The organism is Thermolongibacillus altinsuensis (assembly GCF_004341205.1).
In the GTDB taxonomy this organism is placed as follows: domain Bacteria; phylum Bacillota; class Bacilli; order Bacillales; family Anoxybacillaceae; genus Thermolongibacillus; species Thermolongibacillus altinsuensis.
Genome location: NZ_SLUL01000004.1, coordinates 1 through 230686 on the forward strand (window position 1 = coordinate 1; position 230686 = coordinate 230686).

The 230686-nt window shown below is 40.7% G+C and carries 237 protein-coding genes, 1 tRNA gene, 1 pseudogene, 5 riboswitches and 1 other annotated feature (1 of these 245 cut by a window edge); of the genes and pseudogenes, 80 read left to right on the forward strand and 159 right to left on the reverse strand.

The window, feature by feature from the left end; all coding sequences use genetic code 11:
- The first annotated feature begins 811 nt into the window (after window positions 1-811).
- Entirely contained in the window at window positions 812-1966 is a 1155-nt protein-coding gene (locus EDD69_RS04205; RefSeq protein ID WP_132947726.1) for a site-specific integrase, read from the forward strand.
- Window positions 1967-2078: 112 nt separating this feature from the next.
- On the opposite strand, the gene EDD69_RS04210 is transcribed toward EDD69_RS04205, so the two are convergent.
- Together EDD69_RS04210 and EDD69_RS04215 are read right to left on the reverse strand one after the other, a co-directional pair.
- Window positions 2079-2151 (reverse strand) — tRNA-Val (locus EDD69_RS04210).
- Window positions 2152-2260: 109 nt separating this feature from the next.
- Window positions 2261-2908 (reverse strand): hypothetical protein, encoded by a 648-nt coding sequence (locus tag EDD69_RS04215; RefSeq protein WP_243643042.1) that lies wholly within the window; start codon window positions 2906-2908, stop codon window positions 2261-2263.
- 124 nt (window positions 2909-3032) lie between these two features.
- On the opposite strand from EDD69_RS04215, the gene EDD69_RS04220 reads away from it, so the two are divergent.
- Window positions 3033-3569, forward strand: coding sequence for an HD domain-containing protein (locus tag EDD69_RS04220; protein ID WP_132947727.1), 537 nt, complete (start codon window positions 3033-3035; stop codon window positions 3567-3569).
- 24 nt (window positions 3570-3593) lie between these two features.
- On the opposite strand, the gene metC is transcribed toward EDD69_RS04220, so the two are convergent.
- The 5 genes from metC to EDD69_RS04245 all read right to left on the reverse strand — a co-directional run bounded on the left by metC (window position 3594) and on the right by EDD69_RS04245 (window position 9325).
- Window positions 3594-4763: a cystathionine beta-lyase gene (gene metC / locus EDD69_RS04225; RefSeq protein WP_132947728.1), complete on the reverse strand. Its 1170-nt coding sequence runs from the start codon at window positions 4761-4763 to the stop codon at window positions 3594-3596.
- Between the two features lie 3 nt (window positions 4764-4766).
- A complete protein-coding gene (locus EDD69_RS04230; RefSeq protein WP_132947729.1) occupies window positions 4767-5870 on the reverse strand; it encodes a methionine biosynthesis PLP-dependent protein in 1104 nt (367 codons plus the stop codon).
- A gap of 76 nt (window positions 5871-5946) precedes the next feature.
- Window positions 5947-6053, reverse strand: a riboswitch (SAM riboswitch).
- Between the two features lie 160 nt (window positions 6054-6213).
- Window positions 6214-6990 (reverse strand): 3-hydroxybutyrate dehydrogenase, encoded by a 777-nt coding sequence (locus tag EDD69_RS04235; RefSeq protein ID WP_132947730.1) that lies wholly within the window; start codon window positions 6988-6990, stop codon window positions 6214-6216.
- A gap of 19 nt (window positions 6991-7009) precedes the next feature.
- On the reverse strand, window positions 7010-8329 hold the full coding sequence (locus EDD69_RS04240) for a GntP family permease (RefSeq protein WP_165871725.1): 1320 nt from the start codon (window positions 8327-8329) through the stop codon (window positions 7010-7012).
- A 471-nt stretch (window positions 8330-8800) separates the two neighbouring features.
- Window positions 8801-9325 (reverse strand): phosphatidylglycerophosphatase A family protein, encoded by a 525-nt coding sequence (locus EDD69_RS04245; protein ID WP_132947731.1) that lies wholly within the window; start codon window positions 9323-9325, stop codon window positions 8801-8803.
- A gap of 108 nt (window positions 9326-9433) precedes the next feature.
- On the opposite strand from EDD69_RS04245, the gene EDD69_RS04250 reads away from it, so the two are divergent.
- The 4 genes from EDD69_RS04250 to EDD69_RS04265 all read left to right on the forward strand — a co-directional run bounded on the left by EDD69_RS04250 (window position 9434) and on the right by EDD69_RS04265 (window position 11918).
- Window positions 9434-10141 carry an alpha/beta hydrolase gene (locus tag EDD69_RS04250; RefSeq protein ID WP_132947961.1) on the forward strand — a complete coding sequence of 236 codons (708 nt, stop codon included), beginning with the start codon at window positions 9434-9436 and terminating at the stop codon, window positions 10139-10141.
- A 63-nt stretch (window positions 10142-10204) separates the two neighbouring features.
- Entirely contained in the window at window positions 10205-10723 is a 519-nt protein-coding gene (locus EDD69_RS04255; RefSeq protein ID WP_132947732.1) for a YjcG family protein, read from the forward strand.
- Window positions 10723-11145 (forward strand): GNAT family N-acetyltransferase, encoded by a 423-nt coding sequence (locus EDD69_RS04260; protein ID WP_132947733.1) that lies wholly within the window; start codon window positions 10723-10725, stop codon window positions 11143-11145. Before EDD69_RS04255 ends, EDD69_RS04260 begins: the two co-directional genes overlap by 1 nt.
- A 98-nt stretch (window positions 11146-11243) precedes the next feature.
- Window positions 11244-11918, forward strand: a complete 675-nt coding sequence (locus EDD69_RS04265; RefSeq protein ID WP_132947734.1) for a DUF421 domain-containing protein — start codon at window positions 11244-11246, stop codon at window positions 11916-11918.
- Here the strand turns inward: EDD69_RS04265 and EDD69_RS15235 are convergent.
- Window positions 11915-12085 carry a hypothetical protein gene (locus EDD69_RS15235; RefSeq protein ID WP_165871726.1) on the reverse strand — a complete coding sequence of 57 codons (171 nt, stop codon included), beginning with the start codon at window positions 12083-12085 and terminating at the stop codon, window positions 11915-11917. The genes EDD69_RS04265 and EDD69_RS15235 overlap by 4 nt on opposite strands.
- Before the next feature lie 103 nt (window positions 12086-12188).
- Between EDD69_RS15235 and EDD69_RS04270 the strand changes: the two genes are divergently transcribed.
- Window positions 12189-14381 carry a UvrD-helicase domain-containing protein gene (locus EDD69_RS04270; RefSeq protein WP_132947735.1) on the forward strand — a complete coding sequence of 731 codons (2193 nt, stop codon included), beginning with the start codon at window positions 12189-12191 and terminating at the stop codon, window positions 14379-14381.
- 20 nt (window positions 14382-14401) lie between these two features.
- Here EDD69_RS04270 and spoVIF read toward each other — a convergent pair whose 3' ends face one another.
- The 3 genes from spoVIF to EDD69_RS04285 form a co-directional block, all read right to left on the reverse strand.
- On the reverse strand, window positions 14402-14659 hold the full coding sequence (spoVIF, locus tag EDD69_RS04275; RefSeq protein WP_132947736.1) for a sporulation-specific transcription regulator SpoVIF: 258 nt from the start codon (window positions 14657-14659) through the stop codon (window positions 14402-14404).
- Window positions 14660-14764: 105 nt separating this feature from the next.
- The gene (locus EDD69_RS04280; RefSeq protein WP_132947737.1) at window positions 14765-14911 is read right to left on the reverse strand and encodes a YjcZ family sporulation protein; all 147 of its coding nucleotides are present in this window, start codon (window positions 14909-14911) and stop codon (window positions 14765-14767) included.
- Between the two features lie 74 nt (window positions 14912-14985).
- Window positions 14986-15219: a hypothetical protein gene (locus EDD69_RS04285; RefSeq protein WP_132947738.1), complete on the reverse strand. Its 234-nt coding sequence runs from the start codon at window positions 15217-15219 to the stop codon at window positions 14986-14988.
- A 107-nt stretch (window positions 15220-15326) separates the two neighbouring features.
- Between EDD69_RS04285 and EDD69_RS04290 the strand changes: the two genes are divergently transcribed.
- The gene (locus EDD69_RS04290) at window positions 15327-15647 is read left to right on the forward strand and encodes a thioredoxin family protein (RefSeq protein ID WP_132947739.1); all 321 of its coding nucleotides are present in this window, start codon (window positions 15327-15329) and stop codon (window positions 15645-15647) included.
- Window positions 15648-15678: 31 nt separating this feature from the next.
- Here EDD69_RS04290 and EDD69_RS04295 read toward each other — a convergent pair whose 3' ends face one another.
- The 10 genes from EDD69_RS04295 to EDD69_RS04335 all read right to left on the reverse strand — a co-directional run bounded on the left by EDD69_RS04295 (window position 15679) and on the right by EDD69_RS04335 (window position 20273).
- Window positions 15679-16539, reverse strand: a complete 861-nt coding sequence (locus EDD69_RS04295) for a DUF421 domain-containing protein (RefSeq protein ID WP_132947740.1) — start codon at window positions 16537-16539, stop codon at window positions 15679-15681.
- Between the two features lie 12 nt (window positions 16540-16551).
- Window positions 16552-16758 carry a DUF1657 domain-containing protein gene (locus EDD69_RS04300; protein ID WP_132947741.1) on the reverse strand — a complete coding sequence of 69 codons (207 nt, stop codon included), beginning with the start codon at window positions 16756-16758 and terminating at the stop codon, window positions 16552-16554.
- 7 nt (window positions 16759-16765) lie between these two features.
- The gene (spoVAE, locus tag EDD69_RS04305; protein ID WP_132947742.1) at window positions 16766-17122 is read right to left on the reverse strand and encodes a stage V sporulation protein AE; all 357 of its coding nucleotides are present in this window, start codon (window positions 17120-17122) and stop codon (window positions 16766-16768) included.
- Window positions 17122-18135, reverse strand: coding sequence for a stage V sporulation protein AD (spoVAD, locus tag EDD69_RS04310; protein WP_132947743.1), 1014 nt, complete (start codon window positions 18133-18135; stop codon window positions 17122-17124). Before spoVAD ends, spoVAE begins: the two co-directional genes overlap by 1 nt.
- Entirely contained in the window at window positions 18132-18614 is a 483-nt protein-coding gene (spoVAC, locus tag EDD69_RS04315; RefSeq protein WP_132947744.1) for a stage V sporulation protein AC, read from the reverse strand. Before spoVAC ends, spoVAD begins: the two co-directional genes overlap by 4 nt.
- Window positions 18615-18627: 13 nt before the next feature.
- Window positions 18628-19089, reverse strand: coding sequence for a YhcN/YlaJ family sporulation lipoprotein (locus tag EDD69_RS04320; protein ID WP_132947745.1), 462 nt, complete (start codon window positions 19087-19089; stop codon window positions 18628-18630).
- Between the two features lie 58 nt (window positions 19090-19147).
- Window positions 19148-19351, reverse strand: coding sequence for a DUF1657 domain-containing protein (locus tag EDD69_RS04325; RefSeq protein WP_132947746.1), 204 nt, complete (start codon window positions 19349-19351; stop codon window positions 19148-19150).
- 136 nt (window positions 19352-19487) lie between these two features.
- Entirely contained in the window at window positions 19488-19691 is a 204-nt protein-coding gene (locus tag EDD69_RS04330) for a holin (protein WP_132947747.1), read from the reverse strand.
- A gap of 41 nt (window positions 19692-19732) precedes the next feature.
- Window positions 19733-19858 (reverse strand): hypothetical protein, encoded by a 126-nt coding sequence (locus EDD69_RS15650; RefSeq protein WP_279388130.1) that lies wholly within the window; start codon window positions 19856-19858, stop codon window positions 19733-19735.
- A gap of 70 nt (window positions 19859-19928) precedes the next feature.
- The gene (locus EDD69_RS04335) at window positions 19929-20273 is read right to left on the reverse strand and encodes a spore coat protein regulator protein YlbO (protein WP_132947748.1); all 345 of its coding nucleotides are present in this window, start codon (window positions 20271-20273) and stop codon (window positions 19929-19931) included.
- A gap of 182 nt (window positions 20274-20455) precedes the next feature.
- On the opposite strand from EDD69_RS04335, the gene EDD69_RS04340 reads away from it, so the two are divergent.
- Both EDD69_RS04340 and EDD69_RS04345 read left to right on the forward strand, forming a co-directional pair.
- Window positions 20456-21181 (forward strand): BMQ_0737 family morphogenetic spore coat protein, encoded by a 726-nt coding sequence (locus EDD69_RS04340; RefSeq protein ID WP_132947749.1) that lies wholly within the window; start codon window positions 20456-20458, stop codon window positions 21179-21181.
- Between the two features lie 109 nt (window positions 21182-21290).
- The gene (locus EDD69_RS04345) at window positions 21291-22025 is read left to right on the forward strand and encodes a coiled-coil domain-containing protein (protein WP_132947750.1); all 735 of its coding nucleotides are present in this window, start codon (window positions 21291-21293) and stop codon (window positions 22023-22025) included.
- Window positions 22026-22058: 33 nt separating this feature from the next.
- Here EDD69_RS04345 and EDD69_RS04350 read toward each other — a convergent pair whose 3' ends face one another.
- Window positions 22059-22409: a DUF1360 domain-containing protein gene (locus EDD69_RS04350; protein ID WP_132947751.1), complete on the reverse strand. Its 351-nt coding sequence runs from the start codon at window positions 22407-22409 to the stop codon at window positions 22059-22061.
- Window positions 22410-22553: 144 nt separating this feature from the next.
- Between EDD69_RS04350 and EDD69_RS04355 the strand changes: the two genes are divergently transcribed.
- Window positions 22554-22871, forward strand: coding sequence for a hypothetical protein (locus EDD69_RS04355; RefSeq protein ID WP_132947752.1), 318 nt, complete (start codon window positions 22554-22556; stop codon window positions 22869-22871).
- A 33-nt stretch (window positions 22872-22904) separates the two neighbouring features.
- On the opposite strand, the gene EDD69_RS04360 is transcribed toward EDD69_RS04355, so the two are convergent.
- Window positions 22905-23705: a UTP--glucose-1-phosphate uridylyltransferase gene (locus tag EDD69_RS04360; RefSeq protein ID WP_132947753.1), complete on the reverse strand. Its 801-nt coding sequence runs from the start codon at window positions 23703-23705 to the stop codon at window positions 22905-22907.
- Window positions 23706-23859: 154 nt separating this feature from the next.
- Here EDD69_RS04360 and EDD69_RS04365 point away from each other — a divergent pair, with 154 nt between their 5' ends.
- Genes EDD69_RS04365 through EDD69_RS04375 form a run of 3 tightly spaced genes read left to right on the forward strand, consistent with a single transcriptional unit; the run spans window position 23860 to window position 27256 of the window.
- Complete coding sequence (locus tag EDD69_RS04365) at window positions 23860-25146, forward strand: UDP-glucose dehydrogenase family protein (protein WP_132947962.1); 1287 nt, start codon at window positions 23860-23862, stop codon at window positions 25144-25146.
- On the forward strand, window positions 25143-26099 hold the full coding sequence (locus tag EDD69_RS04370) for an NAD-dependent epimerase/dehydratase family protein (protein ID WP_132947754.1): 957 nt from the start codon (window positions 25143-25145) through the stop codon (window positions 26097-26099). Before EDD69_RS04365 ends, EDD69_RS04370 begins: the two co-directional genes overlap by 4 nt.
- A complete protein-coding gene (locus EDD69_RS04375; RefSeq protein ID WP_132947755.1) occupies window positions 26096-27256 on the forward strand; it encodes a glycosyltransferase family 4 protein in 1161 nt (386 codons plus the stop codon). The genes EDD69_RS04370 and EDD69_RS04375 overlap by 4 nt, the downstream gene beginning before the upstream one ends.
- A gap of 14 nt (window positions 27257-27270) precedes the next feature.
- Here EDD69_RS04375 and EDD69_RS04380 read toward each other — a convergent pair whose 3' ends face one another.
- The 3 genes from EDD69_RS04380 to mgtE form a co-directional block, all read right to left on the reverse strand.
- Window positions 27271-27663, reverse strand: a complete 393-nt coding sequence (locus EDD69_RS04380; RefSeq protein ID WP_132947756.1) for a CotO family spore coat protein — start codon at window positions 27661-27663, stop codon at window positions 27271-27273.
- Between the two features lie 122 nt (window positions 27664-27785).
- Entirely contained in the window at window positions 27786-28562 is a 777-nt protein-coding gene (gene fabI / locus EDD69_RS04385) for an enoyl-ACP reductase FabI (protein WP_132947757.1), read from the reverse strand.
- Between the two features lie 91 nt (window positions 28563-28653).
- Window positions 28654-30021, reverse strand: coding sequence for a magnesium transporter (mgtE, locus tag EDD69_RS04390; RefSeq protein ID WP_132947963.1), 1368 nt, complete (start codon window positions 30019-30021; stop codon window positions 28654-28656).
- 280 nt (window positions 30022-30301) lie between these two features.
- On the opposite strand from mgtE, the gene EDD69_RS04395 reads away from it, so the two are divergent.
- Both EDD69_RS04395 and prpE read left to right on the forward strand, forming a co-directional pair.
- Window positions 30302-31477, forward strand: a complete 1176-nt coding sequence (locus EDD69_RS04395) for an FtsW/RodA/SpoVE family cell cycle protein (protein ID WP_132947758.1) — start codon at window positions 30302-30304, stop codon at window positions 31475-31477.
- A gap of 111 nt (window positions 31478-31588) precedes the next feature.
- Window positions 31589-32329, forward strand: coding sequence for a bis(5'-nucleosyl)-tetraphosphatase PrpE (gene prpE, locus EDD69_RS04400; protein WP_132947759.1), 741 nt, complete (start codon window positions 31589-31591; stop codon window positions 32327-32329).
- A 17-nt stretch (window positions 32330-32346) separates the two neighbouring features.
- Here prpE and EDD69_RS04405 read toward each other — a convergent pair whose 3' ends face one another.
- The 5 genes from EDD69_RS04405 to EDD69_RS04425 all read right to left on the reverse strand — a co-directional run bounded on the left by EDD69_RS04405 (window position 32347) and on the right by EDD69_RS04425 (window position 37731).
- Entirely contained in the window at window positions 32347-34182 is a 1836-nt protein-coding gene (locus tag EDD69_RS04405; RefSeq protein WP_132947760.1) for an APC family permease, read from the reverse strand.
- Window positions 34183-34312: 130 nt separating this feature from the next.
- Window positions 34313-34456: riboswitch (cyclic di-AMP (ydaO/yuaA leader) on the reverse strand.
- A gap of 234 nt (window positions 34457-34690) precedes the next feature.
- Window positions 34691-35593 carry an RluA family pseudouridine synthase gene (locus tag EDD69_RS04410; RefSeq protein WP_132947761.1) on the reverse strand — a complete coding sequence of 301 codons (903 nt, stop codon included), beginning with the start codon at window positions 35591-35593 and terminating at the stop codon, window positions 34691-34693.
- Between the two features lie 16 nt (window positions 35594-35609).
- A complete protein-coding gene (locus tag EDD69_RS04415) occupies window positions 35610-36401 on the reverse strand; it encodes an NAD kinase (RefSeq protein ID WP_132947964.1) in 792 nt (263 codons plus the stop codon).
- Window positions 36402-36421: 20 nt separating this feature from the next.
- Window positions 36422-37057: a GTP diphosphokinase gene (gene yjbM, locus EDD69_RS04420; protein ID WP_132947762.1), complete on the reverse strand. Its 636-nt coding sequence runs from the start codon at window positions 37055-37057 to the stop codon at window positions 36422-36424.
- A 299-nt stretch (window positions 37058-37356) separates the two neighbouring features.
- Complete coding sequence (locus EDD69_RS04425) at window positions 37357-37731, reverse strand: UPF0738 family protein (protein ID WP_132947763.1); 375 nt, start codon at window positions 37729-37731, stop codon at window positions 37357-37359.
- A 149-nt stretch (window positions 37732-37880) separates the two neighbouring features.
- Between EDD69_RS04425 and EDD69_RS04430 the strand changes: the two genes are divergently transcribed.
- The 5 genes from EDD69_RS04430 (at window position 37881) to EDD69_RS15240 (ending at window position 40899) form a co-directional block, all read left to right on the forward strand.
- Complete coding sequence (locus tag EDD69_RS04430) at window positions 37881-38465, forward strand: CYTH domain-containing protein (protein WP_132947764.1); 585 nt, start codon at window positions 37881-37883, stop codon at window positions 38463-38465.
- A 3-nt stretch (window positions 38466-38468) separates the two neighbouring features.
- Window positions 38469-39098, forward strand: a complete 630-nt coding sequence (locus EDD69_RS04435; protein ID WP_132947765.1) for a lytic transglycosylase domain-containing protein — start codon at window positions 38469-38471, stop codon at window positions 39096-39098.
- Window positions 39099-39198: 100 nt separating this feature from the next.
- Window positions 39199-39609: a globin domain-containing protein gene (locus EDD69_RS04440; protein WP_132947766.1), complete on the forward strand. Its 411-nt coding sequence runs from the start codon at window positions 39199-39201 to the stop codon at window positions 39607-39609.
- Window positions 39606-40487, forward strand: coding sequence for a ClpXP adapter SpxH family protein (locus tag EDD69_RS04445; RefSeq protein WP_132947767.1), 882 nt, complete (start codon window positions 39606-39608; stop codon window positions 40485-40487). Before EDD69_RS04440 ends, EDD69_RS04445 begins: the two co-directional genes overlap by 4 nt.
- A gap of 235 nt (window positions 40488-40722) precedes the next feature.
- Window positions 40723-40899, forward strand: coding sequence for a hypothetical protein (locus tag EDD69_RS15240; protein WP_165871723.1), 177 nt, complete (start codon window positions 40723-40725; stop codon window positions 40897-40899).
- A 27-nt stretch (window positions 40900-40926) separates the two neighbouring features.
- Here the strand turns inward: EDD69_RS15240 and pepF are convergent, their stop codons facing one another.
- On the reverse strand, window positions 40927-42726 hold the full coding sequence (gene pepF / locus EDD69_RS04450) for an oligoendopeptidase F (protein ID WP_132947768.1): 1800 nt from the start codon (window positions 42724-42726) through the stop codon (window positions 40927-40929).
- A 40-nt stretch (window positions 42727-42766) separates the two neighbouring features.
- Window positions 42767-43975: a competence protein CoiA gene (locus tag EDD69_RS04455; protein ID WP_132947769.1), complete on the reverse strand. Its 1209-nt coding sequence runs from the start codon at window positions 43973-43975 to the stop codon at window positions 42767-42769.
- A 265-nt stretch (window positions 43976-44240) separates the two neighbouring features.
- On the opposite strand from EDD69_RS04455, the gene mecA reads away from it, so the two are divergent.
- Window positions 44241-44903, forward strand: a complete 663-nt coding sequence (gene mecA, locus EDD69_RS04460; RefSeq protein WP_132947770.1) for an adaptor protein MecA — start codon at window positions 44241-44243, stop codon at window positions 44901-44903.
- A gap of 58 nt (window positions 44904-44961) precedes the next feature.
- On the forward strand, window positions 44962-46473 hold the full coding sequence (gene cls, locus EDD69_RS04465; RefSeq protein WP_132947771.1) for a cardiolipin synthase: 1512 nt from the start codon (window positions 44962-44964) through the stop codon (window positions 46471-46473).
- Between the two features lie 100 nt (window positions 46474-46573).
- Here cls and spxA read toward each other — a convergent pair whose 3' ends face one another.
- Both spxA and EDD69_RS15245 read right to left on the reverse strand, forming a co-directional pair.
- The gene (gene spxA, locus EDD69_RS04470) at window positions 46574-46984 is read right to left on the reverse strand and encodes a transcriptional regulator SpxA (RefSeq protein ID WP_132947772.1); all 411 of its coding nucleotides are present in this window, start codon (window positions 46982-46984) and stop codon (window positions 46574-46576) included.
- A 240-nt stretch (window positions 46985-47224) separates the two neighbouring features.
- Window positions 47225-47383 carry a hypothetical protein gene (locus EDD69_RS15245; RefSeq protein WP_165871727.1) on the reverse strand — a complete coding sequence of 53 codons (159 nt, stop codon included), beginning with the start codon at window positions 47381-47383 and terminating at the stop codon, window positions 47225-47227.
- Between the two features lie 87 nt (window positions 47384-47470).
- Here EDD69_RS15245 and EDD69_RS04475 point away from each other — a divergent pair, with 87 nt between their 5' ends.
- Window positions 47471-47662 carry a hypothetical protein gene (locus EDD69_RS04475; protein ID WP_132947773.1) on the forward strand — a complete coding sequence of 64 codons (192 nt, stop codon included), beginning with the start codon at window positions 47471-47473 and terminating at the stop codon, window positions 47660-47662.
- A 100-nt stretch (window positions 47663-47762) separates the two neighbouring features.
- Here the strand turns inward: EDD69_RS04475 and EDD69_RS04480 are convergent, their stop codons facing one another.
- The 5 genes from EDD69_RS04480 to EDD69_RS04500 form a co-directional block, all read right to left on the reverse strand.
- A complete protein-coding gene (locus EDD69_RS04480) occupies window positions 47763-48701 on the reverse strand; it encodes an ABC transporter ATP-binding protein (protein WP_132947774.1) in 939 nt (312 codons plus the stop codon).
- 2 nt (window positions 48702-48703) lie between these two features.
- Window positions 48704-49771 carry an ABC transporter ATP-binding protein gene (locus EDD69_RS04485; RefSeq protein WP_132947775.1) on the reverse strand — a complete coding sequence of 356 codons (1068 nt, stop codon included), beginning with the start codon at window positions 49769-49771 and terminating at the stop codon, window positions 48704-48706.
- 11 nt (window positions 49772-49782) lie between these two features.
- Window positions 49783-50700 carry an ABC transporter permease gene (locus EDD69_RS04490; protein WP_132947776.1) on the reverse strand — a complete coding sequence of 306 codons (918 nt, stop codon included), beginning with the start codon at window positions 50698-50700 and terminating at the stop codon, window positions 49783-49785.
- Between the two features lie 2 nt (window positions 50701-50702).
- Entirely contained in the window at window positions 50703-51638 is a 936-nt protein-coding gene (locus tag EDD69_RS04495; protein WP_132947777.1) for an ABC transporter permease, read from the reverse strand.
- Between the two features lie 89 nt (window positions 51639-51727).
- Window positions 51728-53371: a peptide ABC transporter substrate-binding protein gene (locus tag EDD69_RS04500; protein WP_132947778.1), complete on the reverse strand. Its 1644-nt coding sequence runs from the start codon at window positions 53369-53371 to the stop codon at window positions 51728-51730.
- A 558-nt stretch (window positions 53372-53929) separates the two neighbouring features.
- Window positions 53930-54165, forward strand: a binding site (T-box leader).
- A 50-nt stretch (window positions 54166-54215) separates the two neighbouring features.
- Here EDD69_RS04500 and trpS point away from each other — a divergent pair.
- The gene (gene trpS, locus EDD69_RS04505; protein ID WP_132947779.1) at window positions 54216-55208 is read left to right on the forward strand and encodes a tryptophan--tRNA ligase; all 993 of its coding nucleotides are present in this window, start codon (window positions 54216-54218) and stop codon (window positions 55206-55208) included.
- 25 nt (window positions 55209-55233) lie between these two features.
- Here trpS and EDD69_RS04510 read toward each other — a convergent pair whose 3' ends face one another.
- The 12 genes from EDD69_RS04510 to EDD69_RS04565 all read right to left on the reverse strand — a co-directional run bounded on the left by EDD69_RS04510 (window position 55234) and on the right by EDD69_RS04565 (window position 67134).
- Window positions 55234-55977 (reverse strand): YjbA family protein, encoded by a 744-nt coding sequence (locus EDD69_RS04510; RefSeq protein WP_132947780.1) that lies wholly within the window; start codon window positions 55975-55977, stop codon window positions 55234-55236.
- Between the two features lie 78 nt (window positions 55978-56055).
- Window positions 56056-56262: a YuzI family membrane protein gene (locus tag EDD69_RS04515; protein WP_132947965.1), complete on the reverse strand. Its 207-nt coding sequence runs from the start codon at window positions 56260-56262 to the stop codon at window positions 56056-56058.
- Between the two features lie 99 nt (window positions 56263-56361).
- A complete protein-coding gene (opp4C, locus tag EDD69_RS04520) occupies window positions 56362-57273 on the reverse strand; it encodes an oligopeptide ABC transporter permease (protein WP_132947781.1) in 912 nt (303 codons plus the stop codon).
- 12 nt (window positions 57274-57285) lie between these two features.
- Window positions 57286-58251: an oligopeptide ABC transporter permease gene (gene opp4B / locus EDD69_RS04525; RefSeq protein WP_132947782.1), complete on the reverse strand. Its 966-nt coding sequence runs from the start codon at window positions 58249-58251 to the stop codon at window positions 57286-57288.
- 30 nt (window positions 58252-58281) lie between these two features.
- On the reverse strand, window positions 58282-60000 hold the full coding sequence (gene opp4A / locus EDD69_RS04530) for an oligopeptide ABC transporter substrate-binding protein (RefSeq protein WP_243643043.1): 1719 nt from the start codon (window positions 59998-60000) through the stop codon (window positions 58282-58284).
- Window positions 60001-60051: 51 nt separating this feature from the next.
- On the reverse strand, window positions 60052-61023 hold the full coding sequence (locus tag EDD69_RS04535; protein ID WP_279388131.1) for an ABC transporter ATP-binding protein: 972 nt from the start codon (window positions 61021-61023) through the stop codon (window positions 60052-60054).
- Entirely contained in the window at window positions 61023-62036 is a 1014-nt protein-coding gene (locus EDD69_RS04540; RefSeq protein ID WP_132947785.1) for an ABC transporter ATP-binding protein, read from the reverse strand. Before EDD69_RS04540 ends, EDD69_RS04535 begins: the two co-directional genes overlap by 1 nt.
- 127 nt (window positions 62037-62163) lie before the next feature.
- Window positions 62164-62937, reverse strand: coding sequence for a DUF2268 domain-containing putative Zn-dependent protease (locus EDD69_RS04545; RefSeq protein ID WP_132947786.1), 774 nt, complete (start codon window positions 62935-62937; stop codon window positions 62164-62166).
- A gap of 81 nt (window positions 62938-63018) precedes the next feature.
- Entirely contained in the window at window positions 63019-64257 is a 1239-nt protein-coding gene (fabF, locus tag EDD69_RS04550; protein WP_132947787.1) for a beta-ketoacyl-ACP synthase II, read from the reverse strand.
- A 52-nt stretch (window positions 64258-64309) separates the two neighbouring features.
- Window positions 64310-65242 carry a beta-ketoacyl-ACP synthase III gene (locus EDD69_RS04555; RefSeq protein WP_132947788.1) on the reverse strand — a complete coding sequence of 311 codons (933 nt, stop codon included), beginning with the start codon at window positions 65240-65242 and terminating at the stop codon, window positions 64310-64312.
- A gap of 117 nt (window positions 65243-65359) precedes the next feature.
- On the reverse strand, window positions 65360-66316 hold the full coding sequence (locus EDD69_RS04560; protein ID WP_132947789.1) for a BMP family ABC transporter substrate-binding protein: 957 nt from the start codon (window positions 66314-66316) through the stop codon (window positions 65360-65362).
- A gap of 104 nt (window positions 66317-66420) precedes the next feature.
- Window positions 66421-67134, reverse strand: coding sequence for an alpha/beta hydrolase (locus EDD69_RS04565; RefSeq protein ID WP_132947790.1), 714 nt, complete (start codon window positions 67132-67134; stop codon window positions 66421-66423).
- Window positions 67135-67296: 162 nt separating this feature from the next.
- Here EDD69_RS04565 and EDD69_RS04570 point away from each other — a divergent pair, with 162 nt between their 5' ends.
- A complete protein-coding gene (locus EDD69_RS04570; protein WP_132947791.1) occupies window positions 67297-67476 on the forward strand; it encodes a YjzD family protein in 180 nt (59 codons plus the stop codon).
- A 26-nt stretch (window positions 67477-67502) separates the two neighbouring features.
- Here EDD69_RS04570 and clpB read toward each other — a convergent pair whose 3' ends face one another.
- Window positions 67503-70109, reverse strand: a complete 2607-nt coding sequence (gene clpB / locus EDD69_RS04575) for an ATP-dependent chaperone ClpB (RefSeq protein WP_132947792.1) — start codon at window positions 70107-70109, stop codon at window positions 67503-67505.
- A 99-nt stretch (window positions 70110-70208) separates the two neighbouring features.
- A complete protein-coding gene (locus EDD69_RS04580; protein WP_132947793.1) occupies window positions 70209-70388 on the reverse strand; it encodes a YjzC family protein in 180 nt (59 codons plus the stop codon).
- Between the two features lie 156 nt (window positions 70389-70544).
- On the opposite strand from EDD69_RS04580, the gene EDD69_RS04585 reads away from it, so the two are divergent.
- Window positions 70545-71357, forward strand: a complete 813-nt coding sequence (locus EDD69_RS04585) for an undecaprenyl-diphosphate phosphatase (protein WP_132947966.1) — start codon at window positions 70545-70547, stop codon at window positions 71355-71357.
- A 25-nt stretch (window positions 71358-71382) separates the two neighbouring features.
- Here the strand turns inward: EDD69_RS04585 and argF are convergent, their stop codons facing one another.
- The 7 genes from argF to argC all read right to left on the reverse strand — a co-directional run bounded on the left by argF (window position 71383) and on the right by argC (window position 80809).
- Complete coding sequence (argF, locus tag EDD69_RS04590) at window positions 71383-72327, reverse strand: ornithine carbamoyltransferase (protein WP_132947794.1); 945 nt, start codon at window positions 72325-72327, stop codon at window positions 71383-71385.
- Window positions 72324-75440, reverse strand: coding sequence for a carbamoyl phosphate synthase large subunit (locus EDD69_RS04595; protein WP_132947795.1), 3117 nt, complete (start codon window positions 75438-75440; stop codon window positions 72324-72326). Before EDD69_RS04595 ends, argF begins: the two co-directional genes overlap by 4 nt.
- Window positions 75433-76506, reverse strand: coding sequence for a carbamoyl phosphate synthase small subunit (locus EDD69_RS04600; RefSeq protein WP_132947796.1), 1074 nt, complete (start codon window positions 76504-76506; stop codon window positions 75433-75435). The genes EDD69_RS04595 and EDD69_RS04600 overlap by 8 nt, the downstream gene beginning before the upstream one ends.
- 70 nt (window positions 76507-76576) lie before the next feature.
- Window positions 76577-77737, reverse strand: coding sequence for an acetylornithine transaminase (locus EDD69_RS04605; protein WP_132947797.1), 1161 nt, complete (start codon window positions 77735-77737; stop codon window positions 76577-76579).
- Complete coding sequence (argB, locus tag EDD69_RS04610; RefSeq protein ID WP_424565332.1) at window positions 77734-78507, reverse strand: acetylglutamate kinase; 774 nt, start codon at window positions 78505-78507, stop codon at window positions 77734-77736. The genes EDD69_RS04605 and argB overlap by 4 nt, the downstream gene beginning before the upstream one ends.
- A 17-nt stretch (window positions 78508-78524) precedes the next feature.
- The gene (argJ, locus tag EDD69_RS04615) at window positions 78525-79757 is read right to left on the reverse strand and encodes a bifunctional ornithine acetyltransferase/N-acetylglutamate synthase (RefSeq protein ID WP_132947967.1); all 1233 of its coding nucleotides are present in this window, start codon (window positions 79755-79757) and stop codon (window positions 78525-78527) included.
- A gap of 20 nt (window positions 79758-79777) precedes the next feature.
- Window positions 79778-80809 carry an N-acetyl-gamma-glutamyl-phosphate reductase gene (argC, locus tag EDD69_RS04620; RefSeq protein WP_132947799.1) on the reverse strand — a complete coding sequence of 344 codons (1032 nt, stop codon included), beginning with the start codon at window positions 80807-80809 and terminating at the stop codon, window positions 79778-79780.
- Between the two features lie 213 nt (window positions 80810-81022).
- Here argC and EDD69_RS04625 point away from each other — a divergent pair, with 213 nt between their 5' ends.
- Window positions 81023-81706: a Crp/Fnr family transcriptional regulator gene (locus tag EDD69_RS04625; protein WP_132947800.1), complete on the forward strand. Its 684-nt coding sequence runs from the start codon at window positions 81023-81025 to the stop codon at window positions 81704-81706.
- A gap of 26 nt (window positions 81707-81732) precedes the next feature.
- Here the strand turns inward: EDD69_RS04625 and EDD69_RS04630 are convergent, their stop codons facing one another.
- The 3 genes from EDD69_RS04630 to yjfP form a co-directional block, all read right to left on the reverse strand.
- Window positions 81733-82440 (reverse strand): YwiC-like family protein, encoded by a 708-nt coding sequence (locus EDD69_RS04630; protein ID WP_132947801.1) that lies wholly within the window; start codon window positions 82438-82440, stop codon window positions 81733-81735.
- A 66-nt stretch (window positions 82441-82506) separates the two neighbouring features.
- Window positions 82507-82716 (reverse strand): hypothetical protein, encoded by a 210-nt coding sequence (locus EDD69_RS04635; RefSeq protein ID WP_132947802.1) that lies wholly within the window; start codon window positions 82714-82716, stop codon window positions 82507-82509.
- A 184-nt stretch (window positions 82717-82900) separates the two neighbouring features.
- Window positions 82901-83656, reverse strand: coding sequence for an esterase (yjfP, locus tag EDD69_RS04640; RefSeq protein ID WP_132947803.1), 756 nt, complete (start codon window positions 83654-83656; stop codon window positions 82901-82903).
- Between the two features lie 113 nt (window positions 83657-83769).
- Here yjfP and EDD69_RS04645 point away from each other — a divergent pair, with 113 nt between their 5' ends.
- The 3 genes from EDD69_RS04645 (at window position 83770) to EDD69_RS04650 (ending at window position 84998) form a co-directional block, all read left to right on the forward strand.
- Entirely contained in the window at window positions 83770-84576 is an 807-nt protein-coding gene (locus tag EDD69_RS04645) for a Cof-type HAD-IIB family hydrolase (protein WP_132947804.1), read from the forward strand.
- 86 nt (window positions 84577-84662) lie between these two features.
- The gene (locus tag EDD69_RS15250) at window positions 84663-84815 is read left to right on the forward strand and encodes a hypothetical protein (RefSeq protein ID WP_165871728.1); all 153 of its coding nucleotides are present in this window, start codon (window positions 84663-84665) and stop codon (window positions 84813-84815) included.
- Window positions 84816-84818: 3 nt separating this feature from the next.
- Window positions 84819-84998 carry a DUF3813 domain-containing protein gene (locus EDD69_RS04650; protein WP_132947805.1) on the forward strand — a complete coding sequence of 60 codons (180 nt, stop codon included), beginning with the start codon at window positions 84819-84821 and terminating at the stop codon, window positions 84996-84998.
- A 32-nt stretch (window positions 84999-85030) separates the two neighbouring features.
- On the opposite strand, the gene EDD69_RS04655 is transcribed toward EDD69_RS04650, so the two are convergent.
- Entirely contained in the window at window positions 85031-85864 is an 834-nt protein-coding gene (locus EDD69_RS04655) for a YitT family protein (RefSeq protein ID WP_132947806.1), read from the reverse strand.
- Window positions 85865-85976: 112 nt separating this feature from the next.
- Here EDD69_RS04655 and EDD69_RS04660 point away from each other — a divergent pair, with 112 nt between their 5' ends.
- Window positions 85977-86840: a DegV family protein gene (locus tag EDD69_RS04660; protein ID WP_132947807.1), complete on the forward strand. Its 864-nt coding sequence runs from the start codon at window positions 85977-85979 to the stop codon at window positions 86838-86840.
- Between the two features lie 37 nt (window positions 86841-86877).
- Entirely contained in the window at window positions 86878-87009 is a 132-nt protein-coding gene (locus EDD69_RS04665) for a DUF3941 domain-containing protein (protein ID WP_132947808.1), read from the forward strand.
- Window positions 87010-87035: 26 nt separating this feature from the next.
- Here EDD69_RS04665 and EDD69_RS04670 read toward each other — a convergent pair whose 3' ends face one another.
- Together EDD69_RS04670 and EDD69_RS04675 are read right to left on the reverse strand one after the other, a co-directional pair.
- Complete coding sequence (locus tag EDD69_RS04670) at window positions 87036-88688, reverse strand: methyl-accepting chemotaxis protein (RefSeq protein WP_132947809.1); 1653 nt, start codon at window positions 88686-88688, stop codon at window positions 87036-87038.
- Between the two features lie 17 nt (window positions 88689-88705).
- On the reverse strand, window positions 88706-89680 hold the full coding sequence (locus tag EDD69_RS04675) for a BMP family lipoprotein (protein ID WP_132947810.1): 975 nt from the start codon (window positions 89678-89680) through the stop codon (window positions 88706-88708).
- A gap of 161 nt (window positions 89681-89841) precedes the next feature.
- Here EDD69_RS04675 and EDD69_RS04680 point away from each other — a divergent pair, with 161 nt between their 5' ends.
- From EDD69_RS04680 to EDD69_RS04695, 4 genes are all read left to right on the forward strand, one after another.
- Window positions 89842-90333 (forward strand): YajQ family cyclic di-GMP-binding protein, encoded by a 492-nt coding sequence (locus EDD69_RS04680; RefSeq protein ID WP_132947811.1) that lies wholly within the window; start codon window positions 89842-89844, stop codon window positions 90331-90333.
- An 82-nt stretch (window positions 90334-90415) separates the two neighbouring features.
- Window positions 90416-90519: riboswitch (SAM riboswitch) on the forward strand.
- Window positions 90520-90588: 69 nt separating this feature from the next.
- Entirely contained in the window at window positions 90589-92433 is a 1845-nt protein-coding gene (locus tag EDD69_RS04685) for a bifunctional homocysteine S-methyltransferase/methylenetetrahydrofolate reductase (protein WP_132947812.1), read from the forward strand.
- Window positions 92426-95836, forward strand: a complete 3411-nt coding sequence (gene metH / locus EDD69_RS04690; protein ID WP_132947813.1) for a methionine synthase — start codon at window positions 92426-92428, stop codon at window positions 95834-95836. Before EDD69_RS04685 ends, metH begins: the two co-directional genes overlap by 8 nt.
- 98 nt (window positions 95837-95934) lie before the next feature.
- The gene (locus tag EDD69_RS04695; protein WP_132947814.1) at window positions 95935-96798 is read left to right on the forward strand and encodes an SDR family oxidoreductase; all 864 of its coding nucleotides are present in this window, start codon (window positions 95935-95937) and stop codon (window positions 96796-96798) included.
- Between the two features lie 112 nt (window positions 96799-96910).
- Here the strand turns inward: EDD69_RS04695 and EDD69_RS04700 are convergent, their stop codons facing one another.
- The 7 genes from EDD69_RS04700 to EDD69_RS04730 all read right to left on the reverse strand — a co-directional run bounded on the left by EDD69_RS04700 (window position 96911) and on the right by EDD69_RS04730 (window position 107147).
- The gene (locus tag EDD69_RS04700; RefSeq protein ID WP_132947815.1) at window positions 96911-98419 is read right to left on the reverse strand and encodes a cobyric acid synthase; all 1509 of its coding nucleotides are present in this window, start codon (window positions 98417-98419) and stop codon (window positions 96911-96913) included.
- A 117-nt stretch (window positions 98420-98536) separates the two neighbouring features.
- Entirely contained in the window at window positions 98537-99565 is a 1029-nt protein-coding gene (locus EDD69_RS04705) for a LacI family DNA-binding transcriptional regulator (RefSeq protein WP_132947816.1), read from the reverse strand.
- Window positions 99566-99595: 30 nt separating this feature from the next.
- Window positions 99596-101941 carry a glycoside hydrolase family 31 protein gene (locus tag EDD69_RS04710; protein ID WP_132947817.1) on the reverse strand — a complete coding sequence of 782 codons (2346 nt, stop codon included), beginning with the start codon at window positions 101939-101941 and terminating at the stop codon, window positions 99596-99598.
- Window positions 101942-101962: 21 nt separating this feature from the next.
- Entirely contained in the window at window positions 101963-103486 is a 1524-nt protein-coding gene (locus EDD69_RS04715) for an alpha-amylase family glycosyl hydrolase (RefSeq protein ID WP_132947818.1), read from the reverse strand.
- A 98-nt stretch (window positions 103487-103584) separates the two neighbouring features.
- The gene (locus EDD69_RS04720; protein ID WP_132947819.1) at window positions 103585-104427 is read right to left on the reverse strand and encodes a sugar ABC transporter permease; all 843 of its coding nucleotides are present in this window, start codon (window positions 104425-104427) and stop codon (window positions 103585-103587) included.
- Window position 104428: 1 nt separating this feature from the next.
- Window positions 104429-105712, reverse strand: coding sequence for a carbohydrate ABC transporter permease (locus EDD69_RS04725; protein WP_132947820.1), 1284 nt, complete (start codon window positions 105710-105712; stop codon window positions 104429-104431).
- A 133-nt stretch (window positions 105713-105845) separates the two neighbouring features.
- Window positions 105846-107147, reverse strand: a complete 1302-nt coding sequence (locus tag EDD69_RS04730) for an extracellular solute-binding protein (protein WP_132947821.1) — start codon at window positions 107145-107147, stop codon at window positions 105846-105848.
- A gap of 369 nt (window positions 107148-107516) precedes the next feature.
- Here EDD69_RS04730 and EDD69_RS04735 point away from each other — a divergent pair, with 369 nt between their 5' ends.
- Window positions 107517-109289, forward strand: coding sequence for an alpha-glycosidase (locus EDD69_RS04735; RefSeq protein ID WP_132947822.1), 1773 nt, complete (start codon window positions 107517-107519; stop codon window positions 109287-109289).
- Window positions 109290-109311: 22 nt separating this feature from the next.
- On the opposite strand, the gene EDD69_RS04740 is transcribed toward EDD69_RS04735, so the two are convergent.
- Window positions 109312-110175 (reverse strand): helix-turn-helix domain-containing protein, encoded by an 864-nt coding sequence (locus EDD69_RS04740; protein ID WP_132947823.1) that lies wholly within the window; start codon window positions 110173-110175, stop codon window positions 109312-109314.
- A gap of 126 nt (window positions 110176-110301) precedes the next feature.
- On the opposite strand from EDD69_RS04740, the gene EDD69_RS04745 reads away from it, so the two are divergent.
- Window positions 110302-111654 carry an MATE family efflux transporter gene (locus EDD69_RS04745; protein WP_132947824.1) on the forward strand — a complete coding sequence of 451 codons (1353 nt, stop codon included), beginning with the start codon at window positions 110302-110304 and terminating at the stop codon, window positions 111652-111654.
- 59 nt (window positions 111655-111713) lie between these two features.
- Here the strand turns inward: EDD69_RS04745 and asnB are convergent, their stop codons facing one another.
- Window positions 111714-113564 carry an asparagine synthase (glutamine-hydrolyzing) gene (gene asnB, locus EDD69_RS04750; protein WP_132947825.1) on the reverse strand — a complete coding sequence of 617 codons (1851 nt, stop codon included), beginning with the start codon at window positions 113562-113564 and terminating at the stop codon, window positions 111714-111716.
- Between the two features lie 123 nt (window positions 113565-113687).
- Here asnB and EDD69_RS04755 point away from each other — a divergent pair, with 123 nt between their 5' ends.
- Window positions 113688-114224, forward strand: a complete 537-nt coding sequence (locus tag EDD69_RS04755) for a DUF2777 family protein (protein ID WP_424565333.1) — start codon at window positions 113688-113690, stop codon at window positions 114222-114224.
- A gap of 49 nt (window positions 114225-114273) precedes the next feature.
- On the opposite strand, the gene EDD69_RS04760 is transcribed toward EDD69_RS04755, so the two are convergent.
- On the reverse strand, window positions 114274-116238 hold the full coding sequence (locus EDD69_RS04760; RefSeq protein ID WP_132947827.1) for a putative bifunctional diguanylate cyclase/phosphodiesterase: 1965 nt from the start codon (window positions 116236-116238) through the stop codon (window positions 114274-114276).
- A 121-nt stretch (window positions 116239-116359) separates the two neighbouring features.
- Window positions 116360-116713 carry a YisL family protein gene (locus tag EDD69_RS04765; protein WP_132947828.1) on the reverse strand — a complete coding sequence of 118 codons (354 nt, stop codon included), beginning with the start codon at window positions 116711-116713 and terminating at the stop codon, window positions 116360-116362.
- A 163-nt stretch (window positions 116714-116876) separates the two neighbouring features.
- On the opposite strand from EDD69_RS04765, the gene EDD69_RS04770 reads away from it, so the two are divergent.
- A complete protein-coding gene (locus tag EDD69_RS04770) occupies window positions 116877-118070 on the forward strand; it encodes an ornithine--oxo-acid transaminase (protein WP_132947829.1) in 1194 nt (397 codons plus the stop codon).
- Window positions 118071-118098: 28 nt separating this feature from the next.
- Here the strand turns inward: EDD69_RS04770 and EDD69_RS04775 are convergent, their stop codons facing one another.
- Window positions 118099-118968 carry a fumarylacetoacetate hydrolase family protein gene (locus tag EDD69_RS04775; protein WP_132947830.1) on the reverse strand — a complete coding sequence of 290 codons (870 nt, stop codon included), beginning with the start codon at window positions 118966-118968 and terminating at the stop codon, window positions 118099-118101.
- Between the two features lie 187 nt (window positions 118969-119155).
- Here EDD69_RS04775 and EDD69_RS04780 point away from each other — a divergent pair, with 187 nt between their 5' ends.
- Complete coding sequence (locus EDD69_RS04780) at window positions 119156-119335, forward strand: aspartyl-phosphate phosphatase Spo0E family protein (RefSeq protein ID WP_132947831.1); 180 nt, start codon at window positions 119156-119158, stop codon at window positions 119333-119335.
- A gap of 25 nt (window positions 119336-119360) precedes the next feature.
- Here EDD69_RS04780 and EDD69_RS04785 read toward each other — a convergent pair whose 3' ends face one another.
- The 3 genes from EDD69_RS04785 to EDD69_RS04795 form a co-directional block, all read right to left on the reverse strand.
- A complete protein-coding gene (locus EDD69_RS04785) occupies window positions 119361-120503 on the reverse strand; it encodes a DUF418 domain-containing protein (protein ID WP_132947832.1) in 1143 nt (380 codons plus the stop codon).
- 75 nt (window positions 120504-120578) lie between these two features.
- Window positions 120579-122171 carry a long-chain-fatty-acid--CoA ligase gene (locus tag EDD69_RS04790; RefSeq protein ID WP_132947833.1) on the reverse strand — a complete coding sequence of 531 codons (1593 nt, stop codon included), beginning with the start codon at window positions 122169-122171 and terminating at the stop codon, window positions 120579-120581.
- A 133-nt stretch (window positions 122172-122304) separates the two neighbouring features.
- Window positions 122305-122499, reverse strand: coding sequence for a spore germination protein (locus tag EDD69_RS04795; protein ID WP_132947834.1), 195 nt, complete (start codon window positions 122497-122499; stop codon window positions 122305-122307).
- Between the two features lie 122 nt (window positions 122500-122621).
- Between EDD69_RS04795 and EDD69_RS04800 the strand changes: the two genes are divergently transcribed.
- From EDD69_RS04800 to EDD69_RS04830, 7 genes are all read left to right on the forward strand, one after another.
- Window positions 122622-122846, forward strand: coding sequence for a spore germination protein (locus tag EDD69_RS04800; protein WP_132947835.1), 225 nt, complete (start codon window positions 122622-122624; stop codon window positions 122844-122846).
- 16 nt (window positions 122847-122862) lie between these two features.
- On the forward strand, window positions 122863-123084 hold the full coding sequence (locus EDD69_RS04805) for a spore germination protein (protein WP_132947836.1): 222 nt from the start codon (window positions 122863-122865) through the stop codon (window positions 123082-123084).
- Window positions 123085-123096: 12 nt separating this feature from the next.
- A complete protein-coding gene (locus tag EDD69_RS04810; RefSeq protein ID WP_132947837.1) occupies window positions 123097-123312 on the forward strand; it encodes a spore germination protein GerPB in 216 nt (71 codons plus the stop codon).
- A gap of 77 nt (window positions 123313-123389) precedes the next feature.
- Window positions 123390-123977, forward strand: a complete 588-nt coding sequence (gerPC, locus tag EDD69_RS04815; RefSeq protein ID WP_132947838.1) for a spore germination protein GerPC — start codon at window positions 123390-123392, stop codon at window positions 123975-123977.
- The gene (locus EDD69_RS04820; RefSeq protein WP_132947839.1) at window positions 123974-124168 is read left to right on the forward strand and encodes a spore gernimation protein GerPD; all 195 of its coding nucleotides are present in this window, start codon (window positions 123974-123976) and stop codon (window positions 124166-124168) included. The genes gerPC and EDD69_RS04820 overlap by 4 nt, the downstream gene beginning before the upstream one ends.
- Window positions 124165-124563 (forward strand): spore germination protein GerPE, encoded by a 399-nt coding sequence (locus tag EDD69_RS04825; protein WP_132947840.1) that lies wholly within the window; start codon window positions 124165-124167, stop codon window positions 124561-124563. The genes EDD69_RS04820 and EDD69_RS04825 overlap by 4 nt, the downstream gene beginning before the upstream one ends.
- Entirely contained in the window at window positions 124538-124759 is a 222-nt protein-coding gene (locus EDD69_RS04830; protein WP_132947841.1) for a spore germination protein, read from the forward strand. The genes EDD69_RS04825 and EDD69_RS04830 overlap by 26 nt, the downstream gene beginning before the upstream one ends.
- 64 nt (window positions 124760-124823) lie before the next feature.
- On the opposite strand, the gene EDD69_RS04835 is transcribed toward EDD69_RS04830, so the two are convergent.
- The 7 genes from EDD69_RS04835 to EDD69_RS04865 form a co-directional block, all read right to left on the reverse strand.
- Window positions 124824-128204: an AAA family ATPase gene (locus EDD69_RS04835; protein ID WP_132947842.1), complete on the reverse strand. Its 3381-nt coding sequence runs from the start codon at window positions 128202-128204 to the stop codon at window positions 124824-124826.
- The gene (locus EDD69_RS04840; protein ID WP_132947843.1) at window positions 128201-129376 is read right to left on the reverse strand and encodes an exonuclease SbcCD subunit D; all 1176 of its coding nucleotides are present in this window, start codon (window positions 129374-129376) and stop codon (window positions 128201-128203) included. The genes EDD69_RS04835 and EDD69_RS04840 overlap by 4 nt, the downstream gene beginning before the upstream one ends.
- Window positions 129377-129389: 13 nt before the next feature.
- Window positions 129390-133127 (reverse strand): helicase-exonuclease AddAB subunit AddA, encoded by a 3738-nt coding sequence (addA, locus tag EDD69_RS04845; RefSeq protein ID WP_132947844.1) that lies wholly within the window; start codon window positions 133125-133127, stop codon window positions 129390-129392.
- Complete coding sequence (gene addB / locus EDD69_RS04850; RefSeq protein WP_132947845.1) at window positions 133127-136612, reverse strand: helicase-exonuclease AddAB subunit AddB; 3486 nt, start codon at window positions 136610-136612, stop codon at window positions 133127-133129. Before addB ends, addA begins: the two co-directional genes overlap by 1 nt.
- Window positions 136613-136617: 5 nt before the next feature.
- Window positions 136618-137229 carry a TVP38/TMEM64 family protein gene (locus EDD69_RS04855; RefSeq protein WP_132947846.1) on the reverse strand — a complete coding sequence of 204 codons (612 nt, stop codon included), beginning with the start codon at window positions 137227-137229 and terminating at the stop codon, window positions 136618-136620.
- Window positions 137230-137310: 81 nt separating this feature from the next.
- Window positions 137311-137850 (reverse strand): competence protein ComK, encoded by a 540-nt coding sequence (locus tag EDD69_RS04860; protein ID WP_132947847.1) that lies wholly within the window; start codon window positions 137848-137850, stop codon window positions 137311-137313.
- 1043 nt (window positions 137851-138893) lie between these two features.
- Window positions 138894-140624, reverse strand: coding sequence for an N-6 DNA methylase family protein (locus EDD69_RS04865; RefSeq protein ID WP_132947968.1), 1731 nt, complete (start codon window positions 140622-140624; stop codon window positions 138894-138896).
- 136 nt (window positions 140625-140760) lie between these two features.
- Here EDD69_RS04865 and EDD69_RS04870 point away from each other — a divergent pair, with 136 nt between their 5' ends.
- Both EDD69_RS04870 and EDD69_RS04875 read left to right on the forward strand, forming a co-directional pair.
- Complete coding sequence (locus EDD69_RS04870; RefSeq protein WP_132947848.1) at window positions 140761-141006, forward strand: helix-turn-helix domain-containing protein; 246 nt, start codon at window positions 140761-140763, stop codon at window positions 141004-141006.
- Window positions 141007-141009: 3 nt separating this feature from the next.
- On the forward strand, window positions 141010-142134 hold the full coding sequence (locus EDD69_RS04875) for a nuclease (RefSeq protein WP_132947849.1): 1125 nt from the start codon (window positions 141010-141012) through the stop codon (window positions 142132-142134).
- 383 nt (window positions 142135-142517) lie between these two features.
- Here EDD69_RS04875 and aceA read toward each other — a convergent pair whose 3' ends face one another.
- Both aceA and EDD69_RS04885 read right to left on the reverse strand, forming a co-directional pair.
- On the reverse strand, window positions 142518-143804 hold the full coding sequence (gene aceA / locus EDD69_RS04880; RefSeq protein ID WP_132947850.1) for an isocitrate lyase: 1287 nt from the start codon (window positions 143802-143804) through the stop codon (window positions 142518-142520).
- Window positions 143805-144160: 356 nt separating this feature from the next.
- Window positions 144161-145411 carry a M48 family metallopeptidase gene (locus tag EDD69_RS04885; RefSeq protein WP_132947851.1) on the reverse strand — a complete coding sequence of 417 codons (1251 nt, stop codon included), beginning with the start codon at window positions 145409-145411 and terminating at the stop codon, window positions 144161-144163.
- Between the two features lie 149 nt (window positions 145412-145560).
- Between EDD69_RS04885 and EDD69_RS04890 the strand changes: the two genes are divergently transcribed.
- Window positions 145561-146154 (forward strand): SCO family protein, encoded by a 594-nt coding sequence (locus EDD69_RS04890; RefSeq protein ID WP_132947852.1) that lies wholly within the window; start codon window positions 145561-145563, stop codon window positions 146152-146154.
- 42 nt (window positions 146155-146196) lie between these two features.
- On the opposite strand, the gene EDD69_RS04895 is transcribed toward EDD69_RS04890, so the two are convergent.
- The 7 genes from EDD69_RS04895 to EDD69_RS04925 all read right to left on the reverse strand — a co-directional run bounded on the left by EDD69_RS04895 (window position 146197) and on the right by EDD69_RS04925 (window position 153884).
- Window positions 146197-148164 (reverse strand): methyl-accepting chemotaxis protein, encoded by a 1968-nt coding sequence (locus EDD69_RS04895; protein WP_132947853.1) that lies wholly within the window; start codon window positions 148162-148164, stop codon window positions 146197-146199.
- 165 nt (window positions 148165-148329) lie between these two features.
- Window positions 148330-148629: an AzlD domain-containing protein gene (locus EDD69_RS04900; protein ID WP_132947854.1), complete on the reverse strand. Its 300-nt coding sequence runs from the start codon at window positions 148627-148629 to the stop codon at window positions 148330-148332.
- Window positions 148622-149335, reverse strand: coding sequence for an AzlC family ABC transporter permease (locus tag EDD69_RS04905; RefSeq protein ID WP_132947855.1), 714 nt, complete (start codon window positions 149333-149335; stop codon window positions 148622-148624). The genes EDD69_RS04900 and EDD69_RS04905 overlap by 8 nt, the downstream gene beginning before the upstream one ends.
- A gap of 90 nt (window positions 149336-149425) precedes the next feature.
- A complete protein-coding gene (locus EDD69_RS04910; RefSeq protein ID WP_132947856.1) occupies window positions 149426-150220 on the reverse strand; it encodes an ABC transporter ATP-binding protein in 795 nt (264 codons plus the stop codon).
- Window positions 150186-151175, reverse strand: a complete 990-nt coding sequence (locus tag EDD69_RS04915) for an ABC transporter permease (RefSeq protein WP_132947857.1) — start codon at window positions 151173-151175, stop codon at window positions 150186-150188. The genes EDD69_RS04910 and EDD69_RS04915 overlap by 35 nt, the downstream gene beginning before the upstream one ends.
- 32 nt (window positions 151176-151207) lie before the next feature.
- Window positions 151208-152194 (reverse strand): ABC transporter substrate-binding protein, encoded by a 987-nt coding sequence (locus EDD69_RS04920; protein WP_132947858.1) that lies wholly within the window; start codon window positions 152192-152194, stop codon window positions 151208-151210.
- A gap of 145 nt (window positions 152195-152339) precedes the next feature.
- Window positions 152340-153884 (reverse strand): fatty acid--CoA ligase family protein, encoded by a 1545-nt coding sequence (locus EDD69_RS04925; RefSeq protein ID WP_132947859.1) that lies wholly within the window; start codon window positions 153882-153884, stop codon window positions 152340-152342.
- A 493-nt stretch (window positions 153885-154377) separates the two neighbouring features.
- A riboswitch (cyclic di-GMP riboswitch) is annotated at window positions 154378-154469 on the forward strand.
- A 124-nt stretch (window positions 154470-154593) separates the two neighbouring features.
- On the opposite strand from EDD69_RS04925, the gene EDD69_RS04930 reads away from it, so the two are divergent.
- The 3 genes from EDD69_RS04930 to EDD69_RS04940 all read left to right on the forward strand — a co-directional run bounded on the left by EDD69_RS04930 (window position 154594) and on the right by EDD69_RS04940 (window position 157194).
- The gene (locus EDD69_RS04930; RefSeq protein WP_207893246.1) at window positions 154594-155082 is read left to right on the forward strand and encodes a chemotaxis protein CheW; all 489 of its coding nucleotides are present in this window, start codon (window positions 154594-154596) and stop codon (window positions 155080-155082) included.
- Window positions 155082-156353: a methyl-accepting chemotaxis protein gene (locus EDD69_RS04935; protein WP_132947861.1), complete on the forward strand. Its 1272-nt coding sequence runs from the start codon at window positions 155082-155084 to the stop codon at window positions 156351-156353. Before EDD69_RS04930 ends, EDD69_RS04935 begins: the two co-directional genes overlap by 1 nt.
- Window positions 156354-156462: 109 nt before the next feature.
- Window positions 156463-157194 (forward strand): EAL domain-containing protein, encoded by a 732-nt coding sequence (locus EDD69_RS04940; protein WP_132947862.1) that lies wholly within the window; start codon window positions 156463-156465, stop codon window positions 157192-157194.
- A gap of 240 nt (window positions 157195-157434) precedes the next feature.
- Here the strand turns inward: EDD69_RS04940 and EDD69_RS04945 are convergent, their stop codons facing one another.
- Window positions 157435-158793, reverse strand: a complete 1359-nt coding sequence (locus EDD69_RS04945; protein ID WP_132947863.1) for a radical SAM/SPASM domain-containing protein — start codon at window positions 158791-158793, stop codon at window positions 157435-157437.
- A gap of 251 nt (window positions 158794-159044) precedes the next feature.
- Window positions 159045-159779: an MBL fold metallo-hydrolase gene (locus tag EDD69_RS04950; RefSeq protein WP_132947864.1), complete on the reverse strand. Its 735-nt coding sequence runs from the start codon at window positions 159777-159779 to the stop codon at window positions 159045-159047.
- 161 nt (window positions 159780-159940) lie between these two features.
- Here EDD69_RS04950 and yhfH point away from each other — a divergent pair, with 161 nt between their 5' ends.
- Entirely contained in the window at window positions 159941-160072 is a 132-nt protein-coding gene (gene yhfH / locus EDD69_RS04955; protein ID WP_132947865.1) for a protein YhfH, read from the forward strand.
- A 27-nt stretch (window positions 160073-160099) separates the two neighbouring features.
- On the opposite strand, the gene EDD69_RS04960 is transcribed toward yhfH, so the two are convergent.
- From EDD69_RS04960 to hemE, 10 genes are all read right to left on the reverse strand, one after another.
- Window positions 160100-161803 (reverse strand): glycoside hydrolase family 13 protein, encoded by a 1704-nt coding sequence (locus EDD69_RS04960; RefSeq protein ID WP_132947969.1) that lies wholly within the window; start codon window positions 161801-161803, stop codon window positions 160100-160102.
- 21 nt (window positions 161804-161824) lie between these two features.
- The gene (locus EDD69_RS04965) at window positions 161825-162652 is read right to left on the reverse strand and encodes a carbohydrate ABC transporter permease (RefSeq protein WP_132947866.1); all 828 of its coding nucleotides are present in this window, start codon (window positions 162650-162652) and stop codon (window positions 161825-161827) included.
- A gap of 14 nt (window positions 162653-162666) precedes the next feature.
- On the reverse strand, window positions 162667-163962 hold the full coding sequence (locus EDD69_RS04970; protein WP_132947867.1) for an ABC transporter permease subunit: 1296 nt from the start codon (window positions 163960-163962) through the stop codon (window positions 162667-162669).
- Window positions 163963-164036: 74 nt separating this feature from the next.
- Entirely contained in the window at window positions 164037-165344 is a 1308-nt protein-coding gene (locus EDD69_RS04975; protein WP_132947868.1) for an ABC transporter substrate-binding protein, read from the reverse strand.
- Window positions 165345-165377: 33 nt separating this feature from the next.
- Entirely contained in the window at window positions 165378-166391 is a 1014-nt protein-coding gene (locus tag EDD69_RS04980; protein WP_132947869.1) for a LacI family DNA-binding transcriptional regulator, read from the reverse strand.
- A 147-nt stretch (window positions 166392-166538) separates the two neighbouring features.
- Window positions 166539-168854, reverse strand: a complete 2316-nt coding sequence (locus EDD69_RS04985; RefSeq protein WP_279388132.1) for a YhgE/Pip domain-containing protein — start codon at window positions 168852-168854, stop codon at window positions 166539-166541.
- A gap of 78 nt (window positions 168855-168932) precedes the next feature.
- Window positions 168933-169502, reverse strand: a complete 570-nt coding sequence (locus EDD69_RS04990; protein ID WP_132947870.1) for a TetR/AcrR family transcriptional regulator — start codon at window positions 169500-169502, stop codon at window positions 168933-168935.
- Window positions 169503-169600: 98 nt separating this feature from the next.
- Window positions 169601-171028 (reverse strand): protoporphyrinogen oxidase, encoded by a 1428-nt coding sequence (gene hemY, locus EDD69_RS04995; protein WP_132947871.1) that lies wholly within the window; start codon window positions 171026-171028, stop codon window positions 169601-169603.
- A complete protein-coding gene (hemH, locus tag EDD69_RS05000) occupies window positions 171025-171972 on the reverse strand; it encodes a ferrochelatase (protein ID WP_132947872.1) in 948 nt (315 codons plus the stop codon). The genes hemY and hemH overlap by 4 nt, the downstream gene beginning before the upstream one ends.
- A 34-nt stretch (window positions 171973-172006) precedes the next feature.
- Window positions 172007-173044: a uroporphyrinogen decarboxylase gene (gene hemE / locus EDD69_RS05005; protein ID WP_132947873.1), complete on the reverse strand. Its 1038-nt coding sequence runs from the start codon at window positions 173042-173044 to the stop codon at window positions 172007-172009.
- Between the two features lie 212 nt (window positions 173045-173256).
- Here hemE and EDD69_RS05010 point away from each other — a divergent pair, with 212 nt between their 5' ends.
- Window positions 173257-173769 (forward strand): antibiotic biosynthesis monooxygenase family protein, encoded by a 513-nt coding sequence (locus EDD69_RS05010; RefSeq protein WP_132947874.1) that lies wholly within the window; start codon window positions 173257-173259, stop codon window positions 173767-173769.
- Between the two features lie 22 nt (window positions 173770-173791).
- On the opposite strand, the gene EDD69_RS05015 is transcribed toward EDD69_RS05010, so the two are convergent.
- Window positions 173792-174166: a rhodanese-like domain-containing protein gene (locus tag EDD69_RS05015; protein ID WP_207893247.1), complete on the reverse strand. Its 375-nt coding sequence runs from the start codon at window positions 174164-174166 to the stop codon at window positions 173792-173794.
- Window positions 174167-174269: 103 nt separating this feature from the next.
- Between EDD69_RS05015 and EDD69_RS05020 the strand changes: the two genes are divergently transcribed.
- The gene (locus EDD69_RS05020; RefSeq protein ID WP_132947875.1) at window positions 174270-175445 is read left to right on the forward strand and encodes a M20 family metallopeptidase; all 1176 of its coding nucleotides are present in this window, start codon (window positions 174270-174272) and stop codon (window positions 175443-175445) included.
- Window positions 175446-175470: 25 nt separating this feature from the next.
- On the opposite strand, the gene EDD69_RS05025 is transcribed toward EDD69_RS05020, so the two are convergent.
- A complete protein-coding gene (locus EDD69_RS05025) occupies window positions 175471-176658 on the reverse strand; it encodes an ABC transporter permease (RefSeq protein WP_132947876.1) in 1188 nt (395 codons plus the stop codon).
- A complete protein-coding gene (locus EDD69_RS05030; protein WP_132947972.1) occupies window positions 176651-177391 on the reverse strand; it encodes an ABC transporter ATP-binding protein in 741 nt (246 codons plus the stop codon). The genes EDD69_RS05025 and EDD69_RS05030 overlap by 8 nt, the downstream gene beginning before the upstream one ends.
- A gap of 460 nt (window positions 177392-177851) precedes the next feature.
- Between EDD69_RS05030 and EDD69_RS05035 the strand changes: the two genes are divergently transcribed.
- Window positions 177852-178271 (forward strand): HIT family protein, encoded by a 420-nt coding sequence (locus EDD69_RS05035; RefSeq protein WP_132947877.1) that lies wholly within the window; start codon window positions 177852-177854, stop codon window positions 178269-178271.
- A 29-nt stretch (window positions 178272-178300) separates the two neighbouring features.
- On the opposite strand, the gene EDD69_RS05040 is transcribed toward EDD69_RS05035, so the two are convergent.
- Window positions 178301-179140: a peptidylprolyl isomerase gene (locus EDD69_RS05040; RefSeq protein ID WP_132947878.1), complete on the reverse strand. Its 840-nt coding sequence runs from the start codon at window positions 179138-179140 to the stop codon at window positions 178301-178303.
- 174 nt (window positions 179141-179314) lie between these two features.
- Between EDD69_RS05040 and EDD69_RS05045 the strand changes: the two genes are divergently transcribed.
- A complete protein-coding gene (locus EDD69_RS05045) occupies window positions 179315-179404 on the forward strand; it encodes a YjcZ family sporulation protein (protein ID WP_132947879.1) in 90 nt (29 codons plus the stop codon).
- Between the two features lie 44 nt (window positions 179405-179448).
- Here EDD69_RS05045 and EDD69_RS05050 read toward each other — a convergent pair whose 3' ends face one another.
- The gene (locus EDD69_RS05050) at window positions 179449-179628 is read right to left on the reverse strand and encodes a hypothetical protein (protein WP_132947880.1); all 180 of its coding nucleotides are present in this window, start codon (window positions 179626-179628) and stop codon (window positions 179449-179451) included.
- 181 nt (window positions 179629-179809) lie between these two features.
- On the opposite strand from EDD69_RS05050, the gene EDD69_RS05055 reads away from it, so the two are divergent.
- The gene (locus EDD69_RS05055; RefSeq protein ID WP_132947973.1) at window positions 179810-180157 is read left to right on the forward strand and encodes a YhaI family protein; all 348 of its coding nucleotides are present in this window, start codon (window positions 179810-179812) and stop codon (window positions 180155-180157) included.
- Here EDD69_RS05055 and EDD69_RS05060 read toward each other — a convergent pair.
- Window positions 180152-180745, reverse strand: coding sequence for an HTH-type transcriptional regulator Hpr (locus EDD69_RS05060; protein ID WP_207893249.1), 594 nt, complete (start codon window positions 180743-180745; stop codon window positions 180152-180154). The genes EDD69_RS05055 and EDD69_RS05060 overlap by 6 nt on opposite strands.
- 147 nt (window positions 180746-180892) lie before the next feature.
- Between EDD69_RS05060 and yhzF the strand changes: the two genes are divergently transcribed.
- Window positions 180893-181075: a membrane protein YhzF gene (gene yhzF / locus EDD69_RS05065; RefSeq protein WP_132947882.1), complete on the forward strand. Its 183-nt coding sequence runs from the start codon at window positions 180893-180895 to the stop codon at window positions 181073-181075.
- 39 nt (window positions 181076-181114) lie between these two features.
- Here the strand turns inward: yhzF and EDD69_RS05070 are convergent, their stop codons facing one another.
- The 3 genes from EDD69_RS05070 to EDD69_RS05080 all read right to left on the reverse strand — a co-directional run bounded on the left by EDD69_RS05070 (window position 181115) and on the right by EDD69_RS05080 (window position 183083).
- The gene (locus EDD69_RS05070) at window positions 181115-181639 is read right to left on the reverse strand and encodes a tryptophan transporter (RefSeq protein ID WP_132947883.1); all 525 of its coding nucleotides are present in this window, start codon (window positions 181637-181639) and stop codon (window positions 181115-181117) included.
- A 91-nt stretch (window positions 181640-181730) separates the two neighbouring features.
- Entirely contained in the window at window positions 181731-182813 is a 1083-nt protein-coding gene (gene serC, locus EDD69_RS05075) for a 3-phosphoserine/phosphohydroxythreonine transaminase (RefSeq protein ID WP_132947884.1), read from the reverse strand.
- A gap of 105 nt (window positions 182814-182918) precedes the next feature.
- Window positions 182919-183083: a sporulation YhaL family protein gene (locus tag EDD69_RS05080; protein ID WP_132947885.1), complete on the reverse strand. Its 165-nt coding sequence runs from the start codon at window positions 183081-183083 to the stop codon at window positions 182919-182921.
- Window positions 183084-183222: 139 nt separating this feature from the next.
- Between EDD69_RS05080 and EDD69_RS05085 the strand changes: the two genes are divergently transcribed.
- A complete protein-coding gene (locus tag EDD69_RS05085) occupies window positions 183223-183408 on the forward strand; it encodes a YhzD family protein (protein WP_132947886.1) in 186 nt (61 codons plus the stop codon).
- A gap of 9 nt (window positions 183409-183417) precedes the next feature.
- On the opposite strand, the gene EDD69_RS05090 is transcribed toward EDD69_RS05085, so the two are convergent.
- The 5 genes from EDD69_RS05090 to EDD69_RS05110 form a co-directional block, all read right to left on the reverse strand.
- On the reverse strand, window positions 183418-184935 hold the full coding sequence (locus EDD69_RS05090; protein ID WP_207893250.1) for a coproporphyrinogen III oxidase: 1518 nt from the start codon (window positions 184933-184935) through the stop codon (window positions 183418-183420).
- Between the two features lie 84 nt (window positions 184936-185019).
- Entirely contained in the window at window positions 185020-185892 is an 873-nt protein-coding gene (locus tag EDD69_RS05095) for a Cof-type HAD-IIB family hydrolase (RefSeq protein ID WP_132947887.1), read from the reverse strand.
- 78 nt (window positions 185893-185970) lie between these two features.
- Window positions 185971-186321 (reverse strand): YlbF family regulator, encoded by a 351-nt coding sequence (locus tag EDD69_RS05100; RefSeq protein WP_243643044.1) that lies wholly within the window; start codon window positions 186319-186321, stop codon window positions 185971-185973.
- A 62-nt stretch (window positions 186322-186383) separates the two neighbouring features.
- On the reverse strand, window positions 186384-187520 hold the full coding sequence (locus EDD69_RS05105) for a DUF445 domain-containing protein (RefSeq protein ID WP_132947888.1): 1137 nt from the start codon (window positions 187518-187520) through the stop codon (window positions 186384-186386).
- Window positions 187521-187590: 70 nt separating this feature from the next.
- A complete protein-coding gene (locus EDD69_RS05110; protein WP_132947889.1) occupies window positions 187591-187893 on the reverse strand; it encodes a hypothetical protein in 303 nt (100 codons plus the stop codon).
- Between the two features lie 169 nt (window positions 187894-188062).
- Here EDD69_RS05110 and EDD69_RS15255 point away from each other — a divergent pair, with 169 nt between their 5' ends.
- The 3 genes from EDD69_RS15255 to EDD69_RS05120 all read left to right on the forward strand — a co-directional run bounded on the left by EDD69_RS15255 (window position 188063) and on the right by EDD69_RS05120 (window position 190478).
- Complete coding sequence (locus EDD69_RS15255; protein WP_165871724.1) at window positions 188063-188233, forward strand: hypothetical protein; 171 nt, start codon at window positions 188063-188065, stop codon at window positions 188231-188233.
- Window positions 188234-188354: 121 nt separating this feature from the next.
- Window positions 188355-189248 (forward strand): PucR family transcriptional regulator, encoded by an 894-nt coding sequence (locus tag EDD69_RS05115; protein ID WP_132947890.1) that lies wholly within the window; start codon window positions 188355-188357, stop codon window positions 189246-189248.
- 114 nt (window positions 189249-189362) lie between these two features.
- Window positions 189363-190478 carry an ABC transporter ATP-binding protein gene (locus EDD69_RS05120; protein WP_132947891.1) on the forward strand — a complete coding sequence of 372 codons (1116 nt, stop codon included), beginning with the start codon at window positions 189363-189365 and terminating at the stop codon, window positions 190476-190478.
- A gap of 31 nt (window positions 190479-190509) precedes the next feature.
- On the opposite strand, the gene EDD69_RS05125 is transcribed toward EDD69_RS05120, so the two are convergent.
- The gene (locus EDD69_RS05125) at window positions 190510-190752 is read right to left on the reverse strand and encodes a hypothetical protein (RefSeq protein WP_132947892.1); all 243 of its coding nucleotides are present in this window, start codon (window positions 190750-190752) and stop codon (window positions 190510-190512) included.
- Between the two features lie 235 nt (window positions 190753-190987).
- Between EDD69_RS05125 and EDD69_RS05130 the strand changes: the two genes are divergently transcribed.
- Window positions 190988-191194 (forward strand): alpha/beta-type small acid-soluble spore protein, encoded by a 207-nt coding sequence (locus EDD69_RS05130; protein WP_132947893.1) that lies wholly within the window; start codon window positions 190988-190990, stop codon window positions 191192-191194.
- Between the two features lie 41 nt (window positions 191195-191235).
- On the opposite strand, the gene EDD69_RS05135 is transcribed toward EDD69_RS05130, so the two are convergent.
- The 11 genes from EDD69_RS05135 to EDD69_RS05185 form a co-directional block, all read right to left on the reverse strand.
- Window positions 191236-191970 (reverse strand): amino acid ABC transporter ATP-binding protein, encoded by a 735-nt coding sequence (locus tag EDD69_RS05135; RefSeq protein WP_132947894.1) that lies wholly within the window; start codon window positions 191968-191970, stop codon window positions 191236-191238.
- Between the two features lie 19 nt (window positions 191971-191989).
- Window positions 191990-192691, reverse strand: coding sequence for an amino acid ABC transporter permease (locus EDD69_RS05140; RefSeq protein WP_132947976.1), 702 nt, complete (start codon window positions 192689-192691; stop codon window positions 191990-191992).
- Complete coding sequence (locus tag EDD69_RS05145) at window positions 192678-193490, reverse strand: amino acid ABC transporter substrate-binding protein (protein ID WP_132947895.1); 813 nt, start codon at window positions 193488-193490, stop codon at window positions 192678-192680. The genes EDD69_RS05140 and EDD69_RS05145 overlap by 14 nt, the downstream gene beginning before the upstream one ends.
- A gap of 131 nt (window positions 193491-193621) precedes the next feature.
- Window positions 193622-194887 carry a hemolysin family protein gene (locus EDD69_RS05150; RefSeq protein WP_132947896.1) on the reverse strand — a complete coding sequence of 422 codons (1266 nt, stop codon included), beginning with the start codon at window positions 194885-194887 and terminating at the stop codon, window positions 193622-193624.
- A 539-nt stretch (window positions 194888-195426) separates the two neighbouring features.
- Window positions 195427-196224: a bifunctional hydroxymethylpyrimidine kinase/phosphomethylpyrimidine kinase gene (thiD, locus tag EDD69_RS05155; protein ID WP_132947897.1), complete on the reverse strand. Its 798-nt coding sequence runs from the start codon at window positions 196222-196224 to the stop codon at window positions 195427-195429.
- Window positions 196225-196313: 89 nt separating this feature from the next.
- Window positions 196314-197108 (reverse strand): energy-coupling factor transporter transmembrane component T family protein, encoded by a 795-nt coding sequence (locus EDD69_RS05160; RefSeq protein WP_132947898.1) that lies wholly within the window; start codon window positions 197106-197108, stop codon window positions 196314-196316.
- Window positions 197109-197125: 17 nt separating this feature from the next.
- Window positions 197126-198580 (reverse strand): ABC transporter ATP-binding protein, encoded by a 1455-nt coding sequence (locus EDD69_RS05165; protein ID WP_132947899.1) that lies wholly within the window; start codon window positions 198578-198580, stop codon window positions 197126-197128.
- A gap of 12 nt (window positions 198581-198592) precedes the next feature.
- Window positions 198593-199177, reverse strand: coding sequence for an ECF transporter S component (locus tag EDD69_RS05170; protein WP_132947977.1), 585 nt, complete (start codon window positions 199175-199177; stop codon window positions 198593-198595).
- The gene (gene tenA, locus EDD69_RS05175) at window positions 199149-199859 is read right to left on the reverse strand and encodes a thiaminase II (RefSeq protein ID WP_132947900.1); all 711 of its coding nucleotides are present in this window, start codon (window positions 199857-199859) and stop codon (window positions 199149-199151) included. The genes EDD69_RS05170 and tenA overlap by 29 nt, the downstream gene beginning before the upstream one ends.
- A 109-nt stretch (window positions 199860-199968) precedes the next feature.
- A riboswitch (TPP riboswitch) is annotated at window positions 199969-200076 on the reverse strand.
- A gap of 88 nt (window positions 200077-200164) precedes the next feature.
- Window positions 200165-200482 (reverse strand): YbjQ family protein, encoded by a 318-nt coding sequence (locus tag EDD69_RS05180; protein WP_132947978.1) that lies wholly within the window; start codon window positions 200480-200482, stop codon window positions 200165-200167.
- Complete coding sequence (locus EDD69_RS05185; protein ID WP_132947901.1) at window positions 200463-200666, reverse strand: hypothetical protein; 204 nt, start codon at window positions 200664-200666, stop codon at window positions 200463-200465. Before EDD69_RS05185 ends, EDD69_RS05180 begins: the two co-directional genes overlap by 20 nt.
- Window positions 200667-200803: 137 nt before the next feature.
- On the opposite strand from EDD69_RS05185, the gene EDD69_RS05190 reads away from it, so the two are divergent.
- Entirely contained in the window at window positions 200804-201988 is a 1185-nt protein-coding gene (locus EDD69_RS05190) for a class I SAM-dependent rRNA methyltransferase (protein WP_132947902.1), read from the forward strand.
- Between the two features lie 150 nt (window positions 201989-202138).
- Window positions 202139-202282, forward strand: coding sequence for a hypothetical protein (locus EDD69_RS15260; RefSeq protein WP_165871731.1), 144 nt, complete (start codon window positions 202139-202141; stop codon window positions 202280-202282).
- A 43-nt stretch (window positions 202283-202325) separates the two neighbouring features.
- Here the strand turns inward: EDD69_RS15260 and EDD69_RS05195 are convergent, their stop codons facing one another.
- From EDD69_RS05195 to EDD69_RS05215, 5 genes are all read right to left on the reverse strand, one after another.
- Complete coding sequence (locus tag EDD69_RS05195) at window positions 202326-202838, reverse strand: PepSY-associated TM helix domain-containing protein (RefSeq protein ID WP_132947903.1); 513 nt, start codon at window positions 202836-202838, stop codon at window positions 202326-202328.
- A 129-nt stretch (window positions 202839-202967) separates the two neighbouring features.
- Window positions 202968-204632 (reverse strand): glycoside hydrolase family 13 protein, encoded by a 1665-nt coding sequence (locus tag EDD69_RS05200; protein ID WP_132947904.1) that lies wholly within the window; start codon window positions 204630-204632, stop codon window positions 202968-202970.
- Between the two features lie 335 nt (window positions 204633-204967).
- Complete coding sequence (locus EDD69_RS05205; RefSeq protein WP_132947905.1) at window positions 204968-205330, reverse strand: VOC family protein; 363 nt, start codon at window positions 205328-205330, stop codon at window positions 204968-204970.
- A gap of 15 nt (window positions 205331-205345) precedes the next feature.
- On the reverse strand, window positions 205346-206956 hold the full coding sequence (locus EDD69_RS05210; protein WP_132947906.1) for an MDR family MFS transporter: 1611 nt from the start codon (window positions 206954-206956) through the stop codon (window positions 205346-205348).
- Window positions 206957-206981: 25 nt separating this feature from the next.
- Window positions 206982-207410 carry a MarR family winged helix-turn-helix transcriptional regulator gene (locus EDD69_RS05215; RefSeq protein ID WP_132947907.1) on the reverse strand — a complete coding sequence of 143 codons (429 nt, stop codon included), beginning with the start codon at window positions 207408-207410 and terminating at the stop codon, window positions 206982-206984.
- Between the two features lie 149 nt (window positions 207411-207559).
- Between EDD69_RS05215 and EDD69_RS05220 the strand changes: the two genes are divergently transcribed.
- From EDD69_RS05220 to EDD69_RS05235, 4 genes are all read left to right on the forward strand, one after another.
- On the forward strand, window positions 207560-208975 hold the full coding sequence (locus tag EDD69_RS05220; RefSeq protein ID WP_132947908.1) for a SpoVR family protein: 1416 nt from the start codon (window positions 207560-207562) through the stop codon (window positions 208973-208975).
- A gap of 98 nt (window positions 208976-209073) precedes the next feature.
- Complete coding sequence (locus EDD69_RS05225; RefSeq protein WP_132947909.1) at window positions 209074-209586, forward strand: DUF1572 family protein; 513 nt, start codon at window positions 209074-209076, stop codon at window positions 209584-209586.
- Window positions 209587-209819: 233 nt separating this feature from the next.
- Window positions 209820-210212, forward strand: coding sequence for a GNAT family N-acetyltransferase (locus EDD69_RS05230; protein ID WP_424565335.1), 393 nt, complete (start codon window positions 209820-209822; stop codon window positions 210210-210212).
- Window positions 210213-210453: 241 nt separating this feature from the next.
- Window positions 210454-210858 carry a tetratricopeptide repeat protein gene (locus EDD69_RS05235; protein ID WP_132947911.1) on the forward strand — a complete coding sequence of 135 codons (405 nt, stop codon included), beginning with the start codon at window positions 210454-210456 and terminating at the stop codon, window positions 210856-210858.
- A 311-nt stretch (window positions 210859-211169) separates the two neighbouring features.
- Here the strand turns inward: EDD69_RS05235 and EDD69_RS05240 are convergent, their stop codons facing one another.
- Window positions 211170-211694 (reverse strand): hypothetical protein, encoded by a 525-nt coding sequence (locus EDD69_RS05240; RefSeq protein ID WP_132947912.1) that lies wholly within the window; start codon window positions 211692-211694, stop codon window positions 211170-211172.
- Between the two features lie 192 nt (window positions 211695-211886).
- Here EDD69_RS05240 and hflK point away from each other — a divergent pair, with 192 nt between their 5' ends.
- Both hflK and hflC read left to right on the forward strand, forming a co-directional pair.
- Window positions 211887-212819 carry an FtsH protease activity modulator HflK gene (hflK, locus tag EDD69_RS05245; protein WP_132947979.1) on the forward strand — a complete coding sequence of 311 codons (933 nt, stop codon included), beginning with the start codon at window positions 211887-211889 and terminating at the stop codon, window positions 212817-212819.
- Complete coding sequence (hflC, locus tag EDD69_RS05250) at window positions 212816-213754, forward strand: protease modulator HflC (protein WP_132947913.1); 939 nt, start codon at window positions 212816-212818, stop codon at window positions 213752-213754. The genes hflK and hflC overlap by 4 nt, the downstream gene beginning before the upstream one ends.
- Window positions 213755-213786: 32 nt before the next feature.
- On the opposite strand, the gene EDD69_RS05255 is transcribed toward hflC, so the two are convergent.
- Entirely contained in the window at window positions 213787-214245 is a 459-nt protein-coding gene (locus EDD69_RS05255; protein ID WP_132947914.1) for a methylated-DNA--[protein]-cysteine S-methyltransferase, read from the reverse strand.
- Window positions 214246-214351: 106 nt separating this feature from the next.
- Between EDD69_RS05255 and EDD69_RS05260 the strand changes: the two genes are divergently transcribed.
- A complete protein-coding gene (locus tag EDD69_RS05260) occupies window positions 214352-214606 on the forward strand; it encodes a YhdB family protein (RefSeq protein ID WP_132947915.1) in 255 nt (84 codons plus the stop codon).
- 43 nt (window positions 214607-214649) lie between these two features.
- Here EDD69_RS05260 and EDD69_RS05265 read toward each other — a convergent pair whose 3' ends face one another.
- From EDD69_RS05265 to EDD69_RS05275, 3 genes are all read right to left on the reverse strand, one after another.
- Window positions 214650-215372, reverse strand: coding sequence for an SDR family oxidoreductase (locus tag EDD69_RS05265; protein WP_132947916.1), 723 nt, complete (start codon window positions 215370-215372; stop codon window positions 214650-214652).
- 79 nt (window positions 215373-215451) lie between these two features.
- Entirely contained in the window at window positions 215452-217230 is a 1779-nt protein-coding gene (locus tag EDD69_RS05270; RefSeq protein ID WP_132947917.1) for a phospho-sugar mutase, read from the reverse strand.
- 89 nt (window positions 217231-217319) lie between these two features.
- Entirely contained in the window at window positions 217320-217727 is a 408-nt protein-coding gene (locus EDD69_RS05275) for a CBS domain-containing protein (protein WP_132947980.1), read from the reverse strand.
- Window positions 217728-218105: 378 nt separating this feature from the next.
- Here EDD69_RS05275 and EDD69_RS05280 point away from each other — a divergent pair, with 378 nt between their 5' ends.
- Window positions 218106-218528, forward strand: coding sequence for a disulfide formation protein C (locus tag EDD69_RS05280; protein ID WP_132947918.1), 423 nt, complete (start codon window positions 218106-218108; stop codon window positions 218526-218528).
- Window positions 218529-218530: 2 nt separating this feature from the next.
- Window positions 218531-218995: a thioredoxin family protein gene (locus EDD69_RS05285; RefSeq protein ID WP_132947919.1), complete on the forward strand. Its 465-nt coding sequence runs from the start codon at window positions 218531-218533 to the stop codon at window positions 218993-218995.
- A 23-nt stretch (window positions 218996-219018) separates the two neighbouring features.
- Here the strand turns inward: EDD69_RS05285 and EDD69_RS05290 are convergent, their stop codons facing one another.
- A complete protein-coding gene (locus EDD69_RS05290) occupies window positions 219019-219411 on the reverse strand; it encodes a DUF5365 family protein (RefSeq protein ID WP_132947920.1) in 393 nt (130 codons plus the stop codon).
- A 126-nt stretch (window positions 219412-219537) separates the two neighbouring features.
- Between EDD69_RS05290 and EDD69_RS05295 the strand changes: the two genes are divergently transcribed.
- Complete coding sequence (locus tag EDD69_RS05295) at window positions 219538-220443, forward strand: RluA family pseudouridine synthase (RefSeq protein ID WP_132947921.1); 906 nt, start codon at window positions 219538-219540, stop codon at window positions 220441-220443.
- A gap of 25 nt (window positions 220444-220468) precedes the next feature.
- Here EDD69_RS05295 and EDD69_RS05300 read toward each other — a convergent pair whose 3' ends face one another.
- The 12 genes and pseudogenes from EDD69_RS05300 to EDD69_RS05355 form a co-directional block, all read right to left on the reverse strand.
- Window positions 220469-221806 (reverse strand): hemolysin family protein, encoded by a 1338-nt coding sequence (locus EDD69_RS05300; RefSeq protein ID WP_132947922.1) that lies wholly within the window; start codon window positions 221804-221806, stop codon window positions 220469-220471.
- 57 nt (window positions 221807-221863) lie between these two features.
- Window positions 221864-222550 carry a zinc metallopeptidase gene (locus EDD69_RS05305; RefSeq protein WP_132947923.1) on the reverse strand — a complete coding sequence of 229 codons (687 nt, stop codon included), beginning with the start codon at window positions 222548-222550 and terminating at the stop codon, window positions 221864-221866.
- Window positions 222551-222719: 169 nt separating this feature from the next.
- On the reverse strand, window positions 222720-223202 hold the full coding sequence (locus EDD69_RS05310) for a DsrE/DsrF/DrsH-like family protein (RefSeq protein WP_132947924.1): 483 nt from the start codon (window positions 223200-223202) through the stop codon (window positions 222720-222722).
- 66 nt (window positions 223203-223268) lie between these two features.
- Window positions 223269-224402, reverse strand: coding sequence for an MBL fold metallo-hydrolase (locus EDD69_RS05315; protein ID WP_132947925.1), 1134 nt, complete (start codon window positions 224400-224402; stop codon window positions 223269-223271).
- A gap of 50 nt (window positions 224403-224452) precedes the next feature.
- Window positions 224453-224686, reverse strand: a complete 234-nt coding sequence (locus tag EDD69_RS05320) for a glutaredoxin family protein (RefSeq protein ID WP_132947926.1) — start codon at window positions 224684-224686, stop codon at window positions 224453-224455.
- Window positions 224687-224776: 90 nt separating this feature from the next.
- Window positions 224777-225553, reverse strand: coding sequence for a sulfite exporter TauE/SafE family protein (locus EDD69_RS05325; protein ID WP_132947927.1), 777 nt, complete (start codon window positions 225551-225553; stop codon window positions 224777-224779).
- Window positions 225554-225621: 68 nt separating this feature from the next.
- On the reverse strand, window positions 225622-225849 hold the full coding sequence (locus tag EDD69_RS05330; RefSeq protein ID WP_132947928.1) for a sulfurtransferase TusA family protein: 228 nt from the start codon (window positions 225847-225849) through the stop codon (window positions 225622-225624).
- 20 nt (window positions 225850-225869) lie between these two features.
- Window positions 225870-225956: pseudogene (locus EDD69_RS15750) on the reverse strand (DsrE/DsrF/DrsH-like family protein); the annotation flags it as partial.
- Window positions 225957-226526 (reverse strand): sulfurtransferase TusA family protein, encoded by a 570-nt coding sequence (locus tag EDD69_RS05340; RefSeq protein ID WP_132947929.1) that lies wholly within the window; start codon window positions 226524-226526, stop codon window positions 225957-225959. It lies immediately after the preceding pseudogene.
- A 13-nt stretch (window positions 226527-226539) separates the two neighbouring features.
- Window positions 226540-226839 (reverse strand): rhodanese-like domain-containing protein, encoded by a 300-nt coding sequence (locus EDD69_RS05345; protein WP_132947930.1) that lies wholly within the window; start codon window positions 226837-226839, stop codon window positions 226540-226542.
- 188 nt (window positions 226840-227027) lie between these two features.
- Window positions 227028-228293 (reverse strand): dicarboxylate/amino acid:cation symporter, encoded by a 1266-nt coding sequence (locus EDD69_RS05350; RefSeq protein WP_132947931.1) that lies wholly within the window; start codon window positions 228291-228293, stop codon window positions 227028-227030.
- A gap of 297 nt (window positions 228294-228590) precedes the next feature.
- Window positions 228591-229637 carry a TRAP transporter substrate-binding protein gene (locus EDD69_RS05355; RefSeq protein ID WP_132947932.1) on the reverse strand — a complete coding sequence of 349 codons (1047 nt, stop codon included), beginning with the start codon at window positions 229635-229637 and terminating at the stop codon, window positions 228591-228593.
- Between the two features lie 204 nt (window positions 229638-229841).
- Between EDD69_RS05355 and EDD69_RS05360 the strand changes: the two genes are divergently transcribed.
- A protein-coding gene (locus tag EDD69_RS05360; protein WP_132947933.1) for an ATP-binding protein crosses the window boundary here: on the forward strand, window positions 229842-230686 show its 5' portion. 733 nt of this gene lie beyond the right edge of the window; the window shows 845 of its 1578 coding nt (coding positions 1-845); its start codon is at window positions 229842-229844; its stop codon lies beyond the right edge, outside the window.

A 230686-nucleotide genomic window follows, 5' to 3' on the forward strand; every position in this document is an offset into this window, starting at 1 on the left:
CTCAAATCCTCGAAGAAGGGTTTGAAGACGCCACGGCGGTTTTAGGCTATCGCGACCGTTACTGCCACCGTTTGCACACAACCAATGGGATGGAACGGCTGAACGAAAATATTGAATTTTTTAGTTAAAATTATAAAAATTTGCATAATGAAGTCGATATAATAAAATGATCCTTCGGATTAAGTGGTGAAAACGTTAATTTCGGAATTATATAAAAATAATTACGTTACACAGTAGACACATACTGCGACATAGGGGGATTTTAAGAATTCTTTTTGATGTTACTGTCCAGCTTCTTTGAGCAATAAAAGCAGAATAAGCCAACAGCTAAACTTAAAAAGGCTGGTACAATGGCATAAACGAAGAAGATTGTCCAAATAAATAGGTATCCACTAATTGCAAATATAAGCCAACTGGTAATAAGTAAAAAACTAGATAAAAATTCTTTCATAAATATCACCGTCCTAAGAATGTAACTTTATTTTATCATAGGACTATCCATAATATTGGAATAACTTGTTGCACAGTTCGAAGAAATAGTGTAACAAAACACTAGAAGATACTAAACCTAAATTGTATTCCACCAGATAATCCGAATACCCCTTTTTTAATAAGTTAAATCCACACTTGTAATATTATTTATACGGATGTATAGATATATCCCGTTACAAGACCGGAATGTATACTTTTTCATACTAGTTGATGTCTATCTTTTATAAATTTAACGCTTTCCTAAAAAGTATTATTTTGATAGTATTTACTTAACCACATACTACACACTATTCCAGTTTCAAACTAGGAATGGGGTGTAATGATGAACTTTGACAAGTTAATTAAGGAAAAGAAAAAAGGATTTTATTTTCGTATCGATGTAGGGAAAGATCCCGTTACTGGTAAGAGAAAGCAAGCAAGTTTCGGACCATTTCGTACAAAGACTGAAGCGAAGAAAGAACTTCTTAAAATTAAAAACCAAGTCGATGATGGAAGTTATTTTAAAGAAAGTACAGAAGATTTTTCAATGTTCATGGAGCGGTGGTTTAACACCTCTTACAAAAGAACAGTAGAAATAACTACCGCAAAAAGCAGAGAATATGTAATCAGAAATCATATTATGAAATATTTCCAACATAAAAAAATTAATGAAATTACAACATTTGATATTGACAGTTTCTATGTAGACAAGTTAGACAACGGGTATTCAGGTGCATATATCCGACAAATGCATAATTTGCTCAATCAAGCATTTGATCAAGCGGTAAAATGGTCATTGGTTAAAGTGAACCCTGTAAAAAATGCTAAACCACCCAAAGTGAAAAGTGAAGAAAAAATTACATGGACAGTGGATGAGGTAAATCGATTTCTGAATCTGATTAAAAATAGCTCTATGGAGATCCCTTACCTTCTTGCGATTTTTACAGGAATGCGACGTGGAGAAGTTTTAGGACTAAAATGGGATGACGTGGATTTTGAGAATAAGAAAATCCGCATCAAGCGCAGCTTATGCTTTGTCTCAGGCAAGGGATTAATTTTTAAAGAGCCTAAAACAAAAAAATCGAAAAGGCAAATTTCGATTTCTCAACATGTTGTAAATGTATTAAAGAAACATAAACAAAAACAAGAATTTCAGAAGGAGAAATTGGGTGTTCAATACCAAGATAACAATTTAATTGTCTGCACTGACGACGGAAAACCTCTTGATCCACGTAACTTGTTACGACAATTTTATCGCTTGATCGAAGAAGCAAATGTACCGCGTATAAGCTTCCATGATTTGCGGCATACACATGCAACCATCTTAATGCAGCAAGGCGAAAATCCAAAAGTGGTTAGCGAGCGCTTGGGGCATTCCCGCGTCGGTATAACTTTAGATTTATACTCACATGTCAGCGATGATTTACAAGAACAAGCGGCAGAGAAATTTGAAAATGCCCTCTTAAAACAGAGTCAAAACCCTTTAGTTCACTAAAGGTGCAAGTTTTGTGCAAGTTTTTAAATCACGGAGATTTTAACACAATTGCTAATAAAACAAAAAAGCTTGAAACCCTTGATACGCAAGGACTTCAAGCCTCTCACTCTAGTGATTCCGACTGGGCTCGAACCAGCGACCTCCACCCTGTCAAGGTGGCGCTCTCCCAGCTGAGCTACGGAATCATTTTATTAACCTCGTCACAATTAGTATTATATTTACGCTCAGCTACAATGTCAAATACTTTTTTAAAAAATTTTTAAGACCATTGTTTCATAAACAATGGTCCAGTTGTTAATGGCGAATAAATTCAATATCCTCTCCTTGAAGGACGCCGTTTTTATAGCGATAGGTGACGATTAAGCTTCCCAAATATTCGCCGCTTTTTCGTTCTAGGAGTAAAATGGCTTTCAAATGGTTTTTCTCGATGGTATATTTGACAAAATGATCGATGCTCAGTTGGACGTTCTGATTACTCGCCTTTGTTTCGTCATTTGGAATAAGGGCATGGACGTGGTCAACGACCAATTCGACCCCTTGTTCGGTTTGCTTCATTTTTATATTTTTTAATACGACCGCTCGCGGATCTTCGATGACTACTTCTTCGATTGCATCAGATTTATGCTCAAGGATGTGCACTTCATTTTTATATAAGCCATTTCCTCGCGCTTTAACAAGAAAAACAAGAATCTCTTCTCTCCCATCGCCCGTTACATCCGCAGAATGCAATTGCGGCCATGTTCGTTTATCCCCATTCATGTTTTCCCATTCTGGAAAGAAATACGTTCGTGATCCTACCTTTAAGGAAAAATTGCGGAGCCATTCGCCGTGTTCTTCACTAAACAACTGAATATTCGCATCTTCAAGTTCCGCTACACATTTGGGCGAGACATCATTCATCGCCATCAACAACGACCATAAAGAAAGAAATAAAAGAGACACATCGATCCCTCCGAAGAGATTGTTTTTTTTAGTATGGGAGAGAAACGTTAGATTATGTATTGCGATGAAAAAACTTCTTATGATATTATATTTAGAAAAAATATTCAAAGGAGGGGATTGTGCCATGAAACGCGTCACATTAACGGAAATCTTCCTTCATCCCATTACACAAAAATATTTAAAACGATCTGGGGTCGCTCATGCGATTGCGACAGCTTATCACGCATATCGCTTGGCGTTGCAATATGGAGTAGACGTTGATTTAGCAACGAAAGCAGCGTTGTTGCATGATATCGGTCATTACGAATGGTATTCCAACGGAAAATGGGATTATGAAAAATATAAACAAAACGACATTCATGCCATTAAAGGAGCTGCGCGCGCTCACAAACTGCTCATTCGTCTCGGTGAACATCCTCATCACGCAAAAGAAATTGCCCTCGCCATCTTGCTTCACACCGATTCTTATCTCCCAGAAGGTGAACTCAAACGAAAACCGCTACAAATGGTTGTAAAATTAGCCGATGAAGCTGATGAAGAACCAGGTGGAAAACATCATTATCGCCAAATCGATGACAAGTTGGCGCTGAAGAAAATTCAAAAATTAGATGAAATGGTTGAAAAACAAATGATGATGCAAAAATTAGATAAAATTGTTTAAGGCTAGGCGGTGCCTAGCCTTTCGTTATGCAAAATGTTTTTCACCGACATAGCTCAATGCGTGTTCAAAATCAGCGATTAAATCTTCCGCTGCTTCCAACCCCACGCTTAACCGCAGCAATCCATCGGTAATTCCTCTTTTCTCCCGCTCTTTTTTCGGCATCGCCGCATGCGACATTTTTGCCGGATACGACAAAATCGACTCCACGGCACCTAAACTGACCGCAAACACGGGTATTTTGACATGTTGCACAAACGTGCGCACCGCATCTTCATCCGCCAATCGAAAAGACAACACCGCGCCAAATCCATCCGCCTGATTGCGATGAATCGCATGGCCTTGGTGATTCGAAAGTCCTGGGTAATACACTTCCTCTACTTTCGGATGGTTTTTGAGAAATTGAGCGATTTTCATGGCAGATTGCGATGCATAATGCAGGCGAACATGGAGCGTTTTTAACCCGCGCAATACAAGCCATGCATCTTGAACGCCAAGAACAGCGCCAAACGCATTTTGCAATTGATAGAGCTTCTTCCCTAATTGTTCATCTCTCACAACAGCCAATCCCGCGACGACATCGCTATGTCCGGCTAAAAATTTCGTCGCGCTATGCAAGACGACATCCACGCCTAACTCGAGCGGACGTTGGAGGGCAGGAGTGGAAAACGTGTTATCCAAAAATGTTAAACAGCCGTGCGCTTTCGCTAGCTTCACAACTCCGCGAATGTCTGTAATTTTTAACAATGGATTGGACGGCGTTTCGAGATAAATCACTTTTGTGTTCGGCCGAATGTTGCATGCGACCTCATGTAAATTCGTCATATCGACAAACGTATATTCAATGCCAAACCGGCTTAACACATCGGTTACGACTCGATATGTTCCGCCATATACATCTTCTGTAATAAGCACATGGTCGCCTTTGGATAAAAGAAGAAACGCTGTTGAGATCGCCGCCATTCCTGATGAAAAAGCAAATCCGCGCACGCCGCCTTCCAATTCGGCAATCGTGTCTTCTAACGCTTCTCTCGTTGGATTGCCGCAACGGCTATAATCATATTTTCCGAACGTATCAAAATCAAATTGATGAAACGTGGAAGCATGTTGAATCGGGACGCTCACAGCTCCTGTTTCTTCATCCATTTTCCATTTGTTGTGAAGCAAATGCGTTTGAAACGAAAATGATTTTTCCATCCCCTACACCTCTTTCATTTTTTGAAAGGCTTGCGACAAATCCTCAATTAAATCTTCACAATGCTCGATTCCGACCGAAAAACGCAACAGTCGATTACACACCCCGTTTTTGATGCGAATTTCTTCAGGAATATCCATATGCGTTTGCGTGGCTGGATAGGTGATAAAACTTTCTACGCCGCCCAAACTTTCGGCAAACGTAATGATCTGTAGACTTTTCAAAAACGGATTCACCCATTTTTCTTCACGCAATCGAAAGGAGAGCATGCCGCCTTGGCCTGGGTATAGCACATCGATCACGTCTTCATGTGAAGCTAAAAATTCACTGATTCGCTTTGCGTTTTCTTCATGTTGTTTCATGCGCAAGGCAAGCGTCTTCATTCCGCGAATTAACAGCCATGAATCAAACGGGGAGAGCACCGCACCGATCGCGTTATGAAACATCGCCAATTGTTCACAAAGTTCCTTTCCTTTCGCAACAACAAGCCCCGCCAGAACATCGTTATGCCCGCCCAAATATTTCGTCGCGCTATGGATCACGATATCGGCTCCTTGTTTTAATGGCTGCTGAAGAACAGGGGTGTAAAACGTGTTGTCAACAATCAGTAAAAGCCCATGCTTTTTCGCAAAGGCGGCTACTTCTTCGATGTTTGCTTCCTGCATAAGCGGATTCGTCGGCGTTTCTAAAAAAATCGCCTTCGTCTTGTTCGTGACCTTTTTCTCAACCGATGTGATGTCACGGAAATCGACATACTCAAAAGATAATCCGTACTTTCGCCATCCTTGTTCAAACAAACGGTACGTTCCGCCATACAAATCGGCAGAAACTAAGAACTCATCGCCGCTTTCAAATAAAGCAAACACCGTCTGAATGGCGGCCATCCCTGAACTAAAGGCAAACCCTTGATCCCCTTCTTCCAATCGCGCAATCGCTTCCTCAACAATTTTTCGCGTAGGATTGCCCGTGCGAATGTAATCAAATCCGGTTGATTCCCCAATTCCTGCGTGACGATACGCCGTTGAAAAATAGACGGGCGGATTGACCGTCCCCGTTGCTTCTTCGCTCCGATTTCCAATTTGCGCCACAAGCGTTTCGATTCTTTCCATCTTGATCTCCCCTTTTTTTCCAAAATAAAAAAGTCTTCTAAGAAGAAGACTTTTTTACCCAATGCTGAAGTACTTCTTCTTATCTTCCGAATTGAAACCAATTCGCTGGATTTAGCACCTGACCGAAACGGCTGGTTGCTGAAGCTTCACTGGGCCAGTTCCCTCCACTTCTCTTGATAAGAAAGCAAGACTATATTAAATTTTCTGATTTTTATTTAATGTAACTCATTTCTCACAAATTAGCAAGATGTTTTTCACAACGTTTTCGCCAATGCATATGATGAAGTTGTCTTCTGTGCCATTCATGGACTATTTCTTTCCAACATCCATATTGTATGAATGACTATTGTGCTGTATATCCGCCGTCAATGACGACCGCTTGCCCAGTAATCCCTTTTGCTTGTTCGCTTGCAAGAAACACAGCGTAATGGGCAATTTCCTCTGCTGCCAATAGCCGTCTCTGCGGCACGAGAGGATAAATCACTTCTTCGAGCACTTTTTCTAGTGAAACGTTACGCGTATTCGCCAAATCAATCAATTGATTGCGAACAAGCGGTGTATCGACATATCCTGGACATAACGCGTTCACCGTAATGCCGTATGGCGCTCCCTCGAGAGCGGCTACTTTTGTTAAACCGATCACCCCATGCTTGGCGCTATTATAGGCCGCTTTTCCAGCAAAACCTACCAACCCATTAATCGAAGCCATGTTGATAATGCGGCCGTATTGTTGTTGTTTCATGATCGGAAACACGTGTTTCATCGCCATAAATGGAGCAGTCAACATAATCCGGACAAGCAATTCAAATTTCTCTGTTGAAAAATTCTCGATGAGTGAAACATGCTGCATGCCGGCGTTATTAATCAAAATGTCAATGCGTCCGAATTGGCGAACGGCTTCGTCTAAAGCAGACGTTAATTCCGCTTCTGACGTCACATCGCACTTTAAACCGACCGCTTCAAATCCTTCATGATGAAGCGATTTTGCCGCTTCTTCGACCGCACCTTCATTCAAGTCCGTAAGAATGACTTTCGCTCCATTTTCCGCAAACTTTTTCGCAACTTCAAAGCCAATTCCTCTCGCCGCTCCTGTTATGAACATAACTTGGTCTTTTACCATATCGATAGACCTCCCTCACTTAAATCCCTATACCAAATGAAAATAAAATGACGGCTAGCGCACAGCCTAACAACGGAACAATGACGGTTAATGCCCCGACCGGGTTATAGGCATCTTGATGTGTTTCACCGCAAATGGCTCGAATGGTTGTAACGACATAACCGTTATGCGGCAATGAATCAAGCGCTCCTGAAGAGATCGAAACCACACGATGCAACGCTTCCGGATTGACGCCCATATCTAAGTAGTGAGGTGCAATTAACGGCAATGCAATCGCTTGCCCTCCTGATGCCGAACCAGTCATTCCGGCAATAACGCTAACGGCAATGGCGCTTCCAATCAAAGGACTCCCTGGAATGTTCGTAATGGTTTCTACGACCAAGCTAAACGCCGGAACAGCTTTCGCGACCCCTCCGAATCCAACAACTGCCGCTGTGTTCCCTAATGCAAGCAAAGCGCCTAACGTTCCCTCTGATAACGCATTTCCAAAGTTTTTAAAATATTTGCGGTTTAAAACATAGACAGCAATCACACCGCCAAGCAAAGCGACAATTAATGCAGACTGCTTTAAAGAATCATGGAAAACAAAAGAAACGATTAAAACAACAACAAGCGGAATGACTCCTGCCGCTGGATGCGGTAAAACTCTGTTGCTTTGTTCCGGGTCTCCTTCTCTAACAACGAATCCTTCTCCCCTTGCAACCGCTTTTGTAATCATTCTCTTTAGCCACCAATATCCAAAAACAGCCATAAAAACAGCAACAATGAGGCTTACTTCCCATCCTGCATAAGGAGATGTTTTTAAATATTCAATCGGAATCCAGTTTTGAATTTCAGGTGAACCCGCCGATGTCATGGTAAACGTCACGGAGCCGAATGCCAATGCAGCTGGAATGAAACGACGCGGCAAATTCGCTTGCTTGAACAAACTGACCGCCATTGGATAAACGGAAAACGCGACAACAAATAAACTGACGCCTCCGTATGTTAAAACGGCGCAAGCAACGACCACCGCCAATGCTGCATGCTTGATCCCAATTTTATCGACAATCCACTTCGATACGCTATCAGCCGCTCCGCTATCTTCCATAACCTTGCCAAAAATAGCTCCTAGCAAGAACATTAAATACCAAGATTGAACAAACCCTGAGAAGCCAGCCATATAGTTTCCAACTAAATTCGCTTGCCCTTCATTAACTAACTGCGGAAAAAGCGGAAGTTCGCTGAATACGGCGACAAGAAGAGCGCACAATGGAGCGGCAATAAATAAATTCATCCCTCTCATCGTTAAAACGATCAACAATACAAGCCCACCGATCAAACCGACCATGCTCCACATTCTCATCCACCTCCATGGAATTTACGTGTCACCGCTTAAATTTCTTTTGACCGTATTCCCGTCTACTATTTCGACTCATTTTCATCCGGTTTCCGCCACATCGATTACAGCCCGCTCTGTAATAACCCGGCGATCCACTCCTTTCCCCGTCAAATAAACTCTGCTCCCATTTCTCCGTTTAATACTTGTCTTTTAAACTCTTTTTTCCCAACATATGACGCAACCATTTTTTTATTCGTTTGTTTTGAAGAAATAAGTCCTCATTCCCATACTATTGTTAAAAAATGACGGTTCGGAATCGGCATGCTGAAGGCATGCCAGGGCGGCAAGAAACTTCTTGCTGCCTATGGCAGAAAAGCGATCTTCTATTCATGTATCGGAATCTCAACTCGAATTTATCTATCGTTGATTGACTCCAAAAAACAAAAAGGAACAAGCCCGAAAAATTCGAGCTTGTTCCTTTTTGATCATTTATGAAATCTCTTGTAAGCTTTCTTCTTCATCGCGCAAGTTGTGAGCTAAACGCCCAGAGGCGCTAGCCGCAATGCTGGCAACTAAATCGTCTAAGAAGGTATGAATTCCTTTTCCTCTTTTTGTATCTAAGTTTTTAATAATCCCAATTTTATTTTTATCTAAATGCCCAAATGTCGTTACGGCAATGCTTCCATATCCTAAAACCGCTCCGAGAGCGATTGTTTCATCGACGCCAAACAGTCCTTCGTCCGTTTCGACAATGGTTTGAAGCGGCTCAGAAAGCATTTTTTTCTCTGCAAGTTTATCTAACTCAATTCCTACTAAAATCGCATGTTGCACTTCGCGTTTTTGCAACACTTTCTCAACGCTTTCAATGCACTCTTCCATCGTTAAGTTTTTATTGTAAGGGCTTTGCATTTCATATACAATTTCAGCAATATCTTCAACCGTCACACCACGCTCTTTCAGCAATCGCAATGCCGCTTCTGTCACTTCTTTGCTCGTTACGCGCTTTTTATCCATATCATATCCCCTCCTCTCCTAACGCTCAAATTATATCATTAAGTAATAATTTTTTACAAATGTGATAAGATGATGTTGCAACATGATAAAAAGGGATGGGATGAAATGATGCGAGAATTGAAGATCAAAAGTGTTGAGCTAAACGAAGAGGTATCCTTGCCCATTCATTGTCCGGAACCATTTACACCGTTACACAAATATGTATTGCTGATCGCTCAAGATGGCCAAGACTACTTCATGTTTGGAAAAATCGCCCGCGTCGTCGACCGGCTTCTTGCTGAAAAAAGAATCGCGCGGACGATTGTCGTTGGCATTCCGTACAAAGATGTCCGCGACCGCTACTCAAAATATCATCCAGATGGAGAAAAACATAGAGCGTATCTTCGCTTTTTAGCAAACGAGCTTGTTCCCTTTCTCGATCAGCAGTTTCCGACTTATCAAGTGGGAGCCGGGCGCATTTTGATCGGCGATTCGCTTGCCGCCACTGCATCGCTGCTCGCTGCCTTGACGTATCCACATACGTTTGGCAAAGTCATTATGCAGTCTCCTTATGTCAATGATACTGTGCTAGAAAAAGTTAAAACATTCTGTTCTCCGCATTTACTTGAACTCTATCACTCGATCGGCAGCGAGGAAACGGCCGTAAAAACAACAGACGGAGCGATACGCAATTTCATTGAACCAAATCGGCAACTGCATCAATGGTTTGTCGAGCACCAATTTTCTTGCGAATATCGTGAGTTTCAAGGCGATCATTCGTGGACATACTGGCAAATAGATCTTCCAATTGCGCTTGAAAAAATTATTTCAACTTAAACAATATTTTCCGGAAATTTGTTATAATATAGGAACACACGATAATGAAAGGAGTGCGGTTTCATGAAATGTGGCATCGCGATTTTCCCGTCAAAAAAAATACAAGATTTTGCGAATTCCTATCGAAAACGTTACGACACTCATTATTCGCTTATTCCTCCACACTTAACATTGAAAAACACGTTTGAAGTAGAGGAAGATCAAATTGAATCCGTTGTTAAAGAGCTGCATAAAATTGCAGCGGAAATCGAGCCTTTTCCGTTACGAATCACAAAATTCAGTTCGTTTTATCCTGCCAGCAACATCATTTATTTAAAGGTGGAACCAAACGAATCATTAACAACGCTGTACAATAAACTGCATAGCGGTCCTTTCCAAGAACAGACTGAGGATGCATTTGTTCCACATATTACAATCGGCCGTGATTTATCGAACGATGAATTTTCGGATGTGTACGGACAACTAAAAATGCAAAAAGTACACTTTGAAGAAACGGTGGATCGATTCCATCTTCTCTATCAGCTTGAAAACGGTTCATGGACTGCATATGAAACATTCCACCTAGGAAAGGAACAAGGGTGATGAACGTTAAGTTTGGAAAAGAAAAATCGATATGGAACGATGCGCTTTTCGTTCGGCGAAAAGTGTTTGTGGAAGAACAAAACGTTCCTGTCGAAGAAGAAATCGACCAGTTTGAAAACGAATCGGTTCATTTCGTCGTTTACGATCAAGATGAACCGATTGCGGCCGGACGCTTTCGAACAATCGAAGGAATCGGAAAAATTGAGCGAATTTGTGTGTTACGTGAGCACCGGCAACGCGGAATCGGAAAGCTCATTATGGAAAAAATTGAACAGTTTGCTAGAGAACAAGGGATTCAAAAAGCAAAACTAAACGCGCAAACCCACGCGCAACCGTTTTATGAAAAGTTAGGATACGAAACCGTATCAGATGTCTTCCTCGATGCAGGCATTCCACACGTTACGATGGTGAAACAACTTTAAGCGCGGCAGATTTCAATTCTGTCGCACTTTTCGTTATAAAATTAAAAAAATCGTGCAAAGTAATGATATCGAGCATCTTTGGAAAGGACTTATTATCGATGGAATTTATTCACATTGCTACAGAGTTAATCATTGGCTATATTGCGCTTCTTTTTACAACAAAATTGCTTGGACGAACACAAATTACCCAAATTACTCCTTTTGACTTCATTTCGGCACTTGTTCTCGGGGAATTGGTTGGAAATGCATTATATGATAAAGATGTCGGATTAGCCAAAATCCTTTTTGCGGTTACCTTATGGGGAACGCTGATTTACGTAACCGAACTCATCACACAAAAGAAAAAGGGGTTGCGTGAAATTCTCGAAGGAAAACCGTCGATCATCATTTCAAATGGAAAAATTGTCTATAGCGAACTTAAAAAGAACCACCTCGACCTTAATCAATTGCAGCATTTATTGCGGCAGAAAGACATATTTTCCATACGCGAAGTGGAACATGCCATTTTAGAAACGAATGGGACCGTCAGTGTGATGAAGAAGGCAAAATATGAACAACCGACACGGGAAGATCATCACATGCCCCTCTCACCTGTTGTTTTACCCGTCACGTTGATTATCGATGGAGAAGTCATTTGGGATAATTTGAGTGAAAGCGGATTTACCGAAGCATGGCTAAAACAGCAAATTCGTTCTTTTGGTTTTCAAGACTACAAAGACATCCTTTACGCTGAATGGCAAGAAGGGAAAGGAATGCATATGCAACCCTATTAAATTTTCTTATCGAATGATTGGGTAAACTCACCATGTTGTTTTTTCTTTCTCTTTTTAAGCGGAATGTCTTTCTTCTTTTCTTTTACTTTGCTCGTCTTAGAAACGCGAGGAACGATATAAGGATTTTGGATCCGTTCATGGTTTGGAGGGATTTGCATCTCGCTCACCTTCCTTTTTTTTCTTTATTCGCCTTTTCAGTCAAAAACTCCTTTTCCTCTATTGTATGTTTTGTTAACATAGACGTTGACGTTTGCCAAAGGAGTTTTTGCAATGAATGAAGCCATCTATAAAGGAAAAGTGATCCATCTTCAAACCATTGCACGTGAAAAATATCAACTTATTTATGAACAAAGTTTGCGGAAAAAATTAACGTGTCCAGCATGCGGAGAACCTGTTCTCTTTTATTTAGGGATCGAAAAGAAACCGCATTTTTATCATGAACATAAACCGATGTGCATTCCTCAATCGGTCGATCAAGGAAACGTTATTTCGTTTGTTTCGCCATCTCCTTTATCGCTCAAGGAAAAAAGAAAAAATGAGAAGCTTTCCGGCTATTTACAACAACTGAAAGAGGCAAACATTGATTTAGACGCTTCGCAAATCAAAGCGGTTCGAAAAATAAATGGACCTTTGCTTGTTTTAGCGGGAGCGGGCAGCGGCAAAACGCGCGTGCTCACCGCTCGAACGGCGTACATGATCTGCGAAAAACAAATCGATCCAAAATCAATCATGCTTGTCACGTTTACAACAAAAGCGGCAAAAGAAATGAGCAATCGGCTTTGTACATATCCAGGCATCGCGCATTCCGGCATTCCTGTCATCGGTACGTTTCATAGCCTTTTTTATCGCATGCTTCAGCATTTTGATCCGATTCGTTGGCATCATCATCGGCTCATTAAATGGGATTGGCAAAAAGAACAGCTGCTGAAAGAAATCGGTCGCGAAGTTGGGATTGATGAACGCGATTTTGCTTACGATGAAGCGATTCAACAAATTTCTTACTGGAAAAACACATTAACGCCTGTCCATTCTCTTTCGCCCAAAAATGAATGGGAAGAACATGTCATCTACTTGTATACAAAATATGAAGAGATCAAGCGAATGCGTGGACAATTCGATTTTGATGATATGTTAATCGGATGTTATGAAATGCTTCATGAAAACCATGATCTTTTGATGCGCTATCAAGAGCGTTTTCGTTATTTTTTAATCGATGAATTTCAAGATATTAATAAAGTACAATATGAAATTGTAAAACTTCTTTCTTCCCATACAAACCATATTTGTGCTGTTGGCGATGACGATCAAGCGATTTATGCGTTTCGCGGCTCCGATCCTTCGTTTATCTTTCAATTTCAACAAGACTTTCCAAACGTTGAAACGGTGACGTTAACCGAAAATTATCGTTCGACCCATCAAATCGTTTCGTTGGCAAACAAAATCATCTCGTTCAATCGCACACGCATGCCAAAACAAATGCACGCTCAATTTGACCTTAACCTCCATCCGACATTCTTTTTTCCATACGATGAAGAAGAAGAGGCCACGATGATTGCGCACGATATTCAAGAACGGATTAAGGCAGGAGCTGAGCCGCATGAATTTGCGGTTTTATGCCGCACGCACGCCGCCACAAGAGCGCTGTTTGAACGTTTTTCACAACTTCGTTTGCCGTTTGTCGTCGACAGCGATGGAGAATCGTTTTACAAGCGGCGCATCGTCCGCTATTTGCTTGGCTATTTAAAGTTAAGCCTTGATCCAAATGATGAAGAAGCGATGAACGATGTGCTTGCCGCTTTATTTTTAAAACAAACCGCATTGAACGATTTAAAGGCGATCAGCATTATCGACGATTGTTCGCTCGTCGAAGCGCTCGTGAAGCTCGAGGACATTCAACCGTTTCAAAAGCAAAAATTGCGAAACATCGTTCCACTCTTTCAAACGATCGCTCATTTAAAACCATTCGAGGCGATTGAAACGATTGAAAAGGACATGGGTTTTTCTGATTTTGTTAAGAAACGAGGCAACGAAGGAAATGCAATCGAAAGAGGTTCGGACGACATCCGAGATGTTAAAGTCGTAGCGAAAAAATTTAAAACGGTGCGCGCTTTTCTTTCGCATATTGAAAAAATGATCGCTCAACACGAACAAATGAAACGAGAAAAACAAGAAAATGCCATTCAGCTAACAACCATTCATCGCGCAAAAGGCCTTGAATATAACTACGTTTATGTATTAAGCGCAGTGGATGGACATTTGCCGCATGATTATGCGCTAGATGCTTATCGAAATGGTGAAACCGCTCCGCTTGAGGAGGAACGACGGCTGTTGTACGTCGCCTTAACGAGGGCAAAATACGGTTTATTTATTTCTGTTCCGACGATGAGAAGATTAAAAAAAGCAAATGCGTCTCGCTTTGTTTCCCCATTTTTAAAGATAAGTAATCCAAAAGCCCGTCTTTAGCGGGCTTTTGGTCTTTTTCTTTATTTTTTATTATTCATCATGTTTGCAATGGTATTAAAATCTAGTTGTTTTCCGTTGTTGATAATCGTTTGAACCATTTTATCTTCCAATTCTTTCGGTACTTTTCGATTCGCAATGTGAGCAACACGTTGAACAACCGCACGCACCGTTTTCTCATCTTTAAAGTTAGCATGTTGCAATGAATTCGCTAACTCAAAAATATCTTTCATATTGACGCCTGTTTTCTTTTCAATGTTCTTAAATAAATTATGATCCAAATTCTCCGCCTCCTTTATGATTTCTTTCTTAACATATGAAAAAGAGCGAAAAAGAGTGCATAATAAAGAAAAGTACAGGCGTTATGCCTGCACTTTTTTGTTTGATTAACCGACGAATGCCGCACCAACAATAATTAACAAGATGAACAATACGACGATTAATACAAATGTTGAACCGAAACCTCCGCCGTAGCCTCCGTAGCCGTAGCCTCCGCAGCCTCCGCCGTAGCCACCCCAATATCCGAAGCCCATGTGATTCCACCTCCTTGAACAGTATCAATTACATCATATGCTTCTTTTTTCAATCGGTATGGGCGCTTTGCATGCTAAGGAAAATTGCGAAAAAAACCGTCAAATTGTTTTTCTTTTTTCGCAAACCATCGTTCCGCTTCGCCCATTTTTCCGCTGATCTGTTTAAAAAATGAGGAATTGACGTTCTCGATTTTGCTTATGATTTCCTCTAAATCGCTTCCCCATTTTTCAAACGATTTCATCATCTCATCATGTCCTTGATGCTTTGATTTTGCAAACACTTCAAGCTCTTTTTCGAATCGATTCATCATCACTCCCCCTTCAATTTGTTTATTCACTTTAAGCAGGAAATGTGAAAAAAGATTGTCATTATGATAAAGTGAAAAATGGCAAAACGAATGAAAGGGGAATTTTCATGAAACGCCTGCAAACCATTGAACAATTTGAGGAAGTAATCGTTTCAGAAAAACCGGTTATTGTTAAATTTTTTACGACATGGTGCCCGGACTGCAAGCGCATGGATTTGTTTATTGGGGAGATCGTTGAAAAATATACCCAGTTTGATTGGTACGAAATCAATCGCGATGATGTGCCAGACCTAGCAGAAAAATATGAAGTGATGGGAATTCCAAGCTTGCTTGTATTCCAAAACGGCGAGAAAAAAGCTCATCTTCACAGCGCCTATGCAAAAACACCTGAAGAAGTAGAGGGATTTTTACAGTCCATCAAGCTGTAAACAAAAAAGCTTGACGGAGTGCGATGCTTCGTCAAGCTTTCAATAACGGCTCAAGTTTTGTGATTAATGACTCCATTTTCTTGGCGTTCATCTCATATGCTTGTTTTGCCTCTTCATGATTCGTTTGCAGCGCGAATAATTCAAAATCGGCTTGTGTTTTTTTCATCGCTGCCAACAGCAATTTTTTCTCTTGCGGCTCAGGCACTTGAATTTTATCATCATACAAATCGACCGTGAGTTGGCCGTATGCATCGACTTGCGCTAAAAAGACATTTTCAATGGCAACGCCGATTTTGTCCAACTCGTTTTTCAACCAGCCGCGATTTAAACCAGCCGTCGCAAGCGGTTCGTCTAAAATCGCTCCATCCATTACCACCGTTTGCGGTTCTTTCTCTGATGGAACATTCCCAACCACATCTCCTACTGTTAACGGCTGTTTGTCACGCTTCAATAATATGCTTAAATCTCCATTCGCCTCCAATGTCGCAAATTCGACATCCGCAAGGCGAAATACATCTTTTTTCCGCAACTGCTCAAGCAATTCATCGATCGTATATTTTTCTTTCTTTAAGTTTTCTTCTAAAACCTTCCCGTTTTTAATGAAAACGGTGGAGTTTCCTTCAACAAAATCGCGAAACTTTTTGCTTTTGAGTGAGATAAATGAAATGGCAATAGGAAACAAAGACCAAATCAAAATGCTCGTAATCCCTTCCGCCAATCGAATGTTACCGTCCATTGACATCGTTCCAGCAATGTCCCCGATCGTGATCCCGACAATATATTCAAAAAACGATAACTTTGATAACTGCTTTTTCCCTAAAAATTTTGTAATAATAAATAACCCGATAAGAATACAAACGGATCGTATGGCGACTTCTAACCAAGCTGGCATGTTTCCTTCTCCTTACTTTCCTTTATATTGTGGTTCTTCTCTTTCTAGCTGACTAACTCGTTGCTTCAAATGATCAATCACTTCTTCTGTTGTCAACATCGCTTCATGAAAGGTCCGCTGCGCTTGTTCATCGACTGACTTTAAAGCTAAGCTTTGCAACGTCGCATGAATGCTTTTTAAATTCGCTAAACTTTGTTTCACTTGAGAACCGATCGTCATCTTTCATCTATCCTTTCGGTTTAAATAGTAACGCACCGATAAAACCAAAAACGATCGCTGACGAAATTCCTGCGCTTGTCACTTCAAACATTCCTGTTAACACACCGACAATGCCATGTTTTTCAGCTTCTTGAAGCGCTCCGTGAACGAGAGCATTCCCAAAGCTTGTAATTGGAATGGTCGCTCCTGCTCCTGCAAAATCAATGAGAGGTTCATAAAGACCGAATCCATCTAAAATCGCTCCAGCCACCACTAATGCGCTTAATGTATGACCAGGAGTCAATTTAAAGACGTCAAACATAATTTGACCGATAACGCAAATCAATCCGCCGACAACAAATGCCCAAAAAAACATCGCCATCATCACACATCACCTCCATACTCAATTGAGACCGCGTGAGCAATGCATGGAATCGTCTCGTCTTGTTGAAACGTTAACGGAGAAAGAAGCGCTCCTGTTGCAACAACGAGAATGCGTTTGAATTCCCCTCGTCTCATTCTATTGAGTAAATGACCGTAAACGACGGTTGCTGAACATCCTGCTCCGCTTCCTCCCGATAAAACCGGTTGTCCCTCCCGATAAATCATCAACCCGCAATCTTGATACTTTTCGTCTTCGATCTTCATTCCATTTTTCCGCATTAAATCAAGCGAAACTTGTCGACCAATTTTCCCTAAATCTCCGGTGACGATCAGATCATAATAAGAAGGATCAAGCTGCATGTCGCGAAAATGCGCTTCGATCGTATCGACGGCTGCCGGTGCCATCGCTCCCCCCATGTTGAATGGATCCGTTAACCCCATATCGACGACCCGCCCAATCGTTGCAGATGTAACCCGCGGCCCTTCACCTTTGGAAGCAAGGAGCGCAACACCCGCTCCAGTCACCGTCCACTGGGCTGTTGGCGGTTTTTGTCCGCCGTATTCCGTTGGATAACGAAATTGTTTCTCCACTGCTGTATTATGACTGGCCGCTCCCGTCAATATGTAGTTTGCTCCATCATAATTGACAATAAACGCGCTTAACGCCAAGGCTTCCATTGATGTTGAACAAGCTCCAAACACTCCTAAATACGGCGCGCCAAGCGTACGTGCCGAAAAACTGGAAGGTGTCATTTGGTTAATTAAATCCCCACAAATAATAAAATGAACTTTTTCTTTCTCAATGCCCGCTTTTTCCATCGCTTTAAAAAACGCTTCTTCCAATAACACTTTATGGGCTTTTTCGTACGAATCTTCTCCAAGCCAAAGATCTTCATGCAATAAGTCGAAATCATCGGCAATGTTTCCGTTCGCCTCAAACGGTCCGCCAACCGTTCCTGTTCCGATAATGACCGGCTTTTTTGCAAATACCCACGTTCGATGTCCTTTCATCATTCCAGCCCACCCCACTTGATGACAATCGTTTTGATGAGCGCAACGACAAACGCGGAAAATGTACCGAATAAAATGACAGAACCGGCTAGCTTAAACATATTTGCCCCAACTCCTAGCACAAATCCTTCCGTTCGGTGTTCAATCGCTGCTGAAATGACTGCGTTTCCGAATCCGGTGACAGGGACCGCGCTTCCTGCACCAGCAAGCTGGGCAAGGCGATCATATACGCCCAGTCCCGTTAAAATCATCGCGATAAACACCATCGTCGCTACGGTTGGATTTCCAGCCGTTTTTTCCGTGAAATCGAAAAAATACATGTAAACATACGAAATCGCTTGACCGATCGCACAAATAAGACCGCCGACAAGAAATGCGAGTATACAATTTTTCACGACAGGACGTTTCGTCTCTCGAGCTTGTTCGAACAAATGATACTCTTGTTGAACGGGGGTTAAATTTTTTCGCTTTTCATTTGCCATATTTTTCACCTCACTACGTTTGTTCTTTGCTTAACTTCTTCAACATATCGATTTCCTTATCCAGCTTCTTTTGATCCAATCGCTTTTTTTCAAGCTTTTGTTTTAGCTCTTCTGTTTTCCAAAATAGTTTTAAGTCGCTTGAAACAATGATTTCATAATTAGGGAAATTTTTTTCAAGTTCTTTTCGAATGGCTTTTTCAATTTTTTTCATTCGAAATCGTTCGAGATGTTTGACTTTATAAGCAACGATCATCTTTTTTTCAGAGTTAACGGCTAATACATCATTGACTTCCCTTTTTTGTTTGACGATTTGTACCGCTTTCTCTGCAACGTTTTGATCATCGCGATGAGCGGTTTCCTTCGTACTGGTTTGCGTAAGGTTCAGTTTTTGCAATGACTGCTTTTGCACCTCATTCTCTTTCGAACATCCAAACAATACAAAAATGAATAAAAAGAAAATTAATGGCTTGTTCATGATCGATTCACCCTATGTATTTGGTTTGAAAAAGGTTGGTATAATACCAACCTTTTTCTTATTGCTTATATTGTGGCTCTTCTTGTTCAATTTCTTGCACGCGCGGACTAATTAAATCGACGAGTGCTTGTGTTTGTTTGGCCGCTTGTTGATAAAGCTGTTTAGCGCTTTCATTTTCTGTTTGCAAAGCAAATGTCTCAAAGCTTGCTTGGGCAGACTTTAATCCTGCCAATGTTTGTTTTACAGAACTGGAAACTGTCATAACAAAATTCCTCCTTTTCATTACACATCGTTACAATGATAGAATGCTTCTTTCTTGTTTAAATTATGAATTACTTTTTTTCCTCATAAAAAAAAAACAACTTCCTTTTTAGTTAGGAAGCTGCATTTATTTTTACTTATTTTTTCTCATCCGTTTTATCGAGAAAACCTTTTCCGATCGAAGGATTGTTAATAATTCCTGCCATGACTAAGATGCTTAAAAAGGCGTTATATAATTGCTCATATTTCCCTAGATCAAGATCGATCCCCAATGTTTGCAATAGCAAAATCGAAAATGAACCGATCGATAGCCATAACCCATAATTTTTAAAACGTCCCATAAACAGTCCCCCTTTCTTTCGAAAATAATTTCGAAAAAAGGTCACTGTTTTTTAAATTTCTTTCCACAGCCACACCCACTTGCTTTTTTGGCCGGAGAAGCAGAGGATATGGAATAAACTTTTGTCGCTTTCGAACCATGGAAGGCAATCGGTTTTTTCTTTTCCATAAACTAACCTCCAAGCATTAGGATATGATTAGTTTATGAAATAAACAGATCATTGGTTCGAGCTATTTTCCTATTTTTTCTTTTCACCAAACGTAAATGGTGTGGAGAGAGGATGAATGGGATGATGTTTTCGTTCTGTTGTGCGAATGAGCGCATTTTGATGCTTTAACGTATGAATAAACCATGAATCGCTGCTATCATCTTTCTGCTCCATTGGTTTGGTTAATGCATCAAGTTGGCGTTGCAGCTCTTCATTTTGACGCTCGAGCTGCTTGATTTGTTCATATCTTTGTTCACTTTGAAAAGCGAGTTCTTTCAAAAGTACATTTTCCGCTTGAACAGCCTCAAGTTTTTTTGTTAAATCCCGAATGATTTCCTCCATCTTTACTATTTCATGCTCATTTGTCAAATTCATTACGGATCTCCCCAATCTTTTTTAATGTCTCTACTAAATAACAATTCATAACGTTCCCTATTTATGACACCCAAAAAAAATTAATTTTCCGCTTTTATCACGGCACACTTACCCAGCATTTTCATACTATACATTAGTCCCGATACCCGCGACGGGAAAAATTTTAACAGGAGGAAAAAAAGATGAGTCAAACACAACATAAAGAGCGTAAAGAAAAAGTATGCATTAAGACTCGCAAAGTATTTGACTGGGTTACCCGTCAAGTTGACGTACCGTTACGAAGTTTTTCAAACGACGACTTAGAGGACATTTTTCCAGATCACAAATGCCCAAGAAACGGAAAAACAGTTTGTGAATTTTTCACTTCTAACGGTTTTGATGCAGAGGAATTCTCCATTCGTTGCTTTTTAACCGATGACGATGGCAAGCGAATCGAACCAGTCGTCGATAACGACGCATTCATTTGTCAAGAAATCATTCAGCCAAACGGACGCCAACCGGTGAACGTTACGCTTCCATCTGGAGAGACGGTTACATTACAAAAAGTGAAAGCATTAGTGAAAGGGCATGTCGTTGTACAAGTCGTAAACGCGAACGGTCACATCGTCTGCGAATCCAAACCAATTCCATTTGCGACAGCACAAACATTCATTTTATGCGCTCCTGAAGGAACCATGCTCGATTGCCACATTTCGTTCTTTGAATGTGATGCAAGTTTAGTGTGCACAGATAACTTCTCACAATTAGATGTTTCCATTACATTATGTTTAGAAGTGCAAATGGAAGCAGATGTAAAAATCGAAGTCGAAGCTCGCTTCTGCAAACCGCGGGAAGAAATTTTAGAAGCTACTCTATGTCCAACTGATAAATTCCCTCCACAATGCCCAGAAGTTTTCCCAGTTCACTAAATTTTATGTGCGAGGCTGTTGATTCATTCAACAGCCTTTTTTATTTTGGTTGATGAATTTCCGAAATGGTACATATACATAGGATGATGATGAAAAGGGGGAACAGAAAATGAACTCCAATCAACAAATTCAACTGCAACAAAAAATTATTCATTATCGCGCTGAAATTGCTAGCTACAAAAATAAATTGAAATCATTAGAACTCGAGCTTAAAAAAGAAAAGATGCGCAATCAGTATTTGCAAGAAAAACTGCACCAAATCCAAACGGCCCATGTCGACCAATACGAAAAAAAGATCGCGATGTTAGAAAATCAACTTTTATCTTATGAAGTCGCATTGGAAGAAGAAAAAAAACAAATGGAAGCGCTAAAAAAAAATTTGTCCCTTCCGCCAAAAGAAAGCCCGCTTTTAAACGTACGCGCTTTTTTCAATTACTCCCTTATTCTTCCTGAAGAAAAAGATGAGGATGTACTGGTCATTGGTGATTTTGTCATTGATAATATCGGCAATACTCCTCTTCACGAAACAATCGTATGCATCCGCCTAAACCCTCCAGAAGAAGCAAAATTAAGCGGAAAAATCGCGATCAATCCATGGAAAAACGACGAAAGTTTCAATATGGAATGGACGTTTGCAAATGACGATTGGCGGGAAAAAATAAAAACAAACGGTGAATACTGGATCAAACCGTTCCAACATACAGCGCTAATGCCAAACGACCAGCTGCGCTTTCAAAACTTTGAAATAAGAACAAAACAAACGGTCGTTGTTGAAGGATTTGTTTATTGCAAAGAAATCCCAAAAGGAACATCTTCCATGAACAACATCATCATTAATTGTTAAAGATAGGCAGGCTCGAAACATTAGCCTGCTTTTTCATTCAAGCATTTTCTGAGCGATTACTTCCATAAGCGCAGCACAACCTGCAATGGCCAAAATCACGACAAGCGGTTGAAACAGAAACGGCCAAACTATATAGCCGATATAAAGAAAGATCGCAGACCAAATCCCTGTACACCAATAGCAACTCAACAATTCACCAATCCAATATCGAACTCCTGTTCCTTTCACTTTCAAAAACGTTTCTGTCGTTCCGTCCGGTAATGTCTCCTCGACGATCTCATGGAAAGGTTTCCGTAAAAATGCAGTGATTGTATCGTACACCATTAATCTTGTCAAACGAAAGCTGGCCAAAAAAAGAAGGAAAAATTCAAACACATCAACCATCGTTCCCCCTCCTATCTTTATTTAATTTATGAGACAAAGAAAAATTCATGTCGAAAAGAATGAAACTTTTGCCCATTCCTATTTCCAAGGCCAATCATATAATGAAATGGACCATCTAATGATATGGATAAAGGGAGTGAAACGATGTATAAAATTGTGTTTAGCAAAAACTTTGTCTATAAACACCGCCGCAATCAACTCCATTACGTTTACAACATGCTTAGAGAATTGCAGCCCGGAACGGAGATCAACGTTCATACAAAAGAACAAACATTTTATAACGTTGCCTTTTTAGCACTCGATCATCAAACGAAAAAAGTATCCATTTTAACCGATCGCTTTTATAAGGATGGAAACAACTTAACGACTTTAGACTGCAGCGATATTACTTCCATCGACATCCCTGTCGATTCTCTTGTTGCCGCGAGCAATGAACGATCTTCCGACGATGAAGATGAATGATAAAAAAGCTAACCACTGCGGTGGTTAGCTTTTTTATGAATGAATCATATTAATTAAGGAAATGTAATCTTCCTTTGTGCCGATATCAAATCTTCTTCCTTCGATTACTTGTCCGTAACACGTTTCCGTTGCGACCATTTCCTTTATCGCATCTGTTAATTGGATTTCCTCTCCTTCTTTCACTTTTATCCGATCCAAATATGAAAAAAGCGAAGGCGTAAAAACATACCGGCCGATAACCGCTAAATTAGAAGGCGGATTGGTTTTCGGCTTTTCAATCATATCCGTTATTTTATACATGTTTTCAGCCAATCCTTCTCCTTTAATCACGCCATATTTATGCAAATCTTCCTCTTTCACTTCATTCAATCCGATAGCGCTATGCCCATATTGCATATAGGTGTCAATCAATTGACGAATGGCTGGTTTGCCTTCACCAAATACAATATCATCAGGCAATAAAACCGCAAAAGGTTCGTTGCCAATAAACGCCTTCCCTAAGTGCACAGCATCTCCTAACCCTCGTGCATAAGGTTGACGCGTATAATAAAGCTGTGTTTTCGGAATAAATTCCTTTGCCAGCAAATGCGCTTGATTTTTTTTCTCTAAAAATGCCTCTAATTCAAGAGAATGGTCAAAATAATCGACAATTACATTTTTCGTTCGCGAAACAATGATTAAAATTTGTTCAATCCCAGCTTCGCTTGCTTCTTCTACTACATATTGAATCGCTGGCTTCAAGCCGATTGGGAACATCTCTTTTGGAATCACCTTTGTAATTGGCAAGCTTCTCGTTCCATATCCCGCTGCTGGTATAATGGCTTTTTTGACCACGTTCTTCCCCCCCAACTTTCTTTATCTTTATCATATTCGTTCTATGAAGATGGGAAGGTTGTCCAAATAAAAATAGGCCCTGCTCTTGTCACCAATGACCCATGTCCACTAATACGCTATAAAAGTCACATTATTTTAAAGGAAGTGATTGATGGTGAACATATGCGTCATTGGTGCTGGCTACGTCGGGTTAACAACCGCTGCCGTTCTTGCCGAACTCGGTCATGAAGTGTGTTGCATCGACAAAGATCAAAATAAAATTACCGAACTCAATAACGGTAAAATTCCCATCTATGAACCAGGACTAAGCGAATTCATTGCTAAAAATACAAACCGCCTTTCTTTCAATACCAATCTTGAAGAAGGAGTAAAAAAAGCTTCCATTATTTTTATTTGCGTTGGCACTCCTTCGCTGGCGGATGGAAAAACGAATTTGTCTTATGTTGATGCAGTCATCAACGAAATAGCCCCATGCATCCATTCTTATAAAACGATTATTACAAAAAGTACCGTCCCGATTGGAACAAATGAACAAATATATGAAAAATTATTGGCCAAAAAAATTTCACCTGAATTGTTTAACATCGTTTCGAATCCTGAATTTTTACGAGAAGGCTCCGCCATTTATGACATGCTTCATCCTGATAAAATCGTCGTCGGATTGCGCCAAGACGATACGCAATCGCTACCAATCATTCAAGAGATGTATTCGCGTATTCAAGCTCCTTATATTGTGACGAGCTTGAATGGAGCAGAAATGATCAAATATGCTTCAAACGCTTTTTTAGCAACGAAAATTTCCTTTATCAATGAAATAGCTCGCATTTGTGAAGCTTTTCATATCGATGTCAATGACGTTTCGAAAGGAATTGGTCTCGATCCGCGAATCGGTCCACATTTTTTACAAGCCGGTTTAGGTTATGGAGGCTCGTGCTTTCCGAAAGATGTAAAATCGCTAGAACAAATAGCTCTTTCCAAGCAAATCCATCCCCTTATTTTGCAAGCGGTCCAAACCGTAAACGACACACAAATCGACGTCTATATTCATAAATTAAAAACCCTCTTTCCTGATTTACACACAAAAAAAATCGCGGTTTTAGGGATCGCCTTTAAACCAAATACCGATGATACACGCGATTCCCCTGCCGAGCGATTGATTTCTCGGCTTAGTCAACTAACCTGTGACGTTTGCGCCTATGATCCGAAAGCAAAATTAAGTCACGATCAACATCATGTTCGGCAAGTAAACTCGCTGGACGAAGCGATTAAAGGGGCCGATTGTGTCGTGATCGCCACGGATTGGGATGAATTTAAACAATTAGACTGGACGGAAATAAAAAAACAAATGAATGGAACGATCATCGTTGACGGAAGAAACTGCCTGAACCGCAAAGAAATTGAGCAATGCGGATTACGCTACGTAGGAGTTGGTCGCGGATGAAAATTGTCGTAACTGGAGCTGCGGGGTTTATTGGTTCACATTTATGTGAAGCGTTATTGCAACATGAAGAAAACATCGTCATCGGAATCGATTCCTTTATCGGTCCTACCCCTTCTCACATAAAAAAAAGAAATATAGAAGCGATTCAATCGAATCCAAGATGGATCCTCGTACCAACCGACTTGCTTTCGGTCAATCTACAAGAACTGTTAAAAGATGTTGACGTCGTTTATCATTTAGCTGGCATGCCAGGAGTGCGCACAAGCTGGGGAAACGAATTTGGCTTGTACACAGCAAATAATATTTCCGCCACGCAACGTTTACTAGAAGCGTGCAAAAATATACCGCTTCGACAGTTTATTTATGCTTCCACTTCTTCGATCTATGGGGAAAAAAGCGGAAAGGTTCATGAAAAGATGGAACCGACTCCATTATCTCCATACGGGATTACAAAACTAGCAGGCGAACATTTATGTAAAGTGTATGAAACGAACTTTCACATTCCAACCACCATTTTGCGTTATTTTACCGTTTATGGCCCGCGTCAAAGAACGGATATGGCTTTTCATCGCTTTATTAAACAACTATTAACAGACAAACCGATTACCATTTTTGGAGACGGAACACAAACCCGTGATTTTACGTATATTTCAGATTGTGTCAAAGGGACAGTCGCTGTTTTAGGAAACGAAAAAGCGATCGGCCAAACGATCAACATTGGTGGAAAAGAACGAGCATCCGTGAATGAAGTGATCGACTTGTTACAATCCTTAACCGGAAAAAAAGCGATCAAACATTATATCAAAGATCCGATCGGAGAACCGAAGCATACATGGGCAGATCTTTCAACAGCAGAGCAATGTTTAAACTATTCGCCGACCGTCACTTTACAGGAAGGGCTGCAATACGAATTTGCTGATATCCGCTCGATTTATGAGGGAGAACAAACATGAAGATCGCTTATATTTGTACAGAGAAACTTCCATCCCCCGCTATTAAAGGCGGAGCCATTCAACTCATGATTGATGGCGTCGCCCCATTTTTAAGCCAAAACCACGAGTTGACCATTTTTTCGATTACGGATCCTTCTTTGCCTGAAAAAGAACGAATCCATAACATCGAATATATTCGGTTTCCAAAGGAAGCTTACGAACAAAACGTGGCTGAAGAGTTAAAAAAGCGTTCATTCGATGTCATTCACGTCTTTAATCGCCCTGCCAATGTGCTTTTATATAAGCAAGCTTCGCCTGCCAGCGCGTTCGTGTTAAGCCTTCACAATGACATGTTTTCTCCATTGAAAATAAAAAAAGAACTTGCCGAACAAGTATTAAGGGAGACAACCGTCATCGCGACCGTCAGCGAATACATTAAAAAAACAATCGCGAAAAGATACCCGATCGAATCCGAAAAAGTAAAAGTCGTCTATTCAGGAGTGAATATTGAAAACTACGTACTACCTTGGACAGCAAAAGGAAAAAAAATTCGGGACTCGATTCGCGCACAGTTTTCAGTAACCAATAAAAAAGTGATCTTGTTCATCGGCAGATTAAGTAAAACAAAAGGTCCTCATTTGCTTATTGAATGCATGAAAGATGTGCTAAACGTTCATCCCGATGCCGTTTTAGTCATCGTTGGCGGCAAGTGGTTTAGCGAAAATGGCTGGAATGATTACATCGAAACATTGCATCGTTCAGCAGAATCATATAAAAATCAAATCATTTTCACCAATTATATTCCTTCTGAAAAAATTCCGCACATTTTTTTAATGGGCGATGTATTTGTATGCAGCTCGCAATGGCACGAACCGCTCGCGCGCGTACACTATGAAGCAATGGCCGCTGGCATTCCCATTATTACGACAAATCGGGGCGGAAATGCAGAAGTCATTCATCATTCGAAAAATGGAATCGTCATTCATGATTATCATTCCCCGAAAGCTTTTGCAGAAGCGATTAACGACCTTTTATCCAATCAAGAAAAAGCGTTAAACCTAGCATACAATGGAAGACAGCTCGTTGAGGAACATTTTCAATTTTTCCATACGGCTCAACGTTTGGAAGCATGTTACATGGAGGCGCTCACGAAACATACAAACCCCCTTTCTCGCTAAAAGGGGGTGAAATATTATTTCGGTAAGCCAATTAATGAAACTGAAATCACTTGCTCAACGGGAATGGTGATTTTTCTTCCTTTTTGGATCGCTTGAAAAACGACTTTTCTGCTTTCATACTGATCAACAAACCCTTCATAGCTTCGTTGTTTCGTCGTCAGTTTGCATTTTACCGGACGAAGATATTCTGGAAGATTGGCTAAAAAATGAAGCTGTTCCTCTAATTCCATCTCACGAAACGAAGCAAATGTCGGCGAAGGAAATGATGTCTCTGCTCCTTTCACATTTCGTCTTTTTTTATCGCTTTGCCATCGAAATGATTTTTGCATGTAACATGTCTTCGGCCCTAAATTTGGTTGCACAATATAAAGAAGTGGAGCATTTTCGATCGGTTGCTGCTTCTTCACTCTTTTTCCTCCTTCCTGTTTTATATAAAATATATGTATGCTTTTTTTCCGCCTGTCATTCCGACTCTAACACGAAACAATTTGAACGAAAAAAAACAAAAAAGCTGTCAAACGACAGCTTTTTATCTCGCTAAAATATGATAACCTGAATCAACGTGAATGATTTCTCCCGTAATTCCGCGCGATAAATCGCTGAATAAGAACAGCGCCGTATCGCCTACTTCTTCTTGCGTCGTTGTTCGACGTAATGGAGCACGCTCTTCGATTTCTTTTAAAATCGAGTTAAAATCGCCGACTCCTTTTGCTGACAGCGTTCGAATCGGTCCAGCCGAAATCGCATTGACGCGAATTCCATATTTTCCTAAGTCGTTCGCTAAATATTTGACACTTGCCTCTAACGATGCCTTCGCTACCCCCATCACGTTATAGTTTTGCACGACGCGCTCGCCGCCAAGATATGTAAGGGTAACGATGCTTCCTCCCTCAGTCATTAAATCTTTCGCCGCTTTTACAACCGCTGTTAATGAATAGGAACTAATGTTATGCGCAAGCAAAAATCCTTCGCGCGTCGTGTTCATATATTCACCGCTTAACTCTTCTTTATTGGCAAAAGCAATGCAATGAGCGATGCCATGAATGACGCCGACTTTTTCCTTAATTTCGCGAAAACACGCTTCGATTTCTTCGTCTTTCGTTACATCGCACGGAAGCACAAGCGCCGTTTCATCTTCTAATGTCGCCACTAACTTGCGAACTTCGTCTTCAAATCGCTCGCCTGCATACGTAAAAACAAGACGCGCACCCGCCGCATGAAGCGAACGTGCAATTCCCCATGCAATGCTTCGCTTGTTCGCTACACCCATAATGACATATGTCCGCCCTTTTAACGATAATTCCATCTGTTTCATCCCCTTAAATTATGATTTGTTATTAGAACCTAGTATTAATTTTATTATAGCAAAAAATTCCCTATAACAAAATAGGGAATTTTCATAATAGATAATTCATAAACATCGTTGCTAAACCGAAATAAATGAGGATGCTAATAATATCATTAATGGTTGTAATAAACGGACCTGAGGCAACAGCGGGATCGATGCGGAGGCGATACATGATGAGTGGAATAAGCGCTCCGGCTACCGTTGCCACCGTTAACGTCGCAAACAACGCAACGCCGACAAGCAATCCTAAAAACAATTCATGCTTCCATATATATACAACAACCATAATGACTGACCCACAAGTCGCTCCGATGATGACCCCTGTTAATGCTTCGCGAACGATCATTTTCCATTTGCTTTCTTTCGAAAAATCACCCATTGCAATGCGACGAACGGCAACGGCTAATGATTGTGTGCCGGTATTTCCAGACATTCCAGCAATGAGAGGGATAAATACAGCTAAAATCGCAATTTTTTGCAACGTTTCTTCAAACCGGCTAATTAAATTAGCTGTTACCATGCCTAAAAACAGCAAAATAATCAACCAAGGCAAGCGTTTTTTTGCTGCGTCAAGCGGGCTGCGCTGAATGTCAACATCAGCAACCCCGGCTAATTTCGAATAGTCATCAGACGCTTCTTCCGAAATAACATCAACGATATCATCGACTGTAATAATCCCTAATAAATGATTAGCTGCATCCACAACAGGAAGCGCTAAAAAATCGTAATCCTTCATTTTTCGTGCAACATCTTCTTGGTCTTCATCCACAAGCACGGAGACAACTTGATCGTTCATAATGTCATGAATCATCTGATCATCGTCAGAAACGATTAATTCGCGTAATGATAAAACACCGACCAGTTGTTTATGTTCATTAATGACATAAATGTAATAAATCGTTTCCGCATGTAATGCTTCTTTTTTCAAAATTTGCATCGCCGACCGTACCGTTTGATTGGCATGAATGGCGATATATTCGGTCGTCATGATGCTTCCAGCTGTATACTCTTTATAATGAAGCAAATCTTTAATTTCTTTCGCTGCCTCATCGCCCATCATCGTTAAATAGCTGGCAGCTTCTTTTTTATCTAGTTCGTTCAATACATCAACCGCATTGTCCGCATACATTTGCGCTAACATTTGCGCGATGAAAGACGGATCCATTTCAGACAAATATGTTTTATATTCGTCTTCCTCAATATCCAGATGGTCAAAAATTTCCGCCATTTCTCCCGGCGATAAATAATAATACATTCGTTTTCGAACTTCTGGGCTTTGTTCAACATAAAACTTTGCGCGATCATATGGGTGGAGTTTCAAAAACAATTGGCGAAACTCATCAATATTTTCATTCACAAGGGCTTTTGTAATTTTTTCCACAAACTCCCCCTCCTCTCGACAAAAGCGTGTCTTCATTATTATTATCAAATCTTTGCGAAGTTGCAAGCAAATATGTAAAATCAAACAAGGAAGGAATGATTTTATCAACCAGCTTTTCTGCCACTTTTTCCGAACGAGAACGCCATCGGACAAATCGATTTGTCCGTCGAGCGTTCTTCGGCTGGATTGGCAGAAAAGCGGAAGGAGAAAAAGCTCCCACAAAAACTTGACTCATACTATCCATAAAATACATTTGCAAAAAAGGATACATTCGTTAAGATGATATTAGAAAGAACGGAAGAAAGGGTTCTAAACAATGGAAAACGAAAAAGCACTACAACCAAAAATAGATTATCATCTATTGTTTATCTTATTTTTGCTTGCGATTGTAAGTGCGATTGCGATTGACAGCGCTCAGCCTTCTTTACCTGCTAAATTACAAAATATTAATTTTGCTAGTAAACAATTGATGTGGTACGGAATTGGCGCCGTTGTCATCGCGCTTACGATGCTGATTGATTATGACCGCCTTTTCCAAATCGCTTGGTATTTATATGGCTTTGGAATGCTTTTATTGCTTGGATTAGAATTCAATGCTCCGGGTACATTAACCATTAAAGGGGCAAAAAGTTGGTATGCAATCCCAGGTATCGGAAATTTCCAGCCATCGGAATTGATGAAAATTTTTTTGATTATCGTCATTAGCCGAATCATCGTAAATCATCGCGAAAAATATGTGGAACCAACGATTGAAGACGATTTTAAATTGCTCGGAAAAATCGCCTTGGCCACACTCCCTCCGTTAGTGCTGTTAGCGAAACAGCCGGATATGGGAATGTCGATGGTCTTCACCGCGATTGTCGGTTCGCTCGTTCTCGTTTCAGGCATCCGCTTTCGCATCATTTTCGGAATCATATTGGCAGGCGTCGTTTCTGTTGCCATTCTTGTTTTTATCTTTTTTAAATTTCCTAATTTCTTCCATGAATATATTTTAGAAGATTATCAATTAAATCGCTTTTATGGCTGGCTTGCTCCATACGAATATTCAAACGAACAAGGATTCCAACTCATTCGTTCACTGTTGGCGATCGGGTCAGGAGAGCTTTACGGCAAGGGCTATAAAAATTTAGATGTTTATCTTCCTGAAGCACACACCGACTTTATTTTCGGGATTATCGCTGAACAGTTCGGTTTTATCGGCAGCAGCATCGTCATTTCACTCTTTTTCTTACTCATTTATCGAATGATTCACATCGCCTTAGAAAGCCACGATCCGTTCGGTAGTTACTTATGTGCCGGGGTCATCGGAATGATCACGTTCCAAGTATTCCAAAATATCGGAATGACCATCGGCTTGCTTCCGATCACAGGATTACCTCTTCCATTTATCAGTTATGGCGGAAGTTCGCTCGCTACTTACATGTTAGCAATCGGCCTTGTTTTAAATGTTCGCTCACGCACGAAAAAATTTATGTTTTCATCAGAAGAATGAACCTCTCCCACCTACACGTTGTTGAGAGGTGGGAGACTTCTCGATGAACATGTTAAAAACAGCCGCTATATGTACGCGGCTGTTTTTTCAAAATAGAAAGGGGTTATCACATTGAAACTAGACATTATCGGCGATATTCACGGCTGTTTTGATGAATTTGTCGCCTTAACGAAAAAGCTTGGATATGTTTGGACACAAGAACAAATCCCGATTCATCCTCAAGGAAGAAAACTTGCGTTTGTCGGCGACCTTGCTGACCGAGGACCGCATTCATTAAAAGTCATCGAAACGGTTGTGAAGCTAGTCGACAAAAACCTTGCCTACTATGTTCCAGGAAACCATTGCAACAAACTTTACCGCTTCTTTTTAGGAAGAAACGTCCAAATTGCGCATGGACTTGAAACAACCGTCGCTGAATGGAAAAGTCTCCCTTTGCATGAACAACAACGGATTCGACACCAATTTATGAAGCTATACGAAAACGCTCCTTTATATGCCGTTTTAGATGACGGAAAGCTCGTCATTGCTCATGCTGGCATTCGCGCTGATTACATCGGCAAATACGATAAAAAAGTGAAAACGTTTGTTTTATATGGCGATATTACGGGCGAAACGCACCCTGATGGTTCCCCTGTCCGCCGTGATTGGGCGAAACATTACCGCGGCGAAGCGTGGATTGTTTATGGCCACACTCCTGTTAAAAAGCCGCGAATGCTTCACCGAACCATCAATATTGATACAGGATGCGTGTTTGGCGGACACCTCACCGCTTTCCGCTACCCAGAACTCGAAACCGTCTCCGTACCATCTTCCATGCCATATGTTGAAGAAAAATTTCGCAGCTTTGAGTAATCGACCATGTCACACGATTATTCTTTCAAGTGATACGGCAACGTTGCAACGACAACATCTTTTTTGATTGTTAAAAAGAATCGTAACACAATCGCCGTTTGATTATGCAATAATGCATGCCACCACTTTTTCACAATGAACTGCGGCATTAAAACGGTAATCGGTGACCCTTTTGTTTCTTTTTCCACATCATTAATATAATCTAACAGCGGAGAGAGAATCGTTCGGTATGGCGAATAAATCACTTTTAACTCAATATCCGGATAAAACTTTTCCCATTTCGCCCGTAATTTTTGTTCTTCTTCTTCATGAAAAATAATCGAAATAGCGGTAATGTCATTAGAAATGCTTCTTGCATATTGCACCGACTGAGCAACGACTTTGCTAACTCCGGAAATCGGTATAATCACTTTAGGTTTTACGATTTTTTCGCGCTCTCTCCATTCTTTCTCATCCAGCTTTAACTGTTGACCAAGCTTTTCATAATGATGACGAACTTTATAAAACATGATGACGAGTAACGGAATGGCAACGATGACTAACCAAGCTCCTTGAGTAAATTTCGCCAAGATCGTAATCACAGTGACTAATCCAGTCACGAACGTTCCGGTCATAATCGTTGCTAAAGTCGCTATGTTTTTCTTTTCTTTTTCTTTCCATATCTTTTTGATCATCCCGCTTTGCCCGATTGTAAATGAAAGAAAGACACCAACCGCATATAACGGAATGAGAGAGTGCGTTTCACCTTGAAACACAACAATTAACAAAATCGACAATGCGCTAAGAAGGATGATTCCGTTTGAAAATACGAGCCGGTCGCCCCGCGCTGCCAAACTTCTTGGTAAAAACCGATCGTTTGCAATAATAGAAACAAGCTGCGGGAATCCAGCAAAACTGGTATTAGCCGCTAATATTAAAATCAACATCGTAATCATTTGAAACAGATAAAAGAACACGCTATTTCCAAAGACATGATGACCAATTTGCGAAATTACGGTCTTATGTTCCATTGGTGTCACGCCAAATCCAGCCGCTAAAATCGTAATTCCTAAAAACATCGTTCCTAATAACAACGACATCCAGCCCATGGTAATGGCCGCGTTTTTTGAACTGTCCGGTTTAAACGCCGGAACGCCGTTGCTAATCGCTTCTACTCCCGTCATTGCCGAACATCCAGAAGCAAAAGCTCTTAATAAAATAAACATTCCATAGCCTGACGTAAAGAAATGCTCAGCAGAAGCATGCTCTTTATAGTTAAATCCATGCCATCCTTCATGCCATAACTGCCATCCGCCAACGGCAATCAGCACTAACACGGATATAATAAACAAATAGGTCGGATACGCAAACACCGTCGCTGATTCTGTAATCCCGCGCAAATTTAAAATCATCAGCAACAACACAAGCGCAATCGCGATTTCCACTTTCCAAGGAAGCAAGCTTGGAAAAGCGGAAGTAAGCGCAGCGACCCCTGAACTAATGCTAACAGCAACCGTAAGAATATAATCAATCATCAATGCCGCACCAGCGACTAAACTGGTCGTCGTGCTTAAATGATCTCTCGCTACCACATAAGCGCCACCGCCAGATGGAAAAGCGTAAATAATTTGGCGATAAGATAGCGTCACAATCAATAACAACCCTAAAATCGCCAACGCAATCGGCAATGAATAAAAGAAAACACTCGTTCCGAACAACATGAGCACTAACAAGATCTCTTCCGTTGCATAAGCAACAGACGAAAGCGCATCAGACGAAAACACCGCTAATGCCTTCCACTTTGGCAATTTTTCATGTTTTAACCGTTTCGTTTCCATTGGTGAACCAATTAATAACCGTTTTAAAGAAGCCATCGTTCCTACTCCTTTTTGGAATGTTTGTAAAATCTTCTGTTGAAATTGCATCTTTTCGCATCACTGTTCAAAAAACAAAAAAACCGTTGAGGATGTACTCAACGGTTACCAATAGACAATTCTCATACCTACATCCCTCCCAAAACGCTTACGAGGTTAGCTGTCGGGTTAGGGCCATGAGAGTAGCCCCTCCTTTTTCAAGGACTCACCCCAAGTAACATGACGTTACAAAATTGGTTCCCCCGCTCCATTACGGATTCAGCGATCTCTATGCTATTGAATAAGTTACAGCTGATATCTTACTCTCTTCAATAGCCATTGTAAAGAAGCAGAAGGAAGGGATTGAATGGGGTTTTACTTCATTTTATCGGCTTTTTTCATCAATTTTCATTTCATCTCTTATTTTTCTAAACGTTATCGCCCTTTTCCATCGAATGTAATCGGATACATAACTTTGACGCCCGAACACCTTTTGAACTACTCTCATTAATTTGAAGTGAGAGCTTTCTTACTCACTTAGTTTTGTTAATAATTGCTTCATATCATTAGGCAAATCGCATTGAAATGTCAACGTCGTTTGTAAAAACGGATGGAAAAAAGTTAATTCTCGACTATGCAACGCTTGCCGTGCAATTTTTTCCCGTTTTCCACCGTAAAGATCGTCCCCTACAAGCGGATGACCGAGATAAGAAAGGTGAACGCGAATTTGATGCGTTCGTCCCGTCTCTAATTGCAAAGAAACATAAGTCATATCATCCACATACTTTAATACGCGAAAATGAGTTACCGCACGCTGACCGTCTTCGCGTACCTCTCTTTCAATAATGCTGTCGCCTTTTCTGCCAATTGGCGCATCAATCGTCCCGGCGGTTTGCTTTAAATGCCCATGGCAAATGGCTTCGTACCGCCGTTTAATTTTTCCTTTCTTTTGCTGTTCGGACAAAAGATGATGAACGTGACGATGTTTGGCCACAAGCACCAATCCAGATGTATCTCGATCCAACCGCGTAACGATATGCACCGTCGTAAACAATTGCTGCTTTTCATAATGATACAACAATCCGTTCGCCAATGTGCCATGCGGATGTTCACGCGAAGGAATCGTCGACATACATGGCGGTTTATTAACGACTAACACATAATCATCTTCATATACAAGATCGAGCGGAATGGGTTCCGCTATCATTTCGGCACTCTTTTTTTCCGGCGGAAAATGAACTTCGAGATGCTCTCCTGCCCGAAGAAGATGTCGGACAGTCACCGCTTGTCCGTTTACATAAATGCCTCCGCCTTTAAATTTGATGTCGGTCAGCGCCGTTTTAGAAATGTGTTGCTCTTTCAGAAACTCGCGTACAAGTTTTCCTTCATCCTTTTCTGTTATGTTCCAACTGAGCTGAAACGGTTTCACCATCTCTTCCCTTTCTCATTTAATTGATAAACGATTCGCGCACTCTCTTCCAAAAAGGAAACGGACGAAAGCGAGCAAAACGAATTTTTTCATCCGCAACGCGACATTGAATCGACTTGACATCTTTATGTAATAACGATAAATGGTCAATGGTAATTTGAAAATCAACATTATTGACCGGCTTCAGCATACATGTATGATGAGCTGGCAAAATGAGCGGAGAGCCAATCGTACGAAAAACACGATTATTAATCGATGCCATTTCTGCCACTTGAATCGCTTCAAGCGACGGATGCAAAATCGCTCCGCCTAACGCTTTATTATAGGCTGTGCTTCCAGAAGGGGTTGAAATACATAACCCATCTCCGCGAAACGTTTCAAATAAATCCCCTCGAATTTCAACATCCATCACAAGCGTACCGCTGACGCTTTTCACGGTACATTCGTTCAAGGCTAAATATCTTGCCTCTCTTCCGCCCCCGACATAGCGAATAATCACTTCTAACAGCGGATATTCTACGACTTGATAAGGCGTTTTCGCAATCGCAATCACAAGCTTTTCGATTTCATCCGGCACCCAATCGGCATAAAATCCTAGATGTCCTGTATGAACACCGACAAACGCCGTTTTTTCCAACCGGCTTCGATAGCGGTGAAACGCATATAAAAGCGTACCATCACCGCCAACAGAAATGACAATATCTGGTTGATCCTCATCATATTCCAACTGAAAATCTAACAAATAGGTTCGGATTTTATGCGTTAATTCATTCGAAGTAGGATCCCCTTTGGATGTCACCGCAAACTTCATTGATTTCACCCTCTTCCCCTTTATTCATCTTCTTTCAATTCTTGTTTACGCGAAAAAGCGGCTTGCGCTTCTTGAATTTCAAAGCGAATTTTCGACATTTCTTCATCGAGCAAATAAGCGGCTTCCGCTGCTCTCTGCAATCGAAGTTTAATATCTTCCGGAAAGCGACCGCTATATTTATAATTTAAAGAATGCTCAATCGTTGCCCAAAAATTCATCGCCAATGTTCGAATTTGAATTTCAGCTAAAATTTTCTTTTCACCATAAATCATTTGAACAGGATAACGAATCACAACATGATAGGAACGATAACCGCTTTCTTTTTTTTGGGTAATGTAATCTCGCTCCTCGACAATTTCAAAATCCTTTCGTTGCCGAAGCAGCTCGACAACTGTTTTAATATCATCAACGAATTGACACATCATTCGCAATCCAGCAATATCTTGCATTTTCTCCTCTAATTGATCAAGCGGGATATTTTTCTTTTGCGCCTTATCAAGAATGCTGGCAACCGGTTTCACTCTCCCAGTTACAAACTCAATCGGAGAATGAACTCCTTGCATTTCGAACTGCGCACGCATCCCTTTTAATTTCACTTTTAATTCCTCAACCGCTTGTTTATATGGCGCCAAAAAGAAATCCCAATGTTTGTCCATGAGATCACCTACTACTACTATATAGATTCAAGTTGAGTTTCCGACACATCACATCATGAATAGAAGACCGCTTTTCTGCCATAGGCGGCAAGATGTTTCTTGCCGCCCCGGCATGCTAGAAGCAGAAAAGCTTGTTTATGTCGGAAAATGAAGCTTATCATATATATGTTGAAGTTGAATTTCTCATGTTCCTGTGCAAGAAAAAATCTTGCGCTAACAGCCAAATCCTGACCATCGCATGCACGTGCTCGATTGCGCTTTCGTTTAAAAGCTCCTTCAGTCAGAAAATGAAGCCTGCTCTATACAGAGAACATTTCAGTCACTGCTTTTTCCATTTCATCACCGTAGTTAGCGTTTCCTTTAATATTGTCAATTAAATATGTTAACTCTTCTTTCATTCCTTCTAATTCAATCACAACTTCATTGCTTTTTAGAAAAACAGGAATGTTTGTTAACATCGCCTCTTTTAAATTCGGCCAAACATGCTGCGGCATTACCACATAAACAAATTCATCCCCTACTTCCATGATATATATAAACGACAAATGATCCGAATCAACGAGCATATATCTTTTTGCTTTTGCGTTTTCGAGCGAAAACGAATGCGATTGAACAATCAAATAGATGCCATCCTCTTTTTTCTCAACCGAATCGATGTAAATTTTTTTCTGCATTGAATCCTTCCTCCATTTTCGACCTTCGCTGTAACATATGCTTGCTTTTTTATTTTACCACATTCCCCCTCCTCGTGTTGAACGGTTGCCATTTTGCTTGCTGAACGACATAATAAAAAATAGAAAAAAGTAAAGAGGAGAAAAACGAAATGAATCAAGAAGTCGAAATCGAATTTAAAAATTTATTGACCAAAGAGGAATTTCTCCGATTAAAGGAAGCTCTTCAAATAAATGAAAATGAATTTAACAAACAAGAAAATCACTATTTCGATACGAGTGATTTTCAGCTAAAGCAAAAAGGAAGCGCTCTCCGTCTACGCATCAAAAAAGAAACGTACACGCTCACATTAAAACAGCCGCATGCAGAAGGGCTGTTAGAAACACACGAATTTCTTTCCAAAGAACAAGCACAACGCCTATTGAACGGAGAAACGATTCCATTTGGCAAAATAGCTGAACAATTAACGAATTTAGGGATCGTCCCATCATCTGTTCAGTATTTTGGAACGCTCATAACCAAACGAGCCGAGCGAAGTTATGAAGGCGGGCTGATCGTTCTAGACCATAGCCACTATTTAAATGTTGATGATTACGAAATGGAATATGAAGCAACCAATCGGAGCGAAGGAGAAAAAATTTTTCAATCGTTATTAGAAAAATTCCAAATTCCGAAGCGCGAAACAAAAAATAAAATCGAGCGTTTTTATTTGAAAAAATACGAAGTTGAGGGATGAACGATGAACATTCAGCAAATTAAACTATGGATGGAATTACAAGCATTGCAAAACCTCGGCAGAAAAGAAAATGAAAGCAATTCAATCATGTTTTCAACATTATTAAACGACTTGTTGAGCACAACGGTTTCAGATCGCTTGAATGAAACAATGCCAAGCCATGCTGCTGAAATAAGTTCAAATCATTCGCCAATGCAACCTGAAGAAAAAGCCGCGACCTTGCATTCTGATCCATCTTTAAAACAAACGAATACAGGCGACTCACTTGACGAATTGATCGCTCGTGCAGCTGAAAAATACGATATCGATCCAAAATTAATTAAAGCGGTCATCCGTCACGAATCGAATTTCAATCCAAATGCCACAAGCCGCGCCGGTGCGGCGGGACTGATGCAACTAATGCCAAGCACCGCTAAAATGCTTGGCGTCCAAAACATCTATGACCCTGCCGAAAATATTGAGGGCGGGACAAAATACTTGCGCCAAATGTTAGATCGCTATAACGGAAACATTGCTTTAGCATTGGCAGCTTATAACGCTGGACCTGGAAATGTAGACAAATATGGCGGCATTCCGCCGTTTAAAGAAACAATGACCTATGTTCGCAAAATTTTACAGACGTATTATGCATAGTCAATATGCCCTACCGCGTTGAGTCACTTTGTTTGAGATTATTGTCTTCCGTTGTTACAATAAGGTTACCACATCATTCTTATTTAAAGGGGTCAACAATATGGCTGAGCAGTTTCAATCACCATACGAAGCAATCGGTGGAGAAAAAGTGATTTCAATGCTAGTGGATGAGTTTTACAAACGCGTGGCTAACCATCCTGATCTTGCACCCATTTTCCCGAAAGATTTAACGGAAACGGCGAGAAAGCAAAAACAATTTTTAACGCAATATTTGGGAGGGCCACCTCTCTATACAGCTGAACATGGCCATCCAATGTTACGCGCTCGCCATTTGCCTTTTGCCATTACGCCGACACGTGCCAAAGCGTGGCTTGCCTGTATGAGCGAAGCGATGGATGCCGTCGGCTTACAAGGTCCCATTCGCGACGAATTTTATCAACGCCTCGTCTTAACAGCCCATCATATGATCAACACTCCAGAAGACGAAATAGAGAAAGGAGTATTTCAGTGAGCGAGAAGGTAGCTGGGAAAAAACAGACGGCTCCGTTTTTCTCCCAGCATTGCAGCCACGAAAAAAAACCGCTTGAAATTTACATGTTTATCGATCCGCTCTGTCCCGAATGCTGGGCGCTTGAACCTGTCATGAAAAAATTATGGATTGAGTACGGGCACGTTTTCACGTTAAAACATGTTTTGAGCGGACAAATCGCCAGATTAAACATCACGAAAAAACAAAGATTCGAGAGCCTTGCAGAAATATGGGAAAAAACAGCAAGCCGTTCTGGCATGTCGTGCGATGGAACGCTATGGTTTGAAAATCCGATCTCTACTCCGTATGCCGCTTCGCTCGCAGTGAAAGCTGCAGAACTGCAAGGCCGGAAAGCAAGCATTCGTTTTTTACGCAAATTACAAGAAGTTCTCTTCCTTGAAAAACAGAACATATCCGATCCAAACGTACTTATTGAATGCGCCAAACATGTTCAACTGGATGTGGACGAATTTGTGAACGATTTATATTCCGCTAGTGCAGCCAAAGCATTGCAATGCGATTTAAAAATTACAGTGGAAATGGATGTTCAAGAAATTCCAACGCTCGTATTTTTCAATGAAAATATTGAAGAAGAAGGCATTAAAATTTCTGGTTGTTACCCGTACGATGTTTATGTTGATTTAATCCATGAAATGTTAAATTTTCATCCTCAGCCATCGCCTCCACCTCCACTTGAAGAATTTTTACGTCACTTTAATTTTGTTGCCACGGCAGAAATTGCGACGGTGTACGACTTACCTCTAAACGAAGCGGAACGGGAAATGAAAAAATTAATGCTAAAAAGAAAGGTAGAAAAAATTCCTGTGAAATACGGAACGTTTTGGCGATACATTGGATGAGCATAAAAGAAAAGGACTTGGCCGAAGCCAAGTCCTTTTCTTTGTCGTAAAGACAACAAAGGGGATGGGAGAAATTTTTCACGGTCAAACAAAGGGGTATAAGTTTGTTTGCTTGTGATTCACTTCACGTTTATATACTAACAAACCTAAGATTGTCTTGGCAAGTACTTTATGTGATCGTTCACATATTTGTCATAATTACGACATACACATAGCAAAAAGGAGGGAATATCGCTTGCAAAAAGGAATTTCTTTTCTTTACATATTGCTCATTTTCATCGCTGTCTTTCTTCACTTCTTGGCGCTTATGGATCTTTTTCCGCTTCTCATCTCTTCTCCTTTGTTGTTTTTTCTTATTTTTATCTTTTTCTATCGATTAAACGCTCGCCATCGTTTTCGCGGATTTCGCTAAAAAAGAGCGGGGATGCCCCCGCTTTTTTTATGCAAGCAATGCTTCTAACTCATTTAATTTTTGCTCAAATACGCGGCACGCTTCTTCAATCGGAGCAGCAGACGTCATATCGACTCCTGCTTTTTTCAACACCTCGATTGGATAGTCCGAGCTTCCCGCTTTTAAAAACTCAATGTAGCGCTCTACCGCTGGTGTTCCTTCTTCTAAAATTTGCTTGCTTAACGCTGTTGCCGCGCTAAATCCTGTTGCGTATTGGTATACATAGTAGTTGTAATAAAAATGCGGAATGCGCGCCCACTCTAAGCCGATTTCTTCATCAATCACAATTCCGTCGCCGAAATATTTTTTATTTAAATCGTAATAAAGGCTTGTGAGCAATTGCGCTGTCAACGCCTCTCCTTGTTGCGCTTTTTGATGAATCATATGCTCAAACTCCGCAAACATCGTCTGGCGGAAAACCGTTCCACGAAACGTTTCTAAATAATGATTCAATAAGTATAACCGCTTTTTCTCATCATCGATTGTCTTTAACAAATAGTCATTCAAAAGCGCTTCATTGCACGTAGAAGCAACCTCAGCGACAAAAATCGAATAATGACCGTACGGATACGGCTGGTATTTGCGCGTGTAATAACTATGAACAGAATGGCCGAATTCATGCGCTAATGTGAATAAGTTATTGACATTATCTTGCCAATTCATGAGGATGTACGGATTGGTTCCGTAAGATCCTGAAGAATAGGCTCCGCTTCGCTTTCCTCTTGTTTCATGAACATCAACCCAGCGATTTTCCAATCCTTCGCGAACGATGTTGACGTATTCTTCCCCAAGTGGCGCTAACCCTTTTAATAAAAGGTCTTTCGCTTCTTCATACGTGATTTTCATCTTTACTTCTTTCACAAGCGGCGTGTATAAATCGTACATATGAAGTTCATCGACACCGAGCACTTTTTTGCGTAAGTCGACGTATCGATGTAAAAGATGCAGATGTTTATGAATGGTTTCTATCAGATTGTCGTAGACGCTTTCCGGAATTTGATTTTTGCTTAATGCCGCTTCACGAGCGGATTGATAATTGCGAACGCGCGCAAAAAAGTTATTCTTTTTCACCGCACCGCTCAATGTGCTGGCGAATGTATTTTCATATTTTCGGTATGTATCGTATACCGCTTTAAACGCATCGCGGCGAACGCGGCGGTCTTCGCTTTCAAGAAAACGAATATAGCGCCCATGGGTTACTTCCACTTCTTCGCCGTTTTCATCCACAATCGTTGGGAAACGCAAATCAGCATTGTTCAGCATGCTGAATGTATTGCTTGATGCATTCATCACATCCGCCGCTTGCGCAAGCAACGCCTCCTCTTTTTCCGACAATACATGCGGACGTTGACGATTAATTTCGTCTAATTCATGCTCATATAACTTCAATTCCTCTTTTTCGTTTAAAAATTGATTTAACGTTTCTTCGTCAATCGATAAAATTTCCGGAACGATAAAGGACATCGCATTCGCTGCTTCAGCGTAAAGACCTTCTGCCCGCGTATTCAATCCTTGATAAAACGCATTTGTCGTATCTTGATCATAGCGCATATGCGCATACGCATACAATTTTCCGAGACGCATCGATACTTCATCGCGATATTGCAACGCTTCATAAAGCAATGAAGCAGATTGCCCAAGCTTCCCTTTATACTCCGAAAATTTCGGAAGCATTTGTTTAATTTCCGCAAACTCCTTTTCCCATTCTTCATCGGTTGCGAAAATATCTTCTAATCGCCACGTATATTCAACCGGAATTTCTTCGCGTTTCGGCAACGTTTTTGCCATCAACATCACTCCTCTTTTATCAAAAACTTTTACTTATATATTATTCTCTACTTTTAAGAAAATCCTCTTTTTGATCAAAAGTCAACATTTGTATGATTTGTTCATCCAACCAAATCGCTTCTTCCATCGTGTTTGGAATTCGCACAGCCCGAATGCGTTGAAATGTTGTTTTTCCGACTCTTTTTAACAATCGTACACGAACGAGCAAACATAAATAATCCATCAACGCATATGAATAATGACTATTCATCACAAGCGGCAACGTTCGTATTTGAATCATCTTTCGTCTAATGAATCGTTTCATTTCTTCATATATTTCATGAAAAGAAAATGTGGCATAAAGCGGCCGTTTCATGATTTCAAGCAATAGATACGTTTGCCAAATAAATGCGGGCGTTTCAAACCAATAAAGATGCGCAACTGGAAGCCCTGCTTCAACTGGAAAGAGCGCTGGAGAAAGATGCGCGGCATAAACGTAGGCGTAAAATTTTTCGTTTGTTCCATTGCGATAAAGCGGATAAGAAAGGCGCCATTGTCCCTTTTTTCTTTTCCATTCAGTCCAGAACGATGAAGGAAAGGAAATGCGAGGCGAACAGAGAAAATCATCAAACGAACACGATGATAAAGGAGAAATATGCAGGGTAGCGTATGTGAGCGAAGAAGAAAACGGAATGAAGTGAGTTAATTGAAGAAAATGTTTAGTCATTGGACAATAAAAGCGAAGGAGCGGGATTTGCATGGATCCGTCAACAAACAACCAATGAAAAGTGGATAATTTGACACCATGCGTACTGACGCGGCGAAAATGGTTTGAACCAAGAATCCAAATCGGGATCATCCCTTCTTTTCGGTATGCGTTCGTTCGTTTTTGAAATAATGCTGTGGGAATGGGAGAACATTGATATTCAAGCGCATATAAATGATTCGAAGTACAAACGAGTAAATCGGGGCGTTGTTGAATTTGCGGTAAATATGGTTCGAGATGCACATCAACATCTTGTCGCTTCAGCCACGTATACAAATGTTCCTTCCCGAGCAAATGTTCAAGCGATTCTCGTTCCGTTTGCACAACGCACATTTTTTTATGAGCGAAATGCGGAGAGCGCTTATTTCCTAATTTCAGTTGAACCCGTTCACCACAAACAGGGCAAAAAAAGCGTTCGCTTTTTCGCAGTTGCCGCAACTGATCCATCGTCCAGCCGTCTAACAATGAACATCGCTCCCCGTTTTCACGAAGGGCAACAAACACATGATCACATCCTTTCTTTTTTGGATTTATTCGCTTTTTATAAAAAACCTCCTTCTGCAATCATGTAAATTTCTCTTTCCGGATATGATAATACAAATAGGAGAATGACCAAATTTTTTGAATTGGGCTTTTTTTATTTCCCTTCTTGCGCATTTTATCATACAATAGAAGTACAAGATTCTAAATAACGCCTTTGTCAAAAAGCGAGAACGCTCGGGGATAAAATCCCTTCATTTATTATTCGATTTGGAAGGGAGAGATGAAGTTGGAAATCGAACGCATCAATGATCATACATTAAAACTTTATATATCGTATGGAGATATCGAAGAGCGCGGATTTGACCGCGAAGAAATTTGGTACAATCGCGAGAGAAGCGAAGAATTGTTTTGGGAAATGATGGATGAAATTCATGGTGAGACAGACTTCTACTTAGAAGGCCCGCTTTGGATCCAAGTGCAGGCGCTCGAAAAAGGGCTGGAGGTCCTTGTGACAAAAGCCCAGTTTTCTAAAGATGGAAGTAAATTGGAACTGCCAATTCTCGATGAAAAATTTAAAGAATTTCCTGTCGATGAAAAAATTGAACAAATGTTAGATCAACATTTCCATATTACACAAACAAATGAAATCAACGACAATCCGCTTCAATTTGTCATTCGCTTTAAAAATCTCGAAGATCTTATTTCTCTCGCTCATCGTCGCGACTTTTCAAACTTAAATAATCGGTTGTTTGCTTTTGAGAATCAGTACTACTTATTCGTTGAATTTACAGAGGAAGATACCGATTACGATATCGATAATTTGCTGAGCGTGCTATTAGAGTACGGATTGGATTCGCAAATGACCATTTATCGCCTCGAAGAATACGGAAAAGAAATTATTGCTTCGAATGCTTTAGCGACGCTTGCCAAGCATTTTCCAATACAATAAAACCGATTTCAAAATAAGTTGAAATCGGTTTTTTTTGGCTAGGGTTAGGTGAAGATCATTGCGAAACGCACTGAAAGTTGTCATTTTTTTACTATCCCTTGTTTTTTTACTCGTTTTCACGAAAGATTATTGGGAAGGATGGCTTCTCGGATCTCTCAGTTTATTGATAACATTATCCGTCATTTTTATTTCGTTTGTGATCTTCCTTGAAAATCGCCATCCAACCAAAACGTTGACATGGCTTGTTGTACTTGGAAGCTTCCCTCTTCTCGGTTTTATTTTTTATTTACTATTCGGTCAAAACTATCGAAAAAAGCGGCTATTTCGCAAAAAGGCGATGCTGGATGAACAAACGTTTATGAAAATTGAAGGAAATCGCAGCCGCAACCAAACGAAAAACGTTCAAATCAAAGACCACCAGCGTCCTTTAATGCAACTGGCACAACGATTAACGAAAAGTCCTGTATCGTTTGCAACCGAAACAAAAGTATTAACCAATGGGGAAGAAACGTTTTCAGCTATTTTTGCTGAACTAAAAAAAGCAACGCATCATATTCACTTGGAATATTACATCGTTCGCCATGACGAAGTCGGACAACAACTGAAAAATATTCTGATCGAAAAAGCAAAAAAAGGGGTTCATGTTCGTTTTTTATATGATGCCGTTGGAAGTTGGAAATTATCGAAGCAGTATATTGAAGAGCTTCGAGCAGCTGGGGTCGAAATGGTGCCGTTTTCTCCTGTGCGCTTGCCGTTTTTAAATAATAAAATTAATTTCCGCAACCACCGAAAAATTGTTGTCATTGATGGAGAAATTGGCTTTGTAGGCGGATTGAATATCGGTGATGAATATTTAGGAAAAAACGAATATTTTGGCTTTTGGCGCGACACGCATTTATGGATTCGCGGTGAAGCCGTGCGAACGTTACAACTGATTTTTTTGCAAGATTGGTATTACATGACAGGCCAAACATTGTTAACGCTCAATTATTTATCTCCTCCGCTCATGGAAGATTGCGGAAACGGCGGAGTTCAGCTTGTAGCCGGCGGTCCTGATACCCAATGGGAAGTCATTAAACACTTATTTTTTGCGATGATTACATCTGCACAAAAATCGATTTGGATCGCTTCTCCTTATTTCATTCCTGACGAAGACATTTTAACAGCTTTAAAAGTAGCTGCCTTAAGCGGATTGGACGTTCGCTTGCTCGTCCCGAAACGTCCGGATAAAAAGATTGTCTTTTACGCTTCTCGTTCCTACTTTCCAGAGTTATTAGAAGCCGGGGTCAGCATTTACGAATATGAAAAAGGATTTATGCATAGCAAAATCATCGTTGTCGATGGCGAGCTTGCTTCCATCGGCACAGCAAACATGGATATGCGTAGCTTTCATTTAAATTTCGAAGTGAATGCGTTTTTATATCAAACAGCTAGCGTCCAAACGCTTGTCCATGATTTTATTCAAGATATCCATGATTCTAGCAAAATTGATTATGAAGTATTTAAAAAGCGACCTCTTTGGATTCGAATCATCGAGTCGACATCAAGATTGTTATCCCCTTTACTTTGAACCATTCCCCTTTACACTGATACGATCGTTTTCGTTCGAGAGATGGACCGAAAAGCTTATGTCGGAAGCTTAATTATGATAAAGCAAAAAGGCTTAGCCCTTAAGCTAAGCCTTTTTCGTTCACTAAACGTTGCGCTTGGCGAAGCTGATATGTGCGCACTTTCCGCGGCAAAAAGCGGCGAATTTCATCTTCATTATATCCAACTTGCAGACGTTTCTCGTCCATGATAATTGGTCGTCTTAATATGCCTGGATTTTGCCGGATGATCTCGTACAAATCTTGCAACGGCATGGAATCCAATTGAATATTTAATTTCTGGAAAATTTTCGAACGAGTCGAAATAATTTCGTCTGTGCCGTTTTCGGTCATGCGCAAAATTTCCTTAATTTCTTCAACCGTCAACGGTTCCGCAAAAATATTTCTTTCTTTATAAGGAATTCCATGCTCCTCGAGCCAAGCTTTTGCCTTCCGACAAGATGTGCAGCTTGGAGACGTATATAAAATAACCATCCATTCATCACTCCCTTGTAAATGGGTTCATCTTGTATGAAAACGCACATGCTGTATTAGAACACATCTTATGTTAAAATTAATTTAAAAAAGCTCACATTGTAAATTATACAACAAAAAAGTTTAGAAAGATACAATTTTTTTATCATTTCAACCAGCCATTTATATATACGAAAAAGGATTTGAATAAGTTTCAATAAAAGCGCGTATGTGAAGGATTGCTTATAGGCAAAAATTTCTCTAAAATGGAAGTATATATGATAAGCTTAATTTTCCGACATGAACAAGCTTTTCTGCCACTTCCCCGAACGAAAACGCCATCAGACATGCCATGCGTTTTACGTTCGGGATCGGCATGCTTCTAGCATGCCGGGCGGCAAGAAAAATCTTGCCGCCCATGGCAGAAAAGCGCCTTCTATTCATGATGAGATATGTCGGAAACTCAACTTAAATCTTATAGATGATTGACAACAAAGGGGGAGAACGATGGTCCAATTTTTTATCGACTTTACGCTTGTAGCGATTTTAGTCATTGGCATCACTGCCTTAATGGGCGTCATTGTAAACGGCATTGGCGAAAATTTGTTTGGAGGTTCTAAAAAGAAAGAACATACGCTCCAAACCGCGCATACACAAACAGGTTGGAAACTCGTCGGAGGCAAAAAAATCTCGAGATAAAAACTCGAGATTTTTTTAAAATTAAAATAGTCAAATTAATCAAAATATTGTATAATAATTCCCATCAATTTATAAAAAAAAGATCTCTCAAAACGAGAGATCAACCATACATAGCTTTATATTTTTCATACTCTGCCTCAGAGCAGTAAACAAAGTGACCTGGAGTGATTTCGCGCATGCGTAATTCTTCTCCATCTTTGTAGTTGTGCTGAGACGGATCGTAAATGATTCGGCGACGCGTCCGTTCTGTTTCCGGGTCTGGATGTGGAATAGCTGAAAGAAGCGATTTTGTATACGGATGAATCGGATTGCGATACAGCTCTTCCGCATCTGCTAATTCAACCAATTTTCCAAAATACATCACACCGATACGGTCGCTAATATATTTCACCATCGAAAGATCGTGGGCAATAAACAAATAGGTCAATCCTTTTTCACGTTGCAATTTTTTCATCAAGTTAACCACTTGCGCTTGAATGGATACGTCTAATGCCGAAATCGGCTCATCGGCAATGATGAATTCTGGTTCTACCGCAAGTGCACGAGCAATACCGATACGCTGGCGTTGCCCACCGGAAAATTCATGCGGATAACGGTTCGCATGTTCGCGGTTCAATCCGACCGTCTCAAGCAATTCGTACACGCGATTCATGCGTTCTTCTTTTGTTTTCGCCAATCCGTGAATATCGATTCCTTCCGCGATAATATCGGCAACGGTCATGCGCGGGTTGAGCGATGCATACGGATCTTGGAAAATCATTTGCATTTTTCGCTTCAATTCTTTCGTTTCTTTCGCTGATTTTTTCGCATGAACGTTCACGCCGTTAAACAACACTTCGCCAGCTGTCGCTTGATATAAACCGATAATCGTCCGTCCAGTCGTTGATTTACCGCAACCAGATTCACCAACAAGACCGAGCGTTTCGCCTTTGTAAATATCGAATGTCACATCGTCAACTGCTTTGACGACTTGTCCTTTGCCAACTTTAAAGTATTGCTTCAAGTTTTTAACTTCCACTAATTTTTGTTTTTGTTCCATTATTACTCACTCTCCTTTACAAGGATCGGTTTTTCATAATTGGAGGAGAGTTTGCGCAAACGTTTTTTCACCGCTTCTGGCGGCTCCACTTTTGGTGCATCTGGATGAAGCAACCATGTCGCAGCATAATGCGTGTCAGATATTTTAAACATCGGCGGTTCTTGTTCGAAATCGATTCGCATCGCATATGGATTGCGCGGTGCAAACGCATCCCCTTTTGGCGGATTTGTTAAATCTGGCGGTGAACCAGGAATCGCTGCCAACTCTTTCTTATCATCGCTATCTAAGCTTGGCATGGACGCAAGCAAGCCCCATGTATACGGATGGCGCGGGTCGTAGAAAATTTCATCCACTGTTCCCATTTCTACAATTTTCCCGGCGTACATCACAGCGACGCGATCCGCCATGTTGGCCACAACGCCTAAATCGTGCGTAATAAAAATGATGGATGTACCCAATTTTTTCTGTAAATCTTTCATCAACTCTAAAATTTGCGCTTGAATCGTTACATCTAATGCCGTCGTCGGTTCATCAGCAATGAGCAGCTTTGGATTCGATGCTAAAGCGATCGCGATCATCGCCCGTTGTCTCATTCCGCCGCTAAATTCATGCGGATATTGATTCACGCGTTTTTCAGGCATTGAAATTCCGACGAGACGCAATAATTCAATTGCGCGCTCTTTTGCAGCCGCATGAGACATTTTTTGATGTTTGATGAGAACTTCCATAATCTGACGTCCGACTTTCATCGTCGGGTTTAATGAAGTCATCGGATCTTGGAAAATCATTCCGATATCTCGCCCGCGAATTTCTTCCATTTCTTTATCCGTTTTTTGAACGAGATCTTCGCCATTAAATAAAATTTGTCCGTTTTTAATTTTGCCTGGCGGCGTAGGAATCAAACGCATAATCGCTTGAGACGTCACGCTTTTTCCAGAACCAGACTCCCCCACAATCGCCAGCGTTTCCCCTTTATTGACGTGGAAGCTCACCCCGCGAACCGCATGCACCTCCCCGCCATACGTTTGGAACGATACTTCTAAATTTTTCACTTCAAGCAACTTTTCCATGTCCTCACCCCTTACTTACGCAGTCTTGGATCTAATGCATCGCGCAAACCATCTCCAACGACGTTAAACGCAAAAATCGTTAAGCAGATCATCGTCGCCGGGAAGAATAGACGCCAAGGATAATATTGCAGCGCTTGTACGCCGTCAGATGCCATTGTCCCCCAACTTGCGAGCGGTTGTGGAACCCCTAAACCTAAATAGCTCAAAAACGCTTCTGTAAAGATTGCAGATGGAACGGTTAACGTCATCGTAACAAGGATTGGACCCATCGTGTTTGGAATCAAATGTTTGAACATAATGCGCGCCGTGCTCGCTCCTAATGTTTGCGCTGCTAACACGTATTCTTGGTTTTTTAACTGAAGGACTTGTCCACGAACGATACGCGCCATGTTAATCCATCCGGTAATGGTCATTGCTAAAATCATCGTGCCTAAACCTTGCTCTAAAACAACCATTAACAAAATAACTAAAAGCAAATAAGGGATCGCCCACAAAATATCGGCAATGCGCATCATCACTTCGTCTGTTCTACCGCCGCGAAATCCGGCAAAACCTCCCCACAATACGCCGATAAACAAGTCGATCAGTGCTGCGGCAACACCGATAAATAATGAAATACGCGCCCCGTACCATGTACGTGCAAAAATATCGCGTCCTAGCTCATCTGTACCAAACCAATGTTCAGCAGACGGCGGTTGGTTCGTATTCATTAGATCGTTTGTACGATAATCGTACGGAGTCATCATCGGACCGAAAATAGCCATAAAGATCAGAATGATAAGCAAAACGAGGCCGAACATCGCCAACTTATTTTTACGAAAACGGATGGAAACATCTTTCCAAAACGAAAGACTAGGCTTCGAAATTTTTTCCGCTTCACTTAAATCAACCGATGCAGGCTGAAACATTTCTTTCGGAATTTGCTGCATAGTTACTCTCCTTTCTTCCCACCGGCTAATTTAATACGAGGATCAATCAATCCGTAAGCGATATCGACTAACAACATCGCGGATAACAAGATGATGCCGTAAAAGACCGTAACCCCCATAATCGTCGTATAGTCACGGTTGGAAATACTTAAAACGAAATGGCTTCCTAAACCTGGAATACCAAAAATTTTCTCAATGACGAAACTGCCTGTTAAAATTTGTGCAGACAATGGACCTAAGTAAGAAACAACAGGCAATAACGCATTTCGAATCGTATGGCGAACGGTAATTTGGAATTTCGATAAACCTTTCGCTTTCGCCGTGCGAATATAATCGTTGCTTAATACTTCAAGCATGCTTGAACGGGTAAGACGTGCGATAAATGCCATCGGCGTCGTTGCCAATGCCAATGCTGGCAAAACCGAATGCATAAACGATTCCCAACGAGCAACTGGAAATAACCCAAGCTTAATTGCTAGTACATACTGTAAAAATGATGCCATAATAAAGCTCGGTACGGAAATTCCCATGACCGCAAAAACCATCGCACCGTAATCTTGCCATTTGTTATGGTTCAGCGCGGCAATAATTCCTAGTAAAATACCAAGTCCAACAGCAATAAATAAAGCTTCCATTCCTAAGAAGAAAGAAACAGGAAAGCCATTATTAATTAAGTCATTCACCGTTTGGCCTTTATACTTAAAGGACGGACCAAAATCCCATTGGGCAATGGAAATTAAATAATCAAAATATTGTTCATACCAAGGGCGATCGAGTCCATAAAATTCATTTAAATTTTTCTCAATTTCCGGCGGAAGCTGTTTCTCACCAGAGAAAGGTCCTCCCGGCGCCGCTCTCATTAAAAAGAACGTAGCTGTAATGATTAAAAAGAGCGATAACAACATATAGAGCAAGCGTCTGCCTATATATTTGAGCACGTTGGCCACCTCCATTTTTTACAAATTCACCTGTATCGTGAAATGAAGGTATACGGGAATTTTCCCATATACCTTCATCGTTTGCCATCTTATTCAAAATATGCCCACTTAAATAGAACATCGCCAAGACCTGACACTTCTACACCTTTTAAGTTTTCTTTTTGCACCCAAGTGTTTGTGTAGAAGTAGATTGGTGCGATTGGAAGCTCATCCATTAAAATCGCTTCTGCTTCTTTTAACATTTGTTTACGTTTTTCTGGATCTGCTTCTTTTTGAGAGTCAATAAGCAATTGTTTAAATTTTGGATGCTCCCAGTTTGTATCGTTGTTACCGCCTTCTTTGTCGCGATACAACTCTAAGAAGTTAATTGGATCGTTAAAGTCGCCTAACCAGCCCATACGGCCGATTTGATAGTCGCCAGAGTGTAACTTGTCAATATAAACGTTCCATTCAGCGTTTTCAAGTTTCACTTCGATGCCTAAATTTTTCTTCCACATATCTTGGATGGCTTGAGCAATTTTCGCATGTGCTTCATTTGTGTTAAACGATAGTGTAAGTGGCGGTAAATCTTTCACATCTTTTAAGCCAAGCTCTTCAAGACCTTTTTTCAAATGCTCTTTTGCTTTTTCAACATCGTTATCTTTGAAGTATCCTTTTTCGTTTTCAGGGAACATGGTTGGCGGCACAGCGGCCATCGCTGGAATTTGTTCACCTTTTGTAATGTTTTCGACAATCGCTTTACGGTCGATTGCGTATGTGAGTGCTTTACGAATGTTGACGTTGTTCAACGGCGGCTTTTCCGTATTAAACTTGTACCAGTACGTACCCGCAATTGGTTGTACGTGTAACTTTCCTTCCTCTTTTAACTTCGGCAGCGCATCTGTTGGTAAATATCCTGTTGGTGAACCTGCCCAGTCTAACTCGCCGTTGTTGAACATAGAAAGTTCTGTGTTCGGATCGTTAACCATGAACATTTCAATTTTTGTTAATTTTACATTGTCAGCATCCCAGTAGTTTTCGTTCTTTTCAAGAACGATTTTGTTGTTATGCTCCCAAGATACCATTTTGAACGGTCCGTTTGACGTATAGTCTGGACCAGCATTTTTGTACCAATCTGGGTTTTTCTGAGCGATTTTGCTGTTTACCGGAAAGTACGTATAGAATGCTGTTAACTCTAAGAAGTAAGGTGTTGGGTTTTCAAGCGTAACTTGCAATGTTTTGTCGTCAAGCGCTTTAACGCCGACATCTTCCGCTTTTGCTTTTCCTTCGTTAAACGCTTGACCGTTTTTAATATAGTAAAGCTGATAAGCATACTGAGCTTGGTTTTTCGGATCAAGCGCCCATTTCCACGCATACTCGAAGTCGTGCGCTGTCACAGGATCGCCGTTTGTCCATTTTGCATCGCGCAATTTGAATGTGTATGTTGTTAAGTCATCTGAAACTTCGTAGCTTTCCGCCATCGCAGGTTCAGGTTTACCGTCTTTAATGACTGTTAGTCCTTCAAATGTTTGGCGTAATACAGCACCAGAAGTTGAGTCGTTCGCTAAGCCCGGATGCAGAGAGAACGGCTCTGTGTTAATGTTTACACGTAATTCTTGCGGAACATCCGCTTTTTTGTCTTCTCCTGCTTGATCGCCAGCGGTTTCTTCCTTTTTGTTAAATCCACCGCACGCTGCGAGGAAAAGACTTAACACTAACATAAGGCTAAATAAAAGTGACAGTCTTTTCTTCAATGGTTTTCCCCCCTAAATGTTTATTATTTTAACAAACAGCATTTCAACAAACCGAACATTTACCTTCCAACCGCTCCAATTTGCAGAAATAAGTCTTTTTACTAAATAGTCTGACTTTTCTGTTTAATAAATATTTAAATATTTCTGAAAAATATCTAAAGATGGCAACTCTTTATGTAAAGAATGTAAAGAGTTTTGCCTGCTTCTCTACAAATTGTGAGCGATTGTTAAGTAAATGTTAAAAATTTGTTAAAATATCTGTTTGTTAAGCTTATTATAAATAGTTTAAAAATTTATTGCAAGAAAACTTTGAAGATTATTTTTTTGAATATACTATGTTAATAAACTAATATTGTCTACGCTTGAAGATTTTATTTCATTTTTCAACAGATGACAAGAACAAATTTTTAAATTTATCAAATTTGCTTCATTAAACAGTTTTTTGTGAATAATTCGACATCATGACAACACATTGGGAGAAGCGGGAAAAATGCCGTTTATTCATTGCAAAAACAAGCAAACTAATTGTATAATAACATGTAACATTCAGTATAAAATTATGATGCAATGAGAAAGAATAGTACATATAACGATGCGTTCAGAGAACTTGTGGACGGTGCGAACAAGTCGCTAGTTATATGGAATGGGCTTTCGAGCATTCAAGCTGAAATAGCAGTAGGCTTGGACGTTTCGTCTTGCGTTACAAAGACGCCATGTGCTGCTGACACATGGACCAAAGTGATTGTACATTGTACAATAACTAGGGTGGCAACGCGGTCCAAACCGTCCCTAACAACGACGGAATGGGCTTTTTTTATTTTTAAAAAAGCAAAGGAGTGAAAGCATGAAAACGATTTTCTCTGGCATTCAACCAAGCGGTGTGATTACGCTTGGCAACTACATCGGAGCGATGAAGCAATTCGTTGAGTTGCAGCATGATTACAACTGCTATTTTTGCATCGTCGATCAACATGCGATTACCGTGCCGCAAGATCGCTTGCAATTGCGTAAAAATATTCGCAGTTTAGCTGCGCTTTACTTAGCGGTCGGCATCGATCCAAACAAATCAACGTTATTTATCCAATCAGAAGTACCAGCGCATGCGCAAGCAGGATGGATTTTACAATGCATCGCTTACATCGGGGAATTGGAGCGAATGACACAATTTAAAGATAAGTCTGCAGGAAAAGAAGCGGTCAGCGCAGGATTGCTCACGTATCCGCCTCTCATGGCTGCCGATATTTTGTTATACAGCACGGATATTGTCCCAGTCGGCGAAGACCAAAAGCAGCATATTGAACTGACTCGCGATTTAGCCGAACGCTTTAATAAACGATACGGAGAAATTTTCACCATTCCGGAAGCGCGCATTCCAAAAATCGGAGCACGCATCATGTCATTAACCGATCCAACGAAAAAAATGAGCAAATCCGATCCAAATCCAAAATCATTTATTACGTTGCTCGACGATGCCAAAACGATCGAAAAGAAAATTAAAAGCGCCGTTACCGATTCAGACGGAATCATTAAGTATGATAAAGAAAACAAACCGGGCATCTCGAATTTATTAGCCATTTATTCTATCTTATCGAACCAATCCATTGAACAATTAGAACAACAATATGCGGGCAAAGGGTATGGAGAATTTAAAGCCGATTTAGCAGAAGTCGTTATTTCTACTCTTACTCCGATTCAAGAAAAGTATTACGAGTTAATTGAAAGCGAGAAGCTCGATGATATTTTAGATGAAGGAGCAGAAAAAGCGAATAAGGTAGCAAGCAAAATGTTGAAGAAAATGGAAAACGCCATTGGACTTGGAAGAAAAAGAAGACGTTAAAAAAGCAAGCCAAATTTTGGCTTGCTTAATTTACTTTCGGCTCTTGTTCCATTTCCCATAACTTTTCGAAAAACGGTTGCCCTTTAATCAAGTTTTCGCACAGTTGCATATGCCGTTCCGTCCACCCGTATTTCGTTTCTTCATATAAATTTCTCCATACTTCCTCAAATGACATTTTTTGAATATCCACATATTTTTCCGGCGCCCATTCCGTATACCAGTAGCGAACTTCTGCGACATTTTTCGTTGCGTACAGCTGATCGAGCGCCATAAATAAAAGTTGCTTCAGTTGCCGCTCTTTCCGCGTTAACCCGTTCATTAGTTGCGGAGCTGGTGATAAAATATGGTGGTGCTTTGTTTCTAATGGATGGAATGAATACGTGCGCTCTTCTTGATCAGCCGCCATTTCATACACTAACTGTTCTTGCCTTGGAATGAGCCTGCTTTTGCGGATCGGAATATGATAACCGATCGTATCGATGGCGATAATTCCCGCCCCATCTGTTGCAACAAAGCAATAGTCCAGTTGGATTCTTTCATGATTTTTCCGCACAAATGCTTTTTGATATACTTCATCGAGCAGCGTTTTTGGAATTTCCGACAAACTATTTTCTAAGTAATCGAGCAAACGAGACGATACTTTAATTAATGGAACTTGATCTAAAAGTTCAACGGCATCATCTTTTCTCCATTCATGAAAATGGCAGACGTTATATCCATTTTCTTCCCCTTCAAACCAATTGACCCACACGTCATGAAGATATAACATACGATACCCCTCACTTCGGTACTATTTGTCCATCAGTATAGGCAGAGAAAAGATATTTTATTCCATTTCCTCCTAATTTCATCCATCATCGTGAAATGGAAAATAAATGCTTAACCATGCAACCAAAAGACCGATCGGAAGCAGGTAACATTCAATCCGAGTACTAACAAACAATACATATTCTTTCCAATCTGTTCGTTCTGTTACTAAATTTAAATAAGCAATCGATGTCACTCCGCCGACCACAGCCATGCCGAATCCAAGCAAATAAAAAAATAAGCGCATCATTTTTCATCCCCCTTGTCCATTATTAACAATATATTGATTGAACTGAAAACGATGACAAAAAAGGCTATCTTCCCTTTACTTCGGGAGATAGCCTTTTCATCGATTTGATTTTGGATTAAACGCATCTTTTAATCCTTCTCCAACAAAGTTAATCGATAAAATGGTGAACGTGATTGCTAAGCATGGCGGAACCCAAATCCAAGGTTTGTTTTGTAAGACATCTGAATTTCGGGCCTCCGATAACATATTGCCCCAACTTGGGGTATCCGCTGGAACACCGAACCCAATAAAGCTCAGTGAAGATTCAACGACAATCATAACCGCCATTAATAAAGAGGCTTGAACAATAATAGTGGAAGCAACGTTGGGCAAAAGGTGCTTCGCAATCACTTTAAAAGGTGAACAGCCAACCGAAATAGCTGCTAAAATGTATTCGTTTTCTTTTTCGGCTAAAATTTTACTGCGAACGATTCGTGCCGTTCCGCCCCATGACAATAAACTAATAACCATAATTAAAGTCCATACCCCTGAAACTTTCCCAATTAAAATGGTGTTTAAAACCACAACAAATACAGTAAACGGAAAAGTAAGCACAAAATCCGTTAATCTCATAAGAAATTGATCGATCTTCCCGCCAACATACCCCGCAATCGCTCCTATGATTGTGCCAATCAATGTGACACAAAGCGTGCTCGCTAAGCCAATAAGCAGCGAAACTCGTCCACCATAAAGCGTTCGAGCAAATACATCTCTTCCGTTGCTATCAGTTCCAAACCAATGTTCCGAAGATGGCGGAAGATTAATATTTAAAAAATCAACGCGAGCAATGTCCACGTTTAAAATATAAGGAGCTAATATGGATAACAAACTGAGCAGCATAAGGAAACTCAAGCTAACCATCGCCAGCTTATTGCGAATAAACTTTTTTCGTGCCAGCGCCCAAGGGGAATGATTGGACTGAGAAGCGATCTTTCGTTCCGCATCGTTTTTATTCGTTACGACTTCCATCGTTCTCCCCCCTTACTCTAGACGAATTCGCGGATCTACAATTCCGTATAAAAGATCCGCAATCAAGTTGCCAAGCAACGTAAAAATGGAGAGCAACATGGTAATCGACATGACGACTGCATAGTCACGAGTTGCAACTGATTGCAAAAACAGCTGCCCGAGCCCTGGATACGTGAAAATCGTTTCAGTAATGACCGCTCCACTGACAAGCGTAACGAGATCAAATCCTAAAAAAGTGACTAACGGAATCATCGAATTACGCAAAATATGTTTGTTATAAATTTTTGATTCCTTTACCCCTTTTGCTCGAGCTGTCCGAACATAGTCTTTACGGCTATTTTCAATGATGTCATTGCGCAAAAACTGCGTGTAAGATGCCGTTGACATCAACCCTAACACAAGAGCCGGCAACGCCACGTGATGCAATCGACTGACATAATACTCCCATGTTCCAGGCTGCAAACCGATGGCGACGGAACCGCTATATGGAAATAAATTCAATTTAAATGAAAAGAAATAAATCGCAACAATGGCAGCGACAAATGATGGAACAGCTAAAGCGATATAATTGTATCCAGCAATGACATGATCGCTAATCGTATATGGTTTTCTCCCTGCATACATCCCCATAAAAAAGGCAAACACGTACGTAATGACCAGCGACGTAACAGCAAGAAGAAGTGTGTTTGGAATGCGTTCCATAATAATTTCAGATGCAGGCATTTTATGTGTTGTTGAAATTCCAAAATCTCCTTGAAGAAACTTTGTAATCCAGCGCCAATATTGAACGTAAATCGGATCGTTATATCCGAGTTTTTCCCTCATCTCTTCAATGTATTTCGGGTCGGTCCGCGTCGGATCGATCTCTCCCCCGAATGGGTCCCCTGGCATCATCTTTGCCAGGGTGAACACCACGAAGGAGATAAGGAGAAGCATCGGGATCATTCCTAACAATCTTCGAATCGTATATTGAAGCATGCTACATTTCTCCTTATCTAAAAAACTGTCTTACTCGGCAACATACCATTTATGAACATCATTTAACGAGGTTAATGCGTTAATGTGCACACCTTGTAAACGGTTGTTGACCGCATACAAATCAATAACTTCCCATAATGGCAATGCCCATAGCTTTTCATTGAAATGCTTTTGCCACTTCACAAATGCTTCTTTGCGATATGCATCATCAAATGCCTTTTCGCTTGATGTTTCTTTAATAAGCGCATCGCCTTCTTCATCAACGTAACGTCCGTAGTTCCACTCAGCGTGAGAACCCCAAAGCCCTGTCGGATCTGGATCTGCCCCGACATACCAAGAGCCGAAGAAAGCTTCCAAAGAAGGATCATCGTTATCTTTCATCTCGTTATACAAATTAAATTCAATTAAAGAACCCGTTGCTAGCTTTGCATCAATGCCAATATCTCTCCAGCTTTGAATAATCGCTTGTGCCCTTCCTTCAAACGTAGCTGGACCGGCATAATGCCCAAAAGAAATCGTAAACTTTTTGCCAGATGGATCTTCGACAAAGCCGTCCCCATCTTTATCAACGTACCCAGCTTCTTTCAATAACTTCTTTGCTTTCTCTGGATCGTATTTGTAATCGTTTAATTCTTTCGGATCGGCAGCTACCCAGAATGTGGATGGAATCACCGTGTTTGTCACTTTTGCTTTTCCAGCCATATACGCATTTACTAACGCATCGCGATTGATCGCATAAAGCAATGCATGGCGCAAGTTTTGGTCTTTAAATTTTTCAAAATCCGCTACGCTTTTCATCGCCTTTTGATCGCGGTGACCGAAGCGCAAACCAACGTAAGAATAAGAAACGCCATTCGCCTCCTCAACGCGAACGTGAGGAATTTTGCTTACTTGTTCTAAATCCGCCGGACGAATAGCCAGTAAATCAATTTCTCCTTTTTCTAAAGCCCCTGCCGCCACAGACGGATCAATCACCTTTACCACAACGCCGTCTAATAGCGGCTTTCCTTGCCAATAATCATCAAAGCGTTCAAATTCGATATACTCTCCCGGCTTCATTGATTTTACTTTAAACGGTCCTAACCCTACCGGATTTTTGCGAACTTGATCGGATTTGGATAAATCTTTTACCGCAATTCCTTCGTAATGTTTGCGCGGCATTGGCGTCGGCCACAAATTTTCAAGGTTGTTAATGCGCACTTCGTTGAACGTAATTTTCATCGTATACGGATCAATCACTTCAATTCCGGAAATATGATCCGCTTTCCCTTCTTTCATTTCTTTCGCTCCAACGATGTTTTCAACATAATTGAATCGAGGACCATCGTAATCCGGATGCGCAAGCACTTCTAATGCATATTTCCAATCTTCGACCGTCAATTCTTCACCGTTATGCCATTTTACTCCTTGCTTTAATTTAAATGTATACGTTTTTTTATCTTCGCTAATTTCCCAAGTGGCTAAGTTCGGAACGTATTTCAAATTGTCATCCACTTTGTAAATATCTTCGGTCATAAACTTCTGTACTTCGCTATCAATGAAACTTCCTGAGAATGCAGGATCAAAAAACCCTTCTGGAGCCTGATCGACCGCATAGGTAACAACTCCTCCTGCTTTCGGTTCAGACGTTGCTTCACCATTCGAATCATTTTTTGGCGTAGACGTTTGTTGTTTATTTCCGCTACATGCAGCCAAAAACAACGATAGAATCATCACGAACGAAACGAGCGGAAACCATCTTTTTTTCATCATTTTCCCCCTCATCAATCGGTCATTCGAAAAAACATTTGCACCGACGGATCAATATAAATGACATGCGACTTGATGTCCGGCTCTCACCTCCTTTAAAACCGGTTTCACTTCTTTGCATTCCGCTTTAACAACTGGGCATCGCGTGTGAAAAGGGCATCCTTTCGGAGGGTTGATCGGATTCGGAACATCGCCTTGCAAAACGATTCGCTCTTTTTTCTTATGAGGATCAGGCGTTGGAATAGCCGAGATGAGCGCTTGGGTGTATGGATGAAAAGGATGGGCATATAAGCTGTTTTTATCAGCAATTTCAACAAGATTGCCTAAATACATGACACCAATGCGATCGCTCATATGTTTCACAACACTTAAATCGTGAGCAATAAATAAATACGTGAGGGAAAATTCTTTCTGCAGTTCTTTGAGGAGATTCAATACTTGTGATTGAACGGATACATCGAGAGCAGAAACGGGTTCATCCGCGACCACAAGTTTTGGCTTTAGCGCCAATGCGCGAGCAATGCCGATTCGCTGCCGTTGCCCTCCCGAAAATTGGTGAGCGTATTGATAATAAGCATCAGGAGGTAAACCGACTTTTTCTAAAAGATCGAACACTTCCTCTTTTACTTCTTTCATTGAACGGCCGGTATAATTACGAATAGGTTCTGAGATGATATCGCCGACCATTTGCATCGGATTTAAAGAAGCATAAGGGTCTTGAAAAACCATTTGAAAATGCTTCCGCATCTTCCGCAATTCTTTTCCTTTTAAAAAAGTAATATCTTTTCCATCAAATGTAATCGATCCATCAGTCGGATTAAGAAGTCTTAAAATAGTGCGTCCGGTTGTTGATTTCCCGCATCCCGATTCCCCTACCAATCCCAATGTTTCCCCGCTTTTGATTTCAAATGAAACATCATCAACGGCTTTTACAAAACCGATGGTTCGGCGAAGAAATCCTCCTTTAATGGGATAATATGTTTTTAATCGCTCGACTTTCAGCAAAACGTCGTTACTTGCCATCATTTCATCACCTCATGAACGGGTACGCTTTCTTCATAAAGCAAACAAGCAACCTCGTGACCCGGAGAGTGTTCGGTCAGCTTTGGCGTTACAATCTTGCATTCTGGCATCGCTTTTGGACAACGTTCAGCAAAACGACAACCGCTTCTCGGCATTTGTGCAAGAGAAGGAACAATCCCGCGAATCGAACTCAACGTTTCAACTTCCCGATCCATTCGCGGAATCGACTCCATCAGCAATTTTGTATAAGGATGTTTTGGATGATAAAAAAGAGAGTGAACATCCGCCCGTTCCACAATCTTTCCTGCGTACATCACGATGACCTCATCACACATTTCAGCAACAACACCTAAATCATGCGTAATAAGCATAACGGCCATCTCATTCGTCGCTTGAATGTCTTTTAATAATTCAAGAATTTGCGCTTGAACAGTTACGTCTAAAGCAGTCGTTGGCTCATCAGCAATCAGCAATTTCGGACGACAGGCAATCGCCATCGCAATCATCACCCTTTGCCTCATTCCACCGGAAAGCTGATGAGGATATTCGTTTACTACCGATTCAGGACGAGCAATCCCTACGCTTCTTAACAATTCAATGCTTCTTTGACGGGCTTCCTTTTTTGATAGGTTCGTATGGGTAAAAAACACTTCTGCAATTTGTGAGCCGATCGTAAAAACAGGGTTTAATGATGTCATTGGCTCTTGAAAAATCATTGCCATTTCTTTTCCGCGAATCCGATTGAGTTCCTCTTCTCCTAAATGATCGATTCGTTTTCCTTCAAAAACGATTTCACCGCGGCGAATTCGGCTTATATTTTTCGGCAATAAATTCATAATCGATAAAGACATGACGCTTTTTCCGCATCCAGATTCGCCAACAATTCCGACGATTTGTTTCCGGTTCACTCGCAGTGACACCCCATCGACTGCATTGTAATATTTGCCGTTGATTAAAAAAGAGGTTTCTAAATCTTTCACTTCAAGCAAAGCAGAAACATCTCTTTCACTCATACCTCTCACTACCTTCTATTTCTATTAATAGATAAAAATGTAATATTACGCATTTGTATAAAAATAGTATTACAATCTCTTTTATTTTTCAAGACAATTCAAAAAAATCAAAACAAAAAATCACCTTCTAGAGGTGATTTTCGCAAATTTCTTCTGATTTCATTGTGAACAGTTCATTCATTTTTTTCTCTTTTAATCGTTCTTTAACGATGGCATACCCGACCGCATAGCCAAGCATTTTCGGGTAAAAGAATGATCCGTACATAAGCGATCGGTAAAGCGGATGATCTTTTTTCACCTTTTTATTAGGCACGATCCATTTTTGCCAAAACGAGCGCAATTGTGTTTCGTTATAGTATGTGGTCCATTTGGCTACATGCCGTTCGCCAAAACGTTCATACACCGCGTTTTCTGCTAATCCTTCTAAAACAATGGAATCGATAATCGTATAATCTTTTTCATCTTTTGGGTCATAGTGAAGACGGCAAACGTGGTTATATTCATGCGTAAGAACAGCCCCTATTTCTTCTTTTGTATGGTGCGGCAAGAAAAATAAAAATAATTTGTCTTTAAAGGCAAGCCCTGATTTTCCATTAAATTCACGGTGAAGTTTTGCATTTGTCCAATCAGCTGGAAAGATTAAAATCGGTACATCGGGTCCATTCCATTTTTGTTTTAATTGTTGAAAATCACGGCCAACCATTTCCCAAATCTTTTTTTCTTTCATTTGTTTCACAATTTCTTCAACACCATCCATCCGCCGATGCATTCCGTATTTCACTAAATGCAAATAAAAATCAACCGGATCGCTCCCTGCTGAAAACGAACGAAGTTTTTCAAAAAGATGCGCATGATCGTTCGCCCGCTGTTCAAACCATCTGTTTGTTTCAACAATTCCCATTGGCCTCTTCCTTTCTTTTTTCGCATTTTACGAAAGAAAGAGAAGAAATGTGAAAAAGGGCCGGCGTTAATCGCCAACCCTTTATTCATACTTTTTGAAAATAATCGTTGCGTTATGTCCGCCAAATCCAAGCGAGTTGCTTAATACAGTTCGAACGTTTTGTTTGCGCGCCACATTCGGAACGTAATCTAAATCACATTCCGGATCTGGAGTTTGGTAATTGATCGTTGGCGGAATAACGCCATCTTTAATCGCTAATACGGAGAAGATTGCCTCAACCGCTCCTGCTGCTCCAAGCAAATGCCCCGTCATCGATTTGGTTGAGCTTACGGCCAATTTATACGCATGTTCACCAAACACTTCTTTAATCGCCATCGTTTCGTATTTGTCGTTATATTCTGTGCTCGTTCCATGCGCATTAATGTAATCGATGTCTTCCGGCTTTAATCCGGCATCGGAAAGCGCTTGTTTCATCGCACGCGCACCGCCTTCTCCTCCAGGAGCCGGCGCGGTAATATGATAGGCATCTCCTGTCGCTCCGTATCCGACAATTTCAGCATAAATGTTCGCTCCGCGTTTTAAGGCGTGTTCTAATTCTTCAAGAATGAGAATGCCTGCACCTTCTCCCATCACAAACCCGTCGCGATCTTTATCAAACGGGCGGCATGCTGTTTTTGGATCTGGGTTGAAAGAGAGCGCTTTGGCCGCGCTAAATCCGGCAAACGACATATTCGTTAACGGCGCTTCAGCTCCGCCTGTAATCATCACGTCCGCATCGCCGCGCTCGATCACCTTAAACGCGTCTCCGATCGAGTTGGTTCCCGTTGCGCAAGCCGTTACCGTGCACGTATTGATTCCTTTCGCTCCAAGAATAATCGATACTTGCCCGGAAGCCATATCCGGAATCATCATTGGCACAAAAAACGGGCTGACGCGACGGTATCCTTTTTCAAGGAAAATTTTCATTTGTTCCTCGAATGTTTCCATTCCGCCAATTCCCGAACCGATCCACACTCCTACTCTCGGAGCGATTTCTTCTGTAATTTCAAGATTGGCATCTTTTACAGCCATCAATGAAGCCGCAACTGCGTATTGAGTGAAGCGATCCATTTTGCGCGCTTCTTTTTTATCTATATAATTTTCTACTTGAAAATCTTTGACTTCCGCAGCCACTTTTGCAGGAAAATCGTCTGGATTCAAGCGTGTAAGCGGGCCAATTCCTGATTGACCAGCGACAATATTTTTCCATGTCGTTTCGACATCGTTCCCAAGCGGTGTCACCGCTCCTAATCCCGTGACAACGACCCTTCTTTTTTTCATGACATTTGCAACCCCTTTTTCTTTTAATGATAACGGATCAGTATAACGGTTGTCATCTTCCCCAGCGCAGCGCAATCGCTCCCCACGTCAATCCGCCACCAAAACCAACCATAATCACGAGGTCATCGTCTTTAATTTTTCCTGCTTCTACCTCCTCCACAAGCGAAATCGGGATAGAAGCCGCAGACGTATTTCCGTATTTTTTGACCGTCATCGACATCTTTTCCTCTGGTAACTCTAAACGCTGCCTTGCTGCTTCCATAATGCGAATGTTGGCTTGGTGCGGAATGAGAAAGTCGACATCTTCTTTTTTCAATCCAGCTTTTTCAAGTACACGAATGCATGATTCTCCCATCTGCCGAACAGCAAATTTGAATACTTCGCGACCATTCATCACAATATAGTCATCTTGATATAAATACTTTCCGCCCGTTCCGTCCGCCCCAAGCTCAAACGAAATAATTCCTCTTCCTTCCGAAACAGGTCCCATGACGACAGCGCCAGCCCCATCTCCGAATAAAACCGCCGTATTGCGATCGTTCCAATCCATAATTTTCGAGAGCTTTTCCACGCCGACGACCAGTATATACTTATATGCTCCTGTTTCAATAAATTGCTTCGCTGTGACCATTGCATACATAAATCCTGCACAGGCAGCGCTAACATCTAATGCAGCTGCATTCACAGCGCCTAATTTTTCTTGAAGCATGCAAGCAACAGACGGAAACGATCGGTCAGGAGTGACCGTTGCCACTAAAATGAGATCTAAATCATGCGGAGAAATTTGCGCATCTTCTAACGCTTTCTTTGCAGCTAAATAGCCCATATCCGACGTATTTATATGTTCGTCGGCAATTCGTCTTTCTTCAATTCCTGTTCTCGTACGAATCCACTCATCTGATGTATCCATCATTTTCTCTAAATCTTTATTTGTCACGATTCGTTCCGGTAAATAACGCCCAATCCCAATAATCCCTGCATTCATTTGGAGTATCGTCTCCTTCTATTATCAAACTTTATTACTTGGTACTAATTTTAAACGCTTTTTGACTCATATGCAATACAAAAATCATGACAAAAGGTGTCCGCAAAATAGGACACCTTATTCGTTGGGCAATTTTCCCGTTTTTTTATAACGCTCGATGTATTGTTCAATTTTTTTTCGAAATGGTTCATCGACAAGCGGACTAAATTTTCCTAACGTCACAACACCATCTTCAAAATCAAAGTATAAATTTCCAGATTTTAATTTTCCGCGTTGAAATTGTTCCGCCACTAATTCATAAAGACGATCGACATGTTGAACCGTGCTCGTTAATACGGTCAATCTCCCTAAATCCGCTTGATCAGATACGTAGCCGATCGCGTATAATCCATGTTCTTTTGCTTTCTCAATGACAGGAACGTTAAACCCATCACCTGCTGGATAAACAACATCGACCCCTTCAGCGATCATTTCATCAAAAACCTTTAGCGCTGCATCGACATCATCCCAATGCTGAACAAAGCGCACCTTAACATCGACTTTTTCGTTTTCATACAACGCTCCTTCAAAAAAACCGTTCACCTCTGGTTGCCACTCAAACGCAGCAATAACACCGACTTTATTTGTTTTTGTCATATGTCCCGCAACCATTCCGCCGAAAAAGCCCATCGCATTCCCTTTAAAATTTAAACTCGTCACATTTTTTTTCTTTGCTTCCCCATTAAAGCAAACAAAATGCATGTTTGGGTACTCATCAGCAAGTTCATTGAAATACTCGGCATATTCGCTTCCATGACCGAACACTAAATTGACGCCTTTATGTTGAAACTCTTCAACCGCTTGGCGAACAGCCGCTTTTGAATTCATCCCCTCTTTGTAAAACACGTCAACATCAAATTTTGATTGAATGCCAAGCAATCCCTTATATCCTTTTGTTCCCCATACTTGATCATTGACCGTATCAGGAACAAGCAACCCGACTTTTTGCAACCGTCCGCTTGCGCTTGGAATTGGTTGGCATCCTGCGAAAATAAGTGCGAATAAGACAACGATGATTGCTAAAGGCCTCCACATCTATGTACAACAACTCCTTTGCCTACACGGTTTCAATCTCATTTTACCTATGCTTGCCAAAGTGGTAAAGAAAAAACACCCCTTGCCAGTACAAGGGGGAGTGATTATAGTTCACTATACCGTTTATAAAAATCATCGATCGCTTGGGCAAATTGATATTTTCGTTCAGGCAGGTGATATGAAATCGGAATCGAAAGCAATTGCGCATACTTTCGCGCATGAAGAGAAGGAGGGTATTGGTTAACACCTGAAATTTGCCAAAATTTGATTGGAACTGTTACCTTCATCATTGAAAAAGACGGAAGGCACGATTTTAACTCTTCTTCCTCTAACTCATATGCTTGTTTCAATTGTTGAAGCAAGCGTTTATAAAAAAATTTGTTCTCCTTTTCATATTGAAGTTGTGCCTGCAAATTTAAACAAGGATTGAGCATCGCAACGGCGCGAATTTTTTCAGTCATCTCATCCATTAACCGCAACGCCACTAGCGCTCCCATTCCTTCCGCTAAAATATAAATGCGATTGTTTAAAATTTCACTTTTTAAGACGTAATGAATGAGCTGTTTCGCTAACTGAACCGCTTTTTCGCTTCCCCAATTCGCGCCGTACAAATGAGAGTAAAAAATCGTGTAACCGTACTCGCACAACTCATGTAACATCCTTCTTTTTCCGGCGTGTTGCGTCCATAAACTCGTTTTACTTTCAACGAAATGAGAAACATCTCCTAAAATAAACAACGCAAAACCGTTTGGACGTTTTGGCACGTGAATGGCACACCATTGTTCACTCAACTGGAAAAATCGTTGCTTAATTTTCATACTAGTCCACCCTTATTAAGCGCATAATTGTACAGTACACAATATGCCAATAAAAAACAAATTGACTAGATCAATGCCTATCCAAGTCATAATTTTTCATTTTCGCCTAACTCTAATTTGTGTTAAGATAAAAAAGAGCTTTAACGAATAGGAGGGAAGACGGTGCGCGTTTTTTGGACGTTCTTTTGGACTTTCTTGTTGATTAACATGGTTACATATGTCGTTAGTTCCATGCAGGGACTCGAATATCACTTCGCTACTGGTTCGACATTAGCGATTGTTGCAACCGTTCTCATTTTAGCCATCGCCCAACTCATTCCAAACGAACCGATTGAACATTAAAAAAGGATAAACGGCTTTTTGTCCGTTTATCCTTTTTTTACAACCAACTGATCATTTTCTAAATCAACGATTACCTCGCTATAATCTTTGATATGTCCAGCGATGATTTCACGCGCTAGCTTCGTCTCAATATGTTTTTGGATAAAGCGTTTTAATGGACGCGCTCCATAAACAGGGTCAAATCCATGCGTCGCGATATATTGCTTCGCTTCCTCTGTCAATTTCAACGAAATATGGCGGTCTTCGAGACGTTTTTGCAATTCCTTCATTAACTTATCCACAATTCCTTTGACTTCATTCGCTGTCAACGGTTTAAATAAGATGATATCATCAATTCGGTTTAAAAACTCTGGCCGGAAATGCATCCGCAATTGTTGTAACACTTGCTCCCGCGCTTCTTCTTTCATTTCTCCATTTTCGGTTACTCCTTCAAGCAAAAATTGTGAACCGATATTGGACGTCATAATCACAACCGTATTTTTAAAATCAACGGTACGTCCTTGTGAATCGGTAATTCGACCGTCGTCTAGCATTTGCAATAAAATGTTAAACACTTCTGGATGAGCTTTCTCAATTTCATCAAGCAAAATAACGGAATATGGTTTTCGTCTGACCGCTTCCGTTAACTGTCCTCCCTCTTCATAGCCAACATAACCAGGAGGAGCACCGATCAAACGAGAAACCGAATGTTTTTCCATATATTCTGACATATCAATGCGAATCATTTGATCTTCGCTATCAAATAAAGCTTGCGCTAACGCTTTCGCTAACTCCGTTTTTCCGACACCCGTCGGTCCTAAGAAAATAAACGAACCGATTGGTCGATTTGGATCTTTAATGCCTGCCCGCGCGCGAAGAACCGCATCGCTCACGAGTTCAACCGCTTCATCTTGACCGATGACGCGCTCATGTAAAATATCTTGAAGGCGTAAAAGTTTTTCGCGTTCTCCTTCCACTAGCTTTGCAACAGGGATGCCCGTCCATTTTGAAACGATCGTCGCGATTTCTTCTTCTGTCACTTCTTCGCGAAGAAGACGACCCTCTTGTTGCGATTCGCTCATCTCTTGCTCAAGACGCTTTAGTTCTTTTTCTAATTGCGGAATGCGCCCGTGACGAAGTTCGGCTGCTTTGTTTAAATCATATTCATTTTCTGCTTCCTCAAGTTCACGTTTTGCTTTTTCCAATGCTTCTCGAAGTTCACGCACTTTTTGAATGGCTTCTTTTTCTTTTTGCCATTGCGCTTTCATCGCATTTGCTTTTTCACGCAAATTCGCTAATTCTTTCGTTAACGCCGCTAACCGTTCTTTACTTGCTTCGTCGTTTTCTTTACGCAACGCAGCTTCTTCAATTTCTAGCTGCATCATTTTTCGCATCACTTCATCTAATTCCGTCGGCATCGAGTCAATTTCTGTGCGAATCATTGCACACGCTTCATCGACTAAGTCAATCGCTTTATCTGGCAAAAAGCGATCCGAAATATAACGATCAGATAATGTCGCTGCTGCCACGAGAGCGCCGTCATGAATATTAACGCCATGATGAATTTCAAAGCGCTCTTTCAAGCCGCGTAAAATGGAAATGGTATCTTCAACCGTTGGCTCTTCGACGAGCACTTGTTGAAATCTTCGTTCAAGAGCAGGGTCTTTTTCAATATATTGGCGATATTCATCAAGCGTTGTCGCACCAATGCAATGCAATTCACCGCGCGCAAGCATCGGTTTGAGCATATTTCCTGCATCTAATGCTCCATCCGTCCGGCCTGCCCCAACAATCGTATGCAACTCGTCGATAAATAAAATGATGCGGCCTTCACTTTTTTTCACTTCATTTAATACCGCTTTTAATCGTTCCTCGAACTCACCGCGAAACTTGGCCCCTGCAATTAAGGCGCTCATATCTAATGCAAAAATGGTTTTGTCTTTTAATCCTTCAGGAACATCTTTACGAACGATGCGCTGCGCTAATCCTTCGACAATCGCTGTTTTTCCGACGCCAGGTTCCCCGATCAATACCGGATTGTTCTTTGTTTTACGAGACAAGATGCGAATGACCCGGCGAATTTCGCTATCGCGGCCGATCACAGGATCAATTTTTCCGGCTTTTACTTCAGCGACAAGATCGCGGCCATATTTTTTTAATGCTTCATATGTAGCTTCCGGATTTGGACTCGTCACGCGTTGATTCCCCCTTATTTCCATTAATATTTTTAATAACGCCTGCCGTTCAATTTTATATCGCTCGAATAATCTTTTTACTTCGCTCTTTTCGCTTTCATCCGTTAAGGCAAGCAATAAATGTTCGACTGAAATATATTCATCTTGTAAACGCTTTGCTTCTTGCTCCGCGCGAATAAACAGCTGCTGCAAGTGGTGAGTAATATATACTTTTCCAGCTTCTACGCCCGCTCCAACGACTTGCGGTTTTTTCTTTAGTAAAGCTTGTAATTCATTGATGAATGAATCGATCGAAACGGAAAGCCGCTCAAAAATGCGGCGGGCTAGCCCGTCTTGTTGTTCCAGAAGCGCCAGCAAAAGATGGTCCGTATCAACTTCTTGATGTTGATGTTTCATCGCTAATGATTGCGCATTCATCAACGCTTCTTGAACTTTTTCCGTCATTTGATTCATATTCAACGCTCTCACCCCTTTTGACTTTGACTTTTTTTGACCTTTTCTGTTGTTTATTATAACAAATCGCTCCAACTTGTAAAGCCATCCTTTTAAAAGGATGGCTTATGGTTTCGGAAAATACGTCCAGTAACGATTATGATTCGACGTTTCTGGAAAACGGTCTCCTGCTTTTAGCTTCAATTTTTTCGGATTTTTGACGCTATCGCCCGTCTCGCCAATTTCAATGTAAATTCCGTTATTCGGGGCTTTTTGACCCGGTCGGAACTGACGGCTTTGGCCCATTCGTTTTTCCCCCTTTATATCGAAATCGAACGGCATTTATTAATTTGTCCACTTTGATTGAATTCATAAGTAAAAATGGTTTACAACGCGAAATTCGTATAGTTAAATATAGAAGTATGTGAAGCCTTTTATATGGAGGAACGGATGATGGAATCAATGGAGAAGATATACTTAGCGTTAAAATATTTATTTTTAGGAATTTTTCAAGGTTTTACCGAACCAATTCCGATTTCCTCAAGCGGCCATTTAGTATTGGCACAATATTTTCTCGGCTTAAAAATCGAAGGAATGAGCTTTGAGTTGCTTGTAAATACCGCTTCGGTCCTAGCGGTTTTAATCATTTATCGCGAAGATTTGCTTCGTTTAACAAAAAACGGTTTACGCTACATCACAGCAAGAGAACAAAGTGCGAAAGATGATTTTCGCTTTATTCTTTATTTAGTCATCGGAACGATTCCTGCCGGCGTCATCGGTGTTCTATTTGAAGACATGATTGCTGAATATTTTAAATCGATTCAAGTCCTCGGCTTTACCCTTCTCATTACAGGTATTGGATTATGGATCATTCGCAACTTGCGCGGACGAAAGAACGATGGGGAATTAACATTCAAAGATGCCGTCATCGTTGGACTGGCGCAAGCGGTCGCACTCATCCCCGGAATTAGCCGCTCAGGTGCGACGATCGTCGCTGCGATGCTGCTCGGCATGAGACAAGAAACTGCGCTTCGCTTTTCGTTCTTACTGTACATTCCAGTCAGCTTAGGCGGAATGATTTTAAGCTTTTCTGATATTTTGTCCGATTCAAACTTACGCACGCTTTGGCTTCCTTACACGCTCGCTTTTATCGGCTCATTGGTGGCTTCTTACTATTCTTTGCGCTGGTTTATGGGAATTATGGCGCGCGGAAATTTAAAATACTTTGCATACTATTGCTTTGTTGCCGGCACACTCATTATTTTGTTCACGTAAAAAGCTGTCTCATCGAGACAGCTTTTTACAATAATGAAACTAACAACGCTTTTTGCGCGTGCAGGCGGTTTCCTGCCTGTTGGAAAACAAAGGAATTTGCCCCGTCGATCACTTCTTCTGTTACTTCTTCGCCGCGATGGGCTGGCAAACAATGAAGAAACATATAATCTTCTTTCGCATGTCGAACAAGCGCTTCATTCACTTGAAACGGAGCGAATACAGCAAGACGCTCTTCCGCTTCCTCTTCTTGTCCCATGCTCGTCCAAACATCTGTATAAATGATATCTGCATCTTTTACCGCTTCGTACGGATCATGAACAACATGAACCGCCGATCCATTTTCTTTCGCGGCTTCAAGAGCGATATGAACGATTTCTTGTTTTGGTTCATATTTTTTCGGCGTAGCAATCACACAATCCATTCCTACTTTCGCCGCCGCAATCATCACAGCATGAGCAACATTGTTTCCATCGCCAACATAAGCAAATTTTAAACCTTTAAAGCGTTTCTTTACTTCATAAATGGTCAATAAGTCCGCTAACGCTTGACACGGATGATCATCATCCGTTAACCCGTTAATGACAGGAACGGATGCATAGTGCGCAAGTTGTTCCACTTTCTGATGAGCAAACGTTCGAATCATAATCGCATCGACATATTCAGAAAGAACACGCGCTGTATCCGCAATCGTTTCACCGCGTCCAAGCTGCAAATCACTGCTGTTTAAATAAAGCGCATTTCCCCCTAGTTGAACCATTCCTACTTCAAACGAGACGCGCGTACGCGTCGATGGCTTTTCAAAGATCATCGCTAACGTTTTTCCTTGAAGCGGCGTATATCGTTCTCCTTTAAGTTGCTTTCGCTTTAATTCAAGTGCCAATTCAAGTAAATATTCAATTTCTTCCTTTGAAAAATGAGCTAATGTTAAAAAATCTTTTCCTTTTAAATGAACGTTTGTTGCTGTATTCATACACTCACCACTTTGCAAAATTTTTGTTGATCCTGTAACCATTGTTGAATAGAACGTACAGAAAAATCGACACAATCAAATGCTTGTAAAAATAACTGACATGTTTCTTTTTCTGTAAATACGAGCAAATGTCGCGATAAAGCACGCATTCGCTTTTTTGCACTTTGTTCATCTCTGCCAAAGCTGATCAACGCTAATGCTTCTTCTTTTTCGACCCATTCCGCAAACGGTTCGTTTTGTACGACAATCAATCCTTTTTCTTCAATTTCGTTGATTAAATCTGTTACATCTTCACTCGTATCAATGTAGATTTCTTTTGCTCCTTCTTTTTTCTTTAAATATGGATAAAATGCTTTTAATGCCGCTTCTTGTAAATGTTGCGCAATACTAATTCCTTCTCCTGTCGATTTCATCTCTGGACCAACGACTGGATCCAATCCGTTTAATTTATACGTAGAAAAAACTGGATATTTCAACACGAGATACGGAATGGAATGGTCTGTTTTTTTTACGTTTTCCGACAAATATTTCCCAAGCAATAACTTTGTCGCAATTTGGACCATTGGAACGCCTGTCACTTTGCTTACAATTGGAACGGTTCGGCTCGCTCTTGGATTTACTTCTAATACATAAACCGTTCCTTCATGAACGATAAATTGAATGTTCATGATTCCTTTGAATTTTAATTCCACTGTTATTTTTTTGGCGTAATCGATCATCTGCGCTTTTTCTTTCTCGGTTAAAGAGACGGCAGGCAATAATGCATAACTGTCTCCTGAATGCACACCCGCTTTTTCAATATGTTCAATGATCGTTGGGACGAAGATGTTTTCTCCATCACATAACACATCCATTTCCGCTTCTTTCACGCGCATGTATGCATCAATTAAAACCGGATAACCCATTTCTTGTTCGACTAAACGATGGAGCTCATCTTCGTTGTATACAATATGCATCCCTCTTCCGCCAATCACATAGGAAGGGCGAAGCAAAACAGGATAACCGATTTCTTTGGCTTTGTCATACAATTCTTGTTCGTTGTTCGCAACTGTTCCTTTCACGTGAGGAATGTTTAATTTTTTAAGTAATGAATAGAAACGATCGCGGTCTTCCAATTGATCGATCACATCGCTATTCATGCCGATAATATTTATTCCAAATCGTTCCAATTTACTCGCTAAGTTGATCGCTGTTTGCCCGCCAAATTGCACGATCACTTTATCAATCTTTTCAGCTTCTATCACATTTAGCACATCTTCAACGGTTAACGGCTCAAAATACAAACGATCGGCTACGGTAAAATCGGTGCTGACCGTTTCAGGATTGTTGTTAATAAGAATGGCTTCATACCCTTCTTCTTGCAGCGCATAAACACAATGAACCGAACTATAATCAAATTCCACTCCTTGCCCGATTCGAATCGGTCCAGAACCGATAATGAGCACTTTTGGTTTATTGCTTCGCTTTAATTCTGTTTCCCCAAAATAAGTGGAGTAATAATAGGCTGTTTCAGAATGAAATTCAGCTGCACACGTATCGACCATTTTATAAGAAGGAATAATGCCAAATGATTTGCGTTTTTCACGCACTTCTCGTTCATCGACATTCCAAATATAAGCTAAGTAAGCATCGGAAAACCCTTTTTCTTTTAACAGCTGCAATGTATCACGATCGATTTGTTCGAGCGATGTTGCTTTCGCTTTTTGTTCAAGTAAAATGAGCTGGTGAAAACAATTTAAGAAGTAGTGATCGATGTTGGTCCATTCATGAATTTCTTCCGTTGTGATTCCACGGCGAAGCAGCTCTAAGATAGCGAAAAAACGACGATCATCTGCTTGTTGAACCAATTTAATCAATGTCTCTGTTTGTTCTTTTTGCAATTTCGGCGACAAAATTCCGATATGATCCATTTCTAACGAATGAACGGCTTTTTGAAAGGCGCGCTCCAAATTGCGATCAATCGCCATGACTTCTCCCGTCGCCTTCATTTGCGTTCCAAGACGGCGATCGGCAGAGGAAAACTTATCAAACGGAAAGCGCGGAAACTTGACGACCACATAGTCTAAAGCAGGTTCAAAACTGGCGTACGTATCGCCTGTTACCGGATTTAATAACTCCGCTAATGTATAACCCACCGCTAGCTTTGCTGCAATTCTGGCAATTGGATAGCCTGTTGCTTTTGACGCTAATGCGGAAGAGCGGCTGACGCGCGGATTCACCTCAATCAAATAATATTTCTTGCTTTTCGGATCGAGCGCAAATTGAATGTTACATCCGCCGACCACTCCGAGCGCGGAAATAATTTTAATCGCTGCTGAGCGCAACATTTGATACTCACCGTCCGTTAATGTTTGCGACGGTGCAACCACGATCGAATCGCCCGTATGAATGCCGACTGGATCGACATTTTCCATATTGCAAATCGTAATGCACGTATCTGTATGATCGCGCATGACTTCATACTCGATTTCTTTAAACCCTGCAACGCTTCGTTCCACTAAACATTGTGTAATCGGACTTTCTTTTAACCCTTTTTGAACGAGTTCGACAAATTCCTCCATCGTTTGCGCGATTCCGCCTCCGCTTCCTCCTAGCGTATAAGCAGGGCGAATGATAATAGGAAAGCCGATTTTATTGGCAAAACGAATCGCTTCATCAACCGTTGTCACAATTTCGCTTTCCGGGACTGGTTCGTTCAGTTCATACATTAATGCGCGAAACGCTTCCCGATCTTCGCCGCGTTTGATCGATTCAATTGGCGTTCCAAGCAGCCGAACCCCGTACTTTTGTAAAATTCCTTTCTCATGCAAAGCAAAAGCTAAATTGAGCCCTGTCTGGCCTCCTAGTGTTGCCAGCAACCCATCGGGTCGTTCTTTTGCGATAATTTTTTCTAAGCTTTCGACCGTCAACGGTTCAAAGTAAACCGCATCCGCATGTACTTCATCCGTCATGATCGTAGCTGGATTATTGTTTGCTAAAATGACGCGATACCCTTCTTCTTTGAGCGCTAAACATCCTTGCGTACCTGAATAATCAAATTCTGCTGCCTGCCCGATCACAATCGGACCAGAACCGATGACAAGAATCGATTGAAGCGTCGAATCCTTAGGCATACACTTTCTCCTTTCTTGCCGCTTTCATCATTTCTAAAAATTCTTCAAAAATCATGTCCGTATCATTCGGCCCTGGATGAGCCTCAGGATGATATTGAACAGATAAAATCGGTTTCATTTGATGAATCATTCCTTCAACCGAACCGTCATTGACATTTGTAAAGCGAATGGAGAGCGGTGTTTTCGCCAAGCTTGAAGCTTCTACGACATAGCCGTGATTCTGTGATGTCATAAATACTTTCTTTTTCAGTGCATCGTATACAGGTTGATTGGCACCTCGATGCCCAAAAGGCAATTTTTTTGTATTTCCTCCGTAAGCTAGCGCAACAAGCTGATGACCTAAACAAATCGCCAATGTCGGATAATGATCGATAATTGCCCGAATATTCTCCAACTCATGGACGAGTTGCTTCGGATTTCCCGGACCATTTGAAAGCAATACTCCATTCGGCTCAAGTTGGCGAATAACGGAAAACGGCGTATTGTACGGGACAACTGTAACCTTACAATTCCTTTTTAAAAGCGAGTGTAAAATAGATTTTTTGTAACCAAAATCGATCAACACAACGTGCGTATCACCTGTTCCGTACGTTTCGTGATTAACGACACTTACTTGTTTCACAAGCAATTCAGGCTCATTTTCAAACGGAAACGTCGCCGTCGGTTGAGTTGAGATTTTGCCTGGCATCGCTCCTTGATCACGAATTTGTTTAACGACGGCACGCGTATCAACATGAGTAAGCAAAGGAATATTCCATTTTTGCAAATATTGCTTTAAACTGTATTTCGCTTCGTAATGATAACCGTTCGGATTGGCTTCATATACAACAACCGCTTGAACATGTGGCTGTTTGCTTTCAAAATCATGTTCGTTAATCCCGTAATTTCCGATGAGAGGATACGTAAAAACGATGATTTGTTGTTTATAGGATGGATCCGTCAACACTTCTTGGTATCCTGTCATTCCTGTAAAGAAAACGACCTCGCCGCTTACATCGCCATCCAATGCGGTTTCCAACTTTCCGACAAAACTTTTCCCGTTGCTTAAATGTAAATATCCGTTCATCTTCACACCTCAAACGAATTTTTATTTATATAAAAGTATTTTTATTCATTTTATCGTATAAAAGAACAGCTTATGATTGAGATACTATATTGCATGCCGCTAACGACTCTTTCAAAATTTGTACGGCTGTATTTAATTCTTCTTTTGTGACGGTCAAAGGCGGCAAAAGGCGAATGACATTCGGTCCTGCCGATAAAACGAGCAATCCTCTTTCGTGAATTTTTGGCAAGATGTTCGCAACTGCTTCTTTGCAGGCAATTCCAATCATCAATCCTAATCCGCGCACTTCATGGACGATGTCAACATCCGCTAGCGCCTCGGTTAACGCTTGTTTAAAGTACTCCCCTTTTTCCTCCACATCTCTCAAAAAGTTTGAATCAAACACAATGTCGATCGTTGCATTTGCTGCTGCTACCGCTAATGGATTCCCTCCAAACGTTGAACCGTGTACGCCAGGACCGAACGACGATGCTAAAAATTGTTTTCCGATCATCGCTCCAATTGGAAAACCGCTTCCTAATCCTTTCGCGATCGTTATGATATCCGGTGAAACCGAAAAATGTTGATAGGCAAATGGCTTTCCTGTTCTTCCGATCCCGGTTTGCACTTCATCAACAATAAACAAAGCTCCGTATTGCTTGCATAATGCTTCAACTTTTTCTAAAAACGTTTGTTCAGCAGGAACGACTCCTCCTTCGCCTTGGACCACTTCAACCATAATCGTCGCAACGGTTTCGTCCATTTCTTTCTCTAATGCTTCTACATCATTAAATGGTAAATGGATAAACTCTTGTAAAAGCGGACCAAACCCTTCATAAATTTTTGCCTGCCCAGTCGCTGACATCGTTGCAAATGTTCGCCCATGAAACGATTGCCGAAACGTAATCACTTTCGAGCGCCCTGTATGTTTTCTCGCTAGCTTTAATGCTGCTTCATTCGCTTCCGCACCGCTGTTGCAGAAAAAGACAACATCTCCGTCGCAATGTTGTGTGAGCTTTTTCGCTGTTTCTTCTTGAAGAGGAATTTGAAATAAGTTGGATACGTGCCAAACTTGATTGAGTTGCGTCTCAATGGCTTTTTGAACAGCAGGATGACGATGACCAAGGTTACAAACCGCAATTCCTGCCACAAAATCTAAATATTCCTTTCCATCTTTGGCCATTAATTTCGTTCCTTCTGCGCGTTCAACGACGATCGGAAAACGTTGATAAGTTGGAAACAACGCGCTCATTTATAAACCCCCACTCCTTTTTTAATCTTTGTACCGTGTAAGCCATGTATGGAATAAAACGTTGTTTTTCCGCTCACAATCGCGACTTCTTCAAGCGAATCAACAAGCGACTCAAGCGCCGCTTGCACTTTCGGAATCATTCCTCCGTAAATCGTTCCATCTTTCATCATCTCTTGCACCGTTTCTACTGTTGCTTCTTTCACAACTTCTCCCTCACGTAAAATTCCTGGTACATCGGTGACAAACAGCAGTTGATCAGCGCGTACCGCCTTCGCGACAGCGGCAGCGGCTGCATCGGCATTAATGTTATACTTTTGTCCATTTTCATCCATTCCAATTGGTGCAACAACCGGAATGTAGCCATCAGACCATAATTTTTGTAAAAGCGCCTCGTTTACTTTTTTCACTTCCCCGACATATCCGAGCTGTTCTAAATCAATCGGTTTTGCTTCAAGCAAATAATCATCAACTCCTGACAGACCAACGGCGCGAAGCTGGTGAGTTTGGAGCATCGCTACAAGCTTTTTATTCACCTTTCCGCATAAAACCATCTCCACAATTTCTAACACTTCCGCTGTCGTCTTACGCAAACCATTGACAAACTCAAAGGATACTTGTAAGTTTTGAAGCATTTCGCCAATTTCTGGACCACCGCCATGAACAATCACAATATTTGCTTTTTTTTCTTTTAACTCTCGTAAACTTGCGAAAAAAGATGGCGAAAGTTCATTTAAAATGCTTCCTCCACACTTAATAACAACCGTGTTCACGTTCCTTCCCTCCCCCATTACGTGCGATAGCTCGCATTAATTTTTACGTAATCGTACGTTAAGTCGCATCCCCAAGCAACGCCTTCGCCTTCTCCCATATGAAGATCGACATCGATCACAATCGTATCTTGTTTTAAATAATTCACCGCTTCTTCTTCAGAAAATGGAACAGGTTGACTCGCCTTTAACATTTGAATCGGTCCGATAAAAATATCGACGTTATCCGGATTCACTTGCGCTTCGCTGTGACCGATCGCTCCGATAATTCTTCCCCAGTTTGCGTCAGCCCCATAAACGGCCGTTTTGACTAAATTGGAACCGACAATTTTTTTCGCAATCGCCTTCGCTTCTTGATCGTTCACGGCTCCTTTTACGCGCGCTTCAATCAGCTTCGTCGCTCCTTCACCGTCTCGCGCAATTTGTTTGGCTAAATCTTCACATGTTTTCTGCAATGCTTTATAAAACTTTGGCCACTCCGGATGTTCAACCGTTAATTCATTGTTTCCTGCCAATCCGCTCGCCATCACAACGACCATATCATTCGTCGACGTTTCACCGTCTACCGTAATTTGATTAAACGACACATCTGTAACCGAACGTAAAGCGAGCTGTAACGTATCAGAAGAAATATTGGCATCCGTCGTAATAAACGCCAGCATCGTTGCCATGTTCGGATGGATCATCCCAGACCCTTTGGCAGCTCCGCCAATCGTCACCTTTTTCCCGTCAATGATCGTTTCATAACATGCTTTTTTCATCACTAAATCGGTTGTTAAAATCGCCGTTTGAAAATCAACTGCTCCTTCTTCTGTCTCAACTGGCTCAAGCTTTTCAATGCCTGCATGAATTTTTTTCATCGGTAATAACTCCCCAATGACTCCCGTCGATGCAACGGCAACGAGATGTTCCTCTAAACGAAACTTTTTCGCGCATATGGCCCGCATTTCGTATGCATCTTTCAATCCTTGTTCTCCCGTGCAAGCATTCGCATAGGCGCTATTCACAACGATGGCTTGCAGCTTCTTTTCTTTCGCAATGCTCTCTTGCGTTACTTTAAGCGGTGCTGCCTGAAAGTAGTTTTGTGTATAGACAGCTGCGCATGAAGCAGGAACATCGCAAACAATGACACCTAAATCCTTTTTTGTATAACGCAATCCAGCATGAACTCCTGCCGCTTTGAATCCCTTTGGCGTCACAATCGTCCCTTCAGAAACATATTTCACGCCGTCTTCTTGTTTTGCTATGATCATTTTCAATGGTTTCACTCCCTTTATGGATAAATCGGTATCGATGTTAATCCTGTATCTTCTTCCCATCCCATCATGACATTTAAATTTTGAATCGCTTGCCCTGCTGCCCCTTTTACTAAATTGTCAATCACAGAAACAACGGTCACTCTGCCTGTACGTTCATCATAGGAAAGACCGATATCGCAATAGTTTGAACCATAAACTTCTTTTGTGCTTGGAAAGTTGCCAGCTTCACGAATACGGACAAATTTACAATCTTTATAACTTTCTTTATATAACTCTACTAATGTTTTTGTTGACAATGGTTTCGTTGTTTTTGCATAGATTGTTGCCATAATTCCTCGCGTCATCGGAATTAAATGCGTACTGAACGTGATCGCTCCTATTTTTTCATTCCAACTGCGCAACATTTGTTCAATTTCAGGAATATGCTGATGTTCATTCACTTTGTATATTTTTACATTCTCATTTGTTTCAGAAAAATGAACAGCTAACGAAACATTTCTCCCTGCCCCGGATACACCCGATTTAGCATCGACAATAATGGATTGCTCATCGATCCACTGATGTTGAACGAGCGGTGCTAATCCAAGCAATGTCGCCGTTGGATAACATCCTGGATTTGCAATCATTCGAGCGTTACGAATGGACTCTCGATTCCATTCAACAAGTCCGTAAACAGCCTGTTTTAATGAGTCAGCAGGAGGCGGCGTCTTTTTATACCACTTTTCATACACGCTCCCATCTTGCAAACGAAAGTCCCCTGATAAATCGATCACTTTCAAACCTTTTGCTAATAAACTTGGTGTTAATCGACTAGAGACGCCGGGGGGTGTCGCTAAAAAAACAACATCTGCGTTGATTGCTTCTACATCAATTTCATGTAAAATCCATGTTTCCTCAGAAACAACATGGGGATAAACTTCCGCTAATGAAATCCCCGCTTGTGAAGAAGAATGCACCGAATGAACTTCAACATGCGGATGATGTTTTAACCAACGCAACAGCTCAACCCCACCATAGCCTGTCACTCCAATGATGGAGACTTTCATAAAAATTCCCTCTCTTTCCAAACCAACTAAATTAGTTATCATTATAATACTGCATAAAAATAAAATCAAATGTATATTTAAATATTTTTGATATTATCTGACTTTTTTATTAACATACAAATAGTGAAAATATATCAATCATATTGACTGTGCTCCATTTTTCCTTTTAAATCGAATTTAAGAGGAAACGAAAATAAAAAAGGTGGTTATTTTATGCCAACAGCACCGATCTCCTTGTCCGGTTTACTTCCGATGATTCATCATTACATTGACCTTAAAAAAGGGGACTATATATTTCGTGAAGGAGATCTCGCAAACGAACTATATATCGTTTGCAGCGGAAAAGTTCAACTAAGCAAAATAACTCCAGAGGGCCGTGAATTATCGCTGCGGATTTGTGACAAGGAGGATTTATTCGGAGAGGTCATTCCTTTTCAATCTTTCACAAAATGCGCGCTTAGCGCAAAAATGATGGAAGATGGGAGATTAGCGGTCATTCCGCAACAAACATTAGAGGAAAAGCTAACCATTGACCATTCGTTCGCTTTGGAATTTATGCAATGGATGAATTTGCAATTTCGCCGTACGCAAACAAAAATACGTGATTTAATTTTGCACGGAAAAAAGGGAGCGTTATACTCGACGCTCATTCGCCTCGCGAACAGTTATGGGGTGGAAACAGAAAACGGTATTCTGATCGATCTTCCATTAACCAATCAAGAACTCGCCAACTTTTGCGGAAGTGCTCGTGAAGTGATCAACCGCCTTCTTAAAGGGTTGAAAGAAGACGAAATTATTTCCGTTAATAAAGGAAAAATTACCATTCATAATTTGCAGTATTTGAAAGATGAAATTCATTGCGAAGGGTGTCCCATTGATATATGTAATATAAATTAAGCCGACTGAATTCGTCGGCTTTTGTATCATATAATGATCATAATTGCAAATGCAAAATAGACGGAATTGACAATTTCGTAAATACCGATCTTTTTAATGGACAACGATTTTCCATAAAAATAAACCGCACGAACGAGACTCGGAACATAGGCAAGAGCAATGAATCCATTTCCGCTTATAAAGAGCAATAAAATCAATCCGCTATGAAATCCCCACGATGCCCATTTATATAACGGATTATTCTTTTCGCGAATCATCGTTTTTACGTAAAAGGTGCTACCGACAAAAAAGAGGATCGATAACATAAAAACGAAGAATGCCGTTTCATCCACTTTCTGAACGCCAAGATAATAGCTTCCTAACGCTCCGATCGAGAAATTGATAATTGCGCAAATATCATTGAAGAATGCCCGTTCTTTTTTAATTTTCGCAAAATATAAATTGACAAGGAAAAACGGAATCATGGCTAGTCCAAAATAGATGATTCGCCAATTAGACAAAACAGGAAAAATCAAAGCGATTAGCGCTGCAACAGAATAAATGATAAACCATTTTTTCTTTTCGGCATCTGCTTGTTTTTTGACAACAGCAAGAAATAAATAAGTCGCTAAATAAAGAAAAAACCAACCGACAAATAACGGAATATGAAGCCAAGTAAACGTTCCGGCATCCATTCCAAGAAGAAACGGGATGATTAACATCGCCCAAGCTCCATGCTGCTTTGGAATGACCATGTTGTTTCCCTCCGCATGTTAAATACGTTGATTTATTTTTATTTTAAACGAAACATCCCTGCTATGTTAGTGAACTGTATCACAAATTTGTGAAAATGAACGGGTTGTTTCATGATGGAAAAACCCATCGAGACTTATATATGATAAGCTTAATTTTCCGACATAAACAAGCTTTTCTGCCACTTCTCCGAACGAAAACGCCATCAGACAAATGAATTTGTCTGTCATGCGTTTTACGTTCGGAATCGGCATGCTTCTAGCATGCCGGGGCGGCAAGAAAAATCTTGCCGCCTATGGCAGAAAAGCGGTCTTCTATTCATGATGAGATATGTCGGAGACTCAACTTGAATCTATTATAGTCGACATGATTGGAACGTTTCGACAAACGGGGAACAGATTGAGGGGCATGTTGGTGGATTAGAAAAAAATTTGTGAATAAAAAGGGAAAAACCCTTTTTATTCACAAATGGCGAATAAACCATTGTACGGTTTCTAAAAATGCTTCACGCGTCACTTTATGCCCTGCCTTCTCATCAGAAATGAATTTCAATGGTTCATGAGACGACTGAATTTGCTTATAAAATTGATATGTATGCTCATAAGGAACAACATCATCTTGCTTTCCGTGCCAAAGCAAAAGCGGACGGCCATTTAATTTTTCTGGCTGCAATGAAAGATCGTAACGAGCCAATGTCTCTCTCGTTTTTTTCAATTCAACATCCGAAAGCGGAATATGAAACCCCCTTTTTTGCGCAAACTCCAGCTGAAGATCAAAAAACTTTTGATAACAAGGGCTTCCCATCAACGATACCGCCGCCTTAATCCAATGGTGCTGCGTTAAAGCACCAAATGTAACAATTCCCCCCATTGATGTACCAGCAAGTCCAATTCTTTGTTCATCAACAAGATTTTGTTGCACAAGCGCATCTTTTATTTGTTTAATTTCTTCAATCGTTTGCAGCACGATATTCCAAAACGAAAAATTCAACTGTTGTTCCGTTAATTCATTTGGCCGCTCGCCGTGATACAACGCATCAGGCAAAATGACACGATATCCCGCTTCTGCAAGCAAATAGCCAAAATGAAGATTATGTTCCTTCGCACTTGTAAATCCATGAATAAACATGACAAGTGGCAACATATCATTTTTATAATCCGCTTTTACAACGTGTAAACAAGGAATGTTCGCAATGCGTTCGCGGATGATTAATACCATTCTCTCATCTCCCTAACCCTCTTTTCTCAACATAATAATTTTACCATGTAGACAAACTTTTTGGAAAAACGTTACACTAAAAACGAAAAAATTATAATGAAAAGGAGTTACGTATGGAAAAACATTTAATTGCGCTCGATTTAGATGGTACATTGCTGAAAGATAATAAAACGATCTCACCGTATACAAAAGAAATCATTTTTAAAGCAAAAGAGGCTGGACATATCGTTGTCATTGCAACAGGAAGGCCATATCGAGCAAGCAAAATGTATTATGAAGAGCTTGATTTAGCAACCCCAATCGTGAATTTCAACGGAGCCTTTGTCCATCATCCGAAAAATAATCGTTGGGGAATGTACCATACTCCCCTTGAATTAGAAACGGTGAAAGAAATTGTTTCTGTCAGCGAAAAATATAAAGTAAAAAACATTTTGGCTGAAATTATGGACGATGTATATTTTCATGAACACGATGAACAACTTCTCGATCTTTTTAATTTAGGAAACCCTAACGTGCAAGTCGGCAATTTGCGCACCATTTTACGCAAAGACCCTACGTGTATTTTAATTCACGCTGATGAAAAACATGTCGACCAAATTCGTACATATTTGTCGGAAGTGCATGCAAACGTCATCGATCACCGTCGTTGGGCAGCTCCATGGCACGTTATCGAAATTGTGCGCACAGGTGTCAATAAAGCGGTTGGGTTACAAAAAATTGCTGAATATTACGGGATTCCGCGCGAACGAGTCATTGCCTTTGGCGATGAAGATAATGATTTCGAGATGATTGAATGGGCAGGGTATGGAATTGCGATGGGCAATGCGATTGACGACTTGAAAAAAATTGCGGATGATGTAACAAAGACAAATGAAGAAAACGGAGTCGGTTTCTACTTGCAATCGTTATTGAAATTGTAGAAAACATTCCCTTACTAATCGTTTCAGAAATGAGCAAAATACAACTGACGCCAAAAGCGTCACAAGCAGATAAGGGGGAATGTCGTTTGAGTAAACGAAATAAATCGAAGCGCTTCATTCAAAAAAGTGTCGATGCTATTCAAAAACACGACGAGCGAATTCCTTACCATATGACATATGCAGAAGCGGAACAGCGAAAAGCGGAAAAAGCAGACCATTCTTCACTCGGGGGATTTTAAACGATGGGAAATCCATTATTTCAAAAAGCGCGCGAATCTGTCTTAGCAGCTAAACAATCGACAACGAATCGAGAAAAAGCGATTGCCGTCGCCAAAAATGCGCTCTCTTCTGCGTTTGCTCAATCAACAACAGCGGAAAAAAAGCAACTTCACAAATTGCAAGATGAACTCGATTCCTTATAAAAAAACAAAGCTGCGAATCGTTCGCAGCTTTGTTAGTCTTTGCGGAAAAGCCCTAATACTTCCGTCGTTTGAACAATGTTTGTAAATGCTTTTGGATCGACTTCTTTAATGATGCGAGATAAATCAAACAATTCATATCGCGTAATCACGATGATCAGCATATCTTTATCTTCGTTCGAAAATGCTCCTTTTGCAGGAACGGTCGTAATACCGCGAACAAGTTTAGCATGAATCGCCCTTTTCAATTCCTCTCCTTTATTTGTAATAATCATGGCAGTTAGCTTTTGATGGCGGGTATGAATCGAATCAATGACGCGAGCCGAAGCATATAGCGTCACAAGCGTATAAAGCGCCTTTTCCCAACCATACACATATCCCGCCGTTAAAATAATCACAGCGTTCAACGCAAAAATATAGGTACCAACCGAGCGGTCTTTCATTCGTGATAACACGAGCGCAATAATATCAAATCCTCCTGTCGATGCCCCCCATTTTAACGTCAAGCCAATCCCGATCGCCGCAATGACGCCCCCAAACACAGCGTTCAATAAAATATCTTCGGATAGCGGTTTTACCGGAATCGCTTCAAGAAAGAACGAAATCAGTACAACGCTGAGAAAACTATAAAGCGTAAATGACTTCCCTACTTTTTTCCATCCCAAAATGGCCACAGGAATATTAAAAAGAAAGAACAAAAAGCCTGTTGAAAGATGATACGGTGTATAATCACCCACAATTTTTGAAATGAGCTGCGCCGCCCCTGCAAATCCGCTTGTATACACGTTTGCAGGAATGAGGAATAAATTCATGCCGATTGCATTAAGTAGTGCTCCGATTAGTACAACGAAGAATTTTTTCAACTGCATTCTTTTTCCTCCTATCATGAATAGAAAAATTATTGAAAGAGAAAATTGTCTTTTTTACGGACAATCGTTACACTAACAATGAGTAAAAAAATATAGTAGAGGGAGAGAAATCATGAACGTTAAGATTATAGCGGATAGCGCATGTGATTTACCATATTCTTTTTTAAAAGAAAAAAATATTTTATTTTTACCGCTAATGATTCACTTAGATGAAAACGATTATGAAGATTTCGTTACCATTGAACCAAAACAAGTATACGATGCGATGCGAAACGGAAAGGTGCCAAAAACTTCGCAAGCAAACCCTCTTAAAATAAAAGAACTTTTTACAAAACTCGCTGAAGAAAACGTCCCTTCGATTTATATCGCTTTTTCTTCACAGCTATCTGGCACATATCAAACGGCGATGATGATCCGCAATGAAGTGCTAGAACAATATCCAGATTTCCAATTGACGATCATCGATTCAAAATGTGCGTCTTTAGGTTTAGGGCTGATTGTCAAAAAAGCAATCGAGTTAGCAGAACAAAATATCCCTTATTCACAATTAGTAGACATGATCTCTACATATTGTGCACATATGGAACATATTTTTACGGTCGATGATTTAGAATTTTTAGCTCGCGGCGGTCGATTAAGTAAAACATCTGCTTTTGTCGGCGGATTGCTAAACATTAAACCATTATTACATGTTGAAGACGGAAAGTTAATCCCGATTGAAAAAATTCGCGGTCGTAAAAAAGTATATAAACGTATGCTTGAGTTAATGGAAGAACGCGGAGAAGACTTACAAAATCAAATCATCGGCATTAGTCACGGCGATGATGAACAAGCTGCTCTAGAATTAAAAGCGCTAATTGAAGAACATTTCGGTTGCAAACACTTTTTTATTACTGAAATCGGCGGAGCCATCGGCGCTCATGCAGGTCCTGGAACGCTTGCCCTCTTTTTCTTGAATAAACAAATGGAACAATGAAAAAACTACCCCTATCCAAAACAAAGGGGGATGCATGATGCCTCATACGAGTGACAACGATAAAAAAGCACGTGACAATAACGCCAACCGTCACGAAAAAAATATGCTTAGCGAGAAAAATCGCCAAGCAGGAAAACATGCTTATTCGAAAAAAACGAATCATTTATAAGAAAAGAGCGGGAATCCCCGCTCTTTTTATTTCGTTTCAAATTTAGCCATCATCGTTTGTAATTCATCCGTTAACTGTCTTAATGTCGTTACTTTCTCACCCATTTTCTTAAATGCCTGAAGCTGTTCCGTCATCGATGCAGCAATTTCTTCGCTTCCTGCTGCCGATTGTTCGACAACCGCGCTAATGCTTTCAACATTTTGCAATACTTGCTCCCCTAATTGTTTCGAAATCGCCATGCCTGAAACGAGCGATTGAATATCATGAGAAATCCCGTTGACTTTTTGTTCAATTTCTTTAAACGCATTCGTCGTTGTTTCAATCGCCCGCGACTGAGCATCGGCAATCTCGACACCTTGGCGAACGGAATTTAATACATTTGTCAATCCTCTCTTAATTAAACGGACCATTTCAAAAATTTGATTCGTTGCTTTTGCTGATTCTTCCGCTAGCTTGCGTACTTCTTCCGCCACGACCGCAAATCCTTTTCCTGCCTCTCCTGCGCGCGCCGCTTCAATCGCAGCATTTAATGCTAAAAGATTCGTTTGTGAAGCAATCTCGTCAACAGCTTTCGCCATATTTTCAATTTTGCCAGCATAATCAGCAAATTCTTTTGTTGCATTTTCGATCAACGCTGTCGCTTTCGCATTTTCACGAATGAAATTCAATTGCTCTTCAAGCGCTTGCTGACCGTTCACAATCGCTAACACAGCTTCATCGCTATATTTCGCCGTTTGCTCTGTCCTTGCTACATTTTCAGAGAAAGTGGATTCCATTTTTTCAATTAATTGCACCGCACTTTGCAACTCTTCAGAAATGCTTTGTGCCCCTGCCGACAACTCATTGGTTGAGCTCGCCACTTGGTTATTAATTTCCGTTAACATTTCGTTTTCTTGTTCAATTTCTTTCGCAAACGCTTCTACTTGCTTGCTCATTGTATCGACAGAATGTAATAGTCCATTGAGTTGTTCAGTCATCGTTGTAAACGAATGATTCAAATCGCCAAGCTCATCGTTTCCTTTATAAACAATCGGTTCTACACGCAAATTGCCACGTGCAATTTCTTTTGCGTTTGCGGCAATTTTCCGTAAAGGAGTCGTAATGGTGCGCGTTAAACGAATGCTAAAGAAGCTTGCTAATAAAAGTAGCACTCCGACAGAAACAAATGAAATGGTAATAACGGAACGAATTTGTTCTTGTAATTGTTTTTGCATATAGTCGTAATATTCGTTTACATACATGTTGACTACATATAAATCGTTCAATATCCCTTCGGCACGCATCGATTGCCTACGAGTTTCAGCAATATCTCGAGCATCTAATGCCGCTTTTGCTTCCTTCATTAAAGCAGAAAATTTCTGCTTCGCCTTCTCAAATGGTTGTTGGAAATAAGGTTGCTTCATCCCTTCATCTAGTTGCTTAAACAATTTTTCCGAATCCATTAAACGCGTTAACGCCTCTTGTTTATTTCCTTCCGTTGGGCTGTACGCATAGTTATTCAAACTTTGTTTCGCCGCTTTTAATTCCGCTTGCAGCTGCTGCGTTTTCATCATCATCGGCACAAAATCTTGGTTTGATGATTGAATCGAAAGCATATTAAAAATGATAAAGGCAATAATCGATACAGAAAAAATAAGCGAAAGCAATGAGTTGAGTAAAAGTTTTTTCTTGATTGTCATCTTCTTCGCCCACTTCCTTATTCAAAAGTTCCTTCTAATGCTTTTTGCTTCCACGTTTCTAACGTTTTCTGCTGTTGTTCATTGAGCGAAATGACGCGAATCGGTGCCAAATCAACTCCATTTTCTTTCAAGCCAAGTTGAACGGTTCCTTTTGGAATGCTTCCTTTTTCGACATATTCTTTAATGATCGTATATAGTGCCACATCCACATTTTTTAACATCGATGTCACGACTGCTTTTTCTGCGTGAAAATATTGATCGCTGTCAACGCCAATCGCATATTTCCCATTGAGTTCTGCCTCGCGCAGCACTCCAACTCCTGTAAGTCCAGCGGCCGCATAAAGAACATCGACACCATTGGCAATCATCTTTTTCGCAATGCTTGCGCCAAGTTTATCGTCACTAAAATTTCCGGCATACACTTCTTGCACCGCGATTTGCGGATTGACCGCTTTAACTCCTTTCACAAAGCCGCTTTCAAATTTTCGAATTAACGGTACATCCGCCCCGCCAATAAACCCGACTTTGTTCGTTTTTGTAATTAATCCTGCAACAATACCTGCCAAAAAGCTTCCTTCATCTTCTTTAAATGTAATCGATGTAACGTTTTCTAAATCGGAAACAGAATCAATGAGAATAAACGTTTGTTTCGGATATTGTTTCGCTACTTTCTCTAAATCTTCTTGCACCATAAAGCCGAGCCCGATCACAAGATCGTTTCCCGCTTCTGCTAATTCGCGCAAACCTTGCTCATATGTTTTCGTATCTTTTAATTCGCGATAGTCAAAAATAATCCCTAACTCGTCGCGCGCTTTCATCAATCCTTTAAATGCTGAATCGCTAAACGACTGGTCACCCAGTCCGACGTCAGACAACATAATGCCAACTTTAATACGATCTTTTGGCTTAAACGTAGCAGATGATGAGGAGCAACCAGAAATAAATAGGACCAACATGATGCTCATCATCCACATAAACGACTTTTTCTTCATGTGAAATGTTCTCTCCTTCTTGTTAATTTTAGTCCCTATTATTATATCGACAAAATTTTTTCTTTTTTTATTTTACTTTTCTTGACGAAACTTCATGAGTTGTTCCAGTTGGCGCAATTGACTATAATCGAGACATATAAAAACTTTTGGGAGTGATGGTCATGTCAAAAGAAAGTTCATTTGATATCGTTTCAAAAGTCGATCTAGCAGAAGTGACAAACGCTGTCAACATTGCGATGAAAGAAATTCAAAACCGTTATGATTTTAAAGGGAGCAAAAGCAACATTTCATTAGAAAAAGATGAGCTTATTTTAATTTCCGATGATGAATTTAAGCTTGAACAGCTAAAAGATGTACTCATCGGTAAATTGATTAAACGCGGCGTACCAACGAAAAACATTCAATACGGAAAAATCGAACCGGCTTCAGGCGGAACCGTTCGCCAACGCGCCAAGCTTGTCCAAGGCATCGATAAAGAAAACGCCAAAAAAATTAACACCATTATCAAAAACACAGGATTGAAAGTAAAAAGTCAAATTCAAGATGACCAAATTCGTGTCAGCGGAAAAAGCAAAGACGATTTACAAAAAGTGATCGCCGCGATTCGCGAAGCTGATTTGCCAATTGACGTTCAATTCGTCAACTATCGCTAACATAAATAATTTTTAACAATATATTGAATAGTCGAAAAAAATAAGGTACATTTATATACAATAACAAAATAACATAGTGACATTCTTATCGAGAGAAGGGGAGGGACTGGCCCGATGAACCTTCAGCAACCTGACCGTATGTCAAGGTGCTAAATCCAGACAAGCGTATCGCTTGGAAGATAAGAAGGAGAAAATCAAAAGTCTTCTTCTTATAGAAGACTTTTTTTATTTATTGATGATTGGGGGAAGAGGTCAATGGGATTACTCGATGATTTGCAAACAAACATTCTCATCGGTGACGGAGCGATGGGAACCCTCCTTTATTCTTATGGAATTGATCGCTGCTTTGAAGAACTTAATTTATCCAATCGCGAACAAATTCTTCGGATCCATCAAGCGTATATCGAAGCGGGCGCAAACGTCATTCAAACCAATACATACGGAGCCAATTACGTCAAACTTGCGCGCTATGGATTGGAAGATGAAGTAAAAAAAATAAACGAAGCGGCGGTGCAAATCGCGAAAGAAGCCGCAAAAGACCGCGCCTATATACTCGGAACGATCGGCGGCTTGCGCACGTTAAACAAAAACACATTGACGATCGATGAAATAAAGCGGACATTTCGTGAGCAGCTATACGCTTTGCTCCATTCCGATGTGGACGGATTATTGCTCGAAACCTACTACGATTTAGAAGAATTAACAACGGTGCTCGCCATTGCCCGCAAAGAAACGGATAAGCCGATCATCGCTCACGTTTCCCTTCATGAAGTCGGCGTTCTTCAAGATGGAACGCATGTCAGTGAGGCACTAAAGCAATTAGAGGCGCTTGGAGCGGACGTCGTCGGTTTAAATTGTCGGCTCGGACCTTATCATATGCTTCGTTCGCTTGAAGAAGTCCCATTGCCAACCTCTGCTTTTTTGTCAGTTTATCCGAATGCTAGTTTACCAGAATATCGTGACGGTCGGCTCGTCTATGAGACAAACCCCGGCTATTTTAAAGAAACTGCGCTTTCCTTTCGGGAGCAAGGCGCGCGTTTAATCGGCGGCTGTTGCGGTACGACGCCAAAACATATCGCAGCGATAGCAGAAGCATTGCGCGGATTAAAACCAATTGTGCATAAACAAGTGAAACAACAAAAGGAAGCCATTGTCGTTCAAGAACCGCCATACGAAAGCGATCCCCCTCTTCATGAAATCGTTCGCAAACGGCGTTCCGTCATCGTGGAGCTAGATCCGCCGAAAAAATTGGGCATTCAAAAGTTTTTAGCTGGGGCAAAAGCGCTTCACGAAGTCGGAATCGATTCATTGACGCTTGCGGACAATTCATTAGCAACGCCGCGCATTAGCAACGTTGCGCTCGGAACGATCATTAAGGAAAAATTCGGGATACGTCCGCTGATTCATATCACCTGCCGCGATCGCAACTTAATTGGTTTGCAGTCGCATCTGATGGGGCTTCATACGCTTGGAATGAACCATGTTTTGGCGGTGACAGGCGACCCTTCCAAAATTGGCGACTTCCCTGGGGCAACATCTGTTTATGATTTATCATCGTTTGATTTAATTCAACTCATTCGCCAATTCAATGAAGGTTTATCGTACTCCGGGAAACCGCTTGGTCAAAAAACGAACTTTTCCATTGCCGCAGCTTTTAATCCAAATGTTCGTCATCTCGATAAAGCCGTTCAACGACTCGAGAAAAAAATTCAATGCGGAGCCCATTATTTTATTTCACAGCCTCTCTACTGCGAAAAACAAATCGAACAAGTGTATGAAGCAACGAAACATTTATCGGCACCGATTTACATCGGCATTATGCCGCTTACCAGTGCACGAAATGCTGATTTTCTCCATCATGAAGTTCCAGGTATTACGCTTTCCGATGACATTCGTGCACGCATGGCTGCATGCGCAAACGACCCGCTTCAATCAGCGCGCGAAGGAATTGCCATCGCCAAATCGCTCATTGATGCAGCCTTTGAGCTATTTAACGGCATTTATTTAATTACGCCGTTTCTTCGCTATGAAATGACCGTTGAACTAGCCAACTATATTTATGAAAAAGCACGTGCGGAGAGGAAGTTGTCCAATGTCTAAAACGATTTTCGAACAACAACTTGAAAAGAAAATTTTAGTAATTGACGGTGCCATGGGAACGATGATTCAAGCGGCGAACTTAACCGCCGAACATTTTGGTGGCGAACAGTATGAAGGGTGCAATGAATATTTATCGCTTACCTCTCCCCATGTCATCGAACGCATTCATGAAGCGTATTTAGAAGCGGGAGCCGATATTATTGAAACGAACACGTTCGGAGCGACAAGCATCGTCCTAGACGAATACGAACTTGGCCATCTCGCGCTCGAGCTAAACATTGAATCAGCGAAACTGGCCAAAAAATCAGCCCAAAAATATTCAACGCCAACATGGCCGCGCTTCGTCGCCGGCTCCATGGGACCGACGACAAAAACATTATCCGTAACAGGGGGAGCAACGTTTCAGCAGCTCGTCGATGCATACGAAGAACAAGCGCGCGGTTTATTAATCGGCGGGGTCGATCTGCTTTTGCTTGAAACGTGTCAAGATACATTAAACGTCAAAGCTGCTTTTATTGGCATTTCAGAAGCGTTTGAAAAGATCGGCAAAAAAGTTCCGCTCATCGTCTCTGGAACGATTGAGCCGATGGGAACCATGCTGGCAGGACAAAACATCGAAGCGTTTTTTCTTTCGATTCAGCATATGCACCCGGTTGCTGTCGGTTTAAACTGCGCCACTGGTCCTGAATTTATGACCGATCATATTCGCACTCTTGCTTCATTAGCGAATACAGCCGTTATCTGTTATCCAAATGCCGGCTTGCCTGATGAAGAAGGACATTACCATGAAGCACCCGACATTTTAGCAAAAAAAGTGAGAGGCTTTGCCGAAAAAGGATGGCTCAACATTGTCGGCGGCTGTTGCGGCACGACGCCCGACCATATTCGTGCCATTGCGGAAGCGGTAAAAGATATTCAGCCGCGAATCATTCCGAAAGAAAAACGCGTTCACGCTGTTGCTGGCATCGAACCGCTCATTTACGATGAAACGATGCGGCCGCTATTTGTCGGCGAACGAACAAACGTCATCGGCTCTCGCAAATTTAAACGGTTCATCGCAGAAGGCAAATACGAAGAGGCGGCGGAAATTGCCCGCGCGCAAGTAAAAAACGGCGCCCACGTCATCGATATTTGCTTAGCCGATCCTGATCGAAACGAAAAAGAAGATATGGAAAAATTCATTCAACACGTCGTCAAAAAAGTAAAAGTGCCGCTCGTCATTGACTCAACGGATGAAGAAGTAATCGAATGTGCGCTTTCGTATTCACAAGGAAAAGCGATCATTAACTCGATTAACTTAGAAGATGGCGAGGAACGTTTTGCTAAAATTGTTCCGCTTATTAAAAAATACGGAGCAGCCGTCGTTGTGGGAACAATTGATGAACAAGGAATGGCGATTACTGCCGAACGGAAGCTGGAAATTGCCAAACGTTCATACGATTTGCTCGTTCATCAATACGGATTAGCGCCTGAAGATCTCATTTTTGACCCGCTTGTTTTCCCTGTTGGAACAGGAGATGAACAATATATCGGGTCAGCGAAAGAAACGATCGAAGGCATTCGTCTGATTAAACAACATTTGCCGCATTGTTTAACGATGCTTGGCATCAGCAACATTTCGTTCGGATTGCCGCCAGCTGGACGCGAAGTATTAAACTCTGTTTTTCTTTACCATTGCACGCAAGCAGGTTTGGATTACGCGATTGTCAATACGGAAAAATTAGAACGATTCGCATCGATTCCGAAAGAAGAAGTTGAGCTTGCCGAACGCCTTTTGTTTGAAACAAGCGAAGAAACGTTAGCCGCCTTTACACACTTTTATCGCAATAAAACAAAAGAAGTGAAAAAGCCGAAAACGACCCTTTCCCTTGAACAACGGCTCGCTCAGTGCATTATTGAAGGAACAAAAGAAGGGTTGTATGAAGACTTAGAACAAGCGCTGCAAAAATATGAAGATCCGCTGCAAATTATTAACGGTCCGCTTATGGACGGAATGAACGAAGTCGGACGGCTATTTAATGACAATCAACTCATTGTCGCCGAAGTATTGCAAAGCGCCGAAGTGATGAAAGCAGCTGTTTCATTTTTAGAACCATATATGGAAAAAACGGAAGACAGCTCTAAAGGCAAAGTATTGCTTGCGACCGTAAAAGGAGACGTTCACGATATCGGCAAAAACTTAGTCGATATTATTTTAAGCAACAACGGCTTTAAAGTCGTTGATTTAGGCATTAAAGTCACACCGCAGCAACTGATTGAAGCCATAACATTAGAAAAACCGGATATCATCGGACTTTCTGGTCTGCTGGTAAAATCAGCGCAACAAATGGTCGTAACTGCTCATGATCTAAAACAGGCCGGCATCTCCATCCCAATATTAGTCGGCGGGGCGGCGCTATCGCGGAAATTTACAGAAAATAAAATCGCTCCCGAATATGACGGCATTGTCTTATATGCAAAAGACGCGATGGACGGACTGACGCTCGCCAACCGCTTGCAACAAGGAGAAATCAACTATGCAAAGCAGAAACAACAGACAATAAGCGAAAATATTGCAACAAAAGCCGCTGTCATTCTAAAATCGAACGTTTCAACAACTGTCCCTGTTTTTAAGCCATATGACTTAGAACGTCATGTGATCAAAGACTTTTCTCTATCTCACATTGAGCCATATATAAATTGGCAAATGCTTCTTGGCCATCATCTCGGCTTAAAAGGAAAAGTAAAAGAGTTACTCGAAACAAAAGATGAAAAAGCCATGATGTTAAAAGCGTTAGTCGACGACTTACTTGCACAAGCAAAAGAAAAGAAATGGATTCAACCGGCGGCGGTTTATCAGTTCTTCCCTGTGCAAAACGATGGCAATAAAATTTATATTTACTCCCCTGCTGATAAAAAAACAGTGATTGAAACGTTTGAATTTCCGCGGCAGCAAAAATCGCCTTATCTTTGCCTAGCCGATTATGTCAAATCAGTCGACAGCGGAGAAATGGACTATGTTGGTTTTTTTGCCGTAACAGCAGGGAAAGGTATTCGTGAGCTGGCGCAACAATGGAAAGAAAATGGAGAATTTTTACGAAGTCACGCAATTCAAGCATTGGCATTAGAAGTCGCTGAAGGGTTAGCCGAACGCGTGCATCAAATTATGCGAGACCGCTGGGGCTTCCCGGACAGCCCGGACATGACGATGCAGGAACGATTTGCGGCGAAATATCAAGGTCAACGCTTCTCGTTCGGTTATCCGGCGTGTCCAAACCTTGAGGACCAAGAAAAACTGTTCCACCTATTGCATCCAGAAGAAATCGGCATTGAATTAACAGAAGGATTCATGATGGAGCCGGAAGCCTCCGTATCCGCGATTGTTTTCGCACATCCGGAAGCGAGATATTTTAACGTTCTATAAAAAGTCGAAGTGAAATGCTTCGGCTTTTTTATATTTTTTCATAAATTCCCTATACTACAACTAATGACTGAACACTTTACAGGAGGTAAAAAAAGAAAATGGCCAATAAACTTCAAACCACATTACCGCCGCAGCATCAACTTCAACAACCTGGATTGCAAACGGAAATGAATCCACAGCCGATCTCCGAAGACCCGAACTATCAAGGAAGCGGTAAATTAAAAAACAAAGTCGCTCTCATTAGCGGCGGTGACAGCGGAATTGGCAGAGCGGTGGCGATTTATTTTGCGAAAGAAGGTGCGGATGTCGCGATTATCTACCTTAACGAACATCAAGATGCCGAAGAAACGAAAAAACAAGTGGAGCAAGAAGGCCGGCAATGTTTGCTGATCGCTGGGGACATCGGCGACGAACAATTTTGCAAAGAAGCGGTAAAACAAACGGTGAATACATTTGGTAAACTCGATATTCTCGTTAATAACGCCGCTGAACAACATCCGCAAAACAGTTTGCTTAATATTACATCACAGCAACTAGAAAAAACATTCCGCACAAACGTGTTTGGCTATTTCTATTTAACAAAAGCAGCGCTCCCTTATTTAAAGGAAGGAAATTCCATTATTAATACCGCTTCCATCACGGCATATGAAGGTCATGAGCAGCTTCTTGATTACTCGGCAACAAAAGGAGCGATTGTAGCTTTTACACGCTCATTAGCAAAATCGCTTGTTCAAAAAGGAATTCGCGTCAACGGCGTGGCTCCTGGACCAATCTGGACACCGTTCATCCCATCTACCTTTTCAAGCGAAAACGTTGCAACGTTCGGCTCAAATACGCCAATGAAACGGCCGGGACAGCCTAAAGAAGTGGCACCAAGCTATGTGTTTTTAGCCAGCGATGATGCCTCATACATCACGGGGCAAATGATTCATGTCAATGGCGGGACGATTGTGAATGGATAAGAGCACAAATCCTTGGTTGTGATCCACAGGAAGGAATTCAAAAAATGAATCTCCTTCCGTTCCAACTGCTCTCTCTAAACAACCGAGGCTGTCGACTGGCTTTGTAAGTTACTTATCTCCCCTTTTGGAATTCGATCATTTTTCGTTCGATTTCCTCTATTTTTACGTGACGTTTCACATGGTCGGCTAAACGATCAAACGCTTGTTCACGCATCATTCGATAAGAAGGGCGACCGTATAAAGGTTCAAGCCCTTTTTTACGGCGAATCTCATTTAATAGCCGTTCGCGGAACGCATCATTATGAAAAAGATCATGAAAATAGGTTCCAAATACGCGTTCATCCTCCCTTTTGCATCCTTCCATTCGCCCGTTCATGTTGATAAGCGGACGATACCCTTCAAGTGCGGTGGATTGTCCCATATGAATCTCGTATCCTCGTACATGAAACGTATCTCTTGCAAACGTGAGCACGCCTTCAGAGAGAATCGTCGTTTTTTCTTTTTCCATCGTCGTTTTAATCGGTAATAACCCTAGTCCATCCATTTGCATCAGAGGCGTTTCAACCCCAAGCGGGTCATCCACTTGATGCCCAAGCATTTGGTATCCGCCGCAAATGCCAACAATTGTCAAATTGCTTGTTTCATACAACCGTAAAATGCTTGTCGCTAATCCGCTTTCTTTTAAATAAAGCAAATCTTCTATCGTGTTTTTGCTTCCCGGCAAAATCAGAAGATCGGGCTTCTCAAGCTGTTCAGCGGTTGTGACAAAGCGGACGTGACAATCTGGCTCTAATAAAAACGGATCGATGTCCGTAAAGTTCGAAATGCACGGATATTGAATAACCGCAATATCAATCTCTTTTGCTTCATCTTTTTTCGCAGAAAATTGTGATAGACTGACGGAGTCTTCCGCATCAATATGTAAATTCGGCAAATATGGAACAACGCCGAGCACAGGCACTCCCGTATATTGTTCAAACCAATCCAATCCCGGCTTCAAAAGCGATAAGTCGCCGCGAAATTTATTAATGATCACGCCGATGACGCGTTTTCGATCCTCTTCTTCTAATAGTTGCAGCGTCCCTACTAAACTAGCAAAAACGCCGCCTCGGTCGATATCCCCGATTAAAATGACTGGCGCATTGGCCATTCGGGCGACACGCATGTTGACAAGTTCGCGATCGTTTAAATTAATTTCCGCTGGACTCCCCGCCCCTTCAATGACGATTCGCTCATACTCATTCATTAATACGTCAAGCGATTGTTTGATGATTTGAAGCCCCATTTGAAAAAACTCATTCCGATAAGCAACCGCTTTCATATTTCCGTACGGCTTTCCGTGCACAATAATCTGCGCCTCGTTTTCTCGGCTTGGCTTAATTAAGATCGGATTCATATCCGTTGTGGCGGCAATGCCTGCTGCTTCCGCTTGAATGCCTTGAGCCCGGCCAATTTCTTTTCCATCGATCGTCACATACGAATTCAACGACATATTTTGTGACTTAAACGGCGCGGTCTTCCACCCTTTTTGCGCAAAAATGCGGCAAAACGCCGTCGTAATGATGCTTTTCCCCGCATCCGAATGCGTCCCTTGAAACATAATCGGCAACGCTTTAGCCATTGTTTTTCATCTCCTTCTAACATCAAAGAACTGAATTTTTATTCCAATCATACAATATTTTCTTTTCGATCGTTAGTTCTATTTTGAGAAAATAAAAACCCCCGAATTCTCGGAGGTTTATCGTTTTTGATAATAATCACACGAAAATCGCTTTACAAGCGTATGCGGAATGATGATGCGCTTAATAGGCTCATTTTCGTTTTCAATTTTTTGGATTAAGTTCCTCGCCGCTTCAAAGCCCAGTTGAAAAATGTTAATATCGACTGATGTCAATGGCGGGCGTGAAATTTCCGACAACAACACATTGTTAAAGCTCACGATGGACAAATCGTCAGGCACGCTTAAGCCCATTTCATCCAGCGTATTCAACACTCCAAGCGCCATCAAATCGTCGGCAACGACAAGCGCCGTTGGCGGTTCTTCTAATGAAAGCAGCTCTTTCATCGCCTCTTGTCCGCCTTCTTTTAAAAACTCTTCATGAATGATATATTCTTTTCGATATGGCAAGCCGGCATTTTTCAAAGCTTTTTCATATCCTAACAAACGATCGACCGTCACGACAAAATTTAAGTTTCCGCCGACAAAAGCGATGCGCTCATGTCCAAGTTCAATTAAATGCTCCGTTGCTTCGCGTGCCGCTCGGTAGTTATCGTTATCAACATGCGTAATTTGTTCCGTTTTTTTATGCGGCTTTCCGATCACAACGAACGGAAAATTTTCTTTTTGCAAATACGTCATAATTTTGTCGTTCACTCTCGAGTAAAGCAAAATAACACCGTCGACCCGTTTCCCCTGCACCATTTGGATCACGCCTTCATAAATTTCTTCTTCCGTTTCGCCTGTTGATAATTGCAGTGCGTATTGACGCACATGTGCAGCGGTGCTAATGCCGCGAATGACCTCAGGGAAAAACGGATTTTGAAACGCTTTATCCGCCGAGCTTGGCATGACAAGTCCAATGACTTGTGTCGACTTATTCGCAAGGCTTCGCGCAATAAAATTTGGATGATATCCTAACTCTTTCATCGCCTCGCGTACTTTTTTCTTCGTTTTTTCGCTTATGCGCGGACTGTCGGCAATGACGCGCGAAACGGTCGAAGGCGCGACGTTTGCCCGCTTTGCTACGTCTTTAATCGTTACCGCCATACAAAATTCCCCCCACCCCTTCAGGATGATTTAGGATGATATGATAAACGTGTTTGTCTTCTCATCAAACGACGTTTGTTTGCCATTGATCATCACTTTTGTTTGTTCATTCGCCCCCCAAACAGCGACATGAAGCTTCCAAGTCGGACGATAGGTTCCTTCCGTTTCCATTTGCAAATGAATTTCATCGGCTTTAAATATCGCGTGAACATGTTGGCGCACATATTCTCCTTTTTCATACGCAAATGTTAAACCGTCATCATCATAAATTGTATAAGTCGCTTCTCCCTCATTCAATTTATACACATGAAGCGTCAAACGTTCATCAGGAATGGCCGTTGATCGTTTTGGTTCCCCTAATACAATCATCGAACCTTGCTTGATATAAATCGGTAATTTTTCTAACGGTGCTTCGATGAGATGATATTTTTCTCCTTCAAGCACTTCTCCGCTCCAATAATCCACCCACGTTCCTTTCGGCAAGTACACGACGCGATGTGTTGTATTTGGTCGTAAAATCGGTGCGATGATGACGTTATGTCCAATCATAAATTGATCAGAGATGTTCCACGTGCGCTCATCATTTGGATATTCCATCAATAACGGACGCATGACAGGCGTTCCTGTTTGATGCGCTTCCGCAAACAACGAATACAAATGTGGAAGCCACTGATAACGCAATTCAATATATTGTTTAATGATTGGTTCATACTGTTCGCCAAACGCCCAAGGCTCTTGTCTTGCAAAGCCGATCGCGCAATGGTTGCGGAAGTACGGAATAAACGCGCCGACTTGCGTCCAACGCGCAAGCAATTCCCCATTGCTGTCATGCGCAAATCCGCCGACATCGGCTCCGCAAAACGCTACACCTGAAAGCCCTAAATTCATGCACATCGGCAACGACAATTCTAAATGCTCCCAAAAGCTGCGGTTGTCCCCCGTCCACACAGCCGCATAGCGTTGAATTCCTGAAAAACCGGAACGCGTCAGTAAAAACGGACGCTTTCCGTTTAACAGCTTCTTCATTCCTTTATACGTTGCTTCGCACATCATCAAGCCGTAAATGTTATGCAATTCGCGATGCGTTTTTAGCTTTCCATCGTCATCATGAACGACTTGTTCATCCATTGTTTTCGTTTCATTAAACACGGACGGTTCATTCATATCATTCCAAATTCCTTCTATGCCTAAATCTGTATAGAAGGAATGTTTTTCGCCCCACCATTTGCGTACCTTTTTATTAATAAAATCAGGAAATGAACTTTTCCCAGGCCATACTTCACCGAAATAAACGTTTCCTTCAATATATTTACAAAAATATTGACGTTCTACTCCTTCACGATAAATCGCATATTCCGCATCCACTTTTACCCCGGGATCAACAATTGGAACGACGCGAATGCCAGCTTCTTTTAACTCGCCAATCATTTCTTTTGGATTCGGAAAACGCCGGCGATCAAACGTAAACACACGATATTCATCCATATAATGAATATCTAAATAAATGGCATCAAGCGGAATGCCTTTTTCGATAAATGTGTTCGCTAATTCGCGCACTTCTTGCTCGGTTTCATAGCTGTAACGCGACTGATGATACCCGATCGCCCACTTTGGTGGCAAAGGCATTCTTCCTGTCAAATCGGTATATTGTTCAAGCACATCTTTTGGATGCGGCCCCGCAAATACGTAATAATCGAGTTGACCTCCGTCCGCCGCAAAAGAATAAACGCTGTTGCTGCGAAAATCAAACGTCGTTTTAAATGTGTTATCAAAAAAGACACCGTGTGCTCGGCCGTTTCGCAACACCATAAAATACGGATGAGCTTGATAGAGCGGATCCGTCTCCGGATTGTGCGGAGCGTAGACGTCTGTATTCCACATCGTCCACTTTCCGCCGCGCTTGTTTAAAAAGCCCGTTTTTTCGCCGAGTCCATAAATGTGATCAACTTCTGTCATTTCATGAAAACAAGCGATTTTTCCTTTATGATCAAACAAAGCAGGCTTTGCATCGCGGACAAGAGCATTTCCTTGTTGATCGTAAATGCTGACTAAAAACGGAGCGCGATGAACAATCACTTTTAATTTTTTCGTCTCAAGCACCCATTCCTTTTCCGTTTCTTCTACATGCATTTCCACTTTTTCCGGAGTTTTCACAACCGCAGGGCTGCTTGACATGCTCGCTTCGCCAAACGGATTGAGAACAATGCGAACGACGTCATCGCGATAGAAACAAATTTTGCCCGAACCACGCTCACACGTAAATGAAAAATATTGCTTTCTTTCTGTACCATTTTGTACATTTCCGAACGATTGAAAACCTTCTTGCTCCTCGTTTTTTTCAAGCGGACGAATCGCAAAACTTGTGTCTTCTAACATCGCTCTCCCCCCAAACGCTTTTTATTTTTTCTGTTTTCTTGCATAATACAGGAATAAGCCAAAAGCGCCATAAACAGCAACAAGCGCTGAGATGAACGGAATATTTAAACCGCTTTTCGGTGCGAGCACATAAATCTCGGACGTTTCACGATCCAGGATGATATCATAGCCGTCCTTATCGCTTCGCACTAAATCGCCTGCAAGCAATCCGCGCAATTCTTTATTTGGTGCAAGTTGCTTCTCATCTAAATGAACTTTTTGCGTTTTTGATGTGTTGTTAATCGCAATGACCGTCGTTTCGTTTTCAAACGTTCGTTTAAATACCGCCATGCCGTCCTTTTCATACAACAATTCAAAATCACCGCGCCGCAATGAAGGAAGTTTATTGCGCAATTCTCCTAATTTTGAAACATACTCAATCAGTTCTTTATCAGTACGGAAATTCATCAAACGGCGATTGTCTGGATCTTCTCCACCGTCCATTGCAATTTCCGTTCCATAATACATGATCGGAATGCCCGGCGCAGAGAACAAATACGTTAAACCAAGTTTGATGCGCGTCGTTGGATTTTGGCGGTTTTGCAACGCTAGTCTTGTAAAGCGAACTTGATCATGGTTATCTAAAAAAGTTCCAAGCAAATAAGGCTGTTCATAAAATGCGGCATTTCTGCGCCAAACGTTGTAAAGTGGTTCGAGCGACTGGTCTGGTTTGCTAAAAATGATAGACGCTTCTTTATAAAACGGATAATCAACGAACGCATCGATTCCGTATTTTCCGTAATCGGCGATATAACGAGGGTCATCATGCCAGACCTCACCTAAAAGGATAAAGTCTTTTTTCACGGATTTGACTTCTTTTGAAAACTCTTCCCAAAACCATTTTGGTACGTGCTTGACCGTATCCAAACGATAACCATCAATATCGGTTTCTTTAATCCACCATTTAGCGGCATCGAATAAATATTGTTTTACTTCTGGATTTTCTTGCGCTAAATCAGGCAAACCGAACAACCATCCATTTTCCACTTCGCTTTGGTCTGCCCAATTGAAAATCTCCTTTTTTTCATGAAACCAATCTTTTTTCGCTGGGTCATTTAACCACGGGTGATGGTATCCTGTATGATTGACAACAAAATCAAGAATGACTTTCATGTCGCGCTTATGCGCCTCTTTCACAAGCCGCTTCAAATCTTCAAGCGTCCCGAAATGCTCTTCGACTTTATAAAAATCTTCAATCCAATAACCGTGATAGCCGCTTTTTTCATTAGCAAAAACCGGTGTTAACCAAATGGCGGTAAACCCCATTTCTTTAATGTAATCGAGTTTATCGATAATTCCTTGTAAATCTCCGCCATGATACGCTTTCGGGTCTTTCACGTTCACTTCATAATCATTTTTCGGATTTCCATTATTAAAGCGGTCGACCATGATAAAGTAAACGCTCTCATCTTGCCATTTCCGCTCCCTCTTTTCTTCCGCTTGCGTTGGAAGCGCAAACGAAAGCAAAAAGAACATGGCAAGGAAAGAAATAAACTGCTTTCTCATTCCTTCCACTCCCTATTCGTTCCAAATGATTACTGTTATAATATAGCTTGAAATAGCGAGAAAGGAAAGAATCTTGTATGATTCTTTCCTTTCTTTTTTCATCCTTTTGTTCCGCCTGCTGTTAAACCAGATACGAAGTATTTTTGGAATGAAAGGAAGAGAATTGCAATTGGTACAGCGATGAGAACTGAACCAGCGGCGAACGTTGTAAATTCGCTTCCGAACTGTTTCGCTACTAAATCATACAAGCCGACCGCAAGCGTATATTTTTCTTTGCTGCGCAACAAGACACTCGCTAAAATAAAATCACCGAACGGTGCAATAAATGTAAAGAGCGCAATGACCGCAATAATCGGTTTCGCCAACGGCATGATAATTTGAAAGAAAATGCGCAAATGGCCCGCACCGTCTATTTTTGCCGATTCATCTAGCTCTTTCGGAATCGTATCTAAATATCCTTTCATCAGCCACGTGTTCATCGGAATCTGCCCGCCGACATAAACGAGAATCAATCCTAAATGCGTATCGATTAAACCTGTTAATAAACCTAAGATGAAAATGGCAATCAACGCCGCAAAGTTTGGAATCATTTGTAAAATCAAAAAGACCATCAAGCCGTTTTTTCGGCCAATAAAGCGGTAACGCGAGAACGAATAAGCAGTTAAACTCACTAAAATGACGGAAAAAATCATCGTCAATGTCGAAATTTTTAGCGAGTTCCAATACCAGATTAAATAATCGCTTTTAGACGTATCAAATAGCTCTTTATAGTGAGCAAGCGTCGCGTTATCAGGAATCATTTTCGATCCTGATAAACTTTGTCCCGGGTTAAACGAAGAACCGATAACCCAAAGAAGCGGATATACAATAATGACCGTCATCGCCAAAACGACCAAATACGACAAGGTTAATCGAATGATCTTTTGTCTTTTCATGCTCATATTACATCATATCCTCTTCTTTAAATGATTTTGTTCTTCTAAATTGCCATAAAGCGACTGTCACAACGACGAGCGATAATAGCAATGTAATCGCTGCAGCTTTTGAATATTGAGCTGAAGTCATCGTTAAACGATAAATCCATGAGATTAGAATGTCGGTTGCTCCAGCGTTTTGACCAGATACCGCTGGTCCCCCGCCGTTGAACAAGTAAATGATGTTAAAGTTATTGAAGTTAAATGTATATTGCGTAATTAAAATCGGTGCAGTCGCATATAGTACGAGCGGAAGCGTGATTTTCGTAAACTTTTGCCATGATGATGCGCCATCGACCGTCGCCGCCTCATATAATTCATTTGGAATCGCTTGTAGCACGCCGGTTGTCATCGCAAAAATAAATGGGAAGCCTAACCATGTTTGAATTAAAATAAGAGCCACTTTCGTCCAAAACGGATCCGTCATCCATGCAATATTTTTAATTCCAAACGCTGCTAAAATCGTTTTGTTAATCACACCAAATGATTCGTTGAACATTCCTGAGAAAACAAGGATGCTTACGAATGCTGGAACGGCCCAAGGCAAAATGAAAATCGTCCGTATGATCGCTTTTCCTTTTAAGTCCTTTTGGTTCACGATAATCGCCAAGAAAATTCCAAGCGCAATTTGTAACGTTGTTGCTCCAAATGTCCAAACGAGTGTCCAAGCTAAAACATTAATGAACGTTTTGCGCCAAAGATCTAATTTAACAAGATCAATAAAGTTTTGGAACCCAACCCAGTCGACTAGCTTTGCTGGAGGCGAATGATATAAGTCATAGTTTGTAAACGCCAGTAGCACAACGAAAATGATTGGAAAAATAACGACAAACACGAGCAAAATAAATCCTGGAGAAATCATTAAATAAGGAAAACCGCTGTCAACAAGCGTTAAATATTGCTCACGCAACGTATTTAGCTTTAAACCTAAATCGCGTTTTTGTCCGTTTTTATAAGCATCATATAAATTGAATACATAAAACCCGATTCCAAATAAAAGAACAATGACGGCTAAAATTCCTTCAACAAGCAGGAAAATGGAATGGTCTCGCCCGACCACTTCACCAAGTGTAAATAATCCCCATAAGCCGATGTCAAACAAATCGCGAAATACAATGAAAAAGGAAACGGATAAAATCAGAAACAAAATTCCTTTCACATACTGGCGATTATATAGTTGCCCAATCCCTGGAACAATCGACAGTCCAAGCGCGATCTTCCGGTGATTGGATTGATACATGGTTGTTTCCATACCATTGTCTCCTTTCTAAAGCGTTGCGGGGAGCGAAAAGCAAACCGTATATTTACTCAAAAGGGTGAATGTGAATAAATAAACAAATTGTAGAAAGTTTAAGCAGTACCTCGAAGTGAGGTACCGCTTTTCATTACTTGCTCGGATGGTTTGTTTCAATGTTTGTTTTAATTGTTTTCACTGCTTCATCTAACGCTTTTTTCGGTTCAGCCTTTTGGTTAGCTACTAGTTGAAGCGCAGTTGCCATTGGCGCCCATACTTCAGCCATTTCTGGGATGTTTGGCATTGGAATCGCATATTGGGATTGGATCGCTACTGCTTGCGCACCTTCATTTTCAGCGATAAGCGGATCGTTAATTAACGATTTCACAGGTGGAATTTCTTGGGTTAACTCAAAACGAATTTTCGCATTTTCTTCGTTTGTAATAAATTCAATTAATTTGGTTGCCCACTCTGGATGTTTAGAGAATGCAGATACGTGCCATCCTTTTACGCCCATAAACGTTTTTACAGGTTCACCGTTTGGCAATTTTGGCATTGGCGCAACGCCGATATCAATGCCCGCATCTTTCATGCCTTGGAATGCCCAAGGACCGTTCATGACAGATGCCACTTTTCCTTCGTTGAACAAGCCGTCCATTGCAGAGCCGCCGTTTTCACCGATAATTCCTTTCGGGAATAATCCTTCTTTATACCATTTTTGAATGTATTCTGTACCTTTGACCGCACCATCATTGTTTAAACCGATGTCGTTGCGATCTAAAGCGCCGTTATTTTCTTTAAATACATAGCCGCCCATACCGGCGATGACACCGTGCGCAAAGTAGAAGTTATCCCAAAGCGCTAAGAAACCGTATTGATCGCCTTTTGTAAATTTCTTCGCAAATTCATAAAGCTCATCCATTGTTTCCGGAGCTTTGTCCATTAATTTTTTGTTGTAAATGAATACTGGTGTTTCGACCGATTTTGGCAAACCGTAAAGTTTACCATCATACATTTGCGCTTTAATAGAAGATTCTGTGAAGCGATCGAGCACTTCTTGATCAACCTTAATTTCGCGAATAAGCCCTTCTGTAACAAGCTGACCGATTTGGTCATGCGGCACTGTAATGACATCCGGACCTGTTCCGGCTGGGCCGTCTAAACGCAATTGATCACGCTGCTTTGTTGCCATTTCAACTTCTTTGTACTCAACTTTAATACCATACTTTTCTTCGAACGCTTTAATAGCAGGTTCTAACGCTACCCCGCGCTTAGTGTCTTCCCAAACAACAAGTTTATCTGGTTTTGGCGGCATGCCATCTTCTGTTGTTTCCGTCTTTTTCTCGTTGTTACCTGCTGGCTCTTTTGCTTCTTCATCCGGACCTAGCCCACATCCCGCTAGCACCCCGACCGATAAAGCTAACGATGAGAAAATGGATACGGTTTTCTTCATTTCGACCCCTCCTGATTTATTCCATAAAATCTATACAAACGCTTTCACAAATAAAGAAAAAAAGATAACGCTTACACTTTCTGTGAAAACGATTGCACAACTTTCAATTTCTATTATACTATCATTTCTAATTTTGACAATTCATTTTTTTCTTTTTTTCACTTTTTTTACATATTTTTTTGACTATTTTTTAAATGTCCATTGACTTTTATTTTTATTTTATCTACGCTGAATGTAAGCGGTTTAAAACAATTTCTTTATCAGGAATAGCCTTATTATCTAATGATATTCATCAGCATGAAACATCATTAAAAAATTAAAAATAAAGAGCAATCGCTTGCGCTAAAATTTGATTAGGAGTTGGTGCCATTGTTAAAGGAAGCGATTTATCATCGTCCAAAAGATAATTTCGCCTACGCTTATGATGACAAAACGTTACATATTCGATTACGAACAAAAAAAGACGACGTAAAGAAAGTTTACCTTATTTACGGAGATCCTTATATATGGGAAAACGGAGAATGGCAAACAGAAAAAAAAGAAATGCGTAAAAGCGGTTCAGATGATTTGTTTGATTACTGGTTTACTGCCATCATTCCGCCTTATCGTCGATTGCGCTACGGTTTTGAACTTCATGATGAAAACGACATGCTCATCTACACGGAAAAAGGATTTTATGATGAAGCGCCAAAAGACGACACCGCCTATTACTTTTGTTTTCCGTTTTTAAATAAAATTGACGTATTCAAAGCGCCTGAATGGGTAAAAGATACGGTTTGGTATCAAATTTTTCCTGAGCGCTTCGCCAACGGAAACGAAAAATTAAATCCGAAAGGCACTCTTTCTTGGGGAAGCGCAGATCCAACTCCAACTAGCTTTTTCGGCGGGGATTTTGAGGGAATTATTCAACATCTTGATTATTTAGTGGAGTTAGGGATTAACGGAATTTACTTTACGCCGATTTTTAAAGCGCCTTCGAACCATAAATATGATACAATCGATTACTTTGAAATCGACCCGCAATTTGGAGATAAACAAACATTTAAGCGGCTTGTTGACCTTTGCCATGAAAAAGGAATTCGCGTCATGCTTGATGCGGTGTTTAATCATAGCGGCTATTATTTCGCGCCGTTTCAAGATGTACTGAAAAACGGAGAAAAATCGAAATATAAAGATTGGTTTCATATTCGCGAATTTCCGCTTCAAACAAAACCTATACCAAATTATGATACGTTTGCTTTTGTCGGAGAAATGCCAAAGCTGAACACCGAAAACCCAGAAGTGAAAAAATATTTATTAGATGTTGCGACGTATTGGATTCGAGAATTCGATATTGACGGCTGGCGCCTTGATGTAGCCAATGAAGTCGATCATCAATTTTGGCGCGAATTTCGTCAAGCGGTCAAAGCCATTAAACCGGATGTTTATATTCTCGGAGAAATTTGGCACGATTCCATGCCATGGCTCAGAGGAGATCAATTTGATGCCGTCATGAACTACCCGTTTACAAACGGAGCTTTGCGCTATTTTGCAAAGGGAGAGGTAAAAGCGAGCCAATTTGCCAACATCATTACGAACGTTCTTCACTCTTATCCGAACAACGTGAATGAAGTCGCCTTTAACCTTCTTGGCAGCCATGACACGCCAAGAATCTTAACGATTTGCAACGGCAATAAAGAAAAAGTGAAATTGATGTTTCTCTTCCAATTATCGTTTACCGGCACCCCTTGCATTTATTACGGCGACGAAATTGGCATGACGGGCGGACAGGATCCGGGATGCCGCAAATGCATGATATGGGATGAGGACAAGCAAGATCGCGATTTGTTCGCTCACGTTCAAAAATTAATCTCGCTTCGCAAAACATATAAAGCTTTTGGCAATCGCGGTGAGCTTCGTTTTATTGAAACAAATGATGAAACAAACCATATCGCCTATACAAAAACATATGAAGACGAAACGATTTTATTCGTTTTAAACAACAGCAATCAAGAACTAGAATGGACGCTTCCTCTTCATTTAAAAGGAAAGCTACTGACAAATTTATGGACGAACGAACAATTCGCTGCCGATACGAATGAAATCAAAACAACATTATCACCGTACGGTTTCCTTATTTATAAAGTGGAAAAATGGAAATAAGCGAGGGTTTCCGCCTCGCTTTTTACATGCGCTGAACCGTACGCCGATACTCCATCGGCGTGACCCCTTCTGCCTTTTTAAACAGCCGTGAAAAATAAGCCCCATCCTCCATTCCGACTTGCTTGGCGATAGCAGCGATCGTCTCGTTCGTTGAGGCAAGCAACTTTTTCGCTTTGGACAGTCGATAATGGTTTATATATTGAATCGCGCTCATCCCGATCGTTTTTTGCATGCAACGCGAAATGTAATCAGGATGAAAGCGCAACGCTGTCGCAAGCTGTTTCATATCCAACGGCTCATGGTAATGATGATGAATATATTCTAGCGCGTCCATACATACTTTTTCCGCTGCCGACGGAATCGATAGTGCTTGCTTTTGCAGTTGCAAAATCAATTCAATAAAATACATTTGCTGTTTTAACGGGCTGTCTGGCGCTTGTTCCTCATTTAACTCAACGATTTGCTGCAACAATTGTTCGATTCGCTCTTTTTGGTTCACTTTTGCATATTGGGGCAAATAAAAACGATATTGAACGGGCTCGACATATGTCGCTTCTCTTTCAATGATATCATGCCACCCCAACTCCTCTTTTTCCGTTCCCTCATATTCGCCTTCTACAACGAAATGAAGCCAAACGAAATGCGTATCTTCCATGCATGGTTGATGTCCGTAATGCTCGCGCTCAGGAATTAAAATGACATATTCCCCCTCCCCTACCGCAAACGTCCTTTCTTCTTCTGTCATATACAGACGCCCTTTTTTCACATACAACAAGTCAAACACAGAAAACGTCCGCTTAAAATGCTTTTTCCCTTTAGCAAATACCGCTTCTCCCCCTTTAATAAACGTCGGAAAAGGAGGCACACGAAACATGATGTGCGTCATCTCATTCTCCCCTTTAAGTCGGAAATATCCAAAAAGAATCGACTTTATCTCTTTTCATTATCGGATAAAATCATTAAACTCTGAATATAGTTTTTAAGTCGGAAATATTAAAGGGGTTGTCTATCGATGACGGAACAAAAAAAGCTATCGTTATTCTCGTTGACATGGCCCATTTTTATTGAATTAACGCTGTACATGCTAATGGGAAATGCTGATACGCTTATGCTTAGCCAATATTCGGATGAAGCCGTTGCCGCCGTCGGCGTTGCCAATCAAATTTTATACATGGTCATTGTCATGTTTGGCTTTATCGCAACGGGAACTTCTATTTTAATTGCTCAATACGCTGGAGCAAAAAAAGAAAAAACAGCTGCTGAAATCGCAGCCGTTTCGATTTGGGCAAATTTGTTGTTCGGGATTGTATTAAGCGCACTTTTACTCGCCTTCAGCAAACCGATTTTACAAATGATGAATTTGCCACACGAATTATTTCCTGAAGCGCATTCCTATTTGATCATCGTCGGCGGATTTTCGTTTATCCAAGCACTTATTATGACGATCGGAGCGATTTTAAAAAGTTACGGCTTTACGCGCGACACGATGCACGTAACCATCGGAATGAACGTGCTAAACGTCATCGGAAACTATTTGTTTATTTTCGGTCCATTGGGCATTCCTGTTCTTGGAGTCGAAGGGGTCGCTCTTTCAACGACCGTTAGCCGTGCGATTGGTCTCATCGTTTCTTTTATGATTTTATGGAAGCGAATGAGCACACCGCTTCCGCTGTTCCGTTTCGCATCTTTATCGATGGGGCATATTAAAAATCTATTAAAAATCGGGATTCCCTCTGCAGGAGAACATATCGCTTACAATACGTCGCAAATGGTCATTACGTATTTTATTACAATCCTTGGCACCGAAGCGTTAACAACGAAAGTATATGCACAAAATATTATGATGTTCATCTTTTTATTTAGTGTCGCCATCAGTCAAGGGACACAAATCATCATTGGTCATTTCGTTGGTGCCCAAAAATATGAAGAGGCGTATCGACGCTGTCTCAAAAGTTTGCGCTTGGCGATTGTTATTTCAATGATCATCGCATCGATTTTCTCCTTTTTCTCTGATTCGCTCTTTGCCATTTTCACAAACAACGAGCGTATTATCGAAGTTGGAGGAACACTTATCTTGCTAACCATCATTTTAGAGCCCGGCCGCTCTTTTAATCTCGTCATCATCAACTCGCTTCGCGCCGCTGGTGATGTAAAATTTCCTGTATATATTGGCATCGCATCGATGTGGGGCGTAAGCGTGCCGATCGCTTACATTCTCGGCATTCACTTTGGACTTGGATTAGCTGGCATTTGGATCGCTTTTATTGCTGATGAATGGCTGCGCGGCCTTCTTGTCCTTTGGCGCTGGCGTTCAAACGTATGGAGAGGAAAATCATTTGTAAACAAAGAAGCAGCGGTGATGTAGTTCGACCATCCCCCCTAAAACAACAATCGCCTAAAAAGGCGATTGTTGTTTTTTCACGTTTAACTGTCTTTGATCACAATATGATAATGCGTAAACCATGCATCAAATTGAATAAGATAAGCCAATAATTGCGGTCCCGACATTAGCTGGCCAAACCATGGAATTTTGAAAGCTTTCCCTCCCGTTTCAACAAGCTCTTGCAATTTTTGTCGATCGAAAAATTCATACAAAACAGATGAGCGGTTTTCTAGTACTTCTTTCAGTCGATCTGTCACCATTTTTGTATAAAGCGGATGATGCGTTTTTGGATACGGACTTTTTTTCCGATACAATATTTCATTTGGCAAAATTCCTTCAAGCGCCTTGCGTAAAATTCCCTTCTCGCGATTTTCGTACATTTTCATTTCCCATGGGATATTCCACACATATTCAACTAAGCGATGATCTGCAAACGGAACGCGCACTTCTAAGCTGGCTCCCATGCTCATTCGATCTTTTCGATCCAAAAGCGTCGTCATAAACCAAATCATATTTAAATAAAAAAGTTCCCGTCGTTTCGCTTCAATTGGATTTTCTCCCTCTAAACGCGGCACTTCTCTTAACGTTTCGCGATAGCGCATATGCGCATACTCGTCTAATGTTAATTTTCCCTGCCATGAATCGTTTAATAATCCGATGCGCTCCCCTAGCGAACGCATCCATGGAAATCCCTCGCGCATAAAATCTTCTTCACGATGAAACCAAGGATATCCGCCAAAAATTTCATCGGCACATTCCCCTGATAAACTAACAACGAAGTTTTCTTTTATTTTTTGACAAAACCAAAGAAGAGACGAATCAATATCGGCCATTCCTGGCAAATCGCGAACAAGCATCGCTTCGATCAAATGGTCGGCAAGTTCTTTTTGTGAAATAATGCAGCGATGATGAATCGTTTCGAACGTTGTCGACATTTTTTCAATCCACGGTCCATCTGCATTCGGTTGAAAGAGATTGGCTTCAAAATATTTCTCATTTTCTTCATAGTCGATTGAATACGTATGAAGATGCCCTTTTCCTTCTTTCGCAAACACTTGTGCAGTAACGGCAGTAATGGCGCTCGAATCAACTCCACCAGATAAAAAAGTGCAAACAGGCACATCCGACACAAGCTGTCGCGTAATCGAATCAGTCAGTAAAAAACGAACGCGCGCTACCGTTTCATCCAATGAATCCGTATGCGGCGCGCTTTGAACGTTCCAGTAACGCCAGCGACGTAAGCCATCTTTCGAAACGGTCAACGCATGCGCAGGACGAAGCTCAGAAATGTTTGAGAATACGCCATGCCCGGGTGTTCGCGACGGACCAAGCGCAAAAATTTCACACAGTCCTTCCCGATCAATTTCCGCTTGCACGTTTGGATGGGCTAAAATCGCCTTCAATTCTGAACCGAATAAAAAATCCCCCTGTTCATAGCGGTAAAAAAGCGGCTTTACCCCAAGCCGATCACGTCCGATAAAAAGCTGCTCTTTTTCTTCATCCCAAACCGCAAACGCAAAAATTCCATTTAAATGGTGAACGCATTCTTCTTTCCATTCCATATACGACGTTAATAACACTTCCGTATCCGAATGTCCTTGGAACGTATACCCTCTCTTCAATAATTCATTCCGAAGATCTTCCGTATTATATAACTCGCCGTTATAACAAACCGTATATTTTTTTCCGTCTTTCGTTCTTGTCATCGGCTGAACACCGCCCGCTGGATCAACAACGACAAGACGCTTATGTCCAAAAGCGACATGAACATCGCTCCATATATTTGTATCATCTGGTCCGCGCTTCGAAAGTGTATGTGCCATTTTTTCGATTGTTTCTTTTTCTATTCGTAAATCCCGTTGGAAGTTTATCCAACCAGTAATTCCGCACATCTGAATCATTCCTTTCTTTTTGAACAGGTTTCAAGCATGCTTCTATTTTATGCATGGTTTACATCAGTGATGAATTGTCCATAATATGTGCAGAACTGAAAGAAGGAAAGGGATGGAATGGGCATGGATCGATTCGTCTACATCCACAACCAAAAGCGAGCGCATATTTACGGAACAGTAGAATGCATGAATGACGAGTGGATTTTTTTTGATGAGGAAAGCGAAGAAGCATGTTTACTTGAGGAAAAAGAACAAAGCTCCGTTGAATTGTTTCGATTTGGAAAATGGATAAAAGGAACGCTGCTTGAGCAAGGGGTGATTTCATTTTCGAAGCAACTATATAAACTAAAAAACGGTGATCAAATTCGCTTCCTTAAGCCATTGCCTTATGCGTATGAACAATGGTTAAAGCAGCTGTCTGATCACGCGTTTTTTCACTTTACTCGCCTTATGAACGAGTTAAATTTTTCATTGTATGATTGCTTATATTGCTATAACCATTCCTTATTTGCGAATCAAGGGGTAAACTTTCTCATTTATGATAACACGAAAGAAGTGAGCAACGTCCAACATTATTATGAGCGCGGTGAAAATCATAAAGATCGGTTTGAGATTACCATTCATACAGGAAAAAAATTAATGGGTGCACAAATTGAGTGAGCTCTTTTTTGATTCCATTGCAAAAAAGAAAAGAGGTAAAAAAGCCATTTTACAGATTGCTCATTCTTTCTCGTTTCATCACCTGTTTCTCAAACTCGTCAGCCGCCAACGGTTTAAAAATAATGTACCCTTGTGCATAATGGCATTTCAATCGTTTCAATAGCTTCATTTGCTCGAGCGTTTCAACTCCCTCTGCGACCACTTTTAAACGAAGACCGTACCCCATTGTAATAATGGCTTTGACAATCGCAATATGAGAACGATCCTCATGAATCTGCTGAATAAACGAACGATCAATTTTTAATGAATCGATTGGCAAACTTTTTAAGTAGCTTAACGACGAGTAACCCGTTCCGAAATCATCGATTGACACTTTCACACCAAGCGCCTGCAATTGTTTCATCACATGAATACTGTAACTAATATTGCGTAACATCAAACTTTCCGTAAGCTCTAAGTTTAAGCAATGCGGAGGCAATTTAGATACGTTTAACGCCCATTTTACATCTTCCAAAAATGTCGGCTGTTGAAACTGAGTGGCCGAAACGTTGACGGAAACCGTTAACGGACCTAAGCCCAAATCGTGCCATTTTTTTGTCTGCGTGCATGCCTCCTTTAACACCCACCGGCCTATTTCATGGATGAGACCAATTTCTTCAGCAATCGGGATAAATTCCGTCGGAGAAACAAGTCCGATTTTTGGGTGATTCCAGCGCAGCAATGCCTCACTTCCGAAAATGGCTCCTGTTTCTAGATCAATAAGAGGTTGATAGACGAGAAAAAATTCATCTTTCTCCAACGCCTTGCGCAAATAGCTTTCAAGCTCGATTCGATACAATGCTTGTTCATTCATTTTTGTTGAATACAGTTTAATTCGATTCCCGCCTTGTTGTTTCGCCCGATTCATCGCAATATCGGCATTTTTCAATAACGATTGCGCGTCAAGGCCGTCGTTCGGATAGATGCTTACTCCAATGCTGGCCGTAATAAAAAATTCTTTCTCTTCATAAATGAACGGAACAGCAATTGCTCGTAACATTTTTTTTGCCCATTCAATGATTCGCTGCACATCCACTTGCTGCGTCATTAACAAACTAAACTTATCCCCACCAAATCGACCTAAATAGGAACCATCAGGGATTACTTTGCGTAAGCGATCGGCAATTTGTTTTATGATTTCGTCGCCTGCATAATGACCAATCGTATCATTAATGATCTTAAAGCGATCCATATCAATAAACAAAACGGCCAAACTTCTTTTTTCCTTTTTCGCCTCGGCAATCGCTTCATTGAGTAATTCAGTAAATTTCACGCGATTAGGAAGGCGTGTCTCTGTGTCATAATAGGCTAGGTATATAATTTTTTCTTCCGCTTTCTTTTGTTTAGTAATGTCGCGGCCAATTCCATAAATCCCGACTTTTTCTCCATTGACAATAATCGGAACATTTTTTATTTGAAATAAATAAACTTCTCCTGACTTCGTTGGAATCTCTAAATTGTATTGTTGTACTTTTCCTTTTAATGCACGATAAAAATAGCGACGAACCCGTGAAACATCTTCTTTTTTTATATAATCCAACGCGTTGGTATGCAAAATTTCTTCTGCACGATATCCAAATACTTTTTCAAACGCAGGATTGACGCTCGTAAAATTGCCCTGTAAATCGGTCGAATAAACAATATCAGGATTATGCTCAAATAACGATTTATAGTACTGTTCCGATATTTCGATTTGCTTTCTCATTTCGTCTAGCTGCTCGGTCGATGCTTCGTCCTCTTCTAAGATCATAAACGAAACGATCACTTGATTGCTGAATGTTCCCCCCACCATTTGTAACATGGTTGCTTCGGGTAAAAGCTGTTGAACTTTTTGAATGATCTCTCTTTTTAACCTTTCATCTTTTTCATGAGCAAAAATCGAAATATATACCTTTTTTTTCTCATGAAGACGATGATTTTTCACAAATTGTTCAACTTCTTTTACCGTCGCACAACATGTTTGATATAGTTTCATCCCTTTTTTCACCACTCTTTTTCTCTTTCTCTCTATTTTATGAATAATCAGACAAATAAATCATACCATATGTTAAAATAACAGAAAAGGTTGGCATCTACTGGCCAACCTTTCTTCTTTTTTATGAAAAGATGTAAAATCCAAGTGGGAGTTTCAGTCCAAGATAAAGAACAAGCACGAAGGCAACGGTGAATTGAAGCCAAAATACATTCGTGCTCTTCCCTTTTTTCTTCCGAACAAGAATCATTTCCATCGCGAAGATGACCCATATGCCGACAATCGTCTTGACGACATATAGTGCGGGAATCGACGCAATGCTATGTAACATCCATGCTCCTGTTCCGATAATCAACAAATAAAAGAGTCGTAGAATCATATGAATGATTTTCGTTTTCGCCTGTTTTCTCTCTTGGAAAACCGCAATCATAAATAAAAGGATCGCAACCGCCCAAGCGGTAATATGTGCATGTGTCACTGTATTTCCTCCTTACTTTAAAATCATAACAATATAATAACATTTTTTATATGCCAAACAAAATGAAAACGCTCTATTTTTTCTATTTACTTTCAAAGACTATTTCAAGTATTGTTATAATAGGGAATTTTCCTTACAATTAAGAAAGCAGGAGGATGAAAACATGACGAAAACGATGGAAATTATCGAGCTTACAGAAAAATATGGAGCAAACAACTACCATCCTCTTCCTGTCGTCTTATCGAAAGGAGAAGGCGTTTGGGTAGAAGATCCTGAAGGAAATCGTTATATGGATATGTTAAGCGCCTATTCTGCAGTCAACCAAGGCCATCGCCATCCGAAAATTATTCAAGCGCTGAAAGAACAAGCAGATAAAATTACCCTTACTTCACGTGCATTTCATAACGATCAACTCGGTCCATGGTATGAAAAAGTAGCCAAACTTACAAACAAAGAAATGGTCTTACCGATGAATACAGGGGCTGAAGCGGTCGAAACAGCCGTTAAAGCAGCGCGGCGATGGGCGTACGACGTGAAAGGAGTTCCTGCCGATCAAGCGGAAATTATCGTTTGTGAAGATAACTTCCACGGTCGAACCATGACAGCTGTATCGATGTCCTCCAATCCAGAGTACAAGCGCGGGTTCGGACCAATGCTTCCGGGCATTAAAGTGATTCCATTTGGCGATGTTGAAGCGTTGAAAGCAGCCATTACTCCAAATACAGCAGCGTTTATTTTTGAGCCGATTCAAGGTGAAGCGGGAATTAACATCCCACCTGAAGGATTTTTAAAAGCTGCGTATGACGTATGTAAAGAAAATAACGTATTATACATTGCCGATGAAATTCAATCTGGACTCGGCCGTTCTGGTAAAATGTTTGCATGCGATTGGGAAAACGTTGTTCCAGATATGTACATCCTCGGAAAAGCGCTCGGCGGTGGCGTATTTCCAATTTCTTGCGTAGCTGCCAACAAAGATATTCTCGGCGTATTTAATCCAGGTTCTCACGGTTCCACATTTGGCGGAAATCCGCTCGCATGCGCTGTCTCAATCGCAGCATTAGATGTCATCATTGAAGAAAAGCTGCCTGAACGATCATTGGAACTCGGGCAATATTTCCAAGAAAAACTGCGTGAAATTAAACATCCTGACATTAAGGAAGTGCGCGGAAAAGGATTGTTCATCGGCGTTGAATTGCATGGCCCTGCCCGCCCTTACTGCGAAAAATTGCAGCGCGAAGGCTTGCTCTGCAAAGAAACGCACGATACGGTCATTCGCTTCGCACCGCCGCTCGTCATTACAAAAGAAGAGCTTGACTGGGCGATCGAAAAAGTGAAAAAAGTATTTGAACAATAAAAGATGGCTGGTCTTCCCAGCCATCTTTTTATTGAACGCGATTGCGCAACGTCCCGATGTTTTCCACTGTAATTTCAATGACATCACCCGATTGTAAAAAGCGCGGCGGATTCATTCCTTTTCCCACCCCAGCTGGCGTTCCGGTAGCAATGATATCTCCAGGTTCAAGCGTCATTCCTTTGGAAATCGTCGAAATAATGGTTTCGATCTTGAAGATAAACTGCTCCGTGGAGGCATGCTGTCTCACTTCCCCATTTACTTTCGTTTCAATTCGAAGCGAATTCGGATTGGAAATGGCGGAACGATGAACGATCCACGGTCCCATCGGGCAAGAGGAGTCTAAACTTTTGCCAAGCAAATATTGTTTATGCCGTTCTTGCAAATCCCGTGCGGTCACATCATTGATAATGGTATAACCAAATACATACTCTAACGCTCGCTCTTTTTCGATTGCTTTTCCCTTCTTTCCAATCACAACCGCTAATTCCCCTTCATAATCGAGCTGGCCGGTCACATCCTCATGGCGCAAAATTGGCTCCTCATGTCCGATAACCGTCGTTGGCGCTTTTGAGAAAACAATCATATTCTCCCGGTCAGCCACACTTCCCATCTCTGCCGCATGATCGGCATAGTTTTTTCCGATACAAAAAATATTTTTGGACGGGCGCGGAATCGGCGCAAGCAATTGAACATTTTCTAAACGATACATCCATTCTTCTTTCGGTGTTCGAAGCAGTTGCTCGACTTTATGTATAAACAAGTCTCCTAATGCAATACAATCAAGCATAACGTTCGGAATCGTCTCATCCGCTTTTGGCAAATCGACGACCATGTTCATTTGTTCCAACACCACTCCAACAAACACTCTTTCTCCGTGCTTTGCCGTCACAAACTTCATGAAACCCATCCCCTTTCTAACAAATTCAATGACATCATTCGCCGATTCCTGACAAAACCCTTTTTTTACAAAAAAATTCTTTTTTGACACATAAATCTATTTCCTTTTTTTTGAGAATATGTATAATAATTTATACGTTCACTTTTTTACATCGGATTTGCAAAAATATAAAATGTTGGTGAAACTCATGTCTCTTTCACTTATTGAAAAAAAGCGAAAACAATTAATTGAGCTGGCGTTAACATATGGATTTTCGGCAAAAGAAACGATTCAATGCAGTCAAGAGTTAGATGAGTTGCTCAATATGCATTTAAAAGAAATGATCGCATTCTCCAAGAAAAAAGAGGACAAGCCGTGTACAACATAAAATAAAACGACATGAGCCGAAAGCTTCATGTCGTTTTTTCTCGGCGCAAACGCGGCTTCTCCCCATATGTGATGGCTCTCCATATCCACTCGATTGGCCCTATTTCGAACGAACGCATCCACCAATGGCTATATATCACTTGAACGACATAAATGATGATTGCAATCAATAACGCAACAAATGGGCGAACATTTCCGTATAAACCAAATCCGTAACTATAAAAAAGCGTTGTGCAAATAATGGATTGCAATAAATAATTGGTCAGCGCCATTTTCCCGACCGGAGCAAGCCATGACGATCTTTTTCTTAAAAAGAGGCTGAATGCTGTTAAATAAAAGATGGACAAAGCAGGACCGCCAATCATATCTTGAATGTATTGCGTCACCACGTTTTTTTCCGTCCAGTACGGAAGCGATTTAAAAATGAGAGCAAATAAAAACGAAAACAGACACCACTTTTGAATCGTTAAGCGATGCTCATCCAATCTTTGAAACCATTGTTGTTTTGCGATGTATGCCCCAAATAAAAAAAGCGGTAAAATGGCAACCAAAAAGAAAACCAGCGTCCACGCATTGTTCATATACAACCAATCGTGCCAGCGCTGAATCAACACCTCCATCCACGTTCCATCTCGATAGTGACGAAGCGCTTCTTCAGCAAGTGCTGGTTCGGAAAGATCAACATCTCCCTCGCTTGCCCAGGCAAGAAAAAGCAACACGATCAAGATTCCATTCGGAACAAAAAACAATAAAAGCGACCATCTGAGCAACCATGCGGCGCTCGTGCGCACAAATAAGAAAAGAAACAAGCCAACCATGGCGTACGACATTAAAATATCTCCATGCCAAATAAAGAAAGCATGAATGCAGCCGAATAAAAATAAAGCGGCTAAGCGGCGAGAAAAGATCCGTTGAAACGGTTGTCCCTTCTGCTTCGCTCGCTCAAGCATAATAAACGCTCCCCAACCGAACAGCGTCGAAAACAGCGGATAAAAGCTCGCTTGAGCAAAAAGATCAATGAACATGACTGACCACCGATCGAGCATCCCCTTTGCGAAATGCTCTGGCTCGACGTAAAGCACAGGTGCGGAAAAATCAAAAATATTCACAAGCAAAATTCCTAACAAGGCAAAACCGCGAATCGCATCAACCACTCCAATTCGTTCCACTTGCACCACCTCTCCATATAACTCTCCATATAAGAATAAAAGACCGCTTGTCAAAACACAAGCGGCCTTACGTTATTAATTGACATAGCGTCCTGCTTTTCCATGTGCTTTCCAATATTCATTGCGCAAATGAACTTTTTGAATTTTTCCAGAAGCGGTTTTTGGCAATTCATTCACAAATGTTACGCCTGTAATGGCTTTAAAATGGGCTAGTCTTTCGCGCGAAAAGGCGATTAATTCTTGTTCAGTCACTTCTTTGCCTGGACGAACAACAACGAACGCATGCGGCGTTTCTCCCCACTTTTCATGTGGAGCTGCAATAACCGCAGCTTCAAGTACAGCTGGATGCTCATACAAAACCCCTTCGACTTCAATGGACGAAATGTTTTCGCCCCCGCTAATAATAATATCCTTTTTACGATCGACAATATCAATGTTTCCATATTCATCGACCGTTGCCATATCGCCTGTGTGCAGCCAGCCGTTGCGAATCGCTTCCATCGTTGCTTCAGAATTTTTCCAATATCCTGCCATGACGCCGTTGCTGCGAACAATCACTTCTCCAATCGTTTTCCCGTCATGCGGAACTTCTTGTCCATATTCATCCACCACTTTCACTTCACATCCGATCATCGCATACCCTGCTTTTGCCTTCATCCGATATTGCTCTTTCATCGGCAAATGGCGCAAGTGTGAACGAACCGTTGAAACGAGGCTAAGCGGCGAAGACTCCGTCATGCCGTACACTTGAATAAATTCCCATCCCAACTCTTTTTCGACGCGTGTCACAAACGCAGGCGGTGGAGCAGAACCAGCAATAACGACACGAACATTATGCTCAACCGTTGGCACATTTTGTTCGTAATATTGCAACAGAGAGTTTAAGACTGTTGGGGCCATATGCATAACGGTTACTTTATATTTTTGAATATAGTCGAAAATCATTTCTGGAATCGCCTTTCTCAAACAAACGTGCGTAGCTCCATTCGCCGTATAATAAAACGGCGCTCCCCATCCGTTAACATGAAACATCGGCAAAATATGCAAATAAACATCACGATCAGAAACGCGGAGATGATGCATGGCGCTGAGAGCATGTAAATAGTTGTTGCGGTGGGTGAGCATGACTCCTTTTGGATTTCCTGTTGTTCCGCTTGTGTATAAAAGGCTGCATACATCATTTTCATCGATCTGAGGCCGTTCAAACGGAGTGACTGGGTATTGAGCCAACCAATCATCGTAAGCAATTTCATCTATATCATCATTTTTGCCTTGCACAATTATATGTTCGACCGTTTTTAATTCGTTTCGTACAGGAGCAATGAGATGATACAATTCTTGATCAACAAATAATACTTTGCTTTCGCTATGATTTAAAATAAACACATAGTCATCAGGCTTTAAGCGAATGTTCATCGGCACCATAACGGCTCCTAATTGAAATACGCCATAAAATCCTTCGAGCATTTCTAGCGTATTCGGTGCCAAGTATGCAACGCGGTCTCCTTTTTTCACTCCTAAATCCGCCAATCCGTGCGAAAGCTGGTTAACGCGATCATTTAACTGTTTGTATGTAAGTTCCCTCCCCTCGTAAATGACGCCCACTTTTTCTCCATACAACGAAACGGCGCGATCCAAAAAATGCGTCAATACTAATGGTACATTCATCCCCGATCCCCCTTTTTAAAATTCTAAAAAATAATAAAATTCAAAAATATTATAGCACATCTTTTTAATTGTGCATTTCTAATTCATGAAAATAAGGCAAAAAAGTGCTTCCGCTTCCGTCGGAAACACCCTTCTATCTTTTACTAATTATATTTGTCACGCTATTGATTGTATTGGTCTGTAAAAAGTCTCCCGTATTTCCACCGCCCGCCCCTGAAATCGATTTATTTGCACTTTTTGGTGAAATGCATAATACGTCACCAAAGTTAACAACCGATTCACCGCTTACATTTGTAATTTTGATGGCTCCTAAAATAATTAATGACATCGCCTTCATCCTCACTCATTTGTTTCTATATCATATGCCAATCCAAATCGACGGAAACTGACAGACACCTAACAAGCCTGTTTGCTCATATACTGTAAAAAATGAATGAAAGGACGATTGACATGCCTTCTTACATTGCTGGACCGATTAAAATTACAAGCGTCAGCGGCGACAGCACCGTTAATTTCGGTGATGCGTTGCAAATTGCTCCGAAAAGCTCCACTAAATCGCTCTCTGGATCTGGCGGAGGAAACTCTGGCGATTTTTTGCAAACCAATACACTTGTTAGTTTCACCAATACCATCGATCCGGATCTCGCCGATACGAATACGGTTGCGAATAATTAGTTAAGGAGAATGACGTATGCCAGCCATTGTGGGAGCAGTGAAAATTAATAGTATCGGAAATAGCGGAATTTTCCATATTGGTGATGTATTTGCTATTTCACCATACAGCGTCGTCAAAACATTCGCAGGAGCTGGCTCATTTAACACTGGAGATGGATTGCGCATTTACAACCAATATAGCAATACAAACACAAACGACCCTGATGTAGCGGATTCAAACATTGCCGCAAATGCATAAAGGAGGAATAAAATGAATTTCTACATTCAACAAACGATTGCGATTCATCAATTAAAAATCGGATCAGTCAGCAACTCTTCGGTATTGCAAATCGGGAGCGCAGGCAAAATTCAACCGTTGGCGACATTAAGTAATACAGGGAAGTTTGTAGAACCTGCCCCCGAATCAAAAATCGAAGCAGAAGGTCCGATTATAGGGCCGCTTGTTCCACTGCAATCGTTCGTATAAGAAGAAAATAAGTGATACTCCCCAAAAAACAACCATACATTAAAATAGGTGGATTGTGCGCACAAGGGGGGAGAACGATGTGGTCCAACTACTTCAAACAATTAGAAACCTATTTAAAGTGGCAACAAACAAAAATCATTGCATTGGAACAAAAAATAGCGCAATTACAAAAAGAATATGCTGAGCTAAAAAAAAGGCCGCAAATGAACATTGAAAAAATGGAGTATCATTTTGACCAGTTGAAAGTGGAAACGCTTGAAGGAACACTAAACATCGGATTAACCCCTTCCTCTCTAATCGATGGAAATATTGAAGATTTTTCCGTAACGAAAGGGAAAACGATTGTCTCTCACCCTGAACCTCTTTTATTTCGCACCATTCAAACATCCATTCAAGCGTTTTTACAAGAAGACGGGAAAAAAATGATCCAAAATATAGAGAAACGTTTTTCTTATCAACTAGATGATTATTATCGACAATTTATCTTGCAAGACATTGCTCGGCAATTAGACGAGCGTATTCGTTTTTATTTAAATCAAGTCGAAAAAGCAGGAAAAACGAATGAACAAATTCAAGAAGAAATTATCGGAAAAATCAAACGCGACATTGAACACTCGATTGAATCATTTTTAAAACATTTACCGAGAGAGGAGCAACATGAATGAATTTTACCGTCATTAATCATGACGTTCACGTTGGTCATATTCATATTATCGGGGTGACAAGCTCATCGCTCGTACTTGTTGGCGACAGCGAAACGATTCAACTTGCTTCCGCCTTCGATACACCGCCAGAATCATTAATTATTGGCCCATTCGCTCCCATTGTTGTAACCGACGAAGGAAGCAAAAAATGAGCCGTCTATCACTTGTTCAATGGATTAACACAAATGCTGTTGCATTCGGCTCTGTTCTTCAAATCGGAGACAGCAACCAAGTTATTTTGCGGTCGAAAGCGATCGCTTTACAGCGGCAATACGAATTTTTTGACACTCGTGAACTTCCAATGACATTTCCCGTTTTCACAAAACCGATTCCAAAACCGAATTTTGATGATGAACCAATGGTTTTTCATAAGCTCAATGAATGTCCGACCATTTCCGTTCGTTCGATCCGCACTTTAGGGATTTCTTCCTCTTCAGCCGTTCATATCGGCTCCACTAAACTCGTTCAAACGGAAGTGCGCATTAAACATATTCGACAACTAGCTGAAAAGGGTGAAAAAGATGCCAGCCATCGTCGGGCCGATTAAAATTACAACCGTCAGTAGCGGAGCCGTTGTTCAAGTAGGCGATTCTCTGTACATTTCCCCAAAAACGACAGCGAAAACGTATAGCGGTGCTGGGGCCTTTAATACAGGGGACTTTTTACAAACAAACAACGGTATTAGCTTGACAAATACGTTAGATTCGGATGTATTTGACAGCAACGTTAAGCAAAATAATTAGCGTTGCTTTTTTATTTTCTATACCTCCTGCACAAAAAAAGGTTGAGGGATCATCCCCCAACCTTTTACATCGTTTCCAAACGGACGCGCGTTCCCCTTCCTGAAGGTTCCGCCGGTTCCACAATGAGGCGTTTCGGCAAGCGGGCACGCAATTCTTGGACGTGGCTAATCACTCCGATCGCCATTTCTTTCGATTGCAGCTTCTCTAATGAGGTGATTACAACATCTAACAGCTCTCCATCGAGCGTACCGAATCCTTCATCTAAAAAGAAAAACTGTAACGGATACTCCCCGCGCAGCTGAATTTGCGCCGAGAGCGCAAGCGCCAGCGACAACGATGTTAAAAATGTCTCTCCCCCCGATAACGTCGTCACCGGGCGGCGCACTCCACCATTTGCGTCATCACGAATGATAAAGCCGCCTTCTGAATCGATTTCAATCGCATACCGTTGCCGCGTTAACGCTCCAAGCTGTTGGGAAGCGTAGCGCGTCACGTTAATCAGTTGCTCTTCAGCGATAAATTCGACAAAACTATTTCCGCGCAAAACCGTTTGCAATTCACGATATTGGTTCGCTAAACGCTCCAAATCAAGACGTTGCCGTTCAAGCTGTTCAAAGCGAGCATGCTTCGCTTCCAGCTCATGGACGATTGTTCGCAAAGAAGCGACTTGTTCAATCAATGCGGTCGTTTTCTTTTCCATTTCTTCACGCAATCGCTCTGTCTCTCTCCACTGTTCTTCTGTCATTTCTTCTCCATTCATTGCTTGATTTAATCGTTCCCATTCATTTTGAAGCTTTGTCCATTTTTCTTTATATTGTTCGATCCGCTCGGCGATCATGGCTTTCTCTTCCGCCTTTAATCGCGCAGACCACACTTCCTCATGAGTGGCAAACGAGCTAGCGTTCAATTGTTTTTCCAATTCAGCATCAGCTTGTTCAAGGCGCTTTTCACTTTCCGCAAGCGCTAACTGAGCCGCTTGCTTTTCAGCCTGTAACGACTGGTACTGTCCTTGAATGACATTCCATCGTTCATACGCCTCTTCTTCTTGTTTTTGCAGCTGCGACAGATGTTGTTCCGCTTCCGCAAGCAATTGTTCAAGTTTTTCCCCATCAGTCGAAACAGGCAATGTTTTTTCATACTCTTTATATTGTTGTTGCTTCATTTGTGCTAATGAAGACCGCTCCGCTTTTGTTCGTTCCAGATGTTGCCACATTTCTTTCAATTTTTCCAGTTCCACGCTTTTTTCTTCTAAATAAACAATGCTTTTATCGATTCGTTCTTGTAAGGCTTGTGCTTCCCGTTCATCGGCGCGCAATTTTTCAATCGCAGCTTCAACCGTTTCAAATGATAAATCATCATACGTTTCTTGCCACTTTTTCATTCGCTCTTCGCGCAGACGGATACGTTCGTTATATTTTTCGATTTGTTCATTCACCTGTTGGTGAATCGTCGCAAGCTGATGAGACAAGTCTTGCTTTTGTTTTTCTAACGTTCTTAAATGGTTAAACAGTTCTTTCGTTTCTTCACGGTATTGCAAATAATCTTGATGTAACGCCTTTACTTCAGCGGAAAGAATGCGAATTTGCTCATGAACCGAAACAGCCTGTTCCTTTTCGATTTCGTTTTTTATTTTTTCGACATAACGAAGTTCGAGCGACTGTTCCTTTTCTTCTTGAATGATCGTTTGCGCTAATTGTTCGAGCTGAATTTTTAACGATTGAAGCGGTTGGGCAAGGCTTTGACCTTCTTCCAATAATTGTTCAAGCTCATCCATTTGTTGTCCATCGACATGATCATCCTGTTTGGATGCAGGAGCCGGGTGTTCAAGCGAACCACAAACAGGGCAAGGCGCTCCATCGCTCAAATTTTCAGCTAGCATCGCGGCTAAATGATGAAGCCGGGCTTGTTCAGCTTTCTTTTGTTCTTGTTTTAACTTGTAAAGAAGTTTGCTAAGCTGCAAGTCTCGTTCACAAACGCGATGATAAAGCATTTCCACTTTCTTAAATTGTGCAATCCACTTTTTCTTCACGCTCTCCCACTGCTTCTCTTGACCATCCTGCGCTTTTTTCAACTGCTCATACCCATTTTGTTTTTGCTGCCATTCTTCTTTTAATTCTTGCAATGTTTCATCTAATGATTGAATTTGCTTTTTCTCCTCGTACGCACGATAAAGCCGCTCTTTCACTTTGACGTCGACTTGTTTCGTTTGCCACTCTTCTTTTAATCGCTTTTGCTTTTCTTGCGCTCGCTTATAAAGCTCGGAAAGTTGTTGAAAATCGCTTTTCGCTTTTTCTTCTTGCACGCTAATCGCTTCAATTTGTTTGTTTAATTCATTCATTTCATGCTCGATTTGTTTCATTCGCTCGAACGTTTGGCGCGCTTGCAAAAGTTGTTCTCTTTTTTGCAGCCATTTTGGCTCTTCTTCGCTCTTTTTGGCACGAATGAGGCGATATTGTTCTGCCGCCTGTTCATATTGCTCGGCAAGGTGCTTTAAATGCTGCGATAACGTTTCCGTTTTTTCTTTCCACTTGCTCACTTCCTGCTTCGCTTGTTCGTATTGCTGAACATAAGGAAGCATGCGTTCCGCTTCCTCCGCTTTTCGTTGTTTTTGTTCTAACAACGCGATCATTCCTTCTTCGCGGCGGCACAGTTCTAATTGTTCAGCAATCGCTTCTTTTTCACATTGCCATTGCCAAAGCTGTTTTTCGCGTTCATAACGTTCTTTTATTTGTTGAAATTGTTGTTGCTGTTGTTCAAGTTCGCCTTCTAATGCATGCAGCCGCTTTTTTTGCTCTTCTAGCGCCTCTTTTGATGCATCTCCTACCCCTGCTTGTTCGGCTTTTACCGCTTCCAGTTTGGCTGTCACTTTTGCTAGCTTATTTTTAAGCTTTTTATTTAACTCATCACCATATCGTTCGAGATTAAATAGACGCTGAAGCATTTGCCGGCGCTCTGCTCCTTTTAACGATAAAAACTCGGCAAATTTTCCTTGCGGCAACACAACGGCGCGAGTAAAATCCTTCATTTCTAAACCGAGCAGCTGTTTAATTTGTTCATCGACGTCTCTCGTTTTATCCGCTAAAACAATTCGTTCATCTCCTTCTTCAATCAAGCGGCTTAATGTTGTTTTTACGCGCAGTGCATCGCTTCGCTTAAAGCTTCGCTCAACGGTATATCGCTTTTTCCCGTTTGCATTCTGGAGCTCAAACGTAAACGATACGGACAATTCGTTTTCCGCATGGTTCATAATTCCGTGCGTCTGATTCGCCGCACGTTCGACATTTCCGTATAGAGCTAATGTCATTGCATCTAAAATCGATGATTTGCCGCTTCCCGTCGGACCGAAAATGCCAAATAAACCGCCTTCACATAGTTTTTCGAATTCGATCGTTTGTTTTTCACGAAAGCTATGCAACCCTGCAATGGTTAACCGAATCGGTTTCATTCCTCATCACCATCCTCGTCCTCATCGACAAGAAGCTCGAGAAAAAGCTGAACAAGTTCAGCGGTCGGTTTCGCACCGCCCGTCTGCCTTTCATAAAAGCGTTCAAATAACGTTTCAATCGGTACGTTCGAACGCGCTTCTGTTTTGATTTCTTCTTTTGTCAAATAATTTGGGCGAATGTTCACAAAGCCATCATACAGCTTGCGGAGCCTATGTATTTCTTCGATCGGCAATGAATGTTCCACGTCAATCTCCAAATCAATCCATGCATTTCGATCTTTTCCTTCTTCGATCCAGCGGTACACTTGAGCAATCCCTTCTGTCGCTTTCCATTTCACAAGCGGGCGACCGCACGATAGCGGAATTTCAGAGATGATCGCTTGTTCTTTCGGACGAACATCGACAATCGTAACCGATTTGCTGTAACCGACTTCGGAAAAACTATAAGCAAGCGGAGAACCAGAATAGCGCGCTGGCATCGCTGCATGTTTCACATATTGCGGGCGATGCAAGTGGCCTAGCGCCACGTATTGCGCCTGCGATGGAAAACTTTCAGGTGACACCGTATAGGCGCCACCCATTTCAATCGGACGTTCCGAATCGGATGTGGCTCCTCCTGCGACATAAAGATGACTCATTGCCACATTTACCGTATCATGTCGAAACGATTCATTCATCATGGCAAAAATGCCGCGTACTTTTTCATCGTAGCGCTCGCGCAGCAGACGCTCATCATTTTCGGAAGAAAGCAGCTCAGCCAACCGCGACTCCGAAGGATACGGAAGCGCCGCGAGCATAAGCGTCTCATCACAAGACGGAACGTAAATCGCCTGCACATCGGTCGTTGGCAAACCGAGCAATGTAATCGAATGCTTCGCAGCTAACGTTGCGGCAGCGGATAAACGATCTGGATGGTCGTGATTGCCGGCAATGACGATAACAGGGCGCTTTCCGTAATCAGAAAGGCGCGCTAAACTTTCATAAAATAACTGTTCCGCAAGAGCAGGGGGATTGACCGAATCAAAGGCATCCCCCGCGATCAGAACCGCATCAACGCGTTCTTTTTCAACAATCGTTACTAGTTCATCAATAAATTGTTCTTGTTCAGAAAATCGGCTTCGTCCTTCCAGCGTCTTTCCTAAATGCCAATCGGCTGTATGCAAAATTCGCACTTATCTCCCTCCCTTACATCGGAAAAAGTTGTGCACAATCAAAAACGTATACATAACTTTCATCGATACGCTTTTTCCAAATTTGCTCAACGGCTCGTCGATACAACTCCATCTGCACGCGATAACGCCGTTCTAACACCGCTTGAACGTTGTCCATCCAGCGAACGTGATCCGTTTTAAAGTCAATGAGCACAAGCCCATTCTCGTCTTCAAACAAACAATCGAACACTCCTTGAACCAACACCGCTTCTTCCGCTTCCGCCGTCCAATGACCATATGTTTCTTGGGCAGAAAGCGCTAAGCTAAACGGTACTTCACGCTCAACGCGCGGAGCTCGACGAAGCCGCTGTCCAATATCCGTTTGGAAAAAAGCAACAATGCTAGCTACATCCACTTCTTTTGCCTGTTCTTCCGTCAGCCATTCCCCGTGAACCATCTTCGCTACTTGTTCACGAATGCTCTCTTCCGTGATTTCACTTTTTAAATCGACATGCTGCATCACAAGATGCATGACTGTTCCTTTTTCGGCTGGAGTGAGCTTCTTTGCTTGCATAAAGCGCGGACGCTCAATGATTTCTGTACGGAACGGGCGAAGAAGAGCGAGATCGCCGTCTGCACCAAAAATTTCTCGCTGTCGCTTTAACTCGGATACGCTTTGCTTGGCGCGTGAAACGGTCGCGATTTCATGTTCATACGTCCACTTCATGCGTCGAGCGACTTCTTCCGCATATTCACTTTCGGTGGAAATCGGTTCTAATTTCCTTACCGCTTCGATCAGCGCTTCATTCCGTTCCGCTTCTTCTCGCTCTTTTTCCTCGATATGCGCCGCCGAAACCACTTCGATTTTCCACTTCGCTGGATGATTTACAATTTCTTCAGGAAGTGAACGGGCCATCGTCGGTTGAAGCGCCTCGCTCTGTCTGTGACGGATTAACGCATGACCAATCCAATCCAGATAACTGTTCGCTGAAGCAAGGATGTAATCCGGCAACAGCCAATGGTCCCAAGAATAAGCAGCTTGCCAGCGCTGTTTCTCTTTTTCTAAATCTTTTACGGTTGCGATCAAATACAACTTTTCCTTCGCGCGCGTCAAGGCAACATACAAAATTCGCATTTCTTCTGCCAACGAATGAAGCGCCAATTTTCGTTTGAGCGCAAGTTGCGCAATCGTCGGATAGCTGACGCGCAGCTTCGGATGAACATAACGAGCGGCAAAACCGAGCTCTTTATCCATTAAATAATTTTGGCGTAAATCTTGCGTATTGAAGCTTTTTCCGATTCCCGCAACGAAAACGACTGGGAATTCTAATCCTTTGCTTTTATGGATGGTCATAATCCGCACGACATCTTCTTGTTCGCTGAGCGCTCTTGCTGCTCCTAAATCGTCTTCACGTTGCTGCATCCGTTCAATAAAACGTAAAAAGCGAAAAATGCCACGAAACGCTGTTTTTTCAAATTGTCGGGCGCGGTCATAGAGGGCGCGCAAATTCGCTTGCCGCTGCTTTCCGCCAGGCATCCCGCCGACAAAATCGTAGAAGTTTGTGTCGCGATATAACTGCCAAATCAAATCGGCTAATGAACCTTGGCGCGCTTTTGTTCGCCATGCTTCAAGTTGCTTTATGAAGGTCGATAGTTTTTCATGCAACTCTTTCTCTTCTTCCGTCGGTACTTTTGTTAGAAACATTGTCAGCGCTTCATAAAAACTGCCATCTTTTTTCTCCAAGCGAATACGCGCCAACTCATTTTCATCCAATCCAACGATAGGGGAACGCAATACAGCCGCAAGCGGAATGTCTTGATACGGATTATCGATCAATTTTAATAGCGACAACATAACCGAAACTTCCGTTGCTGAAAAATATCCTGAAGACAGTTCCGCATAAACAGGAATGCCTTGCTTGCGAAACTCTTCCATCATTTGTGAAGCCCACGGCATGGAACGTAATAAAATGACAATGTCGCGATACATAATACGACGCTCTTTTTGCAAATGACGGTCATATACATAGAACGGCTCATCGATAAGCTGCTTAATTTTTTTAGCAATAAAGCGCGCCTCAAGCTGAGCATTTTCCAATTCTTGTTCTTCGTTCTCCACTTGCCCTTCACTTTCGTTTTCTGCGCCATGATCCGCGCGATCAATCCATATGCACTCAATCGGCTGTTCTTTTTCCGGGTAATACGTTGCGCCAAAGCGCAGAGCGGCATCATCGTCATACGCAATTTGGCCAACGGTTTCCCCCATGATTTGTTTAAAAATAAAGTTCGTTCCATCTAAAATTTCGCGGCGGCTGCGGAAGTTTTGCGCCAAATCAATGCGCACTCCTCCGTCTTTTTCATCTGTTGTAAAACGTTGATACTTGCTTAAGAAAAGGGACGGTTCAGCTAAGCGGAAGCCGTAAATCGATTGTTTCACGTCCCCAACCATAAATAAGTTGCCCGTTGCTTCCTCATCATTCGTCACTAAACGTAAAATCGCTTCTTGCACCATGTTAACATCTTGATATTCATCGACGAGCACTTCGACAAATTGCGCCCGATAATCGAGCGCCGCATCGGACGGAATAAGACGATCAACCGTTGAAGACGGATCGCGCAAAATTTGCAAGCAATAGTGCTCCAAATCAGAAAAGTCAACGATTCCTTTTTCCGCTTTTTTCGCCTGCAATCGCTCAGCAAATTGTTGAACAAGCTCCACAATTGTCGCCACAACGGGCTTCATTTCGCGCAAATGCCGAAGCCACGTTTCAGGCTTAAACGAAAACAATTCTTCTTTGACGCTTTTTATTTTTTCTTTTGCTTTATCTCTTAATTTCTTCACTTCATCTACTAAACTTTCATCATATTCTTCGCCTTTTGGTTTTCGCTTGGCGGTCACCCATGCCAGTGATTGAAAGGTTTCATAAAGCCGTTGCCATGAAACGTGTCTTGCTTCTTTTAATTGCTGAATATTGATCAAATCTTGCTCAAGCGTTTCGCGCAAATAATCAGGTCCGTTTGGCTGCTTCGTTTTTTCAATCGCTTGTTTCAACATCTCTTCGGCTGCCTGCAACGAAAAATCAATATATTGGAACAAATAAGAAACATACGGAAGTTGATCAATCGTGACATCATCCGCTAGATCATACATCTCCACAAGCTGGCTTAACCATTCGTTTGGATTTGGATGAGAGCGCGAAAACTCATATAAACGCAATACAATCGTCTGCAAATCGGCATCCGTTCGATCGCTCGTATAGCGATCAACCACATCTAAAAATGCCTCATTATCCGCTTTTCCATAATAATCTTCAAACAGCTCTTCAATGACTTCTTCCTTTAATAGTGCAATTTCGGTTTCATCCGCAATGCGAAATACAGGGTCAAGATCAATGAGATAATAATATTTGCGAATGACATCTAAGCAAAAAGAGTGAATCGTTGAAATGGACGCCTTTTGCAACAAGCTGAGCTGACGCCGTAAATGAAGCGAATGCGGCTCTGCCTCGAGCGCCTTCTCAAGCGCTTCGCCAATTCGCTGCCGCATTTCTGCCGCTGCCGCATTCGTAAACGTCACGACAAGCAACCGATCGACATCGATCGGCTGTTGTTCATCCAAAAGTTTTTGAATAATCCGTTCAACAAGCACCGCTGTTTTCCCTGAACCAGCTGCCGCAGCAACGAGCGTATGCGCTCCAGAGGTCACAATCGCTTTCCATTGCGCATCCGTCCATTGACTTCCTGCTGGTTTCGGAGGAAACGTTTTTTTCATCATTCATCCCCCCTATCATGAAGCCATTCGTCCAATTTTTTCGTTTTGAAAAGTCGATAACGATCTTGTTCCATTGCTTCATCAAATTGGCATACATCGCGAAACTCACAATATTGGCAAGCTGTACGGTCTTTCCATTTATATGGAGCAATAGCAGTGACTCCATCAACAATTTGCTCCCCGACTTGTTGGAATGTAGCGCGAACATGGTTGCGCAACAACTGAAACTGCTGTTCTGTTATAACTTTTGAACCGTTTTTGGAAAATTGGCCGTCTTTTTTCAAACTTACTGGGATAATCATCGAGCTTTTTCCTGCTTCAAGTGTTTCGTCCATCAGCTTCGCTACTTCTTCATCCGCTAACACAACGCCGCCCATTTTAAATTGTTCCAATATCTTCTTCTCGATATCTGCTTCTTCCAATAGCACATCCGCTTTGATGATCGGATTATGAACAGGAAAGTATAACACGCCTGCCGGAAATGCCTTTGTCCCAACTAATTTTTCCGCATATTCGATCACAATGTCTAAATACGCAAGCATTTGCAATGCCAGTCCGTGGTACACTTCGGTAAAATCTAGCGTTTTGTTTCTAGATTTATAGTCAATGATGCGCAATAACATCCCTTTTTTGCTTTCCGCTTTGTCAATGCGGTCAATGCGGCCGATAAATTCCATTACCGTTCCGTCCGATAACGTAAATGTAAGCGGCGGAAGTGGATCGTTGTCACCAAAAGGCAACTCTAAGCCGACGGGCACAAACCCGCTTAGCTTCGCATGTTCGCTTAAAACCGTTGTCGTCCGCGCCATAATGTTTTGCAGCTTTCTTTTCATATAGCGATAGCGATGGGAGCTAAGCAAAACCTCTTGTTGAATATACGGCGCAATTTGTTCGACCGCTTCATACGATAACTGCTCGCACTGTTTTTTTGAGAGATGCGCCCATTCAAGCTGCTCTGTCCGAATTCGATCGGCAATCGTTTTTAAAGCATAATGAAACAATTGCCCAATGTCAGGAGCCGCTAATTGAAACACTTTTCGTTCTTTTAAACGAAGACCGTGCGAAGCAAAATGAGCAAACGGACATTGATTGAACTTCTCAACGCGCGAAATGCTCGCTTTCACTTTTTGACCATATAGCTTTTTCGCCATCTCTTTTTCTAGCTTTTTCGTTTTATTTTCATAGAAAAGAGCGTTAATGACTTTTTTCGCACGCGTTCTCCATTCTTCATGTTGGGTATATACGTTATAGACATCCCACCAAATCGGTTCGATCGGATATTGCCGTTTCCATGCTTCTAGCTGACCGACAAGCAAACCGAGCGTTGTGAGCGGATTCGTAATAAAATGAAGCTGTTCTTCAAGCGGCAATAAAAACGGCTCCGTTCCCCATTGTTTCTCTACAATGGTTGGGAACATCTCTTTTAACCGCTTAATGAACATCGAAGGCAGCAACGCTTTCCCTTCTCCATCGGCGAGCGAATAGGTGATATACAACCGCTCTTTTGGGCTTGCAAGCGCTAAATAAAGCGCAAACGGCTCATCAAGCAGCTGTTCTCGGCTCGTTGGCGCAACGCGGACAGAAAAATGGTGAAGAAGCTCGCGGTCTTTTTCCGAAAGCATGCCGTCATCGCTTTTTTTCGCTGGAATGACGCCTTCGTTGACGCCTGCAATAAAGACGCATTTTACATCCGTAAGACGCGAACGGTCAAAATGAGCGACAAGCACTTGATCGATCGCCGGTGGCACGAGTGAAAACTGCAAACTTTCAAGACCTGTTTCGATGATCGTCGCAAATAACTTCAGCGGCAATGTTTCTTCGCCTAATATTTCAACGTATTGATCCAATAAGTCAATGACAGCACTCCATGCTTGTTCATGATGGCGAGCGATGAGCAGCTGCCCTTTTTGTTCCGCTTCATCGCGAAGTTTTTCAAGCTTTCTCGGGATTTGTAGCTGCTCAAAATACAAGTAAAGCGCCTCGCACATCTCTCGGCCTGTTTTTGCTTTTTGCAATCGTTTTTGCAGCGACAAAAGAGGGGCGGCGACAAGTTCACGCCATGAATTCAACTTTTCTTCATACTCTTTTTCTTCATTTGTTTGCGGAACGTTTATATCTTCCAGCCCGCGATAACGGCGGTACGTCCAGCGCTCCGTCCACTTTGCCCCTTGAATGCCATGCGCCAACACATAGTTTTCAAGCTGATCCATCGCTTCGCGCATCGTTCTCGTGTCGCTTTCAAGCGGGAAAAAGAAATCGGTTTTCACCGCGCGAAAAACCGCTTCATAACGCCAATGGGTATTGATAACGTCAAGACTCGCGCGGATGAATTCGATGAACGGATGATGAACCATCGCCTCTTTTTCATCCATAAAATACGGAATTTGATAGTCAGCAAAAACCGTTGTTAAAACGTCGCGATAATCATCAAAATTGCGAATCAGCAGAGCCAAATCGCGATACCGATACCCTTCATCGCGCACAAGGCGAACGATTTCTCGAGCAATGCCTTCCACTTCCGCGCGGCGATGTGCCGCTTCGCAAATGTGAATAGAATCGGTCTGTTCTAAAAATGGCACAGCAGGCCGAGCGTCGTAATGCGCTTCAAGGTGAAGAAGCGCGCGATCGCGATGGCGCACATTTTCACGCAAAAGTTCAACTTCTTCGATCGCTACGTTATTAAGAAGCGCCATTTCGCGGAGATCATGATACGTCCGCCCAGTCATGCGGAAAAGATGAAGGTCATGCGGAAGCTGTTCGTTATACGGCGCATCGACCGTTAAAGCAATGGTCACTCGTTTACAATGAATCAATAATTGTTCAAGCACCATATATTCTTGTGGAGTAAAATGATGAAAACCATCGACATACACTTCGGCTTCTCTTAAATAGCGAGAGTGTTTTACTTTTTCCGCCAGTAGACGCAAATAGTCTTCAGAGTCGACATATTGACGTGAAATCTCTTGTTCAAACTGTTCGTAGACGAGTCTGACATCGCTTAGTTTGTCAGCAAGCACTTTTTCAGCCGCCGTTGCCTCATTGCGCAATTGTTTTTCCGTTTCTTGCAGCTGCTCGGGCGTGATGCAATAGCGCTTACATTCCGTCATCATTTTTTCTAATTGCTCAATAAATCCATTTTTGTCAGCCGCGCGCCCAAACAAGACAAACTTGTCTTTATTTTGCTCAACAATTTTGCGCAAAAGCATATGTACACCCGTTTGACTTAAATGGTAGCGGCTCAGCCCTCCCGTTTCTTGCAACACGCGCCAAGCGAGGCGAGTGAAGCTAAACACTTGCGCTCGAATCATTCCGCCAAGGTTGGGTGTGCGAATGAGCGCATATTCGGATTGAAACGTCATTTGTTCAGGAACGAGATAAATGATGGGCGAACCGTCTGGCTGTTCAAATAGCTTTTGGCGAATTTCTTGTAAACACCTTGTTGTTTTGCCGCTTCCGGAGCGACCAAGTATAAAGCGTAGCGACATCCTTTTCACCCTTTCTTATTTTCGTCATTGATCGCCAAAATCGTCTCAACCTTTTTTCCAACGTACCAAAGAAGAAAAATGACGAGAGCAACGAACACCGTGCGCAGCGGTTGTTGAATAAGCGCAACAATGTCATAACCAATAAAGCTGATCACAAACACCATCACCATTTTGCCAAAAACGACAGCAAGCATATATTGTTGAACGCTAATGCGCGACAATCCCGCAACCACGTTAACCGCCGCCGATGGCGTAAACGGGAAACAAAGAAGTAAAAAGAGCGGGCCAAATCCGCGCCTCTCGATCCAGTTGATCATGCGCCGAATTTTCGGATGGCGATGAAGAAAAGAAAAAAAGCGTTGTTGTCCAACTTTGCGCACGCCTAAAAAGACAAGAAGCGCGCCAAGACTTGTCCCAAACCATGAGATGAAAAATCCTTTCCAAAGGCCAAACGCCGCTGCATTCGCCATGACGAATACAAACAGCGGCAAAAACGGCAAAAATGCCTCAGCCATCGGCAACGCAATTCCAGGAACAATGCCGAATGAGCGGTATTCGTCTAGCATTTTCAACATATTGGAAATGGTAAACCATTGTTTTAATTCTTCTAACCCCATACGCAATCCCCTTTGTTCGTTAACATCGTGCTTATGCTTCTATTGTACAGGTTTAGAAGGAAATAGGAAATGGGATTGCGTTTAGGAAAAATATTGTTCTTTTTCTCTTAGATGAAACATGTATGCAAGCTTCCTCTCTCGCGCTTCCAATCGTTCTCGCAATTTTGTCCGAAGCTGTGCGGTGCGATGCAGTTGGTTGACAAAGGAATGATGGGAGATGTTCAGCTCGATGATATGACCATTGGAGAATGTCACACGCGTCTTTCCTAAAGCGGCATGTTCATGATGGTGAATGTGCAAATGCGATAGCCAAATGCATTGAGGATCGCTTGGGGAAATCGTTGGGAAAAAGAAAATTTCATTCGATGGTTCGATCGCAAGCGGGGCTTTGTGCGAAATGCCTATAATCTCTTTCGTTCCGTCCTTTCTGCCTTTCAAGCTTGCTCCATAGTAAAGGCAACTTTGTTCAATTACATCGATCGGGCGCATTTGAACCATATACTCCCCGTCTTCTTCGATCACTTTCGACCAGACGGAAGTGTGATGATGAATTGGAAAAATGCCCATCGTATAGCGGCTAGCAGCAAAATCATTCACAACTAAAAATTCGCTTATTTTCACAATTTTTTACTCCTTCCATTTTTATTATCAAAGAAAATATTATTTTATCTATTTTTCTTTCTAAACTAGTCGTATAAGTTAAAGAACCGATATTAAACGGGTATGTGACTTGCCTTCAGGAAGAAGAGGATTTCCTAAAATAAAATTGATTATTCGTAATTAAAAAATTATTCTTATGTTCTTTTAGCGAAAGGTCGAGATAATAATAAAAAGCTAAAAAATTCAAATTTGCACACTAGGTTTCTCGATTAGCCCTTTCCTGTTACTAAGATTGCGTAAGAACCAAAAATGTACCAAACGGCAAATAAGAGTATGCGTTTGATTGAATATTAACTCATACACCACGTGTTACTTGATATGGAGCATCTGTGGGCATGATTCTACACAAAGAGGCAAAGTTGTACGGATTAATTATCAAAATGTACATTTTCTTATTACCTCTAACATCAACCGATATACGAAAATGGATTCGTAATATGTTAAAATCTGCCAAGAGAAAACTACTGGCCATTACGACAATCAGTCGTCAAACTAAACATGAGCGAATAGAACAGAATCCCATTGAGAATTTCGATGTCACTGATCAATTGTATTTTTTGGAATATCGGTAACGTTGAAAATATTCTTTCATAATTTAACACTCTATTTCCAAATTTTTGGTAATTAACTTTAATTGAATGGAGTCGGTTTGACGTATAGGAGTCTATTGCGTTTATAAATAAAGGCGTCCGTTCCAATTAGGAACAAACGCCTTTGAGTCTTTTCTTCAAATTTTAATTTTCAATTCACAAACGGCGAGTTTTTCATATTAATAATTATTAAGATGTTGAATTTTTTTATTGCTTACGAACTTGATTCGTTTGTTCACAGTAAACAATAATATTCTCGAACTTTATGATCGTCTGTCAAACCTCATTTAAAATAAGCAGTTGAACATCTTTCATCCCTTTGAAAGTTCTCACATTTGAACGTGTGTGGCGAAAACAACGATTGTGGCAATAGAAATTGAATAACCGATAATTTTCGAAGCGACTGTTGCTTATTTATAAACTTTCAATATCAAAAGCCCGCAAAATAAGTTCTTCAATTCGATTTTCGATTTCATTAATCTCTTGTGCTTCTTTTTTATTATTCACTAATTCTTTAACTAAACTGATAATTTCTTTAGAGTAAATTGATTCTGGATTTGGAATTGGGTATTTATTCACATATTGTGTCAAATATCTTCTTCTTCCTGCGTAAAGTTTGTTTTGAAAAGCAATATCATGATATTTAGACATGAACTTTGAATTACAAATCCCCATGATTAGAAATAGAATATCGTTATCGTTTTCCTTTTTTGGAATAATCCAATAGCAATTACCGTCAACGATGCTTCCTTTGTCTTCATAAAAAAATTTAGGTTCTGAACTGATATCAGGAAAAATAATTTTAGGTTTGTCCCATAATGAAGGATCATGAGGAACCCAAATTTCATACCAATTTCTATTAGCCTTTAATACATATGTTCGACCCGCAAGTCTTTCTTTGTGGCTTTCAAGGTAGTTTTTAGCTCTAGGAAATTCCTCTAAATTTATAGCTTTTATTTGACCATCTCTAATTTCATGAGTATATAGCACTTTTTTATTACTCTCAATTAAAGAAACGCTCCATTTATTTGCTTGATCAGCCGAAATAATTGGACGTAATAGTTTATCTTCTGGAATTTGTTGCTCGGGCAATTCTTCCCAATCACTTCTAATAAATACTGAATCAGCAGTTGTTTTTATTCCAACTTTTACGTGTGCAAAGTCTTCAATAAAACCATATGCATTTTGATTTACTTTCATAAACCATTCGTATTCATCTTCAGTTGCTAAAATCCAAGGTTCTTTATAATTTTCGGGTGAAATTAATTTTCCTAATGATATCGAATAAGTTTTATCTCTAACGGAATATAATCCAGATTTATTAACTTCCAAAAGTTCTATTAATGAATTAAATTCACTATTGACATTTGTACTCGCCTCTATATCATTTTGTTCATATATTTTAAAGAACTTTGGAACGTTTGAATTTTCTTTTTGATTTTCTTTACTTTTCTTTTCACCAAAGAAAATCGCAGGCAAAACTGCCGCGTCAAAAAATTTCGTATCTCCTAAATCCATTATTTCTAATATATTAAAATTTAAAACTAAAAATTTCCTTATGGATTCCCCTCCTTTTGTAGTTAAGTAACGATTAGATGTAATAACTCCCATAATTCCGTTGCTTTTTAATTGTTGAGTCATAGCTACCAAAAACGCTTGGTATAAATCAACTCTTCCTTTCAAGTTAAATTTTTTCCTCAGTTGTTGTGCCTTTTCTGCACCTAAAATTTGAGTTCGAACATATGGAGGATTAGCAATAATAATATCAGCAGGCTCAAGTTCTTCTGTATTAAATAAATCGTAATTGTCGCCTTCACTCACCATTTCCAAAAAGTCTTTGTTAATTAAGCGAAAATTTTTATGTCCGCTTCTGCTTAATCTTTCATTAGCAATATTTATTGCGTCAATATCAGAATCCACACCAATGAGCTCTAATTGAATATTCATTGATTGTGCTACTTTGTTTATTGCTAGTAATAGTTCTCCATCACCGCAGGCTGGGTCTAAAACTCTAATTACTCGTTTTTCTTCACCTTTAAAATAATTCAAAATCCTTTTTGCAATAACTTCTGCTAATTTATCAGGGGTGAAATGAGCACCTGTTGCTTTTTGTTTTGAAACCTGTTTTACTTTTTGAACACTCATCATTTATTTTCACCTGCAAAATTCTATTATTATCAATTTACTTATTATAACTATACCACACCTAACTAAAAAATAAAAACAAAAATGCTATTCATAGTCTGTCGATTTATAAGCATCAAGAAAGGAAAATATATACATGAGAAATATAAATGATAGGGACAAAGTATTAAAAATAATTGGAAATAATATTCGTTCAATAAGAACCTGTTTGAATTTATCACAAGAAGAATTGGCCTTTAAATCCGGACTTCATAGAACCTACATTGGGGCTGTTGAAAGGGGAGAAAAAAATATAACAATTTTAAATCTCATCAAGATAGCAAATGCTCTAGAAGTTCGAGTACAAGATTTGCTAGACCTAGATAAAGAGGAGGATAAATAATTAATGCATGATATGATGTCCTTTCCACCAATTTCAAAAGATGCTCTTACACCCCCTGAAGAATTATGTAAACGTCTTTCTAGTTTAATAGGCAAAAAATTTCCGTTATCAGGAAAAACTAGAACAGATGGATCAAAAATGAGAAAATTAATTGAATGTACTTTGATTTCAGAAGGCGGGCTTCCTGCTCCTGCTCCAGAAGGAACGTATCAAATTGTGCCCCCGAAAGCTAAAGGCGTTCCGAAAATAAGATTAGAATTCATTGATTCATATATTGTTACATCTGGAAAATCTTATAATCTACAAGTATGGAACAGAAACCCAGCAACCGATTCTATACAAATTGAATATTCAAATGGTCAATCTCTTTCAGCAAATGACGTAAGATTTGTCTTTACAAAAGTAAATGTAACAACTCACGAAATTGAATCAGTTGTAATTCTAAGCCCAGATTATATAGTCAAAAACTTTGGTCAATTTGGAAAACCGACTATTAAGCACCAACTAATAATCACTGAAACTATGCGACAAAAGATCTTATCTAATAATGAGCCTATATTATTTTATTCTGATTCACAAAGTGTTCAGGGTTTATTGTCCGAAGATTTACCATGTGAGGGAATAAGTATTCACGATGAACCAACAAATGGAAAGATCCTAAAACTAGAGGTTATACGTGATATTGTACTAAAAAATCTAATTGGCACAAAATTAGATGCAATGCCAACAAAAAATAGAGGACAAGCCTTGGAATTAAAAGTTTCGCAACTATTAGGGTATAAACCTAGTGATCAAGAATTACTTGCAGGGGGATATCCTGATATTAGAAATCAAATGTTAGAAGTCAAAGTTCAAGATTCACCAACAGTTGATTTAGGTAAATACAGCCCTCAATTTGAAGAAGAATTACCATCATATCCTAAATTTACAACACTTTCTGTAAGATATCTTATTGCTTTAACAGACAAAGATAGCGGTATCGTTAAAGGAGCTGTATTGTGTCCTGGTGAACATTTAGGGGAACATTTCACTTATGTCGGGGATAAAAGCTTCAAATGTCAACGTTCCATTCCTATGTCTTTTTTTGAACAATTCAAAGGAAAAGCTGTTTATAATCCAGATATATAATCCACTTTTTGATTATGAGTTATTTTGTAATTTGTAAGTGAATGGAGTTGGCTTTGTTGATTCGCTTAAGACTCAAAGAACTGTATGCAGAAAAGAAAAAAAAACGAAAGAGTGTCTCACGAAAGAGGAATTCGACGTCATTATAAATAAAAAACGGGCAGAACTATTTGGAGATATCCTATCTGAAGGTAATAAAGGTTCTATGTTACTTAATTGACACAACATATTTAATCGTGTTTCATGCATTGCGTGGAATGAAATTCTTCACCTTGAAAATAAATCGATTGAAAAGATGCCCTGCGGAGGGGGCGTCTTTATTATTTTACTAAAATATTACCCTTTATAAAAAAATCCCCCTCTTTTTCGGAGGGGGCGTTCCTACTTTAAGCCGTTGTAAATTGTTCTTCTTCCGTTGATCCTTTAAGCGCAACAGTCGATGATTGGCCGCCAGAGATGACTTGAGCGACTTCGTCGAAGTAGCCTGTACCGACTTCTCGTTGATGGCGAGTCGCAGTGTAGCCGTATTTTTCGGCCTCGAATTCGGCTTGTTGCAGTTCGGAGTAGGCTGCCATGCCGCGCTCTTTGTAGCCGTGCGCCAACATAAACATGCTGTAGTTGAGCGCGTGGAATCCTGCCAATGTGACGAATTGGAACTTGTAACCCATTTTGCCGAGTTCGACTTGGAAGTTGGCGATTGTTTTGTCGTCCAACTTTTTCTTCCAGTTGAATGACGGCGAGCAGTTGTAGGCAAGCAGTTTGCCTGGGAATTTTTCGTGAATCGCTTCGGCGAAGCGGCGCGCTTCTTCTAGGTTTGGTTCGCTTGTTTCGCACCAAATTAAGTCTGCATATGGCGCGTATGCTAAGCCCCGAGCGATCGCTTGATCGAGTCCGGCACGCGTGCGGAAAAATCCTTCTGGTGTGCGCTCGCCTGTAATGAATTCTTGGTCGCGCGGATCGATGTCGCTTGTAATTAAGTCCGCTGCATTCGCATCCGTGCGCGCGATTAACACCGTCGGTACGCCCATGACATCCGCCGCAAGACGCGCCGCAATTAAATTGCGAATGGCTGTTTGTGTCGGCAGCAATACTTTTCCGCCTAAATGGCCGCATTTTTTCTCGGAAGAAAGCTGATCTTCAAAGTGAACGCCAGCCGCTCCCGCTTCAATCATTGCCTTCATCAACTCAAACACGTTCAACTGACCGCCAAAGCCCGCTTCCGCATCGGCAACGATCGGCACGAAAAAGTCGATGTCGCCGCTTCCTTCCGAATGCTGAATTTGGTCCGCACGCTGCAACGCTTGGTTAATGCGCTTGACGACATGCGGAACGCTGTTTGCAGGATATAAGCTTTGGTCAGGATACATATGTCCTGCAAGGTTCGCATCCGCTGCCACTTGCCAACCGCTCAAATAAATCGCCTTTAACCCTGCCTTTACTTGCTGAATGGCTTGGTTTCCTGTCAACGCGCCAAGCGCATGCACATAATCTTCCGTATTCAATAAATGCCAAAGCTTTTCTGCGCCGCGGCGTGCGAGCGTATATTCAATATCGATTGAACCGCGCAAACGAATGACATCTTCTGCCGTATACGGGCGCTTAATTCCTTTCCAACGCTCATCGTTTTTCCAGCTTTCTTCTAACTTTTTAATTCTTTCATCATTGCGTGTCATTTCTCTTCTCCCCCTTATTGGTTTACAAAATCTTATACCCCGGAATGGATTGACCTCTTTAAAGCGGCCATTGTGAAACGCTTCTTCACCGACTTCAAGCTTAATTTAGTTCGGCTTTCCGAAGTTTCGCTCAAGCTTTTCGACGAACTGGAGTGCTTCTGGTGTCAAAATTTCTACGTCCCACTCATTCATTCGACCGTGCACTTGAAGTCCAGATATTTACGTCGGCATTCCTCCCATCCTTTTGTTATAATACACATTTAATTAATCACGCTCTTATTGTATAACAGAATTTTAAAAAAAGAAAGTATTTTTTGAAAATTTATCAAAAAAAATTAGAAGGGAACCAATCCCCTCTATTCGTAGCGTTCTAAAAATATAATTCGCTCCAAAATGGTTGGATGACTGTAACGAAACAGCTTTACTAAATACGGTGGATGGACTTGGCTTAAACTGGATCGCGTCAATTCTTGGAACGTAGAAACGGCCGCTTCTTTATTTTCCGTAAGCTCAATCGCATACCGATCCGCCGCATGCTCTTCATAACGCGACGCCGCATTCATCGCAGGACTGACCGCAAAGCTTAACAGCGAAATAAGCAACAAAAAAAGCGGCAGAGAAGACATTTCATTCAACTTACGAATATGCAACCAATCGCCCCAGCGCGCAATGATGCGCTTCATCCAATGATTTGTTATATACAAGCCGATTAACGTTAAGACAATATATCCTCCTACTCCCCAATAAATATGCTTCATCACATAGTGGGCCATTTCGTGTGCCATAATAAACAAAATTTCATCTTCGCCAAGCTGCTGCAGCGTCGTATCCCAAAGAACGATGCGCGAGTTCCCGCCAATTCCTGTCACATACGCATTCAACGCGTTCGTTTTTTCGGACATGTCCACTTCAAACACATGATTCGCTGGAATGTTCGCCTCTTTCGCCAGCTCCAAAATTTTATCTTCTAGCTGCTTATTTTTGAGCGGATAAAAATCGTTATAGAGCGGATCAATGACAATGGGTTGAATGAAAGTTAAAAAAATGGTAAACGGAATTGACAGCAACCACGCATATACCCACCATCGTTTTTCATATTTGCGCATGAGCGTATATAACACATATACAATGACGATCATAATCGCATAATTCACCCAAAAATCGATGATCTCGTCGCGCATCCAGCTTGAAAACGTCTGCGTCGAAATATGATACGCTTTTGAAAAATAGTAGCCTGCATAGCTGAGCGGAAACGTTAAAACAGTGGCAAGAAGCGATAGACAAAACAAATAAATGGATGTTTGTACGAATCGCCATTTGGTTGTCTGTTCGGCCCATTGTTGAAACTTAGCGGACAAACCGAAAACAAGCACGAGGAGATAAATGACCCATTCATACGGAATGGATAAAAAGAATAGAAAATTTTTAATTTGCGAAAACTGCTCGCTCAATAAAAGCTCTCGTTTCGTTAAAAACATGGCAGGGTCCGCACTCGTCCCTTTATATTCGCTCGGAATGGATACATCAGCCCAGGAAAACAAATAAAAAGCAAAAAATAAGGCATATACGGCGTATAGCAATAACGTCCAACGAACAACTTTTTTCAAAAGCCCATCCCCTTTTTGTCCAACTTTTTATTATTAGTTTAGTTTAAAAAACACAATTTAGAACAACGTTAAAAATTCAAATAATGTTCATTCGTTTTTCCCCTCATTGTCATGTTGATTATGTATGATAGAAAAAGGGAGGGATTCATTTGAAAAAGCTATACATTACATTTTTCAGTTTATTAGCAATCTGTATTGGAGTTGGCATTTTTTATTTTACGGTTTACCGTCAGGCAAAAATGGAGTTTCCATCCGATGTGACAATGGAAACGGCATGGGGAAAGCCATATTCGTTTAGCGAAATGGAGCCAAAGGTACGCCTGTTAGAGTTTGTGTATACGAATTGTCCTGATATTTGCCCAAACACCACCTTTCAAATGAAACAGCTAAAAGAGCGGCTTGAAAAAGACGGTTTATTCGGCAAGAAAGTGGAATTTTTAACGATTACGATCGATCCAAAACGTGACACAAGCGAAGTCATGCAAGCATATGCGAAAATGTTTGAAGTCGAAAGCGATGAGGAAGGATGGATATTCTTGCGCGGCAATGAAGATGATACAAAAAAAGTGGCTGATGCCTTTAACTTCCAATATCGTGATCCAGGAAACGGCATGTTGATTCATACAACATTGACATACTTCCTCGATGAAAACAATCGCGTCATCGACACATTCGGCATGGGCGAAAAAGGATTTGATAAGGAGAAAGTATACAAGGCTATTTTAGAAGAAGTCAAGGAATAGGGCCTTGTTGTAAATAAGAGGGTGTCGCTTGAAGACACCCTCTTATCCTTTTAACTTGAATGCACTCATCATATCGGATAATTCATCTGCTAATTGCTCAACTTGTTTTGCTTGTTCAAAAATTTGGTGAGCTGCAGCTGCTTGTTGTTCTGTCGATGCGCTAACTTCCTCAATGCTTGCTGATGCTTCTTCGGTCACCGCTGCAACATCTTGCATATTTTCTGAAATCGTCATGCTGTCTGATTGAATCATTTTAATGCGGTTGATAACTTTTTCACTTATTTTGCTTGTACCTAATAAGTTGTTGGAAATTTGATTAAACGCTTTTTTCGCTTCTTCCATATGTTCTGAAGCCAGCTTCGTTACTTTGCTTCCTTCGGATACAATATGAATAGCTTGCTCTGTTTCAACATACGTCTGTTGAATCATATGAGCAATTTTCTCCGTTGCCCGCTCGGTTTCTTCCGCTAATTTTCGCACTTCATCTGCAACAACTGCAAACCCTCTTCCCGCTTCTCCTGCACGTGCGGCTTCAATGGATGCATTTAACGCAAGCAAATTTGTTTGGGACATAATATGGTTGATGACGTTGACAATTTCTTTTACTTGTTGCGAACGCTCACCTAATTGTTTCATTGCTTCTACCGCATCGTTTGAACTTCTGGCGACAGATGTAATCGTGTCACTCATCGTTTTTAAAACGTTCATTCCTTTTGTCGACACATCGATCGTCTCCAACATCGCTCGTTCCATTTGCTCCGCTTCAGCGATTAAGCAGTCTAACTCGTTCATCATCTTTTTCACCCGTTCGGTTACATCTTGAACGGATTGAGCGATAGCAACAGACCCGTGTGACATTTCACTCATCGTAATCGCTACTTGGTTTGTTGCTTGTTTTGTTTCCTCGCTCGTGATCTCAAAGGTTTGGGCACATTGGTGAAGCCGTTCGGCAGAATCGTGCAACTGATGCAACATATCCCGCATTTTATATACCATATGTTGAAAATGATTGCTTAACTGACCCACTTCATCTCCGCTTTTATGTTCAATTTCTACCGTTAAATCACCGCTCGCTACTTTTTTCGTCAATTGGCTTAACTGCTGTAATGGACGAACAAGGCGAGAAGCAAACATAATGACGATGACCGCAGCGAAAAGAAGCACAACCGCCGCTGTCACGAATGAAAGAAGCGCCAAATAATAAAGCTGTTCCGTTGCCTCTTCAACCGGAACTGTCAACACAAGCCCCCAACCTGTTGATTGAATCGGTGCATAAAACGCATATTTTTTAATCCCTTCAAACTCATATATGCCTTGCCCTTTATGTCCGGCTAATACGCTTTTCAACAGCGAAACGAGCTTTTCATTTTTTTCTTGTAACAAGTTTTTTTCAAGTATATATTCTTTTTTCGGATGGGCGATGAGCACACCGTCTCGTTGTATTAAATAACCATATCCTGTTTTCCCGACTTCTACGTTTAAAACAAGATCGGTTATTTTCTCTGTTTTCACTGTTCCAAACAACACACCGACGATCTTTCCTTGTTCACGAATTGGCGTGGCGATGACAATCACCTTTTCGTTTGTCGCTCGTGAAACAACGACATCGGAAATGACCGTTTTCCCTTTCATCGCTTCTTGAAAATAAGGACGATCACTAATTGAAACCGCTTTCCCATCTGCATGAACTTGACCAGTTGCATCAGCAATAGCAATCATCTCAAAGCTTGTCCATGTTTCTTGCACTTGCTTGAGCCGCTGCAAGTTATGTTCCGAATGCGTTACATCCCATCCCCCTTCTAAACTCAATCCTTCAATTAGTTTTTGATGATAATCAATCCATTCAGAAACTGCAACTTGCAAGCGACCAAGCTCTGCTTCTGCTGTTGCTTCAAACTGTTTTTCTAAAAATTCCTTCGCTTTTTGGTGATTTAAAAAAGCAACCATAAACAACGAAAGCATAACAATTGGTATGATGACGATTAACAACTTGCTGCGAACCGTCCGCATAGCATCCTCTCCCCCTCCCAGTCGTATTCGTAGCTTATATAATGTTAATATTAATCGAAATTAGTATGTAACAAAAGTAAGCAAAAAGGACTATTTTTATGATATTTTTGAAAATTAAAACACAAAAAATAAGTTGTCTCCACAAATCGCTGTGGAAACAACCTCTCACCACGCCGTATACCCTGCTAAAACAATAATCGTTACGAGCACAACAATCGTGACGTTCGCACCTAAAAATGCAACGAGAAAAGCGACAACGAAGCCAATAACCCCAAACAATGGATCATCTTGGACAAGGAAAATGCCAGGAACGATTAACGCACCGAGCATCGCGTACGGAACGTTCTTCAACACTCCTTGCAAAAATGGCGGCAACGACCATTTTTCAAATAACACAAAAGGCAGCATCCTTGGTACATACGTCACCGCTCCCATCGCAAGGATCAACCAAATGAGGTTATCCATCTGTTCGCTCCCCTTTCATCATCCATTCAACCATAAATGCCGAAAGCAATGTTGCGCTTACAATCGCCCAACCGGTCGAAAATTTGAAAACGAGAGCAAAAAGCGAATGAAACAACGCAGCAAAGACAGCAAGCCAAATCGCTTTTTTGTTCACCTTCAACGCAGGGACAAGCAAGCCGATAAACATCGCATAAAGAGCGATAGACATGCTTTCTTGCAAGTTTTGAGGCAAGCTTGCTCCAAGCACGTAGCCAAGCGCAGAATGAATGACCCAGCTTCCGTAGGCAGGAATGATGATGCCGAGCAAATAGGAAGTCGATACCGTTCCTTCTTTTGTTGCCGCAACCGAAAACGTTTCGTCTGTAATGCCGAACGCATACATTATTTTTTTCCAAATTTTATCTTTCTCCATTCTCTCATTCAATGAAGCGGACAGTAAAAAATGGCGAATATTGACGATGAACGTTGTCAACACAATTTCGAACATTCCCGTTCCAAGCGCAAGCAAATTTAAGCAAATGTATTGCGATGCCCCTGCATACACAATCGCACTCATCAGCACTGTTTCGACGAGCGTCAACCCTGTCGTTTTCGCAAGCAAACCAAACGTAAGCGCAATCGGCATATACCCGAGAACAATACTGATGCTCGCTTGCATTCCTTGGCGAAATGGCGAACGTTTTTTCTGCGCATAGGCAATTTCCATTCTTTCACCCCATCCCCAATTATTGTTACTATGCCTCTATTGTTAATCAATTTTGATTAAGGAGCAAGAAAAAATCCGCATGTCTGCGGATTAAACAAGCACAGCTCGATCACTGGCAAATTGGCTGCCGCGTATGCGTTGAAATTCTTGCAGCAATTTTTCAACCGTTAACTTTTCTTTTTCTTTGCCGCTCGCTTCAAAAATGATTTGGCCTCGGTCCATCATAATGAGCCGATTGCCAAGCTGAAGCGCTTGCTCCATGTTATGAGTGACCATTAGCGTCGTGAGCCTCTCCTTCTCAACAATTTGTTTCGTCAACTCGGTAATGAGTTGCGCACGAGCAGGGTCTAATGCCGCGGTATGCTCATCGAGTAAAAGCAAGTGCGGTTTTGTAAATGTCGCTATTAATAACGACAACGCTTGCCGCTCCCCGCCTGAGAGAAGTCCAACTTTTGCGTTTAAACGATTCTCTAGCCCAAGTTGTAACGTTTGTAGCGTTTCTTTGAAAAATTCACGTCGCTTTTTTGTCACACCAAAGCGAAGCGTTCGCTTCATCGTTCGGTTATACGCCAGCGCTAAATTTTCTTCAATCGTCATATTGGGAGCTGTTCCCGCCATCGGGTCTTGAAAGACGCGCCCGATATATCGAGCTCGCTCATGTTCGCTCATATTTGTCACGTTTTCTCCTTTAATGATCACTTCGCCTGTATCTGGAGTTAAACGACCAGAAATAATGTTCATCAACGTTGATTTTCCCGCGCCGTTGCTGCCAATAATCGTCACAAAATCGCCCGGCTCTAACGTTAAATTAATGTGTTTCAGCGCAACTTTTTCATCGAGCGTTCCTTCATTAAACGCTTTTGTAATCTGTTTGAGAGTTAGCAACGCTCTCACCTCTCTTTTCTGCTTGCAGCTTACGCCTTTTTTCCATTCTTGCTGATAAAAATTGCGGAAGAATAAGAGCCATGATGACAATGAAAGCGGTAATCAGCTTCACATCGCCCGTCTCAAGAAATTGTATGCGTAACGCCAACGTAATGACGATGCGATAAACGATCGCTCCGCCGATGACCGCAAACGTCGCACGCGCGATGGTCCGAGCTCCAAAAAGCGCTTCCCCGATAATAACGGAAGCTAAGCCGATGACGATCATCCCGATTCCCATGCCAATATCGCTAAATCCGCTATATTGTGCAATCAGGGCTCCTGAAAACGCCACGAGCGCATTGGATATACCTAATCCAACAATCGTCAATTGATCTGTATTTCCTGAAAAGCTGGCAATCATTTTTTTGTTATCCCCTGTCGCCCTCAATGCTAGACCGATCTCGGTTTTTAAGAACAAATCGATCAACATTTTCAAAACAATGACAAATAAAAACATGACGATGACGATCGCCCATGTCTTCGGCACAAAACTTGGAATGATATTCGCTAGCGCTTGATCGACACCGATCCCTTTCCACCAATCGCTTATGATGGTCACAACCGTTTCTTGTTGTAACAGTGGAACGTTCGGTTTTCCCATAATGCGCAAGTTAATGGAATAAAGGGCGATCATCATCAAAATGCCAGACAAAAGGGGATTAATTTTCCCTTTCGTATGAAGAAGCCCCGTCGCGCAACCTGCTAGAAACCCTGCCAGCAAAGCAGCAAATGAGGCTAAAAACGGATTGGTTCCGTTGACAATCAACACGGAAGCGACCGCCGCTCCCGTGACAAAGCTCCCGTCAACGGTTAAATCAGGAAAGTCCAAAATTCGAAACGATAAATACACGCCAAGCGCCATAATCGCATACAACAACCCTGCTTCAACGGAACTAAACAATGCAGTCAGCATACCATCCATCCTTTAGACATAATCTCGTTGCCTTATTCAATATATTCAGCGATCGAATCCCATTCTGGATTGAGCTCCACTCCCATTTCTTTTGCTGCTTTTTTATTAATCAACAATTTCAATTTCTGTGGATATTGAACAGGAAGTTCTGACGGCTTTTTCTTTCCTTTTAAAATCTCTGCAGCCATCACGCCTGCTTCATAGCCAATATCGTAGTAATCAAAACCATACGCCGCAAATCCGCCGCGTTTCACTGAATCTAATTCGCCGACAAACAACGGAAGATCTTTATCATTCGCGACTTGAACAACAGACTCAAGCGCAGAGACAACGGTATTATCCGTAATAATATAAATACAATCCACTTTGCCAATGAGCGATTCAGCTGCCTGCTTCACTTCGGACGATGTGGAAACCGACACAGGAACAATCGTTAAATCGGTTCCTTCCATCGCTTTTTTGACCGCATCAACTTGTGCCACAGAGTTTTGCTCTCCCGCATTATAAATCATGCCGACCCGATTTCCGTTCACATATTTGTCAATGAATTGAACTGTTTTTGGAATTGCATCCGGGTGTGTATCGGTCGTTCCTGTCACATTTCCACCTGGCTTTTCCATTGATTCGACTAGTTTAGCTCCGACAGGATCGGTCACCGATGTAAACACGATTGGAATGTCTTTTGTCGCATTCAATGCTCCAAGCGCACTCGGCGTCGAGTTCGCAAAAATTAAATCAACGCCATCCGCCACAAAATTGTTGGCGATCGTTTGGTTATTATTCATATCTCCTTGGGCAATTTGAACATCGTACTCCACTTTTAATCCTTGATCTTCCAGCGCTTTCTTAAATCCGTTAAACGCCGCATCCAAAGAAGGATGTTCGACGATTTGTGTCACTCCAACTTTATACGTTTTGTCTCCTTCTTCATTTTTTTCAGACGTTTCTTTCGCTCCGCAGCTCGCAAGGACAATTCCCGCTAACAACAAAGCACTGAACATTTTGATCCTTTTTTTCATAACCCTCATCCCCCTCTATACAAATTACTTTTTCACTGTTTCGCTTTTATGCGTTAAATTATACAAATATATTTTCAAAATATCAAGTAAATTCTGATTTTTATAATAAAAAAAGAAAGCGATGCCTTTACGCATCGCTGTTTTTCTACTGCACGGATGATGTGAATCGCTCTTTTAATGCTCGTCTTAAAATTTTTCCTGTCGTATTTTTCGGAATTTCTTCTAAAAACTCGATCGAACTTGGCAATTTATATTTGGCAAGATGTTCGCTGCAATACGCAATCAGCTCTTGTTCCGTTAAATTCGGATTTTTCGAAACGACGAAGCACTTCACCGCTTCGCCAAAGTTTGGATCAGGTACACCGATAACCGCCGCTTCGACGATATCGGGATGGCTATAAAGCACCTCCTCTACTTCACGAGGATAGACGTTATAACCGCCAACAATAATCATATCTTTTTTCCGGTCAACAATGTAAAAATATCCTTCTTCATCCATCTTCGCTAAATCACCTGTATATAACCAACCATCGCGAATCGTATGCGCTGTCTCCTCCGGCATTTTGTAATAACCTTTCATCACATTCGGGCCGCGAACAATTAACTCCCCGACTTCACCGACAGGCACTTCTTCGCCAAATTCATTCACCACTTTATTTTCGACGTTGATGACGCTTGTCCCAATCGAACCTGGCTTGCGCGGGCGATCGAGCGGATTAAAGCATGTAACCGGTGAAGCCTCAGACAAGCCATAGCCTTCAGAAACAATGACTTGAAACTTTTTCTCAAAGTTTTTCAACAAAGCAACCGGCATCGAAGCGCCACCCGAAATACAAAGGCGAACCGTCGCAAAATCTTCCGCCTTTCCGTCTGGATATTGGTATAAAAAGTTATACATCGTCGGCACGCCCACAAACACGGTCGCTTTCTTTTCCCTGGCAATCTTAAAAATTTCCGCCGGACTAAATTTCGGTATAATGAGCACCGTCCCGCCATTCATCAGCGGAGCGTTTAAAGCAACGGTTAAACAAAACACATGAAACATCGGCAATGTCGCAATGACGCGGTCGCTTTCATTAAATTTTAAATAGTTTGCAACGTCCTGCGCATTGCTGTAAAGGTTTTTATGCGTAAGCATGGCCCCTTTCGGCTTTCCAGTTGTTCCTGACGTGTAAAGAATGACCGCAACATCATCATCCGCTAGCGAAGGGCCTTCAAAAGGAGTATCTCCTTGTTCAATGATAGTTGTAAACGATTTCATTTTTTCGGGCAAAACAATGCCGTTTTCTTTTCCTTGCGGCGTCTCACAAATGATGATATGCTCCACCTGCGGAATGCGCTCGATCATTTTTGCAAGCGTTGGCACAAGCAAATCAATAGCAATGACCGCCTTCACATCCCCATTGTTTAAAATGTAGCTAATCTCATCTGGCGTATAAATCGGATTAATGGGAATGGCGGTCGCTCCCACCCGCATGGCTCCGTACAAGCTGATGACAAAATACGGTGAATTCCCAAGCAATAAAGCGACATGATCCCCTTTACTGATCCCTATCTTTTCCAATCCGCTCGCAAATTTCATCACGGCTCCGTTCAACTCGCGGTATGTACTCTCCGTCTGTCCAAATACATACGCTACTTTTTGCGGCTTTTCTTGCGCAATTTGTTCCAACCGTGAAACCAAATTCATTGCTCCCCCACCCTTTTTATGAATGAATAATCATTCATTTTAAAATTTAAAAAATTCTAAACATATTATAGATAAAAAGAGAAAAGAGAGCAAGAGAAACAATGGGAGTATCTCCTGTTCATTTATATATGATGAGCTTAAATTTCCGACATGAACAAGCTTTTCTGCCTATGGTATTCTATCCATGATGAGATATGTCGGAAACTCAACTTGAATTTATATAAAAATTTAAGATAAACAAATAAAAATAGCTCATTTTTCCTACAATCTTCTGCTCTAAACAAAAAACAGTTCATTTTTCTTACTAAATGTGCTAATATGTACTAGACAAAATTAGACATGATTAGACAAAATTAGACAAAAACACGTTCAAATAAAATCACCAATATTTCCTATAAATCTTTATTTTAAATTTTAAATGATTAAATTTTCCTAATAAACATGCTAGTATATACAACGTGACATTATAGACGACATTATTCGACAAGATTCTATATCGAATTGGCAAACTACTCGAAAGGGTAGGACGCAAAGCTAAAGGGGCTACATCTATTTTCAAAATAGATATGCCAGCCAGCTGCCCTTCCTAGGAAAAATCATTGTGATTTTTTTAGAAGGTTCTTTATTTAGTTGGTATCAACTGCCCTCTTTAGCATTCTAGAGAGGGCAGTTTTTTTAGTTAGTAATTAATTAGAAAGGAGCTGTGATGATGGAGCAAAATATAAAATGTGTTGTTATCAAGCTACATAACGAACAATTTGGAATTGATATTCATCAGGTTCGTTCTATTGAACGATTGAAAAGTATTACAGCCATTCCTCAGACTCCCCACTATGTCAAAGGGATTGTGAATCTTCGAGGAAATGTGATTCCTGTGATCGATTTATGCAAACGCCTTTCAATGAAATCGAGTTCTTATACTGATCAAACTAGATTAGTAGTAGTAACAGTCAAGGAGACAGATGTAGGGCTTATTGTCGATGCAGCAAACGAAGTAATGGATATCAACGGAGAGCAAATTCAACCTACACCTACTATTACACAAGACAAGAAAATAGATTTTTTATATGGAATAGCAAAATTAGAAAATCAAATTTTAATTCTATTAGATGTAGAAAAATTGTTAAGCAATGATGATGTCATTCATTTAGAACAGCTAAAAGAGTTGAAAGAAAACCTAAGAATGGAGGATGAATAATGAAAAGCCTTCGATTAAAGATTATTAGTGGATTTTTAGTTGTCAATTTTTTATTAATCATCGTATCAATTTTTAGTTTAATAGAAATCAATCAATTAAATACAAATGAAGCAGAAAGAGCATATACCTTGATTCTAACTCTTACTATTATTTCTATCATTATTGGCTTAGGGGTTGCCTTTGCCCTTTCTAACATGATTGTAAAACCGATTTTCCAAGTAGTAGATCGTATGAAAATGGTAGCTGAAGGAGATTTGTCGGCAAAGTTACTTGAAACAAAATCCAAAGATGAGATTGGTCAATTAACTCAATCAATGAATAAAATGATTTTAAACTTACGAAATGTCGTTGGTGAAGTAAGAAGCACGGCGGAACAAGTCGCTGCATCTTCAGAGGAATTAACAGCAAGTGCAGATCAGACAACAGCTGCAACGGAACAAATCGCTTCTGCAATTCAACAAGTAGCAAGTGGAGCTGAAACGCAATCGAATGGAATTGAACGAAATTCTACTTCTTTAGAAGAAATTACACAAGGTATTATCCGTGTTGCTGATAGTTCTAATCAGGTTACAGAACTTGCAAAACAAACTACTCAACAAGCTGAAGATGGCGGAGATTCTGTTGCACGTACAGTTGACCAAATGAATTCAATCTATAAATCGGTTATAGAAACTGATAAAATGATTAAGTCTTTATATGAACGTTCAAAAGAAATTAGTCAAATTCTTGATGTGATTAGTGGAATTGCCGATCAAACGAACCTTCTTGCTTTAAATGCAGCAATTGAAGCAGCAAGAGCAGGAGAGCATGGAAAAGGTTTTGCGGTCGTAGCCGATGAAGTACGAAAACTTGCTGAACAATCTCAAGCATCAGCGAAGCAAATAGCTGAATTAATTCTAAAAATCCAAAACGACACCGAAAATTCTGTTAAATTAATGACGGGAGTTACACAAAACGTAGAAAATGGTCTTGAAATATCGAAAGAAACATCTGAAAAATTTGCACAAATCGTCCAAAATATGAAAGATATTGCGCCGCAAATTGAAGAAATTTCTGCCATCTCTCAACAAGTCTCAGCGGAAGTACAAGAAATCACATCTACAGCGCATGAGCTTGCAAAAATAGCAACAGAAAATGCCGCTACATCTGAAGAAGTAGCAGCCTCTACAGAGGAACAACTAGCTTCGATGGAGGAAATTACATCATCTGCAAAAGTTCTTGCGCAGATGGCTGAGGAGTTACGAGAAAGCGTTATTAAATTCAAATTATAAACGGTCCAATTTTATTTTGTAGACAAGGGAGCATATATTTTCACCAAAAGCTCCCTTTATCTACATTTTATTCAGAATAAATTGAATAATAGAAAAGGAAGTGAAATCAATGAATATCGATTTAATCAAAAAAATTATTAAAGAACAATTTTTTACTAATTTTTTTCAACCTATCTATCACCTTGTCAATCAGAAAGTGCTCGGTTATGAAAGTTTATTTCGCTGTACACTTGTAAAAAATCCTGAACATCTTTTTAACTATGCACTTCAACATGGACTTGTACATGAACTTGATACAGCGTCCATTACTAATTCTTTAAGGGAATTTAAAAAATATCATTCACATCACTTATTTCTATCCCTAAATGTTTATCCATCCACAATTTCTATGTCCTTTTTTACACAATTTTTAGAAGAGTTAGTAAATTCCTTTTCCATTCCAAGTAGACAAATTGTATTAGAAATAAATGAATCGGAGCGATTGACAAACTTGGACAAGTTATCAAAAAGCATATGTTTATTGCAAGAAAAAGGGTTTCTAATTGCATTAGATGATTTCGGGAAGGGAGAGTATTCATTTCACTCATTAACAGAAATTAACCCTGATATCATTAAATTAGATCGTTGTTTTGCTAAAAATTTAGCAAATGATCCAAAAAAGCAAGAAACTTTATTATATGCTCTAAATCTTTTAGGAGAAAGTAACAAAATTATATTAGAGGGGATTGAAACGGAAGAAGATATGCGATGTGCAAAAAGTTTAGGGGTTTCTTATGGTCAAGGATATTACTTTGCTAAGCCTCTGCCACTACATATGATAAATGTACATAGTGCTACATAAGTCTGTATTGATTTTTCGACATGTCTCATAATGCCATTAGCGGCAAGATTTTTTTCTTACCGCTAATAGCATGAGACGTGAAATGCATACGATATTTTTATTTGGAGAAGTAGAAGGAAAATTTTAAGCTAATTCTTAAACTATAAAACTTTTTATTTTAAGTTACCAGGAACAGATTTAGAAAGTCTTCCTGAATTAGACGCTGCGACTGGAGATACCGCTGGACGTAAAATACGCATCTCATTCACCTCCCCCTACTTCAACATTTTCTATGTTAGAGTTGCATAAAGATTGCTGCGCATGAATCAAGCGCAACACTTGTTTGATTTTTCGCTTTTCGTAAGAACATGGACGCTTTCCTTTACGTATGCGATACAACGGACAGTGATTTCCTTGACAAGCAGGACGGAAAAAGCATGCTTGACACGTTTCATCCTGCTCTTCGCCCGAAGTAACCCACAATGCCAATTTATCAAAGTCGATGTCCATTGTCCCATCGGCATCAAGCCATCCAACATGGTTGTATTCTTCATGAAGAAAACAAGTACATTTATATACTTGGCCGTTTGAGCCAATCACGAACGAATGTGGTTTGGCAGCATAACAAATCGCCCCAGTAGGCATCAATATCGACTCTATAATCGAACTCATACTTAACCCTTTGTTGATTCCGAATTCCGTAAACTCCCATATTTTCGTTTCTGCTGTACGATGATCGCAGATCGGTAAACCTTCATCGTTCGCTCCTCCCCATCTTCCAACAGGGCGGCAGAAAATTTGAAAACGCGAGTCTCCCGCAAAATAACCTGCAAGCTCTTCTAAAAAAGATGGAACGTGCGAAAGATTATCTTCATCAAAATTAATGCGAATGTAAATTTCAAAGGAGTCATCTAATTTTTGTATTTCTAATAAATGGTTCAAGATCGTTTCGTACGTAGGACCACCGTTCGTCAAAGCTCTGCGGGAATCATGCACATCTTTGCTTCCATCAAGCGTAATCATAAAGCGATTGACTTTATATTTTAATAACTTTTGCAACGTTTCTTTGGATAAAAAGTATCCATTTGTCGACATTTCAGCTTGATAGGTGACGCCATGACGGCTCGTCAATTCTAATACCGTTTCGCTTAATTCTTCAATGATGTCATATGCTAATAACGGTTCCCCACCGAACCAACTGATTGTAAGATGCTCTAATTTAGGAATTTTATTGGTTAAAAAGCGTTTTAAACCGTCGATCACATCACGGCTCATGTTTCCGCGCGAAAAATCTTGATAACAGTATGTACAACGGAAATTGCATGCTTCTGTAGGAAGTATAATTAAATGCATCGCGTCCGTTCTATGTAATGTTTGGTGCAAAAACTGCGCCCGCTTCTCCTCATTTACGTGCTCTGGAACGAGAAACCCACACTCGGCAAGCATTTTTTCAATAGGTAATAATTCTCGATCGATCCCGTTACGCTTTAATGCTTGCAAAACAACCTCTTTCTCTTCCTCTGTCACCGTACAGATTGCCCCTGTATAACTGTTGTATAGAATAAGTTCGCCGTTTTCTGCTTGCGAAATCGCATTAAATCTCGATGGAATCCATTTCATCGGTTCTAACACCCTTCTTTATAAAATCATAGAAGCAAACAAGCGGTTTAACCGTTAAATACGTCACATAACCGAATATCTTTTTGCCTTCTTTTTCATTTCGTCTATCACAAAAGCTTCGACGCTACGGAACTATTGTAAGAAAATAAATAGACATCTCCCCATCACTTTCTTGAACGTTATATGAACATTTTGCAAAAAAAATTTGACATGAAATCAAAAAACGCAACGGAATGAACTCCGTTGCGTTACTATTTCTCCCAAACAAAACCTGATGAAGCGAGATATACGGGACCATCAAAGATCGTTTTTGCTTCACTTACTAGCTGTTGAACATCGCCAAAATGCGGCAAATGCGTTAACAATAAAGCCCCAACCTTTGCATCGCGCGCAATTGTCGCCGCTTCTTCACTTGTCATATGTCCAGCTTGAGCAGCGTTTTGTCCCGCATAAAAATTACATTCGCAAATGAGCAAATCAGCACGGTCAGAAAATGAAACAAATTGAGGTAAATAGCTCGAATCTGCGGTGTACACAACCGTCGCATCTCCAGCTTGAATGCGCATCGCATAACAAATAGCCGGGTGCTCCGTTTTCATAAATTCAATCGTAAACGGTCCGATCGTTAACGGTTTGTCCGGATCATAGGCAATGTTTTTCGTCACCCCTTTATGAGCTAAACGCACAAATCCATCTTTATCAAAATCATGTCCGTAAATCGGTAATTCTTGCAAATCGGCTCCTAAATTTTTCTTAATCAATCGCGCATATTGAAGCGGTCCAATATCAGCAACATGATCGTGATGATAATGCGAAACAATGACAGCATCTAACTGCTCAATATCGACATAATTTTGTAATTGTGCTAATGCACCGCTGCCGCAATCGACCAATAAATGAAATCCATCATGCTCGATTAAATAACAAGATGTCGCTTCGTTTTTTTTCGGAAACGCTCCCCAAAAGCCGACGACAGTGACCTTCATTTCTTTCCCTTCCTTTCGTCTCAATTATTTCTTTCCACTAACGAATATAATCGATTTTCTTTTTCTTTGCACATGCGAAAAAATGTTGTAAAACAGCTATTGACATTTCAAATCCTGTTATAATACAATACAAATAACAACAATACGGAGGGGATGTAAAAGTGTTAGAAAAAATGTCTGAATTTTATAAAAAATTACCACCAAAAACGTGCATGGAATGCGGAAAAGAGATCGAAGAACAACATGAATGCTACGGCAATACATGCTCCAACTGCTTAAAAGTCACATGCTAAAAGAAGAAGCAGCCAATCGGCTGCTTTTTATTTTAGCTTATACACACGCGCTTCATACGGCTTCAATACAATGGTTTCAATTCCCTCATTTTCATCGACAGGGTAGTTGCTAATTAACAATTGCTTTTCTGTAAATTGAATATGGTTCGGCAGTACAAACGTTGGCGTCTCTGCACTAAAGTTTGTGATCACGAGCAGCTGTTCATCGTTTAGCCTTCTCATGTAAGCGTAAATTTGCTCGTCATCTTCTAAAATTAATTCATATGAACCGTACACAATAATTTCGTGTTCCTTGCGCAAGCGAATGAGCTTTTTATAGTAGTGGAAAATAGAATTTTCATCTTTTAAGGCTTGCTCCACGTTAATTTCGCGATAATTTGGATTCACATTAATCCATGGCGTTCCCGTTGTAAACCCAGCATTCTCCGTTGCATCCCACTGCATCGGGGTTCTCGCGTTGTCACGGCCACGATAATGAATCGCTTTTAGAATTTTGTCTGGATCATATCCTTTTTCAACCACTAAATCTTTCCATAAATTATGAATTTCAACATCACGATAATACTCAATCGATGGGAAGGCAACGTTTGTCATCCCGATTTCTTGTCCTTGATAAATGTATGGCGTTCCTTGCATCATATGAAGCCAAGTTGCTAACATTTTCGCACTTTCGACACGATAACGTTTGTCATCCCCAAATCGTGAAACAGAACGCGGTTGGTCATGATTTTCAAGATAGAGAGAATTCCATCCTTTTCCGTGCAACTCTGTTTGCCATTTGCTCATAATTTTTTTCAAGTCGGTTAATTTCCACGGCTGAATATCCCATTTTCCAAGAGGGCTTCCCGGTTTTGAGTCTACATCCATATGTTCAAAATGGAACAGCATGTTCATCACGCCATCTTGCTCATTGGTAAAGCGAATCGCATCCTCTGTATTGACAAACGGCGTTTCACCAACCGTCATAATATCGTATTTGCTTAACACTTTCTCTTTCATTTCTCGTAAATAGTCCATCAACTTTGGACCGTTGACAAAATATTGTCCTCCCCATTGATAGCGATCATTCGGATTGGTCACTGGCGCATCAGGAAGCCCTTCCACTTTTGACAACACGTTGATGACGTCCATGCGAAAACCGTCAACGCCTCGATCGAGCCACCAAGTCATCATCTCAAAAATTTCTTTACGAACGTTAGGATTTTCCCAGTTTAAATCAGGCTGCTTTTTGGAGAAAAGGTGCAAGTAATATTCTCCTGTCGCCTCATCATATTGCCATGCAGAGCCGCTAAAGAACGATAGCCAGTTGTTCGGCTCTTTTCCATCTTTCCCTGGACGCCAAATATAATAATCGCGATACGGATTATCTTTGGATTTCCGCGATTCAATAAACCAAGGATGTTCATCAGACGTATGATTGACGACTAAATCCATCACTAATTTCATGCCGCGCGCATGCATTTGCGCAAGTAGCTCATCCCAATCATCAAGCGTTCCAAACTCATCCATAATCGCTTGATAATCGCTAATATCGTAGCCATTATCGTCATTTGGTGATTTATACACCGGAGATAACCAAACGACATCGACTCCAAGTTCTTGTAAGTAATCCAATTTTTCAATAATGCCTCGTAAATCCCCGATTCCGTCTCCATTCGAATCTTTAAAACTGCGTGGATAAATTTGATAGACAACCGCTTCTTTCCACCATTTTTTTGAAATCGATTCCATCATCCATTCTCCCCCTTATCATTATTCTTTTACTGAACCAGATGTTAATCCTGAAACAATGTGACGTTGGAACAATAATACCATGATGACCAGTGGAATCGTCACGATGACCGTTGCAGCCGAAATTTCACCCCATGGGATCGTGTACTGGCCGCGGAACATCGCAATTCCAACTGGAACCGTCTTATAGCTTTCCGCTGTATTAATGGTTAAAGCGAATAAAAATTCGTTCCACGCTGCGATAAACACAAGAATCGATGTGGTGAAAATTCCCGGAACGGTTAACGGCAAAATGACTTTAAAGTAAGTTTGCAACGGTGTCGCTCCGTCTATTTTTGCCGCTTCTTCTAAATCAAATGGAATTTTACGGAAGAATGTTACCAATAACCAAATAGAGAGCGGCAAAGCAAAGGTTGTATACGGAATAATTAATCCTAAATAACTGTTTGTTAATTCAAACTTTTTCACAAACATATAAATAGGCGAAATCGTCGCAATTTGCGGAAACATCGATACGGATAAAACAATGCCAAGAATGATGGACTTCCCTTTAAAATTAAGCCGAGCGATCGCATACGCAGCAAAGGCAGCCACGAACACCGTATATGCCGTCGTAATCGTCGCAATCACCGTACTGTTCCACAAATATTTTAAAAACGGATAGTTTGCAAAAACGGATACGTAACTTTTTAGCGTTGGATGGCTCGTAAACCAATTAAACGCTTCTTCACCAAACAATTCGGTTAAAGGTTTTATGGAGCTCAATAAAATCCATAAAAACGGAAACATGACTAAAAAGACGAACGCGGCTAAAAACACGTAAAATAACGGACCTGCTTTTTTCTTCATTTTCGCACCCCCTATCATTTTCGGTCAGAAACAAGGTCAGCACCTAAAAGCTTGATATAAATCGTCGAAATAATCGCTACGCAAATAAAGACGATGACCGCTAAAGCTGAACCTTCGCCGAAATTCGTTTGTGAGAACATGACTTTGTACGCTAAAATGGAAATCGTTTCGGTTGAGTTTGCTGGTCCGCCGCCCGTCAAAACGAAAATTAAGTCAAAGACGCGGAATGCATCTAGCGTACGGAACAATAACGCTACAAGAATGCTAGACTTTAAAAGTGGTAATGTAATTTTTGTGAATTGTTGCCACTTGGTCGCTCCATCGATGGAAGCCGCTTCATAAAGCGAATTTGGAATTGTCTGCAATCCAGCGAGCAACAGCAACGCCATATAAGGAGTTGTTTTCCATACATCCGCGAAAATTACCGCAAACATTGCTCCTGAACCTGTTGTTAATAGATCGCTCATTCGTTCAACAATACCGAGATCGGCAAAATATTTTGCCACAATTCCGTTTTGACCATCATATAAAAATTTCCACATTAATGCAGAAACAGCTGTCGGAATCGCCCAAGGAATTAAAATGGTTGCCCGAACAAGACCACGTCCAAAAAAGGCTTTATTAATTAAAAGCGCAATCGCTAAACCAAGCACTAATTCCGCTGCAACGGAAATAACGGTGAAAACGGTTGTATTCCATAGCGCTTTCCACATTCGACTGTCCGAAAAATACTTTTTATAATGATCCAGACCGATGAAGTTTGGTTCAACGATCGTTCCCTTCAGTCCTTCAGCGAGCCCCGTTACTTTATCCCCTTGTTTTAATTCACCATTTTCGTTCAATGTTTTTAACGTTTGTCTCGTTTCTTTGATCGTTTGCTCAAATTTTTTTGCGGTATCTTTATCTAATTCGACAATTCGAATTTCTTCACTTGGGACTTCAAAATTATTTAAAATTTCGTCAACCTGTTCATATCGTTTCGCAACTTCTTGATCCGCACGAAGCTCTTCATCTGCTCGTTTCAAATCTTTTTGTAATTTTTCAAGCGTTTCTTTCGTTTCTCCGCTTGCTTGTGCAGATTCTTGCTTCAATGCGTTCATTAAAAACGGATAGTTTTCTAAATAGCGCTCCAAGTCAAGACTGTAATTTAAATGAAGTGCAGATTTTGCGGGGTTATTTAAACGATAATCAAACAAGCTAAAATAAAAAGATTGAATAACCGGCCAAATCGCGACCGCTAAAATCAGCAATAACGATGGAGCAACGAGCAGATAAGCTAATAAACGCTCCGATTTTTTTTCGTTTTTCACAAGTTGTTCCCCCTTTTCGCAAAGGATTTAGCCTTCAGCGCTGAACAAGCAGGCTGAAGGCTAATGTGCAAACGTTATTTCAATACCGCTTTAATTTCTTTTTCCATATTTGCAACCGCTTCTTCTACTGTGATTTCTCCAGCAATCGCTTTCGATACGTTAATTTGAATAATTTCAGACACTTCTGGATAGTTTGGTACAACTGGACGAGGCACAGCTGCATTTAATCCCTCAACAAATCCTTTTTCTCCAAAGAATGGGTTTGCTTCAAGAACTTCTTTATCTTCAAATAATGCAGGGATGGTTGGTGCTAAACCGCCATAGATCGCAGAAATTTTTTGGCCTTCTGGACCAGTCATAAATTTCACAAATTCCCAAGCTTCTTCTTTATGTTTAGAATATTTGTTGATCGCTGTCATCCATCCGCCTAATGTAGCTGCTGAGCCTGCATCACCAGCTGGCAGCGGAGCCACTCCTACTTTACCAACAATTTTAGATTGCTCTTTGTCGTTCGCTAACGCATATTGATATGGCCAGTTACGAATGAATGGAGCTTGACCTTCGATAAATGCTGTATGAGATTCTGGTTCAGTAAATGTTGTAATGTTGCTTGGAACCACATCAGATTTCACAATCTCAACCATTTTTTTCAACCCTTTGATTGCTTCAGGGCTGTTGATGACGACGTTGTTATTTTCATCAACAATTTTTCCGCCATAAGAAGCGATAAATTCAACCGCATTACATACTAATCCTTCGTATTGTTTTGCTTGCATTAAGTAGCCGAACTTCGTGCCGCCTTTACCTTTAAATTCACGCGCAGCGGCTAACAATTCATCCCATGTTTTTGGCACTTTATCTTTTGGTACAATATCGGTGCGATAGAATAATAATCCTGCATCAATAAATTTCGGCATCGCCCATTGTTTGCCGCCGAAGTTTCCAGCCGCAAGCGCTCCTTGGTTGTATGTACTTAAATCGATGCCGTCTTTTTCGATGAAGCGATCAAGCGGCAATACATATCCTGCTTGTGCAAATTCTGCAGGCCAAACAACGTCAAGGTCCATGACGTCAATTTCAGATGATTGAGCGTTCAACATTGTGACGTATGCATCGTGCTGTGCTCCTGTATCTGACGGCATTTCACGCAATTCAACATCGATGTTTGGATGTTTCTTTTCAAACTCTTCAATGATTTTTTCAGTTGCTTTTGTTGCATCTTGACCGCGAGCATAAACAATTTTGACAACTTCTTCAGACTTTTTCGCTGTATCTTTTTCTCCCGTTTCTTTTTTCGCCGGCTCCGCATCTCCTTGAGAGCACGCCGTTAAGCCTAACGTAAGCGCTAACAAAGCAGAAGATACTTTTGTCACTTTTTTCATTGTGAATCCCCCTTATGTTTTAAAAATTTATTTTTAAGCTTTTGCAAGCTTTTTTGACACTGTTGACTCGCGCACAATCAATTGAAGCGGAAACTCGTAAATTTCTTTTTTTCGATATTTTCTTGACTGGATTTTTTCAACGATGATATCAACTGCTTTTTGTGCCATTTCTTTAACCGGTTGGTGAACTGTCGTAATCATCGGATCCATCAATTCAGTAATCGCTTGATTATCAAAGCCCACAATGGCTAAATCTTCCGGAACGCGATACCCGTGTTTCCGCGCCTCGGACAAAATGCCTGCTGCTACTTCATCGCTTCCCGTAAAAACAGCTGTCGGCGGATCCGGAAGCGTTATCATTTTTTGAAACACTCTCTTGCCATCAGCGATATTAAAGGCATCGCGAAAAGCATATCGCTCATCAAATGAAAGCTTATGTTCGGATAGCGCTTGACGGAAACCGATTTCACGGCTTTTTGCAACATTGCTTCGATATCCGCCACAACAATAAGCGATCTTTGTATGGCCTTGCTCAATCAAATGCTTCGTAGCAATGTATCCACCGTATACTTGGTCAAGCTTAACAGTAGGAACGTTTGCACGATCTTCAAATTCATTGCAAAGGACAATTGGGCCATAATCAAGGAAAGGTTCAATCTTTTCCCAATCATTTTGTAAAGAAGCGAGGATGACCCCGTCCACTTGCTTTGTTTTTAATAGATTCATATAGTTTAACTCTTTTTCTGGCGAATATCTTGTTTGACAAATGATAAGCTGATATCCATGATCAGCAGCAGCGATTTCCGTCGATTCGACCAACTGGCTAAAAAATGGGTTTGTAATTCTTGGAACGAACAGTGCAATGACATCTGTTTTTTGATTCCGCAAACTTCTTGCCGATGAATTAGGAACATACCCCAATTTGTTCATCGCTTCAATGACAAGCTTTCGTTTATCTTCTGATACGTATGGGTGATTATTAATCACGCGCGATACGGTCGTTCGCGAAAGCCCTGTCAATTTCGCAACATCTTCAATCGTAGACATTCTCCCTTACCCCCTTCTTGCAAAAGTGGATCCCCCCCTTTAAATATGAAAACGTTTTCACAAAAATTATAGATTAAAAGAGCTTGTATATGCAAGTAGTCATCGTAAAAAATTTTAAACTTTTTTTGATAAAAAAACTTCTGAAGCTTACATCGCTTCAGAAGTTTCTTTTTCAACGATGGTTGTAAATTGACGCTTATGTTGAATGGTAAAGTAGAAAAGCGTACCCGCAACCATAACGATAATAAACATCGCTAATTTTCCAACGTTTTCCCACATAAATGCGAAATCGCCGCTTGAAATGACCGCTTTAAAGCCAAATACCGAATACGTCATCGGCAACCATGCATTAAATGGTTGCAATGCTTTTGGAATGAGCTCAACCGGGAACGTTCCAGCGCTCGTTGTTAATTGTAAAATCAATACGATAATCGCAATAAATCGTCCCGGATCGCCAAAGACCGTAACGAGAAATTGAATAACAGAAAGAAATGTAATGCTTGTCGCAATGCTAAAGAAAATGAATCTCGGCACACTTTGCACCTCAATGTCTAAACCGATTAATAAAACCGAGTCGGCCAAAAGCGCTTGAAGAATGCCTACAATCACAAGCACACCAAACTTCGCAAAGAACCAGCTAAATGGTGAACGCGGTGTAGCTGCTGGTTCGCGCAACGGGAAGACAATCGATAAAAGAAGCGCCCCTACAAATAAACCTAACGATAAGAAATAAGGAGTAAAACCTGTTCCGTAGTTTGGCACTTCATTGATTTTTTCGTTTTTCACTTTCACCGGTTCAGCAAACATATCATATACATCTTTATTCGCTTTTACATCGCTCGCTTCTTTGGCGCCATCTTTCAATTTTGCTGCCAACTCGGCAGAACCTTCATCTAACTTTTTCATTCCGTCGTTTAGCTCGGTTGTACCATTTGTCAACTTTTCCATGCCGTCCACTAGCTGCCCAGAGCCATCCGCAAGCTGTTGCGCACCATCTTGAAGCTTATGAGAGCCCGAAGCAAGCTGTTCTAATCCGGAGGCGAGTCCGCCGCTTCCCTCCGCAAGTTTTTCTACTCCACTTTTCGCCTCAGCCATTTTTTCATTCAATGTTGTCATTCCTTGCACAAGTTGAGTCTGACCGCTTGCTAACACTTTCGCTCCATCGGCAAGCTGTTGTTGACCAGCAAGCAAGCGTTTCACGCCGTCACTTAACGCTACATGTCCTTGATGCAGTTGTGTGGCCCCTTGCGCGAGCTGATCAGCCCCGCCTTTTATTTTCACGGCTCCGGTCGCCAATTGATCGATTCCGTCCGCTACTTGCTTGCTTCCTGCAGCTAATTGAGCGATGTTCGCCTTTAACGCCTCATATGTTGCTTTTTGTTGCGGATCGGTTGTTTGAGCAATCAGCGCATCCAGTTGAACGACTAATTGCTCTAACCCCCCGCTCACTTTAGCCGCTCCTGCTTTTGTTTGCTCCGCTCCTTGCTGCCATTGAGTAAGGGATGCGGCAAGTTGGTTCGCGCCATGGCTCAATTGCTCAGAACCTTGCGCAAGTTGCGGAAGTTTTTCATCCATTTGCTTCATGCCACCAAGAACTTCATTTAACCCTGAAGAAAGCTGTTTGGAACCAACCTCTGCCTTTTTCGCTCCTGCAAGCAACTGCGATTGCCCTTCTTGCATGCGAACAAAACCATCATTTAATTGCCCTAGGCCGCTATTTAACTGTTCAGAACCGGAAGATGCTTTTTGTAATCCATCTTTAAATGCAATCGATTTTTCCGCTAACAACGTCAAATTTTTATAAATTTCTTCTGAACCATCTTTGGCTTGATTCATTCCATCATAAAGCTGCTCGGTTCCGTCTTTTGCCGAGCGAATGCCATCGTTTAATTGTTTTGCCCCATCACTCGCCTCACTTAATCCGTTTGCCATCTTTTTAATGTTGTCAAACATCGCTTCGGCGTACGTTGTCGTCAACGTGTTCGCGACTTCTTCCTTTATTTTCTCGACAGCAGTTCCGCCGATTTGCGCGGATAAAAAGTTAAAACTTTCATTCGGCATATAAATCAGTTTTAACTTTTCTGGATGATCCTCTTGCAATGTCGTTGCGTTTTTTGAAAAATCCTCTGGAATTTCAATAAGCATATAATATTTTTGTTGTTTTAATCCTTCTTTCCCCTCTTTTTCATCGACAAAATGCCAATCAAATTGCTTATTTTCCTTTAGCTTTTCAACGAGATCATCGCCGATGTGAAGCTCTTCACCGTTGAATGCGGCGCCTTTGTCGTTGTTCACAACAGCCACTGGCAGCTCATCTAAATGATCGTACGGATCCCAAAACGCCCATAAAAACATGCCGCTATATAAAAGCGGAATAAACAATACGGCAATAACAGGAATCAACATTTTTCGATTCGATGCCATCGCTTTGATCTCTTGAAAAAACAATGAAATTCCACGCAAACGACCTACCCCCTTTTTTTAGAATATTGACCATTTTGTTCATTTAGTCATTTTTTCTTAAAAAAATAGAAGGATCATCTATTTTGACAATCCTTTTAAAAAATATAACTCAAACAATTCGGCGATTTGTTCTTTTGACAGCGGCTCATGGGTTTGTTCCCATTCGAATACAAGAGCGATATACATTTTAAACATTAAAAAAGCAGTAATTTCTGGATTGCAATTTTTAATTTCACCTTTTTCAATGGCTGCTTCAATTTTTTGCTTAATGTAAGCGAGAATGGTCGATTCCAGCCGTTTCATGACTTCCTGCACAGCTGGCGTTCCGATTTCTTTTTCTTCCTGCAGCAATTTGATCAATAACTGATGCTTTTTGCGAAATTCTAAAAAACGATATAAGGCCCGATGAGCATTTTCAAAAAAGGAAAGATGCGGATCCACAACCTCTTCAGCCGCTTCTTTCATTTCGACAATCAATGATGACACAATTTCGTCCAATAGCTCTTCTTTGCTTTTAAAAAACGTATAAATGGTTCCTTTACCGACATTGGCAACTTTCGCGACTTGATCCATTGTCGTCGCCTTGTATCCGAATAATGAGAACGATTTCGTGGCCGCTTCAATAATTTGTTGTTTTTTATTTGACATTGTGCATCATCCTCTAATTGACTAAATGAACATTTTGGTCACTACGTTCAAAATCGTAGCATAACGGAAATGAAAATGCAACAAAAAAGAGGCTAACATTAGTTAACCTCTAAAAGCGACTTTTCATTCAAATACTGAAGCACTTTTTTCACCGCTTCTTCTCCTTGGTCAATGCAATCAGGTAAGCCTAGCCCTTCGTAAGAACTTCCCGCTAAGAAAACTCCCGGAAGCTGTTCATTCATTTGTTCTTTCACACGTTCCATTCGTTCGCGATGTCCGACAATGTATTGCGGCATCGATTGTTTCCATCTCGTCACAACAAAAAACTCTGGTTTTTGTGTGATATTCATAATTTTATTTAAATCATCCATCACGACTTTCACAATTTCTTCATCCGTTTGTTCGACAATCGCTTCATCTCCCGCGCGACCAACATAACAGCGCAATAACACTTTTCCTTCTGGAGTCGTATGCGGCCACTTTTTGTGCGTCCACGTACAAGCGGTAATCGTATAATCGCTGTCACGAGAAACGACAAATCCGGTTCCGTTAATATCTTTTACGATCGCTTCTTTCGGAAAAGCAAGCGCCACCGTTGCCACCGATGTGGATGGCATCGTTTGAAACGAAGCAAAGAAAGAGCATTGCGGGAATAAAGAAGGCAATGCCATGTGCGGCACAGCGAGAATAACGCTGTCCGCTTCCATTTTTTCACCGCTGCTTAAAAGCAATTCATAACGATTCCCGCTTTTTTCAATTCGTTCTACACGTACTCCTTTTCGTACCGTTCCGCGCTCCAATTTTTGCTCGATCGCTTCTACTAACGATTCAAGACCTGTTTTTAACGTTTGAAAGATTCCTTTTTCTTTCTTTTCCTTTCCTGTTTTCTTCGGTGTGGAGCGCTTCATTCCCAACACCAGGCTTCCGTGTTTTTGTTCTAAATGGAAAAATTGCGGGAATGTCGCCATTAAGCTTAGTTGATCAATATCCCCTGCATAAATTCCTGACAAAAGCGGTTCAATTAAATGATCAACCACTTCATCTCCTAAACGGCGGCGAAAAAATTGACCAAGCGAAATGTCCCCTTCTGTTTTTGTCGGCGGCAAAATGAAATCAGCTGCCGCGCGCAATTTTCCAAGCGGAGAAAATAACCCTGTCGTCACAAACGGAAGGATTTGTGTTGGAATGCCCATCACAGCTCCGCCAGGGATCGGATACAATTTTCGTTTGACGAGAACATACGATGTCCCAGTGGCGTTATGAACAAGCTGATCATCAAGGCCAACTTCATGGACAAGGCGAGAAGCGCTTAACTTTCTCGCCAAAAATGAATCAGGTCCCCGCTCAATAATAAAACCATCCTGATAAGCCGTTTGAATTTTCCCGCCAAGACGATGGCTTGCTTCAATCAAATGACACTCAATCGGAAGTTGTTTCGTGCGCGCTTCTTTTTGCAAATAATAAGCAGCCGTTAATCCTGTAATTCCTCCACCGATGACGACAACCTTCTGCTTTGCCTCGCTCATTTTGAATCGCCTTCTTTACCTAGATGTTTTAAAACAACGGTTGCTAAAGCATCAATAAATTGTGGTTGAGCATTTGGCATTTCCGGACGATAATAGCTAGCTCCAATTTCTTCAGTCACCTGTTTGCACTCGATGTCATTATCATAAAGAACTTCCAAATGTTCAGAAACAAAGCCCACTGGAATATAAACAAAGGCGGTATACCCTTTTTCTTCGTGAAGTTGACGCGTTAGATCTTGCACATCTGGACCTAGCCAAGGTTCCGGCGTATTTCCTGCGCTTTGCCATCCAATGACATAGTTTTGTATTCCTGCTTTTTCGGCGATTAAATCCGCTGTTTCCTGCAATTGCTGCGGATATGGATCGCCCATTTCAATAATCTTTTCAGGCAAGCTGTGCGCTGAAACGATCAGCACTGCTTTCTCGCGCTCTTCTTCCGACATTTTTGCATACGTTTCTTTTACTTTATTCACCCAATAGTCAATGAATTTCGGCTCTTGATACCAACTTTCAATCGAATGGATGCGCGGCCCGCCTAAACGTTCCGCTTCTGCTTTCGCTCGTCCATTATACGATTGGACGCTAAACGTTGAAAAATGCGGAGCAAGCACAATGCTCACGGCTTCCTCGATTCCATCTTCATGCATTTGGCGCACCGCATCTTCCACAAACGGTTCAATATGCTTTAATCCAAGGTACATTTTAAACTCGATTTCATCTTGCACTTCGTTTAATCGTTCCTCTAATTTTTTTGCTTGCTCAAGCGTAATTTTCGCAAGCGGAGAAATGCCTCCGATCGCTTCATAACGTGCTCGCAACTCTGCAAGCATCTCTTCTGACGGCTTTCTGCCGCGGCGAATATGCGTATAATAACGTTCTAAATCTTCTTCTTTATAAGGCGTTCCGTACGCCATCACAAGCAATCCCATTACTCTTCTCGACATACACCCACTCATCCTTTATCGTCTCCTAATCTTTTCACGCTTTTTTTGCAGAATAATCATGAATAAAAGCGGTTAAACGCTTTAACGTTTCTGGCTTGATTTGTGGGAAAATTCCATGCCCCAAATTAAAAATATATCCGCCTGGATGAGACATGCCCTCATCTAAAATTCGCTTGACACGCTCTTCAATCACTTCCCACGGTGCCAGTAAGACGGCTGGGTCAAGATTTCCTTGCAACGCTTTTGTCATTCCCATCTCCCGCGCTTCTTTAATGGAAAGACGCCAATCAAGCCCAACAACGTCTAACGGCAAGTCATGCCATTCTTTCGCTAAATGGCTTGCTCCGACGCCAAACATAATGAGAGGAACATTTTCTTCGCGAAGCGCTGAAAAAATTCGTTCCATTGTCGGTTTAATAAAGTAGCGATAATCTTGCGCGTTGACAGCACCGACCCAAGAATCGAAAATTTGAATCGCGCTCGCCCCAGCACGAATTTGCGCTTTTACATAGCGAATCGTCATATCCGCTAATTTATCCATTAACGCAAACCATGCTTTTGGCTCAGCGTACATAAACGCTTTCGTTTTATTGTAGTTTTTCGATGGCCCACCTTCAATCATGTAGCTAGCAAGAGTAAATGGTGCACCCGCAAAGCCGATGAGCGGAACATTCAGTTGTTCGGTCGTTAACAAGCGAATCGTTTCTAATACATACGGAACATCATGTTCTGGATCGATTTCTCCCAATCGTTCGACATCGGCAAGGGAACGAATCGGGTTTGAAATAACCGGGCCAATTCCGGCTTTAATATCGACATCGACGCCGATCGCTGGAAGCGGTGACATAATATCTTTATAAAGAATCGCTGCATCGACATTATATTGTTCAACTGGCAAACGAGTAACATAAGCGCACAACTCTGGTTGATGCGTAATTTCAAAAAGTGAATACTTTTCTTTTAACGCTCGATACTCAGGCTGCGATCTTCCTGCTTGTCTCATGTACCATACTGGCACATGCTCTGTTTTTTCTCCGCGACAGGCGCGCAAAAATGTATCGTTAAATTTCATTCATCTTCCATCCTTCCTACTTTAATCACTATACGCCTAGTTTATCGAAAACCGTCGATAGTTTCCACCAACTAAAAATATACCATTTTTTTGTTCTCTGTATAGCAACAATGTTAAACGTTCGAAAAATCGACATGAGTTCAAAAATGGAGCCGTTTATGAAGAAAATGGTAAAATAAACACGGAACAAGTGAATCAGGGAGGAAATTGCAATGAAAAAAATCTTTATCACAAACGGAACAATTGATTATTTGCATCAGCTGCGTGAACGCTATCCATCCGAAACCATGTTGTTGCTTAGCGAAGGCGACGGAGCTCTATTAGTTCATGAAACCGATGGAGAAACCGTTTTTAATGAACCTCGGCCATACGAAATATTAGATGCGGCAGGCGAGCTTGGCGGGGCATTTGCGGTTTTCAACAATATTCCCGTTACCGATGAAGGCCGTCCATTATTTGAACATCGCTTTAGCCAACGCGCTCGCTTGATTGAAAAAGAACCGGGATTTGTCGCCATTCGCGTTCTTCGTCCATTGAAAAGCGATACATACATCATTATGACGCTTTGGGAAAATGAAACTGCCTTTAAAAACTGGCAACAATCAAAAGCATACGAAAAAGCGCATCAAAAACGAGGAACAGAAGAAGGAAGCAGCCAACAACCGTCCATTTTCCCTCGCCCTTCTTATGTAACCACGTATGTCATTGCAAACGAAAAAGAATAAAAGGCTGACTCCCCGTCAGCCTTTAATCATTCCACGCATTCATTCCGCCTTTGACGTTAATGACATTTTTAAATCCATTTTTCACCAATATTTTCGTTGCTTGATTGCTGCGCATGCCACTTTGACAAATGACGACCGTTTCTTTTTCACGGTCAAGTTCATGAAGCCGTGAAGAAAGTTCATGAAGCGGAATATTTTTAAATGGCTTAATGTGTCGAGCACGAAATTCAGCGGTTGTGCGCACATCTACAAACTGGCGATTTTTTCGATCGTTTAACAATGCTTTTAATTCATCTGGAGTGATATGTTTGACCCCTTTTGTTGGCAACATTTTCGTAATAACCAAATAGAATAGCAGCAAAATGAGAATGCCATTCACAATCATGCTTATCATCATTTCACCCTCCACTAATACATATATGGGTATATTAATTTGTTTTTATGCCATTTGTCAATTCCTCATGATATAATGGAAACAAAAACCAAAGGAGCGAATGCCCGTGATTGAAAAGTTATTTGCTCGCTTGCAATCGTATTACGACGAAATGGTCGCCATTCGCCGCTATCTTCATCAACATCCAGAGCTTTCCTTTCAGGAATATAAAACTGCCAAATACATCGCTGACTATTATAAAAAGTTAGGCATTCCGGTGCGCGAGAATGTCGGCGGCAATGGGGTCGTCGCCAAAATCGTTGGAAAAAACGAAGGAAAGACCGTCGCTTTGCGCGCAGATTTTGATGCATTGCCTATTCAAGATGAAAAAGACGTCCCGTATAAATCCACCGTTCCAGGTGTTATGCATGCATGCGGGCACGATGGCCATACCGCCACATTACTTGTGCTTGCAAAAGTGCTACATGAATTGCGTGACGAATGGGAAGGCACGATCGTCCTTATTCACCAACATGCAGAGGAATATGCGCCAGGCGGAGCCATTTCCATGATTGAAGATGGATGTTTGGAAGGAGTCGAAGTCATTTTCGGCACGCATTTATGGGCAACAGAACCAACGGGAACGATTCAATATCGGGTTGGACCGATTATGGCCGCAGCGGACCGTTTTGAAATCGTCATTCAAGGGTCAGGAGGACATGGAGCCCAACAGCATAAAACAAAAGATGCGATCGTCATTGCTTCCCAACTTGTTTTAAACTTGCAGCAAATTGTAAGCCGACGCGTGAATCCGTTGCAGCCGGCTGTTGTTTCGATCGGTTCGTTTGTCGCTGATAACGCTTTTAATGTCATTGCGGATACAGCCAAACTTGTCGGAACCGTGCGCACATTCGATGAAAAAACACGCACGGACATCGAACATGAAATTGAACGCATTGTCAAAGGGACGTGCTTGGCAGCCGATTGTACGTACAGCTATACGTATACGCGCGGATATCCACCTGTTGTCAATCATGAAGAAGAAACAAACTTTTTAATCAAAATAGCCGAACGAGTCCCTGAAGTGACGCATATTGTGGAAGCTGAACCGCACATGGGCGGGGAAGATTTTGCTTACTATTTACAACATGTAAAAGGAACGTTTTTCATCACAGGAGCGAAATCGGAACAAACAACCAATCCATTTCCACATCATCATCCAAAATTTGATTTCGATGAAAAAGCGATGCTCATCGCTGCCAAAACGCTCGGTTTGGCTGCGATTGAATACATGAAAAAATAAGAAGCGGATCTCCCGCTTCTTATTTTTATTTCCATCTTTTCGGTGTATATATAAACAAGAAGATCCAAAGAAAGAACATTCCTCCAGCAAAGGAAAGAAGCGCAGCTAACCTGCTTTCTGTCCATAAAACAATGAGCGAAAAAACGAGCAATTGCACCGTTAGTAAGCAAAACAAGAAGCGGAAAAACGACTTTTTCTTTTGGTGATCATCTAACGGATACAACTGCAATAACGTATGTCCGCGATGATGGTGAAACAACGGAAGCAGCTGAAGTGCTGTGGCGTAAAGAAAAAGGATTGCGATCAGCACTTTTCCGTATGAGATGGCATAAATCAACAATGACCCAATGATCGTCAATCGAACGTATATCCCGAAATAATCACCTGCTCGGAAAAACGTACGGGCATGTAAATAAACATACGCATTTTCTTGTTTTTCGCCGATGAACGACAGCAAAAAATCAAGCCATTTTCTCCGTTTCACCGTTTGTTTTAAATGCGGAACATCCGTAAATAAATTGGCTAAGCGATAAAACGCATGCATTCGTTTTCGTTCCTGTTCAAGCAACCGCTCCCACTTTAATCCTTTTTGTTTCGTCGCTTTATGAAAATAAAGAATCAAAGCAGCCATGATCAAAATCAAACTAACCAAAAAAGGAAAAGATTTCGTTAATGTAAAATAAACGAAAAGGAAATTGAGCATCGCCCGCGCAACAAAACTAAGACGATGCGTAAGCGGCTCCACAAAAAAGTTTCCCTTCCACTCGATCATCATATTCCACGCTTTTAGCATAAGCAAACCGAGGAAAAAAAGCAGCCATGATGATTCCGCAAATTTTAAATGAAGCGGAGTGAAAGCAACAAGTAACATCAACAACACATATGCCTGCATAACAAAGCTAAAAATGCATGCTCGAAGGAAATAAGGCGCTAATGCTTTTTCCGCTGGCAACAAGAAAACAAGATCCGCTTCTTTTGATAACGTTCGTACGGGACTGCGCGTCAAAAAGAATGAAAAAAAGAGCGACGCAACGAACGCATAAGGAAATGACTCGAGCTCATCGACCCATCGTTTATAAAAAACAGCACCTGCACCGATTCCAATCAACAATACAAATAGCAAATGATCGTTCAACATATAGCGTAAATAGCGCTTGATTTCATGGAAATGTGCAATAAAGCGTTGTTTCCATAATTGTTTTCCGTCAATCATCTTCCTCTTCCTTCGTCAATTGTAAATAAATTTCATCTAACGTTGCATTCGGCAACTGCAATTGCTGTTGCAACATCGGCAATGAGCCTTTCGCTTTTACTTTGCCATTATGCAAAATGACGAATGAATCGCAGTAGCGCTCAGCTGTCGCTAAAATATGCGTTGACATTAAAATTCCTGCACCTTTTTCCTTCATCTCGTTTAACAAATCAAGGAGAGATTGAATGCCAAGCGGATCTAAGCCGACAAACGGCTCGTCAATGATATATAACCGCGGCTCTACTAAAAAGGCGCACATAATCATGACTTTTTGCTTCATTCCTTTAGAAAAATGAGCAGGAAACCATTTTAACTTCTTTTCCATTCGAAATTTTTTCAATAAAAGCGGCAACCGCCGTTCATAGTCGGCTTTTTTCACCCCATACGCCATCGCTGTCAACTGAAGATGTTCTTCTAACGTTAACTCTTCGTAAAGCAACGGCATTTCCGGAATGTATGTAAATTGTTTTCGATACTCATGTGGCTCTTGTTGAAACGTTTTTCCGTTAATGGATATCGTCCCTTTTCGCGGCTCCATTAACCCGATAATATGCTTAATGGTCGTACTCTTCCCCGCCCCATTTAAACCAATTAAACCAACTATTTCTTTTTCATTTACTGTAAACGAAAGGTCATTTAAAACATTTTGATTGGTATAACCACCGTAAAGATTTTTCACTTCCAGCAACGCCATATTCATTGATCCCTTTCTACATCATTATTTTTTATTTTAACAAATCCGATGAATAAGCAAAAGTGAAAGAGGATAGGATAATAACCGAAGAGGGACAAACAATCAAAAGTAGTGATTCGCAATGTCAAAAGCAGAGAAGTTCAAGAACATGATGAAATGAGGTGTCTACGGGCCGCACATTTGTTAGCCTGTAACAACTTGCCAATGAGGTGTTCACAAAAGTCACCAAATGCACTCCCGATCAAAAGGGGATGGTCATCTTGAACAAGAAATTGCTCGCATTTGCGTAAAAAATCTACTGATAAATGAGGTGTTTCCAAAAGACACTGAATAACCTTCCCTCTTCAACGCGAGCAGGATGCTTCCTTCAACGGATTTTGCATCCTGCTCTTTCCGTTTTCATCACAAAACAATTCTATGTTAAAATGAAGCTAAAAATGGAAAGAAAGGTGGAATTTTTATGAGCGACTGTATTTTTTGCAAAATCATTAACGGAGAAATTCCTTGTGCAAAAGTATTTGAAAACGAACATGTTCTTGCATTTCTCGATATTAGCCAAGTAACGAAAGGGCATACGCTCGTTGTTCCAAAAGTACATAAAGAAAATATATTTGAGCTTACTCCAGAAATTGCAAGCCATTTATTCGAAGTTGTTCCAAAGATTGCAAATGCCATTCAAAAACAATTTTCTCCTCTCGGTTTAAATGTGTTAAGCAACAACGGAGAAGTTGCCGGACAAACCGTATTCCACTACCATATGCACTTAATTCCGCGCTACGGCAAAGGCGACGGCTTTGGTGCGGTATGGAAATCGCATGAAAGCGAATATACATTCGCTGATTTAAAAGAAATTGCCGAACAAATTCAACAAGCATTATAAAAAGGAGTCGATTTCGTCGACTCCTTTTTTTATTTCGCTTCCTCTAAAGCGCCTTTTAGCGATTCGTCTTTTACTTTGACATCTGCTTTTTTCATTAGTTTCTCTAATTCAGATTGTACTTTCGTTTGGTCTAGCTTGCTTCGTTTTACTTCAAACTCAATTTCATCTTTCATTTCTTCAAATGATTTTTTCTCTTCCTTATCCGTTACCTTAATGATATGGTAACCGTAATCCGTTTTAACAGGGTCGCTAATTTCGCCTACTTTCAATGAATAAGCAGCATCCTCAAATTCCTTAACCATTTTTCCAGGACCGAACCAGCCCAAGTCACCGCCATTCGCTGCCGAACCCGCATCTTTTGAGTATTCTTTCGCTAATTTTGCGAAATCCTCGCCTTTTTCGAGTTTTTCTTTAATTTCTCTTGCCGTTTTCTCATCATCGACTAAAATATGGCTCGCCTTTATTTTCGGTTTATATTCATCATAATACTTTTTCAATTCTTCTTCTGTCACTTTTACGTCTTTCATCGCGGCTTTTTGGCGTAATAAATCTAATTTCACCATTTTACGAATCGCTTCTTCTCCGTTTTGCTGCACAGCGAGCTCATATTGCATGCCATACATTTCTTTTAACTTGTCCATTTCTTTTTCGATTTCTTTGTCTGTTACTTTAAATTCTTTGCTCAACACTTTTTCATGCACGAGATCACGCAACACTTCTTTACCGAAGCGAGCCTTCATTTCGTTATAAAGCTCTTCTTTTGTAATGTTTCCTGCCTTCGTTTCAACGATCACATCCGCATCGCTGTTGCAAGCGGAAAGAGCTAAAATGGTTGCCGCCGTTGAAACTGCAATTACCCACTTTTTCATTTTTTCTCACAACTCCTACTATTAATTTATTCGCATCAAAAATCACAACATTAACTATAATACCATATTTTTTCACGAAGCTAAAACGTTTTAGTCACAAATCCGCCCATACATTTCCTTCACATTGAACATAAGATACAGTGTCGAAAGTGCTACGAAAAGGAGGTGGCCTACATGAGCGCAGGTTGTGGCGGAGGATTTGCGTTAATCGTTGTGTTGTTCATTTTATTAATTATTGTCGGCTGTGCATGTTTATTTTATTAAGCATACTAAAAACGGGAAAGCTGACAGGAAAACTGTCAGCTTTTTTACGTAAATAGCACTTCAATGTAGGAAGAAATAAGCAAAATGGTAATGAGCACATTGATCGTTCGAAAAACTTTCGGCTGTTTTTCTTCCGGGATTTCTTTTTGAATACAAAGCGTATTCGTGAGCTGGTTAATAAAAAATAAAATGACGGTTGCAAGGGGTATGAAATACAAAGTCAATATGATTCCCCTCCTATTTCTCTCTTTCCCTTTTATGTACAAAAGACTTACTCAAATACTTTACAACGATTTTCCTAATAAATCAATAACATCATTTCATTATCGCGCTCATTCCGCTAAAATAATACACATGATGATACAAAAAGGAGCAAAAAAAGAAATGGACACGTTAAAAAAGAAAATGAGCACGTTAGAAGAACGAATAGCGAAACTGGAATATTATCATTCTTTATTGCTGCAAATGATCGACCGTGAAAAGAAACCGTTTTATTATTTAATTATGCAAGCTGGACTAACAAAAGAAGAAGTGGATGAAACGTTAAAGCTATGCGAAACCTTAAGTGAAGAATACGAAAAACAAAAAGCGGAAGGATTGATCGTCTTCACTCCGCTTTTAACTCATTTTGCTGGAATGCTTCATCCGAAACTTCCGCTCGAACAAACAATCGACGCTTTATTGAAACAGCAAATGTTTGTTCCTTTGATGACCGAATTCCAGCAATTATTACAAAAACTTGATGAATTATAAACTCTCTACTTCTTCTTTTTCTTTACGCTCATTTTTCTTTCTTAAACTCCCGTCTTCCTCGATAAATTCGTTTTCGATATTTTGAAAAGAACGCTCAAAGATTTGCATAAAGTCGTCTCCGTAAATATTTCGAATAATACACATCATTTCTAAAAATTCCGGAAATTTTCCGTATAAATCATATAACGGTAACGCTCCATTAAATACAGAGTTATGTTTTGGATCATATGATTCCATTAATTTTAATAAAATTTCTTCCCCTTTTTCGGTTAATTCGATATACGTATTTCGCTTATCATCTTCTTTTTTAGAAAAGGAAAGCAATCCTCGTTCCTCTAATTTTTTTGAAAAGTTAAATGCTGTTGATACGTGCATCACACCAAACTTAGCAATCTCTGAAATAGATGCTCCTTTTAAATGATAAGCAATCCATAAAATGTGATGCTCGTTAATGTTGAGGTCAAAAGGCTTAATCCATTGCTGCCAATCTTTTTCGATCGACTTCCATAACGCTTTGCTTAGTTGTGCAATTCGTTGGCTAAATAGCATTGCCTCTTTTATAGAATAATGTCGTTCCGTGATTTTCATCTCTCCACCCACTTTTCTATGTTCACTTCTTTTATTTCTTATTATGCCAGTAAAATAACAATTAATAAAGATGGAAATTTTAGAATTTTTCAATAATGTTTCAAATAAAAATAGATGATGAACACCCCTTACATAGGAGGAGGGAATATGATTATTGGAAGTTTCATCATCAGTTTTTTTTGTCTTTGTTTCATGATCGCAACACTTTTATCATTAAATAAAGCGCGAATGTATCCACCAAAAAAAGTGTTGAGACAGCGGATCGGGCTATACGGTAGTCTTGCCTTCCTGTTTTTGATCATCGCTCTTATTTCCATCCGTTTTCAATAAGGAAAAAACCGATCGAAAAGGATCGGGTTTTTCTCTATTTTATTGCTGCACAGCCAGTTTGGCACGCCTAAAAATCGATTGCACAATTGGATAAAGAACGATCATGACAATCGTATTGACAACTGTAGCAGGAAGCACGACAGCAACAAATAAACTAGAGAACGTTGTTCCACCTGGCAGACCGACAATGAGAAGCGCTGCCGTCAAGAACACGATTCCAGAAATGACTGTGCCGATCGCTGTAAGTAAAGAGGCTGTTACAGTCGAAGACACCCTCTTTTTCACAATTAATAAAAGTGTAAAAAAGAAGAAAGCGGTCACGAGTTTATCAATTACATTCGGAAGAAAGCCTCCCGGAAAACTCGTTGTCATCCCTGAAATAATTCCTGTCGCTATCGCCAACAAACCGACTGCTGTTTTGTTTGGAAATAGCAAAATGCCCAAAAACATCATCGTTAACATCATGTCAGGCTTCATTCCGAAGAAAAATCCCGGAATAACAGCGTGCAATACCGCCCCGATCCCAACAAACAAAGCTAGTAACACTAACACTCTCGTATTCATTTCTCATCTCTCCTCGTCTAATCTCTTACTCATCTCAAATAAATTTAGTATCATTATATCACTTTAAAGTAATAAGGTGAAGAAAAAATTTTCAGGAAACATTCTTTTTAAATTTCTGCATAAAGTCTACTAGCACTTCGCACGCTTCATAATCGACTGCATTATAAATCGAAGCACGGCATCCACCGACAGAACGATGGCCGGCTAAACCGATCAATCCTCTCTCTTTGGCCTCGGTTAAAAACTTTTTTGTCAGCTCCTCGTTCGGTAATGTAAACGTGACATTCATAAATGAACGGCTTCCTTTTTCTGCATGTGCCCGATAAAAACCGTCGCTTTCATCGATGCAGTTATATAAAAGAGCAGCTTTTTCTCTGTTTCGTTTTTCAATCGCTTTCACACCACCTTGCTCTTCTACCCATTCTAACACAAGCGATAGCATATAAATCGCAAATGTTGGCGGCGTATTGTAAAGCGAACGGCTCTCGCTATATGTTTTGTAGTTTAACATGGTCGGAAGCGAGTCAGAACTTTTCTCAAGCAAATCTTTGCGAATAATGACAACCGTTACACCAGAAGGCCCTAAATTTTTTTGCGCCCCCGCATAAATAAGCGCAAATTTCTCAACATCAATTTCACGGCTCAAAATATCACTGGACATATCAGCAATTAAATTTGTCACTACGTTCGGAAATTCATGCCACTGTGTTCCAGCGATCGTATTGTTCGATGTAATATGCAAATAAGCAGCATGATCGGAAAGACGAATATCATCGATTTTTGGAATATATTTGTAACGATCTTCTTTCGATGATGCCGCAACATGCGTCTTTCCGACTTTTTTCGCTTCTTTCAATGCTTTATCTGACCAAGAGTCCGTTAATACGTAGTTTCCTACTTCGCCCTCATGAAGCAAATTCATCGGTACCATTGAAAATTGCAAGCTTGCTCCGCCTTGTAAAAATAAAATATCATGTGTTTCGGGAACGTTCATTAGTTTTCTCAATAGCGTTTGCGCTCGATTATGTACAGCATCATATTCTTTGCTGCGATGGCTTAATTCCATCACCGACATGCCCGTATTTTGAAAGTTCAGCAATTCTTCTTGCGCTCGCTTCAAAACAGAAAGCGGAAGCGATGACGGACCTGCATTGAAATTGTACGCTCGTTTCACTGTTTTCTCCCCCTCAAAATATTCTCAAAAATTTAATAATATATATCCTAACATGAAAAGAGAAAAAGTGAAGCGAATTTTTTGTGAATTTAGAAAAAATAAAATTTACAAGGACCCTTGCTGTTTTGCACGCGCTTGGCGAATTCGCTCCATATACACTTCTCCTTCTTTTTCAATCATCGCCTCGTCGATTGCTCTTTCTTTCGCAGCTGTCCGAATCGCCATGTATCCGCTAACGATAATTCCCAAAATGATAAGTGCTACAAACATCTTTCTACCTCCTCATTCGCTTGTCTTAGTTCACAATTATGCAAAAAACGAACAAAATAGAAGCATTTTAAGAAGGAAAACGAACATTTTTAACGAATAGTCCATAAAAAAGAGTTTTCACAAAGGGGATGTCGCGGAGATGAAAACATATACATTAACGGTTTTTGAAAAAACGGGAGAAAAATTGCTTGAAGAAACGTTCACAGCGGCAAGCGATGAAGAGGCCAAAAAAATTGGCGAACAAAAACTAAAAGAGAAACATTATGAAGAAAAGACGCACCGTTGCACGTCATCAAGCGGAAAGCTCATTCTTTTTCATCGATAAAAGCCCCGATCAAACGTCGGGGCTTTTAAACAATTCATCCATAATTTTTAATTTTTCATTTGTATAGTGCACATAATTTTCGTTGTATACTTTCGGCTCTTTCGGATTCGCAAAGCGCGTAATTTTTCCTGTTTGCGGATGAACAAATTTGCTCGCTGCTCCACAACCAAGCCCAATAATCGCTTGTTGCTCCTCCATGATCATAATGTTATAAATACTTTCTTGTCCTGGAAGCGCATAACCGACATTTTCAAGGTTGCCGAGAATATTTTTTTGACGATACAAATAGTAAGGAACATATCCATTTTTCTTCGTCCAATGTTGAGCATTTTTCATCATCGCGCTAATTTCATCGCGATCTGCAACTTTGTACTTTTCCTTGTTTTTTGTCATTTCTGAAGCACGCTTAAATGACAACGTATGAACGGTTACGGACTCTGGCATTAATTTTTCTGTCTCCGCTAACGTATAGTTAAACTCGTCGACTCCTTCGCCTGGAAGGCCAATAATTAAATCCATGTTAATATTGTTCATTCCCATTTCCCGCGCCAGATGGAACTTTTCGATCGTCTCTTCCACTGTATGATGACGACCGATCGCTTTTAACGTTTCTTGAATATATGACTGCGGATTAATACTAATCCGATCAATGTTCCACTTTTTTAATACAGCTAGTTTTTCCGGTGTAATCGTGTCAGGTCGGCCAGCTTCAACCGTAATTTCACGAACGTTTTCAACATTTGGAAACGACTTATACATGTGTTCATACAACATGTCCATTTCCTCGGCCGTAATGCTTGTCGGCGTACCGCCGCCATAATAAATGGTCGTAATGTTGATGCCGCGCTCTTTTAAAAAGCGCCCGATTTCTTGCATTTCATAATGAAGCCCGCCAAGAAACGAATCAACAGACCCTTGACGGCCGTTAATCGCATAAGCCGGAAACGTGCAATAAGCGCACTTGGTCGGACAGAATGGAATTCCGATATAAATGCTCACTTCATGAGACAAATTGTACAAATCTGGAACAACTGCTAATTGCCGATCCACAATTTCCTGCATTAATTGGATTTTTTCGTCCGTTACTAAATAGTCTTCTCGCAATTGTCGATGCGCTTCTTCCTTTGTTAAACCGGAACGCAATTTTTGGTGAAGCAATTTAACGGGACGAACTCCTGTTAAAATTCCCCAATGCTGCAACAATCCCGTATAATCTTGAAACAATGTTAAATACACATGAGAAACCGCATTTTTTATTTGCTTCAAACGTTCCTTCTCGTCATTCGTTCTCCATTCTCTTTCATAATGAGCGGTGAACGTTTTTCCTGTTTTCACTTCTTGCAATATTCCTTCAACAACCAAAGAAGAACCTTCATTTATATTCATCGTCACGAGTACATCCGCATGCTCCATCGGCAACAGCGACACTTCTTTTTCTTCAAAAAACAAATCCGTAATGACTTCCATCGGACGCTGAAACAGCTCAATCGGATATAATCCGCTAATTTGAATGCGCAATTGAATCACCTTTCACTTCAAAGTGTCAAACTCATTTAAGTTTACAGAAGAAGTGAAAAGTTCGTCAAGAAACAACAAAAGGAAAGCGGAGAATCATTTCTGCTCCGCTATACGTATTTTTTGTAAAAATTCAGGGCGTTGCTGCTTGCGAAAATGTTCCTTAATCATGTAAGCGACACCGAGCTGCTCGTTTGAACGAGTCACCCAATTCGCTGCTTTTTTCGCTTCGTTCGGCGCATTTCCCATCGCGACTCCCAATCCAGCTGCTTCAATGGCTGGAATATCATCCATTCCATCGCCAATGACAACCATTTCTTTTAGCGAAATGTTCAGTTCTTTTCCAAGGCGGATTAACCCATTTAACTTCGAAACACCGCTTGGTAAAATTTCTATTCTTCCTTGTTGCTGTTTTTTTAATTGAATGCCCGTAAATGCGTTTTGCAACGTTTCAACAGCTTCCTCTCGCTCTTCTTCACTTGCGAAAAAAACATCGATTTTAGCAACGTCAATCGGTTCATCACGCAATACATCACCAAGAGAATCGACAAATTGCGTCGGATAAAAAAACGGATCGCCATAAGTTAAGATCGTCTTTGCGACCATGTTGTTTTGTATTTTTTTACGGTTGCCAAGTGAGTATCGTTCATGCAAAAGACGAATATTGCAATCAAAATTTTCTAATATTTGCACAATATTGAATGCTTTTTCTGCTGGAATCATCGATTCATATAATTTTTCATCAAGCGATCTTCCAATGACCGCTCCGTGAAATGTAATGAGAAATGAATCAAGCTTCAACGCTTTTGCCACTTTTTTGGCGGACATAAAATTGCGCCCTGTCATAAGCGTAATATATACATCTTTTTTCTTAACAAATTCAATCGCTTCTTTCGTTCCTCGTTCCAGACGACCATTATTTTTTAATAATGTTCCATCAATGTTCAGCGCAAGCAACTTATAGATCATTTTGTCTCCCCCTCGATGTCGTCATATCTCTTCATCACCATAGCTATGACAACTTCATAAAAAAAAGAACACTCATTTTCATGAGCGTCCTGCATACAAATCTTCAATCGGGCGAAACATCGCGTTTGTTACTTGTGCAAATAGCTCATTCAAACGCTGTTCCGCTTGAATGAGCTTTCCTAATTTGCCATTTGCTTCGATTGATGCCATTGCCCGTTGTAATGCCTCTATTTCCCTCTCAGTTACTTCGAATCCGTTCATCTGTTTTGTCTGTATCTCCTGCTGCATCGATCGAAAATGCTCGAACATTTGCCTCGCTGCGCTGTCCCGTTGAATCTCCGCATACGCTTGACGAAGCTGCGCAAACGGTTGGCTGTGGCGAATCGCTTCTTCTAAATGTTTCGCTGCTTCAAGAACGGTCATGGACATACAAATGCCTCCCTTATTGTACTCTCCTCTTTACCTTATGAACCCAAATCCATTTGTATGCCTTATTGAATGACCATTCCGATGATTCCTTGCAATAATCCAATGATCCCGCCTAACAAAGCTCCCACATATGTAATCATTTTAAATTCTCGTCGGGAAATCTCTAAAATCATCGCTTCTAATCGTTCGACAGAAAACGACTCTACTTCCGTTCGCACAATCTCTTCTAACTGAAGGCGTTCCACCCACACATCCACTCGTTCTGTTAATGCTTGAATAAACGAACGAACGAGCTTTGGAATCCATTCATTTCGTAAACGTTCATGATAAGGAAGAATAATCTGACCGATTGGTTTGGTAAGATATTGTTCAAAGCCGATGTTTGGAATGACTTTTTCCTTTAAGAAAACGACAACCGTTTCACGATCAATCCAACGCTCCAAGTCCGAAACGCGATACGTTTTTACTTTTTCCCATTCTTGCATAAGCAAATTGAGCAATAATTGTTTTGCACCGTCACTGTGCAAAAATTTAATGATTTCTGGCTGCACTTTGTCGGCTAAACTGACATTGCCAAGAAACATTTGAATCATATTTCCAAACATTCCGCGGCTTTGTAAAAATTCATTAATCATCGCATCAATTCGCTGCTTTCCTTCTTCGCTTTCAAAATACTCGCTTATTTTTGCCAAAATATAGCTCGCTACAGAAGGAATCGTTTCTTCTACTTTATACAATACCGATTGAGGAAATACCTCATGAATCGGACGATTTTGATTTCTTTCTGCTATTTCGCCATATCTTTTTTCCACATATTCGCCTATTTTTTCATTCATTTTTTTGATCGGTTGTTCAACGCCTACCTTTTCAAGCCATTCCGCAATCGTCCGTTCGCTTTGAAGCCACTTTTCAACTTCCTTTTGCGCTCCATTTACCATTTCTTGTATAAACTTCTCATCGTTCATTTTCCGGCGAATTCCTTCCGGTGTCAGTAAATGTTCAACAACCATTCGTCCAAGTTGCTGGGCTAATTCTTGACGTCGTTTTGGAATTAATCCAGGTGTAAACGGCAAACGCTTTCCGCCTATATAAATCGGTTTGTATGGTCTAAACAACATTTTAATCGCTAATGCATTCGTTACCCCGCCGATTAAAGCGCCGACAACAATCATAAACAATAAATAGAAAAAAAGCCCCATAATGATCTCCTTTCTTTCAAAGGATTACCCTAAACATTCATTATAGGGCTTGTCCGTAGGAAGCGCAAATTTAATCGTGACGAATGCGCTGAATGAGCTGTTGAGCGGTATCCATACAATGAGTTAATAACTGAAGAAACATTTCTTTTTCCGTCTTATTTTTCGTATGAAGCAACGCTTGTTCATATAAACCAATTTTTCTTAACTCTTTGATCAATAAGTCAAAATCATTCAAATGGCTTTCATCTTTTTCGTTGTTTTGTTTTTCATAGTAATGTCCCGCATTCAACAAATAAATATACTGAAGAAACGCTTCCTCCTCCTTACTGAGCGCCTCATCTTGTTCCATTAAATTTCGTAACACTTGAACCATCATTGTTTTCACCTCTAAAATATATAAATTCGAATTGCCGATGACATTTTTGTTCGGGGGAAGTGGCAGAAGTTTATCACCTCTTTAAAAGAGCTATGCAACAGAAACAGAAACGATGAATACTTTTTTCGACATCATCCACAATAACGGTTAAAAGGGGGGATCAAATTTGAAGCGAAAAGACTCTTACTATGAAGGTCGAGAGCAATATGAGATGGATATTGATCGAATGATTAATGAAGGAATGGCAGGAGGAAATGTCTACTCTTGTTACAATGCCACCAACATTGAAGAAGCAAGAGATTTACCAGAACAACAACCGCCACATGAAATCAAATAAATCAAACACTGAAGCGGCAAGAGAACAACTCTTGCCGCTTTGAATTGATATCATTGACCTTAAAAGCGCTTTCTTTGATATAATGCATATGACGATGGGAGACGAAAGGAATTGGGGAATCATGATCGAAAAATTGCGAGCACATTATAAAGATGCCATTGTCATTGACGAACCAACAAACCATCCTGAACGATATGAATGGTTTTCATCCAAAAACGGGGAAGTCATCGGCATTCAAAAAGATCGATTGACCGTCAAAGAAAGAGAGCTTTTATCCATTTTCTTAACCCCTCTTGCTCAACCTTCCATATGGATGAACGATGAACAACGAATGTGGTATCGTTTTTTAATCCAAAAAGATCAAGAGGCGTTTGCCAAACTACCATCCAGTTTATATGATCGTTTTATTTATTTTCAGATTCAAAAAGCGGCCGTAGACCAACAAGATTTTACAGAAGCGCTGAAAGGATTATTTCCTCCTGATGTTGTCATCGTCTGGGAAGATGAGCATCAAGTGATTGTCATTGAGAAAAAAAGCGAAGAAGAGAACAACTTCTTTTCTCTCAGCGATCTCATTGATACGTTATGCAGCGATTTTTACATTCAGCTACGTGCCTATATCGGTCAAAAATGCCGACACTCTCCTGAGCTGTTGCATCTCTTTGCCGCAGAAAAGCGCTATTTTCAATTGGCCGCTGCCAACATACCAAAACAAAAAGTATACTCAATTGAAGATGTGTTTCCGCTTTTGTTGATGAAAAATTTCGATTTATCGTACGCCACTTACTTTTTAAATGATGTAAAAGATGATCTACAACTTCTTGAAACCGTCAAAACATTTTTTGAATGTAACTTGAACGCATCGCTAGCAGCGAAAAAATTGTACATGCACCGCAACAGCTTACAGTATCGAATCGATAAATTTATTGAAAAAACAGGGGTTGATATTAAACAATTTAAAGGAGCAATCGCCACCTATTTAGCCATTTTGTATAACGAACAAAATGATTTTTAAGCACATTGCTCGAAAACGTTTTCTTTTTTTGTGCACACTGTCCATTTACGAATGGACTTCTTTTTTTATATGCTTAAAGCGAATGTAAACGATTCCATAAAGGAGGCTGTACATATGGCTGAACTTCGTTTAGAGCATGTGTATAAAATTTACGATAATAATGTTGTTGCGGTTAAAGATTTTAACCTTCATATTAAGGATAAAGAATTTATCGTTTTCGTCGGTCCGTCTGGTTGCGGAAAATCAACAACACTGCGCATGATTGCTGGACTTGAAGAAATTTCAAAAGGTGACCTTTACATTGATGGAAAACGAATGAATGACGTTGCTCCAAAAGATCGTGACATCGCGATGGTTTTCCAAAACTATGCGCTTTATCCACATATGAGCGTTTATGACAACATGGCATTCGGTCTAAAACTGCGCAAATTCCCGAAAGACGAAATTGACCGCCGCGTTCGTGAAGCAGCGCGCATCCTCGGTCTTGAACAATACTTAGACCGCAAACCAAAAGCATTATCAGGTGGTCAACGCCAACGCGTAGCATTGGGACGCGCAATCGTTCGCGATGCAAAAGTATTCCTAATGGACGAACCTCTTTCTAACCTTGATGCGAAATTGCGTGTACAAATGCGTGCAGAAATCGCAAAATTGCATCAACGCCTAGGCACAACAACGATTTACGTTACACACGACCAAACGGAAGCAATGACAATGGCTACTCGTCTAGTCGTTATGAAAGATGGCGTTATTCAACAAGTCGGTACGCCAAAAGAAGTGTATGAAAAACCTGAAAACATTTTCGTCGGCGGCTTCATCGGCTCACCAGCGATGAACTTCTTAAAAGGTGTCCTTCAAGACGGCGTATTTGTGATCGGTGATGTAAAAATTGCCGTTCCAGAAGGAAAAATGAAAACACTTCGTGAACAAGGATATGTCGGCAAAGAAGTCATTTTAGGTATTCGTCCTGAAGATTTCCATGATGAACCTGTCTTCATTGAAGCATCACAAAACACAAAAATTACAGCTCATGTAGAAGTTGCTGAGTTAATGGGTGCGGAAATCATGGTTTATTCACAGATTAACGGGCAAGAATTTGTCGCTCGTGTCGATGCGCGTACAGAAATTAAACCGGGGCAAACTGTTGAACTTGCATTAGATATGAATAAAGCGCATTTCTTTGATGTTAACACTGAATTACGCATCCGTTCGAACAGCGAAAAAGCATAAACAAAAACCCGTTCCACTTCTCGGAACGGGTTTATTCATGGATGAATTTTATTTCGTCTTTCCCGCAATAATAACAATGAAACAAATGTGCACATTGATGACGGCTTTTTGTAGATGGATATCCATCGACTTGTTTCATAAGGTCTATTTCCATGTAAGGGCTGTAATCATCAAAATAATCGGTTACTTTTCCTTCATCTTTCAACAAATGGCCACAATCCTCACATTCAAAAGAAATGGTTCGTAATCCATTACATAATGGGCAAATACTCATGTCATCTTCTCCCTATCATTCATTCGCCATTTTCCATTATCTTGCCCGATTCTCAATAAATTACCACAAACAAAAGAGAATAATAAAAAAATTTTTCACCAAAATAATAGTACAAAGCGCAACAACCATCACACTTCGATGGGTTAAGCCAAGATGGCAGCGTGAATATTCACGCATCGCTGGTGCAAGTCCAGCTAACCCAACCATCAATCTAAAATGAGGAGATGAATTCACTATGGCAACAAACAACACAAATCAATTGTTAGTATACGGTGCGCAACAAGCAATCGACCAAATGAAATACGAAATCGCGCAAGAGTTTGGTGTAACTCTTGGTCCAGATGCAACTTCTCGCGCGAACGGTTCAGTTGGTGGCGAAATTACAAAACGCCTTGTTACAATGGCACAACAACAACTTAGCGGACATTTCCCAACTAAATAACATGGCTAAAAACAAAGCCCCAAGCGATTCGCTTGGGGTTTTTATTGAATCAGTTGCAAGAATTGTTTGGTTCGTTCATGCATTGGGTTTGTAAAGATTTGATTAGGATGGCCACGCTCGATTATTCTTCCTTGGTCAATAAAGATCACTTCGTCTGCCACTTCTCGTGCAAAACGCATTTCGTGTGTAACGACAACCATTGTCATTCCTTCATTCGCGAGATCCTTCATCACCTTTAATACTTCTCCAACCAATTCAGGATCCAGTGCAGAGGTTGGTTCATCAAAAAGCATGACTTTTGGTTCCATTGCAAGCGCTCGAGCAATGCCGACCCGCTGCTGCTGTCCTCCTGATAATTGAAAAGGATATAAATGCATTTGTTCGCCCAAACCAACTTTTACTAATAATTCTTCTGCTTTACGTCTCGCTTCTTCTTTTGGCACTTGTTTGACTGTGACAGGTCCTTCCATGACGTTTTCCAATGCTGTCATGTGCGGAAATAAGTTATAGCTTTGAAACACCATGCCGGTCAAACGACGAAAACGAATGAGATCTTTTTTTGATACTTGATTGGCAAAGTTTAATTCATGGTTATCAATCGTGATAACCCCTTTTGTCGGTATTTCAAGAGCATTTAAACAGCGAAGCAAAGTCGTTTTCCCTGAACCAGACGGCCCAATAATAACAACAACTTTTCCTTTCTCAACCTCTAAATCAATTCCTTTTAGTACATCGACATGCCCAAATTGTTTATGCAATCCCTTAACTACAAGCATGTTTTTTTCTCCTTTGTTTTTATCGCACAATGTAACGGCTTAAACGCTTCTCAATGGCTCCTTGGACAATCGAAAGCAAAAAGCAAATCACCCAGTAAATCAAAGCCGCTTCCGTGTACAATAGTAAAAACTCATAGTTGGTTGCCGCAATTTCTTGTGCCTTTCGAAACATCTCTGACACAAGAATAAGAGAAGCGAGAGATGTATCCTTCACTAAACTAATAAACGTATTCGACAAAGGCGGAACGGATACTCGGGCCGCTTGCGGTAAAATAATTCGCTTCAACGCTTGAGCATAATCCATCCCTAACGAATAGGCCGCCTCCCACTGTCCTTTCGGAATCGATAAAATCGCAGCGCGAATAATTTCTGACGCATATGCGCCAACATTTAACGAAAAACCGATGATCGCAGCAGGAAGCGGATCAATCGTAATTCCGACCGTTGGCAATCCGTAGAAAATAATAAATAATTGTACAAGAAGCGGCGTCCCCCGAATAGCAGAAACATAGATGCGAGCAATCATTTCCAAAAGCTTTATATTCGAAATCCGTGCCAATGCCGTACAAAGCGCCAATAGCAAGCCGATCGTAAACGTAATGATCGTAAGCGGAATAGTATACAGCAAAGCTCCCTTCAACAAAGGGAGAAGGGAACTTTCAGCAATGTTGATTAATCGCTCTAAACGTTGTGGATCGATCGAAATATTATTTAGATACATCTTCACCAAACCACTTCTTAGAAATTTTTAAGTATGTTCCATCTTCCATCATTTCTTTTAATGCTTTGTTAACTTCTTTAATTAGAGAATCGCTGCCTTTGCGGAACATGAAACCGCTTTGTGACGCATCTTTATGCGTTGCAACGATTTTGATCGGAGCGTCTGGTTTTTGTTTTAATAAATCAAGCACTGGCAATTTATCATTAATCGTTACATCTACCCGTTTTGAATTTAATAACTCAATCGCTTGATTAAACCCTTCAACACCAACGATTTCCGCACCATACGAACGTGCTAAATCAGCAAAATTGCTTGTCATTGATTGAGCAGCTTTTAATCCTTTGATGTCCTCAAATTTAGAAACTTGATTATTGTCCTTACGCGTCACTAATACGGCAGAAGATGTTGTATATGGTACTGAGAAGTCATATTTTTTTTGACGATCTGGACGAATTCCTACTTGGTTTGCAATCATGTCAAATCGTTTTGCGTCTAAACCAGCAAACAACGCATCCCATTGTGTCTCGACAAAGACAGGTTTTACACCAAGACGTTTGGCTACTTCTTTGGCAATTTCAACATCGAAGCCAGTCAATTCACCATTTTTGTCATGGAACGTAAACGGAGGATACGTTCCTTCGGTGCCGATACGTAACTCTCCCTCTTCTTTAATTTTGGTTAATAAATCGGTTGTTTCTGCTTTGTCTTTTGTCTGTTGTTGACTTTGGTCACCGCAGCCAGAAAGAAGGGCCCCAAAAATCAACAACAGCATTCCCAACAAAGTAAACGTTTTTTTCATATGCTAAACCCCCATTATTCTTATCGGTTTTAATGCATACTTCATAGTAAAGGAAAGGTGAAAAGATGTCAACAAAAAAGAAGAGCCGTATTCCAGCTCTCCTTCACTATTTATAAACTTTCAGCTACCTATTATACACTTTCGGCTACCGGTTCATGAATGCGGACGAGCACTTTACGAATTCGGCGATTTTCTACTTGCCGAACCGTTACAGTGAATGACTCGTAATCAAACGATTCTCCAACGGTGGGAATTCGTTCAAACATTTCAAACACCCAACCGCCTAGCGTATGCGATGAACTTTCTAATTCATCAATATTCATAATTTCACAAAATTCATCAAGAGGCAATTCCGCATTAAACTCATACTCATACTCATTAATTTTTTGGAATGTTTTCACCGCTTCATCGTGTTCATCCCATATTTCTCCAACAATTTGTTCCAAAATATCTTCTAATGTAATTAATCCAGATGTTCCGCCAAACTCATCAATGACAATCGCCATGTGCACTTTGCTCTTTTGTAATTCCGGTAAAAGCGTCGAAATTCGCATCGACTCAACAACAAATAACGGGGTCCGTAAAAGCTCGCGAACATTTACTTCTTTTCCTTGAACAAGCTGGCTAAAAAAGTCACTCTCTGATAAAATACCAATGACATGGTCAATATCCCCTTCATATACAGGAATGCGCGAATAACGTTCCCTTAAAAAAATATCGCGAATTTCCTCGATCGGCTGATTAACTTCTACAGCGACCATATCAATGCGCGGCGTGAAAATTTCACCAACTAAAATATCATTAAAATCTAGCGAACGATGGACAAGTTCTTTCTCTTTATTATCAATGACCCCTTCTTCTTCGCTTAGATCCACCATGACTTTAATTTCTTCTTCCGTTACCAAAGGAATTTCTGATTTATGCCCAAACAATTTAGACACCATCTTTTTTAATAACATAAGAAGGGCATTGATCGGTTTGAACAATTGAATTAATGTATATAAAACGCCCGAAAACATAAGCGAAAATGTTTCAGCATTTTCCTTCGCAAATGATTTTGGTAAAACTTCGCCAAAAATTAAAATCAAAATCGTCATTCCCACCGTGCTGATAACCAATCCTGTATTTCCGCCAAAAAGATCGGTAGCGACCTTTGCTGAAATCGATGCTGCCGCAATATTTACGATGTTGTTTCCGACTAAAATCGTCGATAACGCTTGATCAAAGTTTTCTGTAATATAAAGGGCTTTTTTGCTTCCGCGTCTCTTTTCATCAACATAATTCCTTAAACGAATCTTATTGACGCTCGAAAAAGCAGTCTCCGCCGAAGAAAAAAAGGCCGATAAAACAATTAAAAAGAAAAGCAAAATAATCAAACTCAGAGGCAACTCTCCCAACGAATATTCACTCTCCTGCGCAAATATTTGTTATTATTATCCAAACTTTCTATAACTATCATAGCAGATTTAAGCAAAAAAGAAAACGACTGCAGTCAGCATGCAGTCGCATCTTAAGAATCGATGATAGCCGTTCCGATAAAAAATGACAAGATTAGGAAAAATGTGATGTTTAACGTAATTGAAAGCTCTTCCATTTTTTCTCCCCCTTCGCCGATGAAGCGCACAATTTTTCCTTGTTTTCATTTTAACAACCTTTTTTATAGTAAAACGAAACAAATCGCACAATTTTTTGTCGGAGAAGTGAACATTTTATGAACAAATATATGTGATAAACCTAATTTTCCGACATGAACAAGCTTTTCTGCCAATCCTCCCGAACGAAAACGCCATCAGAAATGCCATGCGTTTTACGTTCGGGATCGGCACGCTAGAAGCATGCCTAGGCGGCAAGATTTTTCTTGCCGCTAGGCAGAAAAGCGGTCTCCTATTCATGATGAGATATGTCGGAAACTCAACTTGAATCTATCCTATATAGATCAACGTTGGCGGCGACGGAATGCCCAATGATTCGTTGGACCGTGGCCTTGACCAATTCCTAATTCATCTTCAATGGCCGCTTGGATAAACTGTTTTGCCGTGTCAACTGCTTCATAAATGGTTTTTCCTTTTGCCAATTGCGCTGTTATAGCTGCTGCAAACGTACAACCTGTCCCATGTGTATGTTTCGTTTCGATTCGCGGACTCACCCACTCATAGAAACGAACTCCGTCATATAGCAAGTCCACAAGCTGCTCGCCGTCTCCATGTCCGCCTTTCATGACGACGTAGTTGACTCCTAACTGATGCAATGCTTTTGCCGCTTCTTTTCGATCATCGATTGTGCGAATTTCCATCCCTGTCAATACTTCTGCTTCTGGAATGTTTGGCGTGATCACATCGGCGAGCGGCAACAATTCGCTTTTTAATGACGCAATTGCTTCTTTTTGCAATAATGGCGCACCGCCTTTGGCAATCATGACAGGATCCACAACGATGTTTTGTAATTGATGCTCTTTTATTTTGCTGGCTACTAGATGAATGATGCTGCTGCTAAATAACATTCCTGTTTTGACTGCATGTGGACGCAAATCAACAACAACCGAATCAATTTGCTGAGCCACTGCTTCAAGCGGAAGCGGATAGACCCCTTGCACCCCTAGCGTATTTTGCGCCGTCACAGCCGTAATCGCTGACATACCAAACACTTCTAGCTCTTGAAATGTTTTTAAATCTGCTTGAATTCCTGCTCCCCCACCGCTATCTGAACCAGCGATTGTCAACGCTTTATAGACCATCAATCTTCACCCCAACTCCTTCTTCTGTTTCGTTTTCGTACGACGTTCGATTGCTCCTACAAGATGAAAAAATGACATAAAATTCGCATTTAACGCACATCCTTAATCAAAAGATACGGATGAGCAATGGCCAAATAATAAGCGATTAAAGTTACAATCAACACATATAAAAAGAAAAGAACGTCATACTTACTTAATTTCATCTCGTAATAAAACGTCCGCTTCCTTTCATTCGTAAATCGCTTTGCTTCCATCGCCACCGCAATTCGCTGCGCACGGCGAATGCTTTGCGACAGAAGCGGAATGGCGTATCGTTTCATAAGCTCTAACTTTCCGCGAATGCCACGCTCATCGGCAACTCCTCGCACTTTCAATGCTTGATGAACGGTTTGAAATTCCTCAATCATAATCGGAACAAGACGCACCGCCGCTAAAAAGCTATACGCATATTTCGGCTTTAACTTTAGCTGCTGCATCAAAGAATAAAACAAATAAACCGGTCTGGTTGTCAGCGCAAAAGTCAGACCAAGGAGTGCAAAAATAAGAGCGCGAAATCCGAGATGCACACCGCGATAAAAACTTTCCTCTGTAATATGAATCACTCCCCAACGAAACCAAGTCGTTTCTCCATTACCGAATAAAATCATGGAAGAAGCGGTCGAAATAAAAATAAAAAGAAAAGGGAGGAAAAAGAGCATGACGTACTTTAACGGATATCCTGTATAGGCGATAAACAAGATGAAAAATCCAATCGTCAAGTTGATGAGCACGTTCGGATTATGAATAAATACGACTGCAACAAATAGAACAAGCAACAGAAGCAATTTTACACTCGGATTTGTATGATGAAGCCATGTTTCCCGATGAACAATGTTGATTCTCATCTCTTTTCCGTCCTCCCTCACTTGCTGAAAACGACGTCCGCCTTTTCTTCGGATACGAGCTGCTCATCTGCAATTAAACGTCCATTTTCAATTTTCCATCTTCTTGTCGCAAAATGTTTCACAATTTGTTCATCGTGCGTAACCATCACGATCGTTGTTCCTCGCTGGCGATACATCTCTAACCACTCTAATAAGGCGAACGTATTTTTCGCATCTTGTCCAAACGTCGGTTCGTCGAGCAAAAGAAGTTTGTGCTTATTAATGATGGAGGCAGCGACGCTTAAACGGCGCTTTTGCCCCATCGATAATTGGTATGGGTGCTCATCTTTTTGTTCCGTTAAGTGAAACAGTTGCAATAGTTCGTTCACTTTTTCATTCACTTCATGTTCTGAACGCTTTTCAAGGCGAAGGGAATACGCCATTTCATCATAAACCGAATGGGTCACAAATTGAAATTCTGGATTTTGAAAAACAAACGCAACTTCTTTCAACAGTTGCTTTTCGCTTTGAAGCGGTTGTCCGCACCATTCAAACGTTCCATCTGTCGGGATTAATTTCATCATCGCTTGGAGAAGCGTGCTTTTCCCTGCACCGTTTTCACCCGTCACTGCGATCCATTCACCAGAATGAATCGTGATATGTTCGACATAAATTTTTTCTTGTTTTTGGCGATAGCCGCGCAAGTGTTCAATGCGCAATAACGGAACAGGAGAATGAAATGGTTGCTGCGCAGTTATTGGTTTTTTGTACTCTTCCCATATGTTTGGATACCAAATGCCTTGTTCCGCAATCATTTGCTTATATACGGTGAAAACCTCATGCGCGTTTCCATCTGCCACAATTTCGCCATCTTCGTTAAACAGCACAATGCGATCGACAAAATCTAAAACATACTCAATTTTATGCTCTACGATAATAACCGTTCGATCAGCAGCAAGTGTTTTAATCGTTTGCCAAATGGCTTTTGTTCCTTCTTCATCAAGCAAAGCGGTCGGTTCGTCTAAAAACAAAACGTCAGGTTCAAGCGCTAAAACAGAGGCAATAGCTAACCTTTGCTTCATTCCGCCTGACAATGTTTGTATGTTTGTATGCGGCGTTTCAAGCGATAAATGAACAAGGTTTAAAAGATCGTGAATGCGTTCGTTCATTTCATGACGCGGAACGCATAAATTTTCTAGAACAAACGCAATTTCTTCATCAACATACGGCATACAAAATTGTGAATCCGGATCTTGAAAAACGTAACCGAACCGTTCTGGAATTTTGATTTTTTTCGCTTTCATCGGCACTTCAATGGAATGAGGAATCAACCCTGCTAGCACTTGTAGCAAGGTTGATTTTCCGCATCCAGACGGTCCGAGCAACAACACTTTTTCTCCTTTCGCAAAGGAAATGGACAAATCTTTAAAAAGCAGTCTCTCTTTTCCCGGAAATTTCAGACGCAAATTTTCAACGTATGCGACCCGTTCCAATGAATTCACCTTCTAGCGCTCTAGCGAATCGTAATCTTCTTTTGATGCAGGGCGCACCATTTGTGTCACGCCTGTCGCTTCCAATGCTTTCACTAATGAATAAGCAAACACACCTGCAATCAAAATCGCTCCAATAAAGCGTGCTCCAATGAATAACGTTAAGTTCCATACGGCTAATTGTTCAATATATCCTTTGTAAAAATCAAGCACTAATGAGCCGATCGTTGAAGCTGCTGCTGCGAGTGAAACAACAAAAACATCAAAACGTTTATAGCGAAAAGCAGCAAAAACAAGCTCGGCTAACAATCCTTGAATAAGTCCATAAAACAATACTTCCAATCCCCATTCGGAACCAGCAATAAATTCACCTGAAGCAGCAGCCGTTTCAGCAAGCAGCGCCACCCATGGCTTACGAATAATTAAAAATGCTACCGTTGCCGCAATAAACCACATCCCATAAATCAGTTGATCGAGATGAAGTCCAAACGGTTTTACAAAGTAATAAAACGGTCCCCACACTTTGTACACAATTCCAAATACAATCGCAATGACAACGGTCGTTAACACATCAGCTAGTTTTAATCCTTTCGTTTGCATCACATTCTGTCTCCTTTCTTTGAATCGGCCATGTTTCTAAACGATAGGCCATGTCCCAAAATAAATACTCATATTGGCTGCTAATCCAAAAGTGTTGTTTCATCCGTTCGCGTTCCACTTCTGTGACGGTTTCAGCGATTTCATCGAGTCGAGCGATTTGCTCTTCAACTAATTCACGAAACCAATCCGAACCGTATGCTGCAATCCATTTTTGATAAATCGGCTCTTTTGGGCGACACTCTTTTAGTTTTTCACCAATTTCGTAATACAACCAATAACAAGGCAAAATCGCAGCTAAAATATCGCCAAAATGACCAGCAAAGGCGGCGCGGTACATATGCGAAACATACGCATAGGCGGTTGGTGCAGGAACGAATGAAGCTTTTTCTTCATCCGTAATGCCTAGTTGTTTCATAAAATTTTCATGCAAACTGAGTTCGGCTTCATACGTACTTTGTGCATGATGCGCCATGCGCGCCGTCATTTTTAAATCATTTGCCATCGCCGCCCCAAGCGCCTGCACTTTCGCAAAATGAGTTAAATAATACGAATCTTGTAAAACGTAATAGCGAAAACAACGTAAATCAAGCGTCCCTTCTCCAAGTTCCTTTACAAATGGATGATGGAAACTCGCTTTCCAAATCGGATCGACTTCCTTTCGCAATTGCGCTGAAAACGACATACTCTCTCCCCCACTTTTGAATATTTGAATAAATAAAAAAACCACTTTCTTTACAAAGGCGTAAAGAAAGTGGTTACAAACGATGTGAAAAATGAAAATACGCGTCTATTTCGCACCGTCTCCACTTCCCTACGCTGGTATAACCCAGATCAGGTTCTAAGGGTCTCAAAGGCACACTTTGATCTCAGCCTATCTAAAGGCCCCCCTAGTGGATTTCACGATTTATTCTTATTCACTTTTATTGGCTTGAGTCTATCATAACCATGCTTTAAAATCATTGTCAAGAAATTTTATACAATTTCTTTTTACTCTTCTACAACAACTGCCGTGCCATAAGCTAAAATTTCGGATGTATTTGCCATAATCGCTGCGGTTGTCAGCTTTGTTCCAATAATCGCGTTAGCTCCTTTTTGCTTGGCTTCTTCTACCATGCGCCCAATCGCAATTTGCCTCGCTTCATCCATCATTTGCGTATACTCTTTAATTTCACCGCCAACAATGGTTTTAAAGCTTGCCATAAGATCTTTACCGATATGTTTGGATTGAACGGTATTTCCTTTAACAAACCCTTTATATTCTTTAATTTCTTTTCCTGGCACATAATCAGTAGTCACGATAATCATGTTCATCCATCTCCTTCTTTTCTTGTTGACGTTCTTTTATTAAGATTACGATTAGCCAAACGAAGGCAACCCCATCACATGCAAAAAAGATCGCCGCAAGCACGCGGTTAAAAAACAATAAAGCAATCCCCATCAACTGCCCAATGATCGCAATCATAAGCAATATGTATTTTAACTTCGTCAATGATTCATCACATCCTTGCTTATATTATGAGCACTACACAAAATATATGTCCCCTTCATTACATCGTTAACCATTGCTTCTTTCTCTTCGATTATGTATGCTACAATAGTGAGACTATACATATTGGAGTTGAGAACGTGGCAAAAGTATTTCTAAAGAGAAAACGGAAAAAGCGGCTCGAACAAGGTCACCCATGGATTTTTCAAAGCGAAGTGGATTATATTGAAGGAGATTTTGAACCAGGAGACTTCGTTGACGTATATAACCATCAAAAGTTCTTTTTAGCCAAAGGCTACATCAATCCAAAATCGCAAATGATTGTACGCGTATTGACGCAAAATCCAAACGATGAATTAAATGAAGCGTTTTTTATCGAACGGATTCGCAGAGCATGGGCGTATCGCGAACGAATGATTCCTGGCGTTCGCTCCTGCCGAGCGATTTATGGAGAAGCGGACTTTTTACCGGGCCTCATTGTTGATAAATACGAAGATGTGCTCGTTGTTCAAATTCTTTCGCTTGGAATGGAGAAACGAAAAGATTGGATTTTAAAAGGATTGCTTGAGGTATTTAATCCGAAAGCCATTTACTTGCGTAATGACGTATATGTTCGTGAATTGGAAGGATTGAAGCAGGAAAAAGGATTTTGGTACGGAGAATGCGACACCGAAGTGCAAATTGAAGAAAATGGCGTCAAATATATTGTCGACATTGAAAATGGACAAAAGACGGGCTTTTTCTTTGATCAACGCCAAAACCGTGCAGCAATTAAACCGTTAATTACAAAAGATTCAACGGTGCTCGATTGCTTTACGCATACAGGTTCATTTATGTTAAACGCATGTTTATATGGCGCCAAACATGTAACAGCTGTTGACATTTCCGAACATGCCATCGAAACGGCGAAACGAAATGCGGCTTTAAATGGATTTACCAACGTCGACTTTGTTGTTGCCAATGCGTTTGACTACTTACGCGAATGCGTAAAACAAGGAAAAAAATGGGATGTCGTCATCATTGACCCACCTGCTTTCGCAAAATCCGCCCATGCTGTTCCAAAAGCGCTGGCTGGATACAAAGACATTAATTTAAACGGATTAAAACTTGTGAAAGACGGCGGCTTTTTCGTAACCGCAAGCTGCTCTTATCATGTTCATGCAGATCTTTTCAAAGAGATGATTGCTGAAGCTGCTTTTGATGCGAAGAAAATTTTACGCCAAATTCATTGGAGCGGTGCAGGATATGACCATCCGAAACTAATGGCAGCAGATGAAGGAGATTACTTGAAGTTTGCCATTTATGAAGTATATTCACGTCGATGAAAGGGAAGGCTGTAAACGAACAGCCTTCTTTTTTTATGCAACGATTTCCACACAAAAAGTTCATATTTATTTGCACCATTCACGATGATTTTGCCGTATACTATAATTGAAAACGTTTTCTTTATTTTGTTTAGAAAGGGGGAGAAATTCATGGCGTTGAAAACGATTTGTCCAAAATGTCTCGGTAAAAAGAAAATAAAAATTTGCCTATCCATCCATAAAAAATGTTCGCTCTGTGACGGAACAGGGAAATTGCAAAAATATCCGGCGAAAACGGCAAAGAAAATTAGCTAAAAAGCACCCGAATGACCGAAACGTCAAACTGGTGCTTTTTATTTTATGCCGTCAATCTTCTCTGTTTTGCTTTTGCTTGCGCTCGTAAAATTTTAGCCGATAAATAAATTCCTGTTCCTGTCAAAATGATGATGCTAATAGCAACTGCATCAATCATGATGCGATTCCAAATCCCAAGACTTCCAACATGAACCGACCGCACAAAAGAAGAAAATGCATTCGCTTCTTTGCTTACTACTGTTCCATCTGGTGCAATGGTCACCAACGTTCCTTTGTCGTCGTTTAATCTGACCATGTACATTCCATGATTCATCACAACGCCGACTTCATCCATTGAAAACGCCCCCGATTTACTCGCTTTTTTCACCGCATCGATCATGCTTAGTTTGCCATGGTGATGGTGAGCGTGATCTCCTTCTCCATGCGCTCCGTGAGAATGGCCCTTCATTCCCATCAACCAACGCTCCGTTAATAAAAGCCCTGTTGTTGCTTCAAGTAAAAGAAATACAGAACAAATCAATCCGATCCATAAATGAAGATTGCGCGTTTTTTTCATTTTATCCCTCCGACATCAGCAAATTTCACTCTCACTCAATATAAAAAGACAAAATGAGAAAAGAATGAGGAAAATGTGAAAAATAGACGAAAAGCCCTTTTCAGCGAAACCGCCGAAAAGGGCTTTATGCTACTTCATCAAATAAACGCGCGCTTCGTATGGTCTTAACTTGAAACGTGTCGCATTTTTGTGCGGTTTGACATCATAGTTTTGCAGCACCAGTTGGTCTGAAGACAATTTCAGCGCATCATAGCGATATAATGCTGGTTTGTCGGTTAAATTGACGATAATCACCGCTTTTTCGTTGCCAAGCGTACGCGTGTAAGCGTAAATCGCTTTGTCCTTTTCTAAAATTAAATCGTATGTTCCGTAAACAAACACCTCATTCTCTTTACGCAGACGAATCATTTTTTTATAAAAATTCAAAACAGAGTTTGGATCTTTCAACTGTTTTTCGACGTTAATTTCTTTATAGTTTTCATTCACACCCATCCACGGTTTTCCTGTCGTGAATCCCGCATTTGGCGCATCGGACCATTGCATCGGCGTTCTAGAATTGTCACGCCCTTTTTTCCAAATAACTTCCATAATTTCTTCATGCGGACGACCTTTTGCCCGCTCAATGCGATAATAATTTTTCATCGCAACATCATCATATTCATCAATCGTCTCAAACCGAACGTTTGTCATCCCAATTTCTTGTCCTTGGTAAATAAACGGTGTTCCTTGCATTAAAAAGTACATCGCTCCGAGGGCTTTAGCGCTTTCAACCAGATATTCACGGTCATTTCCCCATGTCGAAACCGAGCGCGGCTGATCATGGTTTTCAAGGAATAGAGCGTTCCAACCGATATTTTCCAATCCTTTTTGCCATTTCGTTAATACTCGTTTTAATTTGCGAACATCCACCCCGCCATCCGTTCCCTTTTCCCAAAGGCCGAGATGTTCAAATTGGAAAATCATATTGAAAATACCGTTCTCTTCGCCAACCCATTCTTCCGCCTGTTCCACTTTTACTCCGTTTGCCTCACCGACTGTCATAATGTCATATCGTGCAAACGTTTGCGCTTTGAGCTCACGAAGATACTCCATAATTCCTTCTTGGTTCATATGCCCATCAAATGACGGAACGTAATCAAGTCCCTTTGGATTTGGCAAATCAGGAAGCCCTTCTTTTTTCTTAATATGTGAAATTGCATCGACACGGAATCCATCAATTCCTTTATCCAGCCACCAATTAATCATGTCATAAAGCGCTTGGCGAACTTCTGCGTTTTCCCAGTTTAAATCAGGCTGCTTTGTCGCAAACACATGCAAGTAGTATTGGCCTGTTTTTTCGTCATACTCCCAAGCCGAACCACCGAAAATGCTTTCCCAGTTATTCGGTTCTTTCCCATTTTTCCCATCGCGCCAAATGTACCAATCGCGTTTTGGATTATCTCGGGAAGAGCGCGATTCAATAAACCATGGATGCTCATCGCTCGTATGATTAATGACGAGGTCTAAAATGACCTTCATTCCACGTTTATGAATTTCCTCAAGCAATTGATCAAAATCTTTCATCGTTCCGAATTCTTCCATAATGTCATGATAGTCGCTAATATCATATCCATTATCTGCATTTGGCGACTTATAAATTGGACAAATCCATATGACATCGATTCCAAGGTCTTTTAAATAATCAAGCTTTTGAATAATTCCTTGCAGATCACCAATTCCGTCTCCGTTTGAATCCATAAAACTTCTCGGATATATTTGATACGCAACCGCTTCTTTCCACCAAGCTTTTTTCACGTAAAATCCTCCTCTAACCCATACGATTTTAAAACGCTTTCAAAACCACATTCATATACATGTTAATATACGGAACGTTTTGTTTAAAGAGGAATTGCATATTTTTCACAAAAAATTTCGTTTATCTTGCGCAAACGGTTGATTATTCATCCTTCCTTCTCTTTTTCTCATTTAGATTGAACAGTATAACGTTTATAAATATATATGACGAGATATGTTGGAAATTCAACTTAAAAAGCGCAAAGTGCCAAAAGAATCACGCCCGCGATCCGCGAATGAGACGAAACAATAAAAAGCAATCTCAACTCTCGTGAGATTGCTTTTAGAATCATCCATTATCCTTTCAACACAAACTCGTTGCCATCTAAATCTTTAAAAATGGCGAACGTGCCCCATGGCATTTTTTGTGGTTCTCCTGAAAATTCCACTCCATTTGCTTTCATTTTTTCATACGTACCAAAGATGTCATCTGTTTCAAATACAATGGAAGCTTTCTTTTCGTTCCAATCTTTCATCATGCTTTTCGGATAAAGAACGAGAGCAGATTGAGCTCCTTTTGGTGCCACCTCGATCCAAAAAGCATTTGGTCCCATCGGATGCTCAGCAACCACATCGAATCCGACTTTTTCTGTCCAAAACTCTTTTGCTTTTTGTTGATCTTCTACATACACTGCAACCGTAGCGATCCGCTTGATCATGTCAATCCCTCCAAATCATTCAATCGAACTTGGTTTACGCCCACTTCTTGAAATCGCAATGTTGCCAATAAAGAATGCAAGAAGGAAACCAATCGCTACGAATATTAGACCATAAAGGAAGACATTGCTCAAGGCTTCCACTAATGTTTGTTTTAAGACAGGTACAAACATTTGCTGCATGGCTTGCGGAATCTTTTTCAATGTATCTGGATTCAAGATCATCGAATAGACCCCTTGCGGATTTGATTCAATCATTTGTTTAAATGCCCCCATCATTTCATGCGCTTGCGGCGGCATTTTTTCTAATAATGGAACAAATTTTTCATTCAATAAGTCTTTGGAATGATGGTTCATGACCGCTCCTAAAATCGTCGCACCGAACGTACCGCCGATTTGACGGAAAAATTGGCTCGAAGAAGTGACGACTCCGAGCTGTGATTTCGGAAATGCTTCTTGTAAGGCAAGCGTAATCACTGGGGTAACAAATCCAAGGCCAAATCCTAAAACAGCCATAAATCCCATCGCTGTGAGTTTTTTCGTATCTACATCCATCGTCGACAACAAGAAAAAGCCGAGGCCGACTAAAATCATGCCACCAATAATTTGACGGCGTACGCCAATTTTTTGAACGAGTCTTCCGCCAATCATACTTGCGATAATGAGCGCAAACATCATCGGAAACATCATCGTTCCTGATTCAGAAGGACTCATTCCGATAATTCCTTGCATAAACAACGGAACGAACATGATCGCCCCAAACATTCCAACTGACATAAAGAAGCCGACGCTGTTTAACACGACAAACGTTTTATTTTTCAACAAATGAATCGGTAAAATTGGCTCTTCTGCTTTCCGTTCAATCATGACAAACAAAGCAAAAAATAAAACGGAACTAGCAAACAACGATAAAATTTGCCACGACATCCAAGCATACTTGTCGCCGCCAAACGTCAATGCAAGCAACAGCGATACAACGCCTGCAACCATCGTAAACATTCCGCCAAGATCGAGTTTGACTGGACCAGCCACACGATGATTTTGAAGTCCGATCGCAATTAAAACAACCGCAAGCATTCCTACAGGAAGGTTAATGTAAAAAACCCATCTCCAATTTAATGAATCGACAATCCATCCCCCTATTTGCGGGCCAAGAATGGATGCTAAACCGAATACTCCGCCAAACACCCCTTGCCATTTTGCACGCTGTTCACCGGTGAAAATATCCCCAATCACGATCATCGCCATCGGCATCATCACACCGCCGCCGATTCCTTGGATCGCTCGGAACACAATCAATTGATTCATCGAATCGGCCATACCGCAAAGGGCTGAACCGACAATAAAAATAATCAATCCTGATACGTAAACGGACTTTCTTCCTAATAAGTCCGCTAACTTCCCGGCAATCGGCACAACAGCTGTGGAACTGAGCATATAAGCCGTTGTTAACCACGCCATCATTCCTAATCCTCCAAGTTCTCCCACAATGCGTGGCAGCGCTGTCCCGACAATCGTTCCGTCCAGCGCTCCAAATAACATCGCCACAAGCAATCCTGTAATTAAAATTCCCCGTCTTGATTGCTCTTGATTTACACTCAATGCTGCACTGACTTGTTGATCGTTCATTCTTTCTCTTCCACCTTTCATTCCTTTAATTCATTTGAACAATTTTTTCCAAAATATAGACGAACTGTTTGAGCTCCTCAAACTCTAAATGGCTTAAATAACGTTCAATGATTTTTCTACGTTCGGATCGCGCTTTTTCTAGCGCCTTCATCCCTTCGTCCGATAATTGAACATACACTACTCTTCGATCCTCTTCATCGCGTTCGCGCAACACCAGACCACTTTTGTACAAACGATCGATCATCGTTGTAATCGCACTTGGCTTGACAAACATTTCATCAGCCAACTCGCTTACCGTACATTTCCCTCTTTTAGAAAGAAGATTCAAAACGAAAAACTGCGGTTTCGTCAACCCTATTTCCTGCTTGGCTAAATCGGCTGCTAACTTCCTGGCCACCAGCGAAAAAGCATTCTCAAGACGATCGACATATACAGAAAACTCTTTTTCGTTCATCATTCCCTCACCTTTTTAGTTATCACCATAAATATTTAACAGTGTTAAATATATAACAAATTAAATATTTAATCAACAAATGATTCCTTACGTATCAAAATTTCTCTCCTTTCATACATTGTGATAAGGAGAAAAAAGGGGGGAGATTGATGCGACAAGATCATTTAAACGCACTTGAACGTGCCATTGAAGAAATTACGGAAATCGCCAAAGGATTCGGTTTAGATTTTTACCCGATGCGATACGAAATTTGCCCGGCTGACATTATTTACACGTTTGGTGCATACGGAATGCCGACACGTTTTTCGCATTGGAGTTTCGGTAAACAATTTCATAAAATGAAACTTCATTATGATCTCGGATTAAGCAAAATTTATGAATTAGTCATTAACTCTGATCCGTGTTACGCTTTTTTGCTCGACACAAACACATTGATTCAAAATAAACTCATTGTTGCGCATGTATTGGCCCATAGCGATTTTTTCAAAAACAATTTTCGTTTCAGCAACACGAAACGCGATATGGTCGAAAGCATGGCCGCAACAGCCGAACGCATTAAACATTACGAACATCAATACGGCAAGCAAGAAGTGGAAAAATTTCTAGATGCGGTATTAGCGATTCAAGAACACATCGATCCTTCCCTGCTTCGTCCAAAACTTTCGTGGACACTTGAAGATACGGAAGTTTACGAAGAGGAAGAAACGATCAATCCGACACCATACGATGATTTATGGTCATTAGAAAACAGAAAAAAATCTACTCCGCCGAAAAAAAAGAAAAAGAAATTCCCGCCTCAACCAGAAAAAGATTTGCTGTTGTTTATCGAAGAATACAGCCGCGAGCTTGAAGAATGGCAACGCGATATTTTAACGATGATGCGCGAAGAAATGCTCTATTTTTGGCCGCAGTTGGAGACGAAAATCATGAACGAAGGCTGGGCATCTTACTGGCATCAGCGCATCTTGCGCGAGATGGACTTAACTTCTGATGAAGCGATTGAATTTGCGAAGTTAAACGCAGGAGTCGTCCAGCCATCACGCACAAGCATTAATCCATATTATTTAGGCTTAAAAATTTTTGAAGACATCGAAGAACGTTGGAACAATCCAACGGAAGAAATGAAAGAGCGCGGCGTGAAACCAGGGTCAGGTCGTGAAAAGATTTTTGAAGTGCGCGAACTGGAATCGGATATTTCCTTCTTGCGCAACTATTTAACAAAAGAACTCGTGATGCGCGAAGATATGTACTTGTTCCAAAAACAAGGCAAAGACTACAAAATCGTCGATAAAAATTGGGAAAACGTGCGCGACCAACTCGTGAGCATGCGCGTCAACGGAGGATTCCCGTACATCACCGTCAATGATGGCGATTATTTCCGAAACGGCGAACTATACTTAAAACATTGGTACGAAAGCGTTGAACTAGATATTAAATACCTAGAAAAAGTGCTTCCATACATTTATCAGTTATGGGGACGCGCCGTGCATATCGAAACGATGATCGAAAATAAGCCAATGCTGTTCACCTACGATGGACGGACAGTGCAAAGGAAGTATTTATAATGTTATTCCTCCTTCTTTAAAAAAGCAGATTAGTTGAACAAGGGAATCTCATTCTTAACGAGAAATATTAAACAAAATCTTTAAAGGGGGAAACGACTATGTCCAATAATCAGTCTGTAGCCTCGGAATATTTAAGGGTTGTTAAGGCACGGTTTGAAGATATGAAAAAGACAGCAGAAAAGACATTTGAACAACTTGATGATCAACACTTATTTTGGTTTCCTAATGATCATTCCAACAGTATAGCGGTCATTGTGAAGCATATGAGTGGAAATATGGTTTCACGATGGACAGATTTTTTACATTCAGATGGTGAAAAGCCATATAGAGATCGGGATGGCGAATTTGAAAATACCATTTCAAGCCGTGAAGAGTTATACGAAGTTTGGAATAAAGGATGGGATGTATTCTTAAAAGCTTTAGAATCGTTGAAAGAAGAACATCTCCTTCAGATCATTTATATTCGAAGCGAACCTCATACGGTGATCGAGGCTATTGAAAGACAAATGTACCATTATTCTTATCATATTGGGCAAATCGTCTATATCGCGAAACAGCTTAAATCTAGTAACTGGAAAAGCTTAACGATCCCGAAAAAAATCAATCATTGATTTTGTTTTACAAACAAGAGTACAGTCCATAAAAAAGCATCAGTTTGATCCTGGTGCTTTTTTAATGTTATTCGGTTTGTTATTTTAGTGACAAATTTAGTTTAAGAATAAATATCAGAAAAATAATAATTGTTATATAATTAACAAAAAAGATCAAGGAGATGGAAAAATTGAGGGATAACGTAGTAATCAGACCAACAATTAAGCAAGATATTTCTGAATTATATGAACTAATGATGCTGTATATCGTTGGTTTTTATAACCAACCCGCTCCTAAAGAGAATGACTTGAAAGGGTTGATCAATCACTTACTTGAAAATCCTTCAACTGGTATTCAATTTGTTGCTGAACATCAAGGAAAATTATTAGGTTTCGCTACTTTATATTTTACTTTTAGCACTTTAAAAGTGAAAAGACAGGCAATTTTAAATGACTTATTTGTCATTCCAAATGCAAGAGGAAAGAAAATTGGGGAAAAACTATTTCAAGCTTGTTTAGAATACATACGAGAAAACGAGTTTGCATCTATGACATGGGAAACTGCAAAAGATAATAAAGTAGCCCAATCTTTATACAACAAAATGGGTGGAAAATTATCAGAATGGTTATTTTATGAAATCAGCTAATATGAACATTTTTCAATCCCATGGAAGAATAAAATTTCTTTCATAATCTTTGGTGCTGCAGAGCAACGCATGAGTGGCTAACAGAAAGTAATATTGCAATATTCAAAGAAGAAAATGGGAATATGAATCAAGTGGGAGATTATATTTAGAGAGGAGCGAACACAAGCTTGAATATATATCCGACTTAATACAATCGGCTAAAAAATGCCGTCTAGAGGGCGATTTACAAAGTGCATATGATTTGCTCATTCCATTAGAAAAAACCGAAGCCGACAACCCCTTTGTTCAGTTAGAAATTGGTTTAACTTTAGATTCTATGGGTAAAGAACAAGATGCGATACCTTACTACGAGAGGGCACTGTCTCTTGGATTACCTGCTGAACAACGCTGCATAACATTATTATGTCTAGGTTCAAGTCTTAGAAACGTAAGGCAGTTAGAACATTCAAAACAAATTCTTAAGAGTGCAATAGACGAATTTCCAAATCATATTGGAATACGTTGTTTCTATGCCTTAACTCAATATAGTGCGGGGGAGTATGGAGAGTCTGTGCACACACTCATAAATGCAATACTGCTTCTTTCCCCTGAAAGTGTAAAACCTTTTGCACGAGTTCTTCAGTATTACGCAGAGGAATTAAAATGAATCAGCATTAGGAACTCAGTGTCCTAATGCTGATTTATAAAAAGAAATGTTGTCGTATATTCTTGTTTCGGATAGTTAACTTGTTCCGGATATAGCAGTTCTAATTTTGTTCATTTTCATTAGGTTCGGTGTTATTAACATTGAGTCCGAAGCTTATCTGATTATATCTGAATTTCTCTATAGATTTTTTTATTTATTATCATGAACCTCTCCCACCTACACTTCGTTTAGAGGTGAGAGACTTCTCGGTGAACATGTTAAACATGGTACAAAGCCTTGCTGCTGTTCTTTATGAAGCAAAATGAATTTTTTTATCTTTTGGCAAACATTTTTTGTATAGAACAAATGAAAACAATACTTGAAACAAAGATGATATACGTATAAGCATTAATATAAAAAGTATTTGTATATTGGTTGATCCAGCTAAAACGGTATATTTTGGAATTTACGTTAGATGGAGACCCTCCGAGTTGTTTAATTAAGTCTATAACATATGCAGCTTCCAAAACAGCGCTTATGATTAAAGTGCAGAATGAACCAATGCTTATAAACAGCCAACCTCTCTTTGCAATGTTCATATGATTAAGGACTTTCCATAATTCCATTCCAAAAAATAAAAATGAAAATACAGCGAACATAACCATCAAAAGCCCCGGGTTTCCGTTTCCTGAAATCACGTGAGCCTCTATCGTAAAAACTTCCGTTAAATATAGCATCCATAAACAAACTAAAAAGGATATGACCAACCGCTTAGAGAATAGCCCCAATCTCATTCTCCCCTTATCCATTTTTCCAAATTGACATTGAATCAACATATATTCATCATGTGTCGCCATAATCATTATCCATCTTATACCAAAATTATTGAACAACGTCTATTAAACCAATTATATCGAGAAACAAATTAAATATGGTTGTTAAAATTCGAAACTTTTTTTATCTTTCTGCGTATTAAATAGCAACACGGACCTATCGTTTTAAAAGGAAGGAGAAATCGGTGGATGTTTAAAAATGCTCGCAATATTTATATGTTTGTCGCAGCTGGTCTTGTCGGGATTGTTGTAGTCATTGCTGGCTTGACGACATGGTATACCGTCGATGAATCAGAACAGGCCGTCATTTTAACATTCGGAAAGATCGACGAGGAAGTCAGCACTCCTGGGCTACATTTCAAATTGCCGTGGCCGATACAATCCGTAAAGAAATTGTCAAAAGAAACATTTAGCTTGCAGTTTGGATATAAAGAGGAAGGCGGGAAAGTGGTAGAAGAATATCAAAAAGACACAAAGATGATTACGGGGGACGAAAATATCGTTCTTGCGGATATGGTGGTGCAATGGAAAATTACAGAACCATCGAAATTTTTATACCGTTCCTATGAACCAGAGAAAATCTTGTATAACGCGACATCCGCTTCGTTAAGAAGCGTGATTGGCAGTTCGAAAATTGATGATGCATTGACATCCGGAAAAGCACAAATTGAAGCAGAAGTAAGAGAGCTGTTAACAACGTTAATGAAAAAGTACGATATTGGCATCTCGATATTGGCTGTTAAATTGCAAGATGTGGATCTGCCAAATGATGAAGTGCGAAAAGCCTTTACGAATGTGACCGATGCAAGAGAGACCATGAACACCAAAATTAACGAAGCGAATAAATATCGAAATAAACGCACGAAAGAGGCAGAAGGAGAAAAAGATGCACTTATTTCACAAGCAGAGGGAGACAAAGTCGCTCGGATCGAGAAAGCACGTGGAGATGTCGCCAAATTCAATGCATTATACGAAGAGTATAAAAATTCCAAAGAAATCACGAAACATCGTTTAATGCTTGAAACGTTAGAAGAAGTGTTACCATACACGCAAATTTATATTATGAACGACGATGGAAACACAATGAAATATTTACCAATCAATCCGATGCCGAAAACATCCTCACAGAAAGGAAGTGACGGTCAATGACAACGTCCAACGATTCAACAAACATCGTTTCTCTTGATGAGAAGAAACCAAAACAGCCGAAGCTATTTCGATTCGTTATTTGGATCGTATTGGCGATCATTTTACTCGTCATTCTTCTCAGCAACGTTTACATCGTTAAGGAAAACGAATATAAAGTCGTTCGCCAATTTGGAGAAATTGTGCGCATCGATCAACAGCCCGGCTTATATTTTAAAATTCCGTTTATCCAATCCGTTACAACATTGCCAAAAGCGCAAATGTTTTACGATGTAGCCGAAGCGGAAATTAATACGAAAGACAAAAAACGAATACTCGTGAACCACTACGCGGTATGGGAAATTAAAAATCCGAAAGAAATGATTCAAAACGCTCGTACATTAGAAAATGCCGAGTCAAAGATGGATGAGTTTATTTTCTCCATTGTTCGGACCGAGCTCGGAAGATTGAACTATGATGAAATTATTAACGACGAAAAATCATCAAGAGGCAGCTTAAACGATCAAATCACAGAAAAAGTGAACGAACTTTTAGAACAAGATCGCTACGGCATTAACGTCGTCGATGTCCGAATTAAACGAATCGATCTCCCAGCTGAAAATGAGAAGTCCGTATATAAGCGCATGATTTCGGAGCGCGAATCAAAAGCGCAAGAATACTTATCGATGGGAGATGCGCAGAAGCAACGCATTATCGCCCAAACCGATCGAGAAGTAAAAGAGATGCTAGCGAAGGCACAAGCGGATGCCGAGCGGATTCGCGCATTCGGAGAACGGGAAGCGGCCCGCATCTATAATGAAACGTTCGCAAAAGATCCGGATTTTTATCAATTTTATCGGACGTTGGAATCGTATAAAAAGACGATTGGCGAAGACACCGTCGTCATTCTTCCGGCCAACTCTCCATACGCGAAATGGTTGCTTGGCAACATGAAATAAGTAAGAAAAGAGCTGACTTTGACTGATCGAAGTCAGCTTTTCTCATGCCTTAACAACCATTCTTTCCGTTGCGTTCCCCAAGCGTATCCGCCTAGTTTGCCGCCTGCACGAACGACCCGATGACAAGGAACAATAATGCTAATCGGATTTTGTCCAACAGCGTTTCCGACCGCCCTTACCGCTTTTGGATGATTGATGCTTTTTGCAATCTCCCCATAAGAAATCACTTCGCCATAAGGAATTTCTAAAAGTTTTTTCCATACACGTTTTTGAAATTCTGTTCCGTTTAAATGAAGAGGGACCGAAAATGTTGCTCGTTTCTTTTGAAAATACTCGTCCAATTCCATTACGCATTGCTTGATGCACGAAGGAATATTTTCGCTCGATGGTTGCGGTTTTTCTACAAAGTAAATGCCTCCAATTCCTTCGTCTGTGCCTTGAATTTCGATCCATCCAATCGGTGACTCATAATAAGCGACGAAATTACTCATAGTTTCTCCTCCATTTGCATTGCCAATTCACACAACATTTACAGTGAAAAAAACAGCGTATTCATCGCAAACTAATGATATCTCCTCACGATAAGGAGGCCCAACCTTGAACACCATTGATTATGACAAAGCGCTATACTACACGTACCGCTCAGAATGGGATAATTTACTTATTCTAATGGTGCGGACAAAAGATGATTTACTTTCCAAAAAAATCGAACACTTTCTTCATGCATATAATTTCGAGAAGGACTATTCGATCGTCCAGAAACGTCTAAATGCTCTGTTGCGCTATATCGAACATGCGCTTGAAATAGGCGAAGAAGAAACAACGATCGAACCCCATGTTTATTACCGTTAACAAGTGAAAAGGGAGGGAATGGCCCCTGCCTTTTCACCTTCTTTTAAGCAATCGGATACTTTTGAATAAGCGGATGCAAAACAATTTCATCAATGAGCATATGTTTCGGCGCACTCGCCATATAAACAACGGCATCAGCGATATCCTCTGCTTTTAACCAATCTTGTTTCTCTGGAGCTCCTTGCACCGAATTGGCAAAGTATGTATCAACCATTCCCGGATTAATCGTTCCAACCCGAATTCCGTATTCACGCACCTCTTGTGCAAGCGAACCGGAAAAACCTTGAACCGCATATTTCGTCGCTGTATAAGCGGCACCATTCGGGATCGTATAACGTCCAACATCTGAAGAAATGGTAATAATCGTACCTGATTTTTGTTTTTTCATGTGCGGCAAGACCGCTTTTGTTCCGATAAATACTCCTTGCACATTTACTTCAAACACTCTTTTCCACTCATCGATCGTTGTTTCTTCAACAGGTTTGAAAAAGCCAATTCCTGCATTGTTGACAAGAAGATCAATTCGTCCAAACTTCTGAATCGTTTCGCTCACCATACGATTCATTTGTTCTTCGTTTGCGACATCGACTTGAAATGTTTCCACATCAACAAATCCTTGCTTTTTCAATTCTTCGCCTGTTTTATGAATTTCTTCAGAACTTCCAACGAGCGCTAATTTCGCACCTTTCTCAGCTAATTTATGCGCAATCGCTTTGCCAATTCCACGTGAAGCTCCTGTAATGATTGCGACTTGACCTTTTAACATGAACAACACCCTTTCACAAATCTTTGACAACGATTTCATCTTACCGATTGTTTTGAAAAAAAACAACCGATAAGGCGTTTTATGCCTTACCAGCTGTTTCGTTCAACAATGCCTGAACTTGTTCCATTACGGATGAAGTAAGAGTTTGTAATTGTTGTTTGCCAGCTTCAAGCGAATTTCCTTTTATCCCAAAATAAAATTTCACTTTCGGCTCCGTTCCCGATGGTCGAATGCAAAACCAAGAACCGTCCTCTAAAATGTATTTTAATACGTTCGATTTTGGCAACGTAATCGCACCTTTCGTTCCCGCATGGACATCCGTACGCTCGCTCGTTTTATAATCTTCGATGATGACTACTTTTTTACCTGCGACAGTGGTTGGCGGATTCATACGAAAGGCAGCAAGAAGAGCCTCAATTTGCTCAGCGCCTTCTTTTCCTTTTAACGTTAATGATTGTAAACCTTCCTGATAATATCCATACTGCTCAAATAAATTCATTAATGCCTCATATAAAGACAGCCCTTGTTTTTTATAAAACGCGCACACTTCAACAGCTAACAACGCAGCTTGCACAGCATCTTTATCTCGCGCAAAATCACCAATTAAATACCCATAGCTTTCTTCATAACCGAATTGAAATGCATATTGTCCTGTTTGTTCATACTCCTTCATTTTTTCCCCGATAAATTTAAAACCTGTTAACGTATCGATCGTCTCTAACCCGAACGATTGAGCGATGGCGCGGCCAAATTCAGATGTGACAATGGTTTTTAAAACAACACCGTTTTTCGGCAATTGCCCTTTTTCTTTCTTTTGGGAAAGAATGTAGTGAAGAAGCAGTCCGCCTGTTTGATTGCCTGTCAGGACAACGTATTCCCCGCTCTTATCTTTCACCGCGATCCCTAGTCGATCCGCATCAGGATCGGTGGCAATCAATAAATCCGCATCAACTTCATGACCAAGGAGAATGGCCAGCTCAAAAGCTGCATGTTCTTCTGGATTTGGTGATTTCACCGTTGAAAAATTCGGATCTGGTTTCTCTTGTTCTTTCACGACAAATACATTTCGATAACCTAATGCTTCCAATCCGCGCCGCACAGGTTTGTTTGCTGTCCCATGCAACGGCGTAAATACGATTTTTACATCCACTTCCTGCGCCAACTGTGGATTTAACGAAATCGTTTTTAACTTTTCTATGTATGCTTTGTCAATCTCTTCTCCGATGATGCGAATAAGCCCTTTTTCTTTTAAAGTCTCTTCCGATTCAACATGAATGGCCAATTCATTTTCTACTTCATTGACGTATTGGATCACTAAATCAGCTGTTTGCGGCGGAAGCTGTCCCCCATCTTCTCCATATACTTTATATCCGTTATATTCAGGCGGATTATGGCTAGCTGTAATGACAATTCCGGAAAAAGCATGTAAATGACGAACGGCAAAAGATAATTCCGGCGTTGGTCGCAATTCATCAAACACATACGTTTGAATTCCGTGTGTCGCTATCGTTTTTGCCGCCTCCATTGCAAACTCTGGAGATTTATGCCGAGAATCGTAAGCGATCACGACCCCTCGTTTTTTTGCCTCTTCCCCAAACGATTCAATATATCGAGCTAATCCTTTTGACGCTTTCCGAACCGTATAGATGTTCATTCGATTCGTACCTGGTCCGATTTCGCCGCGCATTCCACCTGTTCCAAATTCTAAATTTTTATAAAAACAATCTTCGAGGAGCTTTTCATCATGTTCCATTGCTTCTAATTGCTCTTTCAATTCTTCGTCTAAATGTTCCGCTTGTTTCCATTGGTTATATGTATGTTGCCAACTCACGATTATCCCTCCATAATATTCGATCATTTTAACCTATTCGTTAAAATGCCAACAAATTCCTCCCCTTTATAAAGAAAGAGAGCTTTCACACTTGGGTGAGAAAGCCCCCTCCACGTTTACGCGTTAGGTTGAGAAGGTTCGGAAATGTTGGATAACGCTTGTTCAGCTTGCTGATCATAAGCATTGTTTGTCGCGATATCCCCTAAAGCAACAATTCCGCATAGTTGATTGTTTTGAACAATTGGCAAACGGCGAATTTGATTTTTGGACATCATTTTCGCTGCCTCGTCTACGCTCATGTTTGGCGTGCCTGTAATCACGTTACTCGACATCACTTGTGAAACGGAAGTCGAAGAATTTAATCCTTGTGCCGTTGAACGAAGCGCGATATCGCGGTCCGTTAAAATTCCTTTTACTTGACCATTTTCCACGACTGGAATCGCTCCAACATTATGTTGACTCATCAGTTGGGCAGCTTCTTGCACCGTTTGATTCGGTGTAACGGTTGCCACTTGTTTTGTCATAATGTTTTCAATCGTATTGTTCAATGCAATCCTCTCCTTTCGCCCCTTATTATTTACGTTTTTTATCTTGTTATGGCTAGCAAATATGTCCTCGAGCGGAAGGAAAGGGGACTGAGTAAAATGTTTATGGTAATTTCTGCCACTTTTTCCGAACGAGAACGCCATCGGACAAATATATTTGTCCGTGGAGCGTTCTTCGTTCGGATTGGCATGCGGTTCGCATGCCCAGTCTGCCAAATTCTTTGGCAGACCGTGGCAGAAAAGAAGGAAGAGGCTCCTACAAAACTTGACTCACACAGAAAAAAGGGATTCATTTACACCATTTCTTTTCTTGACTATAATGGATAAGGAAACGATGCATAAAAGAAGGTGCTTTGGATGAATCGAAGGGAAAATTATTTGTTAGCAGCATGGGGAGTTTCTCTTATTGCGACACTAGGGAGCCTTTACTTTTCTGAAATTATGAAATTTATTCCTTGTGAACTTTGCTGGTTTCAGCGCATTTTTATGTATCCGCAAGTCATTTTGCTCGGAATGGCATTTGTTCGAAAAGACTTTAACATGGCTCGCTATAGCCTTGTCTTATCCATCATTGGCGGAACGATCTCTACTTATCATTACCTTATTCAAAAAGTTCCGTTCTTTAAAGAAAATGCTCCATCATGCGGCATGATTCCATGCACAGGACAATATATTAACTGGTTCGGCTTTATTACCATTCCATTTCTTGCTTTAACGGCATTTATTTTAATTATCTTGCTCAGTTATTTCATTATTCGCACAGAGAAAGAAGGGAAATGACATTGAAAAAATTAATCATTTTTGGATCGATTATTGTCGCTCTGTTTGCTGCGCTTGCATTTATTACATCTTATCAACAAAAAGAAAAAGCAAAAGGGAATCCGTTTCATAAAGATGAATTACATCCAGCGACGATCGAACAACTAGATGACCCAAATTATCAAAACATCATCTTGCCAGATGAATTAGAAAAAGCTCTTGCCAATAAAGAAACGATGACGATTTATTTTTACAGTTCCACTTGCGAATACTGTAAAAAAACAACACCGATCGTCGTTCCGCTTGCAAAAGAAATGGGAATTGATTTAAAACTGTTTAACCTTCTTGAATTTGAACAAGGTTGGGATACCTATAAAATTGAAGCGACACCAACCATTGTTCGTTACGAAAACGGAAAAGAAGTAGCACGCATACAAGGTTATTACGAAGAGCCGGTATTTCGTAAATGGTTTGAAAAACTTCAATAGAAGCCTTCGAATCGAAGGCTTCTTTACATTACCCATGAATGAAGCGGTTTTTTATAGATGCTTATATACTCATCTTTTTTTTGCTTAAAATGATCAATGGTGAGCGGAAAACTAATTCCATGTTTTTCTAATAGAGCGACATTTCGTTGAAAAAGCGTTTGATAGCGCATTGGAATTTTTTCAGACGGCAGCGATTCAATAATCGCCATTAATGATTGCAAAGAAGAAATAATGGAAAACGCCTCTTTTAATGTGCCATTATACATATCTGGATTAAATGATAGGACGCCTAAATTTTCTAAATTAAAAATTTCTTGATCGGTAAAATAATTAGGAAAAATGTTTGTATAAAATTGCTCAATTAACGAGTGAATATAATCTTTTTGCCCTTGTGTTGCTGCATATACCGTTCTCAATTCTCCCTCACCTTTTTCCATTTTTCTTCCTAATTTCTAGGAAGATTGTATCATAATCCATCACTCTTTTGCTTTAGTAATTATTTGTAAATTTTATTTATATAAACAAGAAAGAAGGAAAAAACGATGAATATATTCAAAAAAGGGGAATGGCTAGATATTCAAGTCCCTGAAAGATGGAATGCATTGTCGCTTGAATACATACTAAAAAACGTTTGGCAAGTACCAAAAAAAATACTCCATGATTGGAAAATGACCAACGGTATTAAATTAAACGGAAATCATGTTCACCTACAAACGTTATTAACAACAAACGATCGACTGCAACTTCATGTTTTTAAGCCCGAACCGCTTGACATCGAACCAACGTGGATGCCGCTTGACATTTTATTCGAAGATGATCACGTGCTCGTCCTTAATAAGCCAGCCGGAATCGATGTTCATCCAACCGATTCGCATCAAAGTCATACGTTAGCCAACGCAGTCGCTTTCCACTTTCAATGTGAGGGAATTACTAGGAAAGTCCGTCACATTCATCGGTTAGATCGCGATACAAGCGGTGCGATTTTATTTGCAAAGCATGCGTTAGCTGGCGCGATCCTTGATCGTTTATTAGCGGAAAGAAAAATCAAACGAACGTATATCGCTCTCGTTCACGGAAAACTAAAAAAGAAAAAAGGAACGATTAACGCACCGATCGGTCGCGACCGTCACCATCCAACGAAAAGAAGAGTGTCCAAAACTGGACAACCTGCTATCACGCACTATGAAGTTTTACAATATGATCAAAATCAAAATGTTTCTCTCGTTCGATTGCAACTCGATACGGGACGTACCCATCAAATTCGCGTTCATCTGAGTTACCTTGGCCATCCTTTAGTAGGAGATGTATTGTATGGAGGAGATCCTTCTCTTCCAAGACAAGCTTTACATGCCATCTCCCTTTCCTTCCCTCACCCATTTACAGAGGAGCAAATCGAGTGCACAGCACCGCCAAACGATTCTGTTTTCGATTTGATCAAAAAAGCATAAAAAAAAACAGAGGCTGCTCTTTCGTTTAAAGAACAGCCTCTTTTACTTCGTTTTCTTGCTCTTCTTTTATTTGTAAATCTTTTATAATTTCTACTGTTTCCACATGATGCCCATCCATCTCAAGCACGGTAAAACAATAATCGCCTATTCGAACACTCTCACCAGGTTGAATGTCATAACGCTCCGTCAAGATCCATCCGCCGATTGTATCGACATCGGTATCATCAATCGTTAATCCAAACAAATCGTTAATTTCGCTAATGAGCACCTTTCCATCGACAATCGCTCGCTGTTCATCAATGATTTGAATGAGCGGCTTTTCATCTGTATCGAATTCGTCTCGAATTTCACCAACAATTTCTTCAAGAATATCCTCGACCGTAACAAGTCCAGATGTACCGCCATACTCATCAACTAAAATAGCCATATGAATGCGCTCTTTTTGCATTTTTACAAGCAAATCATGAATCGCAATGGATTCAATGACTTGAATAATCGGGCGAATGTAGTCCCTCATTTCTTTTTGCTGCGATGGGTTGGTTACTAAATCCGTAAACACTTCTTTAACATTAATCAACCCTAACACATGGTCTTTATCGCCATCAATCACTGGATAGCGCGTATATTTTTCCTCTTTAATAATTTCTAAGTTTTCTTTAACAGAGCGATTAATATCAAGCGCAACAATTTCTTTGCGCGGCACCATAATTTCTTTGGCGACGCGGTCATCAAAACGGAAAATGTTATTCACATATTTATACTCAGTCTGATTAATTTCGCCGCTTTCATAGCTGGCAGATAAGATTAGTCGCAACTCTTCTTCTGAATGTGCTAATTCATGTTCATTTGACGGCTTTAATCCAAACATGCTCGTCACTAAACGTGAAGATTGGTTTAACACCCAAATAAACGGATACATGACGCGATAAAATAAAATAAGTGGTCGAGCCGCCCATAACGTAATCGTCTCAGCTTTTTGAATGGCGAGCGTCTTCGGCGCCAACTCTCCAACGACGACGTGTAAAAAAGTAATCGTTGCAAAAGCGATGGCAAATGAAAAAACATGAGAAAGTGAGCCCGATATCCCCGCTTTTTCAAAAAGAGGGAGAAGCATTTTCTCAACCGTTGGTTCCCCTAACCAACCAAGTCCGAGCGAAGTCATCGTGATGCCGAGTTGGTTGGCTGATAAATATTCGTCTAGATGCGTAATCACTTGTTTCGCCGAGACCGCCTTTTTATTTCCTTCAGCGACAAGCTGATCGATACGTGAGGGACGAACTTTCACAATAGCAAATTCAGAAGCAACGAAAAACCCGGTAAGTGCAATGAGTAAAGCGACTATAAGCAAACTAAATATGTCCAACGAATTTCCGCACGCAAAAATGCGTGCGGGTTACACCTCCTATAAGATGGATTATTTTTAATCCTCATTATTTCCTTGCACAAATATAAGCACATACTTAATTAACTCGAGAACCGAAATGAGAGCAGCAGCAACATAAGTCAACGCCGCAGCGTTTAATACTTTATTCACGCCGCGTTCTTCTTCGTTGCGGATAATTCCTTCCGCAATCATGAAATCTTTTGCACGGGAACTTGCGTTAAATTCCACTGGTAATGTAATGACTTGAAATGCGACCGCAAACGAAAACAAAATGATTCCGAGTCCAATCAATGAGAGTTGCTGCATTAAAAATCCGCCGAGAAGCAAAAATGGTGCAACTCCTGATGTGAAGTTAACGATTGGAAACATGCGATGACGCAATACGAGCGCACCGTATGCTTGCTGATGTTGCACCGCATGACCTACCTCATGCGCAGCAACAGAGATCGCCGCAATGGAACGGCCATAATAAACAGGCTCTGACAACCGAACCGCTCGTGCAATCGGATCATAGTGGTCCGTCAAACGTCCAGGCACAAGCTCTACCGGCACATCATACAACCCGTTGCGGTCAAGGATCATTCGTGCGACCTCTGCTCCTGTTAATCCTGAAGAAGCAGATACTTGTGACCATTTGTTGAAGTTTCCTTGCACTTTAAACTGTGCCCAAATGGATAAACCAAAGGCGATTAAAATAAGGAAATCCATTGGATGAAAGAACATGTCATACATCCCTCCATATATTTTATTTTAAATCATAATTGGATAAAACAAAATATTCAGATGCAAAATTATTTACTCCATTATCTTGCCCACTTTTCACACTTATCTAATACGATTATATTCTCTAGGAGGTTTCATCGAAAAATAAAAAACCTCGCTTTTTGCGAGGTTAAATGAACAAATTGACTTTCCCTTCTGTAGCATCCCCTAAGTACGCAGCGACTCCGCCAAGTTCAACTCCATCCATAAGCTCTTCTTTCTTAATTCCTAATAAATCCATTGTCATTGTGCATGCGACTAATCTCACACCTTGTTCTTTCGCCATTTCGATTAGTTGCGGCAACGGCATTGCATTATGTTTTTTCATGACATGTTTGATCATTTTTGGTCCTAATCCACCCATATTCATTTTCGATAATCCTAATTTTTCTGCCCCTTTTGGCATCATCCAGCCAAACATTTTTTCAAGAAATCCTTTTTTGACAGGAACAGATTCTTCCTTACGCAAAACATTTAATCCCCAGAATGTGAAAAAGATCGTCACTTCATGATCATACGCAGCCGCTCCGTTTGCGATAATAAAAGCCGCCATCGCCTTATCTAAATCTCCGCTAAAGAGAATAATCGTCGTCTTATCTTTCTTTTCTGTCATGTTTTCCCTCCTTAAAAATCATCGCTTTCAAACGAAATCCCCCATCGATTTGGGGTATTTCGTCCATTAATGTGTATGGTGAACGGCACAACGATTTGGTCCAATTTCTAATTCTTGTTGTTGTTCAGGTGTTGCCTCTTTTACACCACGGTTAATCGCAATAATATCTTCAAAGTTTGGCGGTGTTTCAGCAGAAGCTGATTGCGCAACATGCTCAACAAATTCTTCTTCCGTTTTTCCTTGCATGATTTCGTTCATTTGACGAATGTTTCCTAACGTGTTGCCAATATAGCCTTTTTCATTTACTTCTTCATCAAAATTCGCATAGTGTGCTGGAAGAACAATGACGTCATCAGCAATTTGCGCCACCTTATTATAGACGGTGTCATACAAGTCTTTTGCCCATTCTCTTGCCTTTCCGCCGAGGTCTGGACGGCCAAGACCGCTTACAAAAATCGTATCACCAGAGAATAACAACTTGTTGTTTACAAAGAACGATACGCTTCCTGGTGTATGTCCTGGTGTTTTAATGGCTAATACTTCTAAGCTGACTTTTTCAAATTCAATGCGATCATGGTTTTCAAGCGGCTCGAATTCAAATACGGCTCCTTCACTTTTCATTAAGTAGTACTTTGCTCCTGTTTGTTTCGCCAATTCATATCCGCCTGAAATATGGTCTGCATGCAAATGCGAGTCAACGATATGAGTAATCGTTACATTTTCTTTTTCTGCCACTTGTTTATACACATCGATAAAACGAGAAGGATCAACGATAAGCGCTTCTTTTCCTGAAATAACCATGTAAGATAAGCAGCCTTTGCCGACACGAATGAATTGATATACTTTCATATCATCATCTTCATAAGCGATAACCGGATATAAATATTCGCTCCACGCTTTCATGCCGCCTTTTAAATAAAACACTTCTAACCCTTTCTCAACCAACATTTCAGCCACTAACTTAGAAGAGCCTTCTTTCGCACAAACAACAACGATTTTTTGATTGTTTGGCAACCGATCTAATACAGGCTCAACCCCATCAATCAATTCAAAATAAGGAACATTTAAGTAAGAGATGTTTTCCCCTTCAATCTTCCAATCAGCAAAATCTGATTCATTTCGAACATCGAATAAGAAAAACGGTTCTTTATTCACAATCATTTCATTTAATTGTTCAGCTGTCATTGGATACATCGCCATGACCCATCCACCTCTCCTTATACTATATAGGGTATTTTCAAAACCAAAAATTAATGTTGCAACAATTGCATAATGCTTTGCGGATCAAATCCAATAACCCAACGTCCATCAATTTCCGTTTGCGGAACACCTAATTGTCCTGTCGAACGAACAACATAATCAACCGCTTCAGGATGTTGATGAAGATTCACTTCTTTAAATGGAATTCCTCTTTCGCTTAAAAAGTTTTTCAATAATGTACAGTATGGGCAGGTTGTTGTTGTATAAACCGTTACTTGTTTCATATAATCCCCTCCTTACACCGAATCTTATACTCCTATGGGTATTATAACAAATTGATTGAAATATTCAACAGTTTTTACAAAAACATTTAATCATAAAATATCGATCCAAATTTTGATCGCGGTTGCTACGATTAATGCCGCTAAAATAAACTGCAATGCTTTTGTATTCACCTTTTTCCCAACATTTGCGCCCATTGGGGAAGCGATTAAACTAGCAATGACCATGATCAAAGCAGGTAAAAAATCAACTTGACCAGTTGTGATTTTTCCTATGGTTGCTCCAATGGATGAAATAAATGTGATCGCTAACGAAGTGGCAATCGTCATTCGCGTTGGAATTTTTAAAACGACAAGCATGATCGGTACGAGGATAAATGCCCCGGCTGCTCCGACAATTCCTGCGCTAACACCAACAATAAAAGCGAGCAAAGCCGCAAGCCATTTGTTAAACTTCACTTGATCCAGCGGAATATCGTCGATCCCCTTTTTCGGAACAAACATCATGAGTGCAGCGATGGTGGCTAAAACTCCGTAAACAATATTAATGGCACCTTCACTCATGATTTTTGAGCCGTATCCACCAATAAAGCTGCCAAGCAAAATGCTGCTTCCCATGTAAACGATCAGCGTTTTGTTTAAATATCCTCCTTTGCGATAAGCCCATACGCCGCCGATCGTCGCAAAAAAGACTTGCACAGCGCTAATTCCTGATACTTCATGAGCGCTGAACGCAGCGTATCCTAAAAGTGGAGGAATGTAAAGCAACATCGGATATTTAATGATCGATCCACCAATTCCGACCATTCCTGAAATAAAGGAACCAATGAATCCGATTAGAAAAATGGTGATCATAAAACCAATTTCCATCTTCTCCACCTCTTTATACCGTACCAGGTATCAAAAGAAACAAATCGATACCTGGTACAACAAATGAATTATCCTTTACGGATCCAAAACTTCAATACATCGCCTTCCTCAGCCATTTGAATCATTTCGTGTCCAGCTGACTTCGCCCAAGCGGAAAGATCGTTTTTCGCCCCTTTATCTGTCACATGAATTTCTAAAACTTGACCAGATTGTAATCCATCCATTGCTTTTTTTGTACGAACAATTGGCATCGGACACGCTAAACCTTTTGCATCTAACACTTGATCTGCTTTCATTATCTTTTCCTCCTTGCTTTTTAGAATGTTAATGTCACATCGGCATCTTTGGCAAAATCAAGGAATGTCACCGCTCCGCCAATATCAATTCCGTCAACAAATTGTTCTTATCGTTTTACTGTTGTACCTTTCCATTCCACCATGCCTGGAATAACGTTGATTACTTTTGAAAAGCCTTTCGCTGTTAGTTGTTGTGCTGCTAAATCGCTGCGATTTCCTGTACGACAAATGACGTAAATCTCTTCATCTTTATCTAATTCATCGATGTGTTGCTCTAATTCTCCAAGCGGAATGTTGATCGCTCCTGGAATGTGGCCAAACGCATACTCCGCTTCTTCACGCACATCAAGAATCAAAATTTTCTCGTTATTTTCTACCTTCTTTTGCAATTCTTCTAACGGAAGAACATGTGGATGTTTCGTTTCTTCTTTCGCTTCCGAAGGATTGGCTTTACGGAGATAATGTTTCAACACATTTCCTTCTTCAATCGTACCAATGTATTGATGGCCTGTATTTTTGGCCCATCCTTGAATATCCGCTAAAGAACCTCTGTCTGTTGCCTGTACTTCTAGCACTTGACCTGGTTCTAATTCTTCCATCGCTTTTTTTGTGCGAACGATTGGCATCGGACATGCCAATCCTTTTGCATCGACAACCTTATCGACTTTAATTTCCATTTTCAAATCCCTCCTATTTTTCAACTTCACCTGTCCATTCAAGCATTCCGCCAACCATGTTCACGACGCGATATCCATGTTCCTCAAGAAACTGACATGCTGTGCTACTGCGACCACCTGAACGGCAGACAATAATATGTTCAATGTCTTTTTCAATTTCGTTCATTCGCTCTGCTAATTGACCAAGCGGAATGTGACGAGCACCAGGAATTTTCCCAAGCGCTACTTCTTCATCTTCACGGACATCGATGATGCTTAATTTTTTGCCTTCCTTCAACAGTTGTTCTACTTCTTGCGGTAAAATTTGTTTCATGCTTTCTCACCTCTCTATATACTCATAAGGGTATATTTTTGTTTAAAAAATTTTTTCTTAAACAACATTATTACCATTACCTCTATGGGTATACTACAAAATAAAAATGCATTTGTCAACCTTGTTTTTTTATTTATTAAAAAATAAGGCTTAGGCGTTTAGAGCCTAAACCTTATAAAAATACTTTGCTATTCCGCAATTGTCATTTTCGGATCATATGATTTCATCTCTACAGAAGGATGAAATTCGTTCTCCATTTTTGAAACAACCACTGTCGCCACGCCGTTGCCGATTAAATTCGTAATGGCACGCGCTTCCGACATGAAACGGTCGACACCGAGAAGCAAAGCTAATCCTTCAACCGGAATCATTGGAAAAGCTGCCAATGTGGCTGCTAATGTAATGAATCCCGAACCTGTAACTCCAGCTGCTCCTTTCGACGTTAACATTAAAACTCCTAACAACGTGAGTTCTTGCCAAATCGTTAAGTCAATTCCATACGCTTGGGCGATAAACATAGCTGCCATGGAAAGATAAATGGATGTACCATCCAAATTAAATGAATATCCCGTTGGAATGACAAGACCGACAACAGATTTGGAACATCCGTATTTTTCTAACTTCTCCATCATTTTTGGAAGCGCTGATTCCGATGAAGACGTACCTAGCACAAGTAAAATTTCTTCTTTGATATAAGCGATAAACTTGAAAATATTAAATCCATAAAATTTCGCAATCGCTCCTAAAACAATCACGATAAAGAAGAACATCGTAATATATACAGAAGCCATTAATTTTCCTAGTGACACTAAAGAACCTAAACCAAATGTTCCAATCGTATAAGCCATTGCGCCAAAAGCCGCAATTGGTGATACTTTCATAACCATATTAACGATGCCAAAGAAAATATCCGTTAACTGTTCAAAAAGTTTAATGACCGGTTTCGCTTTGTCCCCTAACGCAGCTGTCGCCAATCCGAACAGAACAGCAAAGAATAAAATTGGCAACAGTTCTCCTTTTGCCATCGCTGCCACGACATTATCAGGAATAATGCCAAGTAGAAACTCGATCGCACCGTGGCTGGCTTCTTCTGCCTGTTTCGTATATTGAGAAATGTCACCGCCTTTGACTGCTTCCGTATTAAATCCTACCCCTGGTTTGACGAGATTCACAACAACAATCCCGATCGCTAGGGCAAATGTTGTCACAATTTCGAAATAAATCAACGCTTTACCGCCAATTCGGCCAACCTTTTTCAAATCTCCCATGCTTCCGATACCGATGACAACCGTAAAGAATATAATTGGCGCAATCACCATTTTAATTAATTTAATAAACGCATCGGCAAGCACCTTGAGCTTGGATCCAAACTCAGGAAATAAAAAACCAACTGCAATTCCTAAAATGATTCCGATAATGACACGCACCGTTAAATTTTTAAAGTTAATCCGCATTTCTCCCTCTCCCTCCATTTTTGACAACGCTTTCAAAACCCCTTTGTAAATTTCATGTTAATATAACATTTAGAAAATTTTAATATTATGGTGATAATGGTCTTTTTGTTCATTTTGGTCAATAGAAAGATGATGAAGAATGTCTATTGTTGTAGACAACGAAAAATACTTGGATGAAGATACTTTCCACTAAATGCACCTGTCTCATTCAAGCAGCAAGCTGGACATCAAGAAAAACAAAAGCGCCACGATTAGCTCTTGGAATCAATGTGATATAAAAAAGCCGAGGGATTTCCCTCAGCTCCCTCCGTTTTGAATTTGTCGTAAAAGCTTGTCGCCAAATTCCATTTCAAATTCTTCATATAGAGGCGCAAACTTTTGTTTCCATTTTTCCCTCTCTTTATTTGTTAGCTCATAAATATGAATCTTATTATTTTGCTTGATCTTGGCAAGATCTTGCTCATTTTGCCTTTTCGACTGCTTTAAATTCCAGATCGTCGTTTCCTTCATCGCTTCAGTTATTTTTTGCTGAATCTCTTTCGGTAAACGCTCCCAAAATGATTGATTCACGATCACTGCATAACCAAGATAACCATGATTACTAATGGTCAAATACGGTTGAAACTGATAAAACCCTTTTGAACAAATATTGGAAATAGTATTTTCTTGGCCATCAAACTCATGTTTTTCCAATGATTGATAAACGTGATTAAAAGGAACAATGATCGGTTCGGCTCCCAACAACCGAAATTGTTTTTCGAGAATTTCGCTTGGCATGACGCGAAACTTAAGTCCGGAAAAGTCCCTCGGTTCAATCAAAAGATGGCGATTGCTTATCATTTGTTTAAAACCGTTGCTCCACAACGCCAACCCTTTCATCCCTTTTTTCTCTAACATCGCTAATAGCTGTTTGCCGGCTTCCCCCGTAAACACCTTCTCGACATCATGATAGTCCTCGAAAATAAACGGCAAATCGAGAACTTGCCATTCGGGAATTAATTCCGTCACCTTTGAAAATGAAGGAGCAATCATTTGCACGTCGCCCCGCATAAGCGCATCGATTTCTTCTTCATCAGAGTATAAAGATCCATTCGGAAACACTTCCACTTTGACGCGGCCGTTTGTTTTTTCTTCAACAAGCTGGGCGAATTTTTGTGCCGCCAATCCTTTTGGTGTATTTTCCGCAACAACATGACTGAAATAAATGACAATTTGTTTGTTCAATCCCTTTTGTTCATCATCATAAACGATATTCCGCTCGGAAAAATATCGCTTCATCATAAAAATCACGCTACCGAGCAATGCAAAGAGTAAAACCGTTATAATCAACCATCGCTTTCCCATTTTTCACACACCGCTTATTTCTAGATTTTAAGAAAATTCTAGCACATTATGAGAGAAATGATAAAATAAATGTTGAACAATCCCATCACTTAAAATTAAAGCGATTTCATCATCATTCGATGAAGCCCTTCGCTTTAATGAAAACGGGAAGCTTCTCGCCTATTTAAAAATCAAATCATGAACAAAAAAGAGGTACTTGTATTCATGCGTCGGTTATCAATTCGTTGGAAAATTACCGCACTCATTTTCTTTATTATCAGTTTTTCCTTGCTTCTTGGCGGCATCATCATCGTTGGAAACTTCATTCATACAAAAGAAGAAGAGTTAAGACAACGCGCTTTATTGACCGCACGTACCGTTTCTGAACTGCCGGAAATTAAACATAAAATCGTTGGAACCAAACATGAACGAGATACGATTAATGCCATCGTCGAACGTCTTCGTGTCATTCACGGAGCGGATTATATCGTCGTTCTTGATATGAATAAAATCCGTCTTTCTCATCCTGTCAAAGAGATGATCGGTCATAAATCGAATGGAACAGACGAAGGCCCTGCGTTTGCCGAACACACATACACATCGAAAGCGCGGGGAGAAATCGGAACAGTGATTCGCGCTTTTGTTCCAATTATGAATAGCGATCATAAGCAAATCGGCGTTGTGATCGCCGCCTATAAACGACCAGATTTCATCGAAGTACTTCTCTCCTTGAAAATCGAAATCTTTGTAACTGCCAGCTTTTCGTTGTTGTTTGGCGGGTGGGGGGCATGGCTACTTGCCTCACATATTAAACGACAGATGTTTCATCTTGAGCCACATGAAATTGCGAAACTGTTAGTCGAACGGACGGAAACATTTAACGCGATGCACGAAGGAGTCATCGCAATCGACACAGACGAAAAAATTACTATTTTTAACGATAAAGCGAAACAAATGCTTGGAATTAACGGAGACGTCATTGGTCAACCGATTCGTTCTGTCATTCCCGATACTCATTTGCCAGAAATACTAGAAATCAATCAACCGATTTACAACAAAGAACTGCAAAT

Excerpts from the sequence above, each read along its gene's own strand:
- EDD69_RS05125 (WP_132947892.1), bottom strand. The coding sequence starts at position 190,752 with ATGAGTATTTGCCCATTATGTAATGGATTACGAACCATTTCTTTTGAA.
- EDD69_RS04290 (WP_132947739.1), top strand. The coding sequence starts at position 15,327 with ATGAAACGCCTGCAAACCATTGAACAATTTGAGGAAGTAATCGTTTCA.
- EDD69_RS04425 (WP_132947763.1), bottom strand. The coding sequence starts at position 37,731 with ATGCAGAAAAAAATTTACATCGATTCGGTTGAGAAAAAAGAGGATGGC.
- EDD69_RS05180 (WP_132947978.1), bottom strand. The coding sequence starts at position 200,482 with ATGATTATCGTGACTACTGATTATGTGCCAGGAAAAGAAATTAAAGAA.
- EDD69_RS04665 (WP_132947808.1), top strand. The coding sequence starts at position 86,878 with ATGCCTCATACGAGTGACAACGATAAAAAAGCACGTGACAATAACGCC.
- EDD69_RS04945 (WP_132947863.1), bottom strand. The coding sequence starts at position 158,793 with ATGAAATGGATTCCATCGAGATTTAATGCGATTTCGCAAGCAGAAAAC.
- EDD69_RS04920 (WP_132947858.1), bottom strand. The coding sequence starts at position 152,194 with ATGAAAAAAAGGATCAAAATGTTCAGTGCTTTGTTGTTAGCGGGAATT.
- EDD69_RS05135 (WP_132947894.1), bottom strand. The coding sequence starts at position 191,970 with ATGCTTGTAGTTAAGGGATTGCATAAACAATTTGGGCATGTCGATGTA.
- EDD69_RS04700 (WP_132947815.1), bottom strand. The coding sequence starts at position 98,419 with ATGGCTAAAGCGTTGCCGATTATGTTTCAAGGGACGCATTCGGATGCG.
- EDD69_RS04745 (WP_132947824.1), top strand. The coding sequence starts at position 110,302 with ATGACGGAACAAAAAAAGCTATCGTTATTCTCGTTGACATGGCCCATT.
- EDD69_RS05315 (WP_132947925.1), bottom strand. The coding sequence starts at position 224,402 with ATGGCGATGTATCCAATGACAGCTGAACAATTAAATGAAATGATTGTG.
- EDD69_RS05280 (WP_132947918.1), top strand. The coding sequence starts at position 218,106 with ATGAATCGAAGGGAAAATTATTTGTTAGCAGCATGGGGAGTTTCTCTT.
- thiD (WP_132947897.1), bottom strand. The coding sequence starts at position 196,224 with ATGGTCTATAAAGCGTTGACAATCGCTGGTTCAGATAGCGGTGGGGGA.
- EDD69_RS04695 (WP_132947814.1), top strand. The coding sequence starts at position 95,935 with ATGGCCAATAAACTTCAAACCACATTACCGCCGCAGCATCAACTTCAA.
- EDD69_RS04345 (WP_132947750.1), top strand. The coding sequence starts at position 21,291 with ATGAACTCCAATCAACAAATTCAACTGCAACAAAAAATTATTCATTAT.
- EDD69_RS04650 (WP_132947805.1), top strand. The coding sequence starts at position 84,819 with ATGGGAAATCCATTATTTCAAAAAGCGCGCGAATCTGTCTTAGCAGCT.
- EDD69_RS04830 (WP_132947841.1), top strand. The coding sequence starts at position 124,538 with ATGCCAGCCATCGTCGGGCCGATTAAAATTACAACCGTCAGTAGCGGA.
- EDD69_RS04755 (WP_424565333.1), top strand. The coding sequence starts at position 113,688 with ATGGATCGATTCGTCTACATCCACAACCAAAAGCGAGCGCATATTTAC.
- EDD69_RS04245 (WP_132947731.1), bottom strand. The coding sequence starts at position 9,325 with ATGGATAAAAAGCGCGTAACGAGCAAAGAAGTGACAGAAGCGGCATTG.
- EDD69_RS04710 (WP_132947817.1), bottom strand. The coding sequence starts at position 101,941 with ATGTTAGAAGACACAAGTTTTGCGATTCGTCCGCTTGAAAAAAACGAG.
- EDD69_RS05070 (WP_132947883.1), bottom strand. The coding sequence starts at position 181,639 with ATGAATACGAGAGTGTTAGTGTTACTAGCTTTGTTTGTTGGGATCGGG.
- EDD69_RS05015 (WP_207893247.1), bottom strand. The coding sequence starts at position 174,166 with ATGATGATAAGCATGATTGTGAATGGCATTCTCATTTTGCTGCTATTC.
- EDD69_RS04565 (WP_132947790.1), bottom strand. The coding sequence starts at position 67,134 with ATGAAAATTAAGCAACGATTTTTCCAGTTGAGTGAACAATGGTGTGCC.
- yhzF (WP_132947882.1), top strand. The coding sequence starts at position 180,893 with ATGATTATTGGAAGTTTCATCATCAGTTTTTTTTGTCTTTGTTTCATG.
- EDD69_RS05240 (WP_132947912.1), bottom strand. The coding sequence starts at position 211,694 with ATGGCGACACATGATGAATATATGTTGATTCAATGTCAATTTGGAAAA.
- EDD69_RS04585 (WP_132947966.1), top strand. The coding sequence starts at position 70,545 with ATGGAGAAGATATACTTAGCGTTAAAATATTTATTTTTAGGAATTTTT.
- EDD69_RS04375 (WP_132947755.1), top strand. The coding sequence starts at position 26,096 with ATGAAGATCGCTTATATTTGTACAGAGAAACTTCCATCCCCCGCTATT.
- EDD69_RS05025 (WP_132947876.1), bottom strand. The coding sequence starts at position 176,658 with ATGATTGACGGAAAACAATTATGGAAACAACGCTTTATTGCACATTTC.
- EDD69_RS05040 (WP_132947878.1), bottom strand. The coding sequence starts at position 179,140 with ATGAAAAAGTGGGTAATTGCAGTTTCAACGGCGGCAACCATTTTAGCT.
- EDD69_RS04545 (WP_132947786.1), bottom strand. The coding sequence starts at position 62,937 with ATGGGAATTGTTGAAACAAACAGATGGTTTGAACAGCGGGCGAACGAT.
- gerPC (WP_132947838.1), top strand. The coding sequence starts at position 123,390 with ATGTGGTCCAACTACTTCAAACAATTAGAAACCTATTTAAAGTGGCAA.
- yjfP (WP_132947803.1), bottom strand. The coding sequence starts at position 83,656 with ATGGTATTAATCATCCGCGAACGCATTGCGAACATTCCTTGTTTACAC.
- EDD69_RS04295 (WP_132947740.1), bottom strand. The coding sequence starts at position 16,539 with ATGCCAGCTTGGTTAGAAGTCGCCATACGATCCGTTTGTATTCTTATC.
- EDD69_RS04685 (WP_132947812.1), top strand. The coding sequence starts at position 90,589 with ATGGGATTACTCGATGATTTGCAAACAAACATTCTCATCGGTGACGGA.
- EDD69_RS04670 (WP_132947809.1), bottom strand. The coding sequence starts at position 88,688 with ATGACAATCAAGAAAAAACTTTTACTCAACTCATTGCTTTCGCTTATT.
- EDD69_RS04790 (WP_132947833.1), bottom strand. The coding sequence starts at position 122,171 with ATGAATGTACCATTAGTATTGACGCATTTTTTGGATCGCGCCGTTTCG.
- EDD69_RS04915 (WP_132947857.1), bottom strand. The coding sequence starts at position 151,175 with ATGCTGACTGCATTGTTTAGTTCCGTTGAAGCAGGGTTGTTGTATGCG.
- hemY (WP_132947871.1), bottom strand. The coding sequence starts at position 171,028 with ATGAGCGAGGCAAAGCAGAAGGTTGTCGTCATCGGTGGAGGAATTACA.
- EDD69_RS04925 (WP_132947859.1), bottom strand. The coding sequence starts at position 153,884 with ATGAATTTGGTTTCACGGTTGGAACAAATTGCGCAAGAAAAGCCGCAA.
- EDD69_RS04935 (WP_132947861.1), top strand. The coding sequence starts at position 155,082 with ATGAAAAGCCTTCGATTAAAGATTATTAGTGGATTTTTAGTTGTCAAT.
- opp4B (WP_132947782.1), bottom strand. The coding sequence starts at position 58,251 with ATGCTTCAATATACGATTCGAAGATTGTTAGGAATGATCCCGATGCTT.
- spoVAD (WP_132947743.1), bottom strand. The coding sequence starts at position 18,135 with ATGATGAAAGGACATCGAACGTGGGTATTTGCAAAAAAGCCGGTCATT.
- EDD69_RS05215 (WP_132947907.1), bottom strand. The coding sequence starts at position 207,410 with ATGAACGAAAAAGAGTTTTCTGTATATGTCGATCGTCTTGAGAATGCT.
- EDD69_RS04230 (WP_132947729.1), bottom strand. The coding sequence starts at position 5,870 with ATGGAAAGAATCGAAACGCTTGTGGCGCAAATTGGAAATCGGAGCGAA.
- EDD69_RS04415 (WP_132947964.1), bottom strand. The coding sequence starts at position 36,401 with ATGAAGTTTGCGGTGACATCCAAAGGGGATCCTACTTCGAATGAATTA.
- EDD69_RS04895 (WP_132947853.1), bottom strand. The coding sequence starts at position 148,164 with ATGCGGACGGTTCGCAGCAAGTTGTTAATCGTCATCATACCAATTGTT.
- EDD69_RS04335 (WP_132947748.1), bottom strand. The coding sequence starts at position 20,273 with ATGAATTTGACAAATGAGCATGAAATAGTAAAGATGGAGGAAATCATT.
- EDD69_RS05080 (WP_132947885.1), bottom strand. The coding sequence starts at position 183,083 with ATGTTTGTAGCACTTATCATTTTGGGAATTATCGTTAGCGGATACATG.
- EDD69_RS05325 (WP_132947927.1), bottom strand. The coding sequence starts at position 225,553 with ATGGAAATTGGTTTTATGATCACCATTTTTCTAATCGGATTCATTGGT.
- EDD69_RS15245 (WP_165871727.1), bottom strand. The coding sequence starts at position 47,383 with ATGGGCGGCAAGATTTTTCTTGCCGCCCGGCATGCTAGAAGCATGCCG.
- EDD69_RS05230 (WP_424565335.1), top strand. The coding sequence starts at position 209,820 with ATGATGCTGTATATCGTTGGTTTTTATAACCAACCCGCTCCTAAAGAG.
- EDD69_RS04405 (WP_132947760.1), bottom strand. The coding sequence starts at position 34,182 with ATGGCTTCTTTAAAACGGTTATTAATTGGTTCACCAATGGAAACGAAA.
- EDD69_RS04960 (WP_132947969.1), bottom strand. The coding sequence starts at position 161,803 with ATGGAATCGATTTCAAAAAAATGGTGGAAAGAAGCGGTTGTCTATCAA.
- EDD69_RS05205 (WP_132947905.1), bottom strand. The coding sequence starts at position 205,330 with ATGATCAAGCGGATCGCTACGGTTGCAGTGTATGTAGAAGATCAACAA.
- EDD69_RS05275 (WP_132947980.1), bottom strand. The coding sequence starts at position 217,727 with ATGACAAAACAAGTGGCAACCGTTACACCGAATCAAACGGTGCAAGAA.
- asnB (WP_132947825.1), bottom strand. The coding sequence starts at position 113,564 with ATGTGCGGAATTACTGGTTGGATAAACTTCCAACGGGATTTACGAATA.
- EDD69_RS05115 (WP_132947890.1), top strand. The coding sequence starts at position 188,355 with ATGATCGAAAAATTGCGAGCACATTATAAAGATGCCATTGTCATTGAC.
- EDD69_RS04250 (WP_132947961.1), top strand. The coding sequence starts at position 9,434 with ATGCGAGAATTGAAGATCAAAAGTGTTGAGCTAAACGAAGAGGTATCC.
- EDD69_RS04775 (WP_132947830.1), bottom strand. The coding sequence starts at position 118,968 with ATGAAGTTTGTGACGGCAAAGCACGGAGAAAGAGTGTTTGTTGGAGTG.
- opp4C (WP_132947781.1), bottom strand. The coding sequence starts at position 57,273 with ATGGAAGTCGTAACGAATAAAAACGATGCGGAACGAAAGATCGCTTCT.
- EDD69_RS04340 (WP_132947749.1), top strand. The coding sequence starts at position 20,456 with ATGAGTCAAACACAACATAAAGAGCGTAAAGAAAAAGTATGCATTAAG.
- addB (WP_132947845.1), bottom strand. The coding sequence starts at position 136,612 with ATGTCGCTACGCTTTATACTTGGTCGCTCCGGAAGCGGCAAAACAACA.
- EDD69_RS04535 (WP_279388131.1), bottom strand. The coding sequence starts at position 61,023 with ATGGCAAGTAACGACGTTTTGCTGAAAGTCGAGCGATTAAAAACATAT.
- EDD69_RS04770 (WP_132947829.1), top strand. The coding sequence starts at position 116,877 with ATGACGAAAACGATGGAAATTATCGAGCTTACAGAAAAATATGGAGCA.
- EDD69_RS05100 (WP_243643044.1), bottom strand. The coding sequence starts at position 186,321 with ATGTCCATGACCGTTCTTGAAGCAGCGAAACATTTAGAAGAAGCGATT.
- EDD69_RS05055 (WP_132947973.1), top strand. The coding sequence starts at position 179,810 with ATGAGCACGTTAGAAGAACGAATAGCGAAACTGGAATATTATCATTCT.
- EDD69_RS05265 (WP_132947916.1), bottom strand. The coding sequence starts at position 215,372 with ATGTTAAAAGGTCAAGTCGCAATCATTACAGGAGCTTCACGTGGAATT.
- EDD69_RS05340 (WP_132947929.1), bottom strand. The coding sequence starts at position 226,526 with ATGGAAATTAAAGTCGATAAGGTTGTCGATGCAAAAGGATTGGCATGT.
- EDD69_RS04600 (WP_132947796.1), bottom strand. The coding sequence starts at position 76,506 with ATGAACGGATATTTACATTTAAGCAACGGGAAAAGTTTTGTCGGAAAG.
- EDD69_RS04555 (WP_132947788.1), bottom strand. The coding sequence starts at position 65,242 with ATGAATGCAGGGATTATTGGGATTGGGCGTTATTTACCGGAACGAATC.
- EDD69_RS05270 (WP_132947917.1), bottom strand. The coding sequence starts at position 217,230 with ATGATCGAATATTATGGAGGGATAATCGTGAGTTGGCAACATACATAT.
- EDD69_RS05225 (WP_132947909.1), top strand. The coding sequence starts at position 209,074 with ATGTCCAATAATCAGTCTGTAGCCTCGGAATATTTAAGGGTTGTTAAG.
- EDD69_RS04255 (WP_132947732.1), top strand. The coding sequence starts at position 10,205 with ATGAAATGTGGCATCGCGATTTTCCCGTCAAAAAAAATACAAGATTTT.
- EDD69_RS05110 (WP_132947889.1), bottom strand. The coding sequence starts at position 187,893 with ATGGTTCAAGTGTTACGAAATTTAATGGAACAAGATGAGGCGCTCAGT.
- EDD69_RS04300 (WP_132947741.1), bottom strand. The coding sequence starts at position 16,758 with ATGACGATCGGTTCTCAAGTGAAACAAAGTTTAGCGAATTTAAAAAGC.
- EDD69_RS05095 (WP_132947887.1), bottom strand. The coding sequence starts at position 185,892 with ATGATCTATAAGTTGCTTGCGCTGAACATTGATGGAACATTATTAAAA.
- EDD69_RS04270 (WP_132947735.1), top strand. The coding sequence starts at position 12,189 with ATGAATGAAGCCATCTATAAAGGAAAAGTGATCCATCTTCAAACCATT.
- pepF (WP_132947768.1), bottom strand. The coding sequence starts at position 42,726 with ATGGCAAAAACGTTGCCGAAACGCGAAGAAATTCCGGTTGAATATACG.
- EDD69_RS04705 (WP_132947816.1), bottom strand. The coding sequence starts at position 99,565 with ATGGCGGTAACGATTAAAGACGTAGCAAAGCGGGCAAACGTCGCGCCT.
- EDD69_RS04510 (WP_132947780.1), bottom strand. The coding sequence starts at position 55,977 with ATGTTATATCTTCATGACGTGTGGGTCAATTGGTTTGAAGGGGAAGAA.
- fabI (WP_132947757.1), bottom strand. The coding sequence starts at position 28,562 with ATGGAATTATCGTTAAAAGGGCGGACATATGTCATTATGGGTGTAGCG.
- EDD69_RS04730 (WP_132947821.1), bottom strand. The coding sequence starts at position 107,147 with ATGAAGAAAACCGTATCCATTTTCTCATCGTTAGCTTTATCGGTCGGG.
- EDD69_RS04805 (WP_132947836.1), top strand. The coding sequence starts at position 122,863 with ATGCCAGCCATTGTGGGAGCAGTGAAAATTAATAGTATCGGAAATAGC.
- hflK (WP_132947979.1), top strand. The coding sequence starts at position 211,887 with ATGTTTGTCGCAGCTGGTCTTGTCGGGATTGTTGTAGTCATTGCTGGC.
- EDD69_RS05145 (WP_132947895.1), bottom strand. The coding sequence starts at position 193,490 with ATGAAAAAAACGTTTACTTTGTTGGGAATGCTGTTGTTGATTTTTGGG.
- EDD69_RS05310 (WP_132947924.1), bottom strand. The coding sequence starts at position 223,202 with ATGACAGAAAAGAAAGATAAGACGACGATTATTCTCTTTAGCGGAGAT.
- EDD69_RS04480 (WP_132947774.1), bottom strand. The coding sequence starts at position 48,701 with ATGGAACAAAAACAAAAATTAGTGGAAGTTAAAAACTTGAAGCAATAC.
- EDD69_RS04835 (WP_132947842.1), bottom strand. The coding sequence starts at position 128,204 with ATGAAACCGATTCGGTTAACCATTGCAGGGTTGCATAGCTTTCGTGAA.
- aceA (WP_132947850.1), bottom strand. The coding sequence starts at position 143,804 with ATGACACGCAATGATGAAAGAATTAAAAAGTTAGAAGAAAGCTGGAAA.
- EDD69_RS04760 (WP_132947827.1), bottom strand. The coding sequence starts at position 116,238 with ATGAAACTATATCAAACATGTTGTGCGACGGTAAAAGAAGTTGAACAA.
- EDD69_RS04740 (WP_132947823.1), bottom strand. The coding sequence starts at position 110,175 with ATGACGCACATCATGTTTCGTGTGCCTCCTTTTCCGACGTTTATTAAA.
- EDD69_RS04605 (WP_132947797.1), bottom strand. The coding sequence starts at position 77,737 with ATGAGCGCGTTGTTTCCAACTTATCAACGTTTTCCGATCGTCGTTGAA.
- spxA (WP_132947772.1), bottom strand. The coding sequence starts at position 46,984 with ATGGTTATTTTATATACGTCTCCAAGCTGCACATCTTGTCGGAAGGCA.
- EDD69_RS04355 (WP_132947752.1), top strand. The coding sequence starts at position 22,554 with ATGTATAAAATTGTGTTTAGCAAAAACTTTGTCTATAAACACCGCCGC.
- metC (WP_132947728.1), bottom strand. The coding sequence starts at position 4,763 with ATGGAAAAATCATTTTCGTTTCAAACGCATTTGCTTCACAACAAATGG.
- EDD69_RS04435 (WP_132947765.1), top strand. The coding sequence starts at position 38,469 with ATGAACATTCAGCAAATTAAACTATGGATGGAATTACAAGCATTGCAA.
- EDD69_RS04595 (WP_132947795.1), bottom strand. The coding sequence starts at position 75,440 with ATGCCTAAGGATTCGACGCTTCAATCGATTCTTGTCATCGGTTCTGGT.
- EDD69_RS05085 (WP_132947886.1), top strand. The coding sequence starts at position 183,223 with ATGAAAACATATACATTAACGGTTTTTGAAAAAACGGGAGAAAAATTG.
- EDD69_RS05220 (WP_132947908.1), top strand. The coding sequence starts at position 207,560 with ATGCGACAAGATCATTTAAACGCACTTGAACGTGCCATTGAAGAAATT.
- EDD69_RS04725 (WP_132947820.1), bottom strand. The coding sequence starts at position 105,712 with ATGGAAACAACCATGTATCAATCCAATCACCGGAAGATCGCGCTTGGA.
- EDD69_RS04990 (WP_132947870.1), bottom strand. The coding sequence starts at position 169,502 with ATGTCAAATAAAAAACAACAAATTATTGAAGCGGCCACGAAATCGTTC.
- EDD69_RS05350 (WP_132947931.1), bottom strand. The coding sequence starts at position 228,293 with ATGCGGATTAACTTTAAAAATTTAACGGTGCGTGTCATTATCGGAATC.
- trpS (WP_132947779.1), top strand. The coding sequence starts at position 54,216 with ATGAAAACGATTTTCTCTGGCATTCAACCAAGCGGTGTGATTACGCTT.
- EDD69_RS04800 (WP_132947835.1), top strand. The coding sequence starts at position 122,622 with ATGCCTTCTTACATTGCTGGACCGATTAAAATTACAAGCGTCAGCGGC.
- EDD69_RS05255 (WP_132947914.1), bottom strand. The coding sequence starts at position 214,245 with ATGAGTAATTTCGTCGCTTATTATGAGTCACCGATTGGATGGATCGAA.
- hemH (WP_132947872.1), bottom strand. The coding sequence starts at position 171,972 with ATGTCGAGAAGAGTAATGGGATTGCTTGTGATGGCGTACGGAACGCCT.
- EDD69_RS04660 (WP_132947807.1), top strand. The coding sequence starts at position 85,977 with ATGAACGTTAAGATTATAGCGGATAGCGCATGTGATTTACCATATTCT.
- EDD69_RS04980 (WP_132947869.1), bottom strand. The coding sequence starts at position 166,391 with ATGTCTACGATTGAAGATGTTGCGAAATTGACAGGGCTTTCGCGAACG.
- EDD69_RS04720 (WP_132947819.1), bottom strand. The coding sequence starts at position 104,427 with ATGAGCATGAAAAGACAAAAGATCATTCGATTAACCTTGTCGTATTTG.
- metH (WP_132947813.1), top strand. The coding sequence starts at position 92,426 with ATGTCTAAAACGATTTTCGAACAACAACTTGAAAAGAAAATTTTAGTA.
- spoVAE (WP_132947742.1), bottom strand. The coding sequence starts at position 17,122 with ATGATGGCGATGTTTTTTTGGGCATTTGTTGTCGGCGGATTGATTTGC.
- EDD69_RS04940 (WP_132947862.1), top strand. The coding sequence starts at position 156,463 with ATGAATATCGATTTAATCAAAAAAATTATTAAAGAACAATTTTTTACT.
- hflC (WP_132947913.1), top strand. The coding sequence starts at position 212,816 with ATGACAACGTCCAACGATTCAACAAACATCGTTTCTCTTGATGAGAAG.
- EDD69_RS04260 (WP_132947733.1), top strand. The coding sequence starts at position 10,723 with ATGAACGTTAAGTTTGGAAAAGAAAAATCGATATGGAACGATGCGCTT.
- EDD69_RS05210 (WP_132947906.1), bottom strand. The coding sequence starts at position 206,956 with ATGAACGATCAACAAGTCAGTGCAGCATTGAGTGTAAATCAAGAGCAA.
- EDD69_RS04625 (WP_132947800.1), top strand. The coding sequence starts at position 81,023 with ATGCCAACAGCACCGATCTCCTTGTCCGGTTTACTTCCGATGATTCAT.
- argF (WP_132947794.1), bottom strand. The coding sequence starts at position 72,327 with ATGAATACAGCAACAAACGTTCATTTAAAAGGAAAAGATTTTTTAACA.
- EDD69_RS04905 (WP_132947855.1), bottom strand. The coding sequence starts at position 149,335 with ATGGAAATTGCCTATGCGCAGAAAAAACGTTCGCCATTTCGCCAAGGA.
- EDD69_RS05045 (WP_132947879.1), top strand. The coding sequence starts at position 179,315 with ATGAGCGCAGGTTGTGGCGGAGGATTTGCGTTAATCGTTGTGTTGTTC.
- EDD69_RS05345 (WP_132947930.1), bottom strand. The coding sequence starts at position 226,839 with ATGAAACAAATTTTACCGCAAGAAGTAGAACAACTGTTGAAGGAAGGC.
- EDD69_RS04325 (WP_132947746.1), bottom strand. The coding sequence starts at position 19,351 with ATGACAGTTTCCAGTTCTGTAAAACAAACATTGGCAGGATTAAAGTCT.
- EDD69_RS04975 (WP_132947868.1), bottom strand. The coding sequence starts at position 165,344 with ATGAAAAAAGTGACAAAAGTATCTTCTGCTTTGTTAGCGCTTACGTTA.
- argC (WP_132947799.1), bottom strand. The coding sequence starts at position 80,809 with ATGAAAGTCTCCATCATTGGAGTGACAGGCTATGGTGGGGTTGAGCTG.
- tenA (WP_132947900.1), bottom strand. The coding sequence starts at position 199,859 with ATGTCGTTTTCAGCGCAATTGCGAAAGGAAGTCGATCCGATTTGGAAA.
- EDD69_RS04370 (WP_132947754.1), top strand. The coding sequence starts at position 25,143 with ATGAAAATTGTCGTAACTGGAGCTGCGGGGTTTATTGGTTCACATTTA.
- EDD69_RS04645 (WP_132947804.1), top strand. The coding sequence starts at position 83,770 with ATGGAAAAACATTTAATTGCGCTCGATTTAGATGGTACATTGCTGAAA.
- EDD69_RS04205 (WP_132947726.1), top strand. The coding sequence starts at position 812 with ATGATGAACTTTGACAAGTTAATTAAGGAAAAGAAAAAAGGATTTTAT.
- EDD69_RS04825 (WP_132947840.1), top strand. The coding sequence starts at position 124,165 with ATGAGCCGTCTATCACTTGTTCAATGGATTAACACAAATGCTGTTGCA.
- EDD69_RS04795 (WP_132947834.1), bottom strand. The coding sequence starts at position 122,499 with ATGTCATTAATTATTTTAGGAGCCATCAAAATTACAAATGTAAGCGGT.
- EDD69_RS04865 (WP_132947968.1), bottom strand. The coding sequence starts at position 140,624 with ATGAGTGTTCAAAAAGTAAAACAGGTTTCAAAACAAAAAGCAACAGGT.
- EDD69_RS05010 (WP_132947874.1), top strand. The coding sequence starts at position 173,257 with ATGAAAAAAATCTTTATCACAAACGGAACAATTGATTATTTGCATCAG.
- EDD69_RS04280 (WP_132947737.1), bottom strand. The coding sequence starts at position 14,911 with ATGGGCTTCGGATATTGGGGTGGCTACGGCGGAGGCTGCGGAGGCTAC.
- EDD69_RS05130 (WP_132947893.1), top strand. The coding sequence starts at position 190,988 with ATGGCAACAAACAACACAAATCAATTGTTAGTATACGGTGCGCAACAA.
- EDD69_RS04235 (WP_132947730.1), bottom strand. The coding sequence starts at position 6,990 with ATGGTAAAAGACCAAGTTATGTTCATAACAGGAGCGGCGAGAGGAATT.
- EDD69_RS05295 (WP_132947921.1), top strand. The coding sequence starts at position 219,538 with ATGAATATATTCAAAAAAGGGGAATGGCTAGATATTCAAGTCCCTGAA.
- EDD69_RS05160 (WP_132947898.1), bottom strand. The coding sequence starts at position 197,108 with ATGAGAATCAACATTGTTCATCGGGAAACATGGCTTCATCATACAAAT.
- argJ (WP_132947967.1), bottom strand. The coding sequence starts at position 79,757 with ATGATCATAGCAAAACAAGAAGACGGCGTGAAATATGTTTCTGAAGGG.
- EDD69_RS05330 (WP_132947928.1), bottom strand. The coding sequence starts at position 225,849 with ATGAAAGCAGATCAAGTGTTAGATGCAAAAGGTTTAGCGTGTCCGATG.
- fabF (WP_132947787.1), bottom strand. The coding sequence starts at position 64,257 with ATGAAAAAAAGAAGGGTCGTTGTCACGGGATTAGGAGCGGTGACACCG.
- EDD69_RS04430 (WP_132947764.1), top strand. The coding sequence starts at position 37,881 with ATGAATCAAGAAGTCGAAATCGAATTTAAAAATTTATTGACCAAAGAG.
- EDD69_RS05105 (WP_132947888.1), bottom strand. The coding sequence starts at position 187,520 with ATGGGGCTTTTTTTCTATTTATTGTTTATGATTGTTGTCGGCGCTTTA.
- EDD69_RS05060 (WP_207893249.1), bottom strand. The coding sequence starts at position 180,745 with ATGAAAATCACGGAACGACATTATTCTATAAAAGAGGCAATGCTATTT.
- EDD69_RS05120 (WP_132947891.1), top strand. The coding sequence starts at position 189,363 with ATGGCTGAACTTCGTTTAGAGCATGTGTATAAAATTTACGATAATAAT.
- yjbM (WP_132947762.1), bottom strand. The coding sequence starts at position 37,057 with ATGGACAAACATTGGGATTTCTTTTTGGCGCCATATAAACAAGCGGTT.
- EDD69_RS04715 (WP_132947818.1), bottom strand. The coding sequence starts at position 103,486 with ATGAGAAAGCAGTTTATTTCTTTCCTTGCCATGTTCTTTTTGCTTTCG.
- EDD69_RS04395 (WP_132947758.1), top strand. The coding sequence starts at position 30,302 with ATGGAAAACGAAAAAGCACTACAACCAAAAATAGATTATCATCTATTG.
- EDD69_RS04675 (WP_132947810.1), bottom strand. The coding sequence starts at position 89,680 with ATGAAGAAAAAGTCGTTTATGTGGATGATGAGCATCATGTTGGTCCTA.
- EDD69_RS04265 (WP_132947734.1), top strand. The coding sequence starts at position 11,244 with ATGGAATTTATTCACATTGCTACAGAGTTAATCATTGGCTATATTGCG.
- EDD69_RS04950 (WP_132947864.1), bottom strand. The coding sequence starts at position 159,779 with ATGAAGGTCACTGTCGTCGGCTTTTGGGGAGCGTTTCCGAAAAAAAAC.
- EDD69_RS05320 (WP_132947926.1), bottom strand. The coding sequence starts at position 224,686 with ATGAAACAAGTAACGGTTTATACAACAACAACCTGCCCATACTGTACA.
- EDD69_RS04240 (WP_165871725.1), bottom strand. The coding sequence starts at position 8,329 with ATGTGGAGCATGGTCGGTTTGATCGGTGGGCTTGTATTGTTGATCGTT.
- EDD69_RS15650 (WP_279388130.1), bottom strand. The coding sequence starts at position 19,858 with ATGGAAAAGAAAAAACCGATTGCCTTCCATGGTTCGAAAGCGACAAAA.
- EDD69_RS04680 (WP_132947811.1), top strand. The coding sequence starts at position 89,842 with ATGTCAAAAGAAAGTTCATTTGATATCGTTTCAAAAGTCGATCTAGCA.
- EDD69_RS04560 (WP_132947789.1), bottom strand. The coding sequence starts at position 66,316 with ATGTGGAGGCCTTTAGCAATCATCGTTGTCTTATTCGCACTTATTTTC.
- EDD69_RS04875 (WP_132947849.1), top strand. The coding sequence starts at position 141,010 with ATGCATGATATGATGTCCTTTCCACCAATTTCAAAAGATGCTCTTACA.
- addA (WP_132947844.1), bottom strand. The coding sequence starts at position 133,127 with ATGAAAAAAACGTTTCCTCCGAAACCAGCAGGAAGTCAATGGACGGAT.
- EDD69_RS15260 (WP_165871731.1), top strand. The coding sequence starts at position 202,139 with ATGGCGTTGAAAACGATTTGTCCAAAATGTCTCGGTAAAAAGAAAATA.
- EDD69_RS05355 (WP_132947932.1), bottom strand. The coding sequence starts at position 229,637 with ATGGGAAAGCGATGGTTGATTATAACGGTTTTACTCTTTGCATTGCTC.
- EDD69_RS04630 (WP_132947801.1), bottom strand. The coding sequence starts at position 82,440 with ATGGTCATTCCAAAGCAGCATGGAGCTTGGGCGATGTTAATCATCCCG.
- EDD69_RS04285 (WP_132947738.1), bottom strand. The coding sequence starts at position 15,219 with ATGAATCGATTCGAAAAAGAGCTTGAAGTGTTTGCAAAATCAAAGCAT.
- EDD69_RS04485 (WP_132947775.1), bottom strand. The coding sequence starts at position 49,771 with ATGGAAAAGTTGCTTGAAGTGAAAAATTTAGAAGTATCGTTCCAAACG.
- EDD69_RS04410 (WP_132947761.1), bottom strand. The coding sequence starts at position 35,593 with ATGGTGAAACCGTTTCAGCTCAGTTGGAACATAACAGAAAAGGATGAA.
- EDD69_RS04320 (WP_132947745.1), bottom strand. The coding sequence starts at position 19,089 with ATGAACAAGCCATTAATTTTCTTTTTATTCATTTTTGTATTGTTTGGA.
- EDD69_RS04540 (WP_132947785.1), bottom strand. The coding sequence starts at position 62,036 with ATGAGTGAAAGAGATGTTTCTGCTTTGCTTGAAGTGAAAGATTTAGAA.
- EDD69_RS05195 (WP_132947903.1), bottom strand. The coding sequence starts at position 202,838 with ATGAAAAAAACGCGCAATCTTCATTTATGGATCGGATTGATTTGTTCT.
- EDD69_RS05170 (WP_132947977.1), bottom strand. The coding sequence starts at position 199,177 with ATGCAAACGAAAGGATTAAAACTAGCTGATGTGTTAACGACCGTTGTC.
- EDD69_RS04870 (WP_132947848.1), top strand. The coding sequence starts at position 140,761 with ATGAGAAATATAAATGATAGGGACAAAGTATTAAAAATAATTGGAAAT.
- EDD69_RS05035 (WP_132947877.1), top strand. The coding sequence starts at position 177,852 with ATGAGCGACTGTATTTTTTGCAAAATCATTAACGGAGAAATTCCTTGT.
- EDD69_RS04655 (WP_132947806.1), bottom strand. The coding sequence starts at position 85,864 with ATGCAGTTGAAAAAATTCTTCGTTGTACTAATCGGAGCACTACTTAAT.
- EDD69_RS04475 (WP_132947773.1), top strand. The coding sequence starts at position 47,471 with ATGGTCCAATTTTTTATCGACTTTACGCTTGTAGCGATTTTAGTCATT.
- EDD69_RS04220 (WP_132947727.1), top strand. The coding sequence starts at position 3,033 with ATGAAACGCGTCACATTAACGGAAATCTTCCTTCATCCCATTACACAA.
- EDD69_RS05030 (WP_132947972.1), bottom strand. The coding sequence starts at position 177,391 with ATGGCGTTGCTGGAAGTGAAAAATCTTTACGGTGGTTATACCAATCAA.
- EDD69_RS05140 (WP_132947976.1), bottom strand. The coding sequence starts at position 192,691 with ATGTATCTAAATAATATTTCGATCGATCCACAACGTTTAGAGCGATTA.
- EDD69_RS04820 (WP_132947839.1), top strand. The coding sequence starts at position 123,974 with ATGAATTTTACCGTCATTAATCATGACGTTCACGTTGGTCATATTCAT.
- opp4A (WP_243643043.1), bottom strand. The coding sequence starts at position 60,000 with ATGAAAAAAAGATGGTTTCCGCTCGTTTCGTTCGTGATGATTCTATCG.
- EDD69_RS04350 (WP_132947751.1), bottom strand. The coding sequence starts at position 22,409 with ATGGTTGATGTGTTTGAATTTTTCCTTCTTTTTTTGGCCAGCTTTCGT.
- EDD69_RS04965 (WP_132947866.1), bottom strand. The coding sequence starts at position 162,652 with ATGAAGAAAAAAGCAGGTCCGTTATTTTACGTGTTTTTAGCCGCGTTC.
- EDD69_RS04440 (WP_132947766.1), top strand. The coding sequence starts at position 39,199 with ATGGCTGAGCAGTTTCAATCACCATACGAAGCAATCGGTGGAGAAAAA.
- EDD69_RS04810 (WP_132947837.1), top strand. The coding sequence starts at position 123,097 with ATGAATTTCTACATTCAACAAACGATTGCGATTCATCAATTAAAAATC.
- EDD69_RS04580 (WP_132947793.1), bottom strand. The coding sequence starts at position 70,388 with ATGGGCCAAAGCCGTCAGTTCCGACCGGGTCAAAAAGCCCCGAATAAC.
- EDD69_RS04930 (WP_207893246.1), top strand. The coding sequence starts at position 154,594 with ATGGAGCAAAATATAAAATGTGTTGTTATCAAGCTACATAACGAACAA.
- EDD69_RS04515 (WP_132947965.1), bottom strand. The coding sequence starts at position 56,262 with ATGCGCTTATTTTTTTATTTGCTTGGATTCGGCATGGCTGTGGTCGGC.
- EDD69_RS04900 (WP_132947854.1), bottom strand. The coding sequence starts at position 148,629 with ATGGATAACCTCATTTGGTTGATCCTTGCGATGGGAGCGGTGACGTAT.
- spoVAC (WP_132947744.1), bottom strand. The coding sequence starts at position 18,614 with ATGGCAAATGAAAAGCGAAAAAATTTAACCCCCGTTCAACAAGAGTAT.
- hemE (WP_132947873.1), bottom strand. The coding sequence starts at position 173,044 with ATGAAATTTAACGATACATTTTTGCGCGCCTGTCGCGGAGAAAAAACA.
- EDD69_RS04855 (WP_132947846.1), bottom strand. The coding sequence starts at position 137,229 with ATGGGGTTAGAAGAATTAAAACAATGGTTTACCATTTCCAATATGTTG.
- EDD69_RS05305 (WP_132947923.1), bottom strand. The coding sequence starts at position 222,550 with ATGTTCTTTCATCCAATGGATTTCCTTATTTTAATCGCCTTTGGTTTA.
- EDD69_RS04780 (WP_132947831.1), top strand. The coding sequence starts at position 119,156 with ATGTCTCTTTCACTTATTGAAAAAAAGCGAAAACAATTAATTGAGCTG.
- mgtE (WP_132947963.1), bottom strand. The coding sequence starts at position 30,021 with ATGAAGACACGCTTTTGTCGAGAGGAGGGGGAGTTTGTGGAAAAAATT.
- EDD69_RS04330 (WP_132947747.1), bottom strand. The coding sequence starts at position 19,691 with ATGGGACGTTTTAAAAATTATGGGTTATGGCTATCGATCGGTTCATTT.
- EDD69_RS04490 (WP_132947776.1), bottom strand. The coding sequence starts at position 50,700 with ATGCAGCAAATTCCGAAAGAAATGTTTCAGCCTGCATCGGTTGATTTA.